The sequence below is a fragment of the Citrobacter sp. Cf132 genome, from assembly GCF_030333885.1.
GTDB lineage: Bacteria > Pseudomonadota > Gammaproteobacteria > Enterobacterales > Enterobacteriaceae > Citrobacter > Citrobacter freundii.
The window spans coordinates 1-177173 of record NZ_JAOWFA010000055.1; the positions used below are offsets into that span (position 1 = coordinate 1).

155 protein-coding genes, 1 tRNA gene, 4 pseudogenes and 1 riboswitch are annotated in these 177173 nt (G+C 52.2%); of the genes and pseudogenes, 77 read left to right on the forward strand and 83 right to left on the reverse strand.

The window, feature by feature from the left end; all coding sequences use genetic code 11:
* The first annotated feature begins 70 nt into the window (after positions 1-70).
* Positions 71-1051, forward strand: a complete 981-nt coding sequence (locus tag OGV85_RS12440) for an IS5-like element ISKpn26 family transposase (protein ID WP_000019450.1) — start codon at positions 71-73, stop codon at positions 1049-1051.
* A 38-nt stretch (positions 1052-1089) separates the two neighbouring features.
* Here OGV85_RS12440 and OGV85_RS24555 read toward each other — a convergent pair whose 3' ends face one another.
* The 16 genes and pseudogenes from OGV85_RS24555 to OGV85_RS12520 all read right to left on the reverse strand — a co-directional run bounded on the left by OGV85_RS24555 (position 1090) and on the right by OGV85_RS12520 (position 24154).
* Positions 1090-1671 carry a hypothetical protein gene (locus OGV85_RS24555; protein ID WP_286553610.1) on the reverse strand — a complete coding sequence of 194 codons (582 nt, stop codon included), beginning with the start codon at positions 1669-1671 and terminating at the stop codon, positions 1090-1092.
* Between the two features lie 6 nt (positions 1672-1677).
* Complete coding sequence (locus OGV85_RS12450) at positions 1678-1944, reverse strand: PAAR domain-containing protein (protein WP_008321243.1); 267 nt, start codon at positions 1942-1944, stop codon at positions 1678-1680.
* A gap of 155 nt (positions 1945-2099) precedes the next feature.
* Complete coding sequence (locus tag OGV85_RS12455; RefSeq protein ID WP_003024422.1) at positions 2100-3116, reverse strand: putative type VI secretion system effector; 1017 nt, start codon at positions 3114-3116, stop codon at positions 2100-2102.
* A 20-nt stretch (positions 3117-3136) separates the two neighbouring features.
* Positions 3137-5980: pseudogene (locus OGV85_RS12460) on the reverse strand (T6SS effector BTH_I2691 family protein).
* Complete coding sequence (locus OGV85_RS12465) at positions 5955-6926, reverse strand: DUF4123 domain-containing protein (RefSeq protein ID WP_048218583.1); 972 nt, start codon at positions 6924-6926, stop codon at positions 5955-5957. The pseudogene OGV85_RS12460 and the gene OGV85_RS12465 overlap by 26 nt, the downstream one beginning before the upstream one ends.
* A gap of 13 nt (positions 6927-6939) precedes the next feature.
* The gene (locus tag OGV85_RS12470) at positions 6940-9309 is read right to left on the reverse strand and encodes a type VI secretion system Vgr family protein (protein ID WP_086550469.1); all 2370 of its coding nucleotides are present in this window, start codon (positions 9307-9309) and stop codon (positions 6940-6942) included.
* A gap of 295 nt (positions 9310-9604) precedes the next feature.
* Positions 9605-10252 (reverse strand): Ssp6 family T6SS pore-forming effector, encoded by a 648-nt coding sequence (locus OGV85_RS12475; RefSeq protein ID WP_003024432.1) that lies wholly within the window; start codon positions 10250-10252, stop codon positions 9605-9607.
* 76 nt (positions 10253-10328) lie between these two features.
* A complete protein-coding gene (gene tssH, locus OGV85_RS12480) occupies positions 10329-12953 on the reverse strand; it encodes a type VI secretion system ATPase TssH (RefSeq protein WP_048218586.1) in 2625 nt (874 codons plus the stop codon).
* Positions 12954-13115: 162 nt separating this feature from the next.
* Positions 13116-13607 (reverse strand): type VI secretion system tube protein TssD, encoded by a 492-nt coding sequence (gene tssD / locus OGV85_RS12485; protein ID WP_003024437.1) that lies wholly within the window; start codon positions 13605-13607, stop codon positions 13116-13118.
* Positions 13608-13623: 16 nt separating this feature from the next.
* Positions 13624-15279, reverse strand: a complete 1656-nt coding sequence (locus OGV85_RS12490) for an OmpA family protein (RefSeq protein ID WP_061547790.1) — start codon at positions 15277-15279, stop codon at positions 13624-13626.
* A gap of 3 nt (positions 15280-15282) precedes the next feature.
* Positions 15283-15924, reverse strand: coding sequence for a type VI secretion system protein TssL, short form (tssL, locus tag OGV85_RS12495; RefSeq protein WP_061547791.1), 642 nt, complete (start codon positions 15922-15924; stop codon positions 15283-15285).
* 5 nt (positions 15925-15929) lie between these two features.
* Complete coding sequence (gene tssK, locus OGV85_RS12500; protein ID WP_003024443.1) at positions 15930-17267, reverse strand: type VI secretion system baseplate subunit TssK; 1338 nt, start codon at positions 17265-17267, stop codon at positions 15930-15932.
* A 23-nt stretch (positions 17268-17290) separates the two neighbouring features.
* Positions 17291-18820, reverse strand: coding sequence for a type VI secretion system contractile sheath large subunit (tssC, locus tag OGV85_RS12505; RefSeq protein WP_003024445.1), 1530 nt, complete (start codon positions 18818-18820; stop codon positions 17291-17293).
* A gap of 65 nt (positions 18821-18885) precedes the next feature.
* Entirely contained in the window at positions 18886-19383 is a 498-nt protein-coding gene (tssB, locus tag OGV85_RS12510; protein ID WP_003024448.1) for a type VI secretion system contractile sheath small subunit, read from the reverse strand.
* Between the two features lie 466 nt (positions 19384-19849).
* Positions 19850-21712: a bifunctional glutathionylspermidine amidase/synthase gene (gene gss, locus OGV85_RS12515; protein ID WP_061547793.1), complete on the reverse strand. Its 1863-nt coding sequence runs from the start codon at positions 21710-21712 to the stop codon at positions 19850-19852.
* 153 nt (positions 21713-21865) lie between these two features.
* Entirely contained in the window at positions 21866-24154 is a 2289-nt protein-coding gene (locus OGV85_RS12520) for an FdhF/YdeP family oxidoreductase (protein WP_057063113.1), read from the reverse strand.
* A gap of 217 nt (positions 24155-24371) precedes the next feature.
* Here OGV85_RS12520 and yghU point away from each other — a divergent pair, with 217 nt between their 5' ends.
* On the forward strand, positions 24372-25238 hold the full coding sequence (gene yghU, locus OGV85_RS12525) for a glutathione-dependent disulfide-bond oxidoreductase (protein WP_003846344.1): 867 nt from the start codon (positions 24372-24374) through the stop codon (positions 25236-25238).
* Positions 25239-25333: 95 nt separating this feature from the next.
* Here the strand turns inward: yghU and hybG are convergent, their stop codons facing one another.
* The 11 genes from hybG to yghX all read right to left on the reverse strand — a co-directional run bounded on the left by hybG (position 25334) and on the right by yghX (position 35201).
* Positions 25334-25582: a hydrogenase maturation factor HybG gene (gene hybG / locus OGV85_RS12530; protein WP_003024459.1), complete on the reverse strand. Its 249-nt coding sequence runs from the start codon at positions 25580-25582 to the stop codon at positions 25334-25336.
* Positions 25583-25611: 29 nt separating this feature from the next.
* Positions 25612-25953: a hydrogenase maturation nickel metallochaperone HypA gene (gene hypA, locus OGV85_RS12535; protein WP_003024462.1), complete on the reverse strand. Its 342-nt coding sequence runs from the start codon at positions 25951-25953 to the stop codon at positions 25612-25614.
* Positions 25946-26434 carry a hydrogenase-2 assembly chaperone gene (gene hybE, locus OGV85_RS12540; protein ID WP_061547794.1) on the reverse strand — a complete coding sequence of 163 codons (489 nt, stop codon included), beginning with the start codon at positions 26432-26434 and terminating at the stop codon, positions 25946-25948. Before hybE ends, hypA begins: the two co-directional genes overlap by 8 nt.
* Positions 26427-26921, reverse strand: a complete 495-nt coding sequence (locus OGV85_RS12545; RefSeq protein ID WP_003024473.1) for a HyaD/HybD family hydrogenase maturation endopeptidase — start codon at positions 26919-26921, stop codon at positions 26427-26429. Before OGV85_RS12545 ends, hybE begins: the two co-directional genes overlap by 8 nt.
* Complete coding sequence (gene hybC / locus OGV85_RS12550; RefSeq protein ID WP_003024476.1) at positions 26921-28624, reverse strand: hydrogenase 2 large subunit; 1704 nt, start codon at positions 28622-28624, stop codon at positions 26921-26923. The genes OGV85_RS12545 and hybC overlap by 1 nt, the downstream gene beginning before the upstream one ends.
* Entirely contained in the window at positions 28621-29799 is a 1179-nt protein-coding gene (gene hybB, locus OGV85_RS12555; protein WP_003024479.1) for a Ni/Fe-hydrogenase cytochrome b subunit, read from the reverse strand. Before hybB ends, hybC begins: the two co-directional genes overlap by 4 nt.
* On the reverse strand, positions 29789-30775 hold the full coding sequence (gene hybA / locus OGV85_RS12560) for a hydrogenase 2 operon protein HybA (RefSeq protein ID WP_003828357.1): 987 nt from the start codon (positions 30773-30775) through the stop codon (positions 29789-29791). The genes hybB and hybA overlap by 11 nt, the downstream gene beginning before the upstream one ends.
* Before the next feature lie 2 nt (positions 30776-30777).
* The gene (gene hybO / locus OGV85_RS12565; protein ID WP_003024486.1) at positions 30778-31896 is read right to left on the reverse strand and encodes a hydrogenase 2 small subunit; all 1119 of its coding nucleotides are present in this window, start codon (positions 31894-31896) and stop codon (positions 30778-30780) included.
* A gap of 189 nt (positions 31897-32085) precedes the next feature.
* Positions 32086-32373, reverse strand: a complete 288-nt coding sequence (locus tag OGV85_RS12570) for a DUF2623 family protein (RefSeq protein ID WP_003024490.1) — start codon at positions 32371-32373, stop codon at positions 32086-32088.
* An 84-nt stretch (positions 32374-32457) separates the two neighbouring features.
* Positions 32458-34098 (reverse strand): methyl-accepting chemotaxis protein, encoded by a 1641-nt coding sequence (locus tag OGV85_RS12575; protein WP_003024493.1) that lies wholly within the window; start codon positions 34096-34098, stop codon positions 32458-32460.
* Between the two features lie 215 nt (positions 34099-34313).
* Positions 34314-35201 (reverse strand): YghX family hydrolase, encoded by an 888-nt coding sequence (gene yghX / locus OGV85_RS12580; RefSeq protein WP_061547795.1) that lies wholly within the window; start codon positions 35199-35201, stop codon positions 34314-34316.
* 155 nt (positions 35202-35356) lie between these two features.
* Between yghX and OGV85_RS12585 the strand changes: the two genes are divergently transcribed.
* Positions 35357-36397 carry an aldo/keto reductase gene (locus tag OGV85_RS12585; protein WP_003024497.1) on the forward strand — a complete coding sequence of 347 codons (1041 nt, stop codon included), beginning with the start codon at positions 35357-35359 and terminating at the stop codon, positions 36395-36397.
* Between the two features lie 70 nt (positions 36398-36467).
* Here the strand turns inward: OGV85_RS12585 and OGV85_RS12590 are convergent, their stop codons facing one another.
* The gene (locus OGV85_RS12590; RefSeq protein WP_048218593.1) at positions 36468-36971 is read right to left on the reverse strand and encodes an ESA_00282 family adhesion-associated protein; all 504 of its coding nucleotides are present in this window, start codon (positions 36969-36971) and stop codon (positions 36468-36470) included.
* Between the two features lie 104 nt (positions 36972-37075).
* On the opposite strand from OGV85_RS12590, the gene OGV85_RS12595 reads away from it, so the two are divergent.
* Together OGV85_RS12595 and OGV85_RS12600 are read left to right on the forward strand one after the other, a co-directional pair.
* Positions 37076-37480: a hypothetical protein gene (locus OGV85_RS12595; RefSeq protein WP_003024501.1), complete on the forward strand. Its 405-nt coding sequence runs from the start codon at positions 37076-37078 to the stop codon at positions 37478-37480.
* A gap of 1 nt (position 37481) precedes the next feature.
* Positions 37482-37889: a hypothetical protein gene (locus OGV85_RS12600; protein WP_003024504.1), complete on the forward strand. Its 408-nt coding sequence runs from the start codon at positions 37482-37484 to the stop codon at positions 37887-37889.
* A gap of 77 nt (positions 37890-37966) precedes the next feature.
* Here the strand turns inward: OGV85_RS12600 and exbD are convergent, their stop codons facing one another.
* Together exbD and exbB are read right to left on the reverse strand one after the other, a co-directional pair.
* Positions 37967-38392, reverse strand: coding sequence for a TonB system transport protein ExbD (gene exbD / locus OGV85_RS12605; RefSeq protein WP_003024505.1), 426 nt, complete (start codon positions 38390-38392; stop codon positions 37967-37969).
* A gap of 6 nt (positions 38393-38398) precedes the next feature.
* Positions 38399-39133, reverse strand: coding sequence for a tol-pal system-associated acyl-CoA thioesterase (exbB, locus tag OGV85_RS12610; protein ID WP_003024507.1), 735 nt, complete (start codon positions 39131-39133; stop codon positions 38399-38401).
* Between the two features lie 250 nt (positions 39134-39383).
* Here exbB and metC point away from each other — a divergent pair, with 250 nt between their 5' ends.
* Positions 39384-40571 (forward strand): cystathionine beta-lyase, encoded by a 1188-nt coding sequence (gene metC, locus OGV85_RS12615; protein ID WP_032950113.1) that lies wholly within the window; start codon positions 39384-39386, stop codon positions 40569-40571.
* A gap of 131 nt (positions 40572-40702) precedes the next feature.
* On the forward strand, positions 40703-41362 hold the full coding sequence (gene yghB / locus OGV85_RS12620) for a DedA family general envelope maintenance protein YghB (RefSeq protein ID WP_003024510.1): 660 nt from the start codon (positions 40703-40705) through the stop codon (positions 41360-41362).
* A gap of 69 nt (positions 41363-41431) precedes the next feature.
* On the opposite strand, the gene OGV85_RS12625 is transcribed toward yghB, so the two are convergent.
* Positions 41432-42331 carry an AraC family transcriptional regulator gene (locus OGV85_RS12625; RefSeq protein ID WP_003024513.1) on the reverse strand — a complete coding sequence of 300 codons (900 nt, stop codon included), beginning with the start codon at positions 42329-42331 and terminating at the stop codon, positions 41432-41434.
* A 194-nt stretch (positions 42332-42525) separates the two neighbouring features.
* Here OGV85_RS12625 and yqhD point away from each other — a divergent pair, with 194 nt between their 5' ends.
* The 4 genes from yqhD (at position 42526) to OGV85_RS12645 (ending at position 46764) form a co-directional block, all read left to right on the forward strand.
* Complete coding sequence (yqhD, locus tag OGV85_RS12630; protein ID WP_003838168.1) at positions 42526-43689, forward strand: alcohol dehydrogenase; 1164 nt, start codon at positions 42526-42528, stop codon at positions 43687-43689.
* 104 nt (positions 43690-43793) lie between these two features.
* Positions 43794-44621 (forward strand): 2,5-didehydrogluconate reductase DkgA, encoded by an 828-nt coding sequence (gene dkgA, locus OGV85_RS12635; protein WP_032950116.1) that lies wholly within the window; start codon positions 43794-43796, stop codon positions 44619-44621.
* A 188-nt stretch (positions 44622-44809) separates the two neighbouring features.
* Entirely contained in the window at positions 44810-46264 is a 1455-nt protein-coding gene (locus OGV85_RS12640) for a DASS family sodium-coupled anion symporter (protein WP_003024523.1), read from the forward strand.
* A 44-nt stretch (positions 46265-46308) separates the two neighbouring features.
* Positions 46309-46764 (forward strand): HIT family protein, encoded by a 456-nt coding sequence (locus OGV85_RS12645; RefSeq protein WP_003024529.1) that lies wholly within the window; start codon positions 46309-46311, stop codon positions 46762-46764.
* Positions 46765-46867: 103 nt separating this feature from the next.
* Here OGV85_RS12645 and OGV85_RS12650 read toward each other — a convergent pair whose 3' ends face one another.
* On the reverse strand, positions 46868-49039 hold the full coding sequence (locus OGV85_RS12650) for a YgiQ family radical SAM protein (protein WP_003024532.1): 2172 nt from the start codon (positions 49037-49039) through the stop codon (positions 46868-46870).
* A 199-nt stretch (positions 49040-49238) separates the two neighbouring features.
* Between OGV85_RS12650 and OGV85_RS12655 the strand changes: the two genes are divergently transcribed.
* Entirely contained in the window at positions 49239-50714 is a 1476-nt protein-coding gene (locus OGV85_RS12655; protein WP_003024535.1) for a TrkH family potassium uptake protein, read from the forward strand.
* Positions 50715-50730: 16 nt separating this feature from the next.
* Here OGV85_RS12655 and ftsP read toward each other — a convergent pair whose 3' ends face one another.
* The 4 genes from ftsP to OGV85_RS12675 form a co-directional block, all read right to left on the reverse strand.
* A complete protein-coding gene (gene ftsP / locus OGV85_RS12660; protein ID WP_003024538.1) occupies positions 50731-52143 on the reverse strand; it encodes a cell division protein FtsP in 1413 nt (470 codons plus the stop codon).
* Between the two features lie 70 nt (positions 52144-52213).
* Entirely contained in the window at positions 52214-52951 is a 738-nt protein-coding gene (plsC, locus tag OGV85_RS12665; RefSeq protein ID WP_060854968.1) for a 1-acylglycerol-3-phosphate O-acyltransferase, read from the reverse strand.
* Between the two features lie 197 nt (positions 52952-53148).
* Entirely contained in the window at positions 53149-55407 is a 2259-nt protein-coding gene (gene parC / locus OGV85_RS12670; protein WP_003024543.1) for a DNA topoisomerase IV subunit A, read from the reverse strand.
* A gap of 118 nt (positions 55408-55525) precedes the next feature.
* Positions 55526-55924 (reverse strand): YgiW/YdeI family stress tolerance OB fold protein, encoded by a 399-nt coding sequence (locus OGV85_RS12675; protein ID WP_003024544.1) that lies wholly within the window; start codon positions 55922-55924, stop codon positions 55526-55528.
* Positions 55925-56074: 150 nt separating this feature from the next.
* On the opposite strand from OGV85_RS12675, the gene qseB reads away from it, so the two are divergent.
* From qseB to OGV85_RS12695, 4 genes are all read left to right on the forward strand, one after another.
* The gene (gene qseB / locus OGV85_RS12680; RefSeq protein WP_061547796.1) at positions 56075-56734 is read left to right on the forward strand and encodes a quorum sensing response regulator transcription factor QseB; all 660 of its coding nucleotides are present in this window, start codon (positions 56075-56077) and stop codon (positions 56732-56734) included.
* Positions 56731-58080, forward strand: coding sequence for a quorum sensing histidine kinase QseC (qseC, locus tag OGV85_RS12685; RefSeq protein ID WP_003024550.1), 1350 nt, complete (start codon positions 56731-56733; stop codon positions 58078-58080). Before qseB ends, qseC begins: the two co-directional genes overlap by 4 nt.
* Positions 58081-58189: 109 nt before the next feature.
* Positions 58190-58771, forward strand: coding sequence for an NAD(P)H-dependent oxidoreductase (locus OGV85_RS12690; RefSeq protein WP_054528784.1), 582 nt, complete (start codon positions 58190-58192; stop codon positions 58769-58771).
* 30 nt (positions 58772-58801) lie between these two features.
* Positions 58802-59116: a putative quinol monooxygenase gene (locus OGV85_RS12695; RefSeq protein WP_003024557.1), complete on the forward strand. Its 315-nt coding sequence runs from the start codon at positions 58802-58804 to the stop codon at positions 59114-59116.
* 107 nt (positions 59117-59223) lie between these two features.
* Here the strand turns inward: OGV85_RS12695 and parE are convergent, their stop codons facing one another.
* Genes parE through nudF form a run of 5 tightly spaced genes read right to left on the reverse strand, consistent with a single transcriptional unit; the run spans position 59224 to position 63629 of the window.
* Entirely contained in the window at positions 59224-61116 is a 1893-nt protein-coding gene (gene parE / locus OGV85_RS12700; protein ID WP_061547797.1) for a DNA topoisomerase IV subunit B, read from the reverse strand.
* 28 nt (positions 61117-61144) lie between these two features.
* A complete protein-coding gene (yqiA, locus tag OGV85_RS12705; RefSeq protein ID WP_003024575.1) occupies positions 61145-61726 on the reverse strand; it encodes an esterase YqiA in 582 nt (193 codons plus the stop codon).
* Positions 61726-62553: a 3',5'-cyclic-AMP phosphodiesterase gene (cpdA, locus tag OGV85_RS12710; RefSeq protein ID WP_003838143.1), complete on the reverse strand. Its 828-nt coding sequence runs from the start codon at positions 62551-62553 to the stop codon at positions 61726-61728. Before cpdA ends, yqiA begins: the two co-directional genes overlap by 1 nt.
* A 24-nt stretch (positions 62554-62577) precedes the next feature.
* Positions 62578-63000, reverse strand: coding sequence for a DUF1249 family protein (locus OGV85_RS12715; protein WP_003024582.1), 423 nt, complete (start codon positions 62998-63000; stop codon positions 62578-62580).
* Positions 62997-63629 carry an ADP-ribose diphosphatase gene (gene nudF / locus OGV85_RS12720; protein ID WP_003024585.1) on the reverse strand — a complete coding sequence of 211 codons (633 nt, stop codon included), beginning with the start codon at positions 63627-63629 and terminating at the stop codon, positions 62997-62999. Before nudF ends, OGV85_RS12715 begins: the two co-directional genes overlap by 4 nt.
* 205 nt (positions 63630-63834) lie before the next feature.
* On the opposite strand from nudF, the gene tolC reads away from it, so the two are divergent.
* The 3 genes from tolC to OGV85_RS12735 all read left to right on the forward strand — a co-directional run bounded on the left by tolC (position 63835) and on the right by OGV85_RS12735 (position 67320).
* Positions 63835-65319 (forward strand): outer membrane channel protein TolC, encoded by a 1485-nt coding sequence (tolC, locus tag OGV85_RS12725; RefSeq protein ID WP_032937374.1) that lies wholly within the window; start codon positions 63835-63837, stop codon positions 65317-65319.
* Positions 65320-65476: 157 nt separating this feature from the next.
* The gene (locus tag OGV85_RS12730) at positions 65477-66154 is read left to right on the forward strand and encodes a DUF1190 family protein (RefSeq protein ID WP_003024591.1); all 678 of its coding nucleotides are present in this window, start codon (positions 65477-65479) and stop codon (positions 66152-66154) included.
* Between the two features lie 5 nt (positions 66155-66159).
* Positions 66160-67320, forward strand: coding sequence for a glutathionylspermidine synthase family protein (locus OGV85_RS12735; RefSeq protein ID WP_003024594.1), 1161 nt, complete (start codon positions 66160-66162; stop codon positions 67318-67320).
* A gap of 85 nt (positions 67321-67405) precedes the next feature.
* Here the strand turns inward: OGV85_RS12735 and ygiD are convergent, their stop codons facing one another.
* Positions 67406-68194: a 4,5-DOPA-extradiol-dioxygenase gene (ygiD, locus tag OGV85_RS12740; RefSeq protein ID WP_003846311.1), complete on the reverse strand. Its 789-nt coding sequence runs from the start codon at positions 68192-68194 to the stop codon at positions 67406-67408.
* A gap of 147 nt (positions 68195-68341) precedes the next feature.
* Here ygiD and zupT point away from each other — a divergent pair, with 147 nt between their 5' ends.
* The 4 genes from zupT to dsbI all read left to right on the forward strand — a co-directional run bounded on the left by zupT (position 68342) and on the right by dsbI (position 72930).
* Positions 68342-69115, forward strand: a complete 774-nt coding sequence (gene zupT, locus OGV85_RS12745; protein ID WP_003024600.1) for a zinc transporter ZupT — start codon at positions 68342-68344, stop codon at positions 69113-69115.
* 640 nt (positions 69116-69755) lie between these two features.
* The gene (assT, locus tag OGV85_RS12755) at positions 69756-71552 is read left to right on the forward strand and encodes an arylsulfate sulfotransferase AssT (RefSeq protein ID WP_032950123.1); all 1797 of its coding nucleotides are present in this window, start codon (positions 69756-69758) and stop codon (positions 71550-71552) included.
* Between the two features lie 23 nt (positions 71553-71575).
* On the forward strand, positions 71576-72244 hold the full coding sequence (locus tag OGV85_RS12760) for a thiol:disulfide interchange protein DsbA/DsbL (RefSeq protein ID WP_003024608.1): 669 nt from the start codon (positions 71576-71578) through the stop codon (positions 72242-72244).
* Between the two features lie 14 nt (positions 72245-72258).
* Complete coding sequence (dsbI, locus tag OGV85_RS12765) at positions 72259-72930, forward strand: protein-disulfide oxidoreductase DsbI (protein WP_061547798.1); 672 nt, start codon at positions 72259-72261, stop codon at positions 72928-72930.
* An 82-nt stretch (positions 72931-73012) separates the two neighbouring features.
* On the opposite strand, the gene ribB is transcribed toward dsbI, so the two are convergent.
* Positions 73013-73666: a 3,4-dihydroxy-2-butanone-4-phosphate synthase gene (ribB, locus tag OGV85_RS12770; protein WP_061547799.1), complete on the reverse strand. Its 654-nt coding sequence runs from the start codon at positions 73664-73666 to the stop codon at positions 73013-73015.
* A 106-nt stretch (positions 73667-73772) separates the two neighbouring features.
* Positions 73773-73922, reverse strand: a riboswitch (FMN riboswitch).
* A gap of 132 nt (positions 73923-74054) precedes the next feature.
* Between ribB and ubiK the strand changes: the two genes are divergently transcribed.
* Positions 74055-74351, forward strand: coding sequence for a ubiquinone biosynthesis accessory factor UbiK (ubiK, locus tag OGV85_RS12775; protein WP_061547800.1), 297 nt, complete (start codon positions 74055-74057; stop codon positions 74349-74351).
* A gap of 32 nt (positions 74352-74383) precedes the next feature.
* Here ubiK and glgS read toward each other — a convergent pair whose 3' ends face one another.
* Positions 74384-74590: a cell surface composition regulator GlgS gene (gene glgS / locus OGV85_RS12780; RefSeq protein ID WP_019077704.1), complete on the reverse strand. Its 207-nt coding sequence runs from the start codon at positions 74588-74590 to the stop codon at positions 74384-74386.
* A 260-nt stretch (positions 74591-74850) separates the two neighbouring features.
* On the opposite strand from glgS, the gene OGV85_RS12785 reads away from it, so the two are divergent.
* Both OGV85_RS12785 and OGV85_RS12790 read left to right on the forward strand, forming a co-directional pair.
* The gene (locus OGV85_RS12785; protein ID WP_181522690.1) at positions 74851-75480 is read left to right on the forward strand and encodes an OB-fold-containig protein; all 630 of its coding nucleotides are present in this window, start codon (positions 74851-74853) and stop codon (positions 75478-75480) included.
* A 23-nt stretch (positions 75481-75503) separates the two neighbouring features.
* Positions 75504-77171, forward strand: coding sequence for a flotillin family protein (locus tag OGV85_RS12790; protein ID WP_003024632.1), 1668 nt, complete (start codon positions 75504-75506; stop codon positions 77169-77171).
* A gap of 92 nt (positions 77172-77263) precedes the next feature.
* On the opposite strand, the gene hldE is transcribed toward OGV85_RS12790, so the two are convergent.
* From hldE to OGV85_RS12805, 3 genes are all read right to left on the reverse strand, one after another.
* A complete protein-coding gene (hldE, locus tag OGV85_RS12795; protein ID WP_032950130.1) occupies positions 77264-78697 on the reverse strand; it encodes a bifunctional D-glycero-beta-D-manno-heptose-7-phosphate kinase/D-glycero-beta-D-manno-heptose 1-phosphate adenylyltransferase HldE in 1434 nt (477 codons plus the stop codon).
* Between the two features lie 59 nt (positions 78698-78756).
* Positions 78757-81597, reverse strand: a complete 2841-nt coding sequence (gene glnE, locus OGV85_RS12800) for a bifunctional [glutamate--ammonia ligase]-adenylyl-L-tyrosine phosphorylase/[glutamate--ammonia-ligase] adenylyltransferase (RefSeq protein ID WP_061547802.1) — start codon at positions 81595-81597, stop codon at positions 78757-78759.
* Positions 81598-81722: 125 nt separating this feature from the next.
* Complete coding sequence (locus OGV85_RS12805; RefSeq protein ID WP_096878492.1) at positions 81723-83024, reverse strand: CYTH domain-containing protein; 1302 nt, start codon at positions 83022-83024, stop codon at positions 81723-81725.
* Between the two features lie 241 nt (positions 83025-83265).
* Between OGV85_RS12805 and OGV85_RS12810 the strand changes: the two genes are divergently transcribed.
* Both OGV85_RS12810 and OGV85_RS12815 read left to right on the forward strand, forming a co-directional pair.
* Positions 83266-83886: a TIGR04211 family SH3 domain-containing protein gene (locus tag OGV85_RS12810; RefSeq protein ID WP_003024650.1), complete on the forward strand. Its 621-nt coding sequence runs from the start codon at positions 83266-83268 to the stop codon at positions 83884-83886.
* A 61-nt stretch (positions 83887-83947) separates the two neighbouring features.
* On the forward strand, positions 83948-85189 hold the full coding sequence (locus OGV85_RS12815) for a multifunctional CCA addition/repair protein (protein ID WP_061547804.1): 1242 nt from the start codon (positions 83948-83950) through the stop codon (positions 85187-85189).
* Positions 85190-85250: 61 nt separating this feature from the next.
* Here OGV85_RS12815 and bacA read toward each other — a convergent pair whose 3' ends face one another.
* The gene (gene bacA / locus OGV85_RS12820; protein WP_061547805.1) at positions 85251-86069 is read right to left on the reverse strand and encodes an undecaprenyl-diphosphate phosphatase; all 819 of its coding nucleotides are present in this window, start codon (positions 86067-86069) and stop codon (positions 85251-85253) included.
* 86 nt (positions 86070-86155) lie between these two features.
* Positions 86156-86524, reverse strand: a complete 369-nt coding sequence (folB, locus tag OGV85_RS12825) for a bifunctional dihydroneopterin aldolase/7,8-dihydroneopterin epimerase (protein ID WP_003838117.1) — start codon at positions 86522-86524, stop codon at positions 86156-86158.
* Between the two features lie 106 nt (positions 86525-86630).
* On the opposite strand from folB, the gene plsY reads away from it, so the two are divergent.
* Positions 86631-87248: a glycerol-3-phosphate 1-O-acyltransferase PlsY gene (plsY, locus tag OGV85_RS12830; protein ID WP_003024662.1), complete on the forward strand. Its 618-nt coding sequence runs from the start codon at positions 86631-86633 to the stop codon at positions 87246-87248.
* 31 nt (positions 87249-87279) lie between these two features.
* On the opposite strand, the gene ttdR is transcribed toward plsY, so the two are convergent.
* Complete coding sequence (ttdR, locus tag OGV85_RS12835) at positions 87280-88221, reverse strand: L-tartrate utilization transcriptional activator TtdR (RefSeq protein ID WP_286553625.1); 942 nt, start codon at positions 88219-88221, stop codon at positions 87280-87282.
* A gap of 212 nt (positions 88222-88433) precedes the next feature.
* Between ttdR and ttdA the strand changes: the two genes are divergently transcribed.
* The 10 genes from ttdA (at position 88434) to ureG (ending at position 96507) form a co-directional block, all read left to right on the forward strand.
* On the forward strand, positions 88434-89342 hold the full coding sequence (ttdA, locus tag OGV85_RS12840) for a L(+)-tartrate dehydratase subunit alpha (RefSeq protein ID WP_016150995.1): 909 nt from the start codon (positions 88434-88436) through the stop codon (positions 89340-89342).
* The gene (ttdB, locus tag OGV85_RS12845; RefSeq protein WP_061547807.1) at positions 89339-89944 is read left to right on the forward strand and encodes a L(+)-tartrate dehydratase subunit beta; all 606 of its coding nucleotides are present in this window, start codon (positions 89339-89341) and stop codon (positions 89942-89944) included. Before ttdA ends, ttdB begins: the two co-directional genes overlap by 4 nt.
* Before the next feature lie 48 nt (positions 89945-89992).
* Positions 89993-91456: an anion permease gene (locus tag OGV85_RS12850; RefSeq protein WP_032950139.1), complete on the forward strand. Its 1464-nt coding sequence runs from the start codon at positions 89993-89995 to the stop codon at positions 91454-91456.
* Positions 91457-91577: 121 nt separating this feature from the next.
* Positions 91578-92402: an urease accessory protein UreD gene (locus tag OGV85_RS12855; RefSeq protein WP_197472651.1), complete on the forward strand. Its 825-nt coding sequence runs from the start codon at positions 91578-91580 to the stop codon at positions 92400-92402.
* Positions 92403-92412: 10 nt separating this feature from the next.
* Positions 92413-92715: an urease subunit gamma gene (locus OGV85_RS12860; RefSeq protein ID WP_003024678.1), complete on the forward strand. Its 303-nt coding sequence runs from the start codon at positions 92413-92415 to the stop codon at positions 92713-92715.
* A 9-nt stretch (positions 92716-92724) separates the two neighbouring features.
* Complete coding sequence (locus OGV85_RS12865) at positions 92725-93045, forward strand: urease subunit beta (RefSeq protein ID WP_061547809.1); 321 nt, start codon at positions 92725-92727, stop codon at positions 93043-93045.
* Complete coding sequence (gene ureC / locus OGV85_RS12870) at positions 93038-94741, forward strand: urease subunit alpha (RefSeq protein ID WP_286553628.1); 1704 nt, start codon at positions 93038-93040, stop codon at positions 94739-94741. Before OGV85_RS12865 ends, ureC begins: the two co-directional genes overlap by 8 nt.
* A gap of 9 nt (positions 94742-94750) precedes the next feature.
* On the forward strand, positions 94751-95209 hold the full coding sequence (gene ureE / locus OGV85_RS12875) for an urease accessory protein UreE (RefSeq protein ID WP_057063700.1): 459 nt from the start codon (positions 94751-94753) through the stop codon (positions 95207-95209).
* Positions 95209-95880: an urease accessory protein UreF gene (locus OGV85_RS12880; RefSeq protein WP_061547810.1), complete on the forward strand. Its 672-nt coding sequence runs from the start codon at positions 95209-95211 to the stop codon at positions 95878-95880. Before ureE ends, OGV85_RS12880 begins: the two co-directional genes overlap by 1 nt.
* A 9-nt stretch (positions 95881-95889) precedes the next feature.
* Positions 95890-96507, forward strand: a complete 618-nt coding sequence (gene ureG / locus OGV85_RS12885) for an urease accessory protein UreG (RefSeq protein ID WP_003024692.1) — start codon at positions 95890-95892, stop codon at positions 96505-96507.
* Between the two features lie 37 nt (positions 96508-96544).
* Here the strand turns inward: ureG and tsaD are convergent, their stop codons facing one another.
* Entirely contained in the window at positions 96545-97558 is a 1014-nt protein-coding gene (gene tsaD, locus OGV85_RS12890; RefSeq protein ID WP_061547811.1) for a tRNA (adenosine(37)-N6)-threonylcarbamoyltransferase complex transferase subunit TsaD, read from the reverse strand.
* Positions 97559-97794: 236 nt separating this feature from the next.
* On the opposite strand from tsaD, the gene rpsU reads away from it, so the two are divergent.
* The 5 genes from rpsU (at position 97795) to OGV85_RS12915 (ending at position 105303) form a co-directional block, all read left to right on the forward strand.
* Complete coding sequence (gene rpsU / locus OGV85_RS12895) at positions 97795-98010, forward strand: 30S ribosomal protein S21 (protein ID WP_001144069.1); 216 nt, start codon at positions 97795-97797, stop codon at positions 98008-98010.
* Between the two features lie 237 nt (positions 98011-98247).
* Entirely contained in the window at positions 98248-99993 is a 1746-nt protein-coding gene (gene dnaG / locus OGV85_RS12900) for a DNA primase (protein ID WP_003024697.1), read from the forward strand.
* Between the two features lie 243 nt (positions 99994-100236).
* Positions 100237-102084 carry an RNA polymerase sigma factor RpoD gene (gene rpoD, locus OGV85_RS12905; RefSeq protein ID WP_003024699.1) on the forward strand — a complete coding sequence of 616 codons (1848 nt, stop codon included), beginning with the start codon at positions 100237-100239 and terminating at the stop codon, positions 102082-102084.
* A gap of 161 nt (positions 102085-102245) precedes the next feature.
* Complete coding sequence (yncE, locus tag OGV85_RS12910; RefSeq protein ID WP_061547812.1) at positions 102246-103295, forward strand: 7-bladed beta-propeller protein YncE; 1050 nt, start codon at positions 102246-102248, stop codon at positions 103293-103295.
* Positions 103296-103305: 10 nt separating this feature from the next.
* Entirely contained in the window at positions 103306-105303 is a 1998-nt protein-coding gene (locus OGV85_RS12915; protein WP_003838090.1) for a TonB-dependent receptor domain-containing protein, read from the forward strand.
* Between the two features lie 30 nt (positions 105304-105333).
* Here the strand turns inward: OGV85_RS12915 and mug are convergent, their stop codons facing one another.
* Positions 105334-105840: a G/U mismatch-specific DNA glycosylase gene (gene mug, locus OGV85_RS12920; protein WP_061547813.1), complete on the reverse strand. Its 507-nt coding sequence runs from the start codon at positions 105838-105840 to the stop codon at positions 105334-105336.
* Between the two features lie 125 nt (positions 105841-105965).
* On the opposite strand from mug, the gene OGV85_RS12925 reads away from it, so the two are divergent.
* Positions 105966-106041 (forward strand) — tRNA-Ile (locus OGV85_RS12925).
* Positions 106042-106261: 220 nt separating this feature from the next.
* On the opposite strand, the gene OGV85_RS12930 is transcribed toward OGV85_RS12925, so the two are convergent.
* From OGV85_RS12930 to OGV85_RS12950, 5 genes are all read right to left on the reverse strand, one after another.
* A complete protein-coding gene (locus OGV85_RS12930; RefSeq protein WP_071524484.1) occupies positions 106262-106585 on the reverse strand; it encodes a DUF1889 family protein in 324 nt (107 codons plus the stop codon).
* Between the two features lie 109 nt (positions 106586-106694).
* Positions 106695-108509 (reverse strand): diol dehydratase reactivase subunit alpha, encoded by a 1815-nt coding sequence (locus tag OGV85_RS12935; protein ID WP_061548334.1) that lies wholly within the window; start codon positions 108507-108509, stop codon positions 106695-106697.
* Positions 108510-108519: 10 nt separating this feature from the next.
* Positions 108520-108948 carry a diol dehydratase small subunit gene (locus OGV85_RS12940; RefSeq protein WP_003024721.1) on the reverse strand — a complete coding sequence of 143 codons (429 nt, stop codon included), beginning with the start codon at positions 108946-108948 and terminating at the stop codon, positions 108520-108522.
* Positions 108949-108950: 2 nt separating this feature from the next.
* Positions 108951-109535, reverse strand: coding sequence for a propanediol/glycerol family dehydratase medium subunit (locus OGV85_RS12945; protein WP_003024724.1), 585 nt, complete (start codon positions 109533-109535; stop codon positions 108951-108953).
* 11 nt (positions 109536-109546) lie between these two features.
* On the reverse strand, positions 109547-111214 hold the full coding sequence (locus OGV85_RS12950) for a propanediol/glycerol family dehydratase large subunit (protein WP_046670258.1): 1668 nt from the start codon (positions 111212-111214) through the stop codon (positions 109547-109549).
* A gap of 392 nt (positions 111215-111606) precedes the next feature.
* On the opposite strand from OGV85_RS12950, the gene OGV85_RS12955 reads away from it, so the two are divergent.
* The 4 genes from OGV85_RS12955 to OGV85_RS12970 are packed head-to-tail and all read left to right on the forward strand — an operon-like array spanning position 111607 to position 114122.
* Entirely contained in the window at positions 111607-112035 is a 429-nt protein-coding gene (locus tag OGV85_RS12955) for a GlcG/HbpS family heme-binding protein (RefSeq protein WP_003024730.1), read from the forward strand.
* A gap of 22 nt (positions 112036-112057) precedes the next feature.
* Positions 112058-113221 carry a 1,3-propanediol dehydrogenase gene (dhaT, locus tag OGV85_RS12960; protein WP_086504587.1) on the forward strand — a complete coding sequence of 388 codons (1164 nt, stop codon included), beginning with the start codon at positions 112058-112060 and terminating at the stop codon, positions 113219-113221.
* A gap of 16 nt (positions 113222-113237) precedes the next feature.
* Entirely contained in the window at positions 113238-113591 is a 354-nt protein-coding gene (locus tag OGV85_RS12965; protein WP_032950260.1) for a glycerol dehydratase reactivase beta/small subunit family protein, read from the forward strand.
* On the forward strand, positions 113592-114122 hold the full coding sequence (locus OGV85_RS12970) for a cob(I)yrinic acid a,c-diamide adenosyltransferase (protein ID WP_003841452.1): 531 nt from the start codon (positions 113592-113594) through the stop codon (positions 114120-114122). It abuts the gene before it with no gap.
* Here the strand turns inward: OGV85_RS12970 and dhaR are convergent.
* Together dhaR and OGV85_RS12980 are read right to left on the reverse strand one after the other, a co-directional pair.
* Positions 114100-116025, reverse strand: coding sequence for a dihydroxyacetone kinase operon transcriptional regulator DhaR (gene dhaR, locus OGV85_RS12975; protein ID WP_032950263.1), 1926 nt, complete (start codon positions 116023-116025; stop codon positions 114100-114102). The two genes, OGV85_RS12970 and dhaR, sit on opposite strands and share 23 nt — an antisense overlap.
* 91 nt (positions 116026-116116) lie before the next feature.
* On the reverse strand, positions 116117-117214 hold the full coding sequence (locus OGV85_RS12980) for a glycerol dehydrogenase (RefSeq protein WP_061548115.1): 1098 nt from the start codon (positions 117212-117214) through the stop codon (positions 116117-116119).
* A 561-nt stretch (positions 117215-117775) separates the two neighbouring features.
* Here OGV85_RS12980 and OGV85_RS12985 point away from each other — a divergent pair.
* Positions 117776-119434, forward strand: a complete 1659-nt coding sequence (locus tag OGV85_RS12985; RefSeq protein ID WP_003024748.1) for a glycerone kinase — start codon at positions 117776-117778, stop codon at positions 119432-119434.
* A gap of 89 nt (positions 119435-119523) precedes the next feature.
* On the opposite strand, the gene cfa is transcribed toward OGV85_RS12985, so the two are convergent.
* A complete protein-coding gene (gene cfa / locus OGV85_RS12990; RefSeq protein WP_003846231.1) occupies positions 119524-120678 on the reverse strand; it encodes a cyclopropane fatty acyl phospholipid synthase in 1155 nt (384 codons plus the stop codon).
* 67 nt (positions 120679-120745) lie between these two features.
* On the opposite strand from cfa, the gene OGV85_RS12995 reads away from it, so the two are divergent.
* Entirely contained in the window at positions 120746-121594 is an 849-nt protein-coding gene (locus OGV85_RS12995; RefSeq protein ID WP_003024755.1) for a helix-turn-helix domain-containing protein, read from the forward strand.
* Here OGV85_RS12995 and OGV85_RS13000 read toward each other — a convergent pair.
* Complete coding sequence (locus tag OGV85_RS13000) at positions 121591-122373, reverse strand: siderophore-interacting protein (RefSeq protein WP_061548114.1); 783 nt, start codon at positions 122371-122373, stop codon at positions 121591-121593. The genes OGV85_RS12995 and OGV85_RS13000 overlap by 4 nt on opposite strands.
* A gap of 236 nt (positions 122374-122609) precedes the next feature.
* Here OGV85_RS13000 and OGV85_RS13005 point away from each other — a divergent pair, with 236 nt between their 5' ends.
* Positions 122610-123287 (forward strand): PadR family transcriptional regulator, encoded by a 678-nt coding sequence (locus tag OGV85_RS13005; protein ID WP_162009212.1) that lies wholly within the window; start codon positions 122610-122612, stop codon positions 123285-123287.
* 53 nt (positions 123288-123340) lie between these two features.
* Here OGV85_RS13005 and OGV85_RS13010 read toward each other — a convergent pair whose 3' ends face one another.
* Entirely contained in the window at positions 123341-124861 is a 1521-nt protein-coding gene (locus tag OGV85_RS13010; protein ID WP_061548113.1) for a methyl-accepting chemotaxis protein, read from the reverse strand.
* Between the two features lie 430 nt (positions 124862-125291).
* Between OGV85_RS13010 and ygjG the strand changes: the two genes are divergently transcribed.
* Positions 125292-126671, forward strand: a complete 1380-nt coding sequence (ygjG, locus tag OGV85_RS13015) for a putrescine aminotransferase (RefSeq protein ID WP_168150126.1) — start codon at positions 125292-125294, stop codon at positions 126669-126671.
* A gap of 73 nt (positions 126672-126744) precedes the next feature.
* Here the strand turns inward: ygjG and OGV85_RS13020 are convergent, their stop codons facing one another.
* Positions 126745-127077, reverse strand: coding sequence for a tRNA-binding protein (locus tag OGV85_RS13020; RefSeq protein WP_061548112.1), 333 nt, complete (start codon positions 127075-127077; stop codon positions 126745-126747).
* Positions 127078-127286: 209 nt separating this feature from the next.
* Between OGV85_RS13020 and ebgR the strand changes: the two genes are divergently transcribed.
* The 7 genes from ebgR (at position 127287) to OGV85_RS13055 (ending at position 139399) form a co-directional block, all read left to right on the forward strand.
* Positions 127287-128270 carry a transcriptional regulator EbgR gene (ebgR, locus tag OGV85_RS13025; RefSeq protein WP_286553635.1) on the forward strand — a complete coding sequence of 328 codons (984 nt, stop codon included), beginning with the start codon at positions 127287-127289 and terminating at the stop codon, positions 128268-128270.
* Between the two features lie 207 nt (positions 128271-128477).
* Positions 128478-131570 carry a beta-galactosidase subunit alpha gene (gene ebgA, locus OGV85_RS13030; protein ID WP_061548111.1) on the forward strand — a complete coding sequence of 1031 codons (3093 nt, stop codon included), beginning with the start codon at positions 128478-128480 and terminating at the stop codon, positions 131568-131570.
* Complete coding sequence (locus OGV85_RS13035) at positions 131567-132016, forward strand: beta-galactosidase subunit beta (protein ID WP_003024776.1); 450 nt, start codon at positions 131567-131569, stop codon at positions 132014-132016. The genes ebgA and OGV85_RS13035 overlap by 4 nt, the downstream gene beginning before the upstream one ends.
* Positions 132017-132082: 66 nt before the next feature.
* Complete coding sequence (locus tag OGV85_RS13040) at positions 132083-133516, forward strand: amino acid permease (RefSeq protein WP_003846220.1); 1434 nt, start codon at positions 132083-132085, stop codon at positions 133514-133516.
* Between the two features lie 207 nt (positions 133517-133723).
* A complete protein-coding gene (ygjJ, locus tag OGV85_RS13045; RefSeq protein ID WP_048232835.1) occupies positions 133724-134785 on the forward strand; it encodes a protein YgjJ in 1062 nt (353 codons plus the stop codon).
* A gap of 15 nt (positions 134786-134800) precedes the next feature.
* Complete coding sequence (gene ygjK, locus OGV85_RS13050) at positions 134801-137152, forward strand: alpha-glucosidase (protein ID WP_061548110.1); 2352 nt, start codon at positions 134801-134803, stop codon at positions 137150-137152.
* A 228-nt stretch (positions 137153-137380) separates the two neighbouring features.
* A complete protein-coding gene (locus tag OGV85_RS13055; RefSeq protein ID WP_032950275.1) occupies positions 137381-139399 on the forward strand; it encodes an oxidoreductase in 2019 nt (672 codons plus the stop codon).
* Positions 139400-139527: 128 nt separating this feature from the next.
* Here the strand turns inward: OGV85_RS13055 and rlmG are convergent, their stop codons facing one another.
* Positions 139528-140664, reverse strand: coding sequence for a 23S rRNA (guanine(1835)-N(2))-methyltransferase RlmG (gene rlmG, locus OGV85_RS13060; protein ID WP_003024789.1), 1137 nt, complete (start codon positions 140662-140664; stop codon positions 139528-139530).
* Positions 140665-140748: 84 nt separating this feature from the next.
* On the opposite strand from rlmG, the gene OGV85_RS13065 reads away from it, so the two are divergent.
* From OGV85_RS13065 to sstT, 4 genes are all read left to right on the forward strand, one after another.
* Complete coding sequence (locus OGV85_RS13065; protein ID WP_003024792.1) at positions 140749-141249, forward strand: M48 metallopeptidase family protein; 501 nt, start codon at positions 140749-140751, stop codon at positions 141247-141249.
* Between the two features lie 72 nt (positions 141250-141321).
* Positions 141322-142320, forward strand: a complete 999-nt coding sequence (locus OGV85_RS13070) for a Gfo/Idh/MocA family protein (RefSeq protein WP_003846207.1) — start codon at positions 141322-141324, stop codon at positions 142318-142320.
* A gap of 271 nt (positions 142321-142591) precedes the next feature.
* Positions 142592-143560 carry a TerC family protein gene (locus OGV85_RS13075; RefSeq protein WP_003828551.1) on the forward strand — a complete coding sequence of 323 codons (969 nt, stop codon included), beginning with the start codon at positions 142592-142594 and terminating at the stop codon, positions 143558-143560.
* Between the two features lie 243 nt (positions 143561-143803).
* Positions 143804-145048: a serine/threonine transporter SstT gene (gene sstT / locus OGV85_RS13080; RefSeq protein WP_032950278.1), complete on the forward strand. Its 1245-nt coding sequence runs from the start codon at positions 143804-143806 to the stop codon at positions 145046-145048.
* A 16-nt stretch (positions 145049-145064) separates the two neighbouring features.
* On the opposite strand, the gene OGV85_RS13085 is transcribed toward sstT, so the two are convergent.
* From OGV85_RS13085 to uxaC, 3 genes are all read right to left on the reverse strand, one after another.
* Positions 145065-145619: a YgjV family protein gene (locus tag OGV85_RS13085; RefSeq protein WP_003024807.1), complete on the reverse strand. Its 555-nt coding sequence runs from the start codon at positions 145617-145619 to the stop codon at positions 145065-145067.
* A gap of 207 nt (positions 145620-145826) precedes the next feature.
* Positions 145827-147314 (reverse strand): UxaA family hydrolase, encoded by a 1488-nt coding sequence (locus OGV85_RS13090; RefSeq protein WP_061548109.1) that lies wholly within the window; start codon positions 147312-147314, stop codon positions 145827-145829.
* A 15-nt stretch (positions 147315-147329) separates the two neighbouring features.
* The gene (uxaC, locus tag OGV85_RS13095; protein WP_003024811.1) at positions 147330-148742 is read right to left on the reverse strand and encodes a glucuronate isomerase; all 1413 of its coding nucleotides are present in this window, start codon (positions 148740-148742) and stop codon (positions 147330-147332) included.
* A gap of 469 nt (positions 148743-149211) precedes the next feature.
* Here uxaC and OGV85_RS13100 point away from each other — a divergent pair, with 469 nt between their 5' ends.
* The 11 genes from OGV85_RS13100 (at position 149212) to OGV85_RS13150 (ending at position 157033) form a co-directional block, all read left to right on the forward strand.
* The gene (locus OGV85_RS13100) at positions 149212-150513 is read left to right on the forward strand and encodes an MFS transporter (RefSeq protein ID WP_003024814.1); all 1302 of its coding nucleotides are present in this window, start codon (positions 149212-149214) and stop codon (positions 150511-150513) included.
* 134 nt (positions 150514-150647) lie between these two features.
* Positions 150648-151424 (forward strand): transcriptional regulator ExuR, encoded by a 777-nt coding sequence (exuR, locus tag OGV85_RS13105; protein WP_003024817.1) that lies wholly within the window; start codon positions 150648-150650, stop codon positions 151422-151424.
* Positions 151425-151772: 348 nt separating this feature from the next.
* Positions 151773-152435 carry a DedA family general envelope maintenance protein YqjA gene (yqjA, locus tag OGV85_RS13110; protein WP_003024820.1) on the forward strand — a complete coding sequence of 221 codons (663 nt, stop codon included), beginning with the start codon at positions 151773-151775 and terminating at the stop codon, positions 152433-152435.
* 18 nt (positions 152436-152453) lie between these two features.
* Positions 152454-152822, forward strand: coding sequence for an EnvZ/OmpR regulon moderator MzrA (gene mzrA / locus OGV85_RS13115; protein ID WP_162838710.1), 369 nt, complete (start codon positions 152454-152456; stop codon positions 152820-152822).
* Between the two features lie 148 nt (positions 152823-152970).
* Positions 152971-153339 carry a DUF1090 domain-containing protein gene (locus tag OGV85_RS13120; protein WP_003024825.1) on the forward strand — a complete coding sequence of 123 codons (369 nt, stop codon included), beginning with the start codon at positions 152971-152973 and terminating at the stop codon, positions 153337-153339.
* Between the two features lie 33 nt (positions 153340-153372).
* On the forward strand, positions 153373-153678 hold the full coding sequence (locus tag OGV85_RS13125; protein ID WP_061548108.1) for an ElaB/YgaM/YqjD family protein: 306 nt from the start codon (positions 153373-153375) through the stop codon (positions 153676-153678).
* A 2-nt stretch (positions 153679-153680) separates the two neighbouring features.
* Positions 153681-154076, forward strand: coding sequence for a phage holin family protein (locus OGV85_RS13130; RefSeq protein WP_003024834.1), 396 nt, complete (start codon positions 153681-153683; stop codon positions 154074-154076).
* The gene (locus tag OGV85_RS13135) at positions 154076-154375 is read left to right on the forward strand and encodes a YqjK-like family protein (RefSeq protein WP_003024845.1); all 300 of its coding nucleotides are present in this window, start codon (positions 154076-154078) and stop codon (positions 154373-154375) included. Before OGV85_RS13130 ends, OGV85_RS13135 begins: the two co-directional genes overlap by 1 nt.
* 174 nt (positions 154376-154549) lie before the next feature.
* Entirely contained in the window at positions 154550-154942 is a 393-nt protein-coding gene (locus OGV85_RS13140) for a DoxX family protein (protein WP_003024847.1), read from the forward strand.
* 71 nt (positions 154943-155013) lie between these two features.
* Positions 155014-156000, forward strand: a complete 987-nt coding sequence (gene yqjG, locus OGV85_RS13145) for a glutathionyl-hydroquinone reductase YqjG (protein WP_032950281.1) — start codon at positions 155014-155016, stop codon at positions 155998-156000.
* A gap of 667 nt (positions 156001-156667) precedes the next feature.
* On the forward strand, positions 156668-157033 hold the full coding sequence (locus OGV85_RS13150; RefSeq protein ID WP_003024853.1) for a DUF805 domain-containing protein: 366 nt from the start codon (positions 156668-156670) through the stop codon (positions 157031-157033).
* Between the two features lie 37 nt (positions 157034-157070).
* Here OGV85_RS13150 and yhaJ read toward each other — a convergent pair whose 3' ends face one another.
* Positions 157071-157967 (reverse strand): DNA-binding transcriptional regulator YhaJ, encoded by an 897-nt coding sequence (yhaJ, locus tag OGV85_RS13155; RefSeq protein ID WP_003024855.1) that lies wholly within the window; start codon positions 157965-157967, stop codon positions 157071-157073.
* 104 nt (positions 157968-158071) lie between these two features.
* Between yhaJ and OGV85_RS13160 the strand changes: the two genes are divergently transcribed.
* Together OGV85_RS13160 and OGV85_RS13165 are read left to right on the forward strand one after the other, a co-directional pair.
* Complete coding sequence (locus OGV85_RS13160) at positions 158072-158773, forward strand: pirin family protein (RefSeq protein ID WP_044700960.1); 702 nt, start codon at positions 158072-158074, stop codon at positions 158771-158773.
* A 26-nt stretch (positions 158774-158799) separates the two neighbouring features.
* The gene (locus OGV85_RS13165) at positions 158800-158949 is read left to right on the forward strand and encodes a protein YhaL (protein WP_164919136.1); all 150 of its coding nucleotides are present in this window, start codon (positions 158800-158802) and stop codon (positions 158947-158949) included.
* Between the two features lie 54 nt (positions 158950-159003).
* Here OGV85_RS13165 and OGV85_RS13170 read toward each other — a convergent pair whose 3' ends face one another.
* The 15 genes and pseudogenes from OGV85_RS13170 to OGV85_RS13240 all read right to left on the reverse strand — a co-directional run.
* Positions 159004-160314: an L-cysteine desulfidase family protein gene (locus OGV85_RS13170; protein WP_286553639.1), complete on the reverse strand. Its 1311-nt coding sequence runs from the start codon at positions 160312-160314 to the stop codon at positions 159004-159006.
* A gap of 24 nt (positions 160315-160338) precedes the next feature.
* Positions 160339-161670, reverse strand: a complete 1332-nt coding sequence (locus OGV85_RS13175) for an SLC5/6 family protein (protein WP_016151027.1) — start codon at positions 161668-161670, stop codon at positions 160339-160341.
* Between the two features lie 282 nt (positions 161671-161952).
* A complete protein-coding gene (gene tdcG / locus OGV85_RS13180; protein WP_003024868.1) occupies positions 161953-163317 on the reverse strand; it encodes an L-serine ammonia-lyase in 1365 nt (454 codons plus the stop codon).
* A gap of 87 nt (positions 163318-163404) precedes the next feature.
* Positions 163405-163800: an enamine/imine deaminase gene (locus tag OGV85_RS13185; RefSeq protein WP_003024870.1), complete on the reverse strand. Its 396-nt coding sequence runs from the start codon at positions 163798-163800 to the stop codon at positions 163405-163407.
* A gap of 13 nt (positions 163801-163813) precedes the next feature.
* Positions 163814-166108, reverse strand: a complete 2295-nt coding sequence (gene pflB / locus OGV85_RS13190; protein ID WP_286553642.1) for a formate C-acetyltransferase — start codon at positions 166106-166108, stop codon at positions 163814-163816.
* 28 nt (positions 166109-166136) lie between these two features.
* Positions 166137-167345 carry a propionate kinase gene (gene tdcD, locus OGV85_RS13195; RefSeq protein WP_048218689.1) on the reverse strand — a complete coding sequence of 403 codons (1209 nt, stop codon included), beginning with the start codon at positions 167343-167345 and terminating at the stop codon, positions 166137-166139.
* 31 nt (positions 167346-167376) lie between these two features.
* On the reverse strand, positions 167377-168708 hold the full coding sequence (gene tdcC / locus OGV85_RS13200; protein WP_003024875.1) for a threonine/serine transporter TdcC: 1332 nt from the start codon (positions 168706-168708) through the stop codon (positions 167377-167379).
* Positions 168709-168730: 22 nt separating this feature from the next.
* Entirely contained in the window at positions 168731-169720 is a 990-nt protein-coding gene (gene tdcB, locus OGV85_RS13205) for a bifunctional threonine ammonia-lyase/L-serine ammonia-lyase TdcB (RefSeq protein WP_003024877.1), read from the reverse strand.
* A gap of 98 nt (positions 169721-169818) precedes the next feature.
* Complete coding sequence (tdcA, locus tag OGV85_RS13210; protein ID WP_003024882.1) at positions 169819-170757, reverse strand: transcriptional regulator TdcA; 939 nt, start codon at positions 170755-170757, stop codon at positions 169819-169821.
* Between the two features lie 844 nt (positions 170758-171601).
* A pseudogene (locus OGV85_RS13215) lies at positions 171602-171817 on the reverse strand (integrase core domain-containing protein); the annotation flags it as partial.
* Positions 171818-171824: 7 nt separating this feature from the next.
* Positions 171825-172895: an IS110 family RNA-guided transposase gene (locus OGV85_RS13220; RefSeq protein ID WP_001180633.1), complete on the reverse strand. Its 1071-nt coding sequence runs from the start codon at positions 172893-172895 to the stop codon at positions 171825-171827.
* Between the two features lie 211 nt (positions 172896-173106).
* Positions 173107-173379, reverse strand: a pseudogene (locus OGV85_RS13225) (DDE-type integrase/transposase/recombinase); the annotation flags it as partial.
* An 80-nt stretch (positions 173380-173459) separates the two neighbouring features.
* Positions 173460-174968: a group II intron reverse transcriptase/maturase gene (ltrA, locus tag OGV85_RS13230; RefSeq protein WP_001189111.1), complete on the reverse strand. Its 1509-nt coding sequence runs from the start codon at positions 174966-174968 to the stop codon at positions 173460-173462.
* Positions 174969-175640: 672 nt separating this feature from the next.
* Positions 175641-176066, reverse strand: a pseudogene (locus OGV85_RS13235) (transposase domain-containing protein); the annotation flags it as partial.
* Between the two features lie 9 nt (positions 176067-176075).
* Positions 176076-177173 (reverse strand): IS30-like element IS30 family transposase (locus OGV85_RS13240; protein WP_074526864.1); only part of this gene is annotated, 1098 nt, incomplete at its 5' end.

Genomic DNA, 177173 nt, shown 5'->3' on the forward strand with positions numbered 1-177173 from the left:
AGGGAAGGTGCGAACAAGTTCCTGATATGAGATCATCATATTCATCCGGAGCGCATCCCAGAGGGACATCATGAGCCATCAACTCACCTTCGCCGATAGTGAATTCAGCACTAAGCGCCGTCAGACCCGAAAAGAGATTTTCCTCTCCCGCATGGAGCAGATTCTGCCATGGCAGAATATGACCGCTGTCATCGAGCCGTTTTATCCCAAGGCGGGCAATGGCCGACGGCCCTATCCGCTGGAGACCATGCTGCGTATTCACTGCATGCAGCATTGGTACAACCTGAGCGACGGTGCCATGGAAGATGCCCTGTACGAAATCGCCTCCATGCGCCTGTTTGCCCGATTATCCCTGGATAGCGCCCTGCCGGATCGCACCACCATCATGAATTTCCGCCACCTGCTCGAGCAGCATCAACTGGCCCGTCAATTGTTCAAGACCATCAATCGCTGGCTGGCCGAAGCAGGCGTCATGATGACCCAAGGCACTTTGGTGGATGCCACCATCATTGAGGCACCCAGCTCGACCAAGAACAAAGAGCAGCAACGCGATCCGGAGATGCATCAGACCAAGAAAGGCAATCAGTGGCACTTTGGCATGAAGGCCCACATTGGTGTCGATGCCAAGAGTGGCCTGACCCACAGCCTGGTCACCACCGCGGCCAACGAGCATGACCTCAATCAGCTGGGTAATCTGCTTCATGGAGAGGAGCAATTTGTCTCAGCCGATGCCGGCTACCAAGGAGCGCCACAGCGCGAGGAGCTGGCCGAGGTGGATGTGGACTGGCTGATCGCCGAGCGTCCCGGCAGGGTAAAAACCTTGAAGCAGCATCCGCGCAAGAACAAAACGGCCATCAACATCGAATACATGAAAGCCAGCATCCGTGCCAGGGTGGAGCACCCGTTTCGCATCATCAAGCGGCAGTTCGGCTTCGTGAAAGCCAGATACAAGGGGCTGCTGAAAAACGATAACCAACTGGCGATGTTATTCACCCTGGCCAACCTGTTTCGGGTGGACCAAATGATACGTCAGTGGGAGAGATCTCAGTAAAAACCGGAAATAACGCCAGAAATGGTGGAAAAAATAGCCTAAATAGGCTGATTCGATGTGTTTGCGGGAAAAAAATCGGCCCAGATCCGCGAAATTTTAATCAGCGAGTCAGCTTGGGAAGAAATGACCTGCTTATTCGCACCTTCCCTAGCTCTCATTGGAACTAATAACTCATGGAATAAAATAGTATAATCAATCGATTCTGGAAAATGTAATGCCCTGGTTCCAATGGCATTGAACTCACTTCCTTCACGTAAATTGGGTATCTGTGATTCTTCAGGAAAGAGATAGCTGTAATCTACAATACTTATATAACCAGACGCCCATTCAGACCACTCATAATCAATATTAGAACTTTCCGTTGATATCATTTCATTTTTTTCAAGAGACACGCCGAGCTGAAATAATCGAAGCCCTATGTATATAATAAATAACAAAGAAAAAATTAACGATATTACAAAAGCACAATATATTGAATTACTATTATGAGTAATATAATAAAACAAACCAAATAGCAGAACAACAGTTATTAACAATGAGAAAAAAACACCACTATCTCGCCCCCACCTAATAGAAGGTACAGGTTGCATTGCCTTTTTATCAGGAATATTCCAACTCATTTTAACTTACCAGATCCCCGTACAGGGAAGTGTTGAAATAACATAGCAACCGCATTGACACATGCATTTATGCACAGCTACTGGTTTTCCATCTGAGATCCATTCTGTAGACCCCTGGATTATCTTATTTACGCCATGAAATGGAATTGGACATATAACAGTATCACCAAGCAATGCGACGCCTAAACCATCGATAATCATCGTTGACGAAACAGAAATTACTTTGCCACCACTACTTAATGGATCATTGAGTCTGACTAAGCCTAGAAACATAAATCCTCGCTATAAAAGAATATAACTATCCAGATATGTTTTTTTCCAAAAAAAAACACTTACCAAACATATCTATATGATTAGATAAAGATCAGATAATAACACCTTATCTGTTAAAAATATTAGCTTTGAAATTTAACCTACAAAAAAATCGTCTAATAGTAATAAAACCACCATCCTGATGTCATTACTCGAACAGATTTTCCCTTCTTTTTAAATTCTTTAATTCTTCTGCGCTTTAATCTCCGCAAATCAATATTGGTCACATTTTCCCAGCCAGCAACAGTCAATATCTCCTCCGTCAGCTGTTCTTTCGGAAAGGGATGCCGTCGCCAGATCGTCCATATTGCGGGGAAGATATACAGAAAGGTTCCCGTAACCAAAAATATCGTTATCACTTGCCGTAATCCTTCACTAAGAACCCAATCTTCTTTATACAATCCCACTACCAGCAGCAGAATAGCCAGAAGAATAACGACCGAAATGGGGACTTTCATCGCGTCTATTCGCGCCCGTCGTATTCCCTGGTAACACCACGGTGGCATGGTCAGCGAACGCGCATGCGGCCGGACAAGGGCATATACCAGGTACTCCTCTCCCACTGGCGCGGCAATCAGTTCCACTTCCTCACCTTCCCGGCAATAGGGCGCGCCCAGCCACCCTGAAAAGGACCGGCCGTTGATTTCGCCCGTGACGTACCACGCCGATGAAGGAACCCTGTCTTCATTGCTCGCCACCATGCCCTGTGCCGTTGCTGCTGACCCCGTCGAGGCCAGCACCATCGCGGCAGACGCCATGTTCTCATCCTGCCTGCTGAAATATTCCCACGTCTGCGGATAGGCTTTGGTGTCAAAATAGTGCGTCAGGCAGCGCTGGTGGTAGTTTGTCACCACGCCACTGACCTTTATCAGCGGGGCTGGCGGAGGCAGTACCGGGTCCGGTGGCATATCGGCCAGCGCTTTTGCCCGCTGCTTTTCTTCACGGTACAGTTCTGCCAGCCGTTTTTTATGCTTCTTCTTGCCGTCCGATTCATAGTACGCAATGGTTTGTCTTAATTTTATCCACTCTCTGCGCTCCCGGAGATAGTTTTCTTCCACATACCCTTTTCCCTTCTCCAGTCCCCGGATATAGGCCCGGGGCATATCGGCAAACAGTTCGTCATCTTCTGTCATAGTATTTCGCTGCTCCACAATTAAACCACAACAGGGACTTCCGGCTCATCATAGATAATAAATGGCCAGTAAATTATTGGTTTCCCACGTTGTGGTTTTTTACCTGAAGATAATTGACGTAAGCTTTCTTGCAGTGAATTTCGGGTCTCATCAATAAATATATTGATTCTTTCCGGCGAATAACTGTCGATATCAATCGAACAATCATCACCAAACAAGCCATTCTCAATCCACGACTGTAACGCATCACGTGAATAATATTCCGTCAAAATATATTCTGCGACCATCAATAACAGAGCCACCTCCCACGAGGCCAACAGCCCCACCCATTCGACGCCTAATTTTGTTAATTGAGGCGCAGCTGCCCTCCCCAGCCATACGGCTAATTCCCCTTCAGGAGTCTTCCAGCCAAAGCGTTCAATCAGCACCGTCATCAATTTTCCTTCCGCTTTGGCAATAATGGCAACATCACTAAGAGTCTTGACTGAATATAAGCCGGTAAATGCCCATTTTTTACTGGAATTCGGTAAATTAACTTTATTCAATAATGTTGAAATATCTAACCCCAGCGAAAGGCCCGCACTTATCAACGAGCATCCTGCGCCAAACATTTTCATGTAGTGGAGGCTATTTTTCTCTTTAAGAATGACCTCCGTCGCAGGGGTCGCAATATCAATTACCCCGCTCGCCGTTGCCGATATTGCGCTGATTACCTTCGCGTAGTCAGCAGGTTGATTGTTAAAGTTATCGAGTTGGTTATACAGTTCGACCACATTGAAAAATAAAACAAAAATCCTAATACTGGTCACCGCATAACCAGAAGATCCCGCAGGCTGGCTAAGATAATTGGCATACGCTTTTTCAAGTGCGGCATATTTCTTACTCGCCCCCCGGAGAAGATCGGCCCGGATGGCTCTTTGCGGGCTGTAAAAAACAGTGCCGGCAATGTAAGCCCTGCGTTCCGTGGCCCAACCAAAATATTTGCTGAACAATGTTTTGGTTTCTAACTCTGACTTTCCGGAAGATAGCGAGAAAAGGGTTCGAACAATAAGGTCATTCATGGTATTGAGAACAGGTCCAATCCGTGATACGGAAAAAAACCTGGCCCCTACGGTTGCCATGTGCTGGTCCATTTGATACAGCACTCTTTTCGAGAATACGACATTGCCAGCCAGTGGTTTTGAAATTTCACTCGTTGCCTTTTCAAAACCTTTAAATATTTTATTAAGTTTAGCGCCATTCTTCTCAAAAAAGTAGAGCACATCATTTTCAGAAACCGGAGAAATACTACACTGGTGCAAACTAGCCAATAACGGCTCCACATCTGCCATGATCTCTGGATTATTATAAAAATGTGTTCTCCAGACGAGATTAGCTTCACTTTTCGTAGTATATGCGTCTATCCAGTCATCCAGCAATTTTATACCTGATGGCGACTCACCAAGACCAGCCATTGCGAAGGCAGCAATTTCACGATAGTTCGCATTATCAACAGGATCGTTAGAAAAAAAATCCTGTAATATTGTTATAAATAACGAAGCCTGTAACCATCCACAGCGATAGCTAATCAGCTTAGCGAGCTGTTTATCAATTTTTGGTGTTAGATCAGCACAACATTGATTAAAAGAGTCCCATTTACTCTGATTGATCATTCGGGCATATTTAGACCAATCATTAGCTACCTGTTATTTCTTATAAACTTCGTTTTGTTTTCCCTTTACCTGCTTTTCGAATTCTTCGCGAGTTAGTATATCCTTCGGGTCTGTACCTTTAGATTTCTCATTCTGGACATACATATCATAAGAATAATCCATTGCCGGTGGAGAAATATATGTTTCCTGCGGTAATTCAGCAAGTTGGGCTGCAACATTCTGTTCCGAGCTTTTGTTAACAATCTCCTTAACTCCGTTAATTAGACTCTGGGTACAGAACTCCAGGGCGCGTTCTTCACCAAATATCTTCGCCATCGCCAGGACATCATTCGTCCATCCCGTCAGCTCATGCGTTATCCCTGCTGAATCATGCAGCGCCATCAGCAACGGTGTAACGGGGGTACCGTCTGGCTTCACACCCCGTTCCTTCATCTGCCGGATTGTGTTTCCGGCCACTCCGCTCTTCCACGGGTACAATGTCTCCTGCGGCCCCGGCTCTTTGACTATCGCATAGCGTTCACTCACACACTGGCTGACGCGGATTTTAGTATGGGTGCCATATGGTAACCGCATTGCCGGACTCAGCTGGCTGCCCTGCGCCGGGATGTAATCCAGAACCCTGGCGAGATTTGCTGTGGTTGCCTCTGTTATTTGCTGTGAAGCCTGGGGCGCCGTCCAGTTCGATGAACTCAGACACTGCATTCTGCTCTGCCGTTGCCCTGCATCGCCCGCGTAACGCTCCAGCGTTTTTTCCGTCCAGGGACACTGCGTGAATGCTATCCAGATATCATTCTCTAGGACTTCATAAGGCAGCGTCAGAAAATCCTTTCCGCCATCACTGTACGTTCCCTGCCGACAGTCCGGCTCTGATTTCTCCAGAACATTTTTCGCCGACAGCTGTTTCCACAAACTGCCGTCATCACACACCGACCACGCTTCCCAGTCCGTCTGGTACGGATAGTAGATATAGATATAGCCCCTGCGCATCGCGCGTAGCGCATAGTGGTAGTTTTCGTTTTCCGCCGGGTAAGCTGATATTCCAGGTTTTGCCCACGCCGGCAATGGTTCTTTAATATATTCAGGAACCACCGCATAGCGTACAGGTAGTAATGCCGGTCCCTGTGACATACAGTCACATTTATGATTTATCATCCCTGTTCTCCCACATATTCGAACTGTAAATTGCTTAATTAATGTTTGCTCGAATTTCATTCCATTGTTGTTCTGTGATATGAGATATGATTTGAGTAAATTTTCCCCTCTCACTTAAGCTATTTATTTCAAGCAAGTTTTTAATAAATCCATGGTTATAAAACTCCGGAGCAACATTAATTGAACACTCGCCCCACTTGATAAGATCTTCTTGATCAGAAAAAGTATACAATACAGCTCTTTTAAGTGACTGCTTCAATAGCTTAAATACCGCGGGCTCTGAAAACCGTTCACGACTCAAATTAGCCAGACGATAATTACAGATAACTCTATTTTTTATCCCTGCAAAATTTATATCACGCCAATTGTCAGCGCTCAGCGATAACGTATATGAAAGTCGCAGTTGATTCTCAGACTGATTTATTTTATTGATAAACTGACCATCGCCATCAATAAAACTCCACACTTCAATTGGCCCTAACAAACGTCGTTGTTGCCAGTCATCCAGAATAGATAAAAGAGAGATCATAATTGCCGGGTCATAATACCGAAGCAAAACATCTTTTCCATCATGCTGCTGGATTGCCACCTTTCCCAGATAATCTGCGAGATTTACAATGTTTTCTTCGCAAGAAAGCCAACCACATACCATCCTGCCCTTACCCAGCAGTATTTCATTAGGTTCGATCTCTTGCAGAGATTGCATAATGCTTTCTTGTAGTAACTTACAATCCTCAGGTAAGGATAAATCCAGTGAAACCAAACAAGGTTCAAATTCAGATGATAGATAACGAGTAGCAACAGGTACCCTTACAACATCTCTATTTGTTATTTCATTATAGAATGATGATTCTTTATTTCTCAACCTTATAATTGCAGTATCAATCATTAAAATGCAATTTCTATTTAACGTTCTAAAAGAATTAAATATTTGCTCACCAATATAACCCCCTTGTTTTTGCATTGCCTGTAAGGAGTAATCATAAGTTATTAATGATTCCTTCATTATTGGTCCTCCATCAACCCAGCGTCACTGTAGGGCTTTGCGTACCACCAGCAGCATCAATAGCTGTGGCGCAAGGATCCGGTAATTCTATGCTGGCATTTAATGTTGCAGGAGCCATTTTCTGAATCCCAATGCTCTTTACGCGTACATTACCAGGCGCCCCTACTTCTATTTCACCATCTTTAAGCCTGATATACGCGCCACCACAACTGAGTACTAACTCTGTCGCTGCGGTAATGATCACCTGCTCATCCTTACTGGCTATACTCAACGTTTTCTTTGCCAGCAGATCCATTGCATCTCCCTGCGCCTGAATTTCCACTTTTCCTTTGCTGGCGAAAATTTTAATTCCCATCCACTGAGCGAAAAGACTTATTGTTTCTTTCACACCAAGGCGGAATTTTTTAGCGACACTGACATCCGTGTCCGCTCCGGAGGTTACAATGACATTCTCACCTGATGAGAGTTGGATGCTGGCAGGAGTCACCTGCGCAATGCCAGCAGGAGCAGAAAAAAGTAAAGCCTGTTTCTTGAGGTCTGTCATAGACTCCATTAACAATGCTTTTTGCCTCTCGATATCAGCCAGTTCTGCTTTCGCTTTTTCTGCCGCAGAGTGAATACCTTTCGCATCCTGAAGCGCAGCTTGTAAGTTAGCTACTGCTTCATGCATATCTAACTGCAAACCTCCAGCTAATTCCTGGCGATCGGCACTGATAAAGATCCCTTTCCCAGCCCGAATAGCTCCCCATTGGTCTGTACGCAGTTCAAACCCCTCGCCCCGCAGCGCACGCTGTGCATCCACATTATGCCCCAGGTTCAGCTGCGTCTTGCCGCCGTACTCGGTGCTGAGCTTGACGTGCTCCTCGCCCCGTTTGTCTTCCATGCGCAGCTTGTTGTTCGCGGGTGTGCGAATGACGTTGCGGGTGTGGTTTGCCTGTGTCACGTGGTCAGGATGCCGGGAGTCGTGCAGCGCGTGGGCTATATAGGGCCGGTCCGGGTCACCTTCATGGAACGCCACCGCCACTTCTGTGCCCTGTATCAGCGGGAAGTGAATCCCGTAGGTGTCGCCGCCGTAGGGTTTGGCCAGGCGCAGCAGCATGCTCTCGTAACCCTGCTGTTTGCTGTCCTGGTCTGCATCGAACTTCACCCGGTACAGCCCCTCCGCCGTCTGATGCGCGTAGATATCCCCGCTCTTCGGGCTGCTGACCCGTGCCGTCAGCGTGCCGCTAACCTTCGGTCTTGCCTTCAGCGCCGGACGCCAGCACTGCGTCTCACTGTACGGCACCGCCGCCAGCGTTACCCTCAGCGCATCCTTCCTGCTGCCGCTGAACCCGGCCCGGATGACCACCACCGGCTGCTGCAGCACGCCCGGCAGCGTCGACGGCACGCTGTTGTCCGTTATCGTCAACACCTGTCCCGGACGTAACCCCGCATCCGTGCTGAAACCCGTTATCAGCGTCTGCTCCGCCAGAAAACGCTCGTGGTCCAGTCGCGCCCAGAAGTTCCCGGTTTCCGCCGCCGGATCGAATGCATCCCCGGTTTCAAGATGGCGCGGTTTGTAGTGATACACCTCGCCATAGCGCATTTCCTCGCCTTCGCCGCCGGTGATATCCGCCCTCGCCGACTGCAGCACCTTCTGCGCTTCGCGGTGGTTATAGTCTTTTGTCGTCACTCCCGCCGGTGCCACCTGGTGCAGAATGTTCAGTCCCCAGACGGAGTCCGCCCCGCTGTCGCTCATTCCTGACGGGCTGTTCAGCGCCAGCCGTTTATCAAACTCATAGGCGCTCTGCTGGTCTGCAAAATGCACCACTTCCGTCCGGGTGTCCGGCTGCAGCGTGAAGAAGTAAAATATCCCCACTTCCGCCAGCAGACGCTCAATAAACGCCAGGTCGCTCTCCTGGTACTGATTTATCTGCTCACGCTTCGGATAACTCTGTGTCAGCGTGAATTCATACTCCCAGCCATGCAGGGCGTGCTCCTGCAGGATTTCACTCACCACTTCCGGGACCGATTTGTTTATGAAGAAGCGGTGCGTGCGGAACTGTTTACCCAGCAGGGAGAGATAAGGCTCAATGATGATTTCATGGCTGACCTGGTCGCGCGACCCCGTCAGACGCCGGAAATGGGTCACCACGCCGTGGACGAATTTCACGGGCAGGGCATGCAGTAATTCCCCGCCTTTCATGGTCAGCAAAGCCGGTTGGTTCAGGAACATACCGGCAGTCAGCTCTGAAGCGCTGCAGGTAAAACGGACTGAATAATGGTAACGGACGCTTAACTGCTCCAGCCCCTCAAAACGTTCCACATCCAGTTCATGCGGGCATGAAGAAACCGATAAACTGTAGCGGTTAAGCGTGGGCCCTGATGCTATTTCCATATTCATAGCGTTAACTCCGTTTAATAAACTATAATTACGCGTTTATAAACCATAATAAAAACTGAATAAAACAGTTTTCCATTAAATAAAAATCACAGATAATCATCCCAATTACTACGTACGTGAGGCCAGCCAAATTTCATCATAAAATACCCAAAAACAATCAATAAAAAACCTCCCGCGCCCCATAAATATCTAAATCCATCGTCAGAAATAAAGAAGAACCAAATAGAAAAGGCAATACCAAACATACATAAGATATTACCAGCCAGATATGAAAAATAATACATTAAATATCTGGCTATTTCTCTAAACTTCCCAAGCCGTCCAGAAAACATTGGCAAACCTCATTAAAAAAAACTAAATTTGCATTGTGAAATTCAATTGCTTTTTCAAAAGGTGAAACAAGATCTTCTATCAGAAAATAAAGCAGATCCAGGTCCCCCATATCTTTCAATTTTTGATAATGACCTGGACTCCTTGCAGCCAGATAGCGAGATGTATAGATTGCTCTGGATACTTCCGCTCCCAGCGTAAGAAGCGAGCCTATAGCAGCACCTGAAAAAAATGCCGTGACTAGCCGATTAGAAATAACAGCCCCAATTTTAACGCCAGTTAGCTCTGAGAAAATCATCCTTCCAGCACTATTTCCAGCTATTTTTTCTGCCATTAAAGCAACATCCAGTCGAGAAGAAAAATCATCAATAAAAACTCCAACAACCTGATCTACCAGCTCCTTATTAAATCCCACCTTATTAATAAGTCTGGCAAACCTGTATTTGTCATCTTCATTCGCTCTGCGATGTTCTGTGTCCATAAAATCATAGGCCAAATACCCCATACTAACAGGAAATGATATAAGCCCTTTTACCAAAGCAGCAATAAATCCAGAATCATCAACATTAATAGCTTCGAGCATATCTTTTGCAAGATCTTTAGCACCATCCATATTTAGTCCTTTAGCGCAACGCATATCCCGATACAAAATAAAACCCAGCGCTAGTCTTTTCACTGGGTTTTATTTTTCACTTGCTATCAAATATCAGTTCAATTCCCTCTTCATCACGCCAACTTAAAGTAAGTTGCAGAGGTTTTTGCTGCCGGGAAAGATACGTTAACAACTGCTGGCTGAGCACTGGCAAGATTTGTTGATTCAGCAGGCTGTCAATATTCCTCGCCCCCGTATCCGGTAGCAGGCAAGCGGCGGTCAGGGCATCAAAAAGGTTCTCGGATATCGTCGTGGTGATACCGTAGTGGCGCTGCAATCGCTGGCTAACCTGATCCAGCTTCATTTGTACAATGGTGCGCAGCGCTGGTTCACTGAGCGGGTGATAGATAATGGTCTGGAAACGTGCCAGCAGCGCCGGCTGAAAATGGTCGCGCAAAAGCGGGCGCAGTAGTTCATGCAGATCGGGCTCTGCCGCTTCCGGCTGTTCTTCCAGCAGCTGCATCACGGCATCGCCGCCAAGATTGGAGGTCATCAAAATAACGGTATTGCGAAAATCAATTTCACGGCCTTCGCCATCGCGCATGAAACCACGGTCAAATACCTGATAAAACAGGTTCATGACGTCGCGATGCGCTTTTTCGACTTCATCCAGCAGTACCACGCTATAGGGGCGCTTTCGCACGGCTTCGGTCAGGATCCCTCCCTGACCATAACCCACGTATCCCGGAGGCGAGCCCTTGAGCTGGCTCACGGTGTGCGGCTCCTGACATTCAGACAGATTAATGGTGATCAGCGATTTTTCACCGCCAAACAGAATCTCGGCCAGCGCCAGCGCCGTCTCCGTTTTCCCGGTACCGCTTGGTCCGGTAAGCAGAAACACACCCTGCGGGCCGTTTTCCGGCGTAAGACCCGTTTTTGATGCGCGCAGTCGTTGCGCGATGGCATTCAGCGCATAATCCTGCCCGACAACGCGTTTTCCCATCTGAGTTTCAAGCGTCAGCAAGTCTGTCTGGGAGTCCTTCATTAATGAAGATAATGGTACACCAGTCCAGTCGGCGATCACCGTTGCGACAGTGCGCGCGTCTACATCCGGAAACAGTAAAGGATGACCCTGCTGAAGCACACTAAGCTGCTGCTGCAATTCAACCGTCTCCGCCTGACGGGAAATATCACGGCGGCTGGCCAGCAGTTGCTCAGTGAGCGCTAATTCCTGACCGTACTGGGTTTCGCGTTCATCTAACTCGACAAGCAGACGATTTTCATGCTGTTCAATGCTGGCCAGCCTTTCACCATGCTGACCATTTCCTAGCGCGAGATCGGCAAGCAACGCCTGCTTTTCAATTTCAAGCGCAGTTATCTCCGACTTCAAACGCGTCAGTGGTTCCGGAACGGTATCAAGGCTCATCCGCACTCTTGCGCCTGCGGTGTCCAGCAGGTCGACGGCTTTGTCGGGTAATTGCCGCCCAGTAAGATAGCGGCGAGAGAGCGTAACGGCGGTTTTAACCGCGTCGTCGGTGATGTGAACGCCATGGTGTTCCGCATAGCGTGATTTCAGACCGCGCAGCATTAAACAGGCAGTATCATCATCCGGCTCATCCACTTTCACCATCTGAAAACGCCGCTCCAGCGCAGCATCACGCTCAAAATACTGTTTATATTCGCTCCATGTGGTCGCCGCAATGGTTCGTAATTCTCCTCTGGCCAGAGCGGGTTTTAGCAGGTTGGCTGCGTCTGCGCCTCCCGCCTGATTACCGGCCCCAATGATGGTGTGTGCTTCATCGATAAAGAGCAAAATCGGTATTGGTGATTGTTGAACGGCATCAATGATATTTTTCAACCGCTGCTCAAACTCACCTTTCACTCCAGCCCCCGCTTGAAGCAGCCCAAGATCCAGCGTGCGTAACGTCACCGCTTTCAGGCTATCCGGCACGTTACCTTCCGCAATACGCAGCGCCAGCCCCTCCACCAGAGCGGTCTTGCCGACGCCGGGTTCCCCAACCAGAATGGGATTGTTTTTTCGCCGACGGGACAGCACATCCACCATTTGACGAATTTCATTATCGCGACCAAATACCGGGTCGATACCGCCGGCATGCGCTTTCGCGGTAACGTCCTGCGTAAATTTATCGAGCACGCCTTGTAATGCTGGCGACAACATCGATTCAGCCGGTCCAGGACGCGGTTCATCATCAAAGGAAACCTGCGCCAGAGCGGCTTCTTGCTGTCTTTCCGGCCGCTCATCAGACTGGACATTTAATAGCGGCAGGAGGCGTTCCAGTTGAGTATGTCCTGCGCTCAGAAGAGGCCACAGGCCATCGCACTTCAGCAATGACGGCTTGCCTACCAGCGCCATCAGCAAGTGCACACCCCGTATCTGCGAATTTTCATCCGTTGCGGCGCATAGCCACGCTTGTTGCATTAAAGAAAGAAGCGCATCAGACAACTGCGGGCGGCTTTTCACGGAACGAGGCTGAACATCCAGATGCGCCAGCAGCGACTGCCAGAGATTGTCGATATCCCATTCATAGCGACGAGCGATGACGGTAATATCGCCCTCCCCCTGCTCAAGCAACTTCAGTAACCAGTGTTCAGGCGTGATTTCTGCATGCGCGCGCGTCTGGCATAACGATGCTGCCGCTTCAAGCGCCTGAGCGCAGTAGGGGTTGAGACGACGTAATAACACTGCTGACTGGTGTTCCATTTGGTTCCTGACTCCCTGTATTCAGGCATGCTACCGCCCGTGGCCGTAATCCAATGCCCATAAGGTAATAAGTGACGTTGATACTCTCTGCTTAACCCCCACTCCGGACGCTCAGCAGAGGGCATAAAAAAACGGATGAGGAAATCCTCATCCGTTAGTGCATTACGCGGTGGTACGCTCGTTCCAGGCGTCAGAATGGATAATGTTGCCATCCTTATACGTCCAGACGATCTTCTCGTAGCGCAGTTCAATCTGCTCCAGGTGGTTGTGCTTCTCTTTAGCCGGATCCTTGATGTCGTACATCACAGGGTTTACTTTCACCACTTTCACGTTGTGCAGAGTGGTGTTGAAGTATTCCACTTCCTGACCCGCATCATTAATGCGATACCATTTGAACTCTGCCTGGCGCAGGGTCTGACCGGTCGTTACAGCCTTATACAGATACGGGCTGGAGGCATCGATTTCCTTCGTGAAAAGGAATGGGGTATGGATACGCGTCCCGGTCAACTTACCGGTGTTGTTATCGGTAGGGATGTACAGGTTATGTTCCTGAGCCACTACTTCGATACTGCCCACACGGTCTTTTACGTCAACAGAGCCTTTGATATCCGCACCGCCGTCGTCTTTCAGCCAAAGGTAGACTGGAATTGCCATAACTTTTTCTCCATTTTTACTTCGCTAATGCGTCACCGCTTTCCGGTGACGGTTCCTTCATTCCCGGTACCCGACAGGCATCAGCCTGCGGTACCAGACTGATCTCTACACGGCGGTTGGCAGCCCGCCCCTCCGGCGTATCATTGGTTTTGTAGGGACGTGATTCACCGTAACCCTGAACGGCAAAGCAGCTCTCTGCGACGTCACCGGTATCACGCATCCAGTCGCGAACAGATTCCGCACGTTTGAGAGAGAGCTGTTGATTAGATTTATCGTCACCCACATCATCGGTATGCCCGGCGATGACTATCAGCCAACCGGGTCTGGCTTTGATATTGACCAAAGCTCGAATGAGTACTTTTGTTGAACCCGCTTTTAGCGCCCATTTGCCCGTATCAAACAGCGACATGCTGTTGAGACGCACGGTTTGCGGGGAGATCGCTTTTGGTTTTTCAGGTGGCAACCAGTCGCTGATTGCGGCCTGCAAAGGTGGGATCAATCTCATCCCCTGGTACAATCCCATTGAAAGAGAAAGGGGTTCGCCGCGCTGATACCAGCGATCAAGCCGCTGCGCATCCCGACGAAGTTGATCCTGAGCCTGAATCTTTGGCTCGACAGGGTTGCCGCTAAGATGGAGGTATAGCGTCAGATGATCGTTTGTGATCCTGATGAGATGCTGGTTATTGATAAAGCTGCATGCCATCGCCAGTCCGACAAAAATGCCGCATAGCAGACCACTTATACCCAACGTTCGTTGAAATGCTGTCAGCGCCCGGCGGCGGGATAAAAAAGGCAATGCTAAATCAGGAAAAGGCAGCAGTTCGGACGCTGCAGAAACCGCAGGAGAAATCGTTGTCCGATCGGTGATATGCCGTTGCCACAGATTATTTTCACAGACCGCTAATGAGGTGAAACACACAACCCGTAAAGCAGAGAAAAGTGGCGGAACATGGCGCTCGGCGTCGCCCTGCTCCTTCTTCAGCCAACCCAGTAAAGTATCTAACCACACTGCATGTGTAAGATGAGAATGGCGAGCAGAGTGCTCTTGCGATGAGAAAGGAACACAATCATCTAATCCTGTAGCCGACTGCACTTCAGCATCCTGAGGGGTGCGAATAAACCAACTTACAGTCTCATTGCATTGAGGAGAATTCAGCCAACAACACAGCCAAAATGGCGGTATACCAGATAACCAACGCCGACTCTGGGTCACCACCCGCCGCCAACTGAGCAGCATGTGCTTAAGCGCATCTTCATCATTATGCCGTTCCGGGATTAACGCCAGCATCACGGAGACACGCATAAGAAGCCCCGGACGCTGCACAGCTATCTGACGAACCAGAGCACTATAATGCTCTGGGGATTGAACAGATAAATACCAGCCCTGTGAACTCTCGCAGGAATCGCCACGTCCGGCAAACAAGGGGGCAGTATCGCCACATACCAGCACAACAGGCCCACTGAAACTCTCTGGAGGGAGCGGAACGTCATGAGCAGACGTCAGCCGACCATACTGGCGCCAGCCATAAACGATTCCAGGAATGGAAAGCAGTAAAATAAAGACGGTAAGACCACTGCGAACACCTGCACTTAACGGACTGAATCCCCAGACCAGCAACAAAGCCAGCACGGTCGCCAGTACATAGTTCACGATCCCTCGCAACTGAGCCATGTCTTAACCCTGCCCAATAAGCTGAGCAATCTGCCCTTGTAAGACATGAGAAAATGTGAGCCATAAAGCACCTAACGCCAGCGCGCCGACAAGCCATGCCAGCCACCAGCGGCGCTTACCGCCAGAGAAGCCGGAAGCCCGCATAATTACCGGCGCATCGTGCTTTAATTTAAAAGGCATCGCCTGAGTCGCCAGCGCCTCAAGAACATCTTCGCGACGTTCGTCACCTTGCTCACGATAGCGCCCCACAAATCCGAGCGTGATTGCGCGATAAAAGCAGGTTAATACGGCGGTATCAGGAACGGGCTCGCGCAGAACGGTGCGAATACGCTCCCAAAGTTCTTCCCCGGCATTGGTGGTGTTGAAATAGCGGGCCTGTAAAGGTGTCGCAAGCCAGGTGATATAACCGCTATCCTGACGGTTGCGGTTCAACACGCTTTCATCCAGTAATGCACATTGCGTATAGAGCATGTGCTCAACGCTGTGTTCGCTGTATCCCATATCACGCAAGGCCTCACGTGCAGAATCAATCCATTGGCAGGCCTGGCGATAGAAAGCAGCCCCATCGTCAACTTCCGGCCCATCGCGTAATTGGCTTACAGCAAGCCAGGTTGGCCAGAACACCTGTTCAATATCCTTATTCATTTATTTCAATCCCTTAATACTGCAAAGAGCTCAAGTTGAATCTCTCCCAACGTTCCCGGCACATAGAAAGCGCAATTACCGGCGTCCAGCATGGACTGGGCGGCTGGATGATTAATCTCAAGAGCAAAATATTGATTTTCCAGTCGTAGTGGGATAGCGGCGGGTACATGCGTCAGCGGTTTTAATGGAATGCCGCTGAGTGCCACATTGACGACATCTGACACATCAGCCCGACTTCCTGCTTTACACAGCTGTGGAAACTGCGTCAGGAGGACATGCGCAGGAAGAGGCGAACGAACGGAAAGATAAAAATCAGCGCCTTCACGCAGCCGTGCATCCGACAGAGCGCCATACCAGAACTGTCGCTCCTGCGTCAGTTCAATCGCGACAACGCGAGATGGCAGGCTGGCTTCCAGTAGTTCCACCAGCAGTGCAAACAGTGGCGGGAATACCTGCTGCGGATTTGCGTGCTGGTATGGAGGTACAACGCTGACATCATTTTCTAATGAAAAGGTCAGCAGGCTGCCGGCTAACCGCGCCAACTCCCGCCACAAAAGCTCGGGGTGACGACCTGGGTTTTGCAGCATTTCTTTCAGAACAGGCTCCGAGCTATTAAGCGCATTCAGCAGCCAAAACAATGAAACGTCTGCTACCGCAAAATCCGCCATTCGTTCATTACTTTCACGGCGCAAGGCCATCAGACGGCGGCAACGGGCCTGGATACGGTGTACCAAATCACCGAGCGAATTGATTAATGAGGGGCTCGCTGAGAGTGAAAGCGAGGGTGGTAAAAAATCGTGCCCTAATTCCCATTGCCCCTGAGCATTACGAATAAGGCAAGCTACCGGACAGGTGAGATAAGCGCTGTTATCGTCGTGGGCATACCGGAGGGTAATAGCATGCCGCAGCACCGCCATATCAGTCTGCTCCTGGCCTGCGAGATCCTGCACTGGCAGCCATTCCTGCTGCCAGCGACACGGGCGGCTAACGCCGTTGCCTGATGAAAGGTTACCGCCATTAGCCGAAAGCAGCGGCAATGCCAGCACGATATCAACGCTGTTGTAACCAGTAAGGTGCGATAAATCACACGCCGGAGGCAGGTTATCTGAAATACCTGTATCCACTAACGTACCGTCAGGGAAGCGCACCACCAGATTAACGGGATTCAAACGGGAAACCGTTAGCGCACTTTCGTCAAACTCCGCGCTGATGACGCCCCACGGTGATGAAAGTGACATGTGAGCCACAACGTCAGCGACATAGGCATCCCAACGAGTCTGTTGCTGAAACTGCTGGGGAGCCAGAAAGGCCCCCTCGCTCCATAACGGACGATAGATCTTCATCGCACCTCCTGTGCGCTGCGTCGTTAAGATTTCGACTTAGGCATTTGTGAAACTAACGACAGACTGACGTCCATACCTTCAACCTGGAAATGCGGAATAGCGTACAGGCGCACGCGGAAGAAACCGGGGTTATCCTCAATGTCCTCCACCACGACACGCCCATCACGCAGCGGGTGTGATGCCTGTAAATCATCGCCAGGATCGGTCATTTCGGTTACCAGACTGCGCAGCCAGTTGTTAAGTTCAAGCTCAAGCAGACGGCGATCTTTAGTCGTGCCAATGTTTTCTCGCTGCAGGATTTTCAGGTAGTGAGCGATACGAGAAAGCAGGAAGATATACGGCAGACGTGAGTTAATCCGACTGTTAGCCGTCGCTTCCGGAGTATCAAACTGTGCAGGTTTTTGAGCCGAGTTAGCAGAGAAGAAGCAGGCGTAATCACGATTCTTATAATAAGAAAGCGGAATAAAACCGAGGTTGGCGAATTCAAACTCGCGGGTTTCCGGAATCATTACCTCAGACGGGATTTTCACCTGATTACCTGTACCTAAATCGTACAAATGGATAGGCAAATCTTTAACCGCGCCGCCCGCCTGTGGCCCACGGATCTGGACGCACCAGCCATTCTTGATAAAACTTTTCACCATGTTCACAGCGAAAGAGAAAGAGGCACTGGTCCACAAATATTTTTCGTGATCCGGCCCCTTAACTTCTTCAACATAGTTAAAACTGCGTACCGGCACCGTATCTGGGCCATACGGCAGGCGACCCAGCACACGCGGCATAGTCAGCCCGATGTAGCGTGAATCGTCGCTATCACGAAATGCTTTCCACTTGATATATTCAGCACGTTCAAAATAATCATTGATATCTTTTATGGCCGCGACTTCTTCCATATTTTCTTTCAGGAAGAATTTCGGCCCCACGGCACCAATAAACGGCATATGGCAAGCAGCCGACACGCCAGAAATATTGCGCAGCAGTGCAATATCCTGCGGACTGTTATCAAATTCGTACGCTGAAATCATTGCCGCAATGGGTTCGCCGCCTGGTTGATCATATTCTTCAATATAAACATGGCGGTATAACCCACTCTGGATAAGCTCCGGCGCGTCGTCAAAATCATCACGCAGCGCATCCTTGCTGATATCCATCATTTCTACACGGACATTTCGGCGAAAATCGATGCCGGTGATCATCGAATGCAAACCACGCCAGAGCGATTCTTGTTTTTGAAATTCAGCATGGTGCATAACTTCATTAACCTGGTCGCTAATTTGCTTATCCAGGCGAGCAATCTGCTCATCGAGCAGCGTTTTATCCAGACGTTCCAGGGGCTGCGCAGCATCCGCCAGACATGAGACCAGAACCTGAATCGCAGCGGTCACGCGTTCAGCCGGAGCGGCATCAGATAGCGCTTCATCGCTCTGCCACGCATCGACGTTTTTTAATGTCGAAACCGGGGCAAGATTAATTTTGTCAAAGAGGGATTGATAAACGCTACGTTCACTGGTCGTGGTGGTCGCGACTGAAGAGGTATGTTCCTGAACAGACATCAACATATTCCTTTTATGATCCTTTACTATTCCTGCCGATTTAGCGGAGGAAACCCTGTATAGCCTTAAATCTCTTCCGGCATCATCGTTGCCAGTTCATCACGCAATTCCTGACTCAAGTCCGGATCTTTAAGGATGATTTCCAGCTCGCGACGAAAAGCGGCGTTATCGAGTAAGTTAGATTTCAGGTCACGCAGTAAGTTACGCATAGCTAACAAAACGCGTAATTGTGGGATATTTCTTGCGACCTGTTCGGGTTCGAAATCGCGGATATTTTTAAAGGTAAGGTTAATATCGTCCTTTCTGTCATCACCAGCCAACGTATTTTTAACACTCAAATTAACCACTGGTGAGAACTTAGCTAACACATCATTAAAATTATTCTTATTAATATCAACCTTTTCGCGCTCCGATAATGGTCGTTGTTCTCTACCATTACTGAAATCCCCCACGGTCAAAAGTTTTAACGGCAATTCAACCTTTTTTTGCACGCCTCCGGTATGTAAATCTAACTTAATATTAACGCGTGCTGTCGGCACTTCATTCTGAAAACTGTCACCCATACGTCCCTCTCAGACCGGCGATTCCTGCCGATATTGTGCATTTCCTGACGGAGCATTTTCTAATCGCTCAACGTGTTTCTTACAACGTCATTTCTGTGGGCAGTCAATAATGACTGTTAATGACAATTAATGATTATAATTAGTACGCAGTCGGAATCCGATATATTCCACGGGAGAAAACTTGATCGATATCACTAATCAGCCAAATAACACATTAGTGTTTATTATTTAAAATTAAAATCAATAAGATATTTATCTGATACAAGCGACGAAAATTAATCATTGGTGAATATATTCATTAAACGAATGCATTTAAGTTATAAGACATTAATCTTAAAAATATTTACGCCCTTATATATACATCACGAAACTTATTTAAAGTTAATCAGCACCAATTTAACTATAAATAAAAAAGCCGGAGATATACTCCAGCTTTTCGTATTTCAATCAAGAACATGCCAAAAGATTACTCTTCCTTCACCACAATCAGCGGCTCGATATCGCTCTCTTTCTTAATCACCAGCGACTCATCGCCGCGCAGGCAGGTACCGCCGTAGTTACCGCCTACGGTGAAGGTACAAATCTGAATATATTTACCGGCAATGTTTGGCAGACACCAAAGCTGCTGATAAATGTTCTTCTGCTCGGCAAACTTACCGCTGGTTTTATCCAGTAGCTCTTCCTGATGACTCACCAGATCGATGTTGCTGCCACAACGTCCTGCAATGGGTTTCACCGCATAACCGGTTTGTGCCAGCTCTTCATTTACAGTGAAATCGGTATTAAGCAGATAGCGGTGGTGCGGGAAAAGCTGCCAGAGGATTGGCAATATCGCTTTGTTGCCTGGGATCACCGTCCACAGAGGTTCGAAGACCAGCACTTCCGGGCGCAGCAACACGTCGATTAAACGCACTTCCTGATTCGTATGCCCGGTACGAATTGGTACCGCGGCGTACTCCGTTTCGCTGACCTCTCGCACCTGCTCAATCGCGGTTTCCCACGCCCAGGTTTTCCAGACACAGTTCACCAGGCGGCCGTCACCGTCAATCAGTTGACCGGCATCATCCCAACGTAGCTCATCGAGGCCACGCAGAATTTTGCTGTCAAACCCGGCCTGACGCAGCGCCTGCTGCATAAACTGCGCGTGATAGTTTTCTTCGATATCCTTATCCTGCATGATGTGGACAAACGGACGTGCGCGGCTGTGCTTCCAGGCACCCGCCAGTTCGTTGATCAACCCTTCAGCCGGGTTGTGTCCCTGCCCTGTGTAGCCACGCTCGGCCCATCTTTCGAGAATCAAGCCAGCTTCGGTATGGCACGAGGCGGAATCGGCGTTGTACTCATACACCTTCAGTCCACGTTCATCCATACAGAAATCCATACGACCCGTAATCATATGATGCCGACGACGCTGCCAGGAAAGGCGCAAGCGCGGCCAGAGGATTTTCGGAATATCGAACAGTGCCAGCAAGTTATCGTCTTTCAGCACCTTGTCGGTCGCGTGCAAGTACATCAGGTGCAGCTCGTTAGTGGCTTTGATCAGCTCCTGCTCGGCACTTTCGGTAATGGTGAAGTACTGATGCGGATCCTGATTAATCACATGCCCATTCGCCAGCACGTAGGCTTTTTGCAGCGGATCCTGTTCATCCAGCCATTTACCGTCAAACTGCCCGTTATCTTCCAGTCGCGCGCCGCCAATTTTCAGCGAGTCACTGGCGATCTCCGGCTGCGGCAGGCTGTAACGAGTATCCTCGGTCTGGATCATCCAGCCAAGGATGGTGGTGTCGTCAAAGGTATCCCTCAGGGTGTAGCAACCGTTTTCAACCACCATCTCCAGCTCGCGGGTCCACTGCTGTCCGGGAGGCAGCGGCGTATGGAGCACGTTCTGTTCGGCAATACGGATTTTGTTTTCCAGCAACTGGGTGACGACCGCCACATGCCCGGTATCTTTAAATTCGCCGCCTTTTTGCCAGATAAGCAACGCGCCTGCTACCGGCGCGCGGGGTGAACCATTGGGAAATGCCTGTAACGGCAGGATATTGTCATTCACCACTTCACGCAGGAAGCGTAAGGAGAAGATCTCCCAGGCCATGCCTACATCGGTGAAGACCACACCATAGTTAAGGAACAGAAAGCGGCGTGCGAACTCTACGCACTGCCATTTGTGGCCCATGTATTCGTCGTCGATATAGCTGCGAAATGCCGCATCATCGTCGTAGTCCCGTGGGTCGAGGGAGCTGTAATCTGAAGAGTAGATTGCTACGCCACCTGGGGCGTAGCCCAATAATGTCCCGAATGGGGCATCCTGACTGGTCGTTCCTTTGCTCATGCACCTTACCTCAAAACAATACAGCCTGAGCAGGTTGGCGTGAATTTTTCGCTCTGATTGCCTGCTCTGCGACACTAACCGGACAGAGATCGACATCATCATACACCTCAACGCAGCGACTGGCGCTCAGAGGCGAAAAATTCACAACAGGAACTACGCCTGGGTAAGGATTACCGGCACGCTTTTATAGGCCGGAGTCAAACTTTGTGTATCCACCGCGTCCAACGAGAGCAGGACATTCGCTTCAGGCAGATACGCGCCAATTGAGCCCGCCGCCATGTTGTAAATCACCACCGTTAAGCCGTACATGATGCGATCCGCGCAGGGCTGACCGTTGTCGTCCAGCGCCTGAACGTTGACCACATCACCCTGGCTCAGACCGCGGCTCATCGCTTCTTCGACGCTTAAAAACACCACATCCCGACGACCGGTAATGCCACGATAGCGATCGTTCATACCATAAATCGTGGTGTTGTACTGATCGTGGCTGCGTAGCGTCGCCAGTATCAGCGTATCGGCAGGCTGATTTTCCCGCTCTACCGCCCGCTGATGGCTGACGATAAAGTTGGCTTTGCCATTCTCCGTTCGCCATTCACGGCGCGAAGCAGGCGTATCCATACGAAACCCGCCCGGTTCAGCAATACGGGCGTTGTAGTCGTGGAACGCCGGGATCACGGCCTCAATGGCATTACGGATCAGCGCGTAGTCCCCGGTCAACGCTTCCCAGTTTACCGGCGAAAGCGGCAGCGTTGCGCGCGCCATGCCCGCCACAATCGCGGGCTCGGATTTTAGCCAGCGGGAAGCCGGCTTCAGCGCGCCACAGGACGCGTGGACCATCGACATTGAGTCTTCGACGGTCACAGACTGAATGCCCGTAGCTTGCAGATCGCGCTCGGTTCTACCCAACGCGGGGAGCAAATAGTTGTGTTTTGCCAGCAGCAGGTGCGATCTGTTCAGTTTGGTCGCCACATGGACCTGCAGATCCAGCTTTTTCATCGCCGCAAAGGTACGCTGCGGCTGGGGCATCGCCACCGCCAGATTGCCACCCATGCAGATAAGTGCTTTTACGTCTCCGCGCTCAATGGCGCGAATACTCTCCACGCTGGAACGACCATGTTTGCGCGGAACACGGATAGAAAAATACGTCTCAAGGCGTTGCAGGAAATCTTCGGACGCCGCTTCGTTGATCCCCACAGAACGATCGCCCTGCACGTTAGAGTGACCGCGCAACGGGCAGATCCCCGCCCCCGGCTTACCTATATTGCCTTTCAGCAGCAGCAGGTTTACCAGTTGCTGGACGTTCTCAGTGCCGTTTTTATGCTGGGTGATGCCCAGACCGTAACAAACAATCGTGGCGCGGGATTTACTGTAGCTGTGCGCCAGATCTTCCATCTGACTGCGCGTCAGACCCGAGTCCTGTTCCAGCTCCGCCCAGCTACGCTGGCGTAAGTCATCATACAACGCGGCATATCCAGCGGTATGCTCTTCGATAAACGCATGATCGAGCGTCGGCTGCTGATCCAATAAGATCCGCGCTTCGTCCATTTCGATTAGCGCTTTCATGATGCCTTTGAGCAGCGAAGCGTCACCGCCCATTTTTACCTGGTAGTAGTCGTTGCTCAGCGCCGTCGCCTGACCGGTGAACATCTCTTTCGCGCTTTGCGGGAAGCTAAAGCGCTCAAGCCCCCTTTCGTTCAGCGGATTAATGGAGATAATTTTAGCCCCGCGTTTGGCAACGTCGCGTAAGGTGGTCAGCATGCGCGGATGGTTAGTGCCAGGGTTATGCCCGATACAAATCACCAGATCGCAGTGGTCAAAGTCCTCAAGTTCAACGGTTCCTTTTCCAAGGCCAATGGCCGGCGTTAACCCTGCGCTGGTCGGTCCGTGGCACATGTTTGAGCAATCAGGGAAGTTGCTGCTGCCATATTCGCGGGCAAACAGCTGATACAGGAACGCTGCTTCATTTGACGTTCTGCCGGAGGTGTAAAACTCAACCTGCTGGGCTGAATCATAACTGCGCAGACGCTCGCCGATTTCCTGGAAGGCGATATCCCAATCCACCGCCTGCCATGTGTCTGACGCGGCATCGTATTTCATCGGCTGCGTTAAACGACCGATGTTTTCCAGCTCATAATCGCTGTAATGCCAGAGTGTGGAAACCGGGTGACGGCTGAAAAATTCTGGTGACGCTTTCTTGTTGGTTGTCTCCCAGGAAACCGCCTTAACGCCATTTTCGCACAGCTCCATCGGTGCCCGATGGCCAGGGTCCGGCCATGCACAGCCCGGACAGTCGAACCCTTTCACCTGGTTCATTTTAAACATCGCGATAATGTCGCGGGCGACAGCCTTTTGCGAAAACAGCGAAGCAGTGACGGCTTTTACCGCGCCCCACCCACCCGCCGGGCCCTGATAACCGCTTACTCCTGGAACACCCTTTTTCATTATTACTGCTTATTCACCGCCAATTTTTGATGGTGAATACGGTAGCAATTTCCGTGCAACAATGATTTCCTCTTCATGGAGTACGGGCCAGGTACAATGAACGGGTTAGATTTATCTTCCCCTTTCAGCACAAAACGGCATAAAGTCCCAATCTGTTAAATTGAGTTCTACCTGGCTGCTACACTGCATCAAACAACCACTCAGAAGGCAGGTCACTATGTCAGACAATACCTATCAGCCCGCGAAAGTCTGGACGTGGGAAAAATCGAACGGCGGCGCATTCGCCAATATCAACCGCCCTGTTTCCGGCGCTACACACGAGAAAACGCTGCCGGTTGGCAAGCATCCGCTGCAGCTCTATTCGCTGGGTACGCCAAACGGGCAGAAAGTGACGATTATGCTGGAGGAGTTGCTGGCGCAGGGCGTGAAGGGCGCGGAATACGATGCCTGGATTATCCGCATCGGCGATGGCGATCAGTTTTCCAGCGGCTTTGTTGAGGTGAATCCGAACTCGAAGATCCCGGCACTGCGTGACCACTCGCAAAACCCACCGGTTCGCGTATTCGAATCTGGCGCAATCCTACTCTATCTGGCGGAAAAATATGGTTATTTCTTGCCGCAGGATTTGGCAAAACGTACTGAAACGCTAAACTGGTTGTTCTGGTTACAGGGTGCTGCCCCGTTCCTCGGCGGTGGCTTTGGTCACTTCTATAATTATGCGCCGGTTAAAATTGAATACGCGATTAATCGCTTCACCATGGAAGCCAAGCGCTTACTTGACGTGTTGGATAAACAGTTAGCACAGCATCAGTTTGTCGCCGGAGATGAATACACCATCGCCGATATGGCAGTCTGGCCGTGGTTTGGCAATGTGGTTCTGGGTAACGTGTACGACGCGGCAGAGTTCCTTGATGCAGGAAGCTACAAGCACGTGCAGCGCTGGGCAAAAGAGATTGCGGCGCGTCCGGCGGTTAAGCGTGGTCGTATTGTGAACCGTACCAACGGACCGCTGAACGAGCAGCTTCATGAACGCCATGACGCCAGCGACTTCGATACCAATACCGAAGATAAGCGCCAGGCTTAAAATGCCTGATGGCGACGCCGGGGCGTCTTATCAGGCCTACAAAGATGTCATGCCGTAGGCCGGATAAGGCGTTTGCGCCGCCATCCGGCATAAAATCACGCGCTGGTGACGTCGTACTCCATACGGCGAAGTGCGTCTAACGTGGCTTTAGCTTCATCTTCATCAATGATGCTCATGGCGAACCCTACGTGCACCAGCACCCATTGCCCGACCAGCTCAGCCGTATCACCTTCACAAATCAGGGCAATATTGACATCACGTTTGATGCCGCACACTTCAACCTGCGCAAGCTGGTGAATATCTTCACCAACGGCCAGAACCTGACCAGGGACTCCAATACACATATCTGACTCCGCCCCATAGCAACTATGGGTTATTCGACTTCAATACTTTTCACTTTCAGTGAATCGCCCGCATCAACTCGCAGACGATCCCCCTGACAATGTGGACACTGCGCATCATGCTGGGTGATTTCCACAACCTGACTGCAATCCCAGCACCATGCCTGGGCTGGCTTGTAATCAATATGCAGCTCACACCCTTGCGCCAGCGTCCCCTGACAGACGATGTCGAAACTGAAACGCACGGCGCTCTCTTCAACGCAGGAGAGCGCCCCGATTTCCAGCCAAACGCCGGTTACACGTTTGACACCGTGCTGCTCTGCCTGCTGTTGAACAATCTCAACCGCGCTCTGACAAAGGGACAGCTCATGCATTTTCGCAGTTCCGACGACCCAGCAGCAGCGCGCGGCGATTGAGCTGCGGCGCATTTGGATCGCTCACCGGCAGCGATAACAGCATTCGCGCACAATCGTCAGTCAGGCGCACACCTTCCTGCGCCGACATGCTGTGTGAAAGCGGCGACATCAGTGAACAGGAAAGGTATTGTGATACGCCCTCCAGTTCACCAACGGTAAAGGTCATCTCGCCATACGGCAGACGCAGCCCGATTTTTTCGCTGACTTTACGTACCGGCCAGACCTGATCCGGCCCAGGAAAAATCAGTGAGCTGAGCATCCAGGGTGTGATAACACACCCCGTCCACTGTCCTTCAAACAGCGTAAAATCAGAGACATATACCGGCATATTCGGATGCAAGAAAGAGAGATCGTGCATCGAACGCCGGGCAACCTCTTCAAACGCTGCCTGAATCTGCATCTTCGGGGCCGTCTGAAAACCGACAAACTCCTCAGACATGAGCCGCCTCCCGAGGGATCGCTTCAACACCTGATTCGCGAAGCGCAGCAAGAACCTGCTCAAGCGCAGGTTCAATCATCGCTTCGACCGTTGGCGTTAGCCCGATATGCGGCTCCAGTGATTCCGGAATAATGCCGACTAACGTCAGCTTTTTCGGAAACTCTCCGGTGAAACGCAGGGCCGACAAAACGTCGGCCAGGCCAAGCTGGTGCGGTGAGATTTTGTTGGTAAACAGCGCCGGGATCTCTTCATCCCGCAGGACCATCATCGTTCCTGGCGTGTTTTTCTTCGACACAATGGCGTCAGCAATGATCAGATGATCTCTGTTCGCCATATCGCCGAGAAGCTCCATCCCAGCCGTACCACCGTCCAGAACATCAACAAAGTCTGGCAGGATGTACCGTTGCTCTAATGCCTCAACGATACGTACTCCGATGGCTTCGTCGGTCAGCAAAATATTGCCGACCCCTAAGACTAATATCCGCATTACAGAACCTTAACTGAGACCACTTCGTTCCCGTCAACGTCCACCACATGCACCGCACATGACATACAAGGATCGAAGGAGTGAATGGTACGAACCACTTCCAGCGGTTTGTTTGGATCGGCAATCGGCGTACCTACCAGCGAGCGCTCATACGGTCCCACTTCATCATTAAAGTTACGTGGGCCAGAGTTCCAGGTTGACGGTACAACCGCCTGGTAGTTGCTGATAATGCCATCTTTAATCACCATCCAGTGAGACAGCATACCGCGCGGCGCTTCGAGGAAACCAACACCTTTGAATTCGCCCGTTGCCGGAATATCCGGTTTCACGAAGGTGGTATGGTCGCCTTTACCGATGTTCACGATCAGCGCGTTGTACTGATCCTGCAGAACGTTCTGCAGTTCACAGCAGTGAACGGTACGGCCAATAATACGACCCAGCGTAGAGTGCAGCTGAGACACTTCGATAGTTTTACCGGTCAGCTTGGTGTAAATCGCGATGATTTCATTCAGCTTGGCATGAGTAGACTCACGTTTGGCCGCCAGTTTACACAGCATGTTGGCCAGCGGACCCACTTCAACCGTTTTACCGTAGAAGGTCGGTGCTTTAACCCAGGAGTACTTGCCGTCATCTGACCAACCGGTGTAATCAGGAACCGTTGTACCTTCCCACGGAGCCTGCGGCGCTTCGTCTTTGTACCACGCGTGTTTCGCACTCTCCTGAATCCCTTTGATCAGGTACTCATCGGAGTGAGAGGTGATCGGACGATAGGTCGACAGATCTTCATTAGTAATGTAACCACCCGGGAACAGGAAGCTGCCGTTTTTACCATCAGTCGGGAATTCCGGCGCACTCAGGTAGTTAACCGCGCCCTGACCACGTTCCAGCCATTCAGGGTAGAACGCAGCAATGACTGCGGTATCAACCTTGTAAACCTGCTCAACGAAGTCGCTCAGCTTATCAATGAAAGACTTGATGTACATCAGGCGTTCAAGGTTCAGCACGCCAAGACCGTCGAGGTTAATCGGGTTAGCAACCCCACCTACCGCCAGGTTCTGGATGTGCGGCGTTTTACCGCCCAACAGCGCCACAACGCGGTTGGCATCACGCTGGCATTCCAGCGCCTGGAGATAGTGAGCGACCGCAATCAGGTTCACTTCCGGCGGCAACTGCATTGCCGGGTGACCCCAGCAACCGTTAGCAAAAATGCCTAACTGACCGCTGGCAACAAGATCTTTGATCTTGTTCTGAACCTTGGTGAACTCTTCTGCGCTGTTCAGGTGCCAGGAGGACACGCCGTTCAACATGGCAGATGCTTTCGCTGGGTCAGCTTTCAGGGCAGAGGTGATATCCACCCAGTCCAGCGCAGACAGCTGATAGAAGTGAACAATGTGGTCATGCGTGGTGTGCGCGGCCAGAATGATGTTACGGATATACTGTGCGTTCACCGGAACATCAATATTCAGCGCACTTTCTGCTGCACGAACGGAAGAGATAGCGTGAGTGGTCGTACAAACGCCACAGATACGCTGCACAATCATCCAGGCATCGCGCGGATCGCGGTTTTTCACGATCTCTTCCATGCCGCGCCACATGGTACCGGAAGCCCATGCTTTAGATACCACGCCATTTTCGATTTCGCAGTCGATGCGTAAATGACCCTCAATACGGGTTACCGGATCAATAGTAATTCTCTGGCTCATGCTTTGCTCGCCTCATGACGATTTTGATCGTTTTGTTTTAAAGGAGGAAGTATCGGCAGTAGACGAATGAGTACGATGTATGCACAAATCTCAATAGCCACAAAACCAATAGAAATCAACAGTTCTTCCCAGGTCGGGAAGTAGTGGTAGCCACCACCAGGATTGAACGCCACCAGCGAATAGGACAGACGCCATGTTGCACAACCCAGCAATGCGCTCAGCGCAGACAGATACAGCATGCGCGAATCATTACGCAGCTTAGTGACGCGCAGCACCACCAGCGGGAAGACCATCAGCACGACCTCAAGCCAGAACATGGCTGAGTAGAAATCGCCTGCAAACGCATACGACAGCTTGTCGCGATAGATCAGCTCGCCAAAGCGCAGAACCACGAAAATCGCCAGCAGCACGCTGATGGTGTTCGTCAGCTTGATGAACAAACTTTTCTCGTCCGGACCGTTACCTTTCAGCCCCGCTTGTACCAGTGAGCCTTCAAAGATGACGATCGAGAAGCCCATAATAAAGGCGGTTAATACCGAGAAAAGCGGCAACATTTCATAAGCTTGCCAAAGCGGATGCACCTTATAACCCGCAGAAATCATCAATGAACCCATTGAAGACTGGTGCATGGTTGGCAGCAGCGCGCCGAGGGCAATAACAAAGAACATCACTTTATTCAAACGCTTGAGAGAAACTTTCCACCCCAGACGTTCAAACAGAGCCGGAGCAAATTCCAGCGCCATGATGCCGATATAGATGGTCATACAGACAGCCGTTTCGAACAGTACCGAATTCACGTTGAAGTGGCCCGGAATGTAGAAATACGGCAGGTTCCAGTAACGACCGACGTCGATGGTGATTGACAGACCACCCAGCGAGTAGCCAAACAGGCTCGCCAACAACGCCGGACGTACCAGCGGATGGTATTGTCCTCTGTTGAAAACATACACCGCCCACGCCAGCGCCCAACCGCCGCACGCAAAGCCAGTACCAATCAACAGGTCAAACGCGATCCATACACCCCATGGGAAACCGCCGTTCAGATCGGAGACTGAGCCCAGTCCGAAGACCAGACGTTTCACGATCAGGAGCATACACAGGACGATAAGCGGCCCAAAAATAATGACCGGTTTGCTGATTATTTTTCCGCCCAGCGGTTTAGGATCATGACTCATGATCGTCTCCTCCATCGTGATGGTCGTTTTTCGTGTTACGACGAACCAGCACGGTTAAGCCCGCCAGCGCAGCCAGGGGTAATATCATGCCCTTGTACAGGGAATGTTGAACATGTTCGGAACGCGCACCAGTTGAAAGATCATCCAGCTTCGGCAGATCCAAATCCTCGTAAGGAACACCCGTCAGCACCATAACCTGCGTACCACCACCTTCTTTCTCACCGTACAGGTGTGGGTAGTACTTCGGTACCGTATGCAGATAGGTATCGCCTGCTTTCACCGTTTGACGCGGATAGTGGTATTCGCTGCCAGGCTTCAGCGCGAGACGTTTTTTCGCCTCAGCCATCAACTCTTCACGGGTACCAAAAATCACCGCACCGGCTGGGCACACTTCAACACAACCCGGCAAACCGCCTTTGTCCAGACGCTCAACGCCTTTCTGGTTACACAGTTCACATTTGTGAAGCGCACCAAACGGGTTGTTGTAGTCGTACTTAGGCACGTTGTACGGGCAGGCGACCATGCAGTAACGACAGCCCGTGCAGACGTCTTTGTCATAATGGACGATGCCGGTTTTCGGATCTTTCTTCAGCGCGGAGACCGGGCAAACGGAAACGCAGTTCGGATCAACACAGTGCATGCACTGTTTCTTGATGTATGCGTAGCCATTTTCTTCCTGGTCTTTGTTCACGCCTGTTCCGCTACGCCACACCTGGATGATGTTATTGGTATACGGAGACAGTTTGTCGTTGTTCGACCAGGTTTGCTCGCCTTCCGGGTTACGGGCCGGGAAGTTGATATCCTGACACTTGGTGACACAGGCCTGGCAGCCTACGCACAGCGTCGAGTCATAGAGCATCCCAAGAGAACCCGGGATCGGCGGACGGTTTTCTGCAGCCGCATGACTGATGGACGGCGCTGCGCCCAACAGCAATGCCCCGCTGGAGGCTGCTTTAATAAAGTTACGTCTGTTCACGGTTATTCTCCCCGTGAGTCAGCGTTATCTTTCTTTTGCTGACGCCCCAGTTCACGTACCGCCATCACGCTGACGCCGGCAACCAGTCCTACTACGCCACCCAGCAGTCCAATCGCTCCGGCAGATACATTACCGCCTTCTTTCATATTGACGTCAGGCTTCTCGGAACGCGGCGTTTGGTTTTCCACATGAGCAAGCTGGTGAATACCTTTATGGAAACCGACGCCTTCTTCGTTACAGCCGTAGCAAGGGTGACCAATAGCCACCGGCCACACGCCGCCAACGTCGCAGAATTGCAGCGTTGAACAGTTGCCGTAGGTTTCTGGCCCTTTACAGCCCAGATGGTAGAGGCACCAACCTTCACGGTGGCCTTCATCGCCAAACTCTTTCGCAAAACGACCAGCATCGAAGTGCGGGCGACGTTCGCAGTGCTCGTGAATCAAACGGCCATAGGCGAATGTCGGACGGTTTTTGGTATCCAGCTTCGGCGGCTTACCGTAAGTGATGATATGGGCGACCGTTGCGAGGAAGTTATGCGGGTTCGGCGGACAGCCGGGGATGTTGATGATGGTTTTGCCTGGCAGAACTTCTTGCAGGCCGACGGCACCCGTTGGGTTAACGCCAGCGGCAGCAACACCACCCCACGCGGCGCAAGAGCCGATGGCAATGATAGCGGCTGCGCCTTCTGCGGCCCGGCGGATGTGATCCACGATCGGCTCACCGGCAACCATGCAGTAAATGCCATTATCTTTCAGTGGGATAGAACCATCCACTACCAGAACATATTGCCCTTTGTACTTCTCCAGAGCGTTATGTTTGTTCTCTTCAACCTGATGGCCGAAGGCGGCAGAGAGCACCTCATGGTATTCCAGAGAGATTGTCTCCAGAACGAGGTTTTCCACTGTAGGGTGTGTCGCGCGAAGCAGCGATTCAGTACAACCCGTACACTCCTGGGCACCAATCCAGATAACCGGTGGGCGCTGAGGACGAGAAACTGATTCGGCCATTTCTGCGGCGGCTTTGCTACTGAGCCCCATGGTAGCGGCCAGTGCTGCACAAAGCTTCATGAAATCACGGCGATTAATGCCGCTCGAATTGATGAGAGAGTTATCTCCAGTCATTTTATAGTTATTCCGTTGCGAAGACCTGGCTTTTTATTTTGCACCATTCGCATGTTGCATATTGCGATCGGCGCGCCATTACCACACTTTTTATATGGTTATGTGCGATATATTACTTCGACGGAGCAACAAAACGAAGGTGTTGGTCAATAGTGTAATTAATTAAAGCAACGGAATACCCCTTTCGGATCAAGCTTCGAGCCGATAGCCAGCCATGAAAAACCGAATTGTCGTACTGGACTGGTTCTCTTTAAAGAAATCCATCACCATCTCTTTATCGAGTCCATAGCGACGCGTGAGGATGCCCGCCTCCCACGCACTAAGCTGTCGATCGCCCGTTTTTTCAAACATGCGATGTGAAAATCCCAACACAAAACCACGCTTATAATCCGCACAAAAATTCGCCACTGAGCGTGCGCTGTCCGCACTTGAGGCGTTTAATCCGGCCATCAGGCCTTTTCCAAAATGGTTGTCCATGCATAACCTCCAATCGCTATATAATAAATTATATAGCGATTTTTTGAGCAAAGACCAGAGGTATCACGAACTTTTTATGCCAGCTTAAAAGGACACCCATTCATCCGTTTTAGCTGCCGCAGACGTTTTGCTGTCTGCTGAAGGGGAAGCAGTATTAGCAGCGGCGTATTGCACATCATTCGCTGAGAGGCGGAACTGTTGCACCGAGCGTTGCAGTTCCTCTGTTTGTCGTTCCAACGCCACGGCAGCGGCGGAGACTTGCTCTACCAATGCAGCGTTCTGTTGCGTTACGCTGTCCATCTGCGTGATCGCCACGCTCACCTGCGAGATGCCCTTATTCTGTTCTTCCGAGGCTGAGGCAATTTGCTTCATGATGACCGTCACTTCGGTGGCACCGCGCAGAATTGCCTCCATGGTTAATCCCGTTTCTTTAACCAGACGAGCCCCCTGGTCGACACGACGCGATGACTCGCCAATTAGCGTCTCAATCTCTTTCGCCGCTCCGGCGCTGCGACTGGCAAGGTTGCGTACTTCACCGGCAACGACGGCAAAACCGCGCCCCTGCTCGCCTGCCCTGGCAGCTTCAACTGCGGCGTTCAGCGCCAGAATATTGGTCTGGAAAGCAATGCTATTAATAACTGACGTGATTTCCGCGATCTGTTTAGAGCTGGCGGCAATGCCGTCCATCGTCTCAACCACTTCTGAAACCAGCGTGCTGCCTTTACCTGCCGTTTCTGTGGCCGTATCGGCAAGCTGGCTGGCTTCACGCGCATTTTCAGCGTTCAGTTTTACCGTTGCGGTCAGTTGCTCCATGCTGGCAGCGGTCTCTTCCAGCGCCGCGGCCTGCTCTTCAGTTCGTGAGGAGAGATCGTTATTACCGGTGGAAATTTCCGTCGCCCCTCGCCAGATGTTGTCACTACCTGAACGGATGGTACTGACGGCTTCACGCAGGCTGTCCTGCATCGCGCACAGTAACGGCACCAGTTGGCCCACGCAGTTACGCCCAAAATCTTCAATTGGATGGCTGAGATCGCCCTGCGCAATCTGCTGGAACTGCTGACGGATGCGTCCCAGAGGTTTCACCATCATGGCGACGAGGTAACGGTCGGTAAAGAACAGTAGGGCAATACCGAGGATAACGGCAGTAATAATTAATGTCCGGATGATAGACGTTTTGCCATCGACCATCACGCGGGTGGTATCAAGCCGCTCCCCTGCCGTGGCGTTAAAACGTTCGGCACTGGCGCCAAATTCACGGCTCAGCGCTGGCGTTATGGTACTGGCATGTTCCGCAAAGGCCGTGAGCGTGCCCTGCTTTGCCAACTGCATTTGCGGGATCACGCCATTGTCCAGCAGCGCCTGCCACTTCGTCAGTACCGCCGCGGCAACTTCCGGATCCATGGGGCCTGGAGACAATGTTTTCATCTCCTGGAGTTTTTTACTCATATTCTCCAGGGACTGCTGCGCCGGCGCAAAATCAGGCGTTCCGCCGCTCATTTTGACATCCATGGCGCGACTTAAGCGCGTTACGAAGCGAAAGTACTGATCGTTACCCTGACTGAGAACCGTCATCTGATGGACAAGATGGCGGTCAATATCATTGCCTTCAGATATTTTTGATAACGAATGAAGACTGAATAAACCCACGCCCGACCAGAGCAGGCAGAAAAGTCCCAGTATTGCCAACATGACAATACGAATAGTGAAGTTTTTCAGCAAACGCATAATAATTTCCTTGCCGTTGATGAGGAATTCGCCATCAGGCGATACTTATCCTTGTTATCGGCAGGCAGTAGAGAAGATATAATGCGTTCTTTATTTTTTTACTTTCTTAAGTACATCCACTATCTCTCCACCCTATATCAATATGAATGCTAATGAAATTAGGTAGCATTATTATTCAGGTAATTAATTAAAAGCATTAAATAATCTATTGTTTTCTATCGCAAATATTTGTCAAACCACGCAAGAGTACGTTCCCAGGCTAAATCAGCGGTAGCTTTATCATAACGGGGGGTAGAATCATTGTGAAAGCCATGATTAACACCGGGGTAGATATATGCTTCATAGACTTTCTTATTCGCCTTTAGCGCCGCTTCATATGCAGGCCATCCCTCATTAATTCGGGTATCTAATTGCGCATAGTGCAGTAATAAAGGCGCGCTTATTTTAGGGACATCTGATGCAGGAACCTGACGCCCATAAAAAGGCACCGCACAGGCCAGTTCAGGGAAAGCCACAGCTGCGGCATTCGACACACCACCACCATAGCAAAATCCGGTGATACCTACCTTTCCTGTCGTCCCTGAATAATGCTGCATAAATTCAATGGCGGCAAAAAAGTCGTTCATTAACTTTACGGGGTTAACCTGCTGCTGCAATTCCCGACCTTTATCATCATTGCCTGGATATCCCCCTACCGAACTTAACCCATCAGGCGCGAGTGCTATAAAGCCCGCCTTCGCCACCCGTCGCGCCACATCTTCAATATACGGATTCAGCCCACGATTCTCATGCACAACCACCACCGCCGGAACTTTCCGCGTCACCTTCGTTGGTTTAACCAAATACCCCCGCACATCACCATGTCCTTCAGGCGAGGGATAGGTAATATATTCCGCCAGAATATCGGGATCGGTAAATTCTACCTGCGTTGCGAGAGCGTAGTTGGGTTTCAATAAATTGAATAAGGCCAATGCCGTCATGCCACCCACTGCATATTTCGCTGCCAGATTGAGAAACTCGCGTTTCGTTATTTTGCCATGAGCGTAATAGTCATAGTAGTCGAGCAGTTCTTGCGGAAAATCTTTGGCAGTCAAACGCGGCATCGTCGCACTCCTGATTGATGTTTTTTTAAGCAAAGCACAGTGACCTGTTTTTGCCCAGTTTTTCATCTCAGTGTGACCTGGTGAACGGGATATTCACCGTGAACCCGCTAGAATAGAAACGTTGTTTCGAAATTCACCTGCACTAAGGAGATCTCATGGCCTGGTTTGCCAATCCTGAACGTTACGAGCAGATGCTCTATCGCTACTGTGGGCGCAGCGGTTTGCGCTTACCCGCGCTATCGCTGGGTTTATGGCACAGTTTTGGGCACGTTCAGGCGCTGGATTCACAGCGAGCCCTGTTGCGTAAAGCATTTGATTTAGGCATCACGCATTTTGATTTAGCCAATAACTATGGGCCGCCACCAGGCAGCGCAGAAGAGAATTTTGGCCGATTACTGCGCGAGGATTTTGCACACTATCGCGATGAACTGATTATCTCCACCAAGGCAGGCTATGACATGTGGCCAGGGCCATACGGTTCTGGCGGTTCGCGCAAATACCTGCTCGCCAGCCTCGATCAGAGCCTGAAACGCATGGGCCTCGACTATGTCGATATCTTCTACTCGCACCGCGTCGACGAAAATACGCCAATGGAAGAGACCGCCTCAGCCCTGGCCCACGCCGTACAGAGCGGCAAAGCGCTGTATGTCGGCATCTCATCCTATTCGCCAGAGCGTACGCAAAAAATGGCCGAGCTGATGCGGGAATGGAAAATTCCCCTGCTGATCCACCAGCCGTCTTACAACCTGCTTAACCGCTGGGTAGACAGCAGCGGCCTGCTGGATACGCTGGAATCCAATGGCATGGGCTGCATCGCCTTTACGCCACTGGCTCAGGGACTACTGACGGGGAAATACCTCAACGGCATTCCGGAAGGTTCACGCATGCAGCGTGAAGGGAAAAAAGTTCGTGGGCTGACGGAAAATATGCTGACGGAAGAGAATCTTAACAGCCTGCGGTTGCTCAATGAGATGGCGCAACAGCGTGGACAGTCGATGGCACAAATGGCCTTAAGCTGGCTGCTAAAAGACAACCGGGTGACTTCGGTATTAATTGGCGCCAGTCGACCGGAGCAACTGGAGGAAAACGTTCAGGCGTTGGCGAATCTGACGTTCAGCACCGAAGAACTGGCGCAGATCGATAAGCACGTCGCGGACGGTAAGCTGAACCTGTGGCAGGCCTCATCTGACAAATAGCCGTATGTAACATCGTGCCGGGTGGCAGCGTAAGCCTCCCCGGCACGTAATACGGGCCAAACAGTCCCCTTCACACCTCTTCCGCTTTGATCTCCGGGCGTTGATACTCCGGCCACACCAGCGCGACAAGCGCGGGATAAGCCTCCAGACTGAACTCCCTGAAACACTGACGCAGGTTGAGCACGTCCAGGTCGGCATGCGGGACCTTCTCACCGTTCAAACAGCGCTTTTTAATATTGTCGTAATATTTATACACCGCAGAGTTGAGATCGCTACAACGCCGCTGCGCATCAAATAATCCAGGTGTCTCATTCAACTCCACCATTGTCATCCGCTTGATCGTGGAGTGGATAAAATCGATATATTCGTGATTAACGCGCCAATACCAGACTGGCGTAATCGAATTCATCAATACCGAGAAATGGTCCTCGCCTTCTTCTTTACTCAGCATTTCCGGCTGGTTTTCAGAGTGCCCATTTTCGGCATGTCGGTTTTTATTTGCACTGCGCATTAACAAAAGTACCCCGCAGGTCAGCAATAGCAGGGTAATAACAGAATAAAATATACTGTTCATATACTGGCTCCATTTTTTTTGATTTTAAAATTACGCCATGCTATTGTCAACGCGGCCTGGTTTATTTAAAACAACATATCATTGGCATCAAAGGATATTTCAACATGCTTCCCGAGCATCTTGTTCCCTCGCACTTTCACTTATCCAGCCCCGCTACCAATACCAATCCCGTAGATAATAGTGAAAATTTGACTCAGGGAAAGAGAACATTAAGCGATTACGAATCCGATATTTTGATTAGCTCAACAGCTACCGGTCAGTCACGAAATATGCTATTTGAAGAGTGCGATCGTCATTTAAAAGAGCGTCTGTTTCGTGCAGCAAAAATTGAGTCATTCTCTCGCCTGCTCAATTCACTACAAGCAGAAGGCGATATTAACGCACAAGAATTAAGTAAAATTTTGACTCAAAAAACAGCCATCATAAATGAACAGGGCAACAAAATTTGGCTTAATTTAATTACGCGTGAAACCAGCGACCCTATTTTTTATTCTCTGGAAGAGAAATAGAATGAAAGATGTTGAGGATAACAATGTTTATTTGGCTTTAGATAACCATAAAAGCGATGAGTTTGTCTTAAAGCAAAATTTAGCCGTGTTGATTGCCAATAAAAACGCGACGCTGGAAAGCGTTGCTCAGGAGATAGTCTCTATTCCCGCTGCGCTGGTGCGGATGAAATGGCAAAATCGGCGTGAAATTTACACGCTACAGGCTAAAGAAGAGATCTACGGTGCCGCGATCGAAGCCATTATGGAGCAACAACCAGAACTGCGGGACAAAATCATGGCCCGACTGGAAAGCACCTACCAGCATATACTCGCGCGGGAAACAGCCACCTTACGCCTGACACGAAAGCTGTCTGAAGGGAACTACGAACCCACCAGGACAACCACGGTCGCGTTAGACGAGAACAGATAAGAACAGGTATGCGAGGGAGTTGAATCAGGAGAGGCACGCCGGGTAAGGCGACAACCATTACCCGGCAATGAGGAGGATTACTTCGCTTTCACAGTCTCTTCGCCAACCAGACCAATCTTCAGGAAGCCCGCCTGATGCAGCGTATCCATAACCTTCATCATGGTTTCATAATCAACGGTTTTATCTGCCCGGAAGAAAATGGTGGTGTCTTTCTTCCCATCTGTCAGTGCATTTAACTCGCTAATCATGGTGTCATCCGTCACCTGATTGTTGCCAATAAACATACTTTTATCGGCTTTAACAGATAGGTAAACCGGTTTTTCCGGACGCGGCTGCGGCGTGCTAGTGGAGGCAGGAAGATTCACTTTCACATCCACCGTTGCCAACGGTGCGGCCACCATAAAAATGATCAATAAAACCAACATAACGTCGATAAACGGCGTCACGTTGATTTCATGCATTTCACCGTTATCGTCCAGGTTTTCATTAAAGCTCATTGCCATGGAACATTATCCTACACGTAATTTCTGCGCTGCACGTACCGGATGCGCGGATGCGCTTGCGTTCAGGTCCAGATCGCGACTTTGCAGTAACAGCACCTGTGCCGCGACGTCACCCAGCATCGCTTTATAGCTGCCAATCTGACGTGCGAAAATGTTGTAGATAACAACCGCTGGAATTGCTGCGACCAGACCAATTGCGGTCGCTAACAGCGCTTCTGCGATACCCGGCGCAACAACGGCCAGGTTGGTCGTTTGAGTTTGTGCAATCCCGATGAAGCTATTCATGATGCCCCATACGGTACCGAACAGACCGACGAATGGAGAGATAGCCCCGATGGTGGCCAGGTATCCGTTACCACGTCCCATATGACGACCTACCGCCGCCACACGACGCTCCAGACGAAAGCCGGTACGCTCTTTAATGCCTTCGTTATCGTCACTGCCTTCTGACAGTTCCAGCTCGTTTTGCGCTTCGTTAATCAACTGTGCGCCCAGGCTTTTGCCATCGAATCCTGCGGCAATCTCACTTGCCTGATCTAAAGAGCGGGCTTCCGCCAGCAGTTGCTGTTCACGCTTAAGGCGGCGTTTCTGAGTAAAGAACTCAAGGCTCTTACTAAAGAAGATAGCCCAGGTGACCACTGACGCCAAAATCAGCCCAATCATCACGCACTTAACCACGATATCGGCGTGCTGATACATACCCCAGACGGAAAGATCCGTCTGCATCAAATTATTACCCACTCTGTATCTCCAGGACGCAAATCACAAAATCTGAGCGTAATGATATCAAAACGACGTCGAATTGATAGTCGTTCTCATTACTATTTACATATTGCCGCACCTTTGGTTTCTTTTCCTTGCGCTTACGCAGTAAAAAAGTCACCAGAAGCATTTTGAGATTATTTTCTACTGTATAACCGTTCTGCAGGATGCGTCATCTTTGATTCATGGTAGTTTAGACATCCAGACGTATAAAAACAGGTAAGACAACATGGCAGATAAGCAACTTGAAACCAAGCTCGTTCACGCAGGACGCAGTAAAAAATACACGCTGGGCTCGGTAAATAGCGTGATCCAGCGCGCTTCTTCGCTGGTGTTTGACACCGTGGAGGCCAAAAAGCAGGCCACACACAACCGTGCCAACGGTGCGCTTTTCTATGGACGTCGCGGAACCCTGACGCATTTCTCTCTGCAGGAAGCGATGTGCGAACTGGAAGGCGGCGCGGGTTGCGCCTTGTTCCCTTGCGGTGCGGCTGCCGTTGCCAACACCATCCTCGCTTTTGTGGAGCAAGGCGATCATGTGCTGATGACCAATACCGCCTATGAACCCAGTCAGGATTTCTGCACCAAAATTCTCGGCAAGCTTGGCGTGTCCACCGGCTGGTTCGATCCGCTGATTGGCGCCGATATTGTGAAGCACATGCAGCCGAACACCAAAGTCGTATTTCTGGAGTCGCCTGGCTCTGTCACCATGGAAGTGCATGATGTTCCGGCTATTGTTGCCGCCGTCAGAAGCGTAGCACCTGACGCAATCATCATGATTGATAACACCTGGGCTGCCGGAGTGCTGTTCAAAGCGCTGGATTTTGGTATCGATATTTCTATTCAGGCAGGCACCAAATATCTGATTGGCCATTCCGACGGCATGGTCGGCACGGCGGTCTCTAACGCCCGCTGCTGGGATCAACTTCGCGAAAATGCGTATCTAATGGGGCAAATGCTGGACGCCGATACCGCCTATATGACCAGCCGTGGGCTGCGTACGCTGAGTGTACGCCTGCGTCAGCACCATGAAAGCAGCTTAAAGGTCGCCGAGTGGCTGGCCAGCCATCCGCAGGTCGCCCGCGTGAACCACCCGGCACTGCCCGGCAGTAAAGGACATGAATTCTGGAAGCGTGATTTCACCGGCAGCAGCGGCCTGTTCTCCTTTGTATTGAATAAGAAACTCAATAATGAGGAGCTGGCCGCGTATCTGGATCACTTCAGCCTGTTCAGCATGGCCTACTCTTGGGGCGGTTTTGAGTCGCTGATTCTCGCCAACCAGCCGGAACACATTGCGGCAATCCGTCCGCAAGGCGAGGTGGACTTCAGCGGAACGCTCATCCGTTTGCATATCGGTTTAGAGAATGTTGACGATCTGATTGCCGATTTGGCCGCAGGATTTTCCCGAATCGAGTAAAATTGCCACAGATGGACATATATGCAGACACTTCTGGTGGAAAAGTCTGCAATTGTTGCGTCCGGGATCAAGGCATCCCGGACAATTCAGGAGTACAATCCACACATAAACGCTGTTCCACAGGAAAGTCCATGGTAGTCATTCAAGATATTGTCTCCGCGCTCTGGCAACACGATTTTGCCGCACTGGCGGATCCACACGTTGTGAGCGTGGTGTACTTCGTCATGTTCGCCACACTGTTTTTAGAAAATGGCCTGCTGCCCGCCTCCTTTTTACCCGGAGACAGCCTGTTATTGCTGGCAGGGGCGCTGATCGCTCAGGACGTGATGAGTTTTTTACCTACCATAGCTATTCTGACTGCCGCCGCCAGTCTGGGTTGCTGGCTGAGCTACATTCAGGGACGCTGGCTGGGCAACACGCGCACGGTGAAAGGCTGGCTGGCGCAATTACCTGAAAAATACCATCAACGCGCTACCTGCATGTTTGACCAACACGGGTTGATGGCGCTGCTTGCCGGGCGTTTCCTGGCGTTCGTCCGTACCTTGCTGCCAACGATGGCGGGCATTTCAGGGCTTCCTAACCGTCGGTTCCAGTTTTTTAACTGGCTGAGCGGACTGCTGTGGGTCACCGTCGTCACCAGCTTCGGCTATGCGCTGAGTATGATCCCGTTCGTCAAACGTCATGAAGATCAGGTGATGACCTTTTTAATGATCCTGCCGATTGCTCTGTTAACCGCAGGTCTGTTGGGAACGTTGTTCGTGGTGATTAAAAAAAAATACTGTAGCGCCTGAGTATTAGCCGTATGCCGGAGTCACTCCGGCATTTCATTGATGGCGCGCAGCTTTAAAGCCGACAAGAAATCAACTCCCCTGCATCATACGAATTCTTGCCGCATCTTCCCCCGGCGTTACGCCAAAGAAACGTTTGAACTCCCGACTGAATTGCGATGCGCTCTCATAGCCGACGCGCATTGCTGCCGCACTGGCCTTCATTCCATCGTGGATCATCATCATCCGTGCTTTATGCAGGCGATAGCTCTTCAGATATTGCAGCGGCGAGGTACTGGTCACCGCTTTAAAATTATGATGAAACGCCGATACGCTCATGTTCGCCTCTGCCGCCAACTGTTCTACATTGAGGTTTTCGGTGTATTTGGTTTCAATCCGCTTGAGTACCCGGCTTATCAAACTGAAATGCGTCTGGCGACTTACCAGCGCAAGTAACGCGCCACCGCGCGGCCCGGTCAGCACATGGTAGAGGATTTCGCGAATGATCTGTTTCCCCAGAATACGCGCATCCAGCGGTCGCTCCATCACATCCAGCAGGCGCTCAGCAGCACAGAGAATTTCGTCTGAGAGCGTCGCAGAGTTAATCCCACTGGCAGCCATAGCCGGCTGGAACAGCTCGTCTTCCCCAATGTCCATCAACAGCTCCTGCAATTGCAGGATATCGACATTCAGGTAAATACCGGCCAGAGGAACCTCCGGCGTCGCATACGTTTCACATTCGAAGGGTAAAGGTACGGTTAGCAGCAGGTATTCGTTGGCGTCATAGCGAAATACGCGCTCATTAATGTAACCAATTTTATGTCCCGAAAAGAGAAATATGATGCCTGGCTGATACATGACTGGTGTACGCGCCGCCGGCTCCGTACCGTGTAGCAGGCGGACATCTGGCAGCAGTTCGTTAAGTTTATTTTCATTGTTTTTCAGATGCTTAATTTTATCTGTCAGCAGAAGGCAGATCTCATCACGGTTCATGGGGCACCATTTCATTATCGTTTTTCGACCCTGACATAATGCGCAGATTTATCCGTTTTCTCCAGCAGTCTGTAGAAATGGGCAAGACATCGGCAGAAATGAGCATTGAGAGCAGCGCGGCGGGCGACCACAATGTTCATCATCCGGCAGACACTCTCCTGCACTCTTTTATTACCCACCAAAGGGAACGAGCAATGAACAACTTTAATCTCCATACCCCAACACGTATTTTGTTTGGTAAAGGCGCGATTGCTGAGCTGCGCGATCAAATTCCTCAGGACGCTCGCGTGCTGGTTACTTACGGCGGCGGCAGCGTGAAAAAAACAGGTGTCCTGGCACAGGTTCAGGACGCGCTGAAAGGCCTGGACGTGCTGGAGTTTGGCGGTATCGAGCCAAATCCGTCTTATGAAACGCTGATGAACGCGGTAAAAATCGTGCGTGATGAGAAAGTGACGTTTCTGCTGGCAGTAGGCGGCGGTTCCGTGCTGGACGGCACCAAATTCATCGCGGCTGCTGCACAGTACGCTGACGGCATCGATCCATGGCGCATTCTGGAAACCCACGGCAACGACGTAACAAGCGCCATCCCGATGGGCTCCGTATTAACCCTGCCTGCAACCGGCTCTGAATCTAACTCCGGCGCGGTAATTTCGCGTAAAACCACCGGCGATAAACTGGCCTTTATGACCCCATTTGTGCAGCCGGTTTTTGCCGTACTGGATCCGGTTTACACCTACACCCTGCCGCCACGTCAGGTTGCAAACGGCGTCGTGGATGCGTTCGTTCATACCGTTGAGCAGTATGTGACTTATCCGGTCGACGGGAAAATTCAGGATCGCTTTGCCGAAGGCATTCTGCTCACACTGGTAGAAGAAGGTCCGAAAGCCTTGCAGGAACCGGAAAACTACAACGTGCGTGCGAACGTCATGTGGGCGGCAACCCAAGCGCTGAACGGTCTGATTGGCGCAGGGGTACCGCAGGACTGGGCAACGCATATGCTGGGTCATGAACTGACTGCAATGCACGGTCTGGATCATGCTCAAACGCTGGCCATCGTTCTGCCAGCGCTGTGGAATGAAAAACGTGATACCAAGCGTGCCAAACTGCTGCAATACGCAGAGCGTATCTGGAATATCACCGAAGGAAGCGATGACCAGCGCATCGACGCCGCCATTGCCGCAACCCGCGCTTTCTTCGAACAAATGGGCGTACCGACTCGCCTGTCTGACTACGGTCTGGACGGTAGCTCCATCCCGGCGCTGCTGGAAAAACTGCAAGCGCATGGCGGTACGAAACTGGGCGAACATCAGGACATTACGCTTGAGGTCAGCCGTCGGATTTACGAAGCTGCCCGCTAAGGTTTTTTAACCTCCGCCTTTCGTTTTTGGGTATTTATACCAGACTTAAGTCACACCTATGTCACCGGAATATGTTCCGGTGACAGTCATTAAGGGGAGGAATTATGACCACTCCAACCATTATCAAACTACAGGATGGTAACGTCATGCCGCAACTGGGCCTGGGGGTCTGGAAGGCAAGCAACGAAGAAGTCATCACTGCCATTCATAAAGCGCTGGAAGTGGGGTATCGCTCAATTGATACCGCGGCAGCGTACAAAAACGAAGAAGGTGTCGGCAAAGCAATACGTGACGCAGGCGTGCCACGGGAAGAGTTATTCATTACCACCAAGCTATGGAATGATGACCAGAAACGCCCCCGGGAAGCCTTGCTCGAAAGCATGGAGAAACTCCAGCTTGATTACCTCAATCTGTACCTGATGCACTGGCCAGTTCCGGCGATCGACCACTACGTTGAAGCGTGGGAAAACATGATCGACCTGCAAAAAGAAGGGCTGATTAAGAGCATCGGCGTGTGCAACTTTCAGATCAACCATCTCCAGCGACTGATGGATGAAACCGGCGTACCTCCGGTGATTAATCAGATAGAACTTCACCCGCTCATGCAGCAGCGCCAGCTGCACGCCTGGAACGCCACACATAAAATCCAGACCGAATCCTGGAGCCCGCTGGCGCAGGGCGGCAAAGACGTCTTCGATCAAAAGATAATCCGTGACCTCGCAGAGAAATATGGCAAATCACCGGCGCAGATTGTCATCCGCTGGCATCTGGATAGCGGCCTGGTGGTGATTCCGAAATCGGTCACCCCTGCGCGTATCGCAGAAAACTTTAACGTCTGGGACTTCCGCCTGGATAAAGATGAATTAGGCGAAATCGCGAAACTCGATCAGGGCAAGCGTCTGGGGCCAGACCCGGACCAGTTCGGCGGTTAACCCCTTCCCTCCAGCCCGACACTCTCGTCGGGCCTTTACTGATTTGAAATATCAGGAAACAATTCACGCACATATATTGTTGTATTTCTTGCAGTCACTGGAGCAGCATTGCGCAACATAACCTGTTAATTATCATATAAATATATTTATTTGATGAATATATTCACCATATCCATAGGTGCGTAACCGTGACTGAGAAAAAAGGTAGCGGAGTCAAATGGCTCCCATTAATTCTTATAACATTCATTTCTGCCGGGCTGTGGCAACTTCCCCCTCCATCCGGGTTAAGTGCGCCAGCCTGGCATTCAGCAATTATCTTCGTTGCGACGATTGCTTCTATCGTGGCAAAAGTTTTACCCATCGGCGCGGTCGGCATTATTGGGATTACGGTTTTTGCACTCGCCTATGCGGCCGGGGATAAAACCGCCAGCGGCGCTATCACCACGGCGCTAAGCGAGCTGAACAGTTCGCTTATCTGGCTTATCGTCGTGGCTTTTATGATTGCCCGTGGGTTTATCAAAACTGGCCTCGGACGACGCATTGCGCTGCAGATGATCCGTCTGCTTGGCAAGCGCACACTCGGACTCGCCTACGGTCTGGCCTTTGCTGATCTGATCCTCTCCCCGGCAATGCCGAGTAATACGGCACGCTGCGGCGGTGTCATCTATCCGATTGCCGACTCTCTGGCACGCAGTTTCCATTCGAACCCGGAAGATGAGTCCCGCAGTAAAATCGGTACCTTTCTTATCACCTGCATTGGCAACGTCAACGACGTCACCGCCGCGCTCTTTATGACCGGCTATACCGGCAACTTGTTGGCGGTGAAGTTGGCGGCCAATGCGGGCGTCACGCTGACCTGGGGCAGCTGGTTTATGGCGGCGCTGCTGCCATGCCTTGTGTCCTTACTGCTGGTTCCACTGCTGGTCTACTGGATCGTGCGCCCGGAAATAAAGCACACGCCGGATGCCCCGAACCTGGCGCGCAAAGAGCTGGCGGAAATGGGCAGTATGTCTCGCGGCGAATGGCTGATGCTGGTTACCGTCGGCGTACTGCTGGTACTGTGGATTTTTGGCGATACGTTAGGCGTCGACGCCACTACTGCCTCGTTCGTGGGACTGTCCATTTTATTGCTAAGCGGCGTTCTGAGCTGGGAAGATGTGAAAAGCGAGAAAGGTGCATGGGACACGCTGATTTGGTTTGCCGCGCTGCTGATGATGGCGAACCAGCTGAAAAAACTAGGTTTCACTACCTGGTTTGGCAATCTGATCGGCGATAGTCTGAGCAGTACTATGCACGGTACCAGTTGGGTGATCGTCCTGTTGCTGCTGAATGCCGCCTACTTCTATACCCACTACTTTTTTGCCAGCGGTAATGCACAGATTGCCGCGCTGTACGCCGTTTTCCTCGGCGTCGGACTGCATCTGAATATCCCCGCAGCCCCCACGGCGTTAATGCTGGCCTTCACCAGCAGTTTGTACTGCTCGCTCACCCAGTACACCCACGCTCGCGGTCCAATCCTGTTTGGTGCCGGGTACGTTCCAACGGGCGTCTGGTGGCGCACAGGATTTATCATTAGCTTGTTTAACCAGGCGGTGTTTATCACCGTAGGTCTGATGTGGTGGAAGGTGTTGGGTCTGTACTAAACTAACTGCGCCCTGACGAATCACCTTACCTGCGGAGAAAAGGAATGACCTGTATTTTCTGTCAAATTGTTGAAGGTAAAGCCCCCTGCCATAAGGTCTGGGAAGACGAGCACCATCTGGCTTTTCTGTCGATTTTCCCGAACACCGACGGTTTTACCGTGGTGATCCCGAAAAAGCATTACCCCAGCTATGCCTTCGATATGCCGCCGCAGGCGTTGGCTGACCTGATGATGGCAACCCAAAAAGTGGCTAAGAAACTGGATAAGGCTTTCCCGGATGTCAGTCGTACGGGGATGTTCTTCGAAGGTTTCGGCGTAGACCATGTGCACAGCAAATTAAGCCCCATGCACGGCACTGGCGATCTAACTCACTGGAAACCGATTGAGTCGCGGCAGACCAAATTTTTCGAGCAATATGAAGGGTATCTGTCATCACACGATCATGAACGGGCGGATGATGCAAAACTGGCCGCATTAGCGGCCAGAATTCGTGAGGCATAAATACTGAGCACTTCTGCCGGATGGCGGTGCAAGCACCTTATCCGGCCTACAAAACTGTGCTGCTCGTAGGCCTGATAAGCATTTCACCACCGGGCAAAGTAAATTAACGTCCCGCTACTTTCCCGCGTTTTTTGTTTGCGGCAGGGGTCTGGCGCTGGTGCGCCACCGGGGTGTGCTTGGTCAACGCCGGGCGGGTATGACGGTTCTGGCGACGTGCTTCGCGCATCTCTTCCAGCGTAGGCGCCGGAACCAGACATTCACGACGACCGCCGATCAGATGCTTTTTACCCATGTCTTCCAGCGCCTGGCGGATTAACGGCCAGTTAGCTGGATCGTGGTAACGCAACAGGGCTTTATGCAAACGGCGCTGCTTATCACCTTTCGGCACCACCACGTCTTCACTCTTATAACCAATTTTACCCAGCGGGTTTTTCCCGGTGTAATACATGGTTGTGGAGTTCGCCAGCGGCGATGGATAAAAGTTCTGCACCTGATCCAGACGGAAACGACGTTGTTTCAGCCACAGCGCCAGATTCACCATATCCTCGTCACGCGTACCCGGGTGCGCGGAGATGAAGTACGGGATCAGGTACTGCTCTTTACCCGCCTGTTTAGAGTAGGTATCGAACAACTCCTTAAAGCGATCGTAGCTGCCCATCCCCGGCTTCATCATCTTCGACAGCGGGCCTTCTTCAGTATGCTCTGGCGCAATCTTCAGATAGCCGCCAACGTGGTGGGTCGCCAGCTCTTTGATATAGCGCGGATCTTCAACCGCGATGTCATAGCGCACACCGGAAGCAATGAGGATCTTTTTAATGCCTTTCAAATCACGCGCCCGGCGATAAAGATTAATCGTCGGTTCGTGATTGGTGTCCATATGCGGACAGATATCCGGATAGACGCATGACAGACGACGGCAGGTCTGCTCCGCACGCGGTGACTTACAGCGCAGCATATACATGTTCGCCGTTGGGCCGCCGAGGTCGGAAATCACGCCGGTAAAACCTGGAACGGTGTCGCGAATGGCTTCGATTTCATTGATGATCGAATCTTCAGAGCGGCTCTGGATGATGCGGCCTTCGTGCTCGGTGATCGAACAGAACGAACAGCCGCCAAAGCAGCCACGCATAATGTTGATCGAGAAACGGATCATCTCATAGGCCGGAATGCGGCTGTCGCCATACGCCGGGTGCGGCACGCGCTTGTACGGCAGCGCAAAGACGCTATCCATCTCTTCGGTAGACAGCGGAATAGCTGGCGGGTTGATCCAGATGTAGCGATCGCCGTGCTTTTGCATCAGCGCACGCGCGCAGCCAGGGTTGGTTTCGTGGTGCAGGATACGCGACGCATGCGCATACAGCACTTTATCGCCCTTCACTTTTTCAAAGGACGGCAGCAGCACGTAGGTTTTTTCCCACGGTTTCGGACGCGGCGGCTGTACGGTTACCGCTTTCGCTTCCTGCTTTTTCGGTGCGACCGGTTTGTTGTCAGCACACGGCAGATCTTCGCCGTACGGATGCGGGATCGGATCAATCTTGCCCGGCGTGTCGAGACGCGTGGAATCCACGCCACTCCAGCCCGGCAGCGCTTCTTTAACCATAATCGCGGTGTTACGCACGTCGCGGATCTGATCGATGGTTTCGCCCATCGCCAGACGATGCGCCACTTCCACCAGCGGACGTTCGCCGTTGCCGAACATCAGCATGTCGGCTTTGGAATCCACCAGAACAGAGCGACGAACGGTATCAGACCAGTAGTCATAGTGCGCGGTACGGCGCAGGCTGGCCTCAATGCCGCCGAGAATAACCGGCACATCTTTCCATGCTTCTTTACAACGCTGGGTATAGACCAGCGTGGCGCGGTCCGGGCGTTTACCTGCTACGTTGTCTGGTGTGTAGGCATCGTCATGGCGCAGTCGGCGATCTGCGGTGTAACGGTTGATCATCGAGTCCATGTTGCCTGCGGTCACACCAAAGAACAGGTTCGGTTTACCCAAACGCATAAAATCGTCTTTGTTGTTCCACTCCGGCTGGGCGATAATCCCTACACGAAAGCCCTGCGCTTCCAGCATACGGCCGCATATTGCCATGCCAAAGCTGGGATGATCGACGTATGCATCGCCGGTAACCAGAATGATGTCGCAGCTATCCCAGCCAAGTTGGTCCATTTCGTCGCGTGACATCGGCAAAAACGGTGCCGGGCCAAAACAGGCAGCCCAGTACTGCGGCCAGGAGAAAAGGTCTCTGTCCGGCTGGATCAGGGATATTGCGCTCATAATGCTTCCAAAAATGGTAAAAAAATAATCAAAGGCCGGGGATTATACGCTGTATGTCGACAAGAAATGAAGTGGAGTCTGAACCAGGGCAGTAGAAAGTTATATAAATTGTTAAATTTTACGACGCTCATTTTTATCAATCATAATTAACACCATGCCGGCCAGCTGAGATAACTCTTTTTCGGCGGGGGATTTTTCATTGCGACTCAACGATTCACTGCATATTTCCCAGTTACGGGTTGTTGTTCACCTGTGTGGGTTTCTGGTTCTTCTCTACAGCTTTTCTATGCTGCCACCGATGGCCATCGCTTTGTTAAACAAAGAGCGGAGTTTGTTCGCTTTTTTCAGCACATTTATGACTTTCTTCACCCTCGGCGGCGGAGCGTGGCTGGCAACCAAACATGCGGGTATTCAACTGCGAACACGGGATGGTTTCGTTATTATCGTCCTGTTCTGGCTGTTGTTTTCGTTTATCAGCGCGATGCCGATGTGGATGGACGATGGCTTAAACCTCTCCTTTGCGGATGCCCTGTTTGAAGGGGTTTCCGGGATTACCACCACGGGCGCAACGGTAATTGGCGACGTCAGCGCCATGCCGAAGTCGTATCTCTACTATCGGGCTCAGCTCAATTTTATTGGTGGCCTGGGTGTTATTGTCCTCGCCGTGGCGGTATTACCGCTTTTGGGTATCGGCGGCATGAAGCTGTATCAGTCTGAAATGCCGGGCCCTTTTAAAGAAGAACGCCTCACGCCAAGACTTGCTGATACTGCACGTACGCTGTGGCTGACCTATGTCATTCTGGGTCTTATCTGTACCCTGGCCTACTGGGCTGCCGGGATGTCGTTCTTCGATGCCTTATGCCACGGGCTGTCGACGGTTTCTCTCGGCGGATTTTCCACTCGCAGTGAAAGCATCGGCTTCTATAACAGCCATGCGATCGAGCTGGTCGCTGGGGTGTTTTCCCTTTTGTCTGCGTTTAACTTCACCCTCTGGTACGTGGCTATCGTGAAACGTACCTTCAAACCCTTTCGTCGTAATGCCGAACTGCGTTTCTTTTTGCTTATTGCGTTGGTTGTCACTCTGATCGCCACCTGGCAAGTTTGGCGGGCAGGCATGTACGGATTAACGGACAGCCTGGTGCATGCTTTTTTTCTGGCCAGTTCGATGCTGACAGATAATGGCCTGTCGACGGCGGATTACGCGCAGTGGCCTTCGCACACGATCTTCATGCTGCTCAGCGCCAGTTTCTTCGGCGGTTGTGTGGGATCGACCTGCGGGGGGATTAAGGTGCTGCGTTTTTTGATTATGTTCAAGCAGTGCCGTCAGGAGTTACACCAGCTCGCGCATCCCCGTGCCCTGCTGAACATTAAAGTGGGCAATAGCGTGGTAAGCGACCGGGTGGTGCGTTCGGTATGGAGCTTTTTCTTTCTCTACGTTTTGTTCACCAGCTTTTTTATCTGGGCGCTCAATCTGATGGGCTACGATCTCTTCTCCTCTTTTGCCACCGTCGCCGCCTGCATCAACAATATGGGGCTAGGATTTGGCGTCACCGCCACGACATTTGGCACCTTAAATGAGGAAGCAAAGCTACTGATGTGCGCGGCCATGATCATGGGGCGTCTGGAGATTTACCCCATTCTGATCCTGTTCTCGCGCATGTTCTGGCGGGCATAACGGAAATCCCGGCGCATTACGGCGCCGGGTTCACCAACATCTGTCCGATTGAGCCGCGATCTGCCATTTCCAGCGTCTGGCTATTAAAGTAGAACGGGAAATGGGCCCAGGAAGGCTGTCCGTAATAAACCAGTAATTCAACCTGGCCGTCAACCCAGACGGTATCTTTCCAGCCTCTGTCTTCAGGGAACGGCATCGCGCCATTCACATTACGGATTAAGAACGAGACGCCTTCTATATGGAAGGACTGGGGCATATCCGCCCGCACCGTCCAGCGCTCCCAGGAGCCCTGCTGAGCGGTAATATCCATACGATTGACGTCCCACAGCTGACCGTTGATGCCAGGGTCATCGTCCAGGCTGATATCACGGCTGCGAATCGGCGAACCGCTGAGGATTTCCGTTGGCAGCAGGCGCATTGGCAGGCTGTCAGTCACCAGCGGCAGAAGCCCCGTTGGACGCAGAGTCAGCACCAGCGTGGAGATGAGAATACTGGAAGGCTCAAAGAACCCGCGGATCCTGTCGACAATACTGGCTGCCTCGCCACAGGTGATAGAGACCTCATTACCGTTCGTCATATCCACCAGGATCTCACGACGCTCGCCAGGCGCCAGCGAGAGCTGCTTCACCGAAACGGGTGCAGGTAAAAAACCCTGATCGCTGGAAATCACATGCAGTGCACGGCCATCGCTCATTTGCAGCTGGTAACGACGCGAGTTTGAAGCGTTCAGTAAACGCAAGCGCACCCAGCCGCGGGAGACTTCGACATACGGGCTTTGCGCCCCATTGACCAGCAGCGTATCACCGACAAAGCCACCGCTGCCGGGCTCGCTGTATTCCGGCGTGCCAAAGTTGTCCAGCCGCTTGTCCTGGATAATGACCGGAAAATCATCCACGCCATAGTGGTTGGGAATAGACAGTGATTTACTCACTTCATCTTCAACCAGCCACATCCCGGCAAGGCCGTTATAGACCTGCTGAGCAGTACGATTTGGCGTATTGGCGTGATACCACAACGTGGCGGCATTCTGGCGAATCGGTAGCACCGGCGCCCAGTCAGCATTCGGGGACATCATGCGCGCCGGGCCGCCCATCAGCGGGCCAGGTACCTGTAACCCGGCGACGGTCATCGAGACATTCTCAGTCAGACGGTTGCTGTAGATAAGCTTGACGTCATCCCCTTTCCAGACGCGAATTGTCGGTCCCAGGTAGCGGCCGTTAATTCCCCAGACAGGTGCGCGCGTGCCTTGTGTAAAGGACCAGTGCGCACGTTGCAGCGTCATAAATAGCGGCTGCCCCCGGCGGGATTCCAGCAGCGGAGGCACAGGTAACGGTTGTTGCTGACCGGCAGCATTAGCCTTCAGCGGAACAGCACCTGCACACAGTGCGATCCCCGATGCCTGAATGAACTGACGCCGACTGAATGACATATAAACTCCATAAAAAACTGGCTATTAACACGCAGGAAGTCATTTCCTGTAAAAACCCGAATTGCGCGGATTAAACCTTACCGGCGGCTTCCCGCTCAGCAACTTCTTTATCGAGCTCTGCGATTTTTTGTTCCATCAGCGTGCGGCAATGCGCTGCCAGTTCACGAACCTGATCTTTCCCAAAATGGCTAATATCCACCGGCGGCAACATCTCGACAATCGCCAGACCATTATTGAGTCGGTTTAAATTTATCTTGTTCGAGGTTGTGGAAACGCACACCGGAATAACCGGGACACCTGCCGCAATCGCCGCATGAAACGCACCGGTTTTAAACGGCAACAAACCGCGACCGCGGCTGCGCGTCCCTTCCGGGAACATCCAGATAGAAATGCGGCGTTTTTTGAAATGATTCACCACGGCAGCAATGGTGCTGTGTGCTTTTGCGCGGTTATTTCTGTCAATCAACAGGTTACCGGTTAACCAGTACAGTTGGCCAAAGAACGGGATCCACAGCAGGCTTTTTTTACCCACAGTTACCGTCGGCGGCTGAACGATATTCGCAGCGGTAACCATGTCGTAGTTGTTCTGATGGTTACAAATATAGATAGCATTACCATAGTTCTGCGCGTCTGCCGGCATGCGGCATTCGACCTTCAGGCCATAAAGGGGAGCCAGGCGGCCAAACATGTGGCCGAACGTGGCGACGTGTTTAGGATTTCGTGGGCTGAACAGACAGTATATGCACCCGAAGATACAGACCAGAACGCAGTAAATAACAGTAATGATGACACGAAAAATATATAGCATAACAACCTCTAAAGGCCTAAGAACCTGGCGTTTTACGTCACCAGATGCACAACTCGGCATCAGGTTAGGGCTTTGTTAAGAACGGCTCTTAAGGAAAAGCGTATTGTTAATCGCAACGCACGAATAAACAACGGTTTCACGGGAATTTTTAACGTTGGCTCTCCCTGCGCGAAAACAGGAAGAGCCGGACGGTAGCGTTATTCTTCGCTGTCGCCGTGACTGGCGCGTCGAGGCGAGTCAATCTCAATGCTGTCGATACGCTGCAGACCACGCATTAGCGTGCCGCGACGGCCGCGCTCGCCGGTCACTTTCTGCAACTCTTCGGGACGCAGTTTGATTTTGCGCTTACCGACGTGGATAGTCAGCGTGCTCTGCGGCGGCAGCACGTAAAGTTGCGCCAGACCATCCTCGCCTTTCGCCGCTTCCGCAGAAGGGATATTAATGATCTTGTTCCCTTTGCCTTTCGACAACTGCGGTAAATCGCTCACCGGGAACATCAACATGCGACCAGCCTGAGTAATCGCCAGCAGCATATCGGTTTCATCTTCAATCACCACCGGCTGCATGACGCGCGCATTCTCTGGCAGCGTAATCAATGCTTTACCTGCACGGTTACGTGCTACCAGGTCATTGAAGGTGCAGACAAAACCATAGCCCGCATCCGATGCCATCAGCAGTTTCTGATCATCGCCTTCCATCAGCATGTGCTCAACCGTCGCGCCCGGCGGCAGAGTGAGCTTCCCGGTCAGCGGTTCACCCTGACCGCGCGCCGACGGCAGCGTAATCGGATCGATGGCATAGCTGCGGCCGGTCGAGTCCACGAACACCACCGGCTGATTGCTCTTACCCTTCACTGCCGACTTAAAGCTGTCGCCCGCTTTATAGCTTAATCCCGGCGCATCGATGTCGTGGCCTTTCGCGCTACGCACCCAGCCACTCTGGGACAACACAATGGTCACCGGCTCAGACGGCAGCATGTCGTGCTCGCTCATCGCCTTCGCTTCTTCGCGCTCCTGCAGCGGAGAACGACGATCGTCGCCATAGGCCTCAGCGTCAGCCTGCAGCTCTTTCTTCAGCAGGTTATTCATTTTACGCTCAGAAGCCAGAATGGCCTGCAACTGATCGCGCTCTTTCGCCAGTTCATCCTGCTCGCCGCGGATTTTCATCTCTTCGAGTTTGGCAAGATGGCGCAATTTCAGCTCAAGGATGGCTTCAGCCTGGGTTTCAGAAATACCAAACCGCGACATCAGCTCTGGCTTAGGTTCATCTTCATGACGAATAATTTCGATTACTTCGTCAATATTGAGGAACGCCACCAGCAAGCCTTCAAGAATGTGCAGGCGCTTGAGCACTTTTTCCAGACGATAATTCAGGCGGCGGCGCACGGTATCGCGGCGGAACGCCAGCCATTCGGTGAGGATCTCCAGCAGGTTTTTCACCGCCGGACGACCATCAAGACCGATCATGTTCAGGTTTATGCGGTAACTTTTTTCCAGATCGGTGGTGGCAAACAGGTGGTTCATCACCTGCTCCATATCCACGCGATTGGAGCGCGGGACAATCACCAGACGGGTCGGGTTTTCGTGATCCGATTCGTCGCGCAGGTCGTCTACCATCGGCAGCTTTTTATTGCGCATTTGAGCAGCGATCTGCTCCAGCACTTTTGCCCCGGAAACCTGATGTGGCAGCGCGGAAATCACCACCGCGCCGTCTTCTTTCGTCCATACCGCACGCATACGTACGGAGCCGCGTCCGTTTTCGTAAATCTTACGAATCTCCGCGCGCGAGGTAATGATCTCCGCTTCGGTCGGGTAATCCGGCCCCTGCACGATATCCAGCAACTGATCCAGCGTCGTTTTCGGCTGCTCAATCAGAGTAATCGCTGCTTTTGCCACTTCACGCAGGTTGTGCGGCGGAATGTCCGTTGCCATACCAACGGCAATACCGGTCGTACCGTTGAGCAGAATATTTGGCAGACGCGCAGGCAGCATCTTCGGCTCCTGCATGGTGCCATCGAAGTTCGGCACCCAGTCCGACGTGCCCTGACCGAGTTCACCCAGCAGGACTTCCGCATATTTAGACAGGCGGGATTCGGTATAACGCATCGCCGCGAAGGATTTCGGATCGTCCGGCGCCCCCCAGTTCCCCTGCCCGTCAACCAACGGATAACGGTAAGAGAACGGCTGCGCCATCAGCACCATCGCTTCATAGCAGGCGCTGTCGCCGTGCGGATGGTATTTACCCAGCACGTCACCGACGGTACGGGCGGATTTTTTAAATTTGGCGCTGGCATTCAGCCCCAGTTCGGACATCGCGTACACGATGCGACGCTGAACGGGTTTCAAACCATCGCCAATAAACGGCAACGCCCTATCCATGATGACGTACATGGAATAGTTCAGATAGGCGTTTTCCGTGAATTCATGCAGCGCCAGGCGCTCTGCCATATCGCTCATTAATCGTGGTTCCTCAACTTTGTACCCCTCTATTGAAGGGCAATATTGCCGCAGATACTACCCTATCTGGCGTGTTGAGTCACAAAGAAAAGGGCCGCGGACGCGGCCCTGATGGGGATTACTTAGCAACTTTGGTAATCTGTTTCACGTCGATTTCAACGGAGTTCCAGTCTTTATCCACTTCACCCTGGATTTCAACCACATCCTGCGGTGTGACGGTTACGCCGTTCCAGCGCTTGTGGTCGATATCCACATTCACTGTGCCGGTCGCATCTTTAAACACATACAGGTCGTCGGAAATACGCTCAACGATGTTCCCGCGCAGGGTAACCCAGGTGTCATCACGCAGTGATTTGGCGCTTTCTACTGTCGTGCTGCTACCGTTAGGGCCGACAAATCCGCCGTTTTGGCTCTGCGTAGTGGTTGTCGTTGGCCCAGAGAAGCCGCCCTGCTGAGCTGCCAGAACAGGTGCGGAACACAGTGCCATTACGGCAACCATTGCAGCTAATTTTTTCATCGTCATGTCTCCCTTTCATGTTGGTTTACGACTATTAAATAAGTTAATCCTTAACAAGTTCTTAAGGCAAAAAAAGATACTTTTTTTACTGTACAGAGACTGTAGCCACAGGTTTACTGACTGCAAATGAGTTATCGCAGGGAAGAACATATGCGTATTTTACTGATCGAAGATGACACGTTGATTGGCGATGGCCTGAAAACAGGTCTGAGTAAAATGGGTTTCAGCATTGACTGGTTTACCGAAGGCCGCCAGGGGAAAGAAGCACTCTACAGCGCACCTTATGATGCGGTAATCCTCGACCTGACACTGCCAGGCATAGACGGACGGGACATTTTGCGAGAATGGCGAGCTAACGGGAAACAGGAGCCGGTACTGATTCTGACCGCTCGCGACGCGCTGGCGGAACGCGTTGAAGGCCTGCGCCTGGGCGCAGATGACTATCTGTGTAAACCCTTTGCGCTGATCGAAGTTGCTGCCAGACTGGAGGCGCTGGTGCGTCGTGCCAGCGGCCAGGCCAGCAACACATTGCGCCATGGCCAGGTAACGCTCGATCCTGGCGCATTGGTCGCCGCGGCGGCGGGTGAACCTTTGTCACTCAAACCTAAAGAGTTCGCACTGCTGGAACTGTTGATGCGCAACAAAGGTCGCGTCCTGCCCCGCAAACTGATTGAAGAAAAACTGTATACCTGGGACGAAAATGTCTCCAGCAATGCGGTTGAGGTCCACGTTCATCACTTACGCCGTAAGCTCGGCAGCGACTTTATCCGTACCGTGCATGGCATTGGCTACACCTTGGGTGACGCATGAAACTCACACAACGCCTCAGCCTGCGCGTCAGGCTAACGCTTATTTTTCTGATTCTGGCATCAGCCACCTGGGCCGTATCCAGTTTTGTGGCCTGGAGGCAGACTACCGATAATGTCGATGAGCTGTTTGATACCCAGCTGATGCTGTTCGCCAAGCGGCTTAGCACGCTGGATATCAGCGATGTCACCACCTCAAGCAATATGGCCCGCACGCCAAAGAAACTGAAGCATGGCCATATTGATGACGACGCACTGGCGTTTGCCATCTACTCCACCGACGGCAAAATAGTGCTACACGATGGCGATAATGGCCAGGATATTCCCTACAGCTACAGCCGGGAAGGGTTTAGCGACGGCCAACTCAGGGGCGACAGCGATTCCTGGCGCTTCCTGTGGCTGAATTCCGCTGATGGGAAATATCGCATTGTGGTGGGCCAGGAGTGGGAATATCGGGAGGATATGGCGCTGTCGATCCTTACTGCACAATTAACCCCATGGCTGGTTGCGCTGCCGCTGATGTTGCTGATCCTGGTGGTCATGCTGAGTCGCGAACTCAGGCCGCTAAAAAAACTGGCGCAAGCTCTGCGCTGGCGCGCCCCGGAATCAGAAGAGCCGCTCGACTCGAAAGGTGTGCCAAGCGAAGTGCGCCCGCTGGTTGAATCGCTAAATCAGCTGTTTACCCGCATCCACTCAATGATGGTGCGTGAACGCCGCTTCACTTCTGATGCCGCCCATGAGCTGCGCAGTCCGTTGACCGCGCTGAAGGTGCAAACCGAAGTGGTGCAACTGTCAGACGACGACCCGCAAACGCGGGAAAAAGCGCTGGCGCAGCTACATGCGGGAATTGAACGCGCCACCCGACTGGTCGATCAGCTCCTGACGCTTTCGCGCCTCGACTCCCTCGATAATCTTCAGGATGTGGCGGAAATTTCATTGGAGGAGCTACTGCAATCCGCGGTGATGGATATCTACCACCCGGCCCAGCAGGCGCACATTGACGTACGTTTGCAGATTAACGCACACAATATTATGCGCACAGGACAGCCGCTGTTGCTGAGCCTGATGGTACGAAATCTGCTGGATAATGCCATTCGCTACAGTCCGCAGGGGAGCATTGTGGAAGTGACGCTCAACGCCCGCAATTTCAGCGTCAAAGATAATGGTCCTGGCGTTGCGCCGGAGGTACTTACACACATCGGTGAACGTTTTTATCGTCCACCAGGACAAAGCGTGACCGGCAGCGGTCTCGGCCTGTCAATTGTCCGCCGTATCGCAACACTGCATGGAATGTCAGCCTCGTTTGGCAACGCTTCGGAAGGCGGGTTTGAAGCTAAGGTCAGTTGGTAACTGCATTATTATTGCTCAAATAGCAAAAGACTTTGCACATTTTGCTAATTTCACCGCACCGCTGGTGGGGGTAAAATCGTCCTCAAACGTATTTCCTTGAGGACACAAAATGAGCAGCATTCTGATTATCAACGGGGCGAAAAAATTCGGCCATTCTAATGGCCAACTGAATGACACCCTGACCGAGGTCGCGGACGGTATCCTGCGCGACCTCGGGCATGATGTTAAAGTCGTACGCGCGGACAGCGATTATGACGTAAAAACAGAAGTGCAGAATTTCGTCTGGGCCGATGCGGTTATCTGGCAGATGCCAGGCTGGTGGATGGGCGCACCGTGGACCGTGAAAAAATACATCGATGACGTGTTTACCGAAGGTCACGGCACGCTGTACGCCAGCGATGGCCGCACACGTTCAGATGCCTCTAAAAAATATGGCTCCGGCGGGCTGATTCAGGGCAAAAAATACATGCTGTCCCTGACCTGGAACGCACCGATGGAAGCCTTCACTGAAAAAGACCAGTTCTTCCATGGCGTTGGTGTTGATGGCGTCTATCTCCCGTTCCATAAAGCAAACCAGTTCCTGGGAATGGAAGCGCTGCCGACCTTTATCACCAATGACGTGATTAAAATGCCGGACGTCCCGCGTTATATCGCAGAATATCGCAAGCATCTGACCGAAATTTTTGGTTAACTGGTAACTTGGAATTAGAAGGAGTTAACCATGCTTACCGTTATTGCAGAAATCCGTACACGTCCAGGTCAACATCACCGCCAGGCGGTACTGGATCAGTTTGCTAAAATCGTTCCGACCGTACTGAAAGAAGAAGGCTGCCACGGCTATGCGCCGATGGTGGATCATGCCGCAGGTGTGAGTTTTCAGACCACAGCGCCAGATTCAATCGTGATGGTTGAGCAGTGGGAAAGCATCGCGCATCTTGAAGCGCATTTGCAGACCCCGCATATGAAAGCCTACAGCGAAGCCGTGAAAGGTGACGTGCTGGACATGAATATTCGAATTCTGGAGTCGGGTATTTAAGGTTGTCGATTTGCCGGATGACGCTTTGCTATCCGGCATATAATCGCTTCGTCAGATGAGAGCCGGATAAGGCATTTTACGCCCCTCTCCGGCTTTTCTACATGCAATTAGCCTTCGAGATCCGCCAGGTCGCCTTTCTCTTGCAACCAGTTACGACGGTCTTCAGAACGCTTCTTGGCCAGCAGCATATCCATCATTGCGTTGGTACGCTGATCGTCTTCATCATCGATAATGAGCTGCACCAGGCGACGGGTGTTCGGATCCAGCGTGGTTTCACGAAGCTGCATCGGGTTCATTTCACCCAGTCCTTTAAAGCGCTGCACGTTCGGCTTACCTTTCTTGCGCTTTAACTGCTCCAGTACGCCCGCTTTCTCTTCTTCCGTCAGCGCGTAATACACCTCTTTACCGAGGTCGATACGGTATAACGGCGGCAGCGCCACGTACACGTGACCGTGTTTCACCAACGTGCGGAAGTGCTTCACAAACAGTGCGCACAGCAGCGTGGCGATGTGCAGACCATCGGAGTCCGCATCCGCCAGGATACAGATCTTACCGTAACGCAACTGGCTCAGATCGTCGCTGTCCGGATCGATGCCGATCGCCACCGAAATATCGTGCACTTCCTGCGAAGCCAGAACTTCATCGGAAGAGACTTCCCAGGTATTAAGGATCTTACCTTTGAGCGGCATGATCGCCTGATATTCACGATCGCGCGCCTGTTTGGCGGAACCGCCTGCGGAGTCACCTTCGACGAGAAACAATTCGGCGCGATTAAGATCCTGTGCGGTACAGTCCGCCAGTTTACCCGGCAGCGCCGGACCACTGGTCAGCTTTTTACGCACCACTTTTTTCGCCGCGCGCAGACGACGCTGGGCGCTGGAAATCGCCATCTCAGCCAGCAGTTCGGCGGACTGTACGTTCTGGTTCAGCCACAGGCTGAAGGCATCTTTCACCACGCCAGAAACAAACGCCGCACACTGACGCGAAGAGAGGCGTTCTTTGGTTTGTCCGGCAAACTGCGGATCCTGCATTTTTACCGACAGCACGTAGGCACAGCGATCCCAGATATCTTCCGCCGACAGCTTCACACCACGCGGCAAAATATTGCGGTATTCGCAGAACTCGCGCATCGCATCCAGCAGACCCTGACGCAGACCGTTGACGTGCGTCCCGCCCTGCATAGTTGGGATCAGGTTCACATAGCTTTCGGTCAGCAGCTCACCGCCTTCCGGCAGCCAGAGCAGCGCCCAGTCCACCGTCTCCGTCTCACCGCTGAAATTACCGATAAACGGTTTTTCCGGCAGAGTCGGTAGGCCATTCACCGCTTCGCTCAGATAGTCATTCAGACCATCCTGGTAGCACCAGCGCTGTTCGCTGTTGTTGACCTCATCCTTGAAGGTGATCTCAACGCCCGGGCACAGTACCGCTTTGGCTTTCAGTACGTGCGTTAAGCGCGAAACAGAAAAACGCGGGCTGTCAAAGAAGCTTTCATCCGGCCAGAAGTGCACGCTGGTCCCGGTGTTGCGTTTGCCGCAGGTACCGACAACCTGTAAATCCTGCACTTTATCGCCATTCTCAAACGCGATGTTGTATACCTGCCCGTCGCGGCGTACGTTCACTTCCACACGTTTGGACAGGGCGTTAACAACGGAGATCCCCACACCGTGCAGACCACCGGAGAACTGGTAGTTCTTGTTGGAGAACTTGCCACCCGCGTGCAGACGACAGAGGATCAGCTCAACCGCCGGAACACCCTCTTCAGGGTGAATGTCTACTGGCATGCCGCGTCCGTCATCAATGACTTCCAGAGACTGGTCGGCATGTAAGATCACGTCCACGCGTTTCGCGTGGCCCGCCAGTGCTTCATCCACACTGTTATCAATCACTTCCTGTCCAAGATGGTTCGGACGGGTCGTATCGGTGTACATCCCAGGGCGACGGCGTACCGGCTCAAGCCCAGTGAGTACCTCAATGGCATCAGCGTTATAAGTTTGCGTCATGGTTTAAATAAGCAATTCGAATTGATCGTCAGAAACTGTGCAGTCCAAGGAAATCGACAATCGGGTTGAAATAATCTTCGAAGCCCGTGAATGCGTGGTTTCCGCCCTCAATAACTGTCTGACGGCAGGAGGCGTAATACGCCACCGCCTGGCGGTAGTCCAACACTTCATCGCCCGTTTGTTGGAGCAGCCAGATCAAATCCGGCGCTTCCAGCGGGTCAATCTGCATGACTTTAAGATCGTAAATATGGCGTGACTCTAGCACATATTGCTGCCCCGTGTAGGGGTTCTCGTTTTGACCGAGATAGTCGACCAGCAGTTCATAAGGCCGTACAGCAGGGTTCACCACCACTGCCGGCAGCATAAAACATTGCGACAGCCAGGTGGCGTAATAACCACCTAATGAGGAACCGACAATCCCCAACGACTCTCCGCCATGTTCAAGAATGATCGATTCCAGCATCTCTGCGGCCTGGGCCGGATACGGCGGCAACTGCGGTACGATCATCTCAACGTGCGGATGGTGCTCCGCCAACCAGTTTTTCAGCAAACACGCCTTCGCCGAACGAGGAGAGCTATTAAATCCGTGAAGATAGAGAAGCGTAGACATCAGTAGCCTTCTGAAGCGGTATCAGGGTGGAACCGATTACCCTGCAGACGACGTACCTGAGTCTGCAACGTCCCGTCAGCAAAAAGCTCCAGCGTCCGCCAGCCGGGGCTGATGGTATCCAATGTGAAATTGGAACAGTGCGGCTTAAACTGCACGCAGGTCGACGGCGTCGCCAGCAGACGGCGTCCGTTCCAGTCCAGATCCAGTTCCTGATGAATATGCCCGCACAGCAGATACTTCACGCGTGGATAGTTCACCAGCACGTTATCCAGCTCAGCGGCATTGCGCAGGCTATGCTGATCGAGCCAGCTACAGCCCGCAGGCAGAGGATGATGATGCAGAAGCAGCAAGGTATTACGCTCTGGTGCATCAGCAAGTTTACGCTCCAGCCATTCGAGCTGGAATTCACTTAATTCACCGTGGGGAACGCCGAACACCTGGCTGTCGAGCAGCAAAATTTGCCACTGTTCGCCGATGAAAACACGCTTGGCAGGGGAAATTCCCGCATCCTGCAGCGCGCTGTACATTGCCGGCTGAAAATCGTGATTGCCCGGTAGCCAAACGCAGGGCGCACGAAAGCTTGCGATGCCCTCAGCAAAATGCTGATAGGCCGCAGCGGATTGATCCTGCGCCAAATCACCCGTCGCGACGATCAGATCGTACTCAGGCGACTCTGCATGTATGGCATCCAGTACGGATTGATAACTGTCCCAGGTATTCACACCCAGCAGCGTTTCATGCTTTTCGGCAAACAGGTGAGTGTCTGTAATTTGTAAGATCCTGACTCTGGCCTCACCAGCCAAAGGAAGGGTTAACAGGCTTTCCAAATGGTGTCCTTAGGTTTCACGACGCTAATAAACCGGAATCGCCATCGCTCCATGTGCTAAACAGTACCGTAGCCAGTCGGCCAGAAACTGATTAATTTGATGCTTTTCGTCGCGTTGATGCAACTTTTTATTTGGATAATCATACCGCGCTTTGAAGCGAAAGATCTGCTGACTTGAACACACTTCAGCCACCCTCGCGTCATGATACAGGCGCACGGTCAATGACGGCAGGCTCCAGTATGTGACGGCCGGCGCCGTTTGTTCGATCGCGACAAGCGTAGTGTATCGGGTCGATTCAACGATCGTTAACCGATATTGTGCGTTTGCTACCTGATAGCTCACTGTTTCACCGGCTGCATCATTACGTGGCAGCAGGCGGCGCAATTGCGAATAGTTGGTTTCGCACAGGCGCATCATTTCAGGGAAGTCAGGTGTGTAACGCTTCATTTTTTCCACTCAGTTTTTAACTCTTGATAGTGCAGCTGTAACCATTGCAAGGCGATGACAGAAGCCGCGTTGTCGATTTTCCCCTCTTCTACCCATTGATAAGCCTGCTCCCGGCTCACCACATGAACACGAATATCTTCGTTTTCATCAGCCAGACCATGAATTCCGCTCGCGGTCGTAGCGTCCACTTCGCCAACTAAAATAGACAGGCGCTCACTGGTGCCGCCAGGGCTTGCCAGATAGCTCAGAACGGGTTTCGTACGTTTAACGTCCAGTCCGGCTTCTTCCATCGCTTCACGACGGGCCACATCTTCAACAGTTTCGCCCTCTTCGATCATTCCGGCTACCATTTCCAGTAGCCACGGGCTTTCGCTGGTATCAAACGCCGCGATACGGATCTGCTCGACCAGTACAACTTCGTCCCGCTCAGGGTCAAAGGGTAGCAAGACTGCCGCGTGTCCGCGCTCAAAAATTTCGCGCTTTACCTCACCGCTCATACCACCGTTAAACAAGCGATGGCGGAACCGATAAAGATCCAGTGAAAAAAAACCGCGGTATAGCGTTTCTCGTGCAATAATTTCTACATCATTTTTAGTGAAAGTCATTGGCAAGTTGTCTGGTTTACGCATTGTGCTGTCCTGAAACCAATAGTGATTAAAATGTGAATTTCAAGGTCGTTTGACTGATGTTTGAACGCCCTTGTGTTAAATTGATGCAAATTAACGCCGTATGGCACGTAACGCCAACTTTTTGCAGTGGCGGATTCTGCTAGAATCAGCAAATATTTTTACAATTTGATCAGCGCTAAATACTGCTTCACAACAAGGAATGCAAATGAAGAAATTGCTCCCCATCCTTATCGGCCTGAGCCTGTCGGGGTTCAGTACTTTGAGCCAGGCAGAAAACCTGATGCAGGTTTATCAGCAAGCACGCCTGAGCAACCCGGAATTGCGTAAATCCGCCGCCGATCGCGATGCTGCATTCGAAAAAATTAACGAAGCGCGTAGTCCATTACTGCCGCAACTGGGTTTAGGTGCCGATTACACCTACAGCAATGGCTACCGTGATGCAAACGGCGTCAACTCCAACGCCACCAGCGCGTCATTACAATTGACTCAGACGCTGTTCGACATGTCTAAATGGCGTGCCCTGACGCTGCAAGAAAAATCAGCGGGCATCCAGGACGTAACGTATCAGACCGATCAGCAAACGCTGATCCTGAATACCGCTACGGCCTATTTTAACGTACTGAACGCGATTGATGTGCTGTCTTACACCCAGGCACAGAAAGATGCGGTTTATCGTCAGTTAGATCAGACCACTCAGCGTTTTAACGTTGGTCTGGTCGCCATCACTGACGTGCAGAACGCCCGTTCACAATACGACACCGTGCTGGCGAACGAAGTGACCGCGCGTAACAATCTGGATAACGCGGTAGAACAGCTGCGTCAGGTGACCGGTAACTATTACCCGGAACTGGCTTCGCTGAACGTTGATGGTTTCAAAACCAACAAACCGCAGGCGGTGAATGCGCTACTGAAAGAAGCGGAAAACCGCAACCTGACTTTATTGCAGGCGCGTTTAAGCCAGGATCTGGCGCGTGAGCAGATTCGTCAGGCACAGGACGGTCATCTGCCAACGCTGGACCTGACCGCATCTACAGGCGTGTCTGACACCTCCTACAGCGGGTCGAAAACTCATGGTGGTACTACGGGTAATCAGTATGACGACAGCAACATGGGCCAGAACAAAATCGGTCTGAGCTTCTCGCTGCCGCTGTACCAGGGCGGGATGGTTAACTCACAGGTGAAACAAGCGCAGTACAACTTTGTTGGCGCGAGTGAACAACTGGAAAGCGCACACCGTAGCGTGGTGCAGACCGTTCGTTCTTCATTCAACAACATTAATGCTTCTATTAGTAGCATTAACGCGTACAAACAAGCGGTTGTCTCTGCTCAAAGCTCATTGGATGCGATGGAAGCCGGTTATTCCGTAGGTACACGTACCATTGTGGATGTGTTGGATGCCACCACCACGCTATACAATGCCAAGCAGCAACTGGCAAATGCGCGTTATACCTATCTTATCAATCAGTTAAACGTCAAATCTGCGCTCGGCACGCTGAACGAGCAGGATTTGGTGGCACTGAACAATACGCTGGGTAAACCGGTATCCACAACACCGGATACCGTAGCGCCGCAAAATCCACAACAAGATGCCGCAGTGAATGACTTTAACGGCACTGGCAATTTGCCTGCGGCTCAGCCGACAGCAGCACGTTCAACCAGCAGCAACGGCAACAACCCGTTCCGTAACTGATGCTGATGACGGGGCTTCGGCCCCGTCTGAACGTAAGACAACGTAAAGATCCGCCCCTTCCTGCGCATTCTCGCCTCTTCCCGCTTCAATTTCGACCAGTCATCCTCTATCCTGAGCATTATTTACTGTATTTACCACTGGGTCCTGGAAGACAAAAATGAAACGGACAAAATCGATACATCACGCCTCGTTCCGCAAAAGCTGGAGCGCGCGCCATCTGACTCCTGTCGCCCTAGCAGTTACCGCAGTTTTTATGCTCGCGGGCTGTGAAAAGAGTGACGAAACGGTTTCGCTTTATCAGAACGCTGACGATTGCTCTGCAGCAAATCCGGGTAAAAGCGCCGAATGTACTACCGCGTTTAACAACGCGCTGAAAGAAGCTGAACGTACCGCGCCAAAATACGCCACTCGTGAAGACTGTATCGCTGAATTCGGCGAAGGCCAGTGCCAGCAGGCTCCTGCGCAAGCAGGTATGGCGCCGACCGGTGAAGGTCAGGCTCAGGCGCAGAATCAAAGCAGCGGCAGCTTCTGGATGCCACTGATGGCAGGCTACATGATGGGCCGACTGATGGGTGGCGGAATGGGCGCTCAGCAACCGCTGTTTAGCTCGAAAAACCCGGCCAGCCCGGCTTACGGCAAATACACAGATGCCAGCGGTAAAAACTACGGCGCAGCAACGCCGGGTCGCACCATGACCGTACCAAAAACCGCTATGGCACCGAAACCAGCCACCACCTCTACCGTAACCCGCGGCGGATTTGGTGAATCTGTGGCCAAACAGAGCACCATGCAGCGTAGCGCAAGCGGCACCACCACACGTTCAATGGGTGGCTGATCGTCATGGAAAGAGTCAGTATTGTTGAGCGCCCGGACTGGCGCGATAAAGCCACCGAATACGGTTTTAATTTTCACACTATGTACGGCGAGCCGTACTGGTGTGAAGACGCGTACTACAAACTCACCCTTGCTCAGGTTGAAAAGCTGGAAGAGGTCACCGCAGAGCTACATCAAATGTGCCTCAAAGTGGTGGAAAAGGTCATTGCCAGCGATGAGCTGATGACCAAGTTTCGCATTCCGAAGCATACCTGGGGTTTTGTCCGCCAGTCCTGGCTGACACAGCAACCGTCGCTCTATTCACGTCTCGATCTGGCGTGGGATGGAACCGGTGAACCCAAACTGCTGGAAAACAACGCTGATACCCCAACCTCGCTATACGAAGCTGCGTTTTTCCAGTGGATCTGGCTGGAAGATCAGCTCAATGCGGGCAACCTGCCGGAAGGCAGCGATCAGTTCAACAGTCTGCAGGAAAAGCTGATCGAGCGTTTCACCGAGCTGCGTGAACAGTATGGTTTTCAACTGCTACATCTGACCTGCTGTCGTGATACGGTGGAAGATCGCGGTACGATCCAGTATCTGCAGGATTGCGCGGCCGAAGCAGAGATCGCTACAGAATTCCTCTATGTAGAAGATATTGGTCTTGGTGAAAAAGGCCAATTCACCGATATGCAGGATCAGGTGATCGCTAACCTGTTCAAGCTCTATCCGTGGGAATTCATGCTGCGTGAAATGTTCTCCACCAAGCTGGAAGACGCTGGCGTTCGCTGGCTGGAACCCGCCTGGAAGAGCATTATTTCCAACAAAGCACTGTTACCTCTGTTATGGGAAATGTTCCCGAATCATCCGAACCTTCTGCCAGCATATTTCGCCGAAGACGACTACCCGCAGATGGATAAATTCGTTGTCAAACCGATCTTCTCGCGCGAGGGAGCTAACGTCTCCATCATTGAGAACGGTAAAACGATCGAATCCGTGGAAGGACCGTACGGTGAAGAAGGTATGATCGTGCAGCAGTTCCATCAGCTACCGAAGTTTGGCGACAGCTATATGCTGATTGGCAGCTGGCTGATCAACGATCAACCCGCAGGAATCGGCATTCGTGAAGACCGTGCGTTGATCACGCAGGATCTGTCACGTTTCTATCCGCATATTTTTGTCGAATGATTGAGAGTGCCGGGTGGCGGCTCCGCCTTACCCGGCCTACGGCACGAACTTAATGCCCGATAAGCGTAGCGCCATCGGGCGTTCATCACCCAACCTGCACCGACAACATACTTAAACTTCCCATCTCGATACCATCTACAGGGATCGTAACAGACTCTTTACCATCCCATGCCCCGAGAACATACAGCAGCGGCAGATAGTGATCTGGCGTCGGGTTCGACAACGATCCACCTTCATGATCGAGATAGTTCACCAGCGGGTGCTGCTCAACCGGTCCCTGCCAGGTCAGGTTAGCCTTAACATAATCATTGAATGAGGTTGCCCACGGATATGGCGTGTTCTCACCGTGCCAACGCGCAGTACGCAGGTTATGCACCACGTTACCACTGGCCACCAGCATAATACCCTCATCACGCAGTGCCGCCAGCTTGCGGCCCATCTCAAAATGCCAGGCCGCCGGTTTTGTACTATCGATGCTTAACTGCACCATCGGGATGTCGGCATTCGGGTACATCTTGATCAGTACGCCCCAGGAACCGTGGTCAAAACCCCACGCCTCTTTGTCTAACGCGACGGGTACAGGAGCAAGTAAATCAACCAGGTGCTGCGCCAGTTCAGGCGAACCGGGCGCTGGGTAATGGGTGTCATACAGCGCTTGCGGAAAACCGCCGAAATCGTGGATCGTTTTAGGCGCTTCCATCGCTGTCACACCCGTTCCACGGGTGAACCAGTGCGCCGAGACCACCACAATGGCTTTCGGACGCGGCAACGTTTCCCCCAGTTGCTGCCAGGCACGGGTATAAACGTTATCTTCCAGAACATTCATCGGGCTACCGTGGCCCAAAAACAATGCTGGCATACGAGTTGAAGACATGATGATATCCTTACTGAGGGAGTCATTTTGATACCATTACAATACGCTTATTCGGTTGATGAAGAACTCAGATAACCATGATGAAGATCATCAGTTATTTTGACGATCCAGTCCGGAAAGCAGATTGATAAGGAGTTTTATTTGTCGATGTCAGTACCTTTACTTCTGACTTTACTGGCAGGTGCCGCCACGTTTATCGGCGCATTTCTCGGCGTGTTAGGGCAAAAGCCTTCCAACCGCGTTCTCGCCTTTTCTTTAGGCTTCGCTGCCGGGATTATGCTACTGATCTCTCTAATGGAAATGCTACCTGCTGCGCTGGCCGCTGAAGGCATGTCGCCAGTTCTGGGCTACGGAATGTTTATCGTCGGCTTGCTGGGCTACTTTGGCCTGGACCGTCTATTGCCGCACGCGCACCCTCAGGATCTGGTACAAAAAACAACGCAGCCTCTACCCGGATCCATTAAACGCACCGCGATTTTATTAACGCTCGGCATCAGCCTGCACAATTTTCCGGAAGGGATTGCGACGTTTGTTACCGCCAGCAGCAACCTCGAGCTGGGCTTTGGTATTGCGCTTGCCGTCGCATTACACAATATTCCTGAAGGATTAGCCGTTGCAGGTCCGGTCTATGCAGCAACGGGCTCCAAACGTACGGCGATATTCTGGGCCGGGATCTCGGGCATGGCGGAAATACTGGGCGGCGTACTGGCGTGGTTAATTCTGGGGAGTCTCATCTCGCCTGTGGTGATGGCGGCAATAATGGCGGCAGTAGCGGGTATTATGGTGGCGCTGTCAGTCGATGAATTGATGCCACTGGCAAAAGAGATCGACCCAAATAATAATCCCAGCTATGGGGTCCTGTGCGGAATGTCGGTGATGGGGTTAAGTCTCGTCATCCTCCAGTCCATGGGAATCGGATAATCCAGAGGGCGGATGCCACCCTGCTATTTTACAGCATCCGCTCATCCATAGCAGAACGTGAAGGACTATTTCTGTTCCTTAATCACGCTGTTATCTTCACCAGAACGTCGGAAGAGTTTGTTTCGCGCCTCAAGCAATGCGTCTCTGTCTTGTCGGAATGCCCGACAATAACGCTTCATATGGCAATAATAACCCAATGCAACGAGTGCAATTAATACGATCCAATACCAGGCAATAAACATTCTTTTACCCTTAACATTTAACATCATTAAACATTTAACGTTAAAATTTTACATAAACTTATTCTGACATACCCCTATAGTGGCATATTTCAGAAACAAATATATGATTTCGATCATATAAACCAGCAGCTATGCCAATAGCTAAAACAGTTATAAAAAAATAAAACTCTGTCGACGAGATCACACTAAGCAATAATAAACATTGTTCTTAAAATACCTCACTCATACTATCCAGAAAACAATAAAAATTAGATTTTGTAGAATAATACACTTCATAAATATTTATATACCCACAATAAAAGTGACATCAGTAGTACCATTTTCATTTTTAGCCATATCGTAAAAACATAATATATTCAGTGAAATTATATTTAAAGTTAATATAAGGAGATATATCCATGTTTAGACAATACCGAAAAACACTTCTCGCTGGCACACTCGCACTGACGTTTGGATTAACCGCTGGAAATTCGTTTGCCGCAGGTTTTCAACCCGCTCAACCTGCGGGAAAACTGGGGGCAATAGTAGTTGACCCATACGGAAACGCCCCGCTTACCGCACTGGTTGAATTAGATAGTCACGTTATTTCAGATGTTAAAGTCACCGTTCATGGCAAAGGCGAGAAAGGAGTTCCTGTTACTTATACAGTTGGCAAAGAGTCGTTAGCAACCTATGACGGCGTGCCTATTTTTGGTCTTTATCAAAAGTTTGCTAATAAGGTCACCGTTGAATATAAAGAAAATGGCAAAGCCATGAAGGATGATTATGTGGTGCAAACGTCCGCCATCGTTAATCACTACATGGATAACCGTTCTATTTCCGATTTACAGCAAACGAAAGTTATTAAGGTAGCGCCTGGTTTTGAAGACCGCCTCTATCTGGTGAATACCCATACTTTCACCCCACAGGGGGCAGAATTCCACTGGCATGGTGAAAAAGACAAAAATGCCGGCATCCTGGATGCAGGTCCAGCCGGTGGCGCATTACCTTTTGATATCGCACCCTTTACCTTTGTCGTCGATACGGAAGGTGAATATCGTTGGTGGCTGGATCAAGATACCTTTTACGATGGCCATGACATGGATATCAACAAGCGCGGCTACCTGATGGGTATTCGTGAAACACCGCGCGGCACCTTCACAGCCGTTCAGGGTCAGCATTGGTACGAATTTGATATGATGGGGCAGATTCTGGCCGATCATAAGCTACCGCGCGGCTTCCTCGACGCGTCGCATGAATCGATCGAAACAATCAACGACACCGTGTTGCTTCGCGTGGGCAAACGCGATTATCGCAAAGAAGATGGCATCCATGTGCAAACCATCCGCGATCAGATAATTGAAGTAGACAAGTCCGGTCGTGTGGTTGATGTGTGGGATCTGACAAAGATACTCGATCCGATGCGTGATGCGCTTCTGGGTGCGCTGGACGCAGGCGCGGTATGCGTCAACGTTGACCTCGCTCATGCCGGTCAACAGGCGAAACTGGAGCCAGATACTCCTTACGGTGACGCCCTCGGAGTGGGTGCAGGTCGTAACTGGGCGCACGTTAACTCCATTGCCTATGATGCCAAAGATGACTCCATTATTATCTCTTCCCGCCATCAGGGTGTTGTCAAAATCGGTCGCGATAAACAGGTGAAGTGGATTCTGGCACCGTCTAAAGGCTGGAATAAGGCGCTGGCAAGCAAGCTGTTAAAACCGGTTGATGATAAGGGCAACGCGCTAAAATGTGACGAAAACGGTAAGTGCGAGAATACTGATTTCGATTTTACCTACACCCAACACACCGCATGGCTCTCGAGCAAGGGGACATTAACCATCTTTGACAACGGCGATGGTCGTGGGCTCGAACAACCGGCATTGCCGACGATGAAATACTCCCGGTTCGTCGAATATAAAGTTGACGAGAAAAAAGGAACCGTTCAGCAAATTTGGGAATACGGAAAAGAACGCGGTTACGATTTCTATAGTCCCATCACCTCGGTTATCGAATATCAGAAAGACCGCGACACCATGTTTGGATTTGGTGGTTCTATTAATTTATTTGACGTTGGACAACCAACCATCGGCAAAATCAACGAAATTGACTATAAGACTAAAGAAGTCAAAGTCGAAATTGATGTCCTTTCAGATAAGCCAAACCAAACGCACTACCGCGCATTACTGGTTCACCCACAACAAATGTTTAAATAATATCGTTAGATTAAGGATTAATTATGTCATCTAAATGGATTACTTCATTATTTAAAAGCGTGGTATTAACCGCCGCACTTGCCTCGTCGTTTGCCGCCTCAGCTTTTACAGAAGGCACTGATTATATGGTTTTGGAGAAACCGATTCCTAATGCTGATAAGACGTTAATAAAAGTATTCAGCTACGCCTGTCCGTTCTGTTACAAATATGATAAAGCCGTGACTGGCCCGGTTTCTGAAAAAGTGGCCGATCTCGTCACCTTCACACCATTTCATCTTGAAACCAAAGGGGAATATGGTAAACAGGCCAGTGAAGTTTTTGCAGTAATGATTGCTAAAGATCAGGCAGCAGGGATTTCATTATTTGATGCCAAATCACAGTTCAAAAAAGCGAAATTCGCTTATTACGCTGCTTACCACGACAAGAAAGAGCGCTGGTCAGATGGTAAAGATCCGGCCGCATTCATTAAAACAGGCCTGGATGCTGCAGGCATGAGCCAGGCAGATTTTGACGCCGCGCTGCAAGATCCCACCGTTCAGCAAACGCTGGAGAAATGGAAAGCGGCATATGACGTCGCCAAAATTCAGGGGGTTCCGGCTTACGTCGTTAACGGTAAATACCTGATCTACACCAAGAGTATCAAATCCATTGACTCCATGGCTGAGCTTGTCAGAGAACTGGCGACAAAATAAACAGGGACGAGGCTATGGTTTTCATAAAAGGATGGTGGCGGGACTTACGTACCACGCCGGTTGATACGCTGGTGAGATGGCAGGAACAGCGCTTTCTGTGGCTACTGATGGCCTGCGCAATGGGCGGGTTAATAATATTGGCACACTCGTTTTTCCAAATCTATCTCTATATGGCCCCCTGCGAGCAGTGTGTCTACATTCGCTTTGCCATGTTTGTGATGGTTTTCGGTGGATTGATCGCGGCAATAAACCCTAAAAATGTTGTTCTGAAGCTTATTGGCTGCATTGCGGCATTCTACGGCAGCATCATGGGCATTAAGTTCTCGCTCAAACTCAATGATATTCATCATGCGGTACATAGCCCAGATTCGCTGTTTGGCGTCCAGGGGTGTTCCACCGATCCGACATTCCCTTTCAATTTGCCGCTGGCAAGCTGGGCTGCGGAGTGGTTTAAACCCACTGGAGATTGCGGCTATGATGCCCCCATAGTGCCTGATGGCGTGGCACTCAGCAGTACGCAAAAGTGGTTTATCGATCTATACCAACAGTCTGAAGGCTGGTATCTGTTTCCACCGTGGCAATTTATGAACATGGCGCAGGCATGCCTGTTAGCCTTTGGCTTATGTTTAGTGCTGTTGGTGATAATGAGCGGCGCCTGGACTTTAAAACTGACCAGAACCAAATAATTTGAGCAAAAATAAAAAAACCGAAGCCTGGAAGATGGCTTCGGTTTTTTATGCTTACCACAACTAACGTGGTAATAGTCTATTAGCTGGCTTTGCGCTCGTGCGCCTGACGATAAGCCACTAAATCTTCGATAGTGACTACAGCCATATTGTGCTTGCCGGCAAACTCAATGCACTGTGGCGCACGCGCCATGGTGCCATCATCATTAGTCAATTCGCACAGCACACCCGCTGGTTTAAACCCAGCCAGCGTCATCAGGTCGATGGTCGCTTCAGTATGACCACCGCGGGTCAACACACCACCAGCTTGAGCACGCAGCGGGAACACGTGCCCCGGACGGTTCAGATCGGAAGGTTTAGCGCCATCCTTAATTGCCGCACGCACCGTAGTAACACGGTCTGCTGCGGAAACGCCGGTGGTCACGCCTTCTGCGGCTTCAATGGTCACGGTAAAACCGGTACCGTAAGCGCTGGTATTATTTTCCACCATCATTGGCAGATCGAGCTGTTTGCGTCGGTCTTCAGTGATGCACAGGCATACAATACCGCTACCGTGACGGATGGTCAGCGCCATCTGTTCTACGGTCATGGTTTCTGCCGGGAAAATCATATCGCCTTCGTTTTCGCGATCTTCATCGTCAAGCACCATCACACCGCGTCCTTCACGCAGCGCAGACAGCGCATGTTCAACACGTTCGAAAGCCGTACCAAAAGAGGAAAGTAGCGTCTGATTCATGGTAAAAAAACCTCACTAAAATTATGGTTACCAGAATCAGGGCAGTCTTAGGAGTACCGTCTAAGCGGCAAAAAAATAACGTGAGCGGGTCCATGCCCGACTGGATCGTTACTCTCTCCCATCCGGACTCTAACCGTCGGCCCCGGAATTACACCGGATCTGCTGACCTTTTTGCCGTAACAAAAAGCGCTCGCGGGCTTTCAACATCAGTTGATTTACCGCCGGTGGGGAATTTCGCCCCGCCCTGAGAATAAGCGGGTTAACTATAACGCTATTGATTACCTTCATCAACGCCTTTACTCGTCTTAGCTTCACACAATTCTGGTTTATGCCTGTGCCAGTTCGCACTACAATAGGCAGCAACACGTACCAGTTCAGGGAAACCACAATGATTGACCCGAAAAAAATTGAGCAGATTGCTCGTCAGGTTCACGAGTCGATGCCGAAAGGGATCCGCGAGTTTGGCGAAGACATCGAGAAGAAAATTCGTCAAACGCTGCAGTCACAGCTGACCCGTCTGGATCTGGTAAGCCGTGAAGAATTCGATGTACAGACTCAGGTTTTATTGCGCACACGTGAAAAGCTGGCGCTGCTTGAGCAACGTCTGACTGAGCTGGAATCGCGTGAAAAAACGGCAGAAGTTAAACCTGCCCCCGCGATCCCGTCAGTCGATCCGCAAGAGTAAAACGACAACGGGCCGCAAGGCCCGTTTTTCTGTTAGTGTTCCAGTTCTAGCTTCCTGGCTTCCGTCGCCTGCTGGCAGTACAGCGCATAACGTTTGCAAAACCAGCTACGATGTTCTTCATCCATGTTCCCGGTTATCGCCTGGATATCAACGGGATGGCCCTCAGCCTGCATTCTGGCAAAACTACGGGCCAGGAAATCGAAATTGTTCATTGAATACATATTGCTGTTCATGAGCATACCCTCCAGTTATTTAATATCTGCTAAGGCCATATGCTTTTTCTAATTTCAGTATTTCCCTGGATACGAAGTTATTCTGTACATATTGTGCGCAAAAAAACCGCCTGCTTCACAGTTTCCTACAAAATCTAAGAGGGGGATGAGCCCCTTTTCGGATTAAAGACCAGGGTAACGCATGTTATTGTAACGTCATGTAAAAGTAAGAGGTAAAACCATTACTTTTGACACGGACAGGGAACGCAGTAACAGGAGGAAACAACTTGGTATTATTCACGGATTATAACAGCCCCTACCTGTTTGCTATTTCATTTGTACTGTTGATTGGCCTACTGGAAATCATCTCTCTTATTTTTGGCCATTTTCTTTCAGGTGCGCTTGATGCTCACCTCGAACATTACGATGCCCTGACTTCTGGCAATATCGGCCAGGCGCTTCACTATCTCAATATCGGGCGGATCCCGGCACTGATCGTGCTGTGCTTACTCGCTGGCTTCTTTGGACTCTTCGGTATCCTCCTTCAGCATGGCTGGGTCACGCTGTGGCAAGTACCGCTCAGCAACCTGCTGCTTGCTCCGGTGAGTTTTATTCTTGCCGTCTTCGCCGTGCATTACAGCGGAAAAATCATTGCTCCCTGGCTGCCGCGGGATGAAACCACCGCCCTCGCTGAAGATGAATTTATCGGCAGCATGGCGATTATTACCGGACATTCCGCAAGTGCCGGAACCCCCTGCGAAGGCAAATTTACCGATAAGTTCGGGCAGACTCACTATGTGCTGCTGGAGCCTGAAGCGGGCAAAGAATTCAAAAAAGGAGACAAGGTGCTGATTATCTGCCGACTCTCCGCAACGCGTTACCTGGCCGAGCTAAACCCCTGGCCGACTGTTTTATAATTTTATACAGAGGGATCTTATAGATGGATGATGTTTTTGGCATGTTACCTTCATGGATGTTTACCGCCATTGTGGCGGTGGTCGTCTTAGTAATTATCGGGATTATTTTTGCCCGCCTGTATCGCCGCGCATCTGCTGAACAGGCGTTTGTGCGTACCGGCCTTGGTGGACAAAAAGTGGTGATGAGCGGCGGCGCAATTGTCATGCCTATCTTCCACGAAATTATTCCTATCAACATGAACACCCTCAAACTTGAGGTGAGCCGTTCAACTGTCGACAGTCTCATCACCAAAGACCGTATGCGCGTGGATGTCGTCGTCGCCTTTTTCGTGCGTGTAAAACCGTCTGTTGAAGGGATTGCTACCGCCGCACAGACGCTGGGACAGCGAACACTGTCACCAGAGGATTTACGTGTGCTAATAGAAGATAAGTTTGTTGATGCCCTACGTGCCACTGCGTCGCAGATGACCATGCATGAACTGCAGGATACGCGTGAAAACTTCGTTCAGGGCGTACAAAATACCGTCGCGGAAGACCTGTCCAAAAACGGCCTGGAACTGGAGAGCGTTTCACTCACCAACTTTAACCAGACCGAAAAAGTCCATTTCAACCCGAATAACGCCTTTGATGCCGAGGGTCTGACCAAGCTGACCCAGGAAACAGAACGCCGTCGTCGCGAACGTAACGAAGTCGAGCAGGACGTAGAAGTTGCCGTTCGTGAGAAAAACCGTGATGCGCTGTCGCGCAAGCTGGAGATCGAACAGCAGGAAGCCTTCATGACGCTCGAGCAGGAGCAGCAGGTGAAGACCCGCACGGCCGAGCAAAACGCTAAAATTGCCGCCTTCGAAGCCGAACGCCATCGTGAAGCTGAGCAGACGCGCATTCTTGCCGAACGCCAGATTCAGGAAACAGAAATCGAGCGCGAACAGGCGGTGCGATCCAGAAAAGTCGAGGCCGAGCGTGAAGTTCGCATTAAAGAGATCGAACAGCAGCAGGCAACGGAGATCGCCAACCAGACCAAGTCCATCGCCATTGCCGCCAAGTCTGAACAGCAGTCTCAGGCTGAAGCACGCGCTAACGATGCGCTGGCCGAAGCGGTTCGCGCTCAGCAGAACGTAGAAACCACCCGCCAGACCGCAGAAGCGGATCGTGCCAAACAGGTGGCGTTGATTGCCGCAGCGCAGGATGCAGAAACCCAGGCGGTTGAACTGACCGTCCGGGCAAAAGCGGAAAAAGAAGCCGCAGAATTGCAGGCGGCGGCAATTGTGGAACTGGCCGAAGCCACGCGGAAAAAAGGTCTGGCGGAAGCCGAAGCCCAGCGTGCGCTGAACGATGCCATCAACGTGCTTTCCGACGAACAGACCAGTCTGAAATTTAAGCTGGCCCTGCTGCAGTCCCTGCCAGCAGTCATTGAGAAATCCGTTGAGCCAATGAAATCTATCGATGGGATCAAGATTATCCAGGTTGATGGTCTGAATCGTGGCGGCGCCGTCGGTGAAGTGACCGCAGGTAACGTAACCGGAGGGAATCTGGCTGAGCAGGCATTATCCGCCGCCCTTGCCTATCGTACACAAGCGCCGCTGATTGACTCGCTGTTAAATGAAATTGGTTTGTCCGGTGGTTCGCTGTCGGCACTGGCCGATCCGCTGAAAAACAGTCCACAGCCTGTTGAGAAAACGACTGAAGAATAAGAAACAGAAATGCCGGATGGCAACGCTTACGCGTTTTATCCGGCCTACAACCTCGTAGGCCGGACACCGCCATCCGACAAACATTCCAATTGTTATTTATCGCTGTCTTTCTGGATCTTCTTGATGATATTGGTCGTTGAGCAGCCATCTTCGAAGTTCAGCACCAGCACTTCACCGCCGTTCGCCCATACCTCTTTGCTGCCCGCAATATCTTCTGGCTTATAGTCACCGCCTTTGACCAGCAGATCCGGCAGGATGCCGGCGATCAGACGCTGCGGTGTATCTTCTTCAAAAGAGACCACCCAGTCGACGGATTCCAGCGCGCCCAGCACGATCATGCGCTGTTCCAGCGGGTTAACCGGACGCGTTTCACCTTTCAGACGTTTGGTCGACGCATCGCTGTTTACCGCCACGATCAGGCGATCGCCCAGCTTGCGCGCATTTGCCAGATAGGAAACGTGGCCCGCATGCAGGATGTCGAACACGCCGTTAGTCATCACCACTTTCTCACCGCGCTTGCGGGCGCTGGCAACGGCCTGTTTCAGCTCAGATTCGCTCATCACGCCAAAACCAGTATCAGCCCGACCACGCACCGCGTTTTCCAGTTCAATCGGAGAAACGGTGGAGGTTCCCAGTTTACCGACCACAACACCGGCTGCAGCGTTGGCAAAATAGCACGCCTCTTCCAGTGTGTTACCCGCCGCCAGCGTCGCCGCCAGCACGCCGATTACCGTATCGCCCGCACCGGTCACGTCATACACTTCCTGCGCCTGCGTCGGCATATGCAGTGGCGATTTGCCCGGTTGCAGCAACGTCATCCCCTGTTCAGAACGGGTAATCAGCAGTGCGGAAAGGTCGAAATCAGCAATCACTTTCATACCGCGCTCAACCAGTTCATCTTCGCTTTTGCATTTACCGGCTACCGCTTCAAACTCAGACAGGTTCGGCGTTAGCAGCGTTGCGCCGCGGTAACGTTCAAAATCGGTCCCTTTCGGATCGATAAGTACCGGAACTCCAGCCTTACGCGCCAGAGCAATCATCTGCTGCACGCTTGCCAACGCGCCTTTGGCATAGTCAGAGAGCACCAGAGCGCCGATAGAACCCAGCGCCTGGTTAATACGCTCGTGCAGCGGCTGCGGATCCACGCCTTCAAAACCTTCTTCAAAATCCAGACGAATCAACTGCTGGTTGCGGGAAAGCACGCGCAGTTTGGTGATTGTCGGATGCGTCGGCACGGACACGAAATCGCATTTTACGTTCACATCCGCCAGCGTTTTGCTCAGCGCTCGCGCCGCGTCGTCGATACCGGTCAAACCCACCAGACGAGAATTTGCGCCCAGAGAGGCAATGTTCATCGCCACGTTTGCTGCGCCACCGGGACGTTCTTCGATGGTATCGACCTTCACCACCGGAACCGGCGCTTCAGGTGAAATACGGCTGGTAGGGCCGTACCAGTAGCGATCCAGCATCACATCACCGACAACCATGACTCCTGCACGTTCAAACTCTGGCAGCGTTACTTTCATTCCTGTCTCCTGAGAGATTCTCTGAGGGTCTTAAAATTTGCGCGCGATAATAGCACACTTCACTCGGCAACCAGCCACTTCTGCCAGCTGTCACGCACCAGCGTACGTTCAGCGTCAAAGTGCTCCAGCGCCACATGGCCCGGAAGTTCCTGCAACGCAAGATGGTGAAGTTCATCACGCAACGTCGTATAAGCACGGGTAAGCGCCAGCGCTTCCTGCTCGTCCATAATGTCGTTTTGCGCCAGTAATTCCAGAATGCGCACATTATCCGACCAGCGCGTCAGCTTCGGTTTTTCATGCGCATAGCGCAACACCAGATACTGCGTAATAAACTCAATGTCTGTGATGCCACCCTCATCCGCTTTAATATCAAAACGATCCCGATGCTTATTGCCCAAATGGGCGCGCATTTTCTCACGCATTTCACGCACGTCGGTCTGCAAGGTTTTTCCATCACGGACGAGGGTCATGATATCGCGACGAATCGCATCAAACTGAGAGGTCAACTGCGGGTCGCCATATACCACACGAGCACGCACCAGTGCCTGATGCTCCCATGTCCAGGCTTCGTTGCGCTGGTAATCGTCGAAAGCGTCGGTTGATGTCACCAGCATTCCCGCCGCGCCGGATGGACGCAGCCGCGCATCCACTTCGTACAAAATACCGGACGAGGTACGGGTGCTGAAAAGGTGCATAATGCGCTGCGACAGACGCAGATAGAACTGTCGCCCATCAATCTCACGTTCACCGTCCGTCATCACGTCCATCGGGCAATCATGCAGGAAGATCAAATCAAGATCCGAACTGTAACCCAGTTCCCAGCCGCCCAGTTTGCCATAGCCGACGACGGCAAAACCGCGCCCCTCACGTTCGCCAAGATGGGTAGGTTGCCCGTAGCGAGCAACCATCTGCGTCCACGCCTGCTGGACTACCGCATCAATAATCGCTTCCGCCAGCCAGGTTAAATGGTCGCTCACCTTCATCACCGGCAGCGTGCCGGCGATATCAGCCGCGGCAATACGCAGTAGCTGCGTTTGCTTAAACTGGCGCAGTGCCTCCAGTTGCTGCTCTTCGTCATCTTCCGGCACGCGCAGCAAATACTGGCGCAGCTCATCACGGTAGGCGTCCGTCGCGGTAGGTTGATACAGGGTATTCGGATCCAACAGTTCATCGAGCAACAACGGATACCGCGCCAGCTGGCTGGCGACCATCGGCGAGGCCGCACAGAGCGAAATCAAATGCTTCAGCGCCCCGGGGAATTCGCTCAGCAGTTCCAGATAGGTCGTGCGAGTCACAATACCCACCAGCAGCGGTGTAATGCGTGACAGCGGGACTGAGGCGTCGTCACGCGTACAGACATCGCTCAGCAGATGCGGCATTAAATGATCCAGCACCTGTCGTCCGCGTGGGCCAATAGTGCGTTTATCCAGCTCTTTGCGGAAATCAGCAATCAGAGACAGCACGCGCCGCCGATCGTCATCCGCCAGATGCGTCAGCACTGGCGTGGTGTCATCTTCCTGTAAGGCATCCTGCCACAATTCGCGCCACTGTTCTGAGAGCGACTCTTCCTGGGTTTCGGCCTCGTCATCGCCAATCAGCTCGTTAAATACCCGGCGTACGTTGTCCATATGATTGGTCAGCACATCGGTTAACTGCTGCCAGTCATCAACGTTCATCCCCCACGCCAGCCGCGCGCGATTCAGTTCATCACCCGGCAGCGTCTGGGTCTGCTCATCATTGATACTTTGCAGCAGGTTTTCCAGGCGGCGTAAATAGAGATAGGCTGCGCGCAGTTGTTCCGCGTCGGTATCAGACAGCAAGTGCAGCGCATTGATGGCGCTAAGCGTCGGTAACAGCGAGCGGGATTGCAGCGATGGCTCGCGCCCACCGCGAATCAGCTGGAATACCTGCACGATAAATTCGATTTCACGAATGCCGCCCGCCCCCAGCTTGATGTTGTCTTTCAGGCCACGACGGCGTACTTCACGCGCAATCATCCCTTTCATGTTACGCAGCGACTGGATCACGCTGAAATCAATATAGCGACGGAAGACAAAAGGCCGCAGCATGGCACGAAGCTCACTGACGTATGTGCCGTCGGCATCGCCCATAATGCGGGCTTTAACCATCGCATAGCGTTCCCAGTCGCGCCCTTGTTCCTGGTAATAATCCTCCAGCGCGGAGAAGCTCAGCACCAGCGGGCCGCTGTCGCCAAACGGGCGTAAACGCATATCCACCCGATAAACAAACCCATCCATTGTGGGCTGATCCAGCACTTTGATAAGCCGCTGGCCCATACGGGTAAAGAACTGCGCGTTATCCAGCTCGCGGCGCCCACCCTGTGTGCTGCCGTGTTCCGGCCAGGCAAAAATCAGGTCGATATCGGAGGAAAAATTCAGCTCGCCGCCGCCGAGTTTCCCCATGCCTAAAATCAGCAGCGGCTGCGCAACACCTTCAGGATTACACGGCGTACCCCATTCGCGACAGCAGGCTGCGTACAACCAGTCGCGCGCGGCGACGATCAACGTTTCAGCCAGATGACTTAGCTGCTGCAAAATACTCTCTTCGGTCACCAGCGACAGCGTCTGTGCCCAGGCGATACGCACCATAATGCGACGGCGAAACAGGCGTAACTCACGCATCAGTGTGTTTTCGTCACTAACGTCAGCCAATGCTTGCTGCAACCAGTTGGCATAGTGTTGCCATTCATCCGCCAGGGGTGGAGTGCTTTCCAGCTCAGCCAGCCATTCGGGATGGGCAATAATGCTGTCACGGACAAAATCACTGAATGTAAGTACTGACTTCGTCTGAACGCTAAGCGAGGACTCAGATATTGCTGCTGGCAGCCGCTCAACAACGGTCGGCCAGTACTGCTGTAACGGTGAAGAGAGCTGCTTCATTTACGGGTTATCCTTTGAATGGTGCCGGATGCGTCTTTTCGCCTTATCAGACCTACATGACAGTTACACACATCGCGTAGGCCTGATAAGCGCAGCGCCATCAGGCATCCCGGCCTCGGCCCTGATTATCGTTTTCCGCTGTGCAGCCAGAACGGTTCCAGCGCGATCGCCTCGTTGCGGAAGTGTTCAATTTCAATATATTGGTTGGCCGCAATGGCGCGACGTAAGCCCTGCCAAGTAGCGATCCATTCTGATGCGACATTTTCGTCGTAGTATCCCGCCAGCATCAGCATGCTATCAATGTTGCGCGTCAAACGTGGAAGCTGATCGGCGTACTGATCGCCCAACGGCTGCGCAAAAGCGGTTTTCAGCTCAGCAGCATGGCGTGAAAGATGGGTATCAGAGAAGCGCTTAAAGGAGTCGGCAATTTTGCCCTGCGCCTTCGCATCCAGGAACGGCTGCCATCCTTTGGTCACCAGCCATTCGGTCAGCGCCAGCTTGGCCATTGCCGTTTGCGTACTGTAAACCGCCGAAATAGCAGAAACGTCCGACGCAATGATCGCTTCCGATTGGGTCAGCAAATCACGTAAGTGAGCGCTCGCTTTTCGTGGCACATTACCGCCAAACAACATCAGAATGTGACGCACCAGACCCATTGCCGCCAGCACCTCGGCTTTCGCCCCTTTCACGCCGCGTACCCACAGCTCTTCGTGGTACTGCCACTGTGATAATGCCAGCTCCAGCGCCGCTTCCAGCCCCTGCTCAATGCTCGCCTTCGCCGGAACCTTCAAAATCCGCGTCGGTTTGAGTTCGCGCAGCGCATTCCCCTGGGCCAAATGATAACCGCGCGCGGCTTTGCTCAAACTGCCCTGGCGTAAACCGGTTTGCGAAACCAGCTGGTTTGCCAGCTTCAGTACCGCACGGGTATCGCCGCTTAGCAGTTCAAGTTCAAGCTCACAGATAGGTTCTGCAAACTCGCCCGCTTTCACTTCCCCCAGATCGAGGGCCATTTCAATCCGGCTGCCATCAACATCAACCAACCATTTCTCACGGTAAAAATCGGTGCTGAACAACGGCTGCACTTGAGAAACAAGTTCAGCGGGCAGTTTGCCATCAGGCCAGACTTCGGTTGGGAACAAGGTGAGATCCAGCTCAGGCGCGTTTAGCGCAACGTTATATTCCGGTCGCTGATGCAGACCGCCCGTCACGCGTCCGGCAATTTTCATGGTCATTTCGTAATGACCGTTTTCACCGCGAATACGCAGCCCCATATCGTGACCACGCAACCACGCATCCGGCGTTTCGTAGTAAATATTCAGCAACTGGCTGGGCGCATGATGCTCTCCCCCCAGCGTATTCAGACGTTCACGTAGCGCATCGACAGCGTCACTATTAACGATAAATTTTAATTCGATTTCCTGGGCCATGGTCTTGTACTTATGGGTTATGTCACAGTTGAGAAAACTGACTGCGAACTAAGTTCGTTCTTTATGGTCAGTAGATAGTATTTTGCGCCAAATTGCCATGCAACGAGCAATTTGACGGGCGTAAAAGTTTCGAGTGGTGGCAAAAAGGACACAGATGATTCCGATTGATGTCGAATGCTTTGCGTAGAGACACTGATGCCACTACTATCGTTCCACTTTCTATGACAATAACGACAGCCTGATGCCAAAATTACGCCTGATTGGATTAACTTTACTCGCACTTAGCGCCACTGCAGTCTCTCATGCCGAAGAAAAGCGCTATGTCTCTGACGAACTGAACACCTGGGTCCGCAGCGGTCCGGGAGATAATTATCGCCTCGTGGGTACGGTTAACGCCGGCGAGGAAGTCACGCTATTACAGACTGATGCCAACACCAACTACGCCCAGGTGAAAGACAGCACCGGACGTACCGCCTGGATCCCACTGAAAGAGCTGAACAGTACGCCGAGCCTGCGTACCCGCGTTCCCGACCTGGAAAACCAGGTTAAGATCTTGACCGATAAGCTCAATAATATCGATACCACATGGAATCAGCGTACCGCCGACATGCAGCAAAAGGTAGCGCAGAGCGACAGCGTGATTGACGGGCTGAAACAAGAAAACCAGAAGCTGAAGAACGAACTTATCGTGGCGCAAAAGAAGGTGAGCGCAGCCAACCTTCAGCTTGATGACAAGCAGCGTACTATCATCATGCAATGGTTTATGTATGGCGGCGGCGTGCTGGGTCTTGGTCTGCTGCTCGGTCTGGTTCTGCCACACATGATCCCAAGCCGTAAACGCAAAGATCGCTGGATGAACTGAATCGCCTTCTCCGCCACACTGACATATGATTAAGGGATGTTTTTTTCAAAAGGAAAGTGGCGTGAAGATTTATCTGGTCGGTGGTGCTGTTCGGGATGCGTTATTAGGGCTACCGATTAAAGATAAAGATTGGGTCGTTGTCGGCGCCACGCCGCAAGGAATGCTCGACGCGGGTTACCAACAGGTAGGCCGCGATTTTCCCGTGTTTCTGCATCCGCAAACCCGGGAAGAGTATGCGTTGGCGCGTACTGAACGCAAATCAGGTTCGGGATATACCGGATTCACCTGCTACGCCGCGCCAGATGTGACGCTGGAGGCCGATCTTCAGCGGCGCGACCTGACCATCAACGCAATGGCCCGCGATGACAACGGGGAGATTATCGACCCGTATAACGGACGCGATGATCTGGAAAACCGCCTGCTGCGTCATGTTTCCCCGGCTTTTAGCGAAGATCCACTTCGCGTGCTGCGCGTAGCGCGCTTTGCTGCCCGCTATGCGCACCTTGGCTTTCGTATTGCCGACGAAACCATGACGCTGATGCGCGATATGAACGCCGCTGGCGAGCTGGAACACTTGACGCCAGAGCGCGTGTGGAAAGAAACGGAAAGCGCCTTAACCACCCGCAACCCACAGGTATTTTTTCAGGTCCTGCGCGACTGCGGCGCACTGCACGTTCTGTTTCCTGAAGTGGATGCTCTGTTCGGTGTTCCCGCGCCCGCGCAGTGGCACCCGGAAATTGATACCGGTATTCACACGCTGATGACGCTGTCGATGGCAGCCATGTTAAGCCCGGAGGTCGACGTGCGTTTTGCCACGCTGTGCCACGATCTTGGCAAAGCATTAACGCCTAAAGCGCTATGGCCGCGCCATCATGGCCACGGTCCGGCGGGCGTTAAGCTGGTCGAGCAACTGTGTCAGCGCCTGCGCGTGCCGAATGACATCCGTGATTTAGCCAAACTGGTGGCCGAGTTCCACGACCTCATTCATACCTTCCCGATCCTGCAACCGAAAACAATCGTTAAGCTGTTTGATTCCATCGATGCATGGCGCAAACCACAGCGCGTGGAGCAAATCGCCCTCACCAGCGAGGCCGACGTGCGTGGGCGAACCGGTTTTGAAGCGACGGATTACCCGCAAGGCAGGCTGTTGCGTGAAGCCTGGCTGGTTGCACAGGCGGTTCCCACGAAAGATGTCGTGGAAGCGGGATTCAAAGGTCAGGCAATTCGTGAAGAACTGACCCGGCGTCGCATTGCGGCGGTGGCCAACTGGAAGGAGAAGCGGTGTCCTAAACCCACCGCCTGAACGAATATCACCCGTAGGCCGGATAAGGCGAAACGCCGCCATCCGGCACCACGGTAAGTCATCAGAAGAACACGACGTAAACGGCAGCCGCCACAATAAAGCGGTAAATCGCAAACGGAATGAACGAAATACGCTTAATCAGTTGCAGGAAGGTTTTGATCGCGACCAGCGCCACGATAAACGCCGTCACAAAACCGACTGCAAACATTGGGATATCTGATGCGCTAAGGAACGACCAGCTCTTGTAGAGATCCAGTGCCGTCGCGCCCATCATCATCGGCACCGCCAGCAGGAATGAAAACTCAGAAGCCGCATAACGGCTCACGCCCATCAGCATACCGCCAGAAATCGTCGCCCCTGAGCGAGAAAAACCCGGCCACAGCGCGAGACACTGAAAACAGCCAATCATAAACGCCTGGCGATAGGTCATATCATCCAGACCCGGCGCGCGCGGCTCTTTCGGCTTCAGGCATTCTGCGGCAATCAGCAGTACACCACCCACCACCAGCGCATACATCACGTTGATCGGGTTAAACAGCGACTTGATGGTGTCGTGGAACAGCAGTCCCAGTACAACCGCCGGAATCATCCCCAACAGGATATGCCCCAGCGTCAGCCGACCTTTGCCAGTACCTTCATGCGGAGCCTTGCCGAAGTGAATGCCTATCAGGCCAAACAAACGTCGCCAGAACATCACCACTACTGCCAGAATAGACCCCAACTGGATCACCACCTCGAATGTTTTTGCGGTATCACCCTCAAAACCCAACAGGTGGCCAACAATAATCATATGGCCGGTGCTGGAAACGGGTAAAAATTCCGTCAATCCTTCGACCACACCCAAAATTGCCGCCACCAGCAGCGAGTGCATATCACTCATTAATAAACCCCTAGATAGAGAAAACACGGCAAAAAAGAGCCGACGAAAGGACTCTTTTATACCCGTTTGATTTAGAAATTATTAAATTAATTATTTTCTTTCAGATTATTGCCACGTTCAATGACGACCCCGACGTTTGCCGCACGGGCTACCGCGCCAGGTTTGCTGAGTTTGATCCGCACCCACGGTGAATTAAAGCGGTTAAGTAGCAAATCAGCCACCTCTTCCGCTACACGTTCTACCAGCGCAAAACGCCCACCTTCCACATGATTAACAACCGTTTGAGCAATATCAGCATAGCTCAGGCAATCAGCCACATCATCGCTTTTAGCTGATTTGCGGTTATCCCATGCCATTTCGATATCGAACACCAACCGTTGTTCGATCGTTTGTTCCCAGTCGTAAACACCAATAGTGGTGATTACAGAAAGTTGCTCTATAAATACAATATCCATCACGACCTGCCTGCTTTTTGGCTAACCCGGATACCACTTCCGGCGAAATATGCGTATTATCCACAGAAGTAGCGTTTTACACGACATTTTCAAAACGGAACAGCTTATGAGTGCAATCGCGCCTGGAATGATTATCTTCGCGTACCTCTGTGGCTCAATTTCCAGTGCTATTCTGGTATGCCGCCTTGCTGGATTGCCGGACCCGCGCGACAGCGGCTCTGGGAATCCGGGCGCGACAAACGTGCTGCGCATCGGTGGCAAGGGAGCCGCCGTCGCGGTACTGATTTTCGACGTCCTGAAAGGTATGTTACCCGTCTGGGGTGCCTATGCGCTAGGCGTCAGCCCCTTCTGGCTGGGATTGATCGCAATCGCCGCCTGTCTGGGACACATTTGGCCGGTATTTTTCGGCTTTAAAGGTGGAAAAGGCGTTGCCACCGCCTTTGGCGCAATTGCGCCGATTGGCTGGGACTTAACTGGTGTGATGGCCGGAACCTGGCTACTAACCGTCCTGTTAAGCGGCTATTCGTCGTTAGGCGCTATCGTCAGTGCGCTGATCGCCCCTTTTTACGTCTGGTGGTTCAATCCCCAGTTCACTTTCCCGGTGTCCATGTTGTCGTGCTTAATTCTGCTTCGTCACCATGACAACATTCAGCGTCTGTGGCGTCGTCAGGAGCCGAAGATCTGGACCAAGCTAAAGAAAAAACGCGAAAAAGACCCCGAGTGATTTTATTGTCGGATAGCGACGCGTCGGCGTCTTATCCGGCCTCGGGGATGTGATACCCCTCCACCGGTTTGCCTAATCGGTTCTGACACCACGTCGCCAGAAACTCCACGCACACGCGAAGCTTCACGCTGCGATACAGCGGCTCCTGATAAACCGCCCAGATATTAGCGCTCTGCGCATAGTCCGACAGCACACGCACCAGCTCGCCGCTGGGCAGAAACTGTTGTACGTCCCATTCAGAACGCAGCATGATCCCTTTTCCCTGTAGTGCCCACTGCAGCACAATCTCACCGCTGTTAGAAGAAAGATGTCCCGCCACCTTAACCGACTTTTTCTCCTGACCGTTATCCAGTTCCCACACCCCGTGAGTCATATCCCGTTCTTTGGTGACCAGACAATCATGCCGAATTAATTCCTGTAACGTCGTCGGCTCACCGTATTTTTGTAAATACGTCGGTGCTGCGCATAATATCCTTTTATTTTTCGTTAACAAATGCGCAATATAATAATCAGGAATTTCATCATTGATACGAATATCCAAATCGATATTATCCTGCGCCAAATCAATTTGCCGATCGTAAAGTTCAAAATGTACCTGTAATTCAGGATAGCTGTGCATCAATTCTGTAATTGCCGGTGCAATATAACTGCGCCCAAAACCAAAGCTACAGCCGATACGAATCATTCCTGCCGGACGCGTTTTGAGTTGCGTAACGTCATCGACCAAATGTTGATAACCTGCGAGGATCGCTTGCGCGTGTTCATAGCAACGTTGGCCACTCTCCGTTAGCGCCACGCCGCGCGCCGAGCGGCTTAGCAATGTAGCCCCTAGCGTGGACTCGAGGATCTGAATGCGCTTCGTCACAAACGCTGGCGTCTGGCCCAGCGTCGCAGCGGCGGCGCTAAAGCTGCCGCTATGAACAATTTCAACCAGCACCTGTAGATCTTTCGCCAGGGGATACGTATTCAGCATGATCGGTAATCCGTAATGTGATTAACCGCAGTGTAATTCTCCCATACGTATTAAACCCTGCCCTGGCGCAATTTTTATTGCCTTATCTGGACATCATTCACGAACTGTTAATTAGATATTCACAGTGCCAAATAATATAAAACCACACTTTTAGTGGTAGTTTGTGGCGGAGAATTTATTTCCAGACAAATAAAAGAACTGGAGTTAATAAGATGAGCAATCAAAATAACCAACATGCGATAACTACGCTGACGAACATTGTCGCCGACTTTACCGCCATGATTTCAACCCGCATGCCTGACGATGTTGTGGATAAATTAAAACAGCTGCGTGAAGGCGAAACCTCGCCGATGGGTAAAATCATCTACCACACCATGTTTGACAACATGCAGAAAGCTATCGACCTGAACCGCCCTGCCTGTCAGGACACCGGGGAGATTATGTTCTTCGTGAAGGTCGGTTCCCGTTTTCCGCTACTTGGCGAACTGCAAAGCATTCTGAAGCAGGCTGTTGAAGATGCCACGGTAAAAGCGCCGCTGCGCCATAACGCGGTTGAGATTTTTGACGAAGTGAATACCGGAAAAAATACCGGTACCGGTGTGCCGTGGGTCACCTGGGACATCATCCCTGATAACGATGACGCGGAAATCGAAGTCTACATGGCAGGCGGCGGCTGTACGCTGCCGGGGCGCTCGAAAGTGTTAATGCCTTCTGAAGGCTATGAAGGCGTGGTGAAATTTGTCTTCGAAAATATCTCCACGCTGGCAGTTAACGCCTGTCCTCCGGTGCTGGTGGGCGTGGGTATTGCCACCTCTGTCGAAACCGCTGCCGTGCTTTCTCGTAAAGCGGTGCTGCGCCCAATCGGATCACGCCATCCAAACCCAAAAGCGGCAGAACTGGAACTGCGCCTGGAAGAAGGACTTAACCGTCTGGGCATTGGGCCGCAAGGGTTGACCGGGAATAGCTCAGTGATGGGCGTGCATATCGAATCCGCCGCACGCCACCCGTCGACTATCGGCGTTGCCGTCTCTACCGGCTGCTGGGCGCATCGTCGCGGCACGCTGTTGGTTCATGCCGACCTCTCCTTCGAAAACCTGTCTCACACCCGGAGCGCGTTATGAAAAAGATCCTCACAACCCCGATCAAAACCGAAGATCTGGCAGACATTCGCGTTGGCGATGTCATTTACCTGACCGGCACGCTGGTGACCTGCCGTGACGTTTGCCACCGTCGCCTGATCGAACTGAAGCGCCCGATTCCTTATGACCTGAACGGCAAAGCCATTTTCCATGCGGGCCCGATCGTCCGTAAGAACGGTGAAAAATGGGAGATGGTCTCCGTCGGCCCAACTACCAGCATGCGTATGGAAGCGTTTGAGAAAGACTTTATCGAGCAGACGGGCGTCAGGCTGGTGGTCGGCAAAGGCGGCATGGGGCCGCTGACGGAAGAAGGCTGCAAACAGTTCAAAGCGCTGCACGTCATCTTCCCGGCTGGCTGTGCGGTCGTGGCGGCTACTCAGGTTGAAGAAATTGAAGAGGTACACTGGACCGAACTCGGCATGCCGGAATCTCTGTGGGTATGCCGGGTAAAAGAGTTCGGCCCGCTGATCGTTTCCATCGATACTCACGGTAATAACCTGATTGCCGAAAACAAAAAGCTGTTCGCTGAACGTCGCGATCCTATCGTCGAAGAAATCTGCGAGCACGTGCACTACATCAAATAACCCTCCCGGAGGGGCGTAACGCCTCTCCCTCTTCGCAGGGATACAACAATGGCACCTTTAGCTGGTTGGTGGCGATACCTGGCTCCGCTGGTGGTCATCGCCATTATTGCTGTTCTGCCCGTCCCCACCGGTCTTGAGAGTCACACCTGGCTCTATTTTGCCGTCTTTACCGGTGTGATTGTCGGGCTTATTCTGGAACCTGTACCGGGCGCGGTGGTGGCGATGATTGGCATTTCGATCATCGCTGTCCTTTCACCGTGGCTGCTGTTCAGTCCGGAGCAACTCGCGCAGGACGGTTTTAAATTTACCGCCAAATCACTGTCGTGGGCGGTATCTGGATTCTCAAACTCGGTCATCTGGCTGATCTTCGCGGCCTTTATGTTTGGTACCGGCTATGAGAAAACCGGCCTTGGTCGGCGAATCGCGCTGATGCTGGTGAAAAAGATGGGGCACCGGACGTTATTTCTCGGCTATGCGGTGATGTTCTCCGAACTTATCCTCGCTCCCGTCACTCCTTCCAACTCCGCGCGCGGAGCCGGAATAATCTACCCGATTATCCGCAACCTGCCGCCGCTGTATAACTCGCAGCCCAATAGCGCCAGTTCACGCTCCATTGGCTCGTACATCATGTGGATGGGCATTGTCGCTGACTGCGTTACCAGCGCTATTTTCTTAACGGCAATGGCACCGAATCTGCTGTTGATCGGCCTGATGAAAGGCGCGTCCCATACGGCGCTGAGCTGGGGCGACTGGTTCTTAGGCATGCTGCCGCTGAGCATTTTACTGGTGCTGATCGTGCCGTGGCTGGCGTACCTGCTGTATCCACCGGTGCTGAAATCCGGCGATCAGGTTCCACGTTGGGCGGATACAGAGCTAAAAGCGATGGGACCGCTCTGCGCTCGCGAGAAAAAGATGCTGGTACTGATGGTCGGCGCGCTGGTGCTGTGGATCTTCGGCGGCGACTACATTGACGCCGCAATGGTCGGATACAGCGTGGTGGCGTTGATGCTGGTACTACGCATCATTAGCTGGGATGACATCGTCAGCAATAAAGCCGCATGGAACGTCTTTTTCTGGCTGGCCTCGCTGATAACGCTCGCCACCGGGCTCAATAACACCGGTTTTATCACCTGGTTCGGCAAACTGCTGGCGGGAGGACTGAGCGGCTATTCGCCGATGATGGTGATGGTGGCGCTGATCGTGGTGTTCTATCTGCTGCGCTACTTCTTTGCCAGCGCCACGGCGTATACCTCTGCCCTCGCGCCGATGATGATTGCCGCCGCGCTGGCAATGCCGGAAATCCCGCTACCGGTCTTCTGCCTGATGGTCGGCGCCGCCATTGGTCTGGGCAGCATTCTGACCCCGTACGCCACCGGTCCTAGTCCTATCTACTATGGCAGCGGTTATTTGCCAACGGTGGATTACTGGCGACTCGGCGCTATTTTTGGCCTGATTTTCCTCGTGCTGCTGGTGATCACCGGTCTGGTCTGGATGCCCCTCGTTTTGCTGTAATCTCCCTTGGGCGGCGTATTGTCGCCCCTTTATCCATAAGCTTCTCATATGATCGATTTCCCGATGCGCTGAGGCATACTTTTTTGTATGCAAACACCCTCATGCTGATAGGGGAAACGCTCTGGACACGGTTGCGCACGAGACACTCACACGGGGCTGGCAGGCCGAACTGGAACTGCATTTTACTTGCTCCGGGCACAAAACGGTGCTCGCCTCGGCGCGTCATCATGGTCCATTGACGGTTCAGCGCCCGTTTTACCCGGAAGAAGACGTCTGCCACCTCTATTTGCTGCATCCACCTGCGGGGATCGTTGGCGGGGATGAGCTTCATATTGCCGTCACACTCGACGAAAACAGCCATGCGTTAATCACCCAGCCCGGCGCGGGCAAGTTTTATCGCAGCCGAGGGCCGCAGGCATTGCTGCGCCAGCATTTTACCCTCGCCTCGCACGCCACGCTGGAGTGGCTGCCGCAGGATACGATCCTCTTTCCCGGCGCCAACGCCGCTATTCAGACCGTCTTTCATCTGACATCCGCAAGCCGCCTGCTGGCCTGGGATCTGCTGTGTCTTGGCCGACCGGTTATGCAGGAAACTTTCAGCCACGGCATGCTGCAAAATCGCCTGGAAGTGTGGCGAGATGGGCAGCCGCTGCTGATAGAACGCTTGATATTGCAGGAGGGGAATTTGAGCGGCGTCGCGCATCATCCCTGGGTCGGCACGTTGCTGTGTTATCCGGCCAACGAACACATGCTGGAGGGCACGCGGGAGCGGCTTATGGCGCTTGGCGATTACGCCGGGGCAACGCTTAACGACTCGCTGCTGACAATCCGTTTTCTTGCTAACGACAACCTGGTTGTTCAGCGCGTTATGCGTGACATCTGGCAATTTTTGCGCCCGCTGCTGACACATAAAACGCCTGTACTCCCGCGAATCTGGCAAACCTAAGAGAACCCTTATGGAACTGACCCCCAGAGAAAAAGATAAGTTGTTGCTGTTTACCGCCGCACTGGTGGCGGAACGTCGTCTGGCCCGCGGGCTGAAGTTGAACTACCCGGAATCGGTGGCGCTGATTAGCGCTTTCATCATGGAAGGGGCGCGCGACGGGCAAACCGTGGCCGCGCTGATGGAGGACGGGCGTCACGTCCTGCGCCGCGATCAGGTGATGGAAGGCGTACCGGAAATGATCCCGGATATTCAGGTTGAAGCCACCTTTCCGGACGGATCGAAACTGGTCACTGTCCACAACCCGATCGTCTAAGGAGCGGCAATGATCCCAGGTGAATATCAGATCGCAAAAGGCAGTATCGCACTTAATCAGGGGCGAGAGATCTGCACGATCGTGGTGGAAAATCATGGCGACAGGCCCATCCAGGTGGGATCGCACTATCACTTTTTCGAAGTGAACCCGGCGCTGCACTTTGACAGGCTGGCCGCACGCGGCTTTCGTCTGAACATTGCTGCGGGCACAGCGGTGCGTTTTGAGCCAGGACAAAAACGCGAAGTCGAACTGGTGCGCGTTGCTGGCGCACAAAGGATCGTGGGTTTTCGCAGCGAAGTGATGGGCGTGCTGGAGGCAGATAATGAGTGAAATTTCCCGGCAAGCGTATGCCGACATGTTTGGCCCAACCACCGGCGATAAAGTGCGCCTGGCGGATACCGACCTGTGGATCGAAGTGGAAAAAGACTTCACCACCTACGGTGAAGAGGTCAAATTCGGCGGCGGAAAAGTGATCCGCGACGGCATGGGCCAGGGGCAAATGCGCGCCGATGCATGTGTGGATCTGGTGATAACCAACGCGCTGATCGTCGATCACTGGGGGATCGTGAAAGCGGATATTGGTATCAAAGCCGGCAGGATCTTCGCCATCGGCAAGGCAGGTAATCCCGATATTCAGCCCAACGTTACGATCCCGATAGGCGTGGGAACTGAAGTCATCGCCGGGGAAGGCAAGATCGTCACCGCAGGCGGCGTGGATACGCATATTCACTGGATCTGCCCACAGCAAGCGCAAGAGGCGCTGGTTTCCGGCGTGACGACGATGATCGGCGGCGGCACCGGTCCGGCCGCGGGCACTCACGCCACCACCTGTACGCCGGGGCCGTGGTACATCGCACGCATGCTGCAGGCGGCAGAAACGTTACCGGTTAACATCGGTTTACTGGGCAAAGGTAACGGCTCAAATCCTGACGCCTTGCGCGAGCAAATCACCGCGGGCGCAATTGGCCTGAAAATCCATGAAGACTGGGGTGCCACGCCCGCCGCTATTGACTGCGCACTGACCGTGGCCGACGAGATGGACATCCAGGTCGCGCTGCACAGTGACACGCTCAATGAGTCCGGTTTCGTGGAAGATACGCTGGCGGCGATTGGCGATCGCACCATTCATACTTTTCACACCGAAGGCGCGGGCGGCGGTCATGCGCCGGATATCATCACCGCCTGCGCGCATCCGAATATCCTGCCCTCCTCTACGAACCCGACGCTGCCCTATACCATCAACACCATCGACGAGCATCTCGACATGCTGATGGTTTGCCACCATCTCGATCCGGATATCGCCGAAGACGTGGCCTTTGCCGAATCACGCATTCGCCGGGAAACGATCGCTGCCGAAGATGTGCTGCATGACATTGGCGCCTTTTCCCTGACCTCGTCCGATTCACAGGCAATGGGGCGCGTGGGCGAAGTGATCCTGCGCACCTGGCAGGTGGCACACCGTATGAAGGCGCAGCGTGGACCTTTGGCAGAAGAAACCGGCGACAACGACAACCTGCGCGTTAGACGCTACGTCGCCAAATACACCATCAATCCGGCGCTAACCCACGGTATCGCCCATGAAGTCGGCTCCGTTGAACCTGGCAAACTGGCCGATCTGGTGCTGTGGTCACCGGCCTTCTTTGGCGTAAAACCGGCGACGATCGTTAAAGGCGGGATGATCGTCTGTGCGCCGATGGGCGACATCAATGCCTCGATTCCCACCCCACAGCCGGTGCATTACCGCATGATGTTCGGCGCACTTGGCGCAGCGCGGCATCACACCCGGCTGACCTTTATTTCGCAGGCCGCTGATGCGCAAAACATCGCGCAGCAGCTCAACCTGCAAAGCGCCATCGCCGTCGTTAAAGGCTGCAGAACAGTGAAAAAGGCCGACATGATCCACAACGACCTGCAACCCAATATCACCGTCGATGCTCAGACCTACGAGGTGCGTATTGATGGCGAACTGATTACCAGCGAACCGGCAAACGTTTTGCCGATGGCACAACGCTATTTTCTGTTTTGAGGAGTGACGATGATCTACCTGACCCAACGCCTTGACCACGCTCACCGCGCCACCGCAAGCGTCACGCTACCCATTGATATGCGGGTAAAAAGTCGTGCCAGAGTGGCGCTGAACGACGGTCGCGAAGCCGGGCTGATGCTACCGCGCGGTTTGCTGTTACGCGGTGGCGACCTGCTGACCACCGACGATGGCAGCGAGGTGATCGAAGTGATCGCCGCGCCGGAGTCGGTTTCCGTGGTGCGCTGCGCCGATCCTTTCCTACTCGCCAAAGCCTGTTATCACCTCGGCAATCGCCACGTTCCGCTGCAAATCCTGCCGGATGAGCTGCGCTACCACCACGATCATGTGCTGGACGCCATGCTGCGCCAGTTCAACCTCGAGGTGACGTTCGCCCAGTTGCCGTTTGAACCGGAAGCAGGCGCTTATGCCAGTGAATCACACGGGCATCATCACGGCCATGCGCACTGATGCATAACACCCAACAACTGCGTCTGATGCAGCTCGCCAGCAGCGCACTCCCGGTGGGGTCGTTTACCTGGTCCCAGGGTCTGGAGTGGGCGGTGGAGATTGGCTGGGTGAAAAGCATCGATGACTTCTCTGCCTGGCAAATTCAGCAGATGGAGCAGAACTTTTTTACCGTAGACCTACCGCTGCTGGCGAGACTGTATCGCGCCTGCGAGCAGGACGATCTCGACGCCGCACGCCGCTGGAGCGCTTACCTGTTGGCCTGCCGGGAAACCCGCGAACTGCGGGATGAAGAACGCAGTCGGGGCGCGGCGTTTACGCGGCTGGTCACCGACTGGGAGGCGGATTGCTCGCGAGAGTGGCGCACTCTCTTCGCCGACAGCCAACTCTGCGGCATGGCCTGGCTGGCCGTGCGCTGGAGAATTCCCCTGACCGAACTGGCGTTAAGCCTCGGCTACAGCTGGATTGAGAGCGCTGTGATGGCTGGCGTCAAGCTGGTTCCTTTTGGACAACAGGCGGCCCAGCGTTTGATTATTGCGCTCTGCGATCGCTATGCGCAGGGTCTGGCACAGGCGCTGGCGACGCCTGACGCCAGTCTCGGCTCCGCAACGCCGTTGGCCGCTATCGCGTCTGCCCGGCATGAAACCCAATATTCCCGATTATTCCGCTCCTGAGGAGAAAAAATGAGTAACTACAAGCATCCCCTGCGTGTGGGCGTTGGCGGCCCGGTCGGTTCCGGCAAAACGGCGCTGCTGGAAGCGTTATGCAAATCCATGCGCAGCAGCTATCAACTGGCGGTAGTGACCAACGATATCTACACCAAAGAAGATCAGCGCATTCTCACCGAGGCGGGCGCACTGGAGCCAGACAGGATCGTCGGTGTGGAAACCGGCGGCTGCCCGCATACTGCTATCCGCGAAGATGCGTCGATGAATCTGGCTGCCGTAGAGGCGCTGAGCGAGAAATTCGGCAATCTGGATCTGATTTTTGTGGAAAGCGGTGGCGATAACCTGAGCGCCACCTTCAGTCCGGAATTAGCGGATCTGACGATCTATGTGATCGACGTTGCCGAAGGCGAGAAGATCCCGCGTAAAGGCGGTCCGGGGATCACTAAATCCGATTTTCTGGTTATCAATAAAACCGATCTGGCTCCCTACGTCGGCGCCTCGCTGGAGGTGATGGAACGCGATACCCTGCGTATGCGCGGGGAGCGTCCATGGACGTTCAGCAATTTAAAATCCGGAGAGGGTCTGGAAAAAATTATCGCGTTTCTGGAAGAGAAAGGAATGCTGCGGATGTAGCGTCTTGCCCGGTAACATTGCGCCACCGGGCAAAAAATCACGCCGCCGGTAATTCCGCCAGCGGCCAGCGTGGGCGCACGGTTACGCCAAGATCCGCCATTGCGCCCGCTTTAAAACGCACCATGCCCGCGTAGGCGATCATCGCCCCGTTGTCGGTACAAAATTCCGGACGCGCGTAAAATACTTCGCCACGACGTTTTTGCATCATTTCAGCCAATTTTGCGCGCAGCGTACGGTTCGCGCTCACGCCCCCCGCCATCACCAGACGTTTAAAACCGGTTTGATCCAACGCGCGTTTGCACTTGATCATCAGCGTATCAACTACCGCATCTTCAAAGGCACGGGCGATATCTGCGCGCGTCTGATCGTCATTTTCGTTATTACGAATGGTATTCGCGGCAAAGGTTTTCAGCCCGGAGAAGCTGAAATCCAGCCCCGGACGATCGGTCATCGGGCGCGGGAAGACAAAACGTTTTTCAACGCCTTGCGAGGCCAGCTTTGACAACATTGGACCGCCAGGATAATCCAGCCCCAGCAGCTTGGCGGTTTTGTCGAACGCTTCGCCAGCAGCATCATCAATCGATTCGCCCAGCAGTTCATACTGACCGATACCGGTGACGCTGATCAGCTGCGTGTGACCGCCAGAAACCAGCAGCGCGACGAACGGGAACGCAGGGGGATTATCTTCCAGCATTGGCGCCAGCAGATGCCCTTCCATGTGGTGCACAGGAATTGCCGGTACGCCCCAGGCGAACGCCAGCGAACGTCCTACGGTTGCGCCAACCAGCAGCGCACCAACCAGACCAGGACCTGCGGTATACGCCACCGCATCGATCTCTTTTGCCGTCAGTCCCGCCTCTTTCAGCGCGGCCTGGATCAGCGGTACGGTTTTACGTACGTGATCGCGCGAGGCCAGTTCTGGCACTACGCCGCCGTAGTCAGCGTGTAATTTCACCTGACTATACAATTGGTTGGCTAAAAGACCTTTTTCATCGTCGTAAATGGCGATGCCGGTTTCATCGCAGGATGTTTCAATACCCAGTACACGCATGACTTGTTTTACCTCGCTCTATTACCGCGCAGTGTAGGACCAATGCGGGTTGATGTAAAACTTTGTTCGCCCCAGGAGTTCCGCTCGTGTATACTCCTTGTCCTTATAAAAGTCCCTTTCAAAATCGCGTCGGTGCTTTACAAAGCAGCAGCAATTGCAGTAAAATTCCGCACCATTTTGAAATAAGCTGGCGTTGATGCCAGCGGCAAACCGAATTTATTAAAGGTGAGAGTTACATGCCGGTAATTAAAGTACGTGAAAACGAGCCGTTCGACGTAGCACTGCGTCGCTTCAAGCGTTCATGCGAAAAAGCAGGTGTTCTGGCGGAAGTTCGTCGTCGTGAGTTCTATGAAAAACCGACTACCGAACGTAAGCGCGCTAAAGCTTCTGCTGTGAAACGTCACGCGAAGAAACTGGCTCGCGAAAACGCACGCCGTACTCGTCTGTACTAATCCATTGAGAGCCAAAGCTCTCAATTCAGACTGAGTTGTAGTTGTAAGGCCGTGCTTCCGGAAGGAATGCGCGGCTTATTTTCGTTTATACACGTCATCATTCAAGCTGCCTCAGTGTTGGCTGCAGTCGCTCACCCCAGTCACGTACTGATGTACGCTCCTGAGGATTCGCTTCCTTGCCGCCTTGATGCATCCTGAATGATTTTGTGTATATGAGTCATCAAAAAACAGGGGCTTATGGCTGGACGAATTCCTCGCGTTTTTATCAATGACCTGCTGGCAAGAACCGACATCGTCGATCTCATCGACGCGCGGGTAAAGCTGAAAAAGCAGGGCAAAAATTATCACGCGTGCTGTCCGTTTCATAACGAAAAAACCCCCTCTTTCACCGTAAACGGTGAAAAACAGTTTTATCACTGCTTTGGGTGTGGCGCGCATGGCAACGCCGTCGACTTTCTCATGAACTACGACAAGCTCGAGTTTGTGGAAACCGTCGAAGAACTGGCCGCAATGCACAACCTTGAAGTGCCCTATGAAGCAGGCAGTGGCCCCAGTCAGATAGAGCGCCATCAACGGCAAAGCCTTTATCAATTGATGGATGGCCTGAACACTTTTTATCAACAGTCTTTGATGCAACCCGCCGCTACCCCTGCGCGCCAGTACCTGGAAAAGCGAGGATTAAGTAGCGACGTTATCACCCGTTTTGCTATTGGTTTTGCGCCCCCCGGCTGGGACAACGTCCTGAAACGGTTTGGCGGCAATGCTGAAAATCGCAAATCGCTGGTTGATGCGGGGATGTTGGTCACCAACGATCAGGGACGCAGTTACGATCGCTTCCGCGAACGGGTGATGTTCCCCATCCGCGACAAACGTGGTCGGGTCATTGGTTTTGGTGGACGCGTGCTGGGCGATGCCCTGCCGAAGTATCTCAACTCCCCGGAAACCGATATTTTCCATAAAGGTCGCCAGCTGTATGGTCTTTATGAAGCCCAGCAGGATAACGCCGATCCACAGCGTCTGTTAGTGGTAGAAGGCTATATGGATGTGGTGGCGCTGGCGCAATACGGCATTAACTACGCCGTGGCATCCCTTGGGACGTCAACCACCGCCGATCACATCCAACTGTTGTTCCGCGCGACGAACAACGTAATTTGCTGTTACGACGGCGACCGTGCCGGACGCGACGCAGCATGGCGCGCGCTGGAAACCGCACTGCCCTATATGACAGACGGACGCCAGCTACGCTTTATGTTTTTACCTGACGGCGAAGATCCCGATACGCTGGTGCGCAAAGAAGGGAAAGAGGCCTTTGAAGCGCGGATGGAGCAGGCGCTGCCGCTCTCTGCGTTTTTATTTAACAGCCTGTTGCCGCAGGTGGATTTGAGTACCCCAGACGGACGCGCACAGCTCAGCACGCTGGCATTACCGCTGATTACTCAGGTACCAGGCGAAACGTTGCGCATTTACCTGCGACAGGAGTTGGGAAACAAGCTCGGCATTCTGGATGACAGCCAGCTTGAACGTTTAATGCCAAAACTGGCAGAAAATGGGGCTTCCCGCCCTGTTCCACAGCTAAAACGTACGACCATGCGTATACTTATAGGGTTGCTGGTGCAGAACCCGGAGCTCGCCCCGCTGGTTCCACCGTTAGGCGCACTGGATAGCAATAAGCTGCCTGGACTTGGCTTATTCAGAGAACTGGTCAACACTTGTCTGGCTCAGCCAGGTCTGACCACCGGGCAACTTTTAGAACACTATCGTGGCACAAATGATGCTGCGACCCTTGAAAAACTGTCGATGTGGGACGATATAGCAGATAAAGATATCGCAGAAAAAACCTTCACCGACTCACTCAACCATATGTTTGATTCGATGCTTGAACTGCGCCAGGAAGAGTTGATAGCTCGTGAGCGCACACACGGTTTAAGTAGCGAAGAACGCCGGGAACTTTGGACGCTGAACCAGGAACTGGCCAAGAAATAAGAGAAAGACAAAACAAAGACAAAATCATTCGCGTTGTATCAAGGCAGCAAGTAAACGAACGCAGCTAACGCAGAGACAACGTGAAAGATGAAGTATTTAACGGCTTAACTGCCGAATATCGATCGGGAAGCCCCCGACAGCCGCACGGAGAGGCAGCGGCAAAATATAAGTATGCCCTCGTTTTGCCGTTGGCGGTTTTACCGCCCAACACCAATCAAACGAATTAAGTGTGGATACCGTCTTATGGAGCAAAACCCGCAGTCACAGCTGAAGCTTCTTGTCCAACGTGGTAAGGAGCAAGGCTATCTGACCTATGCCGAGGTCAATGACCATCTGCCGGAAGATATCGTCGATTCAGATCAAATCGAAGACATCATCCAAATGATCAATGACATGGGTATTCAGGTGATGGAAGAAGCACCTGATGCCGATGATCTGCTGCTTGCTGAAACCTCCAACAGCACCGATGAAGACGCGGAAGAAGCGGCTGCCCAGGTTCTGTCCAGCGTTGAGTCCGAAATCGGTCGTACAACTGACCCGGTCCGCATGTACATGCGTGAAATGGGTACCGTTGAACTGTTAACCCGTGAAGGCGAAATCGACATCGCTAAACGCATCGAAGACGGGATTAACCAGGTTCAATGCTCCGTTGCCGAATACCCGGAAGCTATCACCTACCTGCTTGAGCAGTACGATCGCGTAGAAGCTGAAGAAGCACGTCTTTCCGATCTGATCACTGGCTTTGTCGATCCAAACGCGGAAGAAGACATGGCGCCAACGGCGACCCACGTCGGTTCTGAACTCTCTCAGGAAGAGATGGATGACGATGAAGACGAAGATGAAGAAGATGGCGACGACGACAGCAGCGATGATGACAACAGCATCGACCCTGAGTTAGCGCGTGAAAAATTCGGTGAACTGCGTACTCAGTACGAAATCACTCGCGACACCATCAAAGCGAAAGGCCGCAGCCATGCTGCCGCGCAGGAAGAAATTCAGAAGCTGTCCGAAGTGTTCAAACAGTTCCGCCTGGTGCCGAAGCAGTTCGACTACCTGGTAAACAGCATGCGCGTCATGATGGACCGCGTGCGTACTCAGGAACGTCTGATCATGAAGCTCTGCGTTGAGCAGTGCAAAATGCCGAAGAAAAACTTCATCACCCTGTTCACTGGCAACGAAACCAGCGAAACCTGGTTCAACGCGGCAATCGCGATGAACAAACCGTGGTCTGAAAAACTGCACGATGTGGCAGATGACGTTCACCGCGGCCTGCAGAAACTGCAGCAGATTGAAGAAGAAACCGGCCTGACTATCGAGCAGGTTAAAGATATCAACCGTCGCATGTCCATCGGTGAAGCGAAAGCCCGCCGTGCGAAAAAAGAGATGGTTGAAGCGAACTTACGTCTGGTTATCTCTATCGCTAAAAAATACACCAACCGTGGCCTGCAGTTCCTGGATCTGATTCAGGAAGGTAACATCGGTCTGATGAAAGCGGTTGATAAGTTTGAATACCGTCGTGGTTACAAGTTCTCCACCTATGCAACCTGGTGGATCCGTCAGGCGATCACCCGTTCGATCGCGGATCAGGCGCGTACCATCCGTATCCCGGTACATATGATTGAGACTATCAACAAGCTCAACCGTATCTCCCGTCAGATGCTGCAAGAGATGGGCCGCGAGCCTACGCCGGAAGAACTGGCTGAACGCATGCTGATGCCGGAAGACAAGATCCGTAAAGTGCTGAAGATCGCTAAAGAGCCTATCTCCATGGAAACGCCGATCGGCGACGATGAAGATTCGCATCTGGGTGATTTCATCGAGGATACCACCCTCGAGTTGCCGCTGGACTCTGCGACCACCGAGAGCCTGCGTGCCGCAACGCACGACGTTCTGGCTGGCCTGACCGCCCGTGAAGCGAAAGTTCTGCGTATGCGTTTCGGTATCGATATGAACACCGACCACACGCTGGAAGAAGTCGGTAAACAGTTCGACGTTACCCGTGAACGTATCCGTCAGATCGAAGCGAAGGCGCTGCGTAAACTGCGCCACCCGAGCCGCTCTGAAGTACTGCGTAGCTTCCTCGACGATTAATCGTTTCTGTTATTAAGAAGCTCCCTCCGGGGAGCTTTTTTTTTGGGATTTTCCGCAGTGTACAAAAATTGGTAGGGGGCATCGCCTATACATGCAATTGTAAATGATATTTATTTTCATTATCATTTTTCTTTTCGTAAACAACTGTAAAGAAAAATGACATGAATTTAAAAACATTAAAAAATCAGTCCCTCTGCGCGCTTGCGATTTCACTGGCACTTTATGCCGGTTCAGCCCTGGCAAAAGACTTTACTGAGGATCAGTTCGCCTCTCAGACGCTTGGTCATGGCGTTTACGAACTGGCTTATGACGCCGGACAACAGGCTATCTATGCAGCCTCTGCCCCCTCTTTCGACAAAGATAAAACCGCCGGTGAAGTGTTCCTGTTTTCAACTGAATCATTAAAAGTCGATGAGCGGATCGCCACCGAACGCCGTCCTTTTGCGGTCTCACTGGATGAACCTAACCACATTCTCTGGCTAGGTAATGCGCTGGATGGCTCACTGACCCTGCTGGATACCCGCACCCATAAAGAAGTGAAAATGCTTCAGCTTGCAGACGAAGAAAATAAAGCCCACGTTCGTGAAGTGGTGCTCGACAAGAAGCACCACCGTCTGTATGTCTCCGGTATTGGCAGTGAAAATAAAGGTGTGCTGTGGGTTGTCGACACGCATAACCAGAAACTATTACACGCCCTCAAAGGGATGGATCCAGTCGGTTTCGCCGTTGATGAAGCTGGCGATAAAGTTTACGCCGTCACTGGCAAAGGCGAACTGGTTACCCTGGATGGCAAAACGTCGCAGGTTCTGTCGCGTGTGAAGGTTGACCCCTCCGAGCCGAAGCATTACTTCCTGAACATCGCGTTGAACACGGCCAAAGGCGTCGGATTTATCGCCGATACCAACACCGCCGACGTGCTGGTAGTCCAACTGGACAGCGGTAAAATTGTTCACCGCGTTCCCACGCCAAACTCTATCGCTGCGGTCTATAACCCTGCCCGCGACGAAGTGTATGTTACCCATCGCAATGCCCGTCAGATTAGCGTTATCGATGCCAACACTTACAGCCTGAAGCACACCATCAAAACGGCAGCAATGCCAAACAGCATGGTGCTTTCTCCTGACAGCAAAACGCTCTTCGTTAGCGTGAAGCAGGATGAAAAAGCCAACAAGGCTGACTATGTACTCAAGCTCGATTTAACCCAGTTCTGAGGAATGCGTTGTGATTAACCAGACTCGTACCGCGCTGGCGATTTCGCTCGCCCTTGCCAGCCTCCCGGCGACTGTTTTCGCCGAAGAAACCACACCAGATAATGAAGATCAACTGGTGGTCACCGCCACCGGTTTCGCACAGGAACGCCGTGAGGCACCGGCGACCATCTCCGTCGTCGGTGAGAAAGAACTGAACACCCGCTCTAACCAGAACGTCACCGAAGCCCTTCGCGAGATGCCCGGCGTATTGGTGGGTAATGGCAACGGTAGCCTTGCCACAGGCGATGTGCAGATGCGCGGCATGGACTCGACCTATACCTCCTACATGGTCAACGGCATCAAACAAGGCACCCGCGAATCGCGTCCTTACGGACACCATATCGGGACAGAGGCTGCCTTTTTACCGCCGCTTGCTGCTATCGAGCGAATCGAGGTGATTCGCGGACCGATGTCCTCACTGTATGGCTCTGACTCCATCGGCGGCGTGGTCAACGTCATCACCAAAAAAGGCTACAACCTCGATAAATGGACAGGTGTGCTGGAAGATAACTACTTCCTGCAAGAGAAGAGCGAGTACGGTAACACCAACCAGACCAATGTCTTCCTGATGGGGCCAATTATCCCCAGCAAGCTCGGAGTGAGCGTAGCGGCGGATTATCTTGATCGCCGTGATGACGACAGCATCTCCGATGAGCGCTTTGTGAAGCACCAGGCTGGCAATCTGGATGCCACCATCAACATGTCGCCGACCGACACCCAACTTTGGGATTTGAACGTCGTCAAAGGGCATCAGGTAAAATCACACAATGATAAAGCCTGGCAATGGGACTTTGACCGCGATGCCGCTTCACTTGCGCAGCATGCCTGGTACGGCGACGATCTGCTGGAAGTGAAGAACTTCATCAGCTACGAGAACGCTAAAACCGAGTATCGTGTGCCGGGCATGAGTTCGCAGTTCATTAAGCAGAAAAACTATGAAGCCAACAGCGCGAACACCTTTACGCTGGGCGACCACAAGCTGACGCTGGGGATCAACTTCACCCGTAATGAGCTGGACGACACTTTCGGCATCGAAAACAAAGAAGTGCCGGGCATAACGCCGGTCAGCAAGATCACCCGTGACGGCTGGGCCATCTTCGCGGAGGATGCCTGGATGATGGTTCCGGACTTCACCCTCACCACCTCGGCGCGTCTCGATCACGACAGCTACTTTGGCTACCACGTCACGCCAAAACTCTACGGTAACTGGACGATTGACGAAAGCTGGGCGCTGAAGGGCGGCGTATCGGCGGGCTATAAAAAACCGGACCTGCGTGAGAACAATGAAGGCTTCACCAGCGTCTACGGTTCGTATCCGTATTCCTTCATTGGGATCGGTAACGATGACCTGAAACCTGAGCAGAGTGTCAACACCGAGCTGGGCGTCTACTGGCAACAGGACACACTGGCACTGGATGCAACCGTGTTCTTCACCAAATTCAAGGACAAGATCAGCGACTACACCATCTGTACCGCAACGGCCACGCAGAAGTGCATTTACAACGGGTATGAAGCGGAAGAAGTCTCGCAGTATTTCAACGTCAGCGACGCGGAAATCTATGGCCTGGAGCTGAACGGCGACTGGCAGGTCACTACCGCGCTGAAAGCGAACGCGAACTACACCTATACCCACAGCGAGCAAAAGAGCGGTCAGTACAAGGGAGAGGCACTGAACGAGTTCCCGACGAGCATGGCCAACCTGTCTCTGACATGGAATGCACTTAACGATCTTGAACTGTGGAGCAAAGCCAGCTGGCGCAGCAATACGCCTGACATCGGCAAATCAACGTCAACCGACGCCTATGCGCTGGTCGATTTAGGGGCACGCTACCATCTCAACAAGAGCATCACATTGATGGCGGGGGTTTATAACCTGTTCGACGTGAACCCAATCTACAAAACGTCCTATAACCAGTCTTCCATCCTGGAAGGACGCCGCTACAACATGGGTGCACGCTTCGAGTTCTGACAGTGACGCCGGAGCCTAAGGCTCCGGCAGTTACAGGCCGCGCGCCTTCAACACCACATTCACTTCCCGATACGCCTCTACCAGTTTATCCAGCGTGATCCGGCTTAACCCGCTGGGATTCGGCAATACCCATATTTGCGTCGCGCCAATGGTCAGCGTCTGTTTTCCCCACTGCGCCCCACGCTGGCTAAGCCCCTGCTCAAATGCCTGCTTCCCGAGGATAGCGAGCGCGGCTGGCTGATACTCTTCTATTTTCTCAATAAGCAGACGACCGCCGCTACGCATCTCTTGTAGCTTCACTTCATTGGCTTGTACCGTTGGTCTGTCGACAAACTTAGTCACGCCGCAGCGGAAATCCAGCAGATGCTGTGCCTCTTCAGGTTTAAGCTGGCGATCGGTAAACCCCGCCTGATGGATAACCTTCCAGAAGCGATTAGCGGGGTGTGCAAAGGGGAATCCTGTACCTGCGGAAGATAGCCCCGGATTGATGCCGCAAAACACCACCCGCAGCCCCGGTGCCAGTATGTCCTTAACCATAATTACTCCGAACAATACATCAGAGGAACAAGTATAACGGACTGAAAATACATTGTTTATAAAAACAGCATCCGTACGCTTATGTCTGGATTGCAACGCGGAGTTACTTTATAATCCACCGCCACGGCCCCTTAGCTCAGTGGTTAGAGCAGGCGACTCATAATCGCTTGGTCGCTGGTTCAAGTCCAGCAGGGGCCACCAAACTTCAAGGACTTGCGAGAAATCGCAGGTCCTTTTTGTTATTGGAAATATATGCAATTGTTGGCAAAGCCAATAATTGGATGGCTCTGAATGCGTAGCGGGGGATGGCGAGGGAATAAGGATATATCATGCGATACGCCAGCCCATATCGCTGGCATTCCATTTGGACGCCGCCATCCAGAGATGGAAACGTCCGTTAGCGTTTGATTCGATAGTCAGCTCACACTAGCTCTTTGAGCTGCTCCTGCATATAGGTTGAAAAATACTCTGGATTCTTGATAAGGATGCGGTTACCGGAGGCGACTTTTTCTGCCCATCCGGCCACTTTTTTCGTGAACTCGGGATTCCATCCCTCCTGCTCACCTCGTGCCATTACAGCTTCCGGACTCGCTGGCACACCTAAGTCATGCAAATACTTTAAGATTCCCTTAGCGGTACTTTCGTCCATTGAATGGGGTACTGACGCCGAAGTGTTCATACCACCAATAAAATCCAATGCTTTCTCAATTGCTGTTGGCATGCTCTTATCCTTAAAATTAACCACGTGAGAGACACATTTATACTATGTACCCAACTCCGCCGGGATATCAAAGAGAACATCGCCTTTATTTGACTTACCCCGCAGCTAAACGCTTGCGCGACTGTTTTCTGCGCTATTTTTTTGCATCTCCGGCTAAAACCAGTCCGGTTGCCACCGCATTACGCGGCCCTTCGGTACCTCGAATATTGCCCTGCCCGGCGACAACGCCGTAATGCGCCAGCGCATCGGTGATCATCTGTGGGATTTCGAAATCCAGCGAAGAACCGCCTACCAGCACCACAAAAGTCATATCGCGAATAGATCCACCGGGTGACACCTGGCGTAACGCGCGCAGGCAGTTGGTCACAAAAACCTTCTCTTTGGCCTGTCGGCGCACCAGACGTATTTTTTCCAGCGAGGTCTGGTTATCTACCGGGATCAGCTCGCCCTCTTTCAAATACACAACTTTGGCAAACACCGACGGGCTGAGCGGTTCGCGGAAAAACTCTACCACGCCGTTCTCATGGCGAATGCTGAACAGGCTCTCCACTTTTGCCAGCGGGTATTTTTTAATTTCCTCCGCCAGAAATGCATCGCTTAAGCCCAGCTCTGTTTGAATCAACAGGCTGACCATATTCCCCGCCCCGGCCAGATGTACCGCTTTCACTACGCCATCGCTATTGATGACGGCTGCATCGGTAGATCCTGCGCCTAAATCGAGGATTGCCAGCGGCGCAGCGCATCCAGGCGTTGTTAACGCACCCGCTACAGCCATGTTGGCCTCCACGCCACCAACCTCAACCGGCGTGTTTAAGCGGGCGCTCAGCTCACTGGCGATGGCCTGCATCTGTAAGCGATCGGCTTTCACCATCGCCGCAATGCCCACGGCGTTCTCCATTGAACACTCTCCGGCGATGCCGCCCTGCACCTTACGCGGAATAAATGTATCGACCGCCAACAGATCCTGAATATGCACCGTGTTCATGTCATGACCGGTCAGCGAGGCCATCACCTTTCGCACCCGCTCCAGCATGCCGCCTGCGTGCGTACCAGCTTCCCCAGCAATATCGCGCACGGGCGCGCAGGCGCTCATCGCCTGCATAATGGCCTGCGCGCCTTGCGCTACGTCGGCTTCACCGCCACGCTTTTCACCACGGATAAAGATCTTACCCGCCGGGATCACTCTTGATTGCACATCGCCCTGCGGGGTTTTCAGCACCACGGCGGAACGGTTGCCAATCAGCGCTCTGGCGATGGGGACGATAGTTTGCGTTTCCTCGGGCGTCAGGGCAAAGAAGGTCGCAATGCCGTAAGGGTTCGACAGCACCCGTACCACCTGTCCCGGGGCCGCCACTTCCACCGCCGCCAGCACACCTTCCGGCACCTTCTCCAGCAGGGTGACTTCATCAACCACCGGCATTGGCCGACGCAGGCGATTATTCACCAGCACCCCATCATCTTTTTTCAGGATGGCCGCCACCACATTGACGCCGCGATCCAGCGCTTCATTGATAAACCAAACCGCCTCAAGGAAATCCATCTCCTCACCTACCAACGGGATCCAGCCCTGGGCAAATCGATCCTCGCTCAACGCCGCCAACTTCTCCACGGCGATGGTGGTTCCCATGCCCACGCCAACGCCACCGGGCGTTTGCGGGTTATGACCAATCATCGTCGATTCGGTGATGATGGTTTCAGTGATGGTTTCCATCGCCACATCGCCAATCACCGGTGCGGCCTCGTTGATGCAAATTTTTGCTACGTCCTGCAGCGACCACGGCGTGTTATTCAGCGCCTGCTGCAGGGACGCGACTACCCCGGCGATATTATCCCGCGTGCCTTTCATACCGGTCGTGGCGACAATCCCGCTGCCGATAAACCGGCCATCCTGCGCCAACGCCACTTCGGTGGTGGCGTTGCCGATATCGATCCCTGCAATTAACGGCATGCTGCCTCCGTCACTGGCTGCCTTTACGCAGCTTATTTCTCTGCTGGTATACCTCTGCCGATTCGCGGACAAACCCAGCGTTCACCGTGGCATGCCATGTGTGTTCCAGTTCATCGGCAATGGCCTGCAACTCGGCGAACGAAGAACGAAACGGCCGCAGCGCGTTGTAGATCTCCAGAATGCGGGCATCCGGAATCGCAATCAGCTCTGCCGCACGACGAAAATTGCGCGCCACGGCATGACGCTGCATCTGCTCAGCAATCTGCGCCTGGTACTCCAGCGTTTGCTGAGAAATACGCACATCCTGCGGTCCTACGCGGCCCGCCAGCACATTCTCAAGAGTAATGTCGGTTAGCGGCTTGCCGGTAGGCGTCTGGATTTTCTCCGGGCAGCGGGTCGCTAATGGGTAATCCTGCGCAGTCATGATGTTGTCGTTCATGGTCATTCCCTTACCAGTGCAATATGCAACGTGACAGGCGCAGCATCCTGCACCACGTGTTTGGTTTCTTTGATATGAAACAGCGCGGCCTTGGCCATAAATTTAGGGCGCACCATCTGGTCATTGACCACTGGCACCGGCGAAGGCGACTCTTTGCGTGCATATCGCGCGGCGTTTTTACCAATCTGACGATAGGTTTCCAGCGTCAGCAGCGGAGCCTGAGAGAACAGCTCGAGGTTGCTTAACGGCAGCAGATCGCGCTGATGAATCACCGTGGTTCCTTTCGACTGGATGCCAATCCCGATGCCTGAGCCGCTGAGGTTTGCCGCATCCCATGCCATAAAAGAAACATCCGAGGTGCGCAGGATCCTCACTACCCGCGCATGCAATCCCTCTTCTTCAATCCCTGCCACCAGCTCTTTCAGAATCGCGTTGTGCGGCATATCAATTAGGGTTTTATGCTGGTGCTTGCCAAAGGCCGGGCCGACGCCAATCACCACTTCATCCACGCGTTCATCCGCGTTAGCCGCCTCGCCTTCGCTCACCTGTAAGGTGAAAACCGGCTTACGTTCAGTTGTGCATTCCACAGTGTTCCGCCTTATTCGATCGAGCCAGGCTGAACCACGCCCGCAATATTTTTAATTTCCGCCCAGCGTTCGGCACTGATGCGATAGCCGGTACCTGGTCCCTGATAATCATTGATGTCGTTGACGGCGCTGACGACGTCGAACTGGCGATCCAGAATGGCCGACGTTTGCAGGTAATCACCGGTAACACGCTGTCTCAGCATATTGAGGATATTGCTGGCGATATCTTCAAAACCGCTGCAACTCAACGCGCCGACGATATCCAGCCCGGTGATATTACGCTTCATCATCTCTTCCACGGCCGCCAGATCCTCCACTACATTGCGCGCAGGCATATCTTTGCTGCCGTGAGCATAAGTAGCGGCTTCCACTTCTTCATCGCTAATCAGCGGCAGGCCCAGTTCGCGGAACACCGCCTGAATGGCGCGTGCGGCCTTATTGCGTATAGCGATGGTTTCTTCTTCAGTCACCGGACGCAGACCGCCGTCAACCATCAGATCGCGTTGCAGGATGTTGTAATCATCGAAGTCTTCAGCGTCGAAATTCGACCCGGCAAACATGTTGTCGTAGTTGGGTACCGCGCTGTAACCAGAGAAAATAAAGTCGGTACCCGGCAGCATCTGCATCAGGGTGCGGGCAGTACGGCGAATATCGGAGTGAGAAAAGGTCTGATCATTGGCGGAGGCCACTTCAAGGTCGAGCATTGAGGCAATCAGGTTTTCCGCCAGCACCGCGCGGATCCCCGAAGGCACAGCGCCGGTCATGCCGATACAGCTGACCGCACCGTTTTGCAGCCCCTGTACGCCCGCGCCTTTAGTGATAAAAATGCAGCGCGACTCCAGATATAGCATCGATTTACTTTCGGAATAGCCCATCAGCGCTTCCGAGCCAGTGCCGGAGGTGTAGCGCATCTTCAGGCCGCGGGACGCATAAGCCGAGGCGAGAAACGCTTTGGACCACGGCGTGTCATCACCGTCGGTAAACACCGATTCTGTGCCATACACCGACACCGTTTCGGCATAACTGGTTAGCCCACGCATGCCCAGCTCCAGCTCCGTGGCCTCTTCAACGGAACATTGCGTCAGCACACCAGGACGACCGCACTGGGAACCCACCAGCAGCGCCAGGGCGTTAAACGGCGCGTAGCGGGCGATCCCGACCGTCGTTTCTTGCTCGGAAAAGCCACGGATCCCCGCTTCAGCAGCGTCGGCGGCAATCTGTACCGGGTTATCTTTCAGGTTGGTTACGTGGCACTGGTTGGAGGGCGTGCGTCTGGCACGCATTTTTTGCAGCGCCATCATCATCTCCACCACGTTCATTTTCGCCATCACTTCCACCGCTTTCGCCGGGGTGATGGCGGTGGTAATGGCAATAATCTCTTCCCGACTGACGTGGATATCCACCAGCATTCTGGCGATCTCCAGCGCGTCGAGCTGCATGGCGCGCTCGGCCTCAGCCACGTTAATGGCGTAGTCGGCAATGAAACGGTCAATCATGTCGAACTCGGCGCGGCTCTTACCGTCCAGCTCAACAATACGACCATTTTCCACCTTCACCGACGACGCTGGATCGTAGGGGCTTTCCATGGCGATCAGCCCCTCTTCAGGCCATTCGCCAATCAGCCCATCCTGATTTACAGGCCGCTTCGCAAGCACTTCGAATCGTTTTGATCTTCTCATGATTTATTGACTCAAAAGATAAAAAATAGGGACGCCGGGCCGCATTGCCGGGGACACAACACCCGGCATTCGCCTTTCATCAGCAATGGTCGAACTCTAAATGAGCAGAACAATAAAAAAATAAAATTAATTTTGTTCCAATTTGGTACCTAATAAAAACGCATCGTTTCATATTGAAACGCAATTCAGGAATATCCATCGTGAATTGTGACGATGTTAAATGATCATTATCAATAAACGCCAAACCGGGAAGGTGAATTTAATATCTTTGAAATTTTCGCCCTATTGACTTAATAACGTGCGGCGAGAAAATAAGGTAAAGCCAATGATAAAAATAGCTGTTGCGCGATATGTTTCGTGACCTCAGCCCTACAACATTTTCAGGAGAGACTGTGAATAAGAGCCAACAAATTGCCACCATTACGCTGGCGGCTGCAAAAAAAATGGCGCAGGCCGTTGAGGCTAAAGCGCTTGAGATCAGCGTTCCGGTGGTCTTTTCCGTGGTAGATCGCGGTGGGAATACGCTGCTAATGCAACGCATGGACGATGCGTTTGTCACCAGCTGTGATATCTCTCTTAATAAAGCGTATACCGCCTGCTGCCTGCGCCAGGGTACCCATGAAATTACGGACGCGGTACAACCCGGTGCTTCGCTATATGGTTTGCAGCTTACCAACCAACAGCGCATCGTTATTTTCGGCGGCGGTTTACCCGTCATATTAAACGGTAAATTAATTGGTGCCGTTGGCGTTAGTGGCGGCACCGTTGAACAAGACAGATTATTAGCAGAAACCGCACTGAATTGTTTCTCTGAATTATAATTTAAATCTAAGAAGGTATATTATGAGCTATCGTATGTTTGATTACCTGGTGCCAAATGTGAACTTCTTTGGCCCCAATGCTATTTCCGTTGTCGGCGAACGCTGCAAACTGTTAGGCGGTAAAAAAGCGCTGCTGGTTACTGATAAAGGTCTGCGGGCCATTAAAGACGGCGCGGTAGATAAAACTCTTGCCCATCTGCGTGAAGCCGGTATTGAGGTGGTGGTTTTTGACGGCGTAGAACCTAACCCCAAAGACACCAACGTGCGCGACGGTCTGGAAGTCTTTCGCAAAGAGCATTGCGATATCATCGTTACCGTCGGTGGCGGTAGCCCGCATGACTGCGGTAAAGGCATCGGTATCGCGGCAACTCACGAAGGCGATCTCTACAGCTATGCCGGGATTGAAACCCTGACCAACCCGCTGCCGCCGATCGTTGCGGTGAATACCACTGCCGGTACCGCCAGCGAAGTCACCCGCCACTGCGTGCTGACCAATACCAAGACCAAAGTGAAGTTTGTGATTGTCAGTTGGCGTAACCTGCCGTCGGTCTCCATTAACGATCCGCTGCTGATGCTTGGCAAACCCGCCCCGCTGACCGCCGCGACGGGTATGGACGCCCTGACCCACGCCGTGGAAGCCTATATTTCCAAAGATGCCAACCCGGTCACCGACGCTGCCGCTATTCAGGCTATTCGCCTGATCGCACGCAACTTGCGTCAGGCCGTAGCGCTGGGCAGCAACCTGAAAGCTCGCGAGAACATGGCCTACGCCTCCCTGCTGGCAGGTATGGCTTTCAACAACGCCAACCTCGGCTACGTTCACGCGATGGCGCATCAGCTTGGCGGTCTGTACGACATGCCGCACGGCGTGGCGAATGCCGTACTGCTGCCGCACGTGGCGCGCTATAACCTGATCGCTAACCCGGAAAAATTTGCCGATATTGCAGAGTTTATGGGCGAAAACACTGACGGACTTTCCACCATGGATGCCGCAGAACTGGCCATTCACGCCATTGCTCGTCTCTCTGCTGACATCGGCATTCCGCAGCATCTGCGCGATCTGGGTGTCAAAGAAGCCGATTTCCCGTACATGGCGGAAATGGCGCTGAAGGACGGCAACGCCTTCTCTAACCCGCGCAAAGGGAACGAGAAAGAAATTGCCGAGATCTTCCGTCAGGCATTCTGATAGTACAGGGGGCGCAATGTCACTTTCATCACCGGGCGTACATCTGTTTTATCACTCACGCTGGCAGGATACTCGCGTGCTTGATGAGCTGTGCTGGGGACTGGAAGAGCAAGGCGTCCCTTGCCGGGCAATCTGTTGCGACGAACATGACTGCGCACTAGCATTGAGCAAACTTGCGGCCAAAAGCTCAACGCTACGTGTCGGTCTGGGTCTTAACGCCACGGGTGATATTGCTTTAACCCACGCCCAGTTGCCCGAGGATCGGGCGCTGATCCGTGGTCATATCCGCGCCGGTGCAGCCCGGCTCCGCGTCCTCGGTGCTAATGCTGGTCAACTGGTCAAAGTGCTTCCCTTCAGCGAGATAAAATAAATGTACCGCATCTACACCCGAACCGGCGATAAAGGCACGACCGCACTGTTTGGCGGCAGCCGTATCGACAAAGACGACATCCGCGTTGAGGCCTATGGCACGGTGGATGAACTGATTTCCCAACTTGGCGTCTGCTATGCCAGCACGCGTCAGGCCGGGCTACGCCAGGATCTGCACGCCATACAGAAAATGCTGTTTGTTCTGGGTGCGGAACTCGCCAGCGATGAGAAAGGACTCGCTCGCTTACAACAGCGTATTGGTGAAGAGGATACTCAGGCGCTGGAGCAGCTTATTGACCGCAATATGGCGCAAAGCGGCCCGCTCAAAGAGTTTGTTATTCCGGGGAAAAATCTCGCATCGGCACAGCTACACGTAGCGCGAACCCTGACGCGCCGACTGGAGCGGGTCCTCATCGCGATGAGCAGATCGCTAACGTTACGCGATGAACCCAGGCGTTATATCAACCGACTGTCAGACGCGCTGTTCTCGATGGCGAGAATTGAAGAAACTAGTCCAGATGCTTGCGCTTAAACTGGCTGGCATCAATGTCGTACTGCTTCATCTTGCGCCACAAGGTAGTACGACCGATATTCAACAGTTGCGACATCTCCTGCACGCGCCCGCTGGTGACGCGGGCAGCATGGATAATCGCCTCTTTTTCGATAGCGGTAAACGTCAGACTAGCAGGCAGCAGTGAAGACGCCGTCTCCAGACCAGGACGTTCGGCAAACAAATAATCCGGTAGATTGCTCAGCCGAATATGGCCGTTATCACTGCTGATGGCGATGTTTTCGATAATGCTGTTCAGCTCAAAGTCATTGCCCGGCCACGAATAGGCCACCAGTTGCGCCAGCGCGTCGTCGTCGATCTTCAAACTGTATGAAAAGCGTTTTTTCAGGCTATTCAGCCGCGTATAAATCAGCGAGGGAATACTACTGCGCCGCGCCCGCAGCGGTGGGATCACTATCTCAAAAGAGTGCAGCGCATAATACAGCTGACGGCTAAAGCGGTTTTGCTCCACCAGATTGGCGAGATCAACCGTGGTGGTGGCGATCACTTTGACATCCACCGGAATCAGCCGACGGGCATCCAGGCGGGTTAACACCCCCTGTTTGATCACCTGTAACAGCGCGGATTGCAGCTCCGGTGCCAGATATTCAATTTTTTCCAGAAACAGCGTGCCGCCGTTCGCCAGTTCAAGACGGCTCAACCGGCCATTTTCATCGTCGGTGGGCGCACTGCCCATAAAATCCTGCCCCAGTACGCTGTTGGCATACAACTGACAGTTCACGGCGATATACGGCCCGCTGGCGCGCTCGCTTTCATTGTGGATGGCTTGACTCAGCAGTTCTTTGCCAACACCCTCTTCCCCGCACAGCAGGATCGGGAAACTCCCCCTCGCTGCCTGGCGTCCAAAATGGATCAAGCGGCGGGTTTCCGGATCGTCAGTCGACATCTGCTCAAAGGTGTGGCTCACCTTGCCGAGCTGGCTGGTCATCAGCTGGCGCATTTGTTCCACCGGATGCAGTAGCAGAATAAAGCTGTTGCCCTGCTCCTCAACAATCGGCTTCAGGGTAATGACGGCATCAACAAACTGATGCTGGCTTTCAAAGGTAACTTCGACGTGATTCAGACCGCGGGCATGTTTGATCGCCCGGCGCAACAGCATGGGGAGATTGAGCAGATCGTGAATGTTTTTCCCCTGACTGGCCTGCGCATCGAGATGCAAAAGCAGCGCCGCTCGCGCATTGATGAACTGCAATACGCCCTGTTCGTTCCAGGCCATCACACCATCATCCATACTCTCCAGCAGCCCGTACATCTGGTTCAGATGGCGGTTGGATTCAGCCAGCAGGCTGTCGGTCAGCAAAGAGTTGCCGACTTCTCTGGCAATCGCCAGCGTCAGGGATAAATCAGAAACGCACTCATGCTCCACCAGACAACACAGCGAAATGGAGCCGAACAGTCGACCATGGTTATCGAAGACCGGCGTCGAGCAGAACGACCACGGATGTAGCGCCTGTTTAAAATGCTGATCGCCAGAGGTTTTTGTCGGCTGACCCGGCATCGTCGCCAGCGACAGGGCACAACTGCCAATGATGCTTTCCGCACAGTAGCTGCCGTCACGAAACCCAAGCTCCGCCAGCTGTTCTACCGTCTGCGGATCGCCGCAACGGCTGAGAATACAGGCTGATTCATCCAGAATCAGCAGCGCGCACGGGCGGCCGTCCATAAACTCCCAGGCATCTTCCAGCGCAGCCTGAGCAATCGTCAGCAACGCCGTCTTGCGACGACAAATCGACTCAAAAGTCAGTCCCTGCGCCTGATGCGGCGCCTGCCAGGTTTCCCGCTGCATAAACTTGCTGCAACGATGCCATGACTGGGCAATGACTGAAGAGACTTCCTTCCCGATGCTATGCGTGTGCGCCGTCATATCCCTTTCCGCTGTTTAACCATAGACAACCCCTCCGGCAGAAACTGTCAGAGGGGGAGAAGATGCCGGATAAAAACCTACCGACGACTGATTAACGCGCCAGCCACTGCTGCCCCAGCAGATCTGCCGTCAAGATAGCGGCATGTACGCTTTCAGGCGTTACCGGGAACGGCATATTGTGGATGGTTTCACCTTCTGCGCAGGTCGCTTTCGCCACGGCCATGATCTTGCCGTCAACGTCTTCTGTCACGCCCATTTCCGCTAACGTTACCGGCAGGCCTACTTTCTGACAGAAATTCAGCACGGTTTCGATCTCTTCCATCGGGCTGTTTTGCAGCACCAGTTGCGCCAGCGTACCAAAGGCGACTTTTTCACCGTGGTACAAATGGTGGCACTCTTCCAGAATCGTAAAGCCGTTGTGGATCGCATGCGCCCCTGCAAGACCGCTGCTTTCAAAGCCGATGCCGCTGAGGTAAGTGTTAGCTTCGACAATACGCTCCAGCGCATCGGTCACCACGCCAGCCTGCGCAGCAAAGCGTGCCTTCTCGCCTTCCGCCAGCAGGGTATCATAGCACAAGCGCGCCAGGCTCAGCGCCGCCACGGTGGACTGTCCGCCCGCCATGCTGGTCGCTCTGGCGTCATAACAGGCTTTCGCTTCAAACCAGGTCGAGAGCGCATCGCCCATCCCGGCCACCAGCAGACGTACCGGCGCTTTGGCAATGATCGCAGTGTCCATCACCACCATATCCGGGTTTTTCGGGTAGATCAGATACTCTTCAAACTCACCGGCTTCGGTATAGATAACGGACAGCGCGCTGGTTGGCGCATCGGTAGACGCGATAGTCGGGATCACCACCACCGGCAGCTTCTGGTAGTAACCAATCGCTTTGGCGGTATCCAGCGTTTTCCCGCCGCCAATCCCAACCACGCCGCGACAGCCGTGCTGTTTCAGAATGGCAATCAGTCGATTAATTTCAACATGGCTACATTCACCGTTAAAGCGTTCCGCATGGCAGCTAATGTCGTGGCTGTGCAGGCCGTTGAGTACTTTCTCTCCCGCCAGCTTCATCACGAAGTCATCCGCAATCACAAAAAAGCTGTCCGCCAGATTTTTAGCGTATTGACCAAACAAGGTGGAAGCGTCAGGACCCTGGAGATATTTGGCTGGAGATTGAATAACTTTTAGCATTCCTTTCATCCTCAAATAAGTACATGTTTTTACATGGTGAGCCCTGGCGTTAACCTGTTTGGCCTGATGCAGACGGCGAAAACGGGAGGTACCGGAGCGATGCAATAACTGTATGGCGAGGCGTGCACAAAAAAATCTTTCGTCTTTTTGTTCTGATATGAAACAGATAAAAACGGAGTACGTTCCATATTGGAACGCTTATCCACAAAAATGATAAGGTTTGCGATCCCGATCCGCTCATTTGCCACCAAATCTCCGGCACAGACGAATCTCACTTTCTTTTTTACCTACTCACTTGCCAAAAAACCGGCAAAAAAAAGCTGACAGTGCCGTATCAGCTGCATTCATCGCGAGAGAAAAAATTCGAGCGATCTCGCATTGTGATCGTTCTTCGTTCTTTTCGATTTCATTACGAAACAAAAAACAATGACAACGTTCCGTAATGAAACTCATTTTAACGTTGTTTTTTTCCGCGCTGACTTCGCCAGAATCTCTCTATCGCCTCCGTACCATGACCATGCTTCCGGGGGTTTGTCTTACACTCAACCTCAAGGAGCCGTTATGTCTCAATTCTTTTTTAATCAACGCACCCATCTCGTGAGCGACGTCATCGACGGTACGATTATCGCCAGCCCGTGGAATAACCTGGCGCGTCTGGAAAGCGATCCGGCCATTCGCATCGTGGTCCGTCGTGACCTCAACAAAAATAACGTGGCGGTAATTTCCGGCGGTGGTTCAGGGCACGAACCCGCGCACGTTGGGTTTATCGGTAAAGGTATGCTAACCGCTGCGGTTTGCGGCGACGTTTTCGCTTCCCCGAGCGTGGATGCGGTACTGACCGCCATCCAGGCGGTAACCGGTGAGGCGGGCTGTTTATTGATCGTGAAAAATTACACCGGTGACCGTCTTAATTTCGGTCTCGCCGCCGAGAAAGCCCGTCGCCTTGGTTACAACGTTGAAATGCTGATTGTTGGCGACGACATCTCCCTGCCTGATAACAAACACCCACGCGGCATTGCGGGAACCATCCTGGTGCATAAAATCGCAGGCTATTTTGCCGAACGAGGCTACAACCTCGCCACCGTCCTGCGTGAAGCGCAGTACGCGGCCAATAACACCTTCAGCCTGGGCGTTGCGCTTTCCAGCTGTCATCTGCCGCAAGAAGCCGACGCCGCCCCGCGTCATCATCCGGGCCACGCGGAACTGGGCATGGGCATTCACGGCGAACCAGGCGCATCGGTTATCGACACCCAGAACAGTGCGCAGGTGGTGAACCTGATGGTAGATAAACTGATGGCAGCCCTGCCTGAAACCGGCCGTCTGGCGGTGATGGTTAACAATCTTGGCGGCGTTTCCGTTGCCGAAATGGCCATCATTACCCGCGAACTGGCCAGCAGCCCGCTGCACCCACGTATCGACTGGCTGATTGGCCCGGCCTCACTGGTCACCGCGCTGGATATGAAAGGCTTTTCACTGACGGCCATCGTGCTGGAAGAGAGCATCGAAAAAGCGTTACTCACCGAGGTGGAAACCAGCAACTGGCCGACGCCGGTCCCGCCGCGTGAAATCAGTTGTGTACCATCATCTCAGCGTAGCGCACGCGTGGAATTCCAGCCTTCGGCGAACGCCCTGGTGGCCGGGATTGTGGAACTAGTCACCACAACCCTTTCCGATCTGGAGACTCATCTTAATGCGCTGGACGCCAAAGTCGGCGATGGCGATACCGGTTCGACCTTTGCCGCTGGCGCGCGTGAAATTGCCAGTCTGTTGCATCGCCAGCAGTTACCGCTGGATAACCTTGCCACGCTGTTCGCGCTGATTGGCGAACGTCTGACCGTAGTGATGGGTGGTTCCAGCGGTGTGCTGATGTCTATTTTCTTTACCGCTGCGGGGCAGAAACTGGAACAGGGAGCTAGCGTTGCCGAATCCCTGAATACGGGACTGGCGCAGATGAAGTTCTACGGCGGCGCAGACGAAGGCGATCGCACCATGATTGATGCGCTGCAACCGGCCCTGACTTCGCTGCTCACGCAGCCGCAAAATCTGCAGGCCGCATTCGACGCCGCGCAAGCGGGAGCCGAACGAACCTGTTTGTCGAGCAAAGCCAATGCCGGTCGCGCATCGTATCTCAGCAGCGAAAGCCTGCTCGGAAATATGGACCCCGGCGCGCACGCCGTAGCGATGGTGTTTAAAGCGCTGGCAGAGAGTGAGCTGGGATAAGCCATAAGTGCCTGATGCGCTGCGCTTATCAGGCCTACGAGTGCAAAGCTTTGTAGGCCGGATAAGGCAACGCCGACATCCGGCGGACGTTAACGATAAACGCGGATCCCGCCCTCTACGCCGCGGCTAAACAGCACCTGCCAAAGCTCAATATCTCTGGCGCGGAAAGCCCCTGCGCACGCGCATAAATAGTAATTAAACATTCTTCTGAAAGTGGCGGAATAACGTGATGACAGCTCCGGCCATGCCTGATTAAAGCGCTCATGCCAGGCCATCAGCGTTTTATCGTAATCGCTGCCGAAGTTATGCCAGTCTTCCATCACAAACCGTGATTCGCTGGCCTCGGCAATATGGGAAATCGCCGGTAAGCAGCCATTTGGGAAAATGTATTTATTGATCCACGGATCGACGCTCATCCCTTTTTTATTGCTACCAATGGTATGCAGCAGGAACAGTCCGTCTGGTTTTAAACAACGGTCGGCGATACTGAAATAGGTGTCGTAGTTTTTCGGCCCGACATGTTCAAACATCCCCACGGAGACAATGCGATCGTAGTGTTTATTAAGATCGCGATAATCCTGCAGCAGAATGTTAACGTCCAACCCTTCACAGCGCTGCTGCGCCATTTTCTGCTGCTCTTTGGAAATGGTAACGCCTTCTACTGCTACGCCATAATGACGCGCCGCATATTCCGCCAGCCCGCCCCAGCCACAACCGATATCGAGTAAACGCATACCCGGTTTAAGCTGCAGCTTCTCGCAGATCATTTTTAATTTGGCATTTTGCGCATCGTTTAATGTGGTTGCATCTTTCCAGTAACCGCAGGAATATTGCATATGCGGATCAAGCATCAGCGCAAAGAGATCGTTACCAATATCATAATGCTCTTTACCGACGATCCATGCACGGCTACGTGACTGCAAATTAAACAGGCGCGCGCTGGCAATGCGTAAAATATCTTTCAGATTACCTGGCATCTGCTGGTCGAGTTTTGCTTTCAGGATTTTGCAGAACAGAATATCGAGCCGTTCGCAGTCCCACCAGCCTTCCATATAGCTTTCGCCAAGCCCTAATGAGCCTTGCTGCAATACTCGTTTAAAGAAACCGGTATGATGAAGTTGAATGTCCCAGGCGCGTGAGCCATTAATTCTGATATCCGCTTGTGAAAGCAGCTCTTTTCCCATTCGGGTCCAGTTATCATTTGTTTCATTGACGATGACAGCATCTGAACAAAGCGAGTTCATGATATTTACCAAAAGTGGGCTTAAAATTATTACGCAAGATTATTATGGAAAAAAGAGTGTATGTATTATGATCCGCGGACAAGATCTATCGAGCAGCGGACACATCATCGGGAGCATTGACGATTCATTTATGGAAACTCTGGCGCAAAAACAGTGGAACTCCTTCCCGGATAACTCCATGACCGAACTGCCGCAGGATGTATTCTTTCGCTCTTATGTCCTGGAAGCCAACCACCATGTACCGCAGCATTCACACTCTTTTATGCAATTTCATTTCGCCCGCAAAGGCAGCATGCGCATTGATGTTGCCGGTAAGTGCTGGATAATCCCGGCGCATTATGGCATCTGGATCCCCAATAATACTGAGCATGCAGTTTGGGCATTGGATGATGTGTATTTAGAAAATCTGGATATTAAACCGGGCTTTCTTGAAGAGAGCATCAATGAATGCAAAGTTGTGGCTATCAGTGATTTCGCCAGAGAGTTTATTCATTACGCCACGAATTCAATTTCAGGTCATTATGATAGCCAGTCAAAAGAGGGCAAACTGGTTAGCGTACTGGTCGATATTATTCTGCAACTCCCGGAAGTCGCCTTTGTATTACCCTGGCCGCAGGATCGCGAATTAACCAAAGTATGCCGAACCATACAAGAATCCCCCGCCCTGGAGCATTCAGTTGAATACTGGGCGCATCATCTGGGTATGTCTGCCCGTACCTTTTCACGCCATTTCAAAAAAGAAACCGGATTGCCTTTCAGCGTCTGGAAGCAAAAAATGCGTATTCTGGAATCCGTATTAATGCTGAAAAAAAATAAAAGCGTGACCGCCGTGGCGCTCGACGTAGGATATTCAAGCACCGCGGCATTTAGCTATGCCTTCCGCCAGGCGTTTGGCGTTCCGCCATCTAATTATTAATCTGCCGCTTTATGCTGATGCCAGTAGGCTGCCGCACGCACCCGTTGAGGGTCAAACGCCTCGGTTTCAAAGCGAGCACTCAGGTTTTTTACCACCTTGCCTTCGCCAGTAATCCAGACGTAATAATCATCTGCGGGCACGGTTAGTCGCGATAAGCGTTCATTCACCGCCTGCGCGTCATGGCCGATAAACCACTCAATAGTAAACCCGTCGAGATGGGCAAGATAATCCTGGTACGCCGCATCCTGCACGCTGACCAGCGCCGTGACGTTTGGACGTACCGCTAAACGGCTGAGCGACTCCAGGCGTCGGCGTAGCGCGGGCATTCCCGACTCATCGCACACATAAACCTGATACGCATAATCCTCTGGCACCACCAAAGAACCGCGCGGCCCGCCGATTGTCAGCTTGTCGCCCTCGCGGGCATTCATCGCCCATGTACTCGCCACGCCGTCATCATGAATATAGAAATCCAGCGCCAGCTCATGGCGCGCTTCGTCATACAACGGCGTGTAGTCACGGGAAAGCGGACGCACACCGTCAGCCCAGACAATGCCTTCATCGGTGACGACAGGCGGCACAAAGTGGCTGCCCGGTTCAGGGAAAAAGACCTTGGTATGGTCGTCAAAGCCGTGTGAGCTAAAACCGTCCAGAGCGTCACCGCCCAGTACAATGCGCTGAAAGCCCGCGCTAATACGCTCTACGCGCAGGACGGTAAGTTCCCGAAAACGCAGTTCATTGCGAACGCGCTGCGGGTAGCGTGAGGTGTTTTTTGTCATGTTTTCGCCTTCGTGAAAATAATAAGATATATCTAAATTCATTTTTAAATGATAATGATTGCTAATCAAGAAGATTGCAAGCACTTTTTTGATATAGTCACCGTCTGATTAAACAGCTATCAAAAACCAATAAAAACATTTAATAATCACAATCTTAAATAGCATTTAATTTGTAGACTTGCAAAACACCAGTTTTTAGATATAAATTAGATATATCTAAACAACATCAGGAGACGATGATGCAAAACCATCATGAAGGTTGCTGCAAAAATACAGAGCACCAACACGAAGGCTGCTGCAAGGGTGAAGGACATCACCACGAAGGCCGCCACAACGAGCACCATGCAGGCTGCTGCAAAGGTGAAGAACATCGCCATGAAGGCTGTAACAAAGATCACCACCACGAGCACGGCTGCGGGCACCGCCATGGTCGCGGCGGCGGTGGTCGTCGCCAACGCTTCTTCGGTCACGGAGAATTACGCCTGGTCATTCTGGATATCTTGACCCGCGACGCCAGCCACGGCTATGAGCTGATAAAGGCGATTGAAACCCTGACTCAGGGTAACTATACCCCGAGCCCGGGCGTTATCTATCCGACGCTGGATTTCTTGCAGGATCAGGCACTGATCACCATCAGCGACGAGGAAGGTGGGCGAAAACAGATTGCGATCACGACTCAGGGCCAGCAATGGCTGGATGAAAACCGTGAACATCTGGGCCATATCCACGAACGGATCAAAGCCCGCTGCGTGGGTTTTGAATTACGCAAAAATCCACAGATGAAACGCGCGCTGGAAAACTTCAAAGCCGTGCTGGATCTACGCGTTAATCATGGTGATACCAGCGATGCGCAGATCAAAAAAATCATCGGTATTATCGATCGCGCTGCGCTGGATATTACTCAGCTGGATTAATCTGCACAGCAGGCGAAACCCGTTTGCCCGACGTTTCGCCTGTATTATTAGTATTAATGCAGCACCGTGACCGCATCTTCCAGACGACCCGCGCGATGTTTCACCATTGCGGAAATCTGCGCACTCTCTTCAACCAGTTCGGCGTTTTTCTGCGTAATGTTGCTCAGCTCATTCACCGCGCGGGTCAGGCTGGAAAGACCATCTGACTGTTCCAGCGTTGAGTGGCTGATTTGGGCGATCAGTTGAGTGACGTTTTGCACCTGCGCCACAATATCGTCCATCGTGCGTCCTGCGGCGTGAACCTGGTCGGATCCGGACTGCACTTTGTCGGCGCTGGCATCAATCAGCTTGCGGATATCATTGGCCGCACTGGCGCTGCGGCTGGCAAGATGACGCACTTCTCCCGCCACCACGGCGAACCCTTTCCCCTGCTCGCCCGCCCGCGCGGCTTCAACAGCGGCGTTCAAAGCCAGAATGTTGGTCTGGAAGGCAATATCGTTAATCAGCGTGGTAATAGTGCCTATCCGCTGGGTGCTGTTGGCGATATCGTCCATGGTTTTGATGACGGTATCCATCGCCTCACCGCCGTGCGTTGCCGCGCTGCTGGCGGCAATAGAGAGCTTATCAGCCGCCGCGGCGGTCTCTGAGTTTTGTTTTACCGATGCCGCCATCTGATTCATGGTGGTCACCGTTTCCTGCACGTTCTCAACGGTCTGCTGCGTATGCTTATTTAAATCATCGCTACCTTTTGCCAGCGTTTCGCTGTCGCTGCGCACGCAACTCACCTGGCTGGAGACGTCATGAATAAGCCAGCGACACATTAATCCCAGTTGGCCCACTGCTCGCAGCATCAGTCCCAGTTCATCGCTGCGGTTAAGATGCGACACGCTGTTCCGCTCACCGGTCGCCACTTTCAGCGCCTGACGGGTGACATTCTCAATAGGACGCACAATCTGCCATTCGAAAATAGCCGTTCCTAAAAGCATCACCAATGCACTCATCAACAGTAACGGCCATTCGGCCCCCATTTGCTGCAATGCGACCGCTAGCAGGACAAACATGAATGCCATCACGCTGCGTACCCGCCAGCGAATCGGCATCGCCGGCAGTTTACCCAGCCAGCCTTTGCGTACCACCAACCCCTTATGGATACGCCGGTTGCAACGTCCTTCGTTCAGCGCTTTATATAAAGGCTCTACCGCTGCAATTTCCTCGTCAGTTGCCCGGGTACGAATCGACATATACCCGGTCACGCGTCCTTCCCGCACCATCGGCACCGCATTGGCCCTCACCCAGTAGTGATCGCCATTCTTACGCCGGTTTTTCACAATCCCGCTCCATGGCTCGCCCTGCTTCAGGGTGTACCACATATCCGCAAACGCCGCTTTTGGCATGTCCGGATGACGAACCAGATTGTGCGGCTTTTCAAGCAACTCATTCAGTTGATAGCCGCTGATCTGAACGAAGGTGTCGTTCGCATGGGTGATATAGCTTTGCAAATCGGTGGTCGACATGAGGGTGATATCATCATCCAGCGGTGTATTTTGCTGACTAACGTAGGGATGAGAAGACATGATTGCGTCCTGTGCAGGTTATCTGGTTGTTAACTCTTTCGGCTTATGTTATTTCGGCGATAATTTTTTTATCTTTAGTTGTTAAATTTGATTTAGATCGCAATTTGCGATTAAACCTCAAAAACTGTACGCATTCTAATCCATTGATTTAAAATACTTTCATCCGGTAACTATTCAATTTCACTTCTACCAGCGCACTGTCACAGTGCAAGTATTGCCCATTTTTAGAGCAAATTTGCGTTTATTCGATCTGTTTTCAGGCTCCTGACTTGGGCAAAATGCCAGCAAATGTTAAATAATGGCATTAAATGTTGCGTAAATAAGATGTTTCCTGGTGTTTATCCCGATTTTTGCTAAGCGCGCCGGAATGGCGCAATCCCTGCAATACTTAAATCAGTATCATGTGATACGCGAGCTCCGGGAGCATATTTTGAACAGGTTACCTTCCAGCGCATCGGCCCTGGCCTGCAGCGCACACGCACTGAATCTCATCGAAAAGCGCACGCTTGATCATGAGGAAATGAAATCGTTAAACCGAGAGGTGATTGAGTACTTCAAGGAGCATGTCAATCCGGGGTTCTTAGAGTATCGAAAATCTGTAACTGCAGGCGGGGATTACGGAGCCGTAGAGTGGCAAGCGGGAAGCCTCAATACGCTTGTCGACACCCAGGGGCAGGAGTTCGTCGATTGCCTGGGTGGTTTTGGAATTTTCAACGTGGGGCACCGTAATCCAGTCGTGGTTTCCGCCGTACAGAATCAACTCGCGAAACAACCTCTGCACAGCCAGGAGTTACTTGACCCTCTGCGGGCCATGCTGGCAAAAACTCTCGCCGCACTGGCGCCCGGTAAACTGAAATACAGTTTCTTCTGTAACAGCGGGACCGAGTCGGTTGAAGCCGCCCTGAAGCTGGCGAAAGCGTATCAATCACCGCGCGGTAAATTTACGTTTATTGCCACCAGCGGCGCATTCCACGGTAAATCACTTGGCGCGCTGTCCGCCACAGCTAAATCTACCTTCCGCAAACCCTTTATGCCGCTGCTGCCGGGCTTCCGTCATGTGCCGTTTGGCGATGTTAACGCGATGCGCACCATGCTCAGCGAGTGTAAAAAGACCGGTGACGATGTCGCAGCCGTGATCCTCGAACCCATCCAGGGTGAAGGGGGGGTGATCCTGCCGCCACAAGGCTATTTAACCGCTGTTCGTAAACTTTGCGATGAGTTCGGCGCACTGATGATCCTTGACGAAGTGCAGACCGGGATGGGGCGTACCGGCAAGATGTTCGCCTGTGAGCACGAAAATGTGCAGCCCGACATTATGTGTCTGGCCAAAGCGTTAGGCGGCGGCGTGATGCCCATTGGCGCAACCATTGCCACCGAAGAGGTGTTCTCCGTCCTGTTCGACAATCCTTTCCTGCATACCACCACGTTTGGCGGCAACCCGCTCGCTTGTGCGGCTGCGCTGGCCACCATTAACGTCCTGCTGGAGCAAAATTTACCGGCTCAGGCGGAGCAGAAAGGCGACATGTTGTTGGATGGTTTCCGTCAGCTTGCGCGGGAATACCCGGACCTGGTACATGATGTACGCGGCAAAGGCATGCTGATGGCGATTGAGTTTGTCGATAATGAAATCGGCTATAACTTTGCCAGTGAGATGTTCCGCCAGCGGGTGCTGGTCGCCGGGACGCTCAACAATGCCAAGACGATCCGCATCGAACCGCCGCTAACGTTAACGATCGAGCAATGCGATCTGGTGTTGCGATCAACACGCAAAGCCCTGGCAGCATTACGGGTGAGCGTGGAGCAGATGTAACAGATGTTTGTCCGGCCTGCGTGAGCAAACGTAGGCCGGATAAGGCGTAGCCGCCATCCGGCATCAGCACCATTTAAACAATCCGCACGCCTGCAGGCATCACCCGTTCAGGCGTTAACAGCACGCTTTCGCTGCCATCGTCCGTCTCAGCGCACAGCAGCATACACTCTGATGTTTCACCGCGCATTTTGGCCTTTTGCAGATTACACAGCACCACCACCGTTTTCCCCATCAGCTCCTCTTCGCTGTAATAAGGCACCAGGCTGGTCACGGTTTGCAGCGTACGCTCTCCCACATCAACCTGTACGATATACAGCTTATCGGCATTTTCATGGCGCTTAACCTGTGCGATTTTTCCAACACGTATTTCCATGCGGGCAAAATCAGCAAATGCGACAGTATCCATTGTTTTCTCCTTTGGTAAAATTTTACTAAATACTAGCAAAATATTTTCCGAGCATTGTTCTCAAAAGCGGGGAAATGACGTATCCATCACACTCTGCAAGCCCAGTTTTACCCCGAGCATGTCAATTAAACGTGCTTTTTTTACTGAAAACAGATGAATAGATAAGCACTTCATTTACAATGCGCAGGTAACTCAGGGAAAAGGCAAACATGGCAACACTTAAAGACATCGCAATCGAAGCTGGCGTGTCCCTGGCGACAGTGTCCCGGGTTTTAAACGATGACCCCACGCTGAATGTAAAAGAAGAGACCAAGCATCGCATCCTGGAGCTCGCGGAAAAGCTGGAGTACAAAACCAGCAGCGCCCGTAAGAACCAGACCAGCGCACTCGGCCCCCAGCATATTCTGGCGCTCTACAGCTATCAGCAGGATTTGGAAATCAACGATCCTTACTATCTCGCGATCCGCCATGGGATTGAAACCCAGTGCGAGAAGCTGGGGATTGAACTGACCAACTGCTATGAGCACAGTGGGTTGCCGGAGAGCAAAAACATTACCGGCATTCTTATTGTCGGCAAACCTTCTCCTGCGCTGCGCGAGGCGGCAACAGCGCTTACCGACAACATCTGCTTTATCGATTTTCATGAACCCGGCAGCGAATATGACGCTGTCGATATCGATCTGGCCCGCATCAGTAAAGAGAGCATCGACTACTTCATCGCCCAGGGCGTGACCCGCATTGGCTTCATCGGCGGCGAAGATCAGCCTGGCAAGGCTGATATCCGCGAAGCCGCGTTTGTCGAATACGGTCGCCTGCAGCAGGTCGTTTCAGAACAGGATATTTATCGCGGCGGCTTCTCCAGTTCATCAGGCTATGAACTGGCCAAAAAAATGCTGGCGAAAGCCGACTATCCCAGCGCCCTGTTTGTGGCTTCTGACTCGATTGCTATTGGCGTTCTGCGCGCCATTCACGAGCGTGGACTGAACATTCCGCAGGATATTTCGCTGATTAGCGTTAATGATATCCCGACGGCGCGCTTCACCTTTCCTCCGCTTTCCACCGTACGCATCCATTCAGAAATGATGGGCAGTCAGGGCGTCAACCTGCTGTTTGAGAAAGCCCGCGACGGACGTGCACTTCCCCTGCTGGTTTTTGTTCCCAGCAAGCTGAAACTGCGCGGCACCACCCGCTAAAATCCCCCGTTAATCCGTCCGGTTTCTGCTGAAGCCGGGCGCGCATTGTCATGCATTTTTTTCTGCGCCCGAATTATTTTCGTGATCCAGTTAAAGTAAATCACTTCACTCGCTATATTTTAGTAAAACTTTTACTAAAATCACCATCAATTACACTTACTCACCATTAAAATGAATGGTTCCGATTTTTCTCCACCGGGAGGCCTTATGAATCGCTGGGAAAACATTCAGCTCACCCACGAAAATCGACTGGCGCCACGCGCATATTTTTTCTCTTACGACTCCGTTGCGCAGGCTCGCTCGTTTGCCCGCGAAACCAGCAGCCTCTTTCAGTTGCTGAGCGGTCAGTGGAATTTCCAGTTCTTTGAGCATCCGCTGCAGGTGCCGGAAGCCTTTACGTCGCAGTTTATGAGCGACTGGGACAACATCACCGTCCCCGGTATGTGGCAGATGGAAGGGCACGGCAAGCTGCAGTATACCGACGAAGGTTTTCCTTTCCCGATTGATGTCCCCTATGTGCCGACCAATAACCCCACCGGAGCCTACCAGCGTATTTTCTCTCTCAGCGAAGGCTGGCAGGGCAAACAGACGCTGATTAAATTTGATGGCGTAGAAACCTACTTCGAAGTTTACGTGAATGGTCAGTACGTTGGCTTCAGCAAAGGCAGTCGCCTGACGGCCGAGTTTGATATCAGCGCGGTGGTGAAAACCGGTGACAACCTGCTGTGCGTTCGCGTCATGCAATGGGCTGATTCCACCTACGTTGAAGACCAGGATATGTGGTGGTCGGCGGGAATTTTCCGCGACGTCTATCTGGTCGGCAAACAGGCGACCCATATCCAGGATTTTACCGTTCGTACCGATTTCGATGATGACTATCGCGATGCCACCCTCTCCTGCGACATCGTGCTGGAAAACATCGCCTCCACGCCAACGATGGCATCGCTCGAATACACTTTGTTTGACGGTGAGCAGACGCTGCATAGCGGCGTGATTAACGCTCTGACGGTGGATAAACTCACCCGCACCGCGTTCAATTTCAAGGTCAGCGCACCACAGCAGTGGTCGGCGGAATCGCCGTATCTCTATCATCTGGTGATGACCCTGAAAGATGCCAGCGGCAACATCCTTGAGGTTGTGCCGCAGCGCGTCGGATTCCGCGATATCAACGTTCGCAACGGTCTGTTTTACATCAATAACCGCTATGTCATGCTGCATGGCGTCAACCGTCATGATAACGATCATCTCAAGGGTCGCGCGGTCGGTATGGATCGCGTGGAAAAAGATCTGCTGTTAATGAAGCAGCACAACATCAACTCCGTACGCACCGCCCATTACCCGAACGATCCACGTTTCTATGAATTGTGCGATATCTACGGTTTGTTCGTCATGGCCGAAACCGACGTTGAATCTCACGGCTTCGCTAATATCGGCGATATCAGCCGGATCACCGACGATCCGCTGTGGGAAAATGTCTACGTTGAGCGCATCGTACGCCACGTCCACGCGCAGAAAAACCACCCGTCGATCGTCATCTGGTCGCTCGGCAATGAATCCGGCTACGGCTGTAATATTCGCGCCATGTACCACGCGGCAAAAGCGCTGGATGACACGCGTCTGATCCACTACGAAGAAGATCGTGACGCCGAAGTGGTGGATATCATTTCCACCATGTACACCCGCGTACCGTTGATGAATGAGTTTGGTGAATACCCACATCCTAAACCGCGCATCATCTGCGAATATGCTCACGCAATGGGCAACGGCCCCGGCGGGCTAACGGAATATCAGAACGTCTTCTATCAGCATGATTGCATTCAGGGACACTATGTTTGGGAGTGGTGCGATCACGGGATTCAGGCCAAAGATGACGACGGTAACGTCTGGTACAACTATGGCGGTGACTACGGCGACTACCCGAACAACTACAACTTCTGCCTTGATGGCCTAATTTATTCCGATCAAACCCCAGGCCCGGGTCTGCAAGAGTACAAGCAGGTAATTGCACCAGTGAAAGTGCGCGCGCAGGATCTGGCTCGCGGCGAGCTGCGGGTAGAAAACAAACTGTGGTTTACCACGCTTGACGACTACACCTTGCATATTGAAGTTCGCGCCGAAGGAGATACGCTCTCTGCTCAGCAGATAAAACTGCGCGACGTTCTTCCCAACAGCGATACGCTGCTGCAATGCACGCTGCCGGAGCTGGATGCGCGCGAGACGTTCCTCAACGTCACCGTGACGAAAGATTCCCGCACGTTATACAGCGAAGCCGGGCATCACATCGCGACTTATCAGTTCCCGCTGAAAGCCAGAACGGCGACTGCCGTACCGTTCAGTCTGCAAAACGCCACCCCTTTGACGCTGGAAGAGAACCGCCAGAGCTGCACCGTTCGCGGTTATAACTTCCATCTGACGTTCTCAAAGCTGACCGGTAAACCCATTAGCTGGAACGTCAATGGTGAAGAGCTGATTACCCGCGAGCCGAAGATTAATTTCTTCAAACCAACCATAGATAACCACAAGCAAGAGTTCGAAGGCCTCTGGCAGCCAAATCATATACAGATAATGCAGGAGCATCTGCGCGACTTTACCTTTGAGCAAACCGAAGATGCGCTGCTCATCACCAGCCAAACGATTATCGCCCCGCCGGTATTTGATTTCGGTATGCGCTGCACCTATCGCTGGCGGATTGCCGCAGACGGTCAGTTGAATGTGGAGCTTTCCGGCCAGCCTTACGGCGAGTACCGGGACATTATTCCGTGCATCGGCTTCACGATGGGCATCAGCGGTGATTTGGGACAGGTGGCCTGGTACGGACGTGGTCCTGGTGAAAACTATGCCGATAGTCAGCAGGCCAACATCATCGACATTTGGCGCAGCAGCGTGGATGAGATGTTCGAGAATTACCCGTTCCCGCAAAACAACGGCAATCGTCAGGACGTACGTTGGGCAACGCTAACCAATCGTCACGGTAACGGTCTGCTAGTGATTCCGCAGCGCCCTGTCAATCTGAGCGCCTGGCGCTATACGCCAGAAAATATCTTTGCCGCACAGCACTGTAATGAGCTGCAGCACAGCGATGACATCACCCTCAATCTGGACCATCAGCTACTGGGCTTAGGTTCTAACTCGTGGGGAAGCGAGGTACTTGATTCCTGGCGCGTCTGGTTTACGTCATTCAGCTACGGCTTCACGTTGTTGCCGGTTTCCGGCAGTGAGTCTGGCGCTCAAACCACCGCCAACCGTGCCTTTGGCACCGGGTTCTTTTCCACGAATATGCACAGCGAGAATACAAAATGAGGATCATCGACAACTTAGAGCAGTTCCAGCAACGCTATGCTTCGGGTCGGAAATGGCAACGCTGCGTCGAGGCCATTGAAAATATTGACAATATTCAGCCAGGCGTCGCTCACTCTATCGGTGATTCTCTGAGCTACCGTGTAGAGACAGACTCTGCAACCGATGCGCTGTTTACCGGCCATCGTCGTTATTTTGAGATCCATTACTACCTGCAAGGACAGCAAAAAATAGAGTATGCCGCCAAAGAGGATCTCCAGGTGGTTGAATATTATCGCGATGAAACCGACCGCGAATATTTGAAAGGCTGCGGAAAAACCGTAGAAGTGCACGAAGGACAAATGGTTATTTGTGACAACCATGAAGCCTATCGTTTTATCTGTAATAGCGTAGTGAAGAAAGTCGTACTCAAAGTCACCATCGAAGATGGTTATTTTCATAATAAATAAAAAACACAGGCGGCGCCGACGTTGCGCCGCCAGTACCCTATAATAATCAGGAATCGGAGATGTGCTATGTCTGATACCAAACGTAATACCATCGGCAAGTTCGGCTTACTTTCACTCACCTTTGCCGCGGTTTATAGTTTTAATAACGTTATCAACAATAATATTGAGCTTGGTCTGGCATCCGCACCGATGTTTTTCCTCGCGACAATTTTCTACTTTATTCCATTCTGCTTAATCATCGCCGAATTTGTTTCGCTGAATAAAAACTCCGAAGCCGGTGTCTACGCATGGGTGAAAAGCTCGCTGGGCGGGCGCTGGGCCTTTATTACCGCCTACACCTACTGGTTCGTTAACCTGTTCTTTTTTACCTCGTTACTCCCGCGCGTTATCGCCTATGCCTCGTACGCATTTTTAGGCTACGAATACATTCTGACGCCGTTCGCCACAACCGTGTTAAGTATGGTGCTGTTTGCCTTCTCGACCTGGGTTTCGACCAACGGCGCAAAAATGCTGGGGCCGATTACCTCCGTCACCTCCACGTTAATGCTGCTGCTGACGCTGTCCTACATTTTACTGGCGGGTACTGCGTTGGTGGGCGGCGTGCAGCCTGCTGACCCCATCACCGTTGATGCAATGATCCCGAATTTTAACTGGGCGTTCCTCGGTATTACCACCTGGATATTCATGGCGGCAGGCGGCGCGGAGTCCGTGGCGGTATATGTCAACGACGTCAAGGGCGGGTCAAAATCGTTCGTGAAGGTCATTATCATTGCCGGGATTTTTATCGGCGTGCTTTATTCCATCTCCTCGGTGCTGATCAACGTCTTCGTCAGCAGCAAAGAGCTGAAGTTTACCGGTGGATCGGTGCAGGTATTCCACGGTCTGGCGGCATACTTTGGTCTGCCGGAACTCATCGTTAACCGCTTTGTCGGCCTGGTCTCCTTTACCGCGATGTTCGGCTCTCTGCTGATGTGGACCGCAACGCCGGTGAAGATCTTCTTCTCTGAAATTCCGGCGGGTATTTTCGGTAAAAAAACCGTCGAACTGAATGAAAACGGCGTACCGGCCCGCGCAGCGTGGATCCAGTTTCTGATCGTTATCCCGCTGATGATTATCCCAACGCTCGGTTCCAATACCGTGCAAGACTTAATGAACACCATCATCAACATGACCGCCGCCGCATCGATGCTGCCGCCGCTGTTTATTATGCTGGCCTACCTGAATCTGCGCGCAAAACTGGACCACTTACCGCGCGACTTCCGTATGGGTTCGCAAAAAACTGGCATTATTGTGGTATCAATGCTGATCGTCCTGTTCACCATCGGATTTATTGCCTCTACCTTCCCGAGCGGCGGGAATATCATAACCATTATTTTCTATAACGTCGGTGGGATTGTTATTTTCCTCGGTTTTGCCTGGTGGAAATACAGTAAATACATCAAAGGACTAACTAAAGAAGAAAAAGCTATTGAGGCTGCTCCCGCTTCAAATATCAATTAATGACTAAAACATAATAACAATAAACAATATTCTCCAAGGCTATAACCAAAATAATTCGAGTTGCATGAAGGCGGCAAGTGAGTGAATTCCCAGGAGCATAGATAACTATGTGACTGGGGTGAACGAACGTAGCTAACGCACATGCAGCTTGAAGTATGAAGGGTATATAACAATAAAAATTATATTTTATTTGCTTAGGATCGAAGCATGAATAACATTAGCCATTATTGCAGGGCAATTATTGCCCTGCCCTTTTTCTGCGTCTCTTCTGTGGGTGCAGAAGAAGTTCGCCCTGCTGAACACGACGATACGAAAACACCTGCCATAACCTCCCCCTCTTTTCGTTTTTATGGCGAATTGGGCATGGGTGGATATATGGATTTAGAAGGAAAAGATAAGCATAAATACAGCGACGGTACTTACATTGAAGGTGGCCTGGAGATAAAACACGGTTCATGGTTTGGTCTGATCTACGGCGAGGGCTGGACCGTGCAGGCCGACCATCAAGGCAATGCCTGGGTTCCTGACCATAGCTGGGGCGGATTCGAAGGCGGGATCAACCGCTTTTACGGTGGTTACCGTACCGATGCTGGAACAGAGGTGATGCTCAGCCTGCGCCAGGACTCCTCGCTGGATGACCTGCAATGGTGGGGGGATTTCACGCCAGACCTGGGCTACGTTATTCCGAATACCCGAGACATCATGACCGCCATTAAGGTGCAAAACCTGACCGGCCCTTTGCGCTATAGCGTGACCGCAACACCCGCCGGACATCACGATGAAAGCAAAGCATGGTTGCACTTTGGTAAATACGATCGCTACGACGATAAATATACCTATCCGGCCATGATGAACGGTTACATCCAGTACGACCTGACTGAAGGCGTAACCTGGATGAACGGTCTGGAGATAACGGACGGTACCGGACAGCTGTTCCTGACCGGCATCCTCTCGCCCAACTTCGCCGCCCGCGCGTGGCACCACACAGGTCGCGCCGACGGGCTGGATGTGTCCGGCACCGAGACCGGCTATATGGTCAGCGCGATGTATGAAGCGCTAAAAGGCGTTTACCTCTCCACCGCATATAGCTACGCCAAACACCGACCAGATCGCGCCGAGGAAGAAACCACGTCCTTTATGCAGTTCGGTATCTGGTATGAATACGGCGGCGGACGTTTCGCTACCGCCTTCGACAGCCGGTTCTATATGCAGAATGCATCTGGTGACCCGAGCGACCAAATCTTCCTGATGCAATATTTCTATTGGTAACAAGGACCGGAACCCATGAATATCAAACCTCTTCTTACGCCGCTGGCCTGCCTCCTGCTGATGAACGTCTCTGCACATGCCGCCAGCGTTAATGACTTCAAAAACATCATTAATCGCACCGGTGCGCCGGACTACATGCATGACTACGATCACGACGACCACCAGCGTTTTAATCCATTTTTCGACCTCGGCTCATGGCACGGGCATCTGTTGCCAGATGGCCCCGCAACAATGGGCGGCTTTCCTGGCGTCGCACTGCTGACCGAAGAGTACATCAACTTTATGGCCAATAATTTTGACCGGCTGACGGTGTATCAGCACGGTAAAAAGGTCGATTTTGCCCTCGAGGCTTACAGCATTCCCGGGGCGCTGGTACAGAAATTGTCATCAAAAGATGTACAGGTAGAGATGACGCTACGCTTCGCCAGTCCGCGCACTTCGCTGCTGGAAACCAAAATCACCAGCAACTCGCCGCTGGATCTGGTGTGGGACGGCGAACTGCTGGAAAAACTGGAGGCAAAAGAGGGAAAAGCCCTGTCGGATAAAACCATTGATGGCGAGTTCCCTGGCTATCAGCGCAAAATCACCGCCACGCACGACGGCCTGAAAGTCACCTTCGGCAAGGTGCGTTCAACCTGGGATCTGCTCACCTCCGGCGAGTCGGAGTATCAGGTGCATAAATCTGTCGCCATGAAAACCACGGTTAATGGTCATCGCTTCACGGGGAAGACCCATATCAACGGTTCGACGACGATTTACACCACCTGGTCTCATCTGCTTACCGCCGAAGATGTGGCAAAAGAGCAACCGCAGATCCGCGATATTCTGGCGCGTCCTTCTTCTTACATGCTCGCCTCGCAGCAGCGCTGGGACGACTATCTCAAGAAAGGCTTAAACAACCCTGACGCCACGCCAGAACAAACCCGAGTGGCGGTGAAGGCAATCGAAACGCTGAACGGTAACTGGCGCTCGCCGGGCGGCGCGGTAAAACACAATACCGTGACACCGTCGGTTACCGGCCGTTGGTTCTCCGGCAACCAGACCTGGCCGTGGGATACCTGGAAGCAGGCCTTCGCCATGGCGCACTTTAACCCGGAGATCGCCAAAGAGAACATTCGCGCCGTCTTTTCATGGCAGATTAAACCCGGCGATCCCGTTCGCCCGCAGGACGCCGGATTCATTCCCGACCTGATTGCCTGGAACCTTAGCCCCGAGCGCGACGGCGACGGCGGCAACTGGAACGAGCGTAACACCAAGCCAAGCCTGGCTGCCTGGTCGGTAATGGAAGTCTACAACGTCACCAAGGATAAGGCCTGGCTCGAAGAGATGTATCCAAAGCTGGTTGCATATCACGACTGGTGGCTGCGAAACCGCGATCATAACGGCAACGGCGTACCGGAATACGGCGCGACCCGCGATAAAGCCCACAATACCGACAGCGGTGAAATGCTGTTTACGGTGAAAAATGGCGACAAGGAAGAAACCCTTTCCGGACTGAAAAACTACGCCAACATCACCAGTAAAGGCCAGTATGACAGCCTCGAGATCCCAGCACAGGTTGCTGCTTCCTGGGAATCCGGGCGTGACGATGCGGCAGTCTTTGGTTTTATCGACAAAGAGCAACTGGATAAATACGTCGCTAACGGTGGGAAACGCAGCGACTGGGTGGTGAAATTTGCCGAAAACCGCAGTAACGACGGTAAGTTGCTGGGTTACTCGCTGCTGCAGGAATCGGTCGATCAGGCCAGCTATATGTACAGCGACAACCATTATCTGGCAGAGATGGCGACCCTGCTCGGTAAACACAAAGAAGCGCAGCGCTACCGCCAGCTGGCGCAAAAACTGGCGGATTACATCAATACCTGCATGTTCGACCCAGACACCCGATTCTTCTATGACGTGAGGATCGAAGATACCCCGTTGACCAACGGCTGTGCGGGTAAACCAATCGTCGAACGTGGCAAAGGGCCGGAAGGCTGGTCGCCGCTGTTTAACGGGGCGGCAACGCAGCCCCATGCGGATGCGGTGGTTAAGGTGATGCTCGATCCCAACGAGTTCAACACCTTTGTCCCACTTGGTACTGCAGCGCTGACCAACCCCGCCTTCGGCGCGGACATCTACTGGCGCGGGCGCGTCTGGGTGGATCAGTTCTGGTTTGGGCTAAAAGGGATGGAGCGTTATGGCTATCGCGATGAAGCGTTAAAACTGGCGGATACCTTCTTCAGCCACGCCAAAGGCCTTACAGCAGATGGTCCGATTCAGGAAAACTATAACCCATTGACCGGTGCGCAGCAGGGCGCGCCAAACTTCTCCTGGAGCGCGGCACATCTCTATATGCTGTACAACGATTTTCTTAAAAAACAGTAATCTGTGACATACCGCCGGATGGCGCTTCGTTTATCCGGTCTACAAAGACACATTTTCACAGGCCGGATTAGGTGCTTGCACCGATATCCGGCATATTCATTCTCTGGCCCCACTCCTTTTTTGAATCCCATCACAATCACGGCATTCCCCTTTTCCCTTTTACGCGGCGACGGCTAAATTAGAACTCATCCGACCACATAACAATAATTTTACATACTGGACACCTTTATGAGCTATCCGTCGCTGTTCGCCCCGCTCGATTTAGGCTTCACCACGCTTAAAAACCGCGTGCTGATGGGTTCAATGCATACCGGGCTGGAGGAGTATCCCGACGGTGCAGAACGACTGGCCGCGTTCTACGCCGAGCGCGCTCGTCACGGGGTCGCGTTAATTGTGAGCGGAGGCATTGCGCCTGCGCTTTCCGGCGTGGGGATGGAAGGCGGCGCGATGCTCAACGACAGCAGCCAGCTTGCACACCATCGCGTCATTACCGATGCCGTGCATGACGAAGGCGGCAAAATCGCCCTGCAAATCCTGCACACCGGGCGTTACAGCTACCAGCCGCATCTGGTAGCCCCATCTGCTATTCAGGCCCCCATTAACCGCTTTACGCCACATGAGCTGACGCACGATGAAGTGCTGCAGTTGATTGAAGATTTTGCCCATTGCGCCCAACTGGCGCGGGAAGCGGGCTACGATGGCGTAGAAGTGATGGGGTCGGAAGGGTATCTCATCAACGAATTCCTGACTCTGCGTACCAACCAGCGCGATGACCAATGGGGCGGTGAGTATGCCAACCGCATGCGTTTTGCCGTTGAGGTGGTGCGAGCGGTACGTCAGCGTGCCGGTAATGACTTTATAATTATATTCCGCCTGTCGATGCTCGATCTGGTAGAAAACGGCGGAACCTTCGACGAAACCGTCCAGCTGGCGCAGGCTATAGAAGCCGCCGGGGCCACCATTATTAACACCGGTATTGGCTGGCATGAGGCGCGTATTCCCACTATCGCTACCCCAGTACCGCGCGGCGCGTTTAGTTGGGTGACGCGTAAGTTGAAAGGGCATGTGACAATCCCACTGGTCACCACCAACCGCATTAACGATCCCCGGGTCGCCGATGACATTCTAGCCCGTGGCGATGCCGATATGGTGTCGATGGCCCGTCCGTTCCTCGCCGATGCCGAACTGCTGTCAAAAGCGCAAACCGGACGAGCGGATGAGATTAACACTTGTATCGGCTGTAACCAGGCCTGTCTGGATCAGATCTTTGTCGGCAAAGTCACCTCTTGCCTGGTGAATCCGCGCGCATGCCATGAAACCAAAATGCCGATCGTTGCGGCAGCTGTGCCGAAGAATCTGGCGGTTGTCGGTGCGGGTCCTGCGGGCCTCGCCTTCGCCATTAATGCCGCCGCACGCGGACATCACGTCACGCTGTTTGACGCACATGGCGAAATTGGCGGGCAGTTTAATATCGCCAAACAGATCCCCGGCAAAGAAGAATTCTATGAAACCCTGCGCTACTACCGCCGGATGATCGACGTGACTGGCGTGACCCTGAAGCTGAATCATTTTGTCAGCGCACACGATCTGCACACTTTCGACGAAGTGATCCTTGCCAGCGGGATCGAGCCACGTATGCCGCCGATCGAGGGGATCGAACATCCAAAAGTGCTGAGCTATCTCGACGTTCTGCGCGATAAAACGCCAGTGGGCAAACGCGTAGCGATCGTTGGCTGCGGCGGGATTGGTTTCGATACAGCCATGTATCTGAGTCAACCCGGTGAAGCCACCAGCCAGAACATTGCGGAGTTCTGCGTGGAATGGGGGATCGACACCAGCCTGCAACAGCCTGGCGGCTTACGCCCGGAAGGTCCGCACTTATCCCGCAGCCCGCGCCAGATAGTGATGTTGCAGCGCAAAGCCAGCAAACCGGGGCAAAGTTTAGGTAAAACGACGGGCTGGATCCATCGCGCCACCCTGCTCTCACGCGGCGTGAAAATGATCCCGGCAGTCAGCTACCAGAAGATTGATGATGATGGGTTACACGTCGTGTTGAACGGCGAACCGGTGATCTTTAACGTGGATAACGTGGTGATTTGCGCCGGACAAGAGCCACGCCGTGAACTGGTCGATCCGCTGCACGCGGCAGGTAAAACGGTGCATCTGATCGGCGGCTGCGATGTGGCGATGGAACTGGATGCCCGACGCGCTATTGCGCAGGGGACCCGCTTAGCGCTGGAGATTTAACACGTTGTATCCCGTAGGTCGGATAAGACAACTGCGCACATCTTTGCCTGATGGCGCTACGCTTATCAGGCCTACGATGCAGCTCGTGTAGGCCGGATAAGGCGTTAGCCGCTATCCGGCACAAGGGCTTAACGACGGCGACCGGTTTTGACCGCTTTTAGCACCACGAATTTATTATTGGTGGCGATGGTTACGCAGTTGCCGAAAATCTTCTTCAACTTGTGGAAGTAGTCGAGGTGACGGTTAGCCACAATGTACAGCTCACCGTTGATTTTCAGGCAGCGGCGGGCGTGGTGGAACATCTCCCAGGCGATATTATCGGTCAGCGCATGCTTCTGGTGGAACGGAGGGTTGCAGAACACCGCGTTGAAGCGGAACGGTTCTACGCCGGAGAGCGCGTTATTAATCATAAATTCGCTGCGATCCAGCGCGTCCGGCAGGTTGGTTTCCACGTTCAGACGGCTGGAAGCGACCGCCATCGGTGATTCATCAACAAACACCACGCTGGCTTCTGGGTTCTTCGCCAGCAGCGTCATGCCCAGCACGCCGTTACCGCAGCCGAGATCGACAATCTCGCCTTCCAGGTTTTCCGGCAGATGCTCCATAAAGAAACGTGCGCCGATGTCCAGCCCGGTACGGGAGAAGACGTTGGCATGGTTGTGGATGGTCCAGTCGGTGCCTTCCAGCTTCCAGCTCAGGGTCTGGGCGGTATCGGCCAGCGCCGGTTTGGTAAAGGTGCCGTTGATCAGGCGCGCCTTTTTCCATGCCAGCGTGGTGGTGGTTGGTCCCAGCACTTTCTCAAACAGCTCCAGCGTAGAGGTGTGGATATCACGCGCTTTTGCACCGGCGATGATACGCGTCTGCGGCGTGACCACTTCACGCAGGGCGCGCAGTTGCTGCTCCAGCAGCGCCATGGTTTTTGGCAGCTTAATCAGCACCACGCCCGGCGCCTGCGGATAGTCAGCGGTACTGTCGAGGAACTTGACGCTCGACTCGGCAATATCGTTGTGACGCAGGTTCTCACGTGTGGCAAGCTCGCTGAGATAGGAGTCGCCAATGCTGTACGGCGTATGTTCCGCCAGCGCACAGCCCAGCGCACCGAAGGTATCATTCAGGATCAGCACCGGGCCGCTAATCTCGGTATCGTCCAGCTGTTGCAGCAGATATTCATCTGCAGCTTCCCACGCCAGCAGCGGGTTAACGTCATCCGTTTCCGGGAAACGTTTAAGTGACAGCGAACGGAAACCGTTGTCTATGTGGCTCATCGGCCCTCCTGAATGGTAAAATTTCGGCGTATCCCTGAAAAGGGTGCGTGAGTATACACTTTTTATACTTTATATGGGGCACTAATGAGTCAGTTGATCTATCTGCAAGGATATCCGGAGAATTTACTTTCTCAGGTGAGAACGCTGATTGCTGAGCAACGCCTGGGCGCAGTGCTGGAGAAGCGCTATCCGGGTACGCATGACTTCGCGACCGACAAAGCGCTCTGGCAATATACTCAGGATCTGAAAAATCAGTTTCTGCGTAACGCCCCGCCGCTGAATAAAGTCATGTATGACAGCAAGATCCACGTTCTGAAGAATGCGCTGGGACTGCATACCGCCGTTTCTCGCGTGCAGGGCGGAAAGCTCAAAGCTAAAGCGGAGATCCGCGTGGCGACCGTTTTTCGCAATGCCCCCGAACCCTTTTTGCGTATGATTGTCGTTCATGAACTGGCGCATCTGAAAGAAAAAGAGCACGACAAAGCGTTTTACCAGCTGTGCTGTCATATGGAGCCTCAGTATCACCAACTGGAGTTCGATACCCGCCTGTGGTTAACGCAACAATCGTTAAAGCAAACTGCGTAGTCGCGCACTGGCTTTGTCTTCAGGGCATGCTAAATTGACGAAAGAATCCCTTTTCGCAGCCTGAAGGCCTTTATGATACGTTTCGCAGTAATTGGCACAAACTGGATCACCCGCCAGTTTGTCGATGCCGCCCATGAAACCGGCAAGTATAAGTTAACCGCAGTCTATTCTCGTAGCCTTGAGCAGGCACAGACCTTCGCCAACGATTACCCCGTCGAGCATCTGTTTACTTCGCTGGAAGCGATGGCGCAAAGCGAGGCGATCGACGCCGTCTACATCGCCAGTCCAAACTCCCTGCACTTCCCGCAGACCGAGCTGTTTTTGCGGCACAAAAAGCATGTTATTTGCGAAAAGCCACTGGCCTCCAACCTGGCGCAAGCCGAAGCCGCTATCGCCTGCGCGCGTGAAAACCAGGTCGTGCTGTTTGAAGCGTTTAAAACCGCCAGCCTGCCTAACTTCCTGCTGTTACAGCAATCGCTCCCAAAAGTTGGAAAAATCAGGAAGGCATTTATCAATTACTGCCAGTACTCCTCGCGTTACCAGCGCTATCTGGATGGTGAAAATCCGAACACGTTTAATCCGGCGTTCTCCAATGGCTCGATTATGGATATCGGTTTTTACTGCCTGGCCTCGGCGGTTGCGCTGTGGGGCGAACCACAGAGCGTTCAGGCCAGCGCCAGCCTGCTGGAAAGCGGCGTGGATGCTCACGGTGTGGTGGTGCTGAATTACGGTGATTTCAGCGTTACGCTCCAGCACTCAAAAGTAAGCGACTCGGTATTAGCCAGTGAAATTCAGGGCGAGTCGGGATCGCTGGTCATCGAGCATATTTCCGAATGCCAAAAGGTGTGCTTCGTTCCACGCGGGGGGAAAACGCAGGATCTGACGACGCCTCAACACATCAATACTATGCTGTATGAGGCAGAGGCTTTTGCCCATTTGGTTGAATCCGGCGAAGTGGATCACCCGGCACTGGCCGTCAGCCGTATCACCGCTAAACTGCAAACGGAGATTCGCCGCCAGACCGGCGTGGTTTTCCCGGCAGACGAAACGGTAACCTCGCTGACTGCGTAAAAGTGTGTAAATGGAATGTTGCAGGCCATTGACTGAATGCATGGCCTGTAATATTTTGTAACCCGCAAAGGGGAGTAACTTCGTTGTCGGTTGATCGTCATTACGATGTGTGAAAAACCACATCCGGTCACCGGGCGATAACAAAGGAATACGCCATCGTATTCCTTTGTTGTTGTAAGTGAGACCTTGCCGAATGGCAAGGTCTATGCATAAAAAGCAGCGGCTAACGTCATTCGGCGTTGGCCGTTTTTTTTATGCATGGGGAAATACAATGAATACTGTCGGCACACCGTTGTTATGGGGTGGCTTCGCTGTCGTAGTGGTAATTATGCTGGCCATCGACCTGCTGTTGCAGGGTCGTCGTGGCGCACATACGATGTCGATGAAACAGGCTGCGGCCTGGTCAATCGTCTGGGTAACGCTGTCGCTACTGTTTAACGCCGCCTTCTGGTGGTACCTGGCGGAAACCCAGGGCCGCGCCGTTGCCGATCCACAGGCACTGGCGTTCCTGACCGGCTATCTGATCGAAAAATCGCTGGCAGTAGATAACGTCTTTGTCTGGTTGATGCTCTTCAGCTACTTCTCAGTGCCGCCTGCGTTGCAGCGCCGGGTATTGGTGTATGGCGTGCTGGGAGCAATTGTTCTGCGTACGATCATGATCTTCGCCGGCAGCTGGCTTATCACCCAGTTTGAGTGGCTGCTGTACGTGTTCGGCGCGTTCCTGCTGTTTACCGGCGTGAAGATGGCGCTGGCGAAAGAAGATGCCTCCGGTATCGGCGACAGACCGTTAGTACGCTGGTTGCGCGGCCATTTGCGCATGACCGATACCATCGAAGATGAAAAATTCTTCGTGCGTAAAAACGGTCTGCTGTTTGTCACGCCGCTGATGTTGGTGTTGATTCTGGTTGAGCTGAGCGACGTGATTTTCGCCGTCGACAGTATTCCGGCTATCTTTGCCGTTACCACCGACCCGTTCATCGTGCTGACCTCGAACCTGTTTGCTATTTTGGGGCTGCGTGCAATGTACTTCCTGCTGGCGGGCGTGGCGGAGCGTTTCTCGATGCTGAAGTACGGCTTGTCGGTCATTCTGGTGTTTATCGGTATCAAGATGCTGATTGTCGATTTCTACCATATCCCGATCGCTATCTCGTTAGGCGTGGTATTTGGCATTCTGTTTGTGACGCTGATTGTTAACGCATGGGTCAACCACCAGCACGATAAAAAGCAGCAAATACAGTAAGTTTCATCTGCTAGCTGAAAAGCCCGGCAGCACACTGCGTGCGTCGGGCTTTTTGTTGATCATGTCAAAACAATGTTAATTCAAAGTTATAAAATATAATCTCAGCGGGGAATCCAGGATATTTCTCTTCCCGAAGCTTTATCTTTCCTTATACTCAACCACGCAAACACTTTGTTACATCCAGAAAGATGCGTCGTAAGAGCGCACGATGGATGAGCAACAACACAATGAAAGGATCACGACATGACTACGCAACGTTCATCGGGGCTACTCTCGCGTTTGGCGCAAGGGAGCCTGGTTAAACAAATTTTGATCGGTTTGGTACTGGGGATTTTACTGGCACTGGTGTCAAAACCTGCGGCAGAAGCCGTTGGTTTACTGGGTACGCTGTTCGTCGGCGCATTAAAAGCTGTCGCACCAATTCTGGTTCTGATGCTGGTCATGGCCTCTATCGCCAACCACCAGCACGGGCAAAAAACCAATATCCGCCCCATTCTGTTCCTTTACCTGCTCGGAACATTTTCAGCGGCATTAGCCGCCGTTGTCTTCAGCTTTGCTTTCCCATCAACACTGCATCTTTCCAGCAGCGCCAGCGATATTGTGCCACCGTCCGGCATCGTTGAAGTAATGCGTAGCCTGCTGATGAGCATGGTTTCTAACCCAATTGATGCCCTGCTTAACGCTAACTATATCGGTATTCTGGTCTGGGCCGTTGGTCTGGGCTTTGCACTGCGCCACGGTAATGAAACGACCAAAAATCTGGTCAATGATATGTCCAACGCCGTCACCTTTATGGTAAAGCTGGTGATTCGTTTCGCGCCAATCGGTATCTTTGGTCTGGTCTCATCCACGCTGGCAACCACCGGTTTCGCAACGCTTTGGGGCTACGCCCAACTGCTGACCGTACTGGTAGGCTGTATGCTGCTGGTGGCGTTTGTGGTCAACCCACTGCTGGTCTTCTGGAAAATTCGCCGTAACCCGTATCCGCTGGTGCTGGCCTGTCTGCGCGAAAGCGGCGTGTACGCTTTCTTTACCCGCAGTTCTGCCGCCAACATTCCGGTGAATATGGCGCTATGTGAGAAGCTGAATCTGGATCGTGATACCTACTCGGTATCTATCCCGCTGGGCGCCACCATCAATATGGCGGGTGCGGCGATCACCATTACCGTGCTGACGCTGGCGGCGGTGAATACGCTGGGTATTCCGGTCGATTTACCGACGGCGCTGTTACTGAGCGTGGTGGCTTCGCTTTGCGCCTGTGGCGCATCTGGCGTGGCGGGTGGATCTCTGCTGCTGATCCCACTGGCGTGTAATATGTTCGGTATCCCGAATGATATCGCCATGCAGGTAGTTGCCGTCGGCTTTATCATCGGCGTATTGCAGGATTCCTGTGAAACGGCGCTGAACTCTTCTACAGATGTCTTGTTTACCGCGGCAGCCTGCCAGGCTGAAGACGAGCGTCTGGCAAACAACGCCCTGCGCGGCTAATCCCTGCGCCCCTCCGTTATCGGGCGGAGGGGCTCTTTTCTTGTACGCTTTTTTCAATTTTGAACGGGTCAATTCCGCGTTTTTGCATCCGCCGGAAGCGAATAATGTTCAGGCCATTCATCACCAGAAAACTCCCTTCGATCATCGTCCCGCCAATCGATCCCAGCCAGAAATTATGGATAACCCAACAGGCGGTTGCGCACCACATTACGCAACGCACGGTTAACCCTTTGCAGCGAAACAGCGCCCAGGTGCTGGCCAGCGTGCCAATTATCGGTAACAGCTCCATCGCATGCTGTAATTTCGCCAGACCGAGAACCAGGGTGAGGATAATAAAAACGGTCATCACCCACAGTTTGCGGGTATGCATTGAGACAAGTGTGCGGATGGTGTTGAGTTCTGCGCTCATTCCCGCGGGCCAGGCGCCCATCAGAAAAAAATGCACGCCAATGGTGGCGCTATAGACAGCAAGTTGCAGCCGGAAGCGGCGCTCATCGCGATTGAAAAAGGTGGTAATGCCGATCAGAAAGGCGATGACACCTACGCCCTGGGCCAGCCAATACGCGGTCATGAATGATCCTTGTCAGGTAATGCAAAAACAAACGGCGCTCCATATTATGAAACGCCGTTTTTAGATTCCACCATAAACAAACTTACCCAAAAGATTTTGTGCTACAGCAAGGTGGCAAGTTCGCACATCCCCGAGAGCTTACATGAGTAGGTGACCGGGGTGGGCGAACGCAGCCAACACAGCTGTGGTGCAAAAGATGAAGGGTAATTACAACGTTACGCCGCTTTTAAAGATAGCCAGTTCCCGGAAATCGTTGCGCTCGTTGCAGGTTTGCTTACCGTTGGCGAACTCAACGATCGTATCGACAAACTCGCTCAGCAGTTGAGGCATCGCTTTACCGTGGATCAACTGTCCAGCGTCAAAATCGATCCAGTGCTTTTTCTTCGCTGCCAGCTCGCTGTTGGTGGCAATTTTCACCGTCGGTACAAAACCACCGTACGGCGTACCGCGACCGGTGCTGAACAGCACCATATGGCAGCCCGCGCCCGCCAGCGCGCTGGTCGCCACCGCATCGTTACCTGGTGCGCTCAGCAGGTTCAGGCCGTGGGTTTTCAGACGCTCGCCGTAGCGCAGCACGTCAACCACCTGGCTGGAGCCCGCTTTTTGCGTACAACCCAGCGATTTATCTTCCAGCGTGGTGATACCGCCCGCTTTGTTGCCCGGCGATGGGTTCTCGTAGATCGGCTGGTCGTGGGCAATGAAATACTGCTTGAAGTCATTGACCATGGTGACCAGCTTGCCAAACGTTTCTTCATCGCGGCAGTGGTCCATCAGCAGCTGCTCGGCGCCGAACATTTCCGGCACTTCGGTCAGCACTGTAGTTCCGCCGTTAGCAATCACGTAGTCGGAGAAACGGCCCAGCATCGGGTTGGCGGTAATACCGGAGAGGCCGTCAGAGCCGCCGCATTCCAGACCAAACTTCAGCTCGCCCAGCTTACCTGGTTCACGCTTATCGTTACGCATCACGTTGTACAGTTGGTGAAGATGTTCAATCCCCGCTTCCACTTCGTCTTCCTGATGTTGGCAGACCATGAAGTGAACGCGATCAGGATCGTACTCGCCTAAGGTTTCGCGGAAGGCATCCACCTGATTGTTTTCACAGCCCAGACCAACCACCAGCACCGCACCCGCATTCGGGTGACGCACCATGTTTTGCAGCATGGTGCGGGTATTAATGTGGTCGTCGCCGAGCTGTGAACAGCCGTAGGTGTGGCTGAAGAGATGCACGCCGTCGATTCCTTCGGCGTCGTTAGTCTCTTTCAGAAAACGGTTCTGCATCTGGCGCGCCATGGCATTAACGCAGCCTACCGTCGGTAGGATCCACAGTTCGTTGCGCACGCCAACATCGCCGTTGGCACGACGGTAGATCTGCACATCGCGATCCGCCGGTTGTGCAACTTCCGCCTGAAAATCAGGTTGGTAGCGATACGTATCCAGGTCGCTCAGATTGGTACGCGTGTTGTGAGCATGAATATGCTCACCCGCCGCAACATCCACCAGCGCATGGCCAATTGGCAAACCGTATTTAATGACGTTTTCGCCTTTCGCAATATCGCATAAGGCGAATTTATGGCCACGAGAGACCGCCTGACGCAGGATTACCGCCTGCCCATCAACGGTGACTTCGTTTCCTTCAGCCAAATCAGCAAGCGCAACCGCGACGTTATCCAGCGCATGGATCTTGATGTATTGCATACCTTCACCCAGGCCTTAGTTCAGTTCAATGGCGAAATAATCGCGCGCATTGTTGAAGCAAATATTTCTGACCATTTCACCCAGCAGCTGGATATCTGCCGGTGCTTCACCTGCAGCAACCCAACGGCCAATCATCTGGCACAGAATACGACGGAAGTATTCATGGCGCGTGTATGACAGGAAGCTACGGCTATCGGTCAGCATGCCGACGAAACGGCTCAGCAAACCGAGCTGGGCCAGCTGCGTCATCTGACGTTCCATCCCGTCTTTCTGATCGTTGAACCACCAGCCGGAACCGAACTGCATTTTGCCCGGCATACCTTCGCCCTGGAAGTTACCGATCATGGTGCCCAGCACTTCGTTATCGCGCGGGTTCAGGCAGTACAGAATGGTTTTCGGCAGCAGGTTTTGCTCGTTCTGCTTGCTCAGCAGTTTGGACAGTTCTTCGGCCATCGGACGATCATTGATGGAGTCGAAGCCGACGTCCGCGCCGAGCAGTTTGAACTGACGCAGGTTGTTATTACGCAGCGCGCCGATGTGGTACTGCTGTACCCATTCGCGACGGGCGTATTCAGCGCCGAGGAACACCAGAACGGCGGTTTTGAACTGCGCCACTTCATGTTCACTCAGGGTTTCACCCGCCAGGCGACGCGCCAGAATGCTATCCAGTTCAGATTCGTTAGATTCGGCAAACAGCACCACGTCCAGCGCGTGGTCAGAGACTTTACAGCCGTGCGCTGCGAAGTGATCAAGACGTTTGGTCAGTGCAGCTTGCAGGTCGCTGAAGCGGCGGATATCCGTGTCAGACACTTCACCGAGCTTCGCCATGTAGTCATTAAAGGTCGCCAGCTCAATGTTAAAGGCTTTATCCGGACGCCAGCTCGGCAGCACTTTCACATCAAAGCTTCCGTCTTTAGCAACGGCCGCATGGTGCTCCAGAGAGTCGATCGGATCATCGGTAGTGCCGACCATTTTCACATTCATCTGCTGCATGATTCCGCGCGCGGAGAATTTGTCCTGCGCCAGCAGCTCATTGCACTGGTTCCAGATTTCGTCAGCCGTTGCCGGAGACAGCAGCTTACCTGTAATACCAAACGGACGACGTAATTCGAGGTGGGTCCAGTGGTACAGCGGGTTACCGATAGTGTGCGGAACCGTGGCGGCCCATGCGTCAAACTTCTCGCGATCGGACGCATCGCCGGTACACAAGCGCTCAGCGACGCCATTGGTACGCATCGCACGCCATTTGTAGTGATCACCCTTCAGCCAGATGTCATACAGGTTATTAAAACGGTAGTTTTCAGCGATTTGTTGCGGTGGTAAATGGCAGTGGTAATCGAAAATCGGCTGGTCTTTGGCGTAATCATGGTACAGACGGCGGGCAAATTCGGTGTCCAGCAGGAAATCTTCAGTCATAAACGGGGTCATTATCGTCTTCCTCTCAACGAGTGCGTCAGATTGCTTATGTTTTGATGTTGACAAAGTTATCACACCAATTTCTATACGCTGAAGATATTTTCGTGAGTTAGATCAACAAATGGTGACAAAAAAATTACTCTCAAAGAGGTAAATCACGCGTCAAGCCGCGCCAGTTCTGGCTTTGCTGAATCGAAATAATGACCACACGAAGATTCACACTTTTGTGATGGCACTCACCTTTTAAAGCTGTATGACAAGTTATCTTTTGGCCGTCGCGATACATAAGCCGACGGAATGCAAATTACCGATGGATATCCATCGGATTGACCGGTACGGAAACCGAATTAGCACAATTATTGACATGGCAAAGTTCGGGGAGTACCGGCTTTTTTTCGGTCCCCCCTCGTAAAAGAACATCCCGCCCTGAACTGGAAGATGACCGCTCGTTCGCGGACATAACAAAACGATGAGGTTTTACATGCGTAAAATTAAAGGGTTACGTTGGTACATGATTGCACTGGTGACACTTGGCACCGTGCTGGGTTACCTGACACGTAACACTGTGGCGGCAGCTGCGCCAACTCTGATGGAAGAGTTACACATCTCCACTCAACAGTATTCCTATATCATCGCAGCGTATTCTGCTGCTTACACCGTAATGCAACCCGTTGCCGGCTACGTGCTCGATGTGCTCGGCACAAAAGTGGGTTATGCGATGTTCGCCGTTCTGTGGGCCGTCTTCTGTGGCGCGACCGCACTGGCTGGCAGTTGGGGTGGACTGGCACTGGCGCGTGGCGCGGTAGGTGCCGCTGAAGCCGCAATGATCCCTGCGGGTCTGAAAGCCAGTTCTGAATGGTTCCCGGCAAAAGAGCGTTCAATTGCCGTAGGTTACTTTAACGTCGGCTCTTCTATCGGCGCGATGATTGCTCCACCGCTGGTGGTCTGGGCCATCGTCATGCACAGCTGGCAGATGGCATTCATTATTTCCGGTGCGCTGAGCTTCATCTGGGCGATGTGCTGGCTTGTTTTCTACAAACACCCGCGCGACCAGAAAAAACTGTCTGATGAAGAACGTGATTACATTCTGAATGGTCAGGAATCACAGCATAAAAACGCGACCTCGAAAAAAATGTCGCTCGGTCAGATCCTGCGTAACCGCCAGTTCTGGGGCATCGCGCTGCCGCGTTTCCTGGCAGAACCGGCATGGGGGACCTTCAACGCCTGGATCCCGCTGTTCATGTTTAAAGTCTACGGCTTTAACCTGAAAGAAATTGCGATGTTTGCCTGGATGCCGATGCTGTTTGCTGACCTGGGCTGTATCGTTGGGGGTTACTTACCGCCGCTGTTCCAGCGCTGGTTCGGCGTTAACCTGATCGTTTCACGTAAAATGGTCGTCACCATGGGTGCATTGCTGATGATTGGCCCAGGGATGATTGGTCTGTTCACCAGCCCATACATTGCTATCGCCCTGCTGTGCGTCGGTGGCTTTGCTCACCAGGCGCTGTCCGGTGCGCTGATCACACTCTCTTCTGACGTGTTTGGTCGTAATGAAGTGGCAACGGCGAACGGTCTGACCGGTATGTCCGCCTGGCTTGCAAGTACGCTGTTTGCGCTGGTCGTCGGCGCACTGGCTGACACCATCGGCTTTAGCCCACTGTTTGCCGTACTGGCGGTATTCGACCTCCTCGGCGCGTTAGTCATCTGGACAGTATTGCAGAACAAATCGGCCAGCGAGGTAGAGTCAGAGTCGCAAACTGGCGATCCCGCTGCGCAAAGTTAACCGGACAAGATTTAACAAGGTTTTGTCATGCTAAGCCGCCAGTTATCTGGCGGCTTTTTTGACGTCGCGAGTGGAGCCGTAATCGTAAAAGTGGTATAACAAATAGAGTCTGCCGTATCATGCCTGGAGCGCATATGGAAATCACTGAACCACGACGTTTGTACCAACAACTTGCCGCTGATCTGAAAGAACGCATTGAGCAGGGCGTCTATCTGGTGGGTGAAAAACTCCCCGCAGAGCGCTTTATCGCCGATGAAAAAAATGTCAGCCGTACCGTGGTTCGTGAAGCGATTATCATGCTCGAAGTTGAGGGCTATGTAGAAGTGCGCAAAGGTTCTGGCATTCATGTCATTTCGAACCAGGCCCGTCACCAGCAGGCCACCGACGAATCGCTTGAATTCGCCAATTATGGTCCTTTCGAGCTGCTTCAGGCTCGTCAGTTAATTGAAAGCAATATCGCTGAATTTGCTGCTACGCAGGTTACCAAGCAAGACATCATGAAACTGATGGACATTCAAGAGCATGCGCGGAATGAAAAATGCTTCCGCGATTCCGAATGGGATCTGCAGTTTCATATTCAGGTCGCGCTAGCCACGCAGAACTCAGCGCTGGCCGCCATCGTGGAAAAAATGTGGACCCAGCGCAGCCACAACCCGTACTGGAAAAAACTGCACGAGCATATCGACGCACGTACCGTCGATAACTGGTGTGATGACCATGATCAAATTCTCAAAGCACTGATCCGTAAAGATCCCAATGCGGCAAAATTGGCGATGTGGCAGCACCTGGAGAATACCAAAATCATGTTATTCAACGAGACCAGCGATGATTTTGAGTTCAACGCCGATCGTTATCTTTTTGCAGAAAATCCGGTCGTTCATCTCGATACGGCAGTTAACAGCGCTAAATAAGCAATCTTTTCGATGCAGGCGCGACAAAGCGCCTGTTTCTCCTGCTTGGTAAGCATTAGGTATAAAGTGTCAGCCTGTGTAAATCCTCTCGCCTCCCTCCATTGCGATAAGCAAAATCACAGTTCAACAACCGTAATTTCTATAACGGACAACGTTGACCTTTGTTACAATTAGATGCTATTTGAATTTTTGTGTTTGAGAGCTTGCTTACTTCACAACTTTACAGGGAATAGTTCAGGCCGTGAATTTGTGTCAGACCGCGATCCATGTAAAAAACACCAATAAAATTGCGGCGTTACAAACTCCAGAAAACCGGCATGACGACAACCGATTCTCCAGGAATATTGAATGGAACTACTGACTCAATTACTGAATGCTTTATGGGCTCAGGATTTTGAAACGCTGGCCAATCCTTCCATGATTGGCATGCTCTATTTCGTACTATTTACCATTTTGTTTCTGGAAAACGGACTGCTGCCAGCGGCCTTTTTACCTGGCGACAGTCTACTGGTGCTGGTCGGCGTACTTATCGCCAAAGGCGCGATGGGTTTCCCGCAAACGGTACTGCTGCTCACTACTGCAGCCAGCCTGGGTTGCTGGCTTAGCTATATCCAGGGGCGATGGCTGGGGAATACCCGCACAGTACAAAACTGGCTATCTCATCTGCCCGCGCATTACCATCAGCGCGCGCATCATCTGTTCCATAAGCATGGCTTGTCTGCGCTGCTGGTCGGTCGCTTCATCGCGTTTGTCAGAACATTACTGCCGACCATCGCAGGATTGTCCGGCCTGAACAATGCGCGCTTTCAGTTCTTCAACTGGATGAGTGGACTGCTTTGGGTTTTGATTCTCACAACGCTTGGTTATCTGCTGGGCAAAACGCCGGTGTTTCTCAAGTATGAAGATCAGCTGATGTCTTGTCTGATGCTGCTTCCTGTGGTGTTACTGGTGTTTGGTCTGGCAGGTTCACTGGTTGTTCTTTGGAAGAAGAAATACGGGAACCGAGGGTAAATTATGCTGAAATCATGCATAACGCTCCGACGACTTGCCTGGTCCACCACTTTTATGTTGTTCATTGGCGCGTTGCTCCTGACCTGGTCTGTCATTCGCCAGCAGGAATCAACGCTTGCCATTCGTGCCGTAAACCAGGGAGCCAGCATGCCTGATGGCTTCTCTATCTGGCATCACCTGGATGCCAACGGCATTCGTTTTAAAAGCATCACTCCGCAAAATGACGCACTGCTGATTACCTTTGATTCCAGCGCGCAGAGCGCAGCGGCAAAGGTCGTACTTGATCGAACGTTACCGCACGGTTTCGTTATCGCTCAGCAGGATGATGATAATCAGGCGGTGCAGTGGTTATCCCGCTTACGTGATACTCCACACCGCTTTGGTTAATTTCCAGGAATCTGAATTAGATCACTCACTTTGGTGATTTCACCGTTTAGCGCCTATGATTAATAAACTGGGCTTATGACCCAACGTTTTATTATTCTGGAGCATCGACCCTAAACGACGAGGTCGAATCACAATGGAAGGTTCAAGAATGAAATACCGCATCGCTTTGGCAATTAGCCTTTTCGCTCTAAGTGCCGGCAGCTACGCCAACACCCTCTGTCAGGAAAAAGAACAAGACATTCAGCGGGAGATTAGCTATGCCGAAAAACACAATAATCAGAGCCGCATCAATGGGCTGAACAAAGCGCTGAGCGAAGTCAGGGCAAACTGTACTGACAGCAAACTGCGCGCCAACCATCAGAAAAAAATCGCCGAGCAGAAAAATGAGATTGCCGAGCGTCAACGTGACTTAGCCGAAGCTAAGCAAAAAGGCGATGCGGATAAGGTAGCTAAGCGCGAACACAAGCTTGCTGAAGCTCAGAAAGAGCTAAAAGAACTCGAGACCCGCGATTACTAAGTACGGTAACTAGCCACTCAACTGGAGAAAACTATGTCGAAAGATAATGCTACGGAAAACCTGCGCGCTGAGCTGAAATCTCTTGCGGATACGCTTGAAGAAGTACTTAGCTCTTCTGGCGATAAGTCGAAGGAAGAGATGAGTAGAATTCGCAGCAAAGCCGAACATGCGCTGCGCGAGAGCCGCCATCGTCTGAGTGAAACCAGCGATGTGATTGCCAAACAGACCCGTGAGGCCGCGGCTAAAGCCGATAACTACGTGCGCGAAAACCCATGGACAGGCGTCGGCATTGGCGCTGCAGTCGGTGTGGTGCTTGGTGTACTGCTGTCGCGCCGTTAACAATGGCTGATTCTCAACACGCACAAGGTCCAGGCAAAGGCGTACTGGGTATTGGACAGCGGATCCTGACGATTCTCGTTGAGATCGTAGAGACGCGGCTGCGGCTGGCCGTCGTTGAGCTGGAAGAGGAAAAAGCCAACCTCATCCAGATCCTGCTGATGCTTGGGCTGACTATGCTGTTCGCGGCGTTTGGCCTGATGAGCCTGATGGTACTTATCATCTGGGCCATTGACCCTCAATACCGCCTGAACGCCATGATTGCCACCACCGTAGTGCTGTTGCTGTTAGCGCTGATTGGCGGGATATGGACGCTGCGTAAAGCGCGTAAAACAACGCTGCTACGCCATACGCGCAATGAACTCGCGAACGACAGGCGGGCTCTGGAGGATGACGCATAATGAGCAGTAAAGTCGAACGTCAACAACGTAAGGCGCAACTGCTTGGACAGATCCAGCAGCAACGGCTGGATCTGTCTGCTACTCGCCGCGACTGGCTGGAAGCCACCGAGGTCTACGATCGTGGCTGGAAGACGCTGTTGAACCTGCGCGGCTGGGTGTTAGTCGGGAGCAGTATTATGGCGGTTCGCACCATCCGTAACCCAAATCTGCTGGTACGCTGGGCCAAACGCGGCTTTAGCGTCTGGAGCATCTGGCGTCTGGTGAAATCGACCATCAGGCAGCAGCAGTTGCGCGGCTAATCCCCCTACTCCCACCTAACCTCAAATTTTTTGATAATTTCTGACAGTTTTCCTTGCTAACAATTGTCACTAAGCACGTTTATGATTCTCTCCATCGACAGCAACGACGCGCTCTGCAGCGCCGATGCACAAAAAAACACAATAAGCCGCCTGAGTGGTTTCCTGGAGAGTATGATGAAGAAATTAGAAGATGTTGGTGTACTGGTAGCGCGCATTCTGATGCCAATCCTGTTTATTACCGCAGGTTGGGGAAAAATCACCGGATATGCAGGTACCCAACAGTACATGGAAGCCATGGGCGTCCCTGGATTTATGCTGCCGCTGGTGATTCTGCTTGAGTTTGGCGGCGGCCTGGCAATTCTGTTCGGTTTCCTGACCCGTACTACCGCGCTGTTCACCGCAGGCTTCACGCTGCTGACGGCGTTCCTCTTCCACAGTAACTTTGCGGAAGGTGTGAACTCTCTGATGTTTATGAAAAACCTGACCATCGCAGGCGGCTTCCTGCTGCTGGCTATCACCGGTCCGGGCGCATTCAGTATTGACCGCGTACTGAATAAAAAGTGGTAAGCAAACTATACTGAACACATCAAAAAGCGAGGAGATATCTCCTCGCTTTTGCTATCTGAGGAGACGATAAAATGGGACAACTGATTGACGGCGTCTGGCATGACACCTGGTACGATACCAAATCAACCGGTGGGAAATTTCAACGTTCTGCATCGGCTTTCCGTAACTGGCTCACCGCAGATGGCACGCCTGGCCAGACCGGTGAAGGTGGCTTTGCTGCCGAAAAAGACCGTTATCATCTGTACGTTTCTCTGGCCTGTCCGTGGGCACATCGCACACTGATTTTGCGTAAACTTAAAGGGCTGGAACCGTTTATTTCCGTTTCCGTTGTGCATCCGCTAATGCTGGAAAACGGCTGGACCTTTGACGACAACTTCCCAGCGGCAACCGGCGATACCCTGTATCAGCACGAATTTCTTTATCAGCTCTATTTACACGCCGATCCGCACTACAGCGGTCGGGTGACCGTTCCGGTACTGTGGGACAAAAAAAACCACACTATTGTCAGCAACGAATCTGCAGAAATCATCCGCATGTTTAACACTGCGTTTGATGCGCTGGGTGCGAAAGCCGGGGATTACTATCCACCTGCCCTGCAAAGCAAAATCGACGAGCTGAACGGCTGGATTTATGACAACGTCAATAACGGCGTGTATAAAGCGGGATTTGCCACCAGCCAGGAAGCCTACGACGATGCCGTGGAAAAAGTCTTTCAATCTCTGGCACGACTGGAGCAGATCCTGGGTCAGCATCGCTTCCTGACCGGTGACCAGCTAACTGAGGCCGATATTCGCCTGTGGACCACGCTGGTGCGCTTTGATCCGGTTTATGTCACCCACTTCAAGTGCGACAAGCACCGCATCAGTGATTACCTGAATCTGTACGGTTTTCTGCGCGATATCTACCAGATGCCGGGCATTGCGGAGACCGTCAACTTTGACCATATCCGTCATCACTACTTCCGTAGCCACAAAACAATCAACCCGACCGGTATTATTTCAATCGGCCCGTGGCAGGATCTCAGCGAACCTCATGGGCGTGACGAGCGTTTCGCCTGATTTACACTGGCCTCCGTTTGGGTAATGCTGTTCAGTTAACGCCTCAGTTTCGAAAGGCATCAACATGTGCTGGCGGAGGTAATGAATATGCTATTTCAGGGAAAGGGTTCCGTTCACCTCATGTTCATCGTTTCTCTGAAGCACCGATTCCTGTGAACGTGTAAAGGGCGTTCTCCGCCACGCCCTTTACAATCCCGGCTCCCGGCAGGAAAATTGTTGCTGTGCAATACCCTCCGCTTATTCCTCCAGGCTACCGGGTCGGGCGCGAGGAAACGTCCCTGTAAAACGCGCCCTGAACCCGCATCCATGCGGGCAGAGGGGACGGCCTGCATGGACGCAGGCTCGGCCCCGACCCGACAGGCAGACGGAATAAGACGAATACATCGCGCAGCGACGATTTTCCCGCCGGGAGCCTGGGTTGCAAGGGAGGCGGCGGTGAGCCTCCCTTGCCCGTTCACGGGTATAAAGATATCAGAGAAGCAACGCACATGAGGTGAACGGAACCCTGAGCAAGAATCACATGTTCACCATACATGCTTAACTGATCGGCATTGCCCGTTTGGAGGCCAAATAATTAACAACACAAATATTTACCAGCATTCCATTCGCAGCTATTCTTAATTTGATTGCTTTAAAAACAAGTAATTGAACGCAGAACGAGGCAAAAATGGATTGGTATTTAAACGTATTAAAGAATTACTTTGGTTTTGGTGGTCGCGCGCGTCGTAAAGAATACTGGATGTTTGTGCTGGTCAACATCATCTTCACGTTCGTGCTGGGCATTCTGGACAGAATGCTTGGCTGGGAACGCGCCGGAGGAGAAGGCATATTAACGACGATTTACGGGGTTCTGGTCTTTATCCCGTGGTGGGCGGTACAGTTTCGGCGTTTACATGACACGGATCGTTCAGCCTGGTGGCTGCTGGTGCTGCTGATCCCGATCGTCGGCTGGTTGGTGATCATCATTTTCAACTGTCAAAACGGCACTCCGGGGAGTAACCGCTTCGGCGCTGACCCCAAACAGTTGTCCTGAATTTAAATACGCCCCTTCCGTTGGAGGGGCGTATTTCTTATTTACCCGCAAACAGCTTGGGAATTTCTCGCAGACACCAGGATTTCGCCTCGCCCATGCTGTCACGACGCCAGGCCATAATAATATCTATCTCGCTTGTCGATTCCGGACTAACGACCCGCAGTCGACCAGCTGCAATATCCTCTTCCACCAGCGGGTACGGCATTGTCGCTACGCCCAATCCGGCCAACAGCGCCTGACGTTTATCTTCTATCGTACTCACCGTCAGACGCGGCTGTTTATCCAGCAGTTGAACGGTCAGCACCGGACGTTCACGTGCGGTATCCGCCACAGCGATCCCACGGTATTTCACACGGGTGACTTCCGATAACGGTTCCGGCTCCTGGTGGATAGGATGATCCGGTGCCGCCACATACACGTTCATCAGCGAGTACAGCTTGCGCGAGTTGATTTCGGAAGATGAGCGAAAATGCATATCCGGCGCAATCACGATATCCGCCCGCCCCTGCTCAAGACGCTCCCACGCCCCGGCCAGAACTTCGGTAATAACGGAAAGCTGGGTATTGGCCTTCCCGGCCAGTCTGTCGATCAGCGGGAAAAACGCCGCCGTTGGCACCAGTGCTTCGGTAACGATAGTCAAATGCGTTTCCCATCCGCGAGCCAGCGCTTCGGCATCGGTAGTCAGTTTATCCGCAGCTTCCAGCAGTACGCGCCCACGCTCCAGCAGCATACGCCCGACGTTAGTGAATTTTGTGCGGTGGCCTGAACGGTCAAACAGCACTACGTCCAGCTCTTCCTCCAGCTTCTGCATGGTATAGCTAAGTGCGGAAGGCACGCGCCCCAGTTCGTCTGCGGCGGCGGCAAAGCTGCCGCGCCTGTCTATTGCGTCCATGACGCGTAACGCCTCAAGCGTTAAAGCCCTTTCTTTAGCCATCTCGTTCTCATTCAGGAAATTTGAACATACCGGGCAGAATATCTGGCTAACAATGCAGCGTCTAGCCATTTAACATAAAAGGAAGTAAAGAGAGGTCAAGAACTATGATTACTACCCGTACAGCCAAACAATGCGGGCAAGCAGACTACGGCTGGCTGCAGGCCCGTTATACCTTCTCCTTTGGACACTATTTTGATCCTAAACTGCTGGGTTATGCCTCGCTGCGTGTTCTGAACCAGGAAGTTCTGGCACCGGGGGCCTCTTTCCAGCCGCGGACCTATCCGAAGGTGGATATCGTCAATCTGATCCTTGAAGGGGAAGCAGAGTACCGAGACAGCGAAGGCAACCATATCAAGGCCAAAGCAGGCGAAGTTTTACTGCTCGCGACACAGCCCGGGATTAGCTATAGCGAACACAATATCAGCAAAGACAAACCGTTAACGCGGATGCAGCTCTGGCTGGACGCCTGCCCGCAGCGTGAAAACGCCTGCGTACAGAAAGCCACGCTGGGTACCGGTAAGCATCAGCTGCTGGCCTCGCCGGACGGTGAACAAGGCAGCCTGCATCTGCGTCAACAGGTATGGGTGCACCACGTTGAACTGCAGCAAGGTGAATCGCTGAGTTTTCAGTTACATGGGCCACGCGCTTATTTACAGTCGATTCACGGCAGATTCCATGCGGTGACGGCTGGCGCCGAAAAAGAAGCGCTCACCTGTGGCGATGGGGCATTTATTCGTGACGAAACTAACATAACGTTAGTCGCCGATACCCCGCTGCGCGCTTTGCTGATAGATTTGCCCGTATAGTCAGGGAAAACAATGGAGTACGACTATTGAGCAAGAAATCATCAAAAAAACGCCAGCCGCAGGTTGAGCTGAAAAAACGGGAAACAGTTGCCTTCGGCTATGAAGAAATGCTGACAGAGCTGGAAGCGATTGTGGCCGATGCCGAGCTACGGCTGGAAGACGAAGAAGCCGCCTGAAAAGGCGGCTTAGACTTATGCCGGGTGGCGGCAACGCCTTACCCGACCTGGAGATTAATGCGCCTTACTGGCCATGATCTCAATGATCTGCTTGTCGGTTTCCTGCATCGACCGACACGCCAGCGCACACAGGTTAGCGATAGATTGTTCCACGTTATGCGCCACAATCCCTTCGTTTCCGGTTACGGCAGTATCATCCAGTGCCATCAGCACCGCTTTCCACGCCGCAGATGCGCTGGTTGAGACTTTCATCGCGCAGCTGTTTGAAGCGCCATCGCAAATCATTCCGCTCACGTCGCCAATCATGCTGCTGATCGCCATCGCGATGGTGTTGTAGCGGCCATCCACGATCCATGCCATCCCCGCTGCTGCGCCCATCGCCGCCGTGGTTGCCGCGCATAGCGCAGACAAACGCGGAAGCTGATGATGGATGTAAATAGCGCTCAGGTGAGACAACATCAGCGCCCGCGCCAGTTTCTCCTCATCCGCGCCAAAGTGCTCGGCCACCACCATGACCGGAACAGTCGCGGTAATACCCTGATTGCCGGATCCGGAGTTGCTCATGGCCGGCAGCGTCGCCCCGCCCATTCGCGCATCCGATGCCGCACTGGTACGGATCAAAATAGAGGTGGAGAGATCGTTCGCCAGCAGGCCACGCGCGCACTGCTTCTCAAGCGTGGTTCCGATGTGCAAGCCCCAGTTACCGCGCAGCCCTTCCTGAGACAGCGCACCGTTCAGCTTTGCCGCGTCGAGGATAAAGCGGATCGACTCAAACGGTACCGCGTTCACGAACGCCAGAATCTCTTCCAGCGATGTGTGAGACAATACCGCCAGCGGCGACTCCAGCTCCTCTTCCTGAGCATTCTGTTCTGTGGTGAACACTACACCCTTATTGGTCTCGATGTGGACTATGTTGGTATGACCGCCCACAATCGTCACGCACGCCCATCCTTCAGCGCTGTAAACTTTCGCGCGGGAAAAGAGGATATCCTCGCAAGGTTCCTGCAGCATCACCGCAACCTTGCCAGCGCTCAACATCGCTTTCGCATCAGCGATTGCTTGGGGCGACGCATCTTTCAGTACCTCTAAACCAGCACGGGCATTTCCCCCCAGCGCACCCAGCACCGCCGCGACAGGTAACCCGACCATTCCAGTACCCGGCACGGTAACGCCCATGCCGTTTTTCATCAGGTTCGGTGAGACCCACGCATCAATACGTTCAACCGCGCCGTCCAGCTCAGAGGATGCGACCGCTGCCGCCAGCGCCAGAGAGATAGGTTCCGTACAACCCAGCGCAGGCTTAACCTCTTCCTGTACCGCGCGGATAAAACTATCCCATAATGGATTCAATGTAGTCTCAAACATAACAACAACCTTTGCTCAGATAACTCAGGAAAATGCCAGGAACGGAGAAACGCACAGCAGCAGGCCCGTGATAATAATCAGATACAGGGAAGCGCCTTTGTATTTGTGCAGTGAAGGAACTTTGTAGACCAGCCAGGCCGGGATCAGACAACCCACCATGCCGAAGATAGGACTACAAATAGAGGTGAAGCTCAGTACCGGCGCATTGAGCACAATTGCACTCCAGGCCAGCAGGATGGCAAAAATCATAATGCCGCGCTGAACCAGGGTTTCGTTGATTTTCTCGGCTGGCATTTTGCGGCGCAGCACGTTCATTACGATCCCCTGAGTCGCTTCACGGAAACCTAAGTAGACGCCGAAGAAAGCGGTCATAACGGCAAAGATGTTCAAAACTACGCTGACGATTTTCACCCAACCAGCACCCGCACCGCTGATAAACTGCGCGGCAATCGCCAGAGCGGAAATATTCTGCTCATAAGCTTTAACCGCTTCGTCATGGCCCATCGCCAACGTGAAGGAAACGGCGTAGAAAAAGACGGTCACGAACAGAATGCCGAACGCGATATTCATCGCTCGCAGGGCTTTATGGCGCGCCACTTCAATGGATTTATTGCGAGAACGATACGAGATAACCATCGGGCTTAATGTCTGAATAAACAGAATTGAGGTCAGCGTAAATGGCAACGTTATGATCGCGTTTTTGATCAGCAGCGCCATCGGCGGCAGTAAACCTACGTTATACAAATGCCACATCCCAACCATCGATACGCCAAGCGCTGCCACTACCAGCAGCTTGGTCAGCACCATGCCGGTGGAGATTTTAAACAGCAGTTTTTCCCCGCGTGACGAGATGGCCACCAGGATGCAAATCAGCACCAGGCCATAGAACGGGCTGTCGGACAGTAAACCTTCAGTAACGCCAAACGTGTGCAGATAAGAGGCGCTATCGTTGGTGATGGCGGTGGAATAGACAAACATCCAGATAACCAGCATCACAAAATACAACGCACCTAACAGGATGCCCCAGTTCTTACCCAGATAGCCGCTGATCACGCTCGGGTAGTCTTTACACTCTGGGGACTCAGCCAGCGTGTTGATAAACAGGCGCTGGAACAAATACATGGCTGGATAGCCGATGATAGAAGAGAGTAAGAACACCCACAGCCCCATCAATCCTACCTGGACGGGAAGAAAAACAATCCCCGCGCCAATTGCCATACCGATACTCATAATGACCCAGCCAGTGTCCATGCTGTCGAATTTAATGGCTTCACGCCATTCACTTTCGGTCATCCCCGCCCGACGCGCCGGAGCAGATGCGTCGAGTATTACGCTGTTATTCGTTGCCGTTTCCATAAAAATCTCGCTCAAAATGTAGGGTAAGGTTTTATTATTTTTCCGTTCCGCATCAATGCGATACGCGGTACGAGTCGTGCAGGCGAGTTCGTTAGAATGGAGAAATCATACGCCGAGGGTCAGAGAAAAACTTCACATAAATACCCACTCATTTCATAATGTTTAATAAAATTTTTCTATTTTATATTTACAAAATGGGATTAATCTCCCTTTTTGAAGCGGATCACAACAAAAAAAGGGCGCACTCAAGTGCGCCCAAAGGAGAAATAAACACAAATTTAGTTAAGTGCAAATCACTTTGATAGCCAGACCACCACGTGACGTTTCACGGTATTTGTCGTTCATATCTTTGCCCGTTTCATACATGGTCTCGATCACTTTATCGAGCGAAACGCGTGGCTCAGATGTTCGACGTAGCGCCATACGCGCGGCGTTGACGGCTTTTACCGCGTTGATCGCATTGCGCTCAATACACGGTATTTGTACCTGTCCGGCGACCGGATCGCAGGTCAGTCCCAGGTTATGCTCCATGGCGATTTCCGCCGCAATACACACCTGAGACGGGCTACCGCCGAGCAACTCGGTCAGCCCGGCTGCTGCCATTGAACAAGCGACGCCAATTTCCCCCTGGCAACCCACTTCGGCACCAGAAATAGAGGCATTCATCTTATACAGCGCGCCTATCGCCCCAGCGGCCAATAAGTAGCGGGCAATGGAGTTTGCATTCACCGGGCGGCGGAACTTGTCGTAATAGGCCAGGACAGCAGGGATAATCCCACATGCTCCATTGGTCGGTGCCGTCACAACCCGGCATCCGGCGGCGTTTTCTTCGCTCACGGCCAGCGCAAACATGTTGATCCAGTCGATAACGTTCATCGGGTCGCTGGACAGGTTATCGCTGGAAACCAGCAACCGACGTAATGCCACGGCGCGGCGCGGGACGTTCAGTGGACCCGGCAGAACGCCTTCGGTGTTCATGCCGCGCTCAATTCCAGCGTGCATAACGTCCCAAATGGCAGCAAAGCCAGCATCGATTTCTTCTTTGCTGCGCATCGCCAGTTCGTTTTGCATCATCAGGCCGGAAACAGACAGCCCGTTGCGCTCGCACAGTTTCAGCAGTTCGCTGGCGGAATGAAAATTGTAGGGTACGTGTGCTTCAACATCATGCGCCTGACCAAATTGCTCCTCTTCAACGATAAAACCACCGCCGACGGAGTAATAGGTTTTGCTTAATAGTGTCTCGGTGCCGTTCCACGCGGTGATACGCATGCCATTTTCATGGCGCGGCAGCGTTTCGGTATGAAAGAGAATATTTTCGTCTGGGGAAAAATCGACAACATGCGTGCCCTCTGCAACCGGTAAACGTCCGGTACGGGCCACTTCCTGAGTAAAACCAGCGATAGAATCTATATTAACATTTTGTGGACTGTTACCGGCCAGTCCCATCATGATGGCGACATCTGTCGCATGACCTTTTCCGGTCAAGGAAAGCGATCCATAAAGATCGACCACAATATGCGTAGCTTTGGGGAGTTCCCCGCTGCTGACCAACAGATCGATAAAGCTTTTACCTGCGTTCATTGGCCCCACGGTATGGGAGCTGGAAGGTCCAATGCCAATCTTGAAAATATCGAATGCGCTAATCATATCCACACCCTCGGATTGCCGTTCAGTGAAGACCAGGTTTCACACTCATTAAGGATCGGGGCGATCCTGAGATCGCCCCGCAAGGGATTACAGCGTGTCGCCACGTACGGCGATGGCTTCAATCTCCAGCTTCACATCCTTGGGTAAGCGGGCGACCTGCACGCAGCTGCGCGTAGGGTAGATTGCCTTATGCTCATCAAAGAACTGCTGGTACACCTGATTGATGGTGGCGAAGTCGTTCAGGTCGGAAACGAAAACGGTGGTCTTGACGATATCGCTCACTTTCAAACCTGCAGACTCGACAATCGCTTTCACGTTTTCCAGGCTTTGACGCGCCTGATCGGATACGTTTTCAGCCACTTCACCGGTCTGTGGACACACCGGGATTTGACCTGACGTCAACACCATGCTGCCCAGATCCACACCCTGTACGTAAGGCCCGATAGCCCCTGGCGCACATTCGGTTGCAATAACTTTTCTCATAGTCCCTCCGGCGTCAGAGCGCCTGGGTGAAAGTACGTGAAATAACATCCTGCTGCTGTTCACGGGTCAGCGCGTTGAAGCGCACCGCATAGCCAGACACGCGGATCGTCAGGTTCGGATAGTTTTCCGGGTGCTCAATGGCATCCATCAACATTTCACGGTTCATAACGTTAACGTTCAGATGCTGCCCACCTTCCACATGCGCTTCATGGTGGAAGTAACCGTCCAGCAGACCGACCAGGTTGGTTTTACGCACTCCATCCTCTTTGCCCAGCGCTGCCGGTACAATGGAGAAGGTGTACGAAATACCGTCTTTGGCATAGGTGAACGGTAGTTTGGCGACCGAGGTTAACGACGCCACCGCACCTTTACGATCGCGGCCGTGCATCGGGTTTGCCCCTGGCGCAAACGGCGTACCCGCGCGACGTCCGTCTGGCGTTTTACCAGTTTTCTGTCCGTACACCACGTTGGAGGTGATGGTCAGAATGGACTGCGTCGGCACCGCGTTACGGTAGGTTGGCAACACTTTAATTTTCTTCATAAAGCGTTCGACCAGGTCGCAGGCAATACTGTCTACGCGCTCGTCGTTGTTGCCGTATTGCGGATAGTCTCCTTCGATTTCAAAATCAATCGCCAGACCGTTTTCATCGCGAATCGGTTTCACGCGAGCATATTTGATAGCCGACAGAGAATCCGCCGCCACGGACAGACCCGCCATACCACAGGCCATCGTGCGATAGACATCACGATCGTGCAGCGCCATCAGCGATGCTTCGTAGCTGTACTTGTCGTGCATGTAGTGGATGATGTTCAGCGCGCTGATGTACTGCACGGCCAGCCAATCCATAAAGTGGTCCAGGCTCTCCATCACCGTGTCGTAGTCCAGCACGTCATCCATCAGTGGTGCCGTTTTCGGCCCGACCTGGATTTTCAGCTTCTCATCCACGCCGCCGTTGATTGCGTACAGTAACGTTTTAGCGAGGTTGGCACGCGCCCCGAAGAACTGCATTTGTTTGCCGATAACCATCGGGCTGACGCAGCAGGCAATGGCATAGTCATCGCTGTCAAAGTCGGCACGCATCAAATCGTCGTTTTCGTACTGTAAAGACGAGGTAATGATCGACACCTGGGCAGCATACTTTTTAAAGGCGATTGGTAGCTGTTCAGACCACAGCACCGTCAGGTTCGGCTCTGGTGCCGGGCCCATGGTGTGCAGCGTATGCAGATAGCGGAACGAGTTCTTCGTCACCAGCGTGCGGCCATCAAGCCCCATACCACCGATAACTTCGGTCGCCCAGATAGGGTCGCCTGAGAACAGGGTGTCGAATTCCGGCGTACGCAGGAAGCGCACCATACGGATCTTCATAATGAAGTGGTCGATCAGCTCCTGCGCCTGCTGCTCGTTTAAAATCCCTGCTTTGAAATCGCGCTCAATGTAGATGTCGAGGAACGATGCGGTACGGCCCAGCGACATCGCGCCGCCGTTCTGCGATTTCACCGCAGCCAGGTAAGCAAAGTACACCCACTGCACCGCTTCTTGCGCATTACGCGCCGGGCGGGAGATATCGCAGCCATACTTCGCAGCCATTTCCTGCATTTGCAGCAGAGCGCGACGGTGCTCAGACAGCTCTTCACGCAGACGAATCGTGGCTTCAAGATTCTGGCCCCACTCCAGGTTCGACTGGAGATCGGCAAACTGCAGTTCACGCTCGCGCACCAGGTAGCGAATACCGTACAGCGCCACGCGGCGATAGTCACCGATGATACGGCCACGACCATAGCCGTCCGGCAGACCGGTCAGCACGCCGGATTTACGGCAGCGCAGCATATCCGGAGAGTAGGCGTCGAATACGCCCTGGTTATGGGTTTTACGCAGTTCAGTAAACTGGTATTCAAAATCAGCATCCATCTCACGACCATAAGCATCAAAAGAGCTTTTGATCATGTTGATGCCACCAAACGGATGCAGAGCGCGCTTGAGCGGCTTATCCGTTTGCAGACCAACGATTTTTTCCAGTTCTTGTTCAATATAACCCGCATCATGCGCGGTTATCGTGGTAGCAATATTAGTATCGAAATCAACCGGCGCGTGCGTCGAGTTTTCAATACGGATGCCCGCCATCACTTTTTCCCACAATGCAGTGGTCGCAGGCGTTGCTTCGGCGAGGAAAGATTCATCCCCTTCATAAGGCGTATAGTTGTGCTGAATAAAATCACGGACATTAATTTCTTCTTTCCAGTCCGTACCTTTAAAGCCATTCCAGGCTTCGGCATACAGCATATCGCTGGTATCGATATTTACCTTCATGAAAAATAATCTCTCTGCTGAAAATTAATTATGCAAATGCTACTGGAGTATTAATTTTGCCTAACGCAATGGCATCACGTGCAATCATTTTCTCTTCATTTGTGGGAATAACCGCACAAATAACACGAGCATCTTTATTTGAGATAATTCTTTCACCATGGGAATTTGGCAGACTATTCATTTCGTTGTCGATATTCACGCCTAAAACGGCAAGGTGCTCAATAACCAGACGACGAATTAATACCGAGTTCTCACCTATTCCACCAGTGAAAATAATCCCATCAAGACGATGCAACGATGCGGCATGCCCGGCGATATGACGCGCGATACGATGCACAAACGTTTTAATCGCCAGCTGCGCACGCTCATGTCCCTCGTGCCAGGCTTTTTCTAACGTACGTAAGTCAGAAGACAAACCGGAAATACCCAGTAAACCGGACTCTTTATTCACTACGCGCTCAAGGTCGCTCAGCGTCTGGTTGGTTTCGCTGGCAATCCACGCCATCGCGCCGAAATCGACGTCGCCGCTGCGTGTCCCCATCATCAACCCTTCCAGCGGCGTCATGCCCATTGAGGTATCAACGCTCTGCCCGTTACGCACCGCACAGATTGACGCACCGTTCCCCAGGTGAGCCACAACCAGACCCGAGTCATCACTCTGCAGGTCGAGAAGGTCATGCGCTTGCTGAGAAACATAGCGATGCGACGTGCCGTGGAAGCCGTAACGACGAACGCCCAACTCTTCGAAATATTTCCACGGTAAACCGTACAAATAGGCTTCAGGGGCCATCGTCTGGTGGAAGCTTGTATCAAATACCGCAACCTGCTGTACGCCTGGGAAAAGGTGCTGAGCAGATTCGATCCCACTCAGGTTCGCATAATTATGTAACGGTGCTAGCGGCGATACCCGGCGGATATTATCAATAACTTCGTCAGTAATAATTGCTGATTCGGTAAAGATATTTCCGCCGTGTGCAATGCGGTGGCCAATTAAGGCCACGCTGTCCATTAAATTACGTTTCTCTAGTTCAACGGCAATTGCTTTTAATGCGTCTTCGTAGCTGTGGTGAGCCAGCTTAGCTGGCTCTCCTCCATTAATTGCTATGAACGCATTTTCAGAGTTAATACCGTCCGCGATTCCCGCCATTAAAACTTCACAGTTAGCTGCATCCAGCACTGAGAATTTAATGGAAGACGAACCACAGTTAATAACCAGTACTACCGGAAACTCATTCATTTCACTACTCCGCTCATCCTGAGCTTAAGGATTAAAACAGTTTGTAGACAATGTTCAGGATGGTCAGCAGACCAATCACGGTAACAAACACGTTATCCAGACGGCCACGGTATTTCGCCAGTGATGGCGCTTTACGGATGGCATACATCGGCAGCAGGCAGAGCAGAGAGGCAATAATCGGCGCGCCCATTGCTTCAATAAGGTCCAGGATGTTCGGGTTGGCGTAAGCCACAACCCAGGTGGAGCCCATGATGAAGATCATGCTGATGGTGTTCAGTTTGCCGGCGGAAACTTTGGTCTTATCGCCTTTGTAACCAAACTTCAGCACCAGACCGTTCAGACCTTCCAGCGTACCCAGGTAGTGGCCGAAGAACGATTTGAAGATAGCAACCAGGGCGATAATAGAAGCACCGTATTCCAGAACGGTCGCGAAGGTGGACTTCGTCCCGGACAGTGAAGCGAAGTGGTTCGCCAGATAAGACAGTACTGGAATGTTCTGCGCTTTCGCATCCGCCATGTTTGCCGGAGACAGCGTGAACAGGCAGCTAAAGGCGAAGAACATTACCACCGCAACCATCAGCATACTGGCGCGGGAGATGATTTTAGAACATTTCTGCTCGGTAAATTCGCGACCGAAATCTTTCTCATACTCTTCGCGTTTAGAGACCACGAAGGAAGAAACGATTGGCGAGAAGTTGAAAGAGAACACCATGATGGAAATACCCAGCCATACGGTAACCAGGATGCCGTCATGGCCAGTCAGAGCGATATTGCTGATATCAACCTGATCGATAACCGCAGAGTTCCAGTAAGGAATCAGTGACAGAGAGATAAGCACCAGGCTGGCAATGAACGGCCATACCAGGTAGCTCATCACTTTAACCATCAGATCTTTACCAAACCAGATGACGAATGCCATCAGCAGCAACAGGAACAGCGCCACGAAGCCACGGTTCAATGCTGGCATTTGCAGCTGGTTTTCCCAGAAGGTCATAAAGGTGTTGGTAATGGTGACGCCATAAATCCACAGCAGCGGACAAATCGCAAAGAAGTAGAGGAACGTGATAACCACGCCGCCCGTTTTACCAAAGTGCTCTTCAACCGTTTCTGTGATGTTACCGGAAGGATTAGAACCGGAAAGACACAGGCGTGCCAGCGCACGGTGGCAATAGAACGCGATGGGGTATGCTAACACCAGCATGATCAGAATGGGGATCAGTCCGCCAAAACCTGCGCGGATAGGGAAGAACAGCACCCCAGCGCCGATGGCTGTACCAAATAAACCCAGTGTCCAGGTGGTGTCCGATTTGCGCCAGGACGACTGTTTTGTCTGGCTGGATACAATGCTATCAGTAGTACTCATATCCTATCCTCAACGAAGTATATTAAGCGTCAACTAAACCAGTAATTTGAGATACACGAGAAAGGTCGATATTACCGCCAGAAATAATGCTGACTGTTTTTCTGTTCTGGATATAGCTATCTAATTTCCCGCTTAATAATGCTGCGCATGCCAGCGCACCGGCACCTTCAGTTACAACTTTATTTCGCTGAATTAATGCCACCATGCTGTTGCGAATTTCATCTTCGCTGACCAGGACAATGTCATCCACCAACTCACGAACGATTTCATACGTTAAAGTACCCGGGCGAGAGACGTCACAACCATCTGCCAGGGTGCCGGTCGTTCGGTGCGTGGTTATTTCTCCAGCGTGGAAAGAAGCCGCCATGCCGTGAACGTTTTCAGACTGCACGCCAATAATTTTAATGGTCGGGTTAATAGATTTAATTGCCACCGCAATACCCGCAATCAGTCCACCACCGCCAATTGGCACAATCACGTTATCGACATCGTACAGATCTTCCAGAATTTCCAGACCAATAGTGCCCTGACCAGCAATAACTTTCGGGTCATCATATGGTGGAATAAAGATACGGCCTTCCGTTTCCACAATCTCGCTAACCTTAGCGATGGTGTCGTTGAAGTTGTCGCCATGCAGCACAACTTCCGCGGAATAATCGCAGGTTGCCGCTACTTTAGACTTCGGTGCGCCTTTCGGCATCACCACTTTGCCGTCGATACCGAGCATAGCGCAGGAGAGAGAAACCCCTTGCGCATGGTTACCTGCAGAGCAAGCCACCACGCCCTTCATTCTTTCTGCTTCTGTTAAGGAACTGAGCTTGTTAAAAGCGCCACGGATTTTAAATGAACCGGTACGCTGCATGTTTTCAAACTTGAGGAAAATTTCCCCTTTGCAACGTTCACTAAAATAGTTAGAGCGAGGCATTCCCGTTTTATAAATTTTCCCCGCCAGTCTTTTTTTCGCTTCGAGGATATCTTCAATTGCAACTGGGAGATCGTATGTAATGTGCATTAGAACCTCTTACTAGGGTATTAAAGTAAATAGATAGCCGTGACCATTGTCAGATATAGACAGATGGCGTTTATTTTTTGTTAAAACAATTTCAATCTTTAATCAATTTCAATTAATTGCCTTCGTCTCCGACAATTATATGATGAATACTCTTTGGCTAATTCCACCAAAATAGATGCTGCTTTTTTAATTCGATAATTTTTCGACCACACGGCGGCGTAACGCGCGACGGGTAAAGTTTCTTGTACCGGGATAGTAATAAACTGGTTTGAGCCAAACGGTGTGGTCATATCGCAGGGAATTACTGTTAAGAAATCAGCATTGAGAACAAGATTATAAATGGTGACGACGGAGTCAGTATTAACGATGTTTTCACTGCTGATGCCATTATTCTGTAACGTGGTAAGAAGTTCGCTGTAGTACCCCATATTCGTTTGTGGCAACACCCACTGTTCGTTTTTCAACGCGCTCAGCGAGGTGATGCCGGTGCATGTTCGGGACTTGCTGGCAACCAGGATAAAGTCTGACTCAAAGAGCGGCTCCACATGCAGATCGTGCAGTTTCATCTCATCGCTCAGCGTACCGATGGCAAAATCCAGACGCCCGTCACGGATTGCCGGTAAGAACGAGGAGAGCTGAGCTTCATACATAGAAACCTGTGCTTTCGGGAATACCTCTTTGAATTTTTTAATCATGCCGGACATGATGGTGAAGGCAATCAGTGAAGGAAAACCAAACGACACATCAACGACCGCATTGCTCGTCATGCTGTTCATCTCATCAACCATGTTTTTCATTTCACGGGTAATTGATTCAGACCATGAGAGCATCACCTGACCTGCCTGAGTCAATGTCACACCAGTATTTTTACGCACAACTAACTCAATACCAAAATAAGCCTCAACATCGTTGATGATTTTACTGACAGCGGGTTGAGTTAAACCTAATTCTTTTGCAGCTGAGCCGATAGAACCGCTTCTAATGACTTCCTGAAAGACCACTAAGTGCTGTGTTTTAGGGAGTGTAATAGTATTCATATCGACCTGCGTTAATTACTTTGTTGACGGCAGGAAGTGTATCAAATTAAGCAAACAAGGATATGTGCTACCCCTCACAAATCCCCTTGACTTACATTTTGTAAGACTATTATGAAAATTGAAATCCTTTATTAATCAGATAGATATTAAATACCAATCTCACTTTACCCTGACTTTAATCAAAAAAAGATGGGGGGATAACGATTTTTTATGGCTATAACATCGCCATTTTATCTGTTATTTCTAAAAACCAGGAAAGGCTATATTTCAATCAATTACAGCGCAATTATCGGGCAGAATGACACTTAAATTTAATGAGTAATTTATCAAATATAATTATATTTTACCGTTTGTGGTAATTAAATAACGCCATGCATCACATTTTTTCGCCATATTTGTTTGTAAAGAAACATTGCGTTTATTAAAATTCAATCTATACGATACAAATAATTATCATATTCAACATTATATTAACACTAATTTTGTACACTTTATTAGCGCGTAATTTTGTGATGGTGATCGATTGCGTTCTATTATTCTCGATAAAAACGTATCGCGCAGCGTTTTGTGCTAGCCATCACAAAAACGGAAATATCCCACAACGCATTCCCTCAAATAAAAGACGTTCAGCGCATAAATAAAAGTCAAATAAAGAGTAGATGAAGAGAAAATAAACGCCAGAATCGTGTTAAACCAAGCGTAACGCGACAGGTAAAACGTCTGCCGGATGGCGGTGTAAACACCTTATCCGGCCTACAAAACCCGTTCCAGCCATCCCTGTAGGCCTGATAAGCGCAGCGCCATCAGGCATAACAACCTGCCCAGAAAGCAAAAACTGTAGTGGTCAACTAAAACAGGCCACGGCTTTAGAGTTTTTCCAGTATCGGTTTTCCGATTCGTTTGGGGGCAACCCACCGTTATAGTCATGCGGCCTTAGCGAGCTGTAATACCCGACGATATAGTCTGTGATCGCATGAGCAGCATCGCTAAAGTTTATATAACCTGTCACTGGCACCCACTCGTTTTTCAGACTACGGAAGAAGCGTTCCATCGGGCTGTTGACGCTCCTATGTCAAGAGCGGGCGATTGGCATATGTGAGATCTGATAAAATCAATGGGTAGAGTTCACGGACGATGTAGCGTTTTAGACATCTCAGGATCTCTTTGGTCGATAGCCCTTCACCAGTTCGTCTGTCGACATAGATTCTTGTCCGCGGATCACTTCGCATACGCACAAGGGCTATTGTCCACAGGGCATTGTTTGCTTCACGTGAGCCACCTCGATTTAATCTGTGCCTGACTGTTTTTCCTGATGATGCTGGCAGCGGATTTACGCCACAAAGCGATGCCAGTGCTGCTTCATTTTTTAAACGTTCGGGATTATCACCTGCAACTGCCAGCAGTGTGGCTGCCGTCTGTGGCCCTACGCCAAACTGGCTACGAAGGTTACTGGCATATTTACGGGTCAGTTTATCCAGCGATTCGTCCAGTTCATTCAACTCTTCAGTCAGTGCCCCCCATCGTTTCGCAAGGCTTCTAAGCGTGCTGTACAGAGCTATACGCAGTGGAGAGTACTCTGATACTTCGCAGTTAATACAGGCAGCTACGCACTCGTGTGGTTTCGATTTCCAGAGTTTGTCGCGGACATCCTGCGGTGCACTAACCAGCAGCGAACGAAGCTGGTTAATCGCCTGAGTACGGGCTTTTACAGCGCTACGTCGGGCAACGCTAATTATCCGGAGAGCTTCACACGCGCCGGATTGCATTTTGGGTATGGCTTTGCTGCTCCCCGAAAGTACGGTGCGGGCTGCATTCTCTGCATCCAGTGGATCTGACTTTCCTTCAAGGCGGCGTTTTGAGCGGTCTGGTCGGTTAACTTCAACAACATAAATACTATTTTTAATAAGAAAACGTGTTAATGCAGCACCATAAGTTCCGGTTCCTTCAATACCTGCTCGTTCGAGAACTCCAAAAGATTTAGCCCAATCAAATAGCTCCTGATAGCCAATTTGATTTGTTTGAATAATGCGAGTACCAAGCAGCTTACCCGCCTGACTGATAACAGCACCGACATGAATATCAAGGTGTGTATCGACACCCAGGATCACGCTTTCAGGAGATTGAAAATTGTTTTGCATGGTTTACCCCCCAGATATCAGTAGCACAACCATCCCCATCGCAGGACAGGACACTCAAGATGCAGCACAAAGCTCCTATCAGGTCACAAACGCTGGGCCCGGCTATGCCCGGGAAATACCAGAATCGGACGACAGGTCAACACAAAGGCATTCGAGCCAATCCCAGCACGGGTCAGTCCGATCCGGTATTTGAAAGTATATTAGAATGAGTGTCCCAACAGTTTCCACGTCGGCTCATACTCTGCCTGATCTGGCAACGCCACAGTAACTGCCGGAACTGCCTGCTTGTATAGTGGCTACCCTGGTCACTGTGGAACATCACTCCGGCTGGTTTACCGCGAGCTTCCCACGCCATTTCCAGCGCTCTGATGGTCAGCTTGCTATCCGGCGAGAATGACATTGCCCAGCCCACTGGTTTCCTTGCGAACAGATCGAGAACAACTGCAAGGTAAGCCCAACGCTTGCCTGTCCAGAGTAGAGTAAGAGGCAGGGCGTAGTCGGACTATTTCCCTGCCTCTCCTCCCCGAACCGGACGTGCACCTTTCAGCGCATCCGGCTCTCCATTTAAATGCTGGCGAACGCCATTGCCACTTCTGTAAAGCGCGATGTATACGTGTTTCTGGTCTCCGTCCTCAGATAGGGATTACCTTCGGGTAGCCGCCAGCGGAACAGCTTCTTGCCTTGCCCCACCAACCGGTACAGTATTTCGCCGCTGAGCTTGCCGTGATTGGTTTTACCAAATAAAACCCACGTTTTGCTCTGACCCGGTTTCGGTGATTTACACCACCACCTCATCAGGGAAGCGATACCTGTACGGTATTTGCGGGCCAGCCAGTGAGCCAGCTTCCAGAACACGACACGGTCGATATAACTGAAGACTTTGGCCTTAAAATCAACGAACTGATAGAACATGGCCCAGCCTTTCAGTTTTCGGTTGAGTTGTTCAGCCATATCGACTTTGCTTTCACTGTAGTTGCCTGATAACAGTGCTGTCAGCGATGCGGCGAAGTTTCTGGCTTTCTCCTGCGGGATCGTTGAGACCACTCGCATCTCGCCATAACGACTGCGTTTGCGAATGATCCTGTGCCCCAGAAAGATAAAGCCGTCATTAACATGGGTGATTTTAGTCTTATCCATGTTCAGCCTGAGTTTCAGACTGCCTTCGAGCACACCCCGACACTCCTCCCTGATGGCTTCCGCCTGTGCTTTGGTGCCTTTGACGATGAGGACAAAATCATCGGCATAGCGGCAGTACGCCACCGCGGGTTTCCACTGCCAGTTTTCTCTGACCGCCGTACTTCGGCCCCGTTGGATACTGTTATTCCAGTACCACCGATCTTTTCTGGCTTTCCCGCTCAGGTAGCGCTCATGCAGGTATTGATCGAACTCATTCAGCATGATGTTCGATAATAGCGGCGATATAACACCGCCCTGTGGTACACCTTCACTGGCCGCCCGAAAGAGACCGACATCGATATGTCCCGCCTTGATGGTTTTCCACAGCAGAGTCATGAAACGTGCGTCACTGATCCTGCGGCGTACAGCCTTCATCAGCAGTCGATGATGTACGGTGTCGAAGTAACTGGACAGGTCGCCTTCAATCACCCAGCGTCCCCGGGTTTCACCACAGTCTGTGAGCTGTAATTTCACCGTGCGGATCGCGTGGTGGACACTGCGCTCAGGCCGGAAGCCATATGAGAGCGTATGAAAATCACTCTCCCATATCGGCTCCATCGCCATCAGCATGGCCCGCTGAACAATACGATCCCGCAACGCGGGGATACCCAGTGGTCGCAGTTTGCCGTTGCTTTTAGGGATGTAAACCCGTCTGGCGGGCAAGGGCTGGTAGTGGCCTGAGAGTAATTCATCCCTGAGGATTTGCAGCTCAACAGCCAGTCTGGCCTGTAGCATTGTTTTGTTCACGCCATCAACGCCGGGGGTATGGGCCCCCTTTGATGAAAGCGTGATCCGCGCCGCTTCAGCCAGCCATTCTGGTTGTGTTATCAGACGCAGCAGCCGTTGAATCCGTAGGGACGGATCGGTGGCTGCCCATGTGGCAAGCTTGCGTTGCATTTCGCTGATTATCAAAGGTCTTCACCTCGTTAGGTCAGTTAATTCACGTCGCAAACACATTCAAACTGCTTCCCTTCGCCATGTAATGGGCTTTCCCCATCGCGGACTACTACGGAAGCTCCGCCAGCCAGCGCGTCATCGGAGCCATGCCCCCTTAACATCCGTCGCTGACCTTCCCCGGTTTACCTGCCTGGACTCAGGCATACTGAGGAGGCTGCCCGTCGCACTCTTTATCCTTGCTTGCCGCAAGTTGGCAGAAGTCAGCAACGCAAGCGTGATAGACGCTGCTGCCCCGGTGTTTCGCATACATGTCAAAACACCTTCGACCGGCAGTGCTTACGTATCACTGCCAGTTCCTCCTGCACGGCCTGTCAGATCACGTAGGCCGTGGTGACGTTTTCAACCCACAGAGGCGGATTAACGGGTTCATGTTCTTCAGCCTTTCAGTACTTAACCTTGAGGATCATCTCGGCTTAGTGATCTCGCCTCAATCCCCGTTGTCAGCGGGTTACATCACCCTGCGGGCATGCCGCAGGTCACTGCCGCTCAGGTTCTCCACCGTCACACCCGGTGGGATTGTTGGGTTTCTCATCGTGAGTTACCGGTTCAATATTCCAGACAGACTCGCGGTTCATTTAAGCATCCATGCCCGCCCTGAACTCCGGGCACACTGTACGTCACATCGCCGCACCACACCTGGTTAGGTTCTGTCACTGCGAACTGTCGCTCAAGGCGATTCGGGATAGCGATGTGTTCATGACCAACACGTTTATACCGGTGGGTAGGCTGCTGACAACTCACCAGCCCCAGTTCTTTCATGAGCCTGCCAGCAAGCCAGCGTCCCATTCTGAAGCCTCTCAGGGTTGCCATAATGGCGATACTTCTTGCGCCAGCAGAGCCATGGCTGATGTTATGCAGCTCCCGAACCTGGCTGCGTAACACAGCTCGCCAGCCGTCTGGCTTTTCGGCGCTTTTCTCCCAGTATTTGTAGCTACTGCGATGAACCCCGAACACGTGGCAGAGTGTGACCACAGGATACTGCGCTCTGAGTTTCCCGATTAACGAGAATTGTTCAGGGAGTCTGACATCAAGAGCGCGGTTGTAGATTCAATCTGTCAATGCAACACCCCTTTCAATTATCTCTTTCGGTGTTTTGAACTTCAGTGTCTTTCTCGGTCTGTTGTTTAGCTGAGCAGCAACCAGATCTAGTTCATGTTGAGTATATTGGGCAAGACATGTCTTTTTAGGAAAGTACTGCCGAATTAGCCCATTTGTGTTCTCATTTGTTCCCCGCTGCCAAGGACTCTGAGGATCGCAGAAGTAAACTTTAACGCCGGTGCTGACAGTAAATTCTAGATGTCTGGCCAGTTCCATTCCTCTGTCCCATGTCAGTGATTTTCTGAGTTCTGACGGTAAACTCAGGAATTTGTCGGTAAGAGCCTGATTTACTGAGACAGAATCTTTGCCCCTGAGTCTAAGGATGATCGTATAACGTGATTTTCGGTCTACAAGTGTGGCTATATGAGAGTTTTTTGTACCTGAGACTAAATCGCCCTCCCAATGCCCCAGAGAGCGTCTGTTATCGATATTTCGGGAACGTTCGTGAATTGGTGTTCCGTTCACTATGTTAATCGTACCTCTTTCGCCTTTGCGGGTATGACGCCTGCCATGGCGAAGGCTATGCGACCGTCGCAGATGCTGTATATTCAGGTGGTGTAGCGCTTCACGGCTACGAAAGTACAGCGTTTTATAAATTGTCTCAGGTGATATTCGCAGCGTTTTTTGACGTGGTTTTGTTCGCCTTAACCATCCTGATATTTGCTCTGGAGACCATTTCATCTCCAGCTTTTCCAGAACAAGCTTTCGCAATGGTAAATTTTGATCCAGTAAGCACGGTTTTGGCCTTTTCGCCATTCTGTTGGCTCGGTTATTAGCATCAACAGCTTTGTAATAGCGTCTGCCCCGATTACGCTGAACTTCACGTGAGATCGTCGAAGGACTGCGATTCAGCGCAGTAGCTATCGCACGAATGCTCATTTTGGCTGACAAACCAGCTCGTATCTCCTCGCGCTCAGACAGTGTCAGGTGAGCTACAGCCCGCTTACGCTCATGGGGTTTTATGCCGCCAGTATCCCTTAACATAGTGAAGATCGTTCCGGGTTTTGAACCCAGGATATTCGCTATTTCACTGAAGCCTGTTCCGTT

What these genes read in the sequence shown, in the direction of transcription:
- OGV85_RS12440 (WP_000019450.1), top strand. Translation starts at nt 71, where the DNA reads ATGAGCCATCAACTCACCTTCGCCGATAGTGAATTCAGCACTAAGCGC.
- OGV85_RS24555 (WP_286553610.1), bottom strand. Translation starts at nt 1,671, where the DNA reads ATGAGTTGGAATATTCCTGATAAAAAGGCAATGCAACCTGTACCTTCT.
- OGV85_RS12450 (WP_008321243.1), bottom strand. Translation starts at nt 1,944, where the DNA reads ATGTTTCTAGGCTTAGTCAGACTCAATGATCCATTAAGTAGTGGTGGC.
- OGV85_RS12455 (WP_003024422.1), bottom strand. Translation starts at nt 3,116, where the DNA reads ATGACAGAAGATGACGAACTGTTTGCCGATATGCCCCGGGCCTATATC.
- OGV85_RS12465 (WP_048218583.1), bottom strand. Translation starts at nt 6,926, where the DNA reads ATGAAGGAATCATTAATAACTTATGATTACTCCTTACAGGCAATGCAA.
- OGV85_RS12470 (WP_086550469.1), bottom strand. Translation starts at nt 9,309, where the DNA reads ATGAATATGGAAATAGCATCAGGGCCCACGCTTAACCGCTACAGTTTA.
- OGV85_RS12475 (WP_003024432.1), bottom strand. Translation starts at nt 10,252, where the DNA reads ATGGATGGTGCTAAAGATCTTGCAAAAGATATGCTCGAAGCTATTAAT.
- tssH (WP_048218586.1), bottom strand. Translation starts at nt 12,953, where the DNA reads ATGGAACACCAGTCAGCAGTGTTATTACGTCGTCTCAACCCCTACTGC.
- tssD (WP_003024437.1), bottom strand. Translation starts at nt 13,607, where the DNA reads ATGGCAATTCCAGTCTACCTTTGGCTGAAAGACGACGGCGGTGCGGAT.
- OGV85_RS12490 (WP_061547790.1), bottom strand. Translation starts at nt 15,279, where the DNA reads ATGGCTCAGTTGCGAGGGATCGTGAACTATGTACTGGCGACCGTGCTG.
- tssL (WP_061547791.1), bottom strand. Translation starts at nt 15,924, where the DNA reads ATGAATAAGGATATTGAACAGGTGTTCTGGCCAACCTGGCTTGCTGTA.
- tssK (WP_003024443.1), bottom strand. Translation starts at nt 17,267, where the DNA reads ATGAAGATCTATCGTCCGTTATGGAGCGAGGGGGCCTTTCTGGCTCCC.
- tssC (WP_003024445.1), bottom strand. Translation starts at nt 18,820, where the DNA reads ATGTCTGTTCAGGAACATACCTCTTCAGTCGCGACCACCACGACCAGT.
- tssB (WP_003024448.1), bottom strand. Translation starts at nt 19,383, where the DNA reads ATGGGTGACAGTTTTCAGAATGAAGTGCCGACAGCACGCGTTAATATT.
- gss (WP_061547793.1), bottom strand. Translation starts at nt 21,712, where the DNA reads ATGAGCAAAGGAACGACCAGTCAGGATGCCCCATTCGGGACATTATTG.
- OGV85_RS12520 (WP_057063113.1), bottom strand. Translation starts at nt 24,154, where the DNA reads ATGAAAAAGGGTGTTCCAGGAGTAAGCGGTTATCAGGGCCCGGCGGGT.
- yghU (WP_003846344.1), top strand. Translation starts at nt 24,372, where the DNA reads ATGTCAGACAATACCTATCAGCCCGCGAAAGTCTGGACGTGGGAAAAA.
- hybG (WP_003024459.1), bottom strand. Translation starts at nt 25,582, where the DNA reads ATGTGTATTGGAGTCCCTGGTCAGGTTCTGGCCGTTGGTGAAGATATT.
- hypA (WP_003024462.1), bottom strand. Translation starts at nt 25,953, where the DNA reads ATGCATGAGCTGTCCCTTTGTCAGAGCGCGGTTGAGATTGTTCAACAG.
- hybE (WP_061547794.1), bottom strand. Translation starts at nt 26,434, where the DNA reads ATGTCTGAGGAGTTTGTCGGTTTTCAGACGGCCCCGAAGATGCAGATT.
- OGV85_RS12545 (WP_003024473.1), bottom strand. Translation starts at nt 26,921, where the DNA reads ATGCGGATATTAGTCTTAGGGGTCGGCAATATTTTGCTGACCGACGAA.
- hybC (WP_003024476.1), bottom strand. Translation starts at nt 28,624, where the DNA reads ATGAGCCAGAGAATTACTATTGATCCGGTAACCCGTATTGAGGGTCAT.
- hybB (WP_003024479.1), bottom strand. Translation starts at nt 29,799, where the DNA reads ATGAGTCATGATCCTAAACCGCTGGGCGGAAAAATAATCAGCAAACCG.
- hybO (WP_003024486.1), bottom strand. Translation starts at nt 31,896, where the DNA reads ATGACTGGAGATAACTCTCTCATCAATTCGAGCGGCATTAATCGCCGT.
- OGV85_RS12570 (WP_003024490.1), bottom strand. Translation starts at nt 32,373, where the DNA reads ATGGACAACCATTTTGGAAAAGGCCTGATGGCCGGATTAAACGCCTCA.
- OGV85_RS12575 (WP_003024493.1), bottom strand. Translation starts at nt 34,098, where the DNA reads ATGCGTTTGCTGAAAAACTTCACTATTCGTATTGTCATGTTGGCAATA.
- yghX (WP_061547795.1), bottom strand. Translation starts at nt 35,201, where the DNA reads ATGCCGCGTTTGACTGCCAAAGATTTTCCGCAAGAACTGCTCGACTAC.
- OGV85_RS12585 (WP_003024497.1), top strand. Translation starts at nt 35,357, where the DNA reads ATGGCCTGGTTTGCCAATCCTGAACGTTACGAGCAGATGCTCTATCGC.
- OGV85_RS12590 (WP_048218593.1), bottom strand. Translation starts at nt 36,971, where the DNA reads ATGAACAGTATATTTTATTCTGTTATTACCCTGCTATTGCTGACCTGC.
- OGV85_RS12595 (WP_003024501.1), top strand. Translation starts at nt 37,076, where the DNA reads ATGCTTCCCGAGCATCTTGTTCCCTCGCACTTTCACTTATCCAGCCCC.
- OGV85_RS12600 (WP_003024504.1), top strand. Translation starts at nt 37,482, where the DNA reads ATGAAAGATGTTGAGGATAACAATGTTTATTTGGCTTTAGATAACCAT.
- exbD (WP_003024505.1), bottom strand. Translation starts at nt 38,392, where the DNA reads ATGGCAATGAGCTTTAATGAAAACCTGGACGATAACGGTGAAATGCAT.
- metC (WP_032950113.1), top strand. Translation starts at nt 39,384, where the DNA reads ATGGCAGATAAGCAACTTGAAACCAAGCTCGTTCACGCAGGACGCAGT.
- yghB (WP_003024510.1), top strand. Translation starts at nt 40,703, where the DNA reads ATGGTAGTCATTCAAGATATTGTCTCCGCGCTCTGGCAACACGATTTT.
- OGV85_RS12625 (WP_003024513.1), bottom strand. Translation starts at nt 42,331, where the DNA reads ATGAACCGTGATGAGATCTGCCTTCTGCTGACAGATAAAATTAAGCAT.
- yqhD (WP_003838168.1), top strand. Translation starts at nt 42,526, where the DNA reads ATGAACAACTTTAATCTCCATACCCCAACACGTATTTTGTTTGGTAAA.
- dkgA (WP_032950116.1), top strand. Translation starts at nt 43,794, where the DNA reads ATGACCACTCCAACCATTATCAAACTACAGGATGGTAACGTCATGCCG.
- OGV85_RS12645 (WP_003024529.1), top strand. Translation starts at nt 46,309, where the DNA reads ATGACCTGTATTTTCTGTCAAATTGTTGAAGGTAAAGCCCCCTGCCAT.
- OGV85_RS12650 (WP_003024532.1), bottom strand. Translation starts at nt 49,039, where the DNA reads ATGAGCGCAATATCCCTGATCCAGCCGGACAGAGACCTTTTCTCCTGG.
- ftsP (WP_003024538.1), bottom strand. Translation starts at nt 52,143, where the DNA reads ATGTCATTCAGTCGGCGTCAGTTCATTCAGGCATCGGGGATCGCACTG.
- plsC (WP_060854968.1), bottom strand. Translation starts at nt 52,951, where the DNA reads ATGCTATATATTTTTCGTGTCATCATTACTGTTATTTACTGCGTTCTG.
- parC (WP_003024543.1), bottom strand. Translation starts at nt 55,407, where the DNA reads ATGAGCGATATGGCAGAGCGCCTGGCGCTGCATGAATTCACGGAAAAC.
- OGV85_RS12675 (WP_003024544.1), bottom strand. Translation starts at nt 55,924, where the DNA reads ATGAAAAAATTAGCTGCAATGGTTGCCGTAATGGCACTGTGTTCCGCA.
- qseB (WP_061547796.1), top strand. Translation starts at nt 56,075, where the DNA reads ATGCGTATTTTACTGATCGAAGATGACACGTTGATTGGCGATGGCCTG.
- qseC (WP_003024550.1), top strand. Translation starts at nt 56,731, where the DNA reads ATGAAACTCACACAACGCCTCAGCCTGCGCGTCAGGCTAACGCTTATT.
- OGV85_RS12690 (WP_054528784.1), top strand. Translation starts at nt 58,190, where the DNA reads ATGAGCAGCATTCTGATTATCAACGGGGCGAAAAAATTCGGCCATTCT.
- OGV85_RS12695 (WP_003024557.1), top strand. Translation starts at nt 58,802, where the DNA reads ATGCTTACCGTTATTGCAGAAATCCGTACACGTCCAGGTCAACATCAC.
- parE (WP_061547797.1), bottom strand. Translation starts at nt 61,116, where the DNA reads ATGACGCAAACTTATAACGCTGATGCCATTGAGGTACTCACTGGGCTT.
- yqiA (WP_003024575.1), bottom strand. Translation starts at nt 61,726, where the DNA reads ATGTCTACGCTTCTCTATCTTCACGGATTTAATAGCTCTCCTCGTTCG.
- OGV85_RS12715 (WP_003024582.1), bottom strand. Translation starts at nt 63,000, where the DNA reads ATGAAGCGTTACACACCTGACTTCCCTGAAATGATGCGCCTGTGCGAA.
- nudF (WP_003024585.1), bottom strand. Translation starts at nt 63,629, where the DNA reads ATGCGTAAACCAGACAACTTGCCAATGACTTTCACTAAAAATGATGTA.
- tolC (WP_032937374.1), top strand. Translation starts at nt 63,835, where the DNA reads ATGAAGAAATTGCTCCCCATCCTTATCGGCCTGAGCCTGTCGGGGTTC.
- OGV85_RS12730 (WP_003024591.1), top strand. Translation starts at nt 65,477, where the DNA reads ATGAAACGGACAAAATCGATACATCACGCCTCGTTCCGCAAAAGCTGG.
- OGV85_RS12735 (WP_003024594.1), top strand. Translation starts at nt 66,160, where the DNA reads ATGGAAAGAGTCAGTATTGTTGAGCGCCCGGACTGGCGCGATAAAGCC.
- ygiD (WP_003846311.1), bottom strand. Translation starts at nt 68,194, where the DNA reads ATGTCTTCAACTCGTATGCCAGCATTGTTTTTGGGCCACGGTAGCCCG.
- zupT (WP_003024600.1), top strand. Translation starts at nt 68,342, where the DNA reads ATGTCAGTACCTTTACTTCTGACTTTACTGGCAGGTGCCGCCACGTTT.
- assT (WP_032950123.1), top strand. Translation starts at nt 69,756, where the DNA reads ATGTTTAGACAATACCGAAAAACACTTCTCGCTGGCACACTCGCACTG.
- OGV85_RS12760 (WP_003024608.1), top strand. Translation starts at nt 71,576, where the DNA reads ATGTCATCTAAATGGATTACTTCATTATTTAAAAGCGTGGTATTAACC.
- dsbI (WP_061547798.1), top strand. Translation starts at nt 72,259, where the DNA reads ATGGTTTTCATAAAAGGATGGTGGCGGGACTTACGTACCACGCCGGTT.
- ribB (WP_061547799.1), bottom strand. Translation starts at nt 73,666, where the DNA reads ATGAATCAGACGCTACTTTCCTCTTTTGGTACGGCTTTCGAACGTGTT.
- ubiK (WP_061547800.1), top strand. Translation starts at nt 74,055, where the DNA reads ATGATTGACCCGAAAAAAATTGAGCAGATTGCTCGTCAGGTTCACGAG.
- glgS (WP_019077704.1), bottom strand. Translation starts at nt 74,590, where the DNA reads ATGCTCATGAACAGCAATATGTATTCAATGAACAATTTCGATTTCCTG.
- OGV85_RS12790 (WP_003024632.1), top strand. Translation starts at nt 75,504, where the DNA reads ATGGATGATGTTTTTGGCATGTTACCTTCATGGATGTTTACCGCCATT.
- hldE (WP_032950130.1), bottom strand. Translation starts at nt 78,697, where the DNA reads ATGAAAGTAACGCTGCCAGAGTTTGAACGTGCAGGAGTCATGGTTGTC.
- glnE (WP_061547802.1), bottom strand. Translation starts at nt 81,597, where the DNA reads ATGAAGCAGCTCTCTTCACCGTTACAGCAGTACTGGCCGACCGTTGTT.
- OGV85_RS12805 (WP_096878492.1), bottom strand. Translation starts at nt 83,024, where the DNA reads ATGGCCCAGGAAATCGAATTAAAATTTATCGTTAATAGTGACGCTGTC.
- OGV85_RS12810 (WP_003024650.1), top strand. Translation starts at nt 83,266, where the DNA reads ATGCCAAAATTACGCCTGATTGGATTAACTTTACTCGCACTTAGCGCC.
- bacA (WP_061547805.1), bottom strand. Translation starts at nt 86,069, where the DNA reads ATGAGTGATATGCACTCGCTGCTGGTGGCGGCAATTTTGGGTGTGGTC.
- folB (WP_003838117.1), bottom strand. Translation starts at nt 86,524, where the DNA reads ATGGATATTGTATTTATAGAGCAACTTTCTGTAATCACCACTATTGGT.
- plsY (WP_003024662.1), top strand. Translation starts at nt 86,631, where the DNA reads ATGAGTGCAATCGCGCCTGGAATGATTATCTTCGCGTACCTCTGTGGC.
- ttdR (WP_286553625.1), bottom strand. Translation starts at nt 88,221, where the DNA reads ATGCTGAATACGTATCCCCTGGCGAAAGATCTACAGGTGCTGGTTGAA.
- ttdA (WP_016150995.1), top strand. Translation starts at nt 88,434, where the DNA reads ATGAGCAATCAAAATAACCAACATGCGATAACTACGCTGACGAACATT.
- ttdB (WP_061547807.1), top strand. Translation starts at nt 89,339, where the DNA reads ATGAAAAAGATCCTCACAACCCCGATCAAAACCGAAGATCTGGCAGAC.
- OGV85_RS12850 (WP_032950139.1), top strand. Translation starts at nt 89,993, where the DNA reads ATGGCACCTTTAGCTGGTTGGTGGCGATACCTGGCTCCGCTGGTGGTC.
- OGV85_RS12860 (WP_003024678.1), top strand. Translation starts at nt 92,413, where the DNA reads ATGGAACTGACCCCCAGAGAAAAAGATAAGTTGTTGCTGTTTACCGCC.
- OGV85_RS12865 (WP_061547809.1), top strand. Translation starts at nt 92,725, where the DNA reads ATGATCCCAGGTGAATATCAGATCGCAAAAGGCAGTATCGCACTTAAT.
- ureC (WP_286553628.1), top strand. Translation starts at nt 93,038, where the DNA reads ATGAGTGAAATTTCCCGGCAAGCGTATGCCGACATGTTTGGCCCAACC.
- ureE (WP_057063700.1), top strand. Translation starts at nt 94,751, where the DNA reads ATGATCTACCTGACCCAACGCCTTGACCACGCTCACCGCGCCACCGCA.
- OGV85_RS12880 (WP_061547810.1), top strand. Translation starts at nt 95,209, where the DNA reads ATGCATAACACCCAACAACTGCGTCTGATGCAGCTCGCCAGCAGCGCA.
- ureG (WP_003024692.1), top strand. Translation starts at nt 95,890, where the DNA reads ATGAGTAACTACAAGCATCCCCTGCGTGTGGGCGTTGGCGGCCCGGTC.
- tsaD (WP_061547811.1), bottom strand. Translation starts at nt 97,558, where the DNA reads ATGCGTGTACTGGGTATTGAAACATCCTGCGATGAAACCGGCATCGCC.
- rpsU (WP_001144069.1), top strand. Translation starts at nt 97,795, where the DNA reads ATGCCGGTAATTAAAGTACGTGAAAACGAGCCGTTCGACGTAGCACTG.
- dnaG (WP_003024697.1), top strand. Translation starts at nt 98,248, where the DNA reads ATGGCTGGACGAATTCCTCGCGTTTTTATCAATGACCTGCTGGCAAGA.
- rpoD (WP_003024699.1), top strand. Translation starts at nt 100,237, where the DNA reads ATGGAGCAAAACCCGCAGTCACAGCTGAAGCTTCTTGTCCAACGTGGT.
- yncE (WP_061547812.1), top strand. Translation starts at nt 102,246, where the DNA reads ATGAATTTAAAAACATTAAAAAATCAGTCCCTCTGCGCGCTTGCGATT.
- mug (WP_061547813.1), bottom strand. Translation starts at nt 105,840, where the DNA reads ATGGTTAAGGACATACTGGCACCGGGGCTGCGGGTGGTGTTTTGCGGC.
- OGV85_RS12935 (WP_061548334.1), bottom strand. Translation starts at nt 108,509, where the DNA reads ATGCCGTTAATTGCAGGGATCGATATCGGCAACGCCACCACCGAAGTG.
- OGV85_RS12940 (WP_003024721.1), bottom strand. Translation starts at nt 108,948, where the DNA reads ATGAACGACAACATCATGACTGCGCAGGATTACCCATTAGCGACCCGC.
- OGV85_RS12950 (WP_046670258.1), bottom strand. Translation starts at nt 111,214, where the DNA reads ATGAGAAGATCAAAACGATTCGAAGTGCTTGCGAAGCGGCCTGTAAAT.
- dhaT (WP_086504587.1), top strand. Translation starts at nt 112,058, where the DNA reads ATGAGCTATCGTATGTTTGATTACCTGGTGCCAAATGTGAACTTCTTT.
- OGV85_RS12965 (WP_032950260.1), top strand. Translation starts at nt 113,238, where the DNA reads ATGTCACTTTCATCACCGGGCGTACATCTGTTTTATCACTCACGCTGG.
- OGV85_RS12970 (WP_003841452.1), top strand. Translation starts at nt 113,592, where the DNA reads ATGTACCGCATCTACACCCGAACCGGCGATAAAGGCACGACCGCACTG.
- dhaR (WP_032950263.1), bottom strand. Translation starts at nt 116,025, where the DNA reads ATGACGGCGCACACGCATAGCATCGGGAAGGAAGTCTCTTCAGTCATT.
- OGV85_RS12980 (WP_061548115.1), bottom strand. Translation starts at nt 117,214, where the DNA reads ATGCTAAAAGTTATTCAATCTCCAGCCAAATATCTCCAGGGTCCTGAC.
- OGV85_RS12985 (WP_003024748.1), top strand. Translation starts at nt 117,776, where the DNA reads ATGTCTCAATTCTTTTTTAATCAACGCACCCATCTCGTGAGCGACGTC.
- cfa (WP_003846231.1), bottom strand. Translation starts at nt 120,678, where the DNA reads ATGAACTCGCTTTGTTCAGATGCTGTCATCGTCAATGAAACAAATGAT.
- OGV85_RS12995 (WP_003024755.1), top strand. Translation starts at nt 120,746, where the DNA reads ATGATCCGCGGACAAGATCTATCGAGCAGCGGACACATCATCGGGAGC.
- OGV85_RS13000 (WP_061548114.1), bottom strand. Translation starts at nt 122,373, where the DNA reads ATGACAAAAAACACCTCACGCTACCCGCAGCGCGTTCGCAATGAACTG.
- OGV85_RS13005 (WP_162009212.1), top strand. Translation starts at nt 122,610, where the DNA reads ATGATGCAAAACCATCATGAAGGTTGCTGCAAAAATACAGAGCACCAA.
- OGV85_RS13010 (WP_061548113.1), bottom strand. Translation starts at nt 124,861, where the DNA reads ATGTCTTCTCATCCCTACGTTAGTCAGCAAAATACACCGCTGGATGAT.
- OGV85_RS13020 (WP_061548112.1), bottom strand. Translation starts at nt 127,077, where the DNA reads ATGGATACTGTCGCATTTGCTGATTTTGCCCGCATGGAAATACGTGTT.
- ebgR (WP_286553635.1), top strand. Translation starts at nt 127,287, where the DNA reads ATGGCAACACTTAAAGACATCGCAATCGAAGCTGGCGTGTCCCTGGCG.
- ebgA (WP_061548111.1), top strand. Translation starts at nt 128,478, where the DNA reads ATGAATCGCTGGGAAAACATTCAGCTCACCCACGAAAATCGACTGGCG.
- OGV85_RS13035 (WP_003024776.1), top strand. Translation starts at nt 131,567, where the DNA reads ATGAGGATCATCGACAACTTAGAGCAGTTCCAGCAACGCTATGCTTCG.
- OGV85_RS13040 (WP_003846220.1), top strand. Translation starts at nt 132,083, where the DNA reads ATGTCTGATACCAAACGTAATACCATCGGCAAGTTCGGCTTACTTTCA.
- ygjJ (WP_048232835.1), top strand. Translation starts at nt 133,724, where the DNA reads ATGAATAACATTAGCCATTATTGCAGGGCAATTATTGCCCTGCCCTTT.
- ygjK (WP_061548110.1), top strand. Translation starts at nt 134,801, where the DNA reads ATGAATATCAAACCTCTTCTTACGCCGCTGGCCTGCCTCCTGCTGATG.
- OGV85_RS13055 (WP_032950275.1), top strand. Translation starts at nt 137,381, where the DNA reads ATGAGCTATCCGTCGCTGTTCGCCCCGCTCGATTTAGGCTTCACCACG.
- rlmG (WP_003024789.1), bottom strand. Translation starts at nt 140,664, where the DNA reads ATGAGCCACATAGACAACGGTTTCCGTTCGCTGTCACTTAAACGTTTC.
- OGV85_RS13065 (WP_003024792.1), top strand. Translation starts at nt 140,749, where the DNA reads ATGAGTCAGTTGATCTATCTGCAAGGATATCCGGAGAATTTACTTTCT.
- OGV85_RS13070 (WP_003846207.1), top strand. Translation starts at nt 141,322, where the DNA reads ATGATACGTTTCGCAGTAATTGGCACAAACTGGATCACCCGCCAGTTT.
- OGV85_RS13075 (WP_003828551.1), top strand. Translation starts at nt 142,592, where the DNA reads ATGAATACTGTCGGCACACCGTTGTTATGGGGTGGCTTCGCTGTCGTA.
- sstT (WP_032950278.1), top strand. Translation starts at nt 143,804, where the DNA reads ATGACTACGCAACGTTCATCGGGGCTACTCTCGCGTTTGGCGCAAGGG.
- OGV85_RS13085 (WP_003024807.1), bottom strand. Translation starts at nt 145,619, where the DNA reads ATGACCGCGTATTGGCTGGCCCAGGGCGTAGGTGTCATCGCCTTTCTG.
- OGV85_RS13090 (WP_061548109.1), bottom strand. Translation starts at nt 147,314, where the DNA reads ATGCAATACATCAAGATCCATGCGCTGGATAACGTCGCGGTTGCGCTT.
- uxaC (WP_003024811.1), bottom strand. Translation starts at nt 148,742, where the DNA reads ATGACCCCGTTTATGACTGAAGATTTCCTGCTGGACACCGAATTTGCC.
- OGV85_RS13100 (WP_003024814.1), top strand. Translation starts at nt 149,212, where the DNA reads ATGCGTAAAATTAAAGGGTTACGTTGGTACATGATTGCACTGGTGACA.
- exuR (WP_003024817.1), top strand. Translation starts at nt 150,648, where the DNA reads ATGGAAATCACTGAACCACGACGTTTGTACCAACAACTTGCCGCTGAT.
- yqjA (WP_003024820.1), top strand. Translation starts at nt 151,773, where the DNA reads ATGGAACTACTGACTCAATTACTGAATGCTTTATGGGCTCAGGATTTT.
- OGV85_RS13120 (WP_003024825.1), top strand. Translation starts at nt 152,971, where the DNA reads ATGAAATACCGCATCGCTTTGGCAATTAGCCTTTTCGCTCTAAGTGCC.
- OGV85_RS13125 (WP_061548108.1), top strand. Translation starts at nt 153,373, where the DNA reads ATGTCGAAAGATAATGCTACGGAAAACCTGCGCGCTGAGCTGAAATCT.
- OGV85_RS13130 (WP_003024834.1), top strand. Translation starts at nt 153,681, where the DNA reads ATGGCTGATTCTCAACACGCACAAGGTCCAGGCAAAGGCGTACTGGGT.
- OGV85_RS13135 (WP_003024845.1), top strand. Translation starts at nt 154,076, where the DNA reads ATGAGCAGTAAAGTCGAACGTCAACAACGTAAGGCGCAACTGCTTGGA.
- OGV85_RS13140 (WP_003024847.1), top strand. Translation starts at nt 154,550, where the DNA reads ATGAAGAAATTAGAAGATGTTGGTGTACTGGTAGCGCGCATTCTGATG.
- yqjG (WP_032950281.1), top strand. Translation starts at nt 155,014, where the DNA reads ATGGGACAACTGATTGACGGCGTCTGGCATGACACCTGGTACGATACC.
- OGV85_RS13150 (WP_003024853.1), top strand. Translation starts at nt 156,668, where the DNA reads ATGGATTGGTATTTAAACGTATTAAAGAATTACTTTGGTTTTGGTGGT.
- yhaJ (WP_003024855.1), bottom strand. Translation starts at nt 157,967, where the DNA reads ATGGCTAAAGAAAGGGCTTTAACGCTTGAGGCGTTACGCGTCATGGAC.
- OGV85_RS13160 (WP_044700960.1), top strand. Translation starts at nt 158,072, where the DNA reads ATGATTACTACCCGTACAGCCAAACAATGCGGGCAAGCAGACTACGGC.
- OGV85_RS13170 (WP_286553639.1), bottom strand. Translation starts at nt 160,314, where the DNA reads ATGTTTGAGACTACATTGAATCCATTATGGGATAGTTTTATCCGCGCG.
- OGV85_RS13175 (WP_016151027.1), bottom strand. Translation starts at nt 161,670, where the DNA reads ATGGAAACGGCAACGAATAACAGCGTAATACTCGACGCATCTGCTCCG.
- tdcG (WP_003024868.1), bottom strand. Translation starts at nt 163,317, where the DNA reads ATGATTAGCGCATTCGATATTTTCAAGATTGGCATTGGACCTTCCAGC.
- OGV85_RS13185 (WP_003024870.1), bottom strand. Translation starts at nt 163,800, where the DNA reads ATGAGAAAAGTTATTGCAACCGAATGTGCGCCAGGGGCTATCGGGCCT.
- pflB (WP_286553642.1), bottom strand. Translation starts at nt 166,108, where the DNA reads ATGAAGGTAAATATCGATACCAGCGATATGCTGTATGCCGAAGCCTGG.
- tdcD (WP_048218689.1), bottom strand. Translation starts at nt 167,345, where the DNA reads ATGAATGAGTTTCCGGTAGTACTGGTTATTAACTGTGGTTCGTCTTCC.
- tdcC (WP_003024875.1), bottom strand. Translation starts at nt 168,708, where the DNA reads ATGAGTACTACTGATAGCATTGTATCCAGCCAGACAAAACAGTCGTCC.
- tdcB (WP_003024877.1), bottom strand. Translation starts at nt 169,720, where the DNA reads ATGCACATTACATACGATCTCCCAGTTGCAATTGAAGATATCCTCGAA.
- tdcA (WP_003024882.1), bottom strand. Translation starts at nt 170,757, where the DNA reads ATGAATACTATTACACTCCCTAAAACACAGCACTTAGTGGTCTTTCAG.
- OGV85_RS13220 (WP_001180633.1), bottom strand. Translation starts at nt 172,895, where the DNA reads ATGCAAAACAATTTTCAATCTCCTGAAAGCGTGATCCTGGGTGTCGAT.
- ltrA (WP_001189111.1), bottom strand. Translation starts at nt 174,968, where the DNA reads ATGCAACGCAAGCTTGCCACATGGGCAGCCACCGATCCGTCCCTACGG.